Below are 230,686 nucleotides of genomic sequence, written 5' to 3' on the forward strand. Positions count from 1 at the left end.
TATGGGAAAATAAGTAAATCAAGTTCTGGAACTATTTTACGTAAAATAGTGGCGATAGAACAACAAGGAGTAGCCCATATATTTGGCGAGAAGGAATTTGATATTCAAGATTTATTTCAAAAAGTAGATGGTAAGGGTGTTATTAGTTTATTGAATATTTCGGATGTTCAGGATCAGCCTGTGCTATTTTCCACTTTTTTATTAAGTATTCTAGCACAATTGTTTAAAAATCTACCTGAGGTAGGAGACTTGGATAAACCAAAATTGGTTTTCTTTTTTGATGAAGCCCATCTGTTATTTAAAGATGCTTCAAAAGCTTTTATGACACAAGTCGAGCAAATTGTCAGATTGATTCGTTCCAAAGGAATCGGTGTTTTCTTTTGTACCCAATCGCCGACAGATGTTCCAGAAACTGTTTTAGCTCAATTGGGTAATCGTGTTCAGCACGCTTTACGTGCTTTTACACCTAATGATGCAGAGAACTTAAGAAAGACCGTTAAGACTTATCCAAAATCAGATTTTTATGCTATTGATCAAATCTTGACATCATTAGGAACTGGACAGGCATTGATTACGGTGTTAAATGATAAAGGTATTCCCACGGAAGTTGTGGCTACGCATCTTGTCCCAGCTCGAGCTGTAATGGGACCTGCAGATGCGGTTACTTATGATCAGCTTTTGAAGCAGTCTGATCTGTATACCAAATATCAGCAGCGCGAAGAAAATCGTTCCGCAGCAGAGATAATCGATGAGAAAATGCAAATTGCAACACAGCAACAGGAGCAATTGAGTCGTGAAAAAGAAGAAGCAAAGCGTTCAAAAAGTACTTCTAGAAGACAGACACCATTAGAAGCAGCACAAAAAACGGCAACAACTACCTTAGCTCGTGAGGGTGTCAAGCTGTTAGGGAAATTAGCAAGTGGTTTGTTAACAGCATTCTTTAAGAAAAAGTAATCTAATATGTATATATTTGCAAAAATTTAAACTAGAAACGACCTAGAAATTGGATATGAGTAAACCAACTTTATTAATTTTGGCAGCAGGTATGGCTAGCCGTTACGGATCATTGAAACAGATCGATGCTTTTGGGCCTCACGGCGAAACTATTATTGATTATTCTATCTATGATGCTATCAATGCTGGATTTGGCAAAGTAGTATTTATAATTCGTGAAGAATTTTTAGATAAAATGAAAGAGGTCTTTGACGAAAAATTGAAAGGAAAGATTGAAGTAGATTATGCTTTCCAAGATTTTGATTTAAAGAAATATGGTATTGACCGTGAAATAGAGCGTGCTAAACCTTGGGGTACTGCACACGCTGTATTGAGTGCTAAAAATAATGTCAATGAACCTTTTTGTGTGATCAATGCTGATGATTTTTATGGTACAGACTCCTACCAAAAAATGGCAAAATTCTTAACAACCGAAGTATCAGATGAGCAAATGGCGTTAATGGGATTTCAAGTAGGCAATACGCTATCCGATTATGGTTATGTATCTAGAGGCGTTTGTGAGGTAAGTCCTTCTGGACATATGGAAAGTGTAACAGAACGCACCAAAATTTATTATAAAGAACTTGAAGGTGAGAAAAAGATTGTCTTTGAAGAAGGCGATGTAATTACCGAGTTAGATCCAAAAAGCCGCGTATCTATGAATTTTTGGGGTTTCACTCCGAAGGTTTTTGAAGTTGCAGAAGGCATGTTTAAAGATTTCGTTGAAAAAAATGCGGAAGACCCTAAGTCAGAGTTTTTTATCCCTTCTGTAGCCGATTATTTGGTGCAAACTAAGCAAGCCGATTTTAAAGTTATCCCCACTTCATCAAAATGGTTCGGTGTTACCTATAAAGAAGATAAGGAAATTGTGCAGGCGTCGATTTTGAAATTGATCGCCGATGGAGCATATCCAGAAAAATTATTTTAAGATATAATCATAGTATTTTTCGTAAACCCGTAACAAATGTTGCGGGTTTTTTTTATGTTTGAATATTAGGAAGTATTTTCATCCTAGGAGTCAAGTCCATTATAAACATGAAAAAAATATTGAAAGTGTTATTATATATTCTGATCACTATAATCGTGATCGCCTTTGTGTACTGGCTGTCCGAACGCATTCTTTCACGCATGAGTGCGCATAGGGAACCGTCTATGATTCCTAAACAGGTGACTGTGTACATCATGTCCAATGGTGTTCATACAGATCTGGTATTACCTGTTAAAACCAATCAGATCGATTGGTCTGTTTTGTTTCCATTTCAAAATAATAAGGGAAAAGAAACAAATTATAGTTATATGGGAGTGGGATGGGGTGATAAAGGCTTTTATTTAAATACTCCAGAATGGAAAGATCTAAAAGCTTCTACTGCATTTGTTGCTGCGACCGGTATTGGGGAGACAGCACTTCACGTAACTTATCATAACGAAATAACGGAAAGCGAGCTCTGCTTTAAGTACATGATTGATACTGTACAATACCAGTCCCTCATTGATTTTGTAAAATTGTCTTTAGAGTATAATGATGAAAATAAACCAATTGTAATCAATACGAATGCACAATACGGAGATTCAGATGCTTTTTATGAAGCAAAGGGGTCCTATAGTATGTTTTACTCGTGTAACACCTGGACGAATGAAGCCTTAAAAAAAGCAAATATGCCAGCAGGTATTTGGGCAACATTAGATAAAGGTATATTGAGCCACTACAAAAAGTAATGGTATTGATCAAACGACCATTTAGCAGTTGATTGAAACCTTTTTTGTCGTGCTATGATATCAGGATTGATACATGCACATTATACTATGACAAAGTATGGATCTGATAAAATAAGTTATAAAAAAAGCTCGAAGACTAATCTTCGAGCTTTTTAATATTGGAGGAGAAGTTAGATTACTTAACTTCTTCGTATTCTACGTCAGTTACGTCATCACCACCTTGGTTACCGTTGTTTGCTTGACCAGCATCACCTTGAGGTTGTGAACCACCTTGTGAGGCCGCATACATCTCTTCAGAAGCAGCATTCCAAGCATTGTTCAATTCTGCAGAAGCAGTATCGATATCAGCAAAGCTTCTAGCTTCAAAAGCTGCTTTTAATTTTACTAAACCAGCTTCGATAGGCGCTTTTTTATCTGCAGAGATTTTGTCTCCGTATTCTTTTAATTGTTTTTCTGTTGAGAAAATCAAAGCATCAGCACCATTGATTTTGTCAGCTTCTTCTTTCATTTTTTGATCCGCTTCAGCATTTGCTTCAGCTTCCTCTTTCATTTTTTTGATTTCTTCGTCAGATAAACCAGATGAAGCTTCGATACGAATATTTTGCTCTTTTCCAGTTGCTTTATCTTTAGCAGAAACTTTGATGATACCGTTTGCATCGATGTCAAATGTGACTTCAATTTGAGGCACACCACGAGGAGCAGAAGGGATATCATTTAAGTGGAAACGGCCAATCGTACGGTTTTGAGCTGCCATTGGACGCTCTCCTTGTAAGATATGGATTTCAACAGATGGTTGATTGTCTGAAGCAGTTGAGAACGTTTCCGATTTTTTAGTAGGAATAGTTGTATTCGCTTCAATTAATTTAGTCATTACACCACCCATTGTTTCGATACCTAATGATAAAGGAGTAACGTCTAATAATAATACGTCTTTCACTTCACCAGTCAATACACCACCTTGAATAGCAGCACCTAATGCAACAACTTCATCCGGGTTAACACCTTTAGAAGGCTCTTTTCCGAAGAAAGCTTTTACTGCATCAACGATTGCAGGAATACGTGTAGAACCACCAACTAAGATAATCTCATCGATATCACCTGTGCTGAATCCAGCATTTTTCAATGCAGAACGACAAGGATCGATTGTACGTTTGATCAAGTCAGCAGCTAAGCTCTCAAATTTAGCACGTGATAATGGGCGTACTAAGTGTTTAGGGCCTGTAGCATCTGCAGTGATGTATGGTAAGTTGATCTCTGTAGAAGTTGTGCTCGATAATTCAATTTTAGCTTTCTCAGCAGCTTCTTTCAAACGTTGCAATGCCATTGGATCTTTTTTCAAGTCAAAGCCATTGTTTTCGTTTTTAAACTCATCATTCAACCAGTTGATGATTACGTTGTCAAAATCATCACCACCTAAGTGAGTATCACCATCAGTAGATTTTACTTCAAATACACCATCACCTAATTCTAATACAGAAACGTCATGTGTACCACCACCACAGTCAAAAACAACAATTTTCATGTCTTTGTGTGCTTTATCTAAACCATAAGCTAAAGCTGCAGCTGTTGGTTCGTTGATGATACGTTTGACAGTTAAACCAGCGATTTCACCAGCTTCTTTAGTTGCTTGACGCTGTGCATCATTAAAGTATGCAGGAACTGTAATAACAGCTTCAGTTACTTCTTGACCTAAGAAATCCTCTGCAGTTTTCTTCATTTTTTGAAGAATCATAGCCGAAATTTCTTGAGGCGTATATTTGCGGTCGTCAATTTCTACACGTGGTGTATTATTGTCGCCTTTTACTACATTGTAAGGTACATGTTGCGCTTCTTTTATAGACTCATCATATGATAAACCCATAAAGCGTTTAATAGAATAAATAGTTTTAGTTGGGTTTGTGATCGCTTGACGTTTTGCTGGATCACCAACCTTACGTTCTCCACCTTCAACAAAAGCAACGATAGAAGGTGTTGTACGTTTACCTTCATTGTTAGCAATAACTACCGGCTCGTTACCTTCCATTACAGCAACACATGAATTGGTCGTACCTAAGTCGATTCCTATTATTTTAGACATATTATATATATTTATTTTTTACTAATCTGTTTGTATATCTACCCTAATCAACCCTTGTGCCAATCATTTTGTTTGCTTGAAATTGAATGAAATTAGCAATATAACGTCAGGATTGGTGACAAACTGTCATTTCTGTGTTTCTTTGTTATGTCTGAATTGTACAAATGGCAAAATTTTGTCATATTGTGTCCCTAAATAAAAAAGCTATTTTATGCAGTTCGAAGAATACATATCTTATTTTCAAACCATATTAGACAATCCTCAGCAATACGAAGGCTATCAGGATGAAGAAATTTTAACCTATACGAAGCTGAATTGGTCGCGTATGAACCGTTGGTTGAAAAAATTTGAACCAAATGCTGATACCATTTCTTTTATCAATGGTATATCAACAAAGCAACATTGGATTTTGATCACAGAACCTTGGTGTGGAGATGCGGCTCATTCAGTGCCTATGATTTACCAATTGGTCAAAAACAACCCAGCTATTGTATTGGATATTCAATTGCGTGATTCGGAGCCTTATGAAATAGAAAATTACTTGACCAATGGGGGCAAATCTATTCCTAAACTAATCGTTCGTAATGAACAGGGAGATGATGTTGCTGTTTGGGGACCACGCCCTCAAGGATGCACAGATTTATTTGTCATGATGAAAGACAGGGGAGCTGAATTTCATGAGATCAAAGAAGAAATTCAAAAATGGTACAATCATGATAAAGGAATTGCGATACAGCAAGAACTAGTAAGCATACTATCCTGATCAGAAATATTAGAACAGATTATTAGTAAATAATCTGTTCTAATATTTGTCTTCTTTGTTCAGATTCATTGCCTCCTCTACCTCTAAATATACTGCCAGAAAGCAATTTAAAAAATTCATTAGCGGTCATTTCCTTTGCTTTTTTATCTCTCCAAGAATTTGAAATTCCATCATTGGTAAACTTGACTTCGGTAGCCCAATAATTAATATGCATTTCAGGAATGACAAGTCCTAGTATCATACCTGGCAATCCGTTAGTTAGGACTGGACCGGCAGATACCGGAATCTCTTCTGAGTAAAATGCAATGAGGTATAACGAATCTTTTGTTGCTCCATTGACACGCCTACATTCATAACCAGCAATGGTTCTAAATTCATCCGTGAATCGCCAAGTAACTTGTTGAAGACTGTCCTTAATCAGGATTTTTTCATCTATTTGTAATTGGACCTCTGAAATTCTGGATTTTAGATTTTGAACATATATTTTATCGCCCATTTTATTGTTTCCTCTCATCATTCCTCCCATACGATTACCGCCTGTATTATTATTTCTTGGTGATCCACCTGTACCACCTCGAGAACCTCCGCTTGAGGAGCGACCACCTTTTGTAATGCTAGGAGCTGTCATTGTTGATTTTACTGGTGTACCCATATCGATAGGAGACATTACAGTTTGAGTTTCATCAAACTGTAATAGGAAGTTTGATGTCGAACTTTCGGGCATCTCGTCGATATTTCCCATATACATCATCCCCCTATTACCTCCATGTTTTGCCATTAGATCTCGCATTCGTGCTTTCGTGTACACGACTTTCTCATATTGGATGCTTCCTTTCGTTGCAAAGTATGCATGTTGAGCAAATGAGTCTAGACCCAGCAACAAAAGGATAAAACTTATTAATAATCTAATCATTTTTCTTTCCTAAGTTTTTGTTAAAATCCCATTTCAATCCCACCATAAAATACTGCGTCAGGAGCTGTTGCTGTGATTCAGAAAAATTACTGCTATCAAATGATCGATTGATGGTATTGAAAGTTTTAAAAATATCAAAAGCTTTTAAGCTCAATTGAAGATTATTACTCATCAATTTTTTATTCAATTCAAGGTTCATATAAAATTGATGAATAGCCTTTGTGAACACTTTATTTTTGCCTGTATAACCATAGTTTACCACCTGTACCAAATCAAACTTATAAGGCAGGAAATATTTAATGTCAGTATTGAGATTTGTTCTTAAGCTGTTGTTATTTAATTCAGGTTTTAAAAGAGTTTCTTGTCGATCTATACCGATATTAGTAAAGAAATTAAAATCAATCACTTTAGAATTTTGCTTATTTAATCCAAAGCCTATATTCGCATTGTAATTCTTAGAATTGTTCAATTCACCATTGATAAAATCGTAACTATTACCATAACTTAGGTTCGCGTTTGGATTGAATTGAAGTAAATTATTGAACAGTGGTTTACTATACCCTGAATACACTCGGGCAGACCAATTGATTTTATCTTTTATATTTTCATAATTACTAGTCGTAACGCCAAGTGTATCGAGCACTCTTTTGTTTGCAATCGGGTTATGTGTGGTACTAATTCCTGCGTTTATATTGAAACTTGAACTTCTCAAAATACTAAAGCTGTTAAAGTTGAAATTGTAAGAGTTTTCGGTCGATTTCTTTAAATTAGGATTTCCCAATTGTATAAATAACGGATTGGTTAATGGTTGTAAAGATTGCAATTGTCCAAAGGTCGGGATTTTATTGGAAGTGCTATAGCTGACCATCAAATTTTTATTTAATGTCAATTTATAATTGATGTTCATATTCAGGTTATTGTCCCAAAAATTACGTTTTAGGTCAAGATCGCGATAAGTATCGATTAATTTTTGGTTTTTATAGCTTATGGTATTTGAAATATTGACGTTGATCTTGTCTTTGAGGTTATAGTTGATTTGGATATTAGCCCCTTGATTGAAATTTCTATTTTCTTCATTTTTCGAATATAGAGAATCCAATGTCTTATATTCCCCAAAACCATCTCCATTATATGAGTTATTAAGACTTTTAGAAATATTGGTATTCATCGTATATCCTAAGGTCAGATACAAATCTTGAAACAATTTTTCATTAAGATTTAAAGATGCGCCGATTCGATTGTTCGTACTGGAGTTTACACGTTGTTGATCTAATACCACACTATCAACTAGGTTTTCTCTATAATAATTGGTTGTAGAGTTTACCTGTGCAATAGATTTATTTTGCGATAGTTGGGTGTTAAATTGTGCATTTAATGATCTACCGTTGTTATTTAATCTTCTTCTATAATTAATACGAAAATCTGCATTATCGTTATTGCCTTTAGAATTGTTTCTTTCTTTAAAGGTATTGGTTAATGTAGTGTCGTTATTGGTGATACTGCGATTTGAAGTACTTGTACTTTGGGAATTTGATTTACCCGCATTAAATTGAACATCCAAATTCTGAATCGAATCAATTTTGAATCTAACTTGTGTTCGAAAATGATTATTTTTAGTATCATCGTCTGAAGCGCTGCTTCCTGTTGTTTCCCGAGTTTTGTAAGGGAAAACCTCTTTACTATAAGATTCTCTTTCATTAGAAGAGCTATTGTTGCTAAAATTGTAACTAGAGTTTAAAGACAATCTTTTCTTCAGAAATACATTATCATAATTGACACCAATATTTTTATACTCAGGTTTACCTTGGATGCTCGAATTGGATCTAATCCGGGAATCATTTTCTCCACCCATATTATTCCAATTACCAGTCAATCCAATACGTTCAGCCTTATTGAATTTGGCGGCAAATAATGCTGCGTCAAATAAACCTTTTGTTCCAATAGCAGCATTTGCATTCCCAAAAATTCCCTTTCGCGCTTCTTCTTTTAATACCACATTGACGGTTTTGATACGTACTCCATCGTCGACCCCAGTTAATTCTGCCTCGTCAGACTTCTTTTCATAGACTTGTACCTTATCGATAGCATCTGCACGGACATTTCGAATGGCAATTTTAGGATCATAACCAAAGAACTCTTCACCATCGATTAAGACTTTAGATACCGTTTTTCCTTGCGCTGTGATCGTTCCATCTGAAGAAACGGTCATCCCAGGTAATCTTCTTAATAAATCTTCGAGCTTAGCATTTTTTTCAGTTTCAAAACTTCCGGCATTATACTCTATCGTATCGCCTTTTATTTTTATCGGTAATTTTTGTGTGATTACAACCTCCTCAAGAACATGAGCCCTAGAACTGATTTTAATATCATGTAAATCTATTTTTGCATCTTCTACTGTTATGAGATCACTAAATAATTCAAATTTTGGATAAGTGATCAGGACACGATAAGATCCTCTTTCCAGTTGCGGAATAGTAAAGTTGCCTTGCTCATTTGTTCGGGTGAAAACTTTCAATATGGAATCCTGTGCAGATAGTAAAATCACAGAAGCATTCATGAGCGGTTTGTTTTCTCCTTTATCTAATACCTGACCTGTTATGGCGGATTGACCGTAGCTTAATGTTGTACAAAAAAATAAAAGGAGAAAAAGTATCCTGTTCATAACGGTATTTAGGTGAAGTTATGCCGCAAATATAGAATATAAAGTGGTTCTTAATATTTCTGTAATCAGAATGTTATACAAACAAACGACTATTAACAATAATTAACAATATACGTGTTTTTTGAACCTGTAGGTGACTATATCATAGTTTATAAATAATAAATATTTCTTAGCTTTAAAAAAAATCGCCTTTATGAATATCGAAGAGCTACGTGAATATTGTATATCTAAGCCTGCAGTTACAGAAGAGCTTCCTTTTGGTCCAGATACTTTGGTTTTTAAAGTTGCTGCTAAGGTTTTCCTCTTGGTTGGTTTAGGTCAATCGGACAGTTTGTCGTTCAATGTCAAATGTGATCCAGAATATGCGATTACATTGAGGCAGGAGTATGTACATACCGTTTTTCCGGGTTATCATATGAATAAAAAGCATTGGAACACCTTGCATGCAAATCGCGAATTGACTGACCAGAAGTTAATAGAACTGATTGACCACAGTTATAACTTGGTTATCGCATCATTGCCTAAAAAGATAAGGGAAAATCTATTCTGATAGTTGATTTTCCTTTGATTGTCAAGTTTTCGAGACAATAGCTATTTTTAGCATATCAAATCCATGTTGTTTGATGCACAATCTTACCTTTGTACCACGTTAATAATTCTCAAAATACATTAACGATATTTTACACTAAAATATTAATTTATTATGGAACAAAAACGAATTCTATCGTTTATGATTTGTATTGTGCTGCTTTTTGGATTGAATAGCTGTATTAAAGATGAAGCCCTCAATACAGAGGCTGATGTAGAGCAAGCGAGTATTCTTAACGGGGATTTAGTCCTTAGTACAGCACCTTCTATTGGTAATAATACGATTATTTTTAAGTTAAAACGCTTTTCGGGAAGTTATAGGCATGCACCTGAATTTGTGGTAACAACAGGGGCGACCATCTTACCTGAAAGCGGTACAGAACTTGATTTTTCAGTACCGCAGCAATATACTGTTACTTCGCAAGATGGTGCATGGTCAAAAACGTATACGGTTTCATTTTTGCTAGATGAAGGAGCAGATTTTTATGCTGCTTTTGAAAATGCACAAATTGTGGACTCCGACAATCCTGTCGGTCATTATCATCAGTTTTTTGAATTGACAGCAAAAGGTCAGAAAAACTTTATATGGGAAACTGCAAATGAAGGCTATAATATTCTTGCTGGAACGCTAGTGGGAGAGGATGAAGATTTAGTACCCTCTTTTTACCCTACTTCACAAGTTACAGATGGTTATCTTGGTCAGGCTGCTAAATTGATTACGAAGGATACCGGTCCATTAGGCGGGATGTTCGGTTCGCCATTGGCAGCAGGTAATTTGTTCGTTGGAGAGTTTAAGTTGACTTTCCCTACCGTGAACTCTACTCGATTTGGCATTCCTTATAATAGCGATACAGCTCCAGTTTCATTAAAAGGTTTCTTTAAATATAAAGCCGGTGAAAAGTTTGTAGCAAACACAAAACCATCACAGCTTACTAAAGATACTTGGGATGGATATGCAATTTTGTTTGAAAAATCACCTGGACTAGATCATAATTTTTTAACAGGAACTCATGGTTTTAAAGATGCTCGTATTGTAAGCGTGGCTCGTATCGGAGCGCAACAACAAATTGAGACCGATAAATGGACTGCATTTGAAGTACCTTTTTCATTTGTGAATGGTAAATCTTTTGATCCTTCGAAAGAATATATGTACACCATTGTGTTTAGCTCAAGTAAAGAAGGAGATATGTTCAATGGAGCTGTGGGTAGTACCTTGTATATTGATGAAGTGGAGCTTGTCACAAATCAAATCAAATAATCATGCACATAAATAAGAAAACGACTTTAATGAAAAGAATACTTTATCTGGTAGCTATTTGTTTAATGGCTATTCCATATGCCCAAGCGCAAGATAGCTCATCTAACCAGAATACAAATTTTTTTAATACAAATATGGATTACGCGGTACAGGCGCAATTCAGTATCGGAGGGAGTAGTCCATTGGGGATACCTCGAGAGATACGTAAGATTAAAAGCTTCAATCCAGGTTTTAGTTTTGGCCTGGAAGCAAATGCTACCAAGTGGATACAAGAAAATGGTAAATGGGGAGTGCGTTTAGGAATTCGTTTTGAAGAAAAAGGAATGAAGACAAATGCACAGGTTAAGAATTATCTCACCGAAGTAGTAAAAGATAATTCAAAAGTAAGAGGATATTATACGGGTCAGGTACAAACAGATGTGAGTAATACTTATTTTACTTTACCTGTATTAGCTGTTCTCCAACTTTCGGATAAGTGGAATTTGTATGGAGGACTCTATTTCTCTAGATTGATGGACAATACATTTGATGGATATGTGTCTGATGGTTATTTAAGACAAAATACACCAACAGGAACGAAGATATCTTTTGAAGATGGGAACCAGGCTGCATATGATTTTTCGGAGAATGTTCGAAAATTTCAATGGGGTACTCAACTAGGAGCAGAATGGAAGATGAATAAACATTTTAAATTATTGACTGATGTTACTTATGGATTCAATAATATTTTAGAAAAGGATTTCAATTCGATCGATTTCAGCATGCATAATATTTACCTCAATGTAGGTTTTGGTTATTCTTTTTAGGAACAGTTTTTCTAATTAATAATTGTTGACAGCAATACAAAATTTGGTAGAGTCATCTGAAATAAAAAATGCCTGTTAATTACTCGACAGGCATTTTTTATACATTTCATTAGAAGTAAGTCTTATCTAAGAAAGGCTTCTATGATTTTGTTTTGATCGCATTACATTTTTAAACCAATTTCTCTTAATCGCTCATCTAAATATTCTCCTGCAGTATAATTTGGATAAGCTTTTGGATACTTGTCACTGATACATGAATCAAGAGAAGCTAAACTCATCGATGACTTAGGGTGTAAGAAGAAAGGGATGGAGAAACGTGAGGTGCCCATCAGTTCAATTGGAGGGTTTACCACACGGTGGGTCGTAGATTTTAATTTATTATTCGTCAAGCGTTGCAACATATCTCCAACATTGATTACGATATCTTCACCTTTCGCTTTGATCGGGAACCATTCGCCATCTTTTGTCATTACTTCAAGACCATCAGCACTAGCTCCAATTAATAATGTGATTAAATTGATATCTTCATGTGCTCCTGCGCGAACAGCATCAGGTGCTAATTCTTCAGGATTTTGAATAGGAAAATAATGTATAGCTCTTAAAATCGAGTTACCATTGATAACAAATTTTTCAAAATAATCTTCTTCTAAATCTAAGTAGGTAGCAATTGCTTTTAACAATTTACGACCTGTATCTTCTAGTTTTTTGTATACTTCTGCAGTAATGCTATTAAACCTAGGTAATTCAGCTACTTCAGGGTTGTCCGGAAAGTCAGTTTTACTATATTCTTCACCAACGATCGTTTGCCCTCTTTGCCAAAATTCTTTCAAATCTGGAGTCGTCGAATCTTTTGCTTTTTCACGACCCTTCGTTGTATAACCTCTTTGTCCTGCAAGTTCGGGGAACTCATATTTCAACTTGATCTCCGTCGGCAAAGAAAAGAATGCTGGTACGACTTGATACAACTCGTCGATTAGCTCTTTTGATAGACCATGATTAGCAATGGTAACGAAACCAGTTTCGTTAAAAGCTTTTCCAATGTCTTGGATAAATTGATTGCGTAATTCTGCTTTACCTTCAGTGAAGTTTAGCAAGTCAAGTCTCGGAATATTAACTAAAGCCATACGTTTATGTTTGTTTGTACAAAGGTAACCGAATTAATTTTGAATATAAAAGTGTAAATGTGAATAACTGATAGTGGTTTTTACTTAAGTTGTTGTATTTTAGTGTTTAAAAGTTTTCCACATTTTGATAAAAGTACTTTTCTGACATTTTAAGTAGTATTTCACTCCCTTAATCAGATACTATCCAATTCTGTCAAATATTATTTAAAAAATTAGTATTAACTGTTTGAAATCTAAAAAAAATAAATTAGATTTGTTATGCTTGCATAGTAAATAACAAAGCGGATTATGAGTCAAAATAAAACTATCGATTATTTTTTAAAAACAGGTTGGCAGACGATTGCTAATAAGTATAATCAAATTGCTACACAATATGGTTTTACACAAGCTGCTGGCTATATTTTAATAAATATTCATAAAGAAGGCACTCCAGTGTCACAAATAGCTAATTTAACAGGAGTGAAAACAACCAGTTTGTCTCGTGTGTTAAATAATTTAGAGAAGCTAGGATTTATTTATAGAGAAGCAAGTGCATCTGATAAACGATCAGTCAAAGTTTATCTAACAGAATTAGGCAAAGAAAAAAGAGAAGTTGCAAAAAATGTCGTGCGTAATTTTAATCAATATTTGGAAGAGAATTTATCGGAGAAAGAACGAGTACAATTGATGAAATCTTTGACCAAATTAAATGAATTAGCAACTGCGTATCAAGAAGAAAATAGTACCATCGATCAATAATAGACAACCATTATTGATAATAAAACAATTAAATAAATGAGTAGAAACATTAGAAAAGTAGCAGTATTAGGTTCTGGAGTAATGGGCTCTAGAATCGCTTGCCATTTTGCTAACATTGGTGCGGAAGTATTACTCTTGGACATTGCTCCAAAAGAATTACTACCAGCTGAGACAGCAAAAGGACTTACTTTGGAAAGTAAGATCGTGCGCAATCGAATTGTCAATCAGTCTTTAGAAACGGCTGTCAAATCTAATCCATCTCCTATTTATAGTAAATCTTTTGTAAAAAGGATTTCAACAGGAAATTTTGATGATAATATGTCAGAGATCGATTCTTGTGATTGGATTATTGAGGTTGTCGTGGAAAGACTGGATATTAAAAAATCTGTATTTGAACGTGTCGAGCAATACCGTAAACCGGGTACTTTAATTACATCAAATACTTCAGGTATCCCTATACATTTAATGGCAGAAGGTCGTTCTGAAGATTTTAAAGATCATTTTTGCGGGACCCACTTTTTCAATCCACCACGTTATTTACAATTATTAGAAATCATTCCTACTCCACATACCAAACCAGAAGTTGTTGATTTTTTATTACAATTTGGAGATAAAATATTAGGTAAAACGGTTGTATTATGTAAAGATACTCCGGCATTTATCGGTAATAGGGTAGGTGTTTATTCAATGTTAGCTTTGACACATTTAGTTGAACCGCTAGGTTTGACTGTGGAAGAAGTTGATAAATACACTGGACCAGCAATGGGGCATCCGAAATCGGCAACTTTCCGAACAGCTGATGTTGTTGGTTTGGATACTTTAGTAAATGTTGCCAATGGACTTGCTCAAAATGCTCCCGATGATGAAGCCAAAGGTGTTTTTCAATTACCATCTTTTATAACCAAAATGGTTGAAAACAAATGGTTAGGTGAAAAAACTAAAAAAGGATTCTATGAAAAAGTAAAAGATGCATCTGGAAATTCGGAGATTCAATCTTTAAATCTGAAAACACTAGAATTTGGAACACAAGGAAAAGTAAAATCAGCTACTCTTGAAGCGACAAAGCAGGTCGAAGATATTCGCAAGCGAATGAAGGTATATGAACAAGGTAAAGATAAAGCAGGAGAATTATTTCGTGCCATGCATTACCCTTTATTTGAATATGTTTCCAATCGTGTGCCTGAGATTACAGATGATTTTTTTCGTATTGATGATGCCATGCGCGCCGGATTTGGCTGGGAGATAGGTCCTTTTGAAGTCTGGGATGCCTTAGGAGTTAGAGAGACTATTGAGAAAATAAAATTAGAAGAAAAGCGCCTCCCGGGTCAACGTGGAGAAGTAGCACCATGGGTTCATGATATGTTGGCTAATGGTTGCGAGTCATTTTATAAAATTGAAAATGGTGTTCGTCACTATTATGATATTACATCCACGTCATATAAACCTATTCCAGGAACAGAAGATCTGATTGTTTTAGATCACATCCGCGATAGTAAGACCATTTGGAAAAATTCAGGAGTTACTATTATTGATTTAGGAGATGGTATTATCAATTGCGAATTTCACACCAAGATGAATACCATAGGTGGAGATGTTATTCAGGGAGTCAATAAAGCAATTGATTTGGCTGAAAAAGAATATCGTGGATTGGTCATTTCTAATGAAGGGAAGAACTTTTCCGCAGGAGCAAATATAGGGATGATCTTCATGATGGCCGCTGAGCAAGATTACGACGAACTCAATATGGCTGTCCGTGCCTTCCAAAACACCTCAATGCGTCTCCGCTATTCTTCCATTCCAGTAGTGGTAGCTCCATTTCAGATGACGTTAGGTGGAGGATGTGAATTCTCTATGCATGCTGATTTTGTGCAGGCACATGCCGAAACCTATATGGGCTTAGTCGAGTTTGGTGTTGGTGTAATACCAGGAGGTGGCGGTACTAAAGAATTTGCTTTGCGTGCCTCAGATGAATATAAAGACGATCAGATTGTTCAAAACACATTAAAAGATCGCTTCTTGACCATTGGTACAGCAAAAGTGTCAACTTCTGCCGTTGAAGCTTACGAACTAGGTTATTTACAACAAGGTAAATATGCAATCACGATGAATAAAGCAAGGCTCATTGCTGACGCTAAAGAAAAAGCCTTAGAATTGGCTAATGCCGGATATATTCAACCTGCTCATCGGACAGATATTAAAGTGTTGGGAAAACAAGGTTTAGGTATTGTATATGTAGGAGCAAGTTCAATGCGGGCAGGTAATTATATCTCAGATCATGATAAAAAGATTTCAGAGAAATTAGGAACTGTTTTATGTGGAGGCGAATTGTCTGAACCAACGGAAGTGTCTGAGCAATATTTGCTCGATCTCGAGCGTAAAGCTTTCTTAGAATTATGTGCCGAACGCAAAACACTGGAACGTATCCAATTTATGTTAACAAAAGGGAAACCGTTGCGAAATTAAACTATAAATCTCACATCTAAAAAAATTATGGAAGCATATATTGTAGCAGGATATCGTACAGCAGTAGGGAAAGCTCCTCGTGGAGGATTTCGCTTTATGCGTGCAGATGATTTGGCCGCGGATGTAATCAAACATTTGGTCGCATCAGTTCCAAATTTAAATAAAGAAGAAATTGACGATGTAATCGTTGGTAATGCAATGCCAGAAGCAGAACAAGGATTAAACGTAGGACGTTTAATCTCCTTGATGGGCTTGGAGACAGATAAAGTTCCGGGAGTGACTGTGAATCGTTATTGTGCCTCAGGATTGGAGACCATAGCTACGGCAGTAGCAAAAATAAAAGCTGGTATGGCCGATTGTATTATTGCTGGAGGTGTTGAAGTGATGTCAGGAATGCCCTTTGGAGGATGGAAAATTGTTCCTAACCCACAGGTAGCCAGAGAAAACCCAGATTGGTATTGGGGAATGGGACTCACCGCTGAAGCAGTCGCCAAAGAGTATCATGTATCACGAGAAGATCAAGATGCATTTTCCTTAAAGTCGCATCAAAAAGCAATTCAAGCAATCAAAAATGGACACTTAAAAGATGGTATAGTTCCGATCACAGTAAAAGAAAACTATCTGAAAGATGGAAAAAAACTAGAAACAAGAGAATATATTGTCGATACAGACGAAGGTCCTCGTGCGGATTCTTCTATTGAAGCATTATCCAAATTACGTCCTGTTTTTGCTGCTGATGGTGTTGTCACTGCTGGTAATTCATCCCAAACTTCAGACGGAGCCGCTTTTGTCTTGGTCGTTTCAGAGAAAAAATTGAAAGAATTAAATCTAAAGCCTATCGCACGTCTAGTGAGTTATGCAGTGGCAGGTGTTCCACCAAGAATTATGGGTATAGGACCTATTTATGCCATACCAAAAGCCTTGGAAATGGCAGGATTGAAGAAAGAAGATATAGATCTATTTGAATTGAATGAAGCATTTGCCTCACAATCTTTAGCAGTTATCCGCGAATTAGGGTTAGATGAAGAAAAGGTCAATGTCAATGGTGGTGCAATAGCATTGGGGCATCCACTTGGCTGTACTGGAGCAAAATTAACTGTTCAGGTATTGAATGAGCTGAAGCGTAGAAATAAAAAATATGGTATGGTAACTATGTGTGTAGGAACTGGACAGGGAGCCGCAGGTATTTTCGAATTACTGTAGCTCTAAAATCAATATAGCTGTCATGCGCATCTTGAAATTATGTTTCAAAATGCACATGCAGCTGCTAGTTCAAGATGGATTGGGTTATAAGTTCTCATCATCGTTTCAAATAAGTTATTGATAGGATAAGTAAACTTCAACAAGAGTAATAACATTTTTTAAACCATAGAAGCAAAGAAAGAGGATCATGTTCTTTGACCTTTGCTCTTTAATCAGAAAAATTATGAGTAACACAATTAAAGGCGGAGAATTTGTAATCAAAGAAACCTCTTATAACGATATTTTTATACCAGAAGAATTTGACGAAGAAGCTAAGATGATCCGTCAGACCTGTATTGACTTTTTAGATACAGAAGTTTTAAACAAATTGGACCGTATCGATGCTCAAGAAGAGGGGTTGATGCCGAGTTTGATGGATAAAGCGGGTGCACTAGGTATGCTAGGTGTATCCATTCCAGAAGAATACGGTGGCTTTGGCAAAAATTTTAATACTTCGATGCTGGTAGCAGATGCAGTAGGAGGAGGCTTCTCTTTCGCTGTAGCATTATCCGCACATACAGGTATAGGTACACTTCCTATTTTATATTATGGTAATGCAGATCAAAAAGCAAAGTATATTCCTAAATTGGCTACAGGAGAGTGGAAAGCTTCTTATTGTTTAACAGAACCTAATTCGGGTTCAGATGCCAATTCGGGCCGTACATCAGCAAAATTAAATGCTGCAGGTACGCACTATGTCATCAATGGGCAAAAGATGTGGATTACAAACGGTGGTTTTGCAGACATTTTTATTGTCTTTGCAAAAATCGATGATGATAAGAATTTGAGTGCTTTTATTGTAGAGAAAGATTTCGGGGGCATTAGTATGAATCCGGAAGAACATAAATTAGGGATTAAAGGATCTTCTACCCGTCAAGTTTTTTTCAACGATTGTGAGGTTCCTGTTGAAAATATGTTATCCGAGCGTGAGAATGGATTTAAAATTGCCGTTAATATCCTTAACATAGGTCGTATAAAATTAGGAGCAGCAACGATTGGTTCATCTCGAATGGTGATTACACAAGCTGTTAAATATGCCAATGAACGTGTTCAGTTTAATTTGCCTATCTCAAAATTTGGAGCTATCCGCTATAAGTTAGCAGAAATGGCCACTCGCTTATTTGCTACTGAATCAGCAGCATATCGTGCCGGACAGAATATTGATGATGCTTACGAAACTTTAGTTTCTGGAGGTATGGATGAAGCGAAAGCAAAATTAAAATCTGTAGAGCAGTTTGCTATTGAGTGTGCTATTATTAAAGTATGGTGTTCGGAGATGTTAGATTATGTTGTCGATGAGGGGGTACAAATTTATGGAGGAATGGGATATTCAGCTGAAGCTCCTATGGAACGAGCTTATCGTGACTCCCGGATCAATCGTATTTTTGAAGGTACAAATGAAGTAAACCGATTATTGGTCGTTGATATGCTCTTGAAACGTGCTATGAAAGGTGAAATAGATCTAATGGGACCAGCAACAGCTGTTGCCTCAGAATTGTTGGCAATCCCTGATTTTGGACAAGAAGATGAAACAGCGTTTGCAGCAGAGAAAAAAATTATAGCTAATCTTAAAAAAGCAGGATTGTTAATCGCTGGTGCTGCGGTTCAAAAATTAATGATGTCCTTATCTAAGGAACAGGAGATTTTAATGAATATCGCTGATGTGATTGGATATGTATATATTGCTGAATCCGCTTTGCTAAGAGCAGAGAAATTGTATCATACAAAAGGACCAGAGGCAAGTGCTGATGCTACCGATATGGCTAAGATTTACTTGTACTCAACGATCGATAAAGTTAATGTAGCAGCTAAAGAAGCATTGAACTCTTTTGCTGAAGGTGATGAATTGAAAATGATGTTAGTTGGACTGCGCCGTTTTACGAAGTCAGAACCGTTTAATGTGAAAGATGCGCGTCAACGTATTGCCAAGAAATTGATCGATGCTAATAAATATTGTTTTTAGGTTTAACATGTGATTATAGGTTTGAAAGCCGCGGTCTTTGTACCACGGCTTTTTTATTTGGTAACTTTTTCGTTTAGTTGTTGCCCACAAGGATAATATTTCTAAATTTGAGATTTCAATATTAAAACCTATTTTCATGTCATCTTCGAAATCATTCTCCTTAGCTGAGGATTGGGTAGTTGTTATCTTAGGGTTAGGAATTGTTTTCTTAGCTATCTTTGGAGTTATTGTACCCCAACCTAGTTTTAGCTGGAGCAATTTCTCAGAACTTAAAGATCTTGTACTTTCAAGTCATAATCTGCAAGCAATTGCCACCCAGTTTGTACTTGTTTTTATAGTTGCTATTCTAGGAGCAGCCTTGTTAGGTAAATCTCTCAAAAATTTATTGGTCGTATTTCCTACCGTTTATGTATTGACTATGCTTGCCTTACTCTTCGCGGGAAATTCATGGGTAAAGGAGTATAATCTAGAAGCTGTTATTTTTAGTTTGGCTATAGGATTAGTAATCAGCAATTTTTTTAAACTTCCAGATTGGTTTAAGAGTGCATTAAATACAGAGCTTTATGTCAAGATAGGTCTAATTCTACTCGGCACTACGGTCATTTTTGGAGATATATTGAAAGCTGGTTCTTTGGGACTGATTCAAGCATTAGTAGTCGTGATATCGGTTTGGTATTTTGCTTTTTGGGTTTGTAAAAAACTCAAAATTGATAAAGAAATGTCTTTGATGTTGTCTAGTGCTGTATCCATTTGTGGTGTTTCAGCTGCTATTGCGACCTCAGGAGCAATCAAAGGAGATAGTAAAAAACTTTCCTATGTCATTTCACTTGTGTTGATCACCGCTATTCCAATGATGATTTTCATGCCATATCTAGCTGAGCAGATGGGATTGTCACAGCAAGTTACTGGAGCATGGCTAGGGGGATCCATTGATACCTCTGGTGCTGTAGCAGCTTCGGGTAGTCTAGTTGGAGAAGAAGCGTTAAAAATAAGTACAATAGTAAAATTCTCCCAAAATGTTTTGCTAGGGATTGCTGCATTTGCCATTAGTGTTTATTGGAGTTATTCCAAATCTGTTGATGATGAAACCAAAAAAGAAAAACCAACATTGAAAATTATTTGGGAAAGATTCCCAAAGTTTGTGCTCGGTTTTATTTTTGCATCCCTGCTTTTCTCTTTTTTTATCTCACCCGAAACCAATGCCGAGATTAAAGGAAGTTTGAAATTTATTCAAGGACTTTGGTTTACTTTGGCATTTACATCCATTGGTTTAGAAACAAATTTTAAAGATTTATTTCAGCAAGATAATAAAAAGCCACTGTATGCATTTTTGATAGCGCAAACTTTTAATGTAATTGTTACGCTCATTATTGCACTCCTGTTATTTCAATAAGTTAGTTAAGAAGTAGTTTTTAAGGCTTATATACATTAAGATCTTAAAATCACCTCAACTTATTCAAATTCTTGCTGAATCTCCATCAATAGGTTTGTTGAAAAAAGAAATATGAACAATTTTTTAAAAATGAAGATCAAAACTAGAATGATTTATCATCGTTGTTTTAAAGTATAGCTTGTGTAAGTTGCATAGTGTGATCACTTACTAGTCAGATTAGATACCAATCATCTTGAATATTTTCTTGATTTTTTTATGGAATTATGTATCTTCAAGCATCAATTTATCAAAGTAATATCCCAAGCATGAGTGAAAAGGAATTATTAATACAATATCGTACAACAGGAGATTTGGATCTTTTGGGGAAATTGTATGCTCCTTATATGTCATTATTGTATGGGGTATGTTTTAAGTATTTGCAAGATGCAGATAAAAGTCAAGATGCTGTGATGCAAATTTTTGAAGAGTTGATTCGAAAATTGCGTATTCATGAAGTTGATAATTTTAAAAGCTGGCTATATACCTTTTCGAAAAATTTCTGTTTGATGCAGTTACGCAAAGGAAAAGCAACACAGTATGTTGATATCGATGAGCAAGTTGCAATTGGCAATGATTATTTAGATGAATCAGATCCTAAAGAATGGAGTGAGAGTCAATTTGAAAAATTAGAAAGTTGCATGTTGACTTTAAAACCTGAACAGGAGCGTTGTATCCGTTTGTTTTACTTGGAACAAAAGTGTTATAAAGATATTGTGACTTTGACAGGCCTCGACATGAATCAAGTGAAAAGCTATATTCAGAATGGAAAGCGAAATCTGAAAATTTGTATGGAGAATAAGTAAAATGGAAAATAATTATCAATTATCCAGAATTCAGAACTACATCAGTGGTTTGATGAATAAAGAGGAAATGTTTCAATTAGAAAAAGAAGCATTGGAAGATCCTTTTTTGCAGGATGCCATTGAAGGTTATCGCATGCAAAAGGGAGTAGATGTGCGACAATTGAGTTTATTGCAGCAGAGACTAAACCGTCGCGTTGAACAAACTAAATCTACACGTAATGCCCAGTTTTACACTTGGCAACGATTGGCTATTGGATCTGCTGCAGGAGTCATTTTTGTCGTGCTGATTGCATTTATCTATTTTAGAAATTTTACTTCGCACACCAGTCGCACAACTGAGGTAGAATTAATCAACCCAGAAAATAAGATTGCTATCGAACCAGTGTTAACTGGTGGAGATGCCTCTCCGATAGGAGGATGGAATGAATTTGAACAGTACCTGCAAAAAAACACACAGGTAAAGGATCTGGGTGGAAAGGTTGTAGTTGAATTTAGTGTTGATAAAAATGGAAAACTCACGAATTTTATTTTTGGTGGACAGCCAAATGAAACCTTAAAGAAAGAAGTATTAAGGTTGATCGAGCAGGGGCCTAAATGGCAAGGTAATCAAGGAAAATTAATTATTCTTTTTCCTATTGATGAGTATAATTTCAGTCAGGTCATAAAACCGCCACACTGCTTCGGTATAGAAGAACAAGCAAACTAATTATTTTCATTATAGTCGAAAGGAAGTAAGTTTCCGACTTTAGAATACCAAGCAAAGAATCCTTCCATTAGCCACTCTGTGGAAGGGGAATAATTGCCCATTTCATTTATCGAAATAGACAGATCTCCAGTTAATTTTAAGCGGGTAGATTCATCGTAGGCATTATGATATTGAAAATAATCAGAATCGATTGTTTCGTTTTTATTCCATATATAAAGGTAATTATCATGTTTAATTTCTTTTAAATCGTTATCCATATTTCCAGTTTCCAGATCTGCTTCTTTATAGTGCTTCCCTAAAACATCATAATATTCTGGCTGGCGCATTATATTCCGATATTTAGTTACCGTATCTTGTTTTATTTTAGATTGCAAGATGTAAAATGTACTCCAATTGCCTTCATAACTTTTATTTACCAGATTTGTAATGGCCATTAATCTTTCATGGGCGGCTTTTCTTTCCATATTTTGCTTTTTGATGAGTTCACGGACTTCATAACCATCTTTTGACCATTCATGTCGGTAAGTACTTCTGATAAAGCGCATCATAGAAAACTTGTATGCAGTTTTCCTATTTTGTTTCATCTTTTTGATCACCCTTTTATAGTCCTTAAAATAACTAAATCCTTCAAATTGGATGGTGTTTTCGGAAAAACTAGAGCGAAAACTAATCAGGTCATATGAAATATAATATCCCAATTCTTTATTATCGATTTGTATCGGTTCATGAGCAATAACAGTTAATGTTTTCGACGATTTGTTGTATCTAAATCGGATAACTTCGGGATTTATTATTTTTGTTTTTAATGCAAACTTACTAGTACCAATAAAAACTTCTGTGAAATATTTACCCCATTTTGTCCAACCATCTTTTTCAAAAGGAATCACAGTTACTTCATCCAGTGTCGTTATCTTGCGATTTAAGAATACAGTTACTTTATCATAGTTTGTATTATTGATAGTTATGGAAGCGGGGTCGTATCCGATATTTGAAATGATTAATTCTTGATTCCGGATGACCTTCTGTGAAAGCTGAAAACTACCATCTTTAGCACTGCTAGTCGCTGATGAAGAATTATTGATGTAAACGGTAGCGCCATGGATGGGTTGTTTAGTCTCTCGATCCAAAACAATTCCTTTCACCAAGCTTTGTGCAAAGCTTGGTGAAAAAGAGATCAAGCTCCATAACAATATGGCGATAATAATTTTCATTAAATGAATTTACGAATATATCGTAGATAACAAAAAGAATTTTCAAAAAATTACTATGAACAATGAAATAATCGTTAGGCTACACCTATTTCCTAAATCTAGTCCATAAAAAAAGATCGACCTATTAGTCGATCTTTCTATATATTAAATTTTTTAATTTTATTCTTCCCAACGGATTTTGTCAGCAATAGGGGATCGAATAGGTTCTCTAGCTTCCGTTTCGTGGTGGCCTAAATAGAATAACCCGATGCATTTTTGATGTTCTTCCAACTGTAGGAAGTTTCCTAAATGATTGATGAGCCCCGGAGTTGCCCAATATCCACCTAAGCCCAAGGAATGTGCTGCTAGCCACATATTCTCAATAGCACAGGATGTAGCAGCCAATTCTTCCCATTCAGGCACATCGCCAGTATAATTAACGATTAATGCAATAGCAACTTTTGATTGTGTAGCTTTCTCACCCATGGTTATTTCTGTTTTCTCCATGTATTTTTCCGGAGGGGTCAACGTTTTATAAATACGAGAAAGTTCCATTCCCAAGCGAACTAATCCTTCACCTTTAAAGATCGTGAAACGCCAAGGTTGTGTTCTTTTGTGGGTAGGTGCTGCGTTGGCAGCCTCTAAGATGGTTAAGATATCTTCTTTATTAACTTCTTGATCTGTAAAATTAGCTTGGAAAACAGATCTTCGACTCTGTATCGCTTTTAAAACTTCGTTTGATTGCATATATTTTATTTTCTTAAACTCATTATAGGAGTATGAAGTTATTTATTATTTTTCTTCCCAAAGAGCGGCAACATGTAAGATTGTTAAAACTGCTTTTTGCATATCTTGTTCCGATACCCACTCTTGTTTTCCATGGAAGGCATGTCCACCTGCGAAAATATTAGGACATGGCAATCCCATAAAAGATAAGCGTGAGCCATCGGTACCACCACGGATACTTCTGCGTTCTGCTTGCATACCCGTTCTCGTAATTGCCTCTATCCCGATTTCCATGATTTGAGGAAATTGATCCAAGATCTCTTTCATATTGCGGTATTGCTCTTTTACCTCAAAGGTATAGCTGCAGTTTGGATATTGTTCAATGATATTTTTCGCGATAGATTCCAATTCCGCTTCATGTTTTTCTAGATTTGCGGTTTTGTGATCTCGGATGATGAAGTGGATTTCTGCCTTTTCAACTGTACCAGAGATATTTGTAGGGTGTACAAATCCATCTTTCTTGTTAGTACTTTCTGGAGAAAGGCGATCTTGAGGCAAAGCAGCTACAACTGCACTCGCAATCTTTATAGCACTTTGCATTTTTCCTTTAGCAAATCCTGGATGTACTGAAACACCATGAATAGTCAATATGGCCCCATCGGCTGAAAATGTTTCATCTTCTATCGTTCCAGCTTTCTCACCATCCATCGTATAAGCAAAGTCTGCAGCTAGTCGTTTCAAATCGGCCTTATCAACCCCTCTTCCAATTTCTTCGTCAGGGGTAAATAAAATTTTAATATCACCATGCTTGATTTCTGGATGTTGCATGAATAATCGAGTAGCATCCATGATTTCAGCAATTCCTGCTTTATCATCAGCACCCAATAAGGTCTTACCACTTGCGGTGATGATGTTATTGCCAATTTGATTAGCTAAATCAGGATGTTCAGCATATTTGATTATGATGTTATTGTCATCTGGTAACACCAGATCCTGACCTTGGTAGTTGCGATGAACTAAAGGCTTTACATCTTTACCCGAAGAGTCAGGAGAAGTATCCATATGCGAACAGAAGCATATCGTCGGTACTTTTTTGTCTGTATTAGAAGGTATAGTTGCATAGATATAACCATTATCATCCATTGCAGCATCCGCAACACCTAAAGCTAACAACTCTTCTACAAGCAATCTGCCTAGATTTTTTTGTTTCTCTGTGGAAGGACAAGTCGGTGAACTTGCATCTGATTGTGTATCTATTTGAACATAACGTTGAAATCTTTCAGATACTGAAAAATCGTTGATGTTGTTGATCTCGAAGTTACTCATATACTTTTATTTCATTAATGTGATCGTACTATACAAAATTACAAAAAATGTAACCATTAGCGAATTTTGACTTTTATAGTTTAACATTTGTTAAATCATAATTTATTTTGTAAATTCATAAAACTTAAATTTTGATTTTCAGTATGTTGCGTTTGTTAAGAGCAATGTTTCTTCTCCTTCTTATTGTTCAGTTATTTTTACTCTTTAGTATGGATGATTCCTATCGGGAATTGGTTTATATCGGTCAATTGATTTACGTATTCATTCCATTGTGGGCATTTGTGGCACCAAAGAATCGAAAGTTTCTGAAAAAATCTTTTCAGATATATGTGATTTTTTGCGGTCTTTATTATGTTTTCTTTGCCCTGGTGTTGATGGCAAAACATGTACAAATAACACCCTATTTTGGTGCAAATTTACTCGTAAAGTCTATTCTGCTTATGATTGGACTCGTCAGTATATATCAGTATAAAAATTGGTCTAGACTGTTCTTCAGTTATATTAATCAAAGAAATTTAAAAATGTAAGCAGAACATCGTGTTCTGCTCCATTTTACTTTTGATTATCCGCCCAGCCAAATACTTTTGACAATAAATCTGTACTTCTAGATCCACCAATATTTTCTCTGATTTGCAGTTCTTGATCTGCTACTTTTACAAATAAGCCATCAATTGCTTTTTGTGTCACGTAACTCGTTAAATTAGTCTCTACTTTTTTTGAAAATGGAAGATTATTATACGCACTAGTCAATTGATTCCAATATCCAGATACATTATTGGCACCCATCGCTTTGTCGATAACAGGTGAAAATTTTGAAGTTAATTCATTAGATGTATTCGTTTTGAAAAATGTTGTCGCCGCATTTTGATTTCCACTTAATAAGATATTGTAAGCATCTGTTATGGTCATTTTTGATAATGAATTAGCAAAAACAGAACCCGCTTCACTTACTGCCGTTTCTGCAGCTCTATTCATACTGCTTATAAATTGATCACACAAAGAACCCATACCGACAGCTCGCAGTGCTTTTTCAACTTTTTGAGCCTCAGATGGCATTAATATTTTAACAGCAGCATCACCCAAAAAACCATCCTTTACAGACAAAATATTTACACTATTTGTCAAGCCCTTGCTCAATGCTTCTTTAACACCTGACGTGGCTTCTTTTTTAGTAATATTTATTGGAGCGTTTGCTGTAGTTGTTTTAGTAGTTGTACTATCTGTGGATTTTTTATTTTGATCAGTTATAGCACTTAAGCTTTTTTTTAATTTCGAAAGCCCCTTTGATTGTGCTTGAGTATGAGTAGCAAATAATAACCCTGATGCAATCAAGGCATATGATAAGATATTTTTCATGTCTATTTTTTTTGTAAACTTACAAATTAGAACCTGAAACGTGTCAAACGTTTAATAAGGAGACTTATTATTTATACTAACGCTTAGCCTTAATCATCTGGAGTTATCCTATATGTGCCTTTAACAGGAAGGATAAGTAGCTATTAAAGTATCAAATTGTGCCAGTTCTTAAGCTGACACAATTTAAGTTATTTATAATATCAGATCAACTGCCACAGGAAAGTGATCCGAAGGAAATTTTCCTCGATAAGTATCCGTTAGGATCGCGTAGTCCAAAACTTTTATTTGGGGCACAACAAAGATATGGTCAATCCGTTCTTTTGGTTTGATACTTTTACCCCAACCATTAAAAGAAGAGCTAGGTTCGTAACGACGTGGGCTTGCAGTGTAACTGTCAACAACTGTTTTACTGTTCGCCAAAGTGAAATAGGCTTCATTATGTTCATCAACATTAAAATCTCCAGTTAAGATTAATGGAAGGTTCCCTGCCAACTCTTTTGCTTTGGCCAAGATTAATTTAGCGCTTTCTTTTCTCGCTTCTATACCTACATGGTCAAAGTGGGTATTCATAAAAATAAATGATTTTCCACTTTTTTTATCTTTCAAGACCGCCCAAGTACAGATCCGTGGTAACGCGGCATCCCATCCTTTATTAGGTTGCTTGGTATCAGTTGCTGACAACCAAAAAGTACCACTCTTTTTCGCTTCAAAGCGATTTTTATTATAAAAGATGGAAGAGTGTTCTCCTTTTTCGGCGCCGTCATCACGACCTACACCTACAGACTGAAAATCCGGTAGACGATCCTGTAAGTCCTTTACTTGCTCTATAAACGCCTCCTGTATTCCAAAAATTTCAAACTGATGATATTTGATCAGATTGGCAACAGCATCTTTACGTTCATCCCACATATTTCCGATATCATGATCATTTTTCTGTCTGATATTATAGGTAGCTACCCGCATTTGTTGTGCGATGGAATAGGATAAACCAGTAATTAAGATAAAGAATGTAAAAATAAGTTTTTTCATTAGCATATAATTTTAGGCGTGTAAAGGTTAGAGGTACTTATAAACTCTTTACACGAGGGTTATTATTTAGAAGTTGAGGTTAGGGCATTATAATTTGCCTTTGTCCTTTTTTTAGCAAAGAAATGATCATAGTCATTATCCATTATTATTTGGAAGCTAATGGCTATGATCGTCTCCACCAAGTACTACTTCAGTAAAGTCTTTAATAATTCAGGCTCGTTGGTCGTGATATAATCAATCTTTTGGTCAAGTAGTGATTTCATATCAGATTCCGCGTTGACTGTCCAAGCATTAGTGGTTAATTTCAATGCCTTTGCCTCTTGCAACCAAGTTGGATGTTTAGTAAAGACACTCAGGTGATAGTCGATTCCTGTCAACCCATCTTTTTTGATTTGATCAGGAGCAATATCACCATTTAAATAGGATACTTTAGCTTTCGGGTCTAATTCATGTATCTTTTTACAGGCATCATAACTGAACGCGATATATTCCGTTACTTTTTCAGCTTTTAGTTCTTTTACTAATGCAACAGCCTTTTCAGTAGCTTCCAGCGTGCGCTCTAAGCCCAATTTGTTTGTTTTCAGTTCTAATATTAATTTTAGTCCCTTAAGTTTTAAACCTGCTTTAATGAATTCTTCAAGCGTAGGGATTTTTTCACCATTTGGATGTGTCTTAGCCAATAAATCTTGATATGTGGATGTTGCTATATCAATTCCATAAAAATCGTTGTCATGATTGACCACAAGGACATTATCTTTTGTTAAATGGACATCATACTCAGAGCCCCAAAGATTCAGATCTTTAGCTGCCTTTAAAGACGCGATCGAGTTCTCTGGTAATTTAGTGTTTTTAAATGCTCCACGATGAGCAATAATTTTGGTTTGTGCTGTTAATTCGGAAATTCCCATAACGGCCATAGCGGCAAGGATTACTAAAACTTTTTTTTTCATCAGATATATTACTTCGTGAGCTCGTAAGCTCGGTTTGTGACTTAAAAAGAAACGATCATGTGTCTTTTATCTATCTAGACCTTTAAGCTCGATAGGCTCATGATGGTTTCATGCTATAAACTCATTCGACTATTGCCATAACGTTAAATCATTCGCCATTAATTATATATTAAACAGATTTTTTAATTTAAAATCTCTCCAATTTCTGGTGAAGACTATTATTTTGTTGATTTTTAGCAAACTAAATTTAAACAAAAAAAATGGTACCTAGATAATGATCAATCAATCATCTAAAGTACCATTTTTTTATAATCTCCTAATTAAGGAAATATTAAGTTTTATGTATCTTATCTTTTACCTTCCCACTCCGCGTAAAACTCGTCTAAAAAAGAAAGCATAAATTCATGTCTTTTTTCGGCAATTGCTTGAGCAGCTTTTGTATTCATTTTATCCTTTAGCAATAAAAGTTTTTCATGAAAATGATTGATTGTAGGTGCTTCAGAATGTTTGTAACTTTCTTTATCCTGATATTCTTGAACAGCAATATTAGGATTGTACATTTCTCTGTTTTTGTGTCCACCATAATTAAACGCTCTGGCGACACCAATTGCACCGATTGCATCTAGTCGATCAGCGTCTTGAACGATTTCAAGCTCCTTTGAATGAAAAGCGATTTCTCCCAGACTTGCTTTGAAAGACATATTTAAAATAATCTTTTGAACATGGTCAATCACCTCTTTATCCAGATCTAAGGATGATAAAAATTCACCGGCAACACGGGGACCAATGGATTCATCTCCATCGTGGAATTTACTATCCGCGATATCATGAAGCAGAGCAGCTAATTCACAAATTTGGTAATCCGCTTCTTCTGTTTGAAGAATTAATTTTGTGTTGTTCCATACGCGTTGGATATGAGACCAATCATGACCAGATTCAGCAAATTTTAATCTGTCCTGTACAAATGCAACCGTACTTTCAATAATCTTATTCATAAATTACTTTTGGTTTTTCGCGAGTTCCCTCGTACAATTCGTATTCTAATAGACGACAATCCAGTTTACCGTTATAAAATTCTACCTTTCTGGAAGCTCTTAATCCAATTTTCTTTGCAAGATCAGGATTTCCAGTAAAAATATAACCTCTATAACCCTTGCAGTTTTGTTTTAGAAAGTCACCTACACGTTTATATGTTAATTCCAGTTGACTATGATTACCAAGGCGTTCACCATATTCTGGGTTAAATATAGCAATTCCTTTTTCTTCTTGTGGTACAGTTGTCTCTGCAAAATCACAAACTTGAAAATCAATCAGCTGATCTACACCTGCTGTCTTGGCATTCATGATCGCAATATCTACTGCCTGCTGCGAAAGATCCGAAGCTACAATTTTTGGATTTGCTTTTTTGTTGACCTGTTCTTTCAGATTTCTTCTTTCTTGAAAAAATACCTCTTCGTCATATCCAATAAAGTGCATGAACGAATAGTTCATACGGTAAAGGCCCGGACGACGATTGGTCGCGATCAATGCCGCTTCGATTGCCAAAGTACCTGAACCGCACATTGGATTGACAAAAGACGACTGACCATCCCATTTAGAAGCTAAAATTGTGCCAGCAGCTAATGCTTCTAACATTGGAGCTTTTCCTGGATGTTTACGGTAGCCATGCTTTGCTAATGTTTCACCAGATGAATCGATGAAAACCTCGGCACGATCATCTTTCCAATATAAATGTACCACAGCTTTATTACTGTCAGAACCTGAATTAGGACGAATGTCTTTCTTTTCTTTGATACGATCTACAATAGCATCTTTGACCTTCAAATTTGCGAATAATGGCGTAGTGATCGTTTCATTATCCACATTCGAAGTCACAGAGAAATATCCATCAAAAGCAATCAGTTCTTCCCATGCGATGTTTTTCAATTCATCGTATAGTTCTTGAGGGTTTGATGCTTTAAATTCTTTGATAGAATATAAAATCTGCGAAGCCGTACGCAAGTTTAAATTTAATTTAATCGTTTCATTCAAGGTGTTAAATAATTCTACACCAGTAGAGAATGAACGTTTGATCTCGAAGCCAAGTTCTTCGACTTCTTGTTGCAAATAAGGAGAAAGTCTCTTATTGCAAGTGATGATGATTTTATTGGGGGTGTTGAAAACTTCCATAATATTTGTACAAAGTTAGTTAATCTCTTACTCAAAAAATGCTTATTTTTACGGTTTAATATTTTTGATTATGGAAATTAGAGGAAAAGTACACGAAATAGGTGCTACGCAACAAGTAACAGAGTCATTTAAAAAGCGTGATATAATCGTGGCTTACGCTGAGAATCCGCAGTTTGTTGAATATATTCGCTTTGAAGCTACTCAAGATAGAACATCAATTTTTGATGGTTTGACTGTAGGTGAAGAAATTGAAGTTTCTTTCAATTTACGTGGTCGTCCTTGGACAAATAAAGAAGGTGTAACAACATACTTCAATTCATTAGTTGCTTGGAGAGTTACAAAATTGGCCAATACTGCTTCTTCAGCTCCTGCTCCAGGTTATGCTGAAATGCCAGCTCCAGTTGATTTGTCAGGTTCAAATGACGATGATGATTTACCTTTCTAGTCCTGCGACAATCTAAAATATAAAAAAGCTTCAATTGATTCAATTGAAGCTTTTTTATTAGCCTGAAACGTATTTACCTAGCGGTATCTTCCGAATGCTATAAGTGAGTAATATGCTGATTAAAAGTGTAACAACAGTCGCTAATGGAATCTTTAAAAACGTTCCAACTGGTAATATCGGATGCACATAATTTAATATCAGAATATGGCAGAGGTATATACCAAAGCTATATTGGTCAATCCACATGGCCCATTTAGGAAGTGTCCTATCTTTTGATATGGATTTGATAAAGATAAATAAACTAGCTGCTATAAGAACAGTATTAGGTGATAAGTAACCATATAAAAGAGGGCGAAACTCATGCGCATTCAAACTCATTTTATAGGTAAAATAGGAAGTACCCCATGCAGTAATGATAAAAATACCCAGAAACCACCATTTCAAGGCACTAAAATCTTTTATGCTCAAATAATAACCTAAAATTAAGTATCCCGTGTAGCTAGAGAAAAATGTGATATCTAATTTAGGTAGATAAGTAGGTAAGTTTTTATTAAAAATAAATAACGAGATCAACCATAAGATCAGAAATATTTCCAGTTCTTTTGTTGTTGCGTGCTGCACGATTTTTTGAAGAAAAGGAATTGCTAGATATAGACCGATGATCATATAGAGATACCACAAGTGTGCATTTGCACCATTTTTAAGTCTATAGACAATCGTTGAAATCAGTTCATCTATACCCAAATCAAATAGATTCGTATTGTAAAAGATGTAAATTATAGTCCAGAAAATAAATGGATAGCAGATTTTTAGAAGTCTTTTTTTATAAAATTCAACCGTATCTTCTTCCTTTGTGAGTAGGAGAGCTCCTGAGATGATCACAAAAATGGGAACAGAATAACGTGTGAAACTATTAATAAAATTGGCGTATCTCCAATCAAAACCAGCTATATCAGTGCTATTGAGATAACCCGATGATGCATGTATTGCAATGACTGCAATAGTTGCAATGACTCGAAGTACACTGATATAACTGAGTTTATTTGCCATCTTATCCATTAATCTGCAATCGGAATACGATTTTTTTGCACATACTGTACCAAAAATACCAAAGTAAGTAGTGCTCCAATGGTCGCCATACCCACGCCAACTAAAGAAGGTGTATTGTAGGCCAATCCATAGATAATCGGAATTCCACCTAAATAGGCACCTAAAGTATTTCCTAAATTAAAGGCAGCCTGACCACCAGCAGCCGCCAATGTTTCTGCTCCTTTCGCAGTTCTGATCAACATCATCTGCGTCGGAGGACCAATAGTAAAGGAAACTAAGCCTGTAATAAAGGCCATGATATACGCTGACCATTCAAATGGAGAGATAAAAAAAACAATGACCAAGCATATTGCCATGGAACTAAAACTAGCGATGGCAGCTTTTGTTGGAGAGATGGTATCAGCCAATTTACCACCTAGCAGATTCCCAAAGAACATACCCACACCAATTAAAACCATAATTAGCGGCACACGATTCGCTTCAAGTCCAGATACATTGGTAACTAATGGAGCAATATAGCTAATCCATGCAAAAAGCCCCCCCGTCCCGATGGAAATAATAGCCATTAGCAACCAAGCCTCACTTTTTTTAAAAAAACTGAGTTGTGCGATGATGTCATTGTGTTTAGAAGATTCAATTTTTGGCAACCACAGGTAAATCATCAAAAATGTAAGTAGGCCTAAAGCACTGATAACACCGTAGGTAATGCGCCAAGAATAATGATGACCGATATATGTTCCTAACGGTACACCAGCCAAGTTTGCAATGGTCATTCCCGTAAACATGATCGATATGGCTTGAGCCTCCTTTCCTTTCAGAGCTAATCTTGCAGCAACAACAGACCCTACACCGAAGAATGCACCATGGGGTAAGCCTGACATAAACCGAGAAAGTTGAATAGTAAAGTGAGTTGGTGAAATGGCAAATAATCCATTAAAAATGAAAAATAGAACCATTAAAAACAGCAATACATTCTTAGGTGGGTATTTTCCAGATAATAATACTAACGTTGGAGCTCCAACAACAACCCCTATCGCATATAATGCTATTAAATGGGCAGCGGTTGGAATGTCGATGTTCAAATCCTTTGCTATATCAGGTAAGATTCCCATCATCGAGAATTCTGTCATTCCTATAGCAAGACCTCCAAAGGCCAATGCAATAATTCCTTTATTCATATTTTTTGCTCAGATAGTGACGAGCGCGTCATTAATGATAGAAAAAGCCATTTAATGATTAAATGGCTATGTGTATGTTTAGTTTGTTTTATTGCCAACGCTTTTGCGGGACACAAATTACGTCTTTAGTTTTCCGTAAAATGATAGGGCGCTGATCATATTTATTTTCTAAGACCAAAGAGTCCTTTGAATGGGAAGCAACTTTAAACCGAGGTAGATACTGTCCCTGACGGTAGCAGCCCGATAATTTTTGTTTTCCATTTTCTTTAACATAAATACCGTCCACAATTACGCTGTCACCACGGACAACATAGAGACCTTTAGCATATTCAACCCAGGAACCGTTATTGTAGCAACTATCTGCAATTTGTTTTGTTTTCGAATGAACATACATACGCGCATAGATCGAATCACAGGTAAAACGAAATTCCGTAAGTGTGTATTGCAGCATTTGGTCCTGATGAGGAATACTATCTTGCTTCCATTCTCCTTGCAAATAACTTGCACCTTCACTCTGCATTTCCGAATTAAACTTACAGCTCCCAAACAGCAAAAGCATACCTATTGTAACGAATAGGTATGCTTTTATATTTTTACTTTTAGTTAGATAGGACATCATAAGCTTATTTTAAGCTCCCGACCATATCTTCAGGTTTTACCCATTCATCAAATTCTGCAGCAGTTACATAACCCAATGCAATAGCTGTTTCTTTTAATGTTGAATTATTTTTATGCGCTGTCTGAGCAATTTCTGCAGACTTATAGTATCCAATTTTAGTATTTAAAGCCGTTACTAACATTAAAGAGTTATCTACTAATTCCTTAATACGAGCGTAGTTTGGTTCGATACCGCTAGCACAGTGCTCTTCAAATGATATACATGCATCACCGATTAATCGAGCAGATTGTAAGAAGTTAGCCGCCATCAATGGTTTGAAAACGTTCAGTTCATAATGACCCTGCGTACCACCTATTGTGATCGCAACATCATTGCCCATTACTTGAGCAGCAACCATAGTTAAAGCTTCACACTGAGTCGGGTTTACTTTTCCGGGCATGATAGAAGAACCGGGCTCATTTTCAGGGATGATGATCTCACCAATACCTGAACGTGGACCAGAAGCCAACATGCGGATATCATTAGCGATTTTATTTAAAGAAACTGCTAATTGTTTCAATGCACCATGAGACTCAATGATGGCATCATGAGCAGCTAAAGCTTCAAATTTATTCTCAGCCGTGATGAAAGGATGACCCGTAAATTGTGCAATATATTTTGCTACCAGTACATCATATCCAGCAGGAGTGTTTAATCCAGTACCAACTGCTGTACCTCCCAGTGCCAATTCCGATAAATGTGCCAATGTGTTTTTGACAGCTTTTATACCGTAGCTTAATTGAGCAACATAGCCAGATAATTCTTGACCTAATGTTAAAGGCGTTGCATCCATTAAATGCGTACGGCCAATTTTAACAACCTTCATAAACTCAGCAGATTTCTTTGCCAAGGTATCACGAAGTTTTTCAACACCCGGGATGGTCACTTCAACTACAGCTTTGTAGGCTGCGATATGCATACCAGTAGGGTACGTGTCATTTGAAGATTGTGATTTGTTCACATCATCATTCGCTTTTAAAACAGGCTCACCTTCTCCAATTTTGAAGCCAGCTAATACTTGAGCACGATTTGCAATGACTTCGTTTAAATTCATGTTAGATTGCGTACCCGAACCTGTTTGCCAGATTACCAATGGAAATTGATCATCCAATTGACCAGCTAAGATCTCATCACAAACAGCCGCAATAGCATCACGTTTCTCAACAGGTAATACACCTAATTCAGCATTCGCATATGCAGCAGCTTTTTTTAAGTAAGCAAAACCTTCGATAATTTCATGCGGCATAGATGCTGCAGGACCGATTTTGAAGTTATTGCGTGAACGTTCTGTTTGAGCTCCCCAGTATTTATCTGCAGGAACTTGAACTTCACCCATGGTATCTTTTTCTATTCTAAATGACATAGCGTTTGATTTTTTTGATATAACAAAGTTAAGTAAAAATATAGAGAACAGCCATTCAAACACTTCATCTTAATTGAATTTGAATGTCATAATTTATTCCAATCACCCTAACCGTTCAGTCGTTTTGTTAATTGTTCATTGATATGGTGAAAAATTTGAATGGGTTTTAAGGTACGCCAAGGAAGATCATTGAGATGGCCGCCGAAATTGATATAATAGTCGATATTATTTTGCATAAATTCCGTGATGACATGTTGTCTAAAATTGATAGCAGCTATCCAACCATCTTCAATATCCTGAAACCACTCTTCATAATAAGTATCATCAGAGGCATGAAAATTAAGTAGATTTTCACCTATCAATATAAAATGATTGATTCCCTCTGCCATCATTAAATCAATCAATTCACGTTTTAGGATCATGATATCATTGTCAATCGCATCATTCCATTCTCCGATAAGCTCGATGATACTATACTGCTTATCGTAGTCCACAAATAGCACTTTTAAGTACAGGGTATGCGAACCAAAATCATCCCACTGGGGATGTAAAAGGAAATTATAAATCTGTTTATCGTATTCAAATTCATTATATATTGTTCCGTAAAAAGGAGATTGTTCATCTTCCGATGCAATATAATCATGTCTCCAATTGTAAAAAGGTTCAATTTCGTGCATTTTGGCAGATTATTTGATTGTTACAAAGACAAAGTTGAGAAAACTTTCACATATTAACCACATTTAATAACTTTTGTTTTAACATAAAAATCACCTCATTTATTGTGGTATTAATGGATAAAACTTAGTATTTTTGAAGCATCTTTTCATATGCAAGGAAGTATAAAACGGAATATTTTTGTAGCGGCAACATACGCAGGAGTTTTACTCGTGGGTTTATTGCTTGGGCAGAAATATGCCGATGAACAAGGTAATAAACAATCGACTTCAATTCTAGCCGGCGGATTAACTGGGAATTCCGAAAAAGTTCAATATTTAGTTAACTTAATTTCCGACAATTATGTGGATAAAGTGAGTTTAGATACCATTCAAGACGAAGCTATTCAGCATATTATTACCCGATTAGATCCTTTTTCAACATACCTTAAACCCAATGAACGCTTAGCTCAAGCGGAGGCTCTTGAAGGAACTTTCGATGGTATAGGTGTTGAATACTTTAATCTTAACGATACCTTACTTGTGGTTGGTATGATTGCTGGAGGTCCTGCTGAAAAATCAGGAATGAAAATTGGTGATCGTTTAATCAAAATAGCCAATCGAAATATTGCGGGTGTTCGGGTAACCGAACACGTGGTCGATAAATTGATTCGCGGTAAGAAGGGTTCTACCGTTGATATCATGATCAAACGTAATGATGAAATTTTAACCACACCTTTAAAAGTTGTTCGTGATCAAGTATCTGTAAGCACATTAGATGCGTCTTATATGATCGCACCTAAAATTGCTTATGTAAAAATTAGACGTTTTGGACACCAGACATCCGAAGATTTTAAAATCAAATTGCGTGATCTTAAGAAAAGTGGCGCACAAGATCTGATTTTGGACCTTAGGGGTAATGGTGGCGGGTATGTACATACCGCTATTGAAATGGCAAGTATGTTTTTCAAAGACAAACGCTTATTGATGTATACTGAAGGAGCAAATGAATTGCGTCGTGATTATTTTTCTACTGAACCTGGTCATTTTAGTGATGGTCGTATCATTGTACTTATAAATGAAGAAACTGCTTCGGCAAGTGAAATCGTCACAGGAGCTTTACAGGATTTAGATAGAGGGACCGTCGTCGGTCGTAGATCTTATGGAAAAGGATTGGTTCAAGAGCAGTTTGACTTTGCAGATGGTTCTGCAGTCAACTTAACTGTTGCTCGATACTATACGCCATTAGGAAGGTGTATTCAAAGAAAGTATACCCGAGCAAATTATGATCAGTCTAAATATATGACCACATTTGATTTATGGACTTTGGATACAGAGTTTAATACGCATGAAATGTATACCACCAGCCAAGGGAAAATGTTATTTGGTGGTGGAGGTATTCAACCTGATATTGTCATTCCTATAGACTCCAATGAACTAAGTGCCAAGTATAGGGAAATCTATCATTCCAATAGTATACAGGAGTTTGTATATGATCGTTTTACAAAGAAATTACCAGCATACTCTATTGAAAATTTCTTAAGTGGTTATAATTTACCAGATCCAGAATTTAATGATTTTATTTCCTTTTTATCTAAAAAGGGAATTGCGGTCAATAAGTTAGAGGCAGATCGTCTTCATCAGATCATTCAGTCTGACATCGAAGCATTGGTTGGTCGGTATTATTTTGGTAGAGAAGCTTATTTTAAGATCAAGAACAGGAAAGACCAATTTGTTGCAAGTGCTTTACGTGCATTAGGTATTCAGATCAGCTAATAGTTTTTTAATCGTAAATCACTCCAGATCGGGTAGTGATCAGATAACTTTTTGTTGACTACGTGATAGTTTAATACTTCAAATGCAGGACTAGCAAAAATATAATCAATCTGAAAGATCGGCAACATTTCATAATGTGTAACTCCCCAGCCGGCACCCTTTTCTTTAAATGCATTATGTAGCCCTTTACCTACTAGATTGACCGAATAGCTCATTGGAGTATCATTAAAATCACCCATCACGATATAAGGAGAATTACAGGCGTTCATGTGTCTTTTTAAAGAACTAGCCTGCTCACTTCTAAATTCAAAAGCATTTTTTAACTTTCTGCCCAAACGTCTTGGAGCTTGATTGTCAGTTTCATTTTTACTTGATGGATTTTGAATGAATTCTTTATCTTCATTTTGAAGAGCAAATGATCTCAGATGAACATTGTATACGCGAATTGTACTATCATTTTTCTTAATATCAGCATAAGAAATTCGATTAATACCATAATCATTGTCTAGAATATTTCCTGAATTGACAATCGGATATTTCGAAAAAATAGTCATGCCATAAGCCTCATAATCATTCTTAGAGCTTTCAGCAAAGTAATGATAGTCATATCCAAGTTTGATTTTAATTTCATTGGAAATGACGTATTTTCCCTTTATTTTGCTATAGTATTCCTGAAAACATACGATGTCAGGCTTGATGCTATCCAATATTTGCAAGGCATCATTTTTAAAATTTTTCTTAGGATCATGTATATCTTTAAAAAGATGAGCATTGAAACTTAAAACACGGATATGATCTGCTGTTTTTACGGTAATTGGAGCGGTTGACCGGGGGTTCCAATGTTTTGTTAATAAAGGCCATCCGATTAGGATAGTCAGCAAAGAAAAGATCATCATTTTCGGCTTTCTTAATAACCAATAGGCTATAAAACCGATGTTGACAAGGAGAATAGGTAAGTACCCTAAACCAAAAAAAGCAATTGGCCAAAATGTTTTAGGATTAATGAAAGAGGCAGAATAACTAATCAATAAGGCGACAATGGCAAGAATGTTGAAAATGAAAACCGTCCTGCTCAAATAACCCAATCTTTTTTTTACGAATGCCCGCCTAGCCATCTATCTTATTATTATTGCTTGCTTTAAAGAGAATTTCTTTTTCGTGAGAACTTAAACTATCGTATCCAGATAAGGATATTTTATCTAATATCTCATCGATCTGATCCTGATTCGGTAAATCATAGCGGTGTTGCTGCATGGGGCGTTCACCATGTCCGACTACGACTTTCAGTTTTGATCGTCTTTTATCTTTCTTTTTAAATATGTTAGACCAATCCATCCCAGATTGCAAAGCATAAGTGTAGCCCATACCAAATATAACAGCACAAAAATAACTGATCGCGGCAGGTTTATTTGTCAATATGAAGAATAAGAATTGAATGGCAAAATAGACAATAGCAATTGTTTTTAATTTTACATTTCCAAATAATAGGAGCCTGAGTTCATATTTGGGAACTAAAGTAGCTATTGATGCTAAAATGGCAGCAATAGTGATCGAACCGGTATTTAAATAAGGATTAGGTATATCAGAAAAAAGGGCAAGATGCGAAAAGATCAAAAAGATCACTCCAGCAAGCAACCCAGAAAAGATATAAATAAACAGAAATTGTCGTTTATTTAGAAAATTAAAGAAAATATTCCCTAACCAATAGAGCCATAAACAATCAAAAGCAACGTTAAAAAGTCCCGTATAGAGAAAATTATAAGTCACAAGAGACCAAGGCTGTTGAATAAAAGCTTGAAAATTTGTTGGTAAACTTAATTGATCTACCGTCCATTGAAAAAGAGGAATGGATATAATCTTCAATTCAAAAAGAATATCAAAAAGATAGATCAAGATAAATAGAGCAACATTCCCACTGATAATAAATGGAATAGGGGATCCTGAACCGAAGGTTGTCCTGATAAAGTTTTTGAACGAATTTTCCCTCATGTTATAAAGATAATTAATATATTCCTTTTTTAATACCCCAAGCTTTCAGTAGTAGATAACCAAACAATGCTCCTCCAACGTGCGCTAAATGTGCAATGGATCCTCCTGAATTTGAAAATCCTAAATAGATTTCAATCAAGATCATGATTGGAATAAAATATTTCGCTTTTATCGGTACAGGTATAAAGATAAGTGCAAGTTTGAGGTTCGGAAATAAGTAGGCAAAAGCTAACAATAAACCATAGATAGCACCAGACGCACCAACCAATGGCGTATTGTAGATTGAAACTAAAGTTCCTAACCCTGCCTGAGATATATTAGGGCTATCGCTATATACCATACCCGAGATCATATCAAACTTTAAACTACTGCCTGGATTAACTAAACCTGCAATTTGATAGACTTCAAACGCCTGTACACCAAATTGAAGAACCAAAGCTCCAATTCCCGTTAATAAATAAAAATTTAAAAAACGCTTCGATCCCAATACCTGCTCAATGATAGGACCAAACATGACCAACGCAAACATATTAAAGAAGATATGTGTGAATCCACCATGCATAAACATGTAAGTAATGATTTGCCAAACATTGAAAAAAGGAGAGTCAGGGTAGTACACCCCAAATAGTCTCGTCGAGTTTTCAAAGATCATCGAACCAATGAAACATACTACGTTAATAATGAGTAAGTTTTTAGTTACTGTAGGTAAATTTGACAATGGATTAGCGCTATTCATAAATTTAAATTAGTTTTTACTAAACTTTTCTAAAAGTTCTTGTAAGGTAATGGTAATAACGATTGGTTTTCCGAAAATAGAAATATTTGGAGATTCACAAGCAAAAAGTTGATCAATAAGTTCTGATATCGCATTATTATCCAAGAAAGTTCCTGGTTTAATTGCTGCATTGCGTGCTAGGCTTTTTGCTAAATTTTCTCGTTTTTCAATTTTAAAATCACTCAAATTGTTTTTATAATCTTCTAAAATCTGCTCAATGATTTTACGTTCATCAATTCCTGTCCCTAGATCTGCAGGGATGCCGTCAATGATATAACTGTTTTTACCAAAGGAGCGGATTTGAAAACCTAAACTCTGGATATCTTCTAAAAGATCTTGCATCAATTCATTATCTGATGGATTTAAGTCAATACTCTGTGGGAACAAACTTTGTTGGCTCAATCCTTTGTGCTGGTCAAGCTGTGATTTGAATTGTTCAAACAAAATACGTTCGTGTGCCGCCTGTTGATCGATGAGCATAACTCCAGAATGAATCTGCGATACAATAAACCTATTGTGGATTTGAAAAAATTGCTTGGTTGTTACCTGACTCGTAACTCCCGAGAGTTGATGGATAGAACGCTCTTGCTGCTCATGTTCAAGCGGCAATTGCATGGATACATCTTGCTCTGTGATTTGATATAAAGTATCCCAATTTTGAGGAATAGCCGATTTTCTCTCAAAACCTGCCATATAATTATCCGAACGTGAAAACGTTGTTTTCGTGACCTGATCTGGTTCAAAAGGATTAAAATCAGGGTTGAAACTTACGGTAGGCACAATGATTTCGTCCAAAGGTTTTGGTGTAATCATGTTCGAAAAGCCTGTTTCTTGCTCAAAATCAAGTGATGGGGCTATGTTATAACGACCCAGGGATCTTTTGACAGCGGATCGGATGATGGCATAGATGGCTTTTTCATCTTCATATTTAATCTCTGTCTTTGTTGGATGAACGTTGATATCGATCTTTGATGGATCAATATCAATAAATAAGACATACAAAGGAAAGGTCTCTGCAGGAAGAATTTCCTCAAAGGCATTCATAACAGCATGATTCAAATAATGATCTCTGATAAATCTTTTGTTAACAAAGAAAAATTGCTCCCCTCTCGTTTTTTTAGCAAATTGAGGCTTACCTACAAAACCATTTACCTTAATAATAGAAGTATCCTCTTCCACAGGTACTAATCGTTGATTGTAAGTATTACCAAAAAGATGAACAATACGCTGTTTTAAGGTTTCCGCTGGTAAATGAAACATTTCATTTCCATCACTATGTAAGGTCAAAAAGATCTCCGGATTAGCTAAAGCTATCCGTTGAAATTCTTCTATAATATGGCGCATTTCTACCGAATTACTTTTTAAAAAGTTACGGCGTGCGGGTATATTGAAAAAAAGATTTTTAATAGAAATATTGGTGCCTGCAGCTACTGCTTCAGGAGCTTGATTGATGATTTTTGAACCTTCGATCTCGACAACAGTACCCAATTCATCCTCAAAACGACGTGTTTTCAATGTCACATGTGCAATGGCCGCGATAGAAGCCATCGCTTCTCCACGAAATCCCATTGTACGAATGGCAAATAAGTCTTCTGCTTTACGAATTTTGGAAGTAGCATGTCGTTCAAAACAAAGACGTGCATCCGTCACGCTCATTCCACAACCATTATCAATCACTTGAATTAATGATTTTCCAGCATCTTTGATGATCAATTGTATCTTGTCAGCTCCAGCATCTATAGCATTTTCAATCAATTCTTTAATAGCAGCGGCAGGTCTTTGTACGACTTCACCTGCTGCAATCTGATTGGCAACATTATCTGGTAGTAATTGAATAATATCCGACATATGACGCGAAGTTACGAAATTAATGAGGAATGATTTTAATTCCGTTAGAAAGTTGTCGTATAAATTACATTACTTATCAACTTTCATGCTTTAAATTTGATACACCAACTTGGTGTATCAAATTTAATCTTGATTATTTCATTTCCAGCTTTAGGAATCGGGCCGTTTCGCTGTCTTTGTTTTTGATTAAGCCTTCTGGAGTGCCTGAAAATAATACTTTACCACCCTCTTTGCCTCCTTCAGGACCAATATCGATGACCCAGTCGGCGCACTTAATCACATCTAAATTATGCTCAATGATCAAGATGGTGTTACCGCGATCCACCAAGCGGTTGATCACACCCATCAACACATTCACGTCTTCAAAGTGTAAACCAGTTGTTGGCTCATCCAAGATATAGAAGGTGTTACCGGTATCTTTTTTAGAGAGCTCAGTAGCCAATTTAATCCGTTGAGCTTCACCTCCAGATAGCGTGGTCGATGACTGTCCCAATGTAATATATCCTAAGCCAACATCCTGCAATGTTTTTATTTTACGATAGATAGAAGGGATGTTTTCGAAGAAAACAACAGCCTCATCCACACTCATGTCCAGTACATCGGATATAGATTTACTCCTGAAGCGTACTTCCAAAGTTTCTCTGTTATAGCGTTTTCCATGACATGTTTCACAAGGAACCTGAACATCAGGTAGAAAGTTCATTTCAACGACTTTCATTCCCCCACCTTGGCAGGTTTCACAGCGTCCACCCTTGACATTAAAGGAGAATCTTCCGGGTTTATAGCCTCTTATTTTCGCTTCAGGTAGTTGAACAAACAAGGTTCTGATATCTGAAAATACACCTGTATAAGTGGAAGGGTTTGATCGTGGTGTTCGACCGATCGGACTCTGATCGATTTCAATTACCTTATCAATATGCTCTAATCCATCAATACTCTTAAAGGGGAGAGGGATACCTTTAGCACGGAAAAAATGTTTATTTAGAATAGGATATAATGTACCTGTAATCAAACTTGATTTTCCAGAACCGGAAACACCGGAAACTAAAATCAATTTTCCTAACGGAAAATCTACAGAAACATTTTTCAAATTATTTCCTGTAGCTCCTTTAAGCGATAATGTTTTTCCATTGCCAGCTCTTCTTTCAGAAGGGGTGGCAACCTCTTTTTTGCCATTTAAATAAGCCGCTGTTAAAGATTTTGATTTCAAAATATCTGTTGGTTTCCCCTCAGCCACCACCTGACCACCGTTTACACCTGCGGCAGGCCCCATATCAATGACATAATCGGCATTCAAAATCATGTCTTTATCATGTTCAACAACTAATACCGAGTTGCCGATATCACGTAAATTTTTTAAAGAATTGATCAATCTTTCATTGTCTCTTTGATGGAGACCAATACTCGGCTCATCCAAAATATACAAGACATTGACGAGTTGTGAACCGATTTGTGTCGCAAGTCGGATACGTTGTGCTTCTCCCCCAGAAAGTGATTTCGAAGAACGGTCTATAGTCAGGTAGTTTAATCCCACATCCAATAAAAATCCTAAGCGCGACTGTATTTCTTTTAAGATTTCAGTTGCGATGATCTGCTGACGTTCATCCAAAGAAGCGTTTACATTTGAAAACCATTCGTACAGGGATTTGATATCCATATGCGCCAGTTCATAGATGTTTTTACCTGCAAATTTAAAATGCAACGATTCTTTCTTCAATCGTGCTCCTTGACAAGTTGGACAGACTATTTTCGAACGGAAATCATCTAAAGAAGACATATCGTCGCTAGATTTGCCTGATTGCTCTTCAAGCATTTTGAAAATACCCGAAAATTCGATCCGATAATCGCGTACATCATAACTACCATATGAAACAGCTACTGAAATAGGTTCTTCAGCACCAAATAGTAACGTATCAAGTTGTTCTTCCGTTAATTTCTCCAAAGGAGTGCTCAACGAAAAATCAAGTTTTTTAGCTACCGCTTTTAAAACTTGGAAATTCCAAGTTTCCTTTGCAGGGCCTAGTGGCGCTAAACCTCCTTTTTGAATACTTAATTTACGATCAGGAATAACGGTGTTTTTATCAATTTCAAAGATATAACCTAGACCATCACATTTTGGACAAGCTCCATATGGCGAATTAAAAGAGAAGGTATTCGGTTGTGGCTCATCATAAGAAATACCCGATTCAGCATCCATTAAGTAGCGGCTGAAAAATTGTTCATCATTTTCCTGATTAGCCACTTTGATAATTCCTTTCGCTGTTTTCATCGCTTGCATAACAGATGTCTGCAGGCGCTTTTTATCATCGGCAGTTACTTTAAGTCGGTCTACTACAATCTCAATATCATGTATTTTATACCGATCCACTTGCATCTTTGGCATGAGATCTACAATTTCACCATCTACGCGAACTTTTACATAACCCTGCTTACGGATTTGTTCAAATAATTCGCGGTAGTGACCTTTACGGCCCTTGATAACAGGAGCCAAAATATTGAGAGCTTGTCCATCAAAATCAGTCAGAATGCGATCCACAATTTGATCATCAGACATGCGCTGCATGCGATTGCCCGTTACATAAGAAAATGCCTCACTCGCACGTGCAAATAGCAGACGCATAAAATCATAAACCTCAGTAATGGTACCGACTGTCGAACGCGGATTTTTGCTCGTCGTTTTTTGTTCAATAGAAATAACAGGGCTCAATCCGGAAATTTTATCGACATCAGGTCGCTCCATGCCACCCAAAAACTGACGGCTGTAGGCACTAAATGTCTCCATATACCGCCTTTGACCCTCTGCATAGATCGTGTCAAAAGCTAATGACGATTTACCACTACCACTTAGTCCCGTGATAACAACCAATTCGTTTCTAGGAAATGAAATGTCAATATTCTTGAGATTGTGTACACGTGCTCCAAATACTTGAACTTCATTTTGTTCACCTAAATCTGGTGTGATTTTCTTTGTCATGTAACCCCTGTTTTCTTCCAAACGCAGATGAATTTCTGCAAACATGCAAAATTACTTATTTTTAATGAACTTTAACAGTGATCGTATCTTTATTATTGTCACGACATTGCAAATCTATAGCTTAAATAATGGGTATAATTTGTACTTTGCCATTTCACAACTTATATGAAGAAATTAGACGTTACTAAACAAGAAAAAGAATCCTTAGAAGAAGCGATACAATTTTGGGAGAAGGAGAAAATAATTGATGCATCAACCGCTAGTGCTATGGTCAATAGTATTGATGTAAAAAGCTTTGATTGGAAACGCTTAGCACGCTATGCATTTTGGGTTGCGCTGGCTTCTTTGGTGTTTGCCGTATTTTCTTTGATGACAGACACAGCCTTTCTCAAATTTGTCGATACACTTTATGAAGCACCAAATATTTTGTTTTGCTTATTCTTTGCTGCACTAGCCGTTTTATTTTATACATTAGGATTTCGTTACAAAACAAAATTTCCCAATAAAAATCTATCTATTGAAACCATGATGCTCATCGGAGTATTCGCAACAGCAGCATGTATTGGGTTTTTAGGAAAAGTGCTGGACAAAAATAGCATGCATTATTCGCTGCTATTTCTCTTGTCAGTACTGATTTACGGATACCTCGCTAATCGCCTTAAATCAAAACTGATATGGGTTTTTATGCTCATCGCCTTGGGGATTTGGTTTGCAACAGAAACAGCCTACCATAGCGATTGGGGATTTAAGTTCTGGGGAATGAATTATCCATTGCGTTTTACCATTTTTGGTTTAGTCTTAACATTAATAGCTATATACTTACAACCACGATTTAAGCAATTGATGGAATTTCAATCCCTCAGCTATCTCATTGGGTTATTGTATCTGATGGTTTCATTGTGGTCCCTTTCTATTTTTGGCAACTATTCGGATTTTTATGAGTGGACATTAGTACGACAATATCATATATTCTACTGGGGATTATTATCTACTGCAGTATCGGCAGGTTTAGTGATCTATGGTTTAAAGATGAAAGATAATACCTCCAGGGAAATCGGTTTCGTATTTTTTGTGTTGAATGTATATACCCGTTATGTCGAGTATCTATGGGATAATATCAATCGTGCCATCTTCTTCCTCATTTTAGCGATCTCCTTTTGGTTTGTGGGCCGTTGGGCAGAGAAATTGTGGCAAAAACGCGAAGATGGTATTGATGAATAAGTACACTAATTTTTGATCGACCCAAGGGCAATCCGATCAGAATGAAATTGTAAATCCAACTCCTCTGGAAGAAGTTATTTGCAAGCTTACATCATGTTTGAGGTATTTTCGAAGCCGTGTAATAAAAACATCCATACTACGCCCGTTGAAAAAATCACTGTTGCCCCAGACTTCTTGCAAAATTTCTTCCCGAGTCACAAGAGAACCCGAGCGCTTACTTAGAAATAATAAAAGCTTGGCTTCCCTTTCCGTTAGTTTAAATTGCTCTAAAGGATGAGAGAGGATTAAGCGTTGTGGAAAAAACTGATAACTGCCCAGTGTTATCGAGATCGTGAACTCTTTCTTTTTATTCCGTTTTAAGATATTTTGGATACGCAATACCAGCTCTTCTGGATCACAGGGTTTTGTGATGTAATCATCTGCGCCTATTTTCAAACCTGTTAATTTGTCAATTTTTTGCTCTTTCGCAGTTAAGAAAATAAAAGGAAACTCAGGGAAGCGCTCCTTTATTTCTTGCGCTAATGTAAAACCACTTTTAATAGGCAGCATCACATCAATGATTAACAAATCATAAGGAAGTGTGTTTTCATACAACGAAAACTCAGCGGGACTTTGCATCCAATCAACTTCATATCCTGAAAGTTGTAGATAATGCTGTAACATAAAACCGAAATCAGCATCATCCTCGATTAACAAAAGCTTAGTGTTCATGTGGTATCGAAATATTAAAAGTGGTTCCTTGATTCTGTTTACTATTGACTTGAATATTTCCTTGGTGACGGTTAACGATATTGTTGACTAGATATAAGCCCAATCCTAAACCTTTAGTATCATGAATATTATTTTTTTGTATACGGTAGAATTTTTCAAAAATATGAGGAATCTCCTCCTGAATTATTCCAATTCCATTATCACGCACTTGAATCTTGCATCGGTTTTGATCATTTATTATAGATATATGCAATTTTGTAGCACCGTACTTGATGCTGTTATCCATCAGGTTCACGAATATGGTGGTGAAATCTATATCATTAAGCGGAATAGATACCGTTGAAATATCGTTCATTTCAAATTGGATATCAGGATGTGCTAATTTAAAATCGGATAGCAATGTCGCTATTTGATAATTGGAGATCAGGGTATTAGAAATTTCTTTTTCTGGCTCATGCAAGGGATTTAAAGTCTGCTCTAGGCGTTCCACTTGTCTGGTCATGACTGCTATTGTAGTGGGGTCGGGCTGTTTTTCTAAAGTTTTTAAAGCGACTTTTAGGGTTGCAATAGGTGTTTTAAGTTCATGCGAAATGTTGTCAACAGTGTCATGTAATTGCCCAATTTTCTTCTGTTGCTTTTTTAGATTTTGATAGGTCTTATAAAACAAGAAGATTAATGCTATCAGGATCAAAAGTGTATTCAATAGCAGGAATGTCAATTCTTTGAAAACAATCCAATTGATATTAACAACCTCAAAAGATGATCTTCGAAGAACAAGAAAACTATATTGCTTATCCTCTTGTTCCACGGTTATTGCTGATTCCTCTTTTGTCAGTTGTTTGACTGTTCTTTCCGTAGCCCATGTTCCCGAAGATAGCTCTAATGGATGTATGAGATTTCCGTTCGTTTTATACACCACAATCGGTTTATTCAGTAGCTTTTGCTCGGTGTTTTTGAAAGTAATCTGCAGAATTTCTTTTTGTAATTTTACTTCAAGACCTAATGGTGCGAAGATACTATCCACATAATGAGTCAGTACATGTTGAGTCCGCTTTGCTTTTTCCGAATAGCTGTTTTCTAGTTGAGCAAGTGTGATTTTCCCTTGGACCAAATTTATATAATAAGCTGTAGCATCTTGATTATTTAATAGATCGTTATCAAATAATGCATCTGTATCATCAATATGTCCTAATTTTTCTTTTGTCTTTGAATAGATCTCTCGTTTTTTCAAATGAAAGGAATTCATTAACAAATACGTCTGGATACCAATGAGGACTAGAAAGAGGATAGCAAAAATATAAATATAGTTTTTAGACTTCAGTTCCATATACAAATATAAGTTCCGCTTTTGAATAAATGGAACCTTAACCTTCCATTAACCCTTCATTAACCGAAGTTCTCCCTGACATAAGACACTTTTGTATCATCAATTAAAAAAGCATGAAGTATCTTATTATTTTTTTATTATTCCCTTTTCTTGCGCAAGCACAAGTTAAGCGTTTATCTGTCAAAGTCTGTGATCAAAGCGAACGTGCATTGACAGATGTTACCGTTGTATTATTAGATAGTGCAGGGAAATTAATATACACGTCCCAGGTAGATACAGCAGGTAGATTCGACTATGCTATTGCAGAGAAAAATCTATACAGGCTGGCAATATCTCACTTAAACTACGAAAATCAAGAACTCTACTTTCGTTCCGATACCGTGCAAAATTTGGTGTTGATCAAGCTCAGTCCAAATGAAACCAAACTTGAAGAAGCACAAGTCACCGGCAAACGTCCGCGAGTCATTCGAAAGATTGATCGATTGGAGTTTAATGTCCAAGGCAGTAATTTATCCGGATTGAATAGTTGGGATATTTTAAAGCGGACACCTATGGTGATGCTCACGGGGAGTAATATTGCTGTCCGTGGAGATAAGAAAGTTGCAGTCATGATCAATGAAAGAAAGGTGATGCTGACAGGAGAAGAGCTGAAGACACTTTTAGAGAATACTGCGGGATCAGATGTGCAAGCTATTGAGGTTATCACCAATCCACCTGCAAAATATGAAGCAGAAGGGAGCACAATCATCAATATCAAAATGACCAAATCACAACTTTATGGATACCGGGGAGTGGTGTTGGCTTTGGCAGAGCAAAGTAACTATGCAAAACAGCTCTTTGGACTGACACAATATTATAAAAATGAAAAAATTAATCTGCGTGCTACCTACAATTATGGTAGAGGGACATATGCGCGATATGGGACTGATTTTGTATACTATCCCAATGAACAAACATCATGGGAAAGTATCATGACTCGCATCGATCAAAATAATAGTCAAAACAGTTATGTGTTCTCTTTCGATTATACACCTGATACCTCTTTGACTATCGCTATAGGATTAAATGGTTATTACGGACCCAAGTCTGCTGGAGTATATCGCGTACCGACTTCTATCTATAATAAGGATGGTCAACTGGAGTCTTCTTATTTAACGAAGAATGACCATGTAGATTCTCGGAAAACCAATAACCTGTATTTACAGGTTAACAAAAAGATAAATTCCAATTGGAATGCGAATTGGTCGTCATATTTTACAACAAATCGAAGATCTAATCTGCAAGATGTATGGACCGATTTAAATTTTAAAGACCAGGAACCGACTAGCACCCGGTTTGTAAGTGATAATGCGAGTCAAAATCAGCTGTTATCCACACAACTCGATTTTTTCGCAAATTTAAATAAGGTCGCTCTAGAATTTGGAGGAAAATTTAGTACTGTAAAAACAAAAAGTACTTTATTGTTTTTCGATGATGAACGAGGTAGTTTTCAGGAAAGAGCTGATAAGAGTAATGTTTTTGATTACGATGAGCAGCAATTTGCCGCTTATGCGTCTATGGAATATAAATGGGGTAAATGGAGCTGGAAAGGAGGATTACGTTTGGAAAATACGGCATTGAATGGTATAGTTTCTGAACCTGCAGACCGCAATCATCAAAATTATTGGGCACTCTTTCCAACATTCTATGCCCAATATCATACAAATAAGGAATATCAGTGGGGATTTTCCTATGGCAAACGAATCAGCAGACCAGCATACTCCTGGTTAAATCCTGCGAAGTCTTATTATAATTTGTTTTCTTACTTTCAGGGAGATCCACGATTGAGGGCCACGATTATTCACAATCTAAATATCATGTTTACAAAAGAGAACTGGAACGTGGACTTGTTCTATCGTTATGAGCAGTGGCCATCCATGGAAATTTCTATTCAGGATAATATCAATCATCAATTGATCTATCATTATACAAATATTAAAAAAGGACAAGGAGCCGGTGTAGATTTGAGTAAAAGTTTTCAGCTTTTGAAAAACTGGAGCCTAAATACACAATTGGAAGGAATGTATAATGTAAACTACTATCAAGGAAGAGATCTTGAGTTATACCGCAATCAGGTGTGGATGGCCAATGGTAATGTCAGCTCAACTTTCCTGCTGAATAAAAATGTCGATTGGAATTTGGAAATTGGCAATAGCTTTGAGTCGCCTACCATACAGGGGCCTTTTAAGATTTCTGGTTACTCAAGTACCTACCTATTGACCAATCGGAAGTTTTTTAATAAAAAATTTGAAGTAAACTTTTCCTTTATGGATATTTTTAAAACTGAAAAGCAGCGAGTATCATCAAAATATGCTGACCAGAATAATTATTATAACGATTATCGCGATACACGTAAAGTAAATGTAACACTTCGCTATCATTTTGGTAATCAAAAAATTAAAAACAGTGCCAATGTACCCAAAAAAACGGAAGAACAGGGGCGGTTATAATATCCATGAGCAAACAAGAAAAAAGCCAGATTCCTATGCAAATCTGGCTTTTTATATGACTAAAAATAAATTAATTTATTTTTAGTGAATACGTGATATGAATACCACCTGCCGCAAGCATATCATGCACAGAACAATATTTTTTAACCGCTAATTCTGCTGCTTTTTGGGCTTTGATCTCGTCAATATTACCTTTTAAATAAAAGCTAATGTGAATATCAGTAAAGATATTTGGAATTTCTTCTCTTCGTTTTCCTTCGACTTCCACTTGTATATCTTCAATCTCTTGGCGCTGTTTGGTCAAGATCGAAGATAGGTCAAATACACTACATGAACCTAAAGCCATTAAGACTAACTCCATTGGACGTACGCCTTTCCCTTCACCTCCAATAGCTTCTGAGCCATCTATATTAACTTTGACATTAGACAATTCACTTGCGGCTTCAAAGTGAACCGCTTTGTTTTGGCGATTTAGTGTTACTTTCATGTTTCTGTACCTCTATGTATACACAAACTTAGCTAATTTTGCTTTGATTAGCAATATAATCGCATGGATTACAAAATCAATTTATATCAGCTATAATTGCTTTTACCGGGAGATATACCAGTTTGATGGTCCTTTACTTTTCCATCTTTTCTTGTTTTTATTCATATAAAGTTGGCAAAAATCATATAAGGGAAAGGTTTGTTTATTAAGCTACTCGCAAAGCGTGATTTATATGTTGATATATTCCTGAGCATATGCAATTGATCAAACAATAAAAAGGGTGATCATACAATATGATACACCCCTTTCACCAAACCATTTAATAATAATATTATGGAAGTTTTACACCTCTAAAGTCAGAAATATTCAACCTTGGAACCTGGGCTCCATAAGTTTTGTTTATAGCTTCAATAAATACATTTGCCATCAATGCATTTCCAATGGGAGTTAAATGTATACCATCTAATGAAAAACCGTTACCAGTAATGTATTTTGCACTTACAGCAAGACCATCGATCCTGATTCCATTTTTTACTGAAGTTAAGAATGCATTTACATCTGCCACGGCCAATCCTTTAGATGCCGCTACTGATTTAATTGTCTTATTGAAATCATTGACACGTGCCACGACTTCTATCGCTTCTTTGGTATCCAAAACATATTTATCTTCAACTGGGTTAAGCGGATGTAAGCCGTAAGGAATTTTATTGGCGTTTGGTACACCTAATAAACCTGCGGATGAAAAAGGTAAGACAAAGAAATCTTGGTCAGTAGCAGCTCGAGGACCAGTCTTAGTTGCGATGTAAATATCGGTTACCTTCGTTGTACTTGCCGCATTTACTGCCGCCAAGAGTACTTGACGTGTCACCGTTGTAAAATAAGGGACGGATGTCACATCTGGGATTGTTGCTAATACACCCTTTTGACCTTTTGCAGTTAAAGTAGTTACATAATTATTCAATAATGTATTAAACAGGGCCGTCGAAGTCAATGATGTAGTGGGGCCTTCGTTAACAGCTCCATTTGTTGCATATCCCAATACGTCATTATTTCCCAATGAAAAAGTGAAGAACGTATGATTTTGCGATGTAGAGTAGGTGAAATAATTCATCGTTGGTGGAGTACCATCAGGTAGTAGACGTTCGAAGTACATATTTCCCGCAGCGGTACCTATACCTGGTGCAAAAGCCATATCCATACGCATGCCCGGTACACCTAAGTTATTGATTGGATCTGTATATTTGGTTAATAATTTGGGCGTCGCCGAACGATAAGCTAATTTATCCGCAACCTGTTCTGTTACTGGTTGGCCATTCACGAGTGCTTTTAGACGGATGTAACCTGATCCATTGGACTGCTCTTCACTAAAAAATGGAGATTTAAATTCTCCTCCACCCACTTTTTGAAGTTGCTCTGCGATGAGTAAAGGGAAAGCCACTTTTTGCCCCTCTAGATATAAACCTCCATCAGCAAACCCTGCAGATAGCGAGTTTCCAATAGCAATATATTTGCTAAAATCAGCTTTTGTCCCTGCTGAGGGTGTAAATTCGTCTAGAGTTGGTTTACATGCTGTGATACTCAGTATAGCTAATGCAACTCCTATATATAGATTTCTTCTTTTCATGATCATAACATTTTAGTATAAATGCTTAAAATTTGTAAGTCAAACCAATTCCTGGCGCGTAAATATTCGTTGTATACGTTCCCGATAGATGGCTGTCTACATTATTCGCTTCACGAGGTAATACTCTTTGGTATGCAAATGAACCTGTCAAATCAAACTTAGGAGACATTTTGTAGGTGAAACCCCCAGCTACCAATATGCGGTTATTATCTGGAGTCTCCGGATATACATAATCTTTGCTGACAGGAGTGGCAATATATCCACCACCTATCCGAAGTTGTAATTTCTCTGATGGTAAATATTCAATACCCGCTTTTATAGAACCTGCCTTTGTATAATTCTTTGGAGAATGTGTATCTGGAGTATTTGCTCCACTGTAATCAAAATTTAATTCCTTATAGATATCATAATTGATCACAGTTCCATCTACAGCCATTTTCACCTTCTCACTGATAGGGAAAGTTACACCAACGGCAAAAGTAGAAGGAAGAGGAAGTTCCGCACTAAATTTACTGTCTGGCGGAAATGTTCCTTGTGCCGCTTCAGGTACAGTGAACTTCGCATCACCATCTTTTAATTTTGTGATGACTTTTGAACGATAGCTCATCGAGATGGCAAACTCTTCATTTAAATTATAATGCACCCCGACGTTATAGCCAGTACCAGTTCCAGTTCCCTTTAATTCCGCTAATCCAGATGTTCCATCTTGGAAATAAACAGGAATAGCACTTTGTAAATCTACAGATCCAACATTGTATACAAATCCACCACCAATACTAAAGTTGTCCGTTAATTTGAAACTCACGGTTGGTTGTATATAGATCGCACGTAATGATAAACTAACTAAACTGTATTTACCTGTCCACTCTGTTCCCCAGTCTACTGCACCACCGTAAGGTGTATAGATTCCTATACCAGCTTTCCACCACGTGTTTTTAGGACCTACTGTCGCAAAAACAGAAAAGGGAGGTGTGATCTGATTTCTAGTGTGATCGACTACTGAACTTCCTGTTGCTTGAAAAGCAGATTTGAACATAACACCATTTCCGTTAACAGAAATCGCATTGTGACTCATTTTTGAAAGTGCTCCTGGACTATAAAAAATAGAAGATTCATCTATAAAGTAGGCAGAGCCTGCACCGCCCATACCCACAGATTTTGGACTCTGAAGATTAACTTGAGATCCCTGTGCAAAAAGTAAGGAGGGGGATGCACAAAGTAGAGTAATTAGTAACTTCTTCATATACATCATATTTGGTTTATCGTTTGTGTTTGAATTACAATGCTAACATAGTAATTTTTTGTGGTTTTTCGATATTATTTTGGCAAAAATTGATAAATATTTATTTTGAATTAAAGACCGCTAATAATTGTGATTTTTGTGGCAACATTAGACATAAATCATTAAATTGCTAAAAAATTTAATTATGGCAACAGTAACATTCAAAGGTGGAGCAGTAAATACAGTTGGAAATTTACCGACAGTAGGAAGTCAAGCTCCAGATTTTAAATTAACAGCAGGTGATTTATCCGATAAGTCATTAGCAGATTATAGAGGAAAGAAAGTAGTATTAAATATTTTCCCAAGTGTCGATACCGGAACATGTGCAGCATCAGTTCGCGCTTTTAATCAAGCTGCATCCGGTTTAGAAGATACAGTTGTACTGTGTATCTCTAAAGATTTACCATTCGCCCAAGGTCGTTTTTGCGCTGCGGAAGGTTTGAAAAATGTAGTTACCTTGTCCGAATATAAGGATGCTAATTTTTCAGATACTTACCAATTACGCTTCTCAGATGGTCCTTTAGCAGGATTATTGAGCCGTGTAGTGATTACATTGGATGAAAATGGAAAAGTGTTGTACGAAGAACAAGTTGCGGAAGTAACAGAGGAGCCAAATTACGAAGCAGCATTAGCTTCATTGAAGTAGTCATGTGCATAAAATAAAGAGGATGTCAGATGAATCATCTTTATTTTAATAATGATGTAAGCAATAGCAATAAAAAGGGTGATCACCATGATCACCCTTTTTATTGCTATTTGGTCTTTTCCAATGCCTGTAAGATATCTTGGATGATATCTTCTTGATCTTCTAAACCAACAGATAGGCGTACACTACCCGGTTGAATACCAAGGTTTGATCGTTCATCTTCTGTTAATTTTGAATGCGTTGTAGAAGCAGGATGAGTAGCGATTGATCTTGCATCTCCTAAATTAGAAGTATATAAGATCATATTTAATTCATCTAAGAATCTAAATGCCCTTTCTTTTCCACCTTTAACAACAAATGTGACAATACCACCACCAGCTTTCATTTGCTTCTTTGCTAGTTCATATTGCGGATGGGAAGGAAGAAATGGGTATTTAACATCCTCAATTTCAGGATGAGTTTCCAAAACCGTTGCTAACGCTAATGCATTGCTGCAGTGTCTATCCATACGTAAACCTAGTGTATCTAAGCTTTTAGAGATCACCCAAGCATTGAATGGAGACAAAGAAGGACCAGTATGGCGGATAAAGAACATTAATTTGTCAATCAATTCCTGTTTACCGACCACCAATCCACCAAGCACGCGGCCTTGACCGTCCATATATTTGGTTGCGGAATGAATAGACAGATCAAAACCATACTTTAACGGTTTTTGCAAATAAGGTGTTGCAAAGCAATTGTCAATGGCTAAAATGATATTCGGATATTTCTTCTTTAAAGAACCTAACCATTCCAGATCTACTAATTCCAAACCAGGATTAGAAGGTGATTCAAGGAAAATAATTTTTGTATTCGGTCGGATGGCTTTTTCCCACTCTTCTGGATCGACTGCATCCACATAGGTTGTTGTCACTCCCCAGCGTGGGAATAATTGCGTAAATAATTGATGAGTTGAACCAAAAATAGCGCGTGACGAAACAATATGGTCACCACTTTCAACGATACCTGCAAAAGAGGCAAATACTGCTGCCATACCCGAAGAGAAGGACAGCCCAGCTTCTGCACCCTCTAGGATGCAAACTTTGTTAATAAGCTCTGATGTATTTGGATTGGCATAGCGAGAGTATATCATTCCTTGCTCTTCATCAGCAAAAATAGCTCTTCCCTGTTCTGCACTATCAAAGATAAAACTAGAAGTAAGATATAGGGGCACCGAATGCTCACGTGTTGCAGAACGATCGGCTTGTTCGCGTATGATTTTAGATTGATCTTTGTTCATGATGAGGTAAAGGTACAAGTTGTAAATTTTATTTTTTATATTTTATCAAATAAATTTGTGTAAAAAATAATCATTAGAACAACTTAAGTTTTTAAAATTTATACGATCCCAATCTCAAATAACAGCCTATCATACAGTTAAATCGATTGCAATGCGATTCATTTAATTTTGTCAATATTGATTCGATTCTAAATAAGTACGATTAAGAAGCTAGGATAAGTGTTGTATATTTTGATATTAAGCTTCAAACTTTGGTACTTAACATACATTGTGAGACATGTAGAAGACATAAAAAGAGCAAAAATGTATGGGTACATTTCCGCTCCTTAAATTATTGCCGAATTATTTTTTATTTCTGCGGCATATGTTTCGCCATTTGATCCATAGAAAACCCTAAACCTCTAGCAACACTAAGACCTAGATTCATATCTGCTCTAAACCAATGACACAGTTGTCGCATGATAATTTCATCTCTTTTTGGACCTTCGATTCCAGACATTGCACCAACAATATTTTCAACGAGATGTTGTTTTTGCCCTTCATCTAATAATCGGTACAGGTCACCAGGTTGCGTATAGTGATCGTCTTCACCAGGGGCGTTGCGGTCATAATGATCGGCCACGACACTATCCAATTGTAATGCAGGCTCTTTGTAAGCTTGATCTTGGTAGTTGCTATCAAAACTGTTGGGATAATAGTTTGGAGCAGAGCCTTGATTCCCATTGACAGTCATCTGACCATCACGTTGATAATTGTTGGTCATAAAAGGACATTGGTTTACCGGAATTTGCTCATAATTACCCCCTAAACGATAGCGCTGTGCATCAGGATAAGATAGAATACGACCCTGTAGCATTTTATCTGGAGAAAAACTAATACCATCTACCACATGTGCTGGTGCAAAAGCGACTTGTTCCACATGAGCAAAGTAATTATTGGGGTTTTGGTTTAACTCCATTTCTCCAACTTCAATAAGTGGATACTCTTTTTGCGACCATACCTTCGTTAAGTCAAATGGATTCCAGCGGAAAGTTTTAGTTTCCGATTCGGTCATGACTTGGATATAAAGCTTCCATTTTGGAAAATCTCCCTTTTCAATTGCTGTATGTAGATCGCGTTGTGCATAGTCCATATCTTTTGCACGCATTTCATCGGCCTCAGCGGCAGTCAGGTTTTTGATGCCCTGTTGTGTTCTAAAATGAAATTTAACATATACCAATTCATTCTGTGCGTTGATCATGGAATAGGTATGACTTCCGTATCCATGCATATGTCTATAGCCTAATGGTGTACCACGGTCCGACATCAAGGTCGTCACTTGGTGGAGAGATTCAGGATTTAATGACCAAAAGTCCCACATCATGGTTGCCGATTTGCAATTTGTATAAGGATCTCTTTTTTGAGTATGGATAAAATCAGGAAATTTTTTTGCGTCTTTTATAAAGAAGACCGGTGTGTTGTTGCCTACTAAATCATAATTTCCATCTTCCGTATAGAACTTTATTGCAAATCCACGTGGATCACGTTCCGAATCTGCAGAGCCTCTTTCTCCACCTACAGTAGAGAAACGAATAAACAACTTCGTTTGCTTTCCGATTCCATTAAAGAGTTTTGCTCTCGTGTATTGGGAGATATCATGCGTTACTGTAAATGTGCCATATGCGCCAGAACCTTTGGCATGTACAATTCTTTCTGGAATACGCTCTCTATTAAAATGCGCTAATTTTTCATGCAGAAAATAATCTTGTAATAGTACAGGGCCTCTAGGTCCAACCGTCATCGTGTCTTCATAGTTGACAACAGGAGCTCCTGATGCAGTTGTAATTTTTTTGTTATTGTTATTTTCCATTATACGTATGATGAGTTTCAATTTTTTTGTTCTAAACAAATTTAAATGAAATGTATGGTCTTATTTTATTGATAATCTTGATGAGGTATCAATATTAATGATCAAGGATTTATTTTTTAGATTAACTTGATCAATCGATTGCTTGAGTAAAATGAATTGATCAAATTTTAATTCCACCAAAATAAAACTATATTTAAGATTTAAAACCTATTCTCTACAAATATGTTAACATTTCTTTTCTCTAGTTTACTCTTTGTCAATGGTAGTATTTTACCATCTGAACCTGTAAATCCGCCGAAACCATATGGAGCTATTCCTTCCGAAAGACAATTGAAATGGCATGAAATGGATACTTATTGTTTAATTCATTATACGCCAACTACCTTTCAAAATAAGGAATGGGGATACGGTGATGCCGATCCGGCTATCTTTAATCCAACTCAATTTGATGCGAATCAAATTGCAAGAGCAGCAGCTTCCGCTGGTTTTAAGGGTTTGATTTCTGTTGCTAAGCATCATGATGGCTTTTGTCTGTGGCCGACCGCAACCACAACATATAGTGTGGCAGCGTCACCTTGGAAACAAGGTAAAGGTGATATGGTCAAAGATTTTATGTTAGCAACGCATGCCAATAAGATGAAATTTGGTGTATATCTTTCCGCATGGGATCGCAACGATATGCGCTATGGTACTGCTGACTATGCGGAGGCTTATCGGGCACAACTGACGGAATTGATGTCTAATTATGGAGAATTGTTTACTTCATGGCATGACGGAGCCAATGGAGGTGATGGTTATTACGGTGGATTGAAAGAGAAAAGAACCATCGATCGCAATATCTATTATGCATGGGAAGAAAAAACTTGGCCTATCGTACGCAAGTTGCAGCCCATGGCCATGATCTTTAGTGATGTTGGTCCCGATATGCGATGGGTTGGAAATGAAAAGGGATTTGCAGGAGAAACGTCATGGGCAACTTTTACACCAGAAGGCTTAGATGGGAAAAAAGCAGTTCCCGGATTAGTTAATGAAAAAACATTGACATCTGGAGTTCGAAATGGAAAATATTGGATTCCTGCTGAATGTGATGTTCCGCAAAGACCAGGCTGGTTTTATCATGCAGAACAAGATGCTCAGGTTAAAACACCAAATCAGCTATTTGAAATCTATTTAAAATCTGTCGGGCGTGGTGCGAATATGAATCTTGGGCTGGCTCCTATGCCATCGGGTCAATTGCATGACAATGATGTCAAATCTTTGGCGGCATTTGGAAAAAAGGTAGAAAAAACTTTTAAAACCAATTTAGCAAAGGATGCTCAAATTAAAGCATCTACTATTCGTGAGCACTCCATTCAAGAATATGGAACATCGTATATCCTCGATGATGATCGCTATAGCTATTGGGCAACAAACGATGATGAGCATCAAGCCTCATTAGAAATAAAGTTGAATGGTAAACAAACCTTTGATATTATTCAGATACGAGAAAATATTAAACTCGGTCAACGGCTTGATAGTGTTTTGGTAGAGCAAAAAGTGAATGGCCAATGGGTGACATTGACAAAGGCTACAAGTATTGGCGCTAATCGATTGATGAAACTGGAGAACCCAGTTACGACCGATGAACTGCGCGTTCAATTATTCGCTCCGGTCGCTATTACGGTCAGTGATTTTGGATTATATAAAGAATATAATGAAGCCTTTGAATTTGAAGGTGCAGGATTTAAAAAATTAAATGCTAGGGAGTTTACAGTTAGTGCTTTTTCCGAATCTGCAAAGGCACTTGATGGTAAGAGCGAAACTTTTGCCTCCGTACAAGCATATGAAAAGGGATTTGTTTTTGAATTAAAAAGTGATGTCATAGGACTCGGTTACTTACCACGTCAAGATGGAAAAACAGTAGGTACAGCGACCAGGTATAAGATCTATACCAGTCACAATAAGCAACAATGGGTAATGGTGAAAGAGGGTGAGTTTTCCAATATTAAAGCAAATCCAATTTTACAACAGATCATTTTTGATGATGTCATAAAGGCAAAATACATCAAATTTGTTCCAACAGAAACGTTAACGAAAGATGTCTTTACAGTGGCAGAATTTGAATTATATTCTAAATAAAAAATGAAATTTACAACTAAATCAACCTTATTGGCTCTGTTATCGATCACCTCTCTCCAAGCGTATGCACAAAAAAGAGATGGTCTAACGATGTGGTACGATAAACCAGCTACTCGATGGGAAGAAACACTGCCATTAGGAAATGGATTGATAGGAATGATGCCAGATGGTGGAATTAAGTCCGAATCATTGGTCTTAAATGAGATTTCTATGTGGTCGGGCTCAGCTGAAGATCCCAATAATTATAATGCATATAACAGTGTCAGTGAGATTCAGAAGTTATTGATAGCGGGAAAGAACAAAGAAGCTGAGGATCTGGTGAATAAGAACTTTGTGTGTACTGGACAGGGGTCTGCTTTTGGAGCAGGTGCGAATGCACCATATGGTTGTTATCAGAATTTTGGATTTTTAAAATTTAATTTTGAAGTGGATGTACAGCATGTTTCTAATTATGAGCGATCATTAAATATTGGGAACGCGACTGCACATACTTCTTTCACTTCCTCCGGAGTAGACTACAAGAGAACTTACTACACTTCTTTTGATCAAAATGTAGGCGTGATACATTTAACTGCTTCTCAGAAAAAAAGTATCAGTTTTGCTGTTGCTCTGGAAAGATCCGAAAATATAGATTCTTATCAGATTAAAAATGGTGAAATTGTTTTGTTAGGCTCTTTACCAGATGGTAAAGGCGGTAAAAACCTACAGTTTGCAAGTAAAGTTAAAATTGTGTTTAAGGGTGGGAAATTGACAGATGATGGTAAACAATTAATCTTAAATGGAGCTGATGAAGCGACAGTTTTCTTTGCCGCAAGTACAAATTACTACGGAACAAATCCGCAAGAGGTTATCCGTACAAATATTGCTGTTGTTGAAAAAACTGCTAATAGCAATCTGTATAGCAATCATCAAAAAGCTTATGCGAAGAAATTTGACCGTGTTGCTTTAACTATTGCAGATCATCAGTCTCAGATCGATACGCCAACTCCGCAACGTTTACATCAATTTTTTGAAAATCCAGCTTTAGATAATGGATTAGCGGCATTGTACTTTCAGTTTGGTCGTTACTTGAGTATTTCAAGCACAGCTCCAGATCACAAAAATGCATTACCTCCAAATTTACAAGGTTTATGGGCTCATCAGATCCAGACACCTTGGAATGGCGATTATCACTTGAATATCAATGCACAAATGAATCACTGGGGAGTTGAAGTCAGTAATCTTTCTGAATATCATAAACCCTTTATAGCCATGATCAAGCGTATTGCAAAGACTGGTGAAAAAACTGCTAAAGCTTATTACAATGCACCAGGATGGGTTGTTTATATGATGACAAACGTCTGGGGTTACTCAGCTCCAGGAGAAAATGCATCTTGGGGTTCAAGTACAGCTTCAGGATGGTTGTGTAATCATCTTTGGGAACATTATTTGTTTACACAAGATAAAACGTATTTAAAAGAAGTCTATCCCGTTTTAAAAGGAGCAGCAGAATTTTATGATTATATCTTAGTTAAAGATCCAAAAACAGGCTGGTTGGTCACTTCACCATCCGTCTCTCCTGAAAATGGGTTTCGTCTTCCAAATGGTGAAGTCGCTTCCGTAGTGATGGGTCCTACGATCGATAATCAGATTGTAAGAGAACTGTATGGGAACCTGATACAAGCGGATAGTCTTTTAAACTTAAATGATCCATTTGTTCAAAAATTAAAGGATAAATTGAGTCAAATTCCACCAGCGGTAGTGGTTAGTAAAAGTGGTCGTGTTCAAGAGTGGTTAACTGATTATGAAGAGGTAGAACCGCAGCACCGGCATGTATCACATTTGTACGGTCTTTATCCGGCAAATTTTATCTCTCCTCAAAAAGATAAATCTTGGGCAGACGCAGCTCGTAAGACGCTAGAAGTAAGAGGCGATGAGGGCACTGGATGGTCTCGTGCATGGAAGATTTTGTTTTGGGCAAGATTGCAGGATGGCGATCATTCCCTAGAAATATTAAGACAATTGCTAAAGCCAGCATTTGTTAATGAAACGACTTACCAAGGATTGGGAGCAGGTACTTATCCAAATTTATTCTGTGCACATCCTCCATTTCAAATAGATGGTAATTTTGGAGGTTCTGCAGGAATTGCTGAGATGTTAATTCAAAGTCACGCAGGCTTTATCCATTTACTACCTGCTTTACCCAAAGCATGGAAAGATGGATCTGTAAAAGGGTTGAAGGCGAGAGGTAACTATACGGTGGATATGAGATGGAAAGATGGAAAGGTGATCGACTATCAGATCACTGGACCAAAAAATAAGATCGTCAACGTATTGAATGGTCTTGAATACCAGGATTATAAAATAAAATAATTGTTCAATATAAGATGTAAAAAGGTTGTAAATTCAAATTTAATTTACAACCTTTTTAATGACCAATCTGCTTCCTAATACACTATTTGAGATAACGAGGAGGGATCAAATAGAATCTAGTATATGTGGACGGATGGTGATTCATTAAAAACAGTTATGGAATACGTGAGGGCAGATCTAACGTTGTCTGGTTTCATACAAAAGCAAAAAATAAATTATAGAAGGATTTACGATTATTGTCTATTATATTGTTTAAATTTGAATAATTAAACAATATCTGTTTTTTTTAGTTTTTTTTGATCATGAAAGTTGTTCAATTTACCGTTCCTGTTCCAAACCAGGGCTCTGTTTGTGTACAAGAGGATCTGTTGGTGGAGTTCTACAGTAACTATCATCGACATAAAGAAATTCAACTGACATACATCTTAAAAGGTGAGGGTACTTTTTTGATTGGCAATTTTACCCATCAATTCAAACAAGATGAAATTTATATTGTGGATGCCAACGAACCCCATATGTTTCAACGTTCGGAATTGATTCCTGATCCCATATTAAAAGAACAAATTCATGCCATTCATATATTCTTCGACTACACGAGATTCAGGGATTTTTTACAGCTACCAGAATTAGAACAAGTTCGTTTCTTCCTGGAAAATATCAATGTGAGTAAAAAGTTAGATGCAGGATCAAATCCTGCGATCAAACGAAAATTCTTACAGATTAATGAAACAGAAGGATTAGAGCGGTTAACGGCATTTGTTAGTTTGATTGATTACCTTACTGAAAAAGTAGATCTTTGGACATCGCTTTATACCGGAATTCCACAGAAAAAGTATTCTGATGCAGAAGGCATACGTATTAATGAGATTTTCCAATATACATTTAAGCATTTTGAGGAAAAGATATCACTAGAAGATATTTCAGGAGTTGCTCATATGACACCGCATGCATTTTGTAAATATTTTAAGAAACATACGCGAAAGACTTATATCACCTTTCTTAACGAAATTCGCATCGAACAAGCCTGTAAGATGTTAATCCATGGTCTGTCAGAAAATGTATCGGATATCGCTTTTAAAACAGGTTTTAATAATGTGGTCAATTTTAATCGCGTATTTAAAAAAATCACCAAACTTTCTCCAAGTGAATACTTGGTGCAACATAAAATAAAAGACATGAATTAATGCTCATCAATACCTTATATTAATGAAAATCAAATTACAACCTCTATTTTTAAGTTTTCTCTTTTCATTCTTTTTCTTTCCTGGTTGTTTTGCACAACGTTATGCCATAGATACATTGCAGTATCAAGGAACTGATCAAAAGGTGGTGAACCTCGTAATCTTAGGCGATGGTTATACACAAGCACAATTGACAGATTTTGAAGAAGATGCCAAACGTTTCACGGATTATTTCTTTCAGACAGAACCTTTTCGTCAATACAGTAATTATTTTAATGTGTTTGCGATCAAAACACCTTCTCCAGAATCTGGAGCCACACATGCCTGTAGCGCGAGTGACTGCGTGCATGGTCATACAGATTTGAGTGAATATCCTGTGCGATTTAATAAGTTTACAAAAAAATATCCAGTTCCCGTCGCCTCTCCCAATACCATATTTGGAAGTAGCTTTGATAATGGAGGATTACATCGATTGGTCGTTCCCCAGAAATATCGGATCATCGATCAGGTGTTGAAAGATCATATTCCAAATTATACACAAGTTGTAATTTTGGTCAACTCTCCTTTTTATGGAGGTTCTGGTGGTAAGTATGCGACTGCTACAGTTAACTTTATGAGCAATGATATTGCAGTACATGAGATCGGTCATTCTTTCTCTATTCTGGCAGATGAGTACTGGGCTGGTAATCAGTATGCCATAGAGGGACCCAATCGTAGCCAAGAGTCAGATCCAACAAAAGTGCCTTGGAAGCATTGGGTGGGTATGCAAGGTATTGGCGTGTATGCTTATGGCGGAACAGGATCAAAGTCTACTTGGTTTAGACCTCATGAATTTTGTAAAATGCAATATTTGGTAGCTCCATTTTGTGCGGTATGTCAAGAAGTTTTTGTGGAAACCATACACCAGAAGACGAATCCAATCGTCGCTACCTTGCCAGTAGCGAGTAAATTAATAGATGCAGATAGTAGTATGTCTGTTTTCACGCTAAAATTATTAAAACCATCTCCCAATACATTGGATGTGAAATGGTATCTCAACGATCTTTTAATTGATCAAAACATCGATTCGATTTATTTGAATGTGGGGATGCTTCAATTGGGACACAATCAATTAAAAGCGATTGTAAAAGATACGACTTCTTTAGTTCGGATCGATTCCCATCATGCTCATCAGTACGAAACAGTATGGTCGATTACCAATAATAAAGATCGTGAACTTAGCACCCCGTTATCCAATTGGGGAGATACGTTGGAGACCTGTTTTAATGGTGGACAGGTATTGAATATCAAACAGGCAAGTCGCGGATTGACATACAATTGGTATCGTGAAAATCAGCTGGAAACTCCTTTTGCTTCTGGAGCTAATGTGAGTGTGAATGAAGTCAAGGAATCAACAAGTTATTTCGTCGAAAGTGTGTGGAAAGGTAAGAAATCTCCTCGAAGCAAAGTATTAGTTAAAGTTTTTGATAAGGTTGAAAAACCTAAAGGTGCCAAAGTAAAGTTTGATAAGAAATTAGGTAAAATCCGCATTACTTTAGAGGAAAAATCTGATGATCGTTACAATTATTTATGGTGTAACGAAGATGGTACATTGTTGTATGAATGGGATGACTTTAATGGTGAATATGTCCGTCCAAAGGGAAGTAACAATCAATTTATCCTGAATAAATCAAACACTAAATCAAAAGTATATGTGCTAAAAGTTAATAAATTAACAACATGTCGCAGCGAAAGATTAGAAATCATCATTCCTAAATTTTAACATTTAAAACTAATAAGTATCTTTAAAGTTGTTATTGTGTAACTAACCTTAGATATTTTATGAAAAAGAATGCCCAATTTAATTTGAGCATATCTTCTTTAGTATTCATCTTTTTATTAGCCGCTGCTTCATCATGTCAAAAGAATAAGAAAATTTCAGATGAATTAGAAGAAAATGTGTTCGCTGTAAAATTCAAGATTAAAGATTTTGAAAGTATAGTAACGCCACTGCAAAAGGCCAGTGGCGTGAAAAAATTAGCTTCCGGAAAAGCGACAGGAAGTTCACAAGAAGAGATTCTATTTCAGTGGACTTTTGATTTAGGTAATACTGATCCTACTATAGCAATCAATCCATTACCTATCATTGATTATAATAATGGTAAAGTTGATTATAGCTTTACAGCTGGATGGCCCACCACTGGTAAATCAATCAACTTTAGAGGTGCACAGTCAATTCTCTTAAAACTTCCTGTGCAAAGAATTACATCGATCCAGAGTTTAAGTATGGATGTCAATAGTTCAGGAACTGGACCACGTGCATTATTGATTGATTATTCAACAGATCGAGGTTTGTCCTTTTCCAAACTTTCAGATACCATTCATTATCCGATAGAGTTAGCAAATACTGGTGTTGCAAAACTGCCAGTCACTCAATCCTTAACAGCAATACCCGTTTTAGGAAAGGAATATGTTTGGATTCGTCTGCGTTTATTTGAAGGTACACGACCTACGGGCAGCATCTATAATCCAACTACCGGCACCTTTAAAATGGACAATTTAATGATAACGGGAATCACAGATGAATCAGTTTTACAAAATAAGCTCTATTATCATATCTATAATTCTGAAAGTCAGGCATTGGTTAAACAAGGGGGAATCTCTGCCCAAGAAAGTTTTGAAATTGATCTGCCTGTCGGGACATACTATTTGAGTTTGGTTACCAAAAACTCCAACAGTCCCATTATTTTTGCAAATAGTGCTAACCGAAGTGGTTTTTATATGAGCAATTCATTTCTGGAAAAGGAAGTGGAGATCTATGCTGTAAGGGATACATTTGAGGTGAACAACGCTATGGAAAGGGTATTGACATTAGATCGGATCTTTAGTGAAATTAATGTAGAATTTACGGATGTGGAAGATTTGAGTAAAATTGATAGTATCCGCATTCAGCAAAAACATCCTAGTTTTTATTATTACCCCTTTAGTAATAGCAGCAATACCCAAATGGATGCCAGTGTCCTGCTGATAGAACCAAACTTTACAACGAATAATAAGAAGTTTTATTTTAATCAATTTATGGGATTCCACGATACCAATAGATCTATTAAGTATGAGTTGAAAGTATTTGCTGAAGGAGTTCCGATTCGAACATTTGAATTGAGTACTGATGTTAAAAACAATATGCAAGTTCTTTTTAAAGGTTTGTTGCTCGAGGGATTTGACCCCATCCAGGGATTTATCATTCGAAAGAATGAAACATGGAATGGTCAGGTGGATGTAGATTTTTAATATTGACAAGTTCTTGTGGATTAGGCTCTTCTCCACATAAATCATTAAAAAGGGTGTTCTTCTATGAAGAAACACCCTTTTTTATATCTTTGATATCATTATAAGACTTTTTTTAATAAAGTATTCCAACCTACGAGGTCAGAAACGAATTGTTGTAGGTCGGCAATTGCTACACGCTCTTGTTGCATTGAGTCACGGTGACGAATAGTAACCATGTTGTCTTCTAATGATTGATGGTCAACTGTGATACAGATCGGTGTACCGATAGCATCCTGACGACGGTAACGTTTACCAATGGAATCTTTTTCATCATATTGGACATTGTAGTCTAATTTCAAAACAGACATAATCTCACGCGCTTTCTCTGGAAGACCATCTTTCTTGGTTAAAGGTAAAATGGCTGCTTTTACCGGTGCGATCGCTGGAGGAAATTTCAATACAACACGTGAATCTTGTTTCTCATCTGTAGAAAGATCTTCTTGAACCAATGAATTACATAATACCGTTAAAAACAAACGATCTAAACCAATCGATGTCTCTACCACGTAAGGGATATAGTTTTGATTGATCTCGGTATCAAAATATTGCATTTTTTTACCAGAGAACTCTTGGTGTTGTTTTAAATCAAAATCTGTACGAGAATGGATACCTTCTACTTCTTTAAATCCAAATGGAAAGTTGAATTCGATATCCACTGCTGCGTTAGCGTAATGTGCTAATTTATCGTGATCGTGGTAACGGTAATTATCTGGATTGAAACCTAAAGCTAAATGCCATTTAAGACGAGTTTCTTTCCATTTGTTGTACCATTCCATTTCTGTACCTGGACGAACAAAAAATTGTAATTCCATTTGTTCAAATTCACGCATACGCATGATAAATTGACGCGCAATGACTTCGTTACGGAAAGCCTTACCGATCTGAGCAATTCCGAAAGGAATTTTCATGCGGCCAGTTTTTTGAACGTTTAAGAAGTTAACAAAGATACCTTGAGCAGTTTCAGGACGTAAATATACTTGTTCGGCACCATCAGCCATTGCTCCCATTTGTGTCGCAAACATCAAATTGAATTGACGAACATCGGTCCAGTTTTTTGTTCCTGAAACAGGACAAACGATATTATGATCTTCAATAATAGTTTTCAAACCAGCTAGGTCATCAGCGTTCAAAGCAACATTTAAAGCTTCTAATAAAGCAGCAGCTTTATCAGTTTTACCATCCGCTTCGTAACGGGCTATTTTATCCTCGATCAACTGATCAGCACGGTAACGTTTTTTAGAATCTTTATTGTCGATCATGGGATCGTTAAATCCATCCACGTGACCTGAAGCTTTCCAAGTTGTCGGATGCATGAAAATAGCAGCATCGATACCGACAATGTTTTCATTCAATTGCACCAGGGATTTCCACCAATAGGTCTTCAAGTTGTTTTTCAGTTCAGAACCTAATTGACCGTAGTCATAGACAGCACTTAAGCCATCATATATTTCACTCGATTGGAATACAAAACCATATTCCTTGGAGTGTGATACTATACTTTTAAAGAAGTCGTCTGTTTGTTTGCTCATAAGTAGCAAATATAAATATTAGTATTTAGATTTTAGATAGTAGGGCCTAGATATTGCTATTTAGCTTTTAGTACAACATGAATGCATACTAGGATCTGTGTGAAAAGCCTCTTTTGCAGCAATTGAAATCATTACTGCAAAAGGGTTTTTCCAAAGTTGCCGATATCACCTGTGCTTTTTGTGAACCAGCAATAGGGTTATCTGCTCTCTATTTTATTAGATCACGGATTTGTTGGGAGGCATTTTTATTATCTACCTTTTTAATAATATGTGCAATATTTCCTCGTTCATCAATGACAAATGTTGTACGTGCAGTCCCCATGTATTTTTTGCCATACATGTTTTTCTCTACCCATACGCCGTAGTCATTGACAATTTTTTGGTCTTCATCCACCAGCAATTGAAAGGGTAGTTCATGTTTGCTGATGAACTTTTGATGAGATGCTTCTCCATCGATACTGACACCGATAATTTCGAAACCCTCCTTTTTTAGGGATTGGTAATTATCTCTAAAATTGCAAGCTTCTGTCGTGCAGCCTGGCGTATTATCTTTTGGGTAGAAATACAAAATTACTTTTGTGCCCATAAAATCTGACAAAGAAATGCTTTCTCCATTTTGGTTTTTAGCCGTTATTGCAGGTGCTTTTTGTCCTACTTCTAGTGTTGCCATATGGTATTATTATTAGTCTTACGTACAAGATACTGATTATCTCGTGAAATTGGCTTCATAAATCCTTACATTATCTTTCCAATCTTTGACCTCTAGTTTAAAGTTGTGTTTTCCCGAACTTAAATTAGATTCAAAAGTATGCCAGATATGACGATTTTTAGGGTCATACTTCATCAGTACCCATTCTCCATCGATATAGGCATTAAAGGATTGAATACCGGATAAATTATCTGAAATGGTAAAGTCGATCTGTTTCTGGGCGGAGACATTTTTATTATTCACTAAATTACGAGCCGTAATGGTTGGTGCGATTGTATCGACTGCAATATAGAAATCGCCAAAACTTCGCACCGATCCTGTCACTAAGCCATTTTCATATTTTCCTCCTTGAGATCCACCATCAGTGGACATGAGCAGTGCTTTGCTGTAAAGTTCCTTTGTGAGCTCTGCAGTTGGTCTAATGCTTAATGTGTACGAACCAAATACAGGAGTAAATTTATTATGAATACGCTGAAGTTGCGAGTACGCATTGACAGGTTTAGGACCCTCGCTATAAGTAAAGTTCAGGTTATCGTACAAGGTGTTTTTAGGAACAGTAACCTTTACATTATCAGCTTGGAATACATTGTCAAGCAGAAAATTGAAGTACTTTCCAGCGTTTGATGGAGTATTTTTCACCACGTAGTTTGCATCCCTTTGCACTTCAAAATTTATTTCTGTTGCATTACCCTGTACATCTTTTACAACATAGCGAACTTGATGCACTTGGTCATCTTGGAGCTCCATAACACCATTATTTTCTAATTGATAGTAGATGTCTATAGGGTTTCCAGGCTGCTTGAAACTTTTTTGTACACGAACATTTGATTTTTTCCAGTAGGGGTAATCGATGTACGAATGGATAGCACGTGTTTTATCAAATGGAATTGCTTCGAAGAGGACGGTACTGATATTTTTGTTGTCCAAAAACAGTTCAATCGAGTATACCCCATAGGTAAAGGAAATGCCTTTGCGTTTATCAACGGTATTAATCCCTAAACCAAACCTGCCATTAACAGGAATGGGAGCATTACCAGAAAGGCTATAATTGCCATTTGTAAGTGCTTTTACAGTCTGGTGTCTTCGTGGTGTATTTTCATTGAAAATGGGATCTGCCAGGTCATAAACCGTTAGACCTCGAATAATGGGTTTAGTATCATCGGGAAAGGTAAGTCCGAATAATTGAGTGTTAAAAGGAAGTTGCTGCTTTGTGTCGCGGATTTCAAAATGAAGATGTGGTCCTGCCGAACCGCCCGTATTACCAGAGTTGGCTAAAAGCTGTCCTTTTTTTAAATTAAACTGCCCTGGTTTTAAGAATAAATCAACGTCAAAACGCTTTTGTTTATATTGTTCTGCTTTTATAAAAGCATTGAGTTCATTATTGAAGCTTTCTAAATGTAAATATACAGAAGTATAGCCGTTAGGATGATCGACATAAACCGAATTTCCACCCCCACTAATCTGTACACGAATACGTGACACAAAACCGTCTGCTACAGCATATACTGGTATATTAATTTTTTGTTGCGTGCGGTAATCATCGCCACCATGAAAATGAGTAGCTCTCAACTCGCCAAATGAACCAGATGCCTGTGGAGCGATATCCATAGGTCGCCTAAAATAATTTTGTGGATATTGACGATGTTTGATGATATCTTGTGCTTGTATCGTTGTCGTAGCCATAGTAAGCAGACTGATTATAAAACTTAATTTCTTCATAATCGCTTACTTAATGACACAACTAAACATTTGCTCTTGACCGATATATCCAACTAAAGTATCACCAATAATTACTGGGCCCACGCCTGCAGGAGTTCCTGTATAAATTAAGTCTCCTTTTCGTAAAGTAATGAACTTGGATATATATACAATTAGATCTTCATAAGAAAAAATCATATCTTTTGTATTTCCCTGTTGTACAAGTTCTGTATTCTTGACTAATGAAAAATCAAGATTTTTAAGATCACCTAAATTTTCTTTAGGTATCAGTGTACTGATAACTGCTGAACCGTCAAAAGATTTCGCAAGTTCCCAAGGTAAACCCTTTTCTTTATGTTTTTGTTGTATATCTCGAGCTGTAAAATCTATTCCTAATCCGATGGCATCAAAATATGTATGTGCAAATTTGGTACTTATATGTTTTCCCTCTTTACAGACACGTAAAACGATCTCCGCTTCATAATGAATGTCATTCGAAAAATCGGGGTAATAGAAGTCTTTATTGTCTTTTAGTAAAGCTGTATCTGGTTTCATGAAAACAACGGGTTCTTTGGGAATGGGGTTGTTGAGTTCTTTAGCATGGTCTATATAGTTGCGGCCTATAGCAATAACTTTCATCTTGATCTATCTTAAAATTAAGGCACCAGAGTATATGAGTTTTGGTGCGGAATATACAAACTTAATAAATGTAGAAAGTAATTCAAATTGATTCGAGGTAAATCCATACCATATTAAGAATTAACAGAGATTTAATAGGGGGATAATAGGGGGTTAATAGGGGTATACCCCTACTAACCCCCTATTAAAACTAACTAAACAATATCTTATACCTAAATTAATGTATAATTTTGTATATATTTGGTATTGAGGAGTGTAAGAGGATTTGAAAACCAAATAACTATCTAAACCAATGGCAATTCAAGAAAATGGTCCTAATGGACCTTTTAGAGGTAAAGTAGGTTCAGTATATGGCTATAAGCTCAATGGCCAAAATATTATTAGAGGTGCTCGAAATAAAAATAGAAAACCTCCAACCGAAGCTATGTTGCTGAATCAGCAGAAGATGAAGGTTGCGAATAATTTTATTGGATCTGTAAAAGCTTTAATGCAATATGGCTATCGTCATCTTGCTCCAAAGGGAAGCAAAATCGGTCCATTTCAATTGGCACAACAACACATCTTAAAGGAAACAATGGAATTGGACGCAGATTGCCAATATTATGTCAATGTTGAAAAAGTTTTTATTTTTAAAGGTCCTCTTTCTCCTCCGACAGGTTGTTCTGTTGAAAGGCATGGCAAAATGTTGCATATGAAATGGATTGTTAATGCGGATTATATCGATAAAATGTACAAAATGAGCTTCGCATTATTTAACACAAAGGAATTTATACAACTTGATATTGGTGTCGCTGAGGTTAATCAAGGCTCTTGTACAGTACCGTTAATTGGATCTTTTGACGAGAAAAATCCCATTCACGTATATTTTGGAATATGGGATTCGTACCTTGATTTAAATTCCGATTCGGTGTATTGCGGTATAGTTGAGTAGGAATTGCCCTAGGGTTTGCCTATTTTTAACGGATGAAAGATTTAAGAGCTGTATTTTTTGATTTTGATGGAACCTTGGTAGATTCTGAACGTTTTTATTTTGAAGCATGGAAGCCAATTCTTAAACAGCACTTTGCTGTTGATTTGGATTTCGAAACTTGGATTCAGTATTTTGCAGGACATACTTTGGCCCGTAATATACTAACGATGAAAGAACTCTGGGGAGTTGACGTTAAGGAAGAATTCATGTGGAAAAGTACTAGGGAAAATTATGCAAATCAAGATATGTTAACGATCCCTTTGATGCCACACGCAAGAGAATTAATTGATTTTTTGATGGAAAGGGACATTCAGATGGGTTTAGTGACTTCCAATTTTAGGCCAACCGTTGAGCGCATGCTTGAGCATTATGGCTTATTGCAACATTTTTCATGGTTCGTAACCCGTGAAGATGTTGTTAATCCTAAACCGAATCCAACTTGTTATCAAAAAGCCTTGTTATTATCCGGTTTTGATACATCAGAAGTCGTTGCTGTAGAGGATACCGCGACAGGATCTCGTGCTGCATATGATGCCGGATTGACATGTATTGCTGTAACAAAGCAAAAAGCTGAACGTGATCGCTTGGATTTTGTGGACCATCTTTTATTCGATCTCAAAGAGGTTAATGACCTGCTCAGATAGTTTTATGTATTTTTTTATAAAAATTAATCGTTTTAGCTTTGTTATTTTTAATATTATCTTTAATATTACAGCAGTAAGAATACCTTATTATGATGAATCGAAGAACCCTTGTTAAGCAGTTATTTATTATCGCAGGAGGAATCGCCATATTGCCTTCTTGTCTTCGTGAACAAGGGGGCGCATCTATTGTGCTCCAAAATATTAAGTTATCAGCTTCAGATGAAGATTTTTTGGCAAAGCTCGCTGAAATTGTTATTCCTAAAACAGATTCTCCAGGAGGATTAGAACTGAATTTGCATTTATTTGTGATGAAGATGGTCGATGATTGCGAAAGTCCTGAAAACCAACAGGTATTTGTAAAGGGTATGCAGGCATTAAAGGACAATTCCGAATCGCAGACTTCAGAACAGCTTTTAACCTCTATAACAGCTTTGGAGGGTCACAAGGAGGGAGATGAAGCTGCTTTTTTTAAGATATTTAAAAATCGGACTATTCAAGGATATTTAAATTCTGAATACGTGATGAAAAACAAGTTGATATACAAATTGATTCCTGGGCCTTATCAAGCTGCGGTAAAATTGAAAGCGTAAATGGCAAATATTAATATAGACAGTCAAAAAGATAGAACCTACGATGCAATTGTGATTGGATCGGGGATTAGCGGTGGTTGGTCTGCGAAAGAATTGTGCGAAAAGGGATTGAAGACTTTGGTTTTAGAGCGAGGTCGTGATGTGAAGCACATTAAAGATTATCCTACCACCAATATGAATCCTTGGGAATTTGAACATCGCAATGAGATGCCATATGCCATAAAACAGGAAAATCCAATCGTTAGTAAATGTTATGCTTTTCATGAAGATGCGGCTCATTTTTTTGTCAAAGATAAAGAGCATCCTTATGTACAAGATAAACCTTTTGATTGGATTCGCGGATATCAAGTAGGTGGTAAATCGCTTTTATGGGCGAGACAAACACAACGTTGGTCTGACTTTGACTTTGAAGGTCCAGCTCGTGATGGTTTTGCTGTGGACTGGCCCATTCGTTATGCCGATCTAAAACCATGGTATGATTATGTTGAAAAATTTGCAGGGATTGCTGGCGATAAGGATGGCTTGCCCGAATTGCCTGATGGCGAATTTTTACCGGGTTATCCGCTTAATATGGTAGAAAAATATTTCAAGCAATCGGTATCCTCTCAATATCCAGAGCGGAAAGTAATTTCAGCACGCTGTGCACACCTTTCCAAACCCAATCAAATTCATTTTGATCAAGGACGTGTACAATGTCAAAATCGTACTTTATGTCAACGCGGTTGTCCATTTGGAGGTTATTTTAGCTCCAATGCTGTAACGTTACCTTGGGCTGCAAAAACTGGGAACATGACTCTCCGTCCCTTTTCTGTGGTTCATTCCATTTTGTATGATGAACAAAGAGGTAAAGCTGTAGGTGTTCGCGTGATCGACACCAATACCAAGGAGGAAATCGATTTTTATGCGCGTATTATCTTTGTCAATGCAGCAGCAATCAATACAAATTTAATTTTGTTGAATTCGAAATCCAATCGTTTTCCTAATGGTCTAGGTAACGACTCGGGCGTTCTGGGCAAATATGTTGCTTTTCATAACTATAGTGCCCGAATTTATGCAGAATATGAGGGTTTGCAAGATTATACTACTGAAGGAAGAAATCCAGCGGGTGGGGGATATATTCCTCGATTTAGAAATTTACATAAACAAGAAACGGACTTTCTTCGTGGATATGCGGCAGGTTTTGGTGCTTATCGTGGTACCTCTGCTGATCGCTCAGGTGCTGGGGAATCCTTGAAAAATAATTTATTAAATCCGAAATTAGGCAATTGGCAAGTCGGCTCCCATATGATGGGAGAAACGATTCCAAAAGAATCAGGCCAGGTAACATTGGATACTAAGAAAACAGATGATTGGGGAGTTCCTTTACTTCATATTGCTGTCGATTATGATGATAATGATGCAAAGATGAAGAAAGATTATCTTGATACGATGGAGGATATGTTTAAAACGGCAGGATTTACCAATATTCGACGTGATGATGGTAGTCAAGCTCCAGGCCTGGACATTCATGAAATGGGGGGAGCGCGTATGGGCTTAGACCCAAAAACGTCTATGCTAAATAAGTGGAATCAAATACATTCGGTACCCAATGTTTTTGTTACAGATGGTGCAGCAATGACATCAACTTCTACTCAAAATCCTTCTCTAACTTATATGGCTTTTTCTGCTCGTGCGGTGGATTATGCCCTAGCAGAAATGAAAAAAGGAAATCTATAATACCTTTTAAAGATTAAGCTTTTTTTTTAAAAAAGCTTAATCTTTAAAATTAAAATACTAATTTAAACCAATCTTGATTATTCATTATCCGAATTTAATCAAGTTACAATAACCTTATAAATGCTTAAGATAACATCAGTGATGCGGTGTATTTAGGTTTATTGTGCAATTTATAGACTCAAGCTTGAAAAAAATTATGATGTAATAACCAATTATGATTGGTATTTTCTCTTGAAATATAAATCGATTTTTATAAAAATAATAACCATACAGAATAGAAAAATTTGTTTTAGTGTCTTTGAAAGGGAATTCTATTACAATATTTATTTTTCTAAATAGCTAAAACGATTAAACAAATTATGATGTTAAAACCAACTATGATCAAAACTTTTCTTAAGGCATAAAATATGCTTTTTTAAAAGATTATAACCAACAAACAAACATGTGTTAACATTTTGAGGGAAACCTATGTATTTATTTTTTTCTCAAAAATGGCTAAAACGATTAAACAAATCTAAATCATTTTAAAAATTATGAACAAATTTGACGCAAGAACATTTTTGCAGTTAAAGAAAAAATCAAAATTGTTTTTTTCTTTAGCTGTTATTGCTGGATCTATGCAACATGTCTATGCATCGTCAGTTACTTCGTTAGGATACGTGGAAGTATCAGAAGCAAAAAACCTTGTTGCTAAACAAGGACAAGTAAGTGGTAAGGTACTGGATGGCACAGGAAATCCAGTACCAGGTGTGACTATCTCGGTGAAAGGATCTCCAGGAGGAACTCAGACTGGACAAGATGGTAGTTTCAGTATCAATGCTAAAGTCGGAGATGTACTCGTTGTATCGTCTGTAGGGTATAAGACCTCAGAAACAAAAGTGACGAGCACCACCAGCTTAACCATCCGTCTCGAATCAACTGCAGATCAATTGGATGAAGTAGTTGTGGTCGGTTATGGTACGATGCGTAAGTCTGATGTGACCGGATCTATAGCTATGGTGAAAGGTGCAGACATGATCAAAGATCAGAATTTTAGCCCATTGGACAACCTAAGAGGTAAAGCATCAGGTGTTAACATCTTCTCCAATTCCAGCCAGCCTGGAGCCTACGGTAATAAGGTAATCATCCGAGGAATGGCAACGATCAATTCTTCATCTAGCCCACTATATGTTGTCGATGGAGTTGTCATGGAAGATTTTCAGTTGTTGAATCCCAATGATATTGAAAATATTGAAGTACTAAAAGATGCATCTTCTGCTGCGATTTATGGTGCTCGGGGTGCGAATGGAGTAATTCTAGTTACGACCAAGCGTGGTAATAAAGATGGAAGACGCACCATTAGTTATCAAGGATCACTTGGTGTAAGTTCTCCGCAGCGTTATATGGATCTTCTAAATGCACAAGAGTGGACAGATGCATTTATGATTGGCTTGGAAAATGAAAACAAATACCAAGGAAAAACTTGGGATTTGGATCGTTCAACATGGTTCAATGATGCTGATTACTTTGATGCAGGTGGTAAACCATTGTATGATACCGATTGGCAGAGGGAAGCAACTCGAACGGCTATTTCACAAAATCATCAACTCAGTATTCAACAAGGTGATGATAAATCCTCAGTTGGTGCTTTTATTAATTATACTGATCAACAAGGTATCGTTAATAACACGTATAATAAACGTTTAAATGGTAAGTTGGCTTATGATTCTAAACCCACATCTTGGTTATCAACAGCTGTCAATTTAAGTGTGAATCATACTTGGGGACGTTATACGCCTGAGGATGGGGGTGGGCAAGATGCTCGTCGTACTATGATTGAAATGCTTCCTTGGCTTCCAGTACGAGATAAACTCGGTGAATATACAAATTCTGCTTCTTCATCAATCGCTGATGTTCTTGGTTTTGAAGGTATGGCCAATCCCGTTTCAATTTTAGAATTGCAAAAGCGTATGCGTTATAATACGCAGATTTTTGGTAATGCTGCTTTGACGTTTCATCTTGCTGATGGATTAGATCTGAAAACACAATTTGGTATTGATAATCATGATAAAAAATATCAGGGTTACTCATCTATATCATTGAATAATATCTCCAAACCAAATGGTTGGGCTGAAAGAAACCATACCAATACTTTCTACTGGCAGGAAGAGACTTATTTGACTTATAATAAACAGTTTGATAAACACCGTATTAATGCAATGGCTGGTTTATCGTGGCAAGCTCGTACCTATGATTTCGATAATTCAAGAACGGAAGGTTTCTTTGATGATTTTTATGAATTCAATAATATGGGTATCGGAATTTTACCGGCTCCTCCAGGATCAAACTGGAATAAATGGGCAATGAACTCGTATTTTTTAAGAGCTTCTTATTCGTATGATAATCGTTATTCGGCGACTGTTACGAGTCGTTATGATGGTTCATCCAAATTTGGAAAAAATAATAAATATGCTTTTTTCCCGTCAGCTGGTTTAGCATGGAATGTTTCTAACGAAGATTTCTTAAAAGGGAATGAATCTATCAGTAACCTAAAACTACATAGTAGTTATGGAATGACGGGTAATTCCGAGATAGATCCATATAAATCTTTAGCTATTGTTGAAGCTGGAACTATATTATTGAACAATAATAGAGCTCCATATTCTTTTGTGAGTACCATTGCCAATCCTGATTTAAAATGGGAGAAAACAGCTCAGTTTGATTTCGGAGTGGAGTTGGGATTATTTCAAAATCGTTTAAATTTTGATATTTCTTACTATCATAAAAAAACTACTGATTTATTGTTAGATGCGCCTGTGCCAACAGCATCAGGATTTAGTACGGTAATGAAGAACATTGGTTCTGTACAAAATAAAGGTTTAGATATGATGATCACAGGTACTCTTGTAAATAACGAGAATTTCAACTGGAAATCATCTCTAAATATGAATTACAATAAAAACGAAGTATTGAAATTGGGTGAAAATAATGCCGATATTTTAATGAATAGTTGGGTTGGTGGACCTAATAGTGTGATTCGTGTGGGAGAAAATTTAAATAGTTTTTTCGGTTATCGCAGATTGGGAATTTATACACAAGCAGATGTGGATGCGGGTAATGCTACCTTAAATCAAATAGGTAGACCAAAACGTACAACAGAAAAAGAGATTATTGGAAAGGGAATACCGGATTGGACGGGTAGTTTTATTAATAATTTAAGATATAAAAACTTTGATTTTACTTTAGATCTTCAATTTGTTAAAGGAGTAGAAGTAATGCAACAATTTTTTCATTCTACTTATGACCGTTTTGGTATTACCAATGGTTTAAAAGAGATTTTAACCGATGCTTATAACGGTACAAATCCCAATACCATGGAGCAAGCGATCTACCTCACTAATGGAGGACATGCCGGTCAAGATAGTAACGTTGACGATTCATGGGTAGCAGATGGCTCCTATATTCGAGTGAATTTAATTCAATTGGGCTACACGTTTAAGCCAGAAGTGTTGAAACGGGTGGGGATGTCTAATTTAAGGATCTATGCAAATGCTAATAATCCATTCTTATTTACATCGAGTGATTTCAAAGGATATGATCCCGAAAGTACTTCTCAAGGAACAGGTAATTTTGGACAAAATATGACATTCTTTGCTTATCCAAGAGCGAAGACTTTCTCTTTAGGTCTTAATGTTACATTTTAATTTTTAGAACTGAATACATGAAAAATAAATTTATTATATTGTTACTGGCCGGATTGGCAATGACAACTTCCTGTAAAAAATTTTTGGAAGAAGATCCACAATCAAATTTATCATTAGAATATTATTACAAAAATGCTGGACAAGCGGAAGCAACAGTAAATTCTCTTTATCGACGTGGTGCTCCACAGCGCATTTCATTTGCTAGTAGTGCTTATATTGGACCTACAGCCTCTGTGAATACGATGTTGACTGGATACTTTACCAATAGCTACGAAGGACAGGAAAGAGTCTGTTTATTTTCACGTGAGTTGACTCGTCAAAATAATACAAATTTGATTTCTGGGACGATGAATACCATTTGGGATGATAGTTATAAAGCAATTAATATAGCCAATGCAGGTTTGAAATATATTCCTGAAATTAATATGGCTGAAAATGTGAAAAATCGACTTCTTGGCGAAACTAAATTTTTTAGAGCCTTTAACTACTTCTATTTAGTAAAAACATTTGGAGCAATACCTCTATCTACAACTCCTAATGAGACTTTAAAGGATGATCTTTATTTAGAAAGAACAGATGCTGCGACAGTATATGCATTAATTGAGGCTGATCTGAAAGAAGCTGTTGAATTATTACCGGCAACTAAATTTGCCCAAAATGGTCATCGTATTACCAAATATGCAGCCGCAATGACTTTAGCAAATGTTTATTTGCAACAAGGAAAATTTGCAGATGCAGCCGTAGCAGCTAAAATTGTGGTTAATTCAGGTCATAGCATGACCACCAACTCAGACTTAGGAATGAACAGTGCCTACAATCGTTTACGTAGTACCGATGATCTGGATGAAGTGATTTATGCTCAAGAATATGATGCAACAATTAATAGTGGCAGTTGGTGGCCAACTTATGCTTTTAATTCTTCTGCTGTATCGGTGTTTGATAAGTATGCGATCTTTGAACGTGTATTTGGTCCAACAAAGCAGTTTTTAAATGTGTATGATACCAAAGATCTTCGTATTCAACCCAACCAATTCTTTCATTGGAAATATACAAATCCGAATACGGGTAAGGTTTGGGAGTCAACTGAAGCAGGTGTTTGGTATTATTTTGATGAACAGGCATTACTGACAACGGGAAAGGCAACGAAAGATTGGAATTTTTATCGTTATCCTGAAGCTTTGTTGATTGCTGCGGAAGCTATTGCTAAAAGTGGTAGTGTGACTGCTGAGGCTGCCGGTTACTTAGCTCAGGTTAAAGCTCGTGCTAATACCGAGAACAAAACTGTGGCTGATTTTACATCTGAACTTCAAGGTTTATCTGTTGATAATTTTGTGAAAGAATGTTGGATTGAGCGGTTGAGAGAATTCCCATTGGAGTTTAAAATGTGGGATGATATTTTAAGAACAAAAATGTTTCCTGTTATATCTACGACAGAAGCGGGTAAAATTGATTTCGTTCCTCTTATTGGAGCTAAAAATGGATCAGGTGCAATCTTTAAAGAATCAGATCTTTTATGGCCAATTTCACCAGATGAAATTCAAAGAAACAATAAACTAACGCAAAACGAAGGTTACAATTAAAATCGAAAGGCTGTCCCGTACTCGGGACAGCCTTTTTTAGATCTCATCACAAATATGAAATTATTTAGTTTTTGTGCAGTTTTAATGATTCAATTGTGTATAATTCCGTTATGTGCACAGGAAAAGGTGCCATTTGATTTGGCAGCTTCACAAACAATGAAGCGGATTTATCAGTTTTTTGGAAATTCGGAGAATCAGTTGTTATTGGAAAAATATCCATTTGATGAAAATTTTAAAGCTGATTATCTAAACAATAATGAACAAGCGGCGCAACAGAAAAAATATGCTTATCTATGGCCTTTTTCGGGTAGTTTTTCGGCCGTGAATGCGTTGATGGAATTGCCAAAACAAAAAAAAGAATATCAAAAAATTCTGGATAAAAAGGTGTTGATAGGTCTTCATGTCTATCGTGATGAAAAACGTCTACCAATAGGTTATGCTTCTTATTTGAACACAGCAGCTGCCTCTGATCGTTTTTATGATGATAATATTTGGTTGGGTATTGATTTCACTGATAGTTATTTGTATACTAAAAAGGATGTATATCTTACAAAAGCTAAGGAGATATGGACTTTTGTAAAAAGTGGTGAAGATAGTCTACTCGGTGGAGGAATCTATTGGTGCGAGCAAAAAAAGGAATCAAAAAACACCTGTTCTAATGCGCCTGCTAGTGTATTTGCACTAAAACTCTTTGAAGCAACAAAAGATAGTGTATATTTTCTAGAAGGAAAGCGACTTTATCATTGGACAAAAGAAAAACTGGAAGACCCTACGGATGGACTTTATTGGGATAATATGAGCTTAAATCGCCATGTGGATAAAGCCAAATATTCATATAATTCAGGTCAAATGTTGCAAGCTGCTGCTTTATTGTATCGATTGACCAAAGAGAAGCAATATTTGATTGATGCCCAAAAGCTAGCTGAAGCATGTTATTCTTATTTTTTTCAAGATTTTTTAGGGCAAGAATTTAAGTTGTTGAAAAACAGTAACCTTTGGTTTCATGCTGTGATGATGCGGGGCTTCATTAGTTTATTTGAACAAGACCAAAACCCGAAATATATCACTGTATTCGCTAAAAATTTGCACTATGCGTGGCGGAATATGCGCGATGAAAAGGGATTGTTCTATGCCGATTGGACGCTTAAAAATCGAAAAGAGAAAAAAGATTTACTTGATCAATGTGCATTTGTAGAAATGTATGCTCGATTGGCAAAGCTTAGTTATTAGCAAAAGAGGCTGATTTTTTGTTGATTGTGTAAAAATCAGCCTCTTTTATCACTTACTATAATACATTCATCCTTTTTCCATCCCATCCGACAGCTTTCACCTGTGTCGTGCCTGCTGGAGTGTGTACAATGGTATTGGACACATCGTTTGAACCAGCACCAACAAAGGCTACCTTTACCAATTTGTCGCCCGTATATGTTTCAAATGCTACTGCATTTTTCCACGCATTATTTTGAATAATGATTTTACCTTCCTTTTTTTCAAAACCAGCTCCAGTGTTTCCACTTAGCGGTGATTTGTTTTTATAGATGTCAGCACTATTTGCGGTGATATAATGTAATACTGGTGTCGAGGGTTTAGAATATTTTGCAGCATACTGTTTTATTTCCGCAATATCTGAAGCGGTGATTGTCATTTGTGCGCAGGTATAATCATCTACCCACAGATCTATTGGTATGAGCATACCAGACTGTTCAAAGAAATCTGTGAGGTCTAATTTTGCTGCATCACATGCATTTTTTATGAATTCCATTTGATAGTATGCATCTTGCTTTTCTGGAGTTTCTGCAGCATTGATGGCTTTTGTATAGATATCGCCATAGAAGTTTTTATGCTCCCAGACATTTCCTTTTCCTGCAACAGTAAAGTATAATTGTAATTGCCAAAGGGGAACTAATTTTACGAAGTGATCTCCGCCCCAATCACGTGGACGTTGGCGATCCCATCTATCTGGACCGGCTTGTGTTAACCAGGGTTGACGGTGTACAAATGCAGATTCCATATAAGCAGTGATACGGCCTCCAATTTTAGCTTCATCATAGTCTTTTAAGCGTTCTCGTTCTAATTTGGGACTATGGCTGTTATACGTATATTGTGTCCATACGGAATAGATGTTATTGGTTACCTCTGTTGTACCTACCCATTTCATGTTTGGTCGTACTTGGTTGACATGACCAAACTCATGCGCTACTCCCCAAGAATTTTTTCTAAGATTAGCCACATTTGCAACATCTTTCATGGTATTATCGTGAAATGCAGCTCCGATACCATCAGCATGCATAAATCCTTGCCAGATCACACGACCAAACATCCTGTTTTTAGGTACTCTTTTAGTCTGTGCTAATCCCATAATTTGGTGTTGAATAGCGATAATAGAATCATACAGCTGGATCAGTTCTACTCCTTGATGAGGCGCATTTTGCTGTAATGATTTTACGGCATATGCCAGTTGTACATGTTTTCCAACAATATCTAAAATTGGACCTGAGGCATTCGCCAGCATATCATCCCAATCTTTATTGGTATGCTTGCCTCGTTCAAATACATCATTTACTTGTCCACCGAGTATGTGGATATTGATCTTTTTTGACGAGACTTTGTCTTCTGAAAAATATTGAATGTACGCATTTCCTTTATTTTCAATCTTGAAAGCATTATACCCTTCTTTGAGCTGATAATCCTTTTGTTCAAAATTTTGATCATCCCAATTCGTTACACGAAGTGCAAGTGCTGCTCCATTGGTCTTTCCGACCCATACAATTGCTTCATCTCCTGTAGAGAAATAGATACCCGTTGGGTTTTCATATGAAGAGTACGGACTTGTTTTGAGCTGTTTGCTCAAGAGGAAGGGAGAGAGGTAGTTTGTATAGGCACGTAAACGTTTTTCAAGAGGATAGGATCCATCTTTTAATTGTCTTGCGGCTTTCTGTAAAGTCGGGTTGCTGATACGCGCAATATCTTCATCGTTGACATTCTTTTTTATTTGACTGTAATCGTTTTTTGCAAATAGGTGGCTATACTCCTGCTGTGCATAGGATTGTATACTGATAGCAGATAATAATAAAAATGTAAATAATTTATTCATCTTAGTCGAATTGGTTTGTTGGTAACACCAAATATAGTTCAAAAGAGCTTCCTCTGTATTGCTTCGATTTCAGACAAACGTTTGTGTAATAGAGGTTTTACGTTTTATAGTTTTTGCTCTGTTTCTTCAATTATTGATAACGAGTGTGAAAGTTTGTATTTCAAGTTGATATGTTTGTCTTTTTCTGTTTTGGAGTAAAACAAGATATTCGTTAGATTTATCATATGAATATTTGATGTATTCATGAATCTGATTATTTAACTCTGCAAATCGATCAGATCATGGATTCGTTTAAAATAAAAACTCCCTTTACTTATTCAGTAAAGGGAATCTATATCGGGATAAGTATATGCTTATACGTTTACTGTAGCATCCATTTTGAAATCGTCATCTTTAAGATGTACGATTTCCATTGACTTTTCGTAGTTAGTTGATTTTTTCGAGAAGAAGTCATGTTGTGTTGTTTCGGTATTTAAGCCATTTAAAACAATTGGATTTACTTGTTTTACTTCAAAAATCGGATCAAATCCAAGATTCATTAATGCCTTGTTGCCGTTGTAACGTACATATTCTTTTACTTCTGCGGTTAAACCAACTTCTGTATAGATTTCTTCTGTATATTTCATTTCGTTGTCGTACAACTCGTTTAACAATGTAATGAATTTTTGTTTTACCTCTTCTTGATTTTTTATTTTTTTAAAGACTTCTTGTGCCATTAATCCAACGAAAACCCCGTGGATAGACTCGTCAGCAATGATCTTTTTGATGATATCTGCAGAAGCAACCATTTGACCTTGCCCGCATAACCATAAAGGCAAGAAGAAACCTGAATAGAATAAAAATGACTCTAGAAGCACTGAAGCTGCTAAGGTCATAAATAATTCTTCATTTGTTGGGTTTTTCTTGTCTAATATGCGGTAGTAAGAATCAATCGTAGAGGCTTTGAACTGCAAAAATTTGTTTTGTTCAACCCAACCGAAAATATCATTGATTTCGTTTGTCGTAGATACTGTTGTAAAAATAGTTGAATATGATTTTGCGTGGATAGCTTCCATCATACACATATACGATAATACGGCCTTATTTTGTAAAGACTCTGTATGGTCAATGATTTTTGGCATACCCGTATGACTTTGTAATGTATCTAACAAAGTTAGTCCGCCCAATGCTTTTTTATAGCATTCTTTCATTTCCCAGCTTAATCCTTTCCAACTATCGATATCTTTCGAAGGGATATATTCGGTATCAATCCAGAATTGTCTAATATTTTGCTCCCAAAACATCAAGGCATAATCATTATCTGGCGTATTCCAGTTTACAGCAGTATATTGTTTACTCATTATTTTTACAGCGAGAATTATTGAATGTATATGTTAATAAAGCTATTCAAAAGTCCTATTATCTTTTGAATAACTTATGGGTTTTATCTTTTAATGAAGAATTATGCTGAACAAGAAACACAATCTTCAATAGATGATTTACGTGTCCGTGTATAATACAATGACTTAAGACCTAATTTATGTGCATAAATATAATATCTAGATAGGTCACGTGTATTATCTTTCGAATTGGTATGCAAAATTGTACTTACCCCTTGATCAATGTGACGTTGGATAACGGATACTAATTTAAGGACCTTAAATTGATCCATATCGTATGCCGATTTGAAGTAGAAGTAATTATCGTTTGTCAAATAAGGCATTGGGTAGTATGTTGTACTATCTCCATACTCACGAACTTCAATGATATCCACAATCGGCATAACTGATGCTGTTGCATTCATGATATAAGATGTGGATTGGTTTGGCGCGATAGCCAATCGATAAGCGTGATAAATACCATGCTCTTGAACTTCTGCTTTCAACTTTTCCCAATCTTCAATTGTTGGAATATGAACACCTTCAAATAATTCTTTAACCTTATCTGTTTTTGGTAAATAGTCGCGTTCTGTATACGTGTTAAAATATGATCCATCTGCATAAGCGGACTTTTCAAATCCTACAAATGTTCTTTGACGATCACGTGCGATTTCCATCGATGCTTCTAAAGAGTAGAAGTTCATCATCATAAAGAATGCATTGGCAAAGTCTAATGCTTCCTCCGATTCGTACATAATAAAGCTTTTTGCTAAATAACCATGTAGATTCATAGCACCAAGCCCTACTGAATGTAATTCTTTATTTGCTTTGGCGATAGAAGGAACCATTTTGATATCGGTAACATCAGATACCATTGTTAAAGCGCGCATTGCTAATTTAACCGATTCTTTAACACGTTTATTATCCATTACGGTAGCTATATTCAAGGAACCTAAGTTACAGGAGATACCATATTTGATTTGATCTTCTTCTCCGTAGATATTTATTTCTGAAACCTCAGACACCTGCATGATCTCTGTACATAAGTTTGAGAATTTCACTTTACCAATGCCATTCAATGCATGAGCACGGTTGGTATTTTCTTTGTAGAAGATATAAGGATAGCCGGACTCTTTTTGTGTCTGTGCAACCTTGACTAACATGTGACGAGCGTTGATTTTCTTCTTCTTGATATTCGGGTTGGTGATCAACTCTTCGTACATCTTGTCCATATCCATCTCGTCCAATGGTATGCCATATTCTAGCATTACGGTATGTGGATAGATTAAGTAACAAGCTTCATCCTTTTCCGCTAATTCCATGAACTTATCAGGAATAATAATACCGATAGAAAGTGATTTGATACGTACTTTCTCATCGACATTGATTTTTTTACAGTCTAAAAATTCTTCAATGTCAGCATGGAAAATATTTAAATATACTGCACCAGCACCAGGACGTTGTCCCAATTGGTTGGCATATGAAAACGTATCTTCCATGATTTTCATGATGGGAAGGACACCACCAGCGCGACCTTCTACTCCTTTGATCGCTTCGCCACGAGCACGAATTTTCGAGATATTGAATGAAACACCGCCACCGATCGATGATAACTTCATTGCTGAATCAACAGCATAGCCAATACCATTTAAATTGTCACCAATTTCATCTAAGAAACAAGATACCAATTCGCCAGAACGTTTTTTACCTGCATTTAAGAATGTTGGTGTTGCTGGTTGATATTCTTGATTGATAAATAATTCGGCATAAGCAATTGCTTTTTCCACACCTTCTTGACGTGCTAAAAATAAAGCCACTGCTACGACACGGTCTTCATAGCGTTCCAGAAATTTCTCTCCCGAGTCATCTCTTAGTGCGTAGCTCTGGAAAAATTTAAATGCAGCCATAAAGGATGCAAAGCGGAATTTTTTTGCAAACACAAAATTATAAACGGTTTCCATTTCTTCGTATGTAAACCATTCGTAGAAATTGATATAATAATTTTGTTCAATTAAATAATCGATTTTTTCTTTTAATGTATAAAAGAATACGGTATTCTTATTTACATACTCTAAAAAATAGGCACGAACGGCCTCTTTATCTTTATGTAAGCTAAACTCGTCATCATGTTTGATCATGATTTCGTTGTTAAGCAATATCCAGTTTTTTGCTACCTCGTTTGCTACCATCGCAGTTGTTCTTTATGATGTCAATAAATTGGTTAATATCCTCCATTGTACCAGACAATTCAAATTTGAAAGCCAATGGGATGTCAAAGTCCGCCGAAATTTTGTCAGCAGCTAATCCGAAATTTTGTCCCCAATTGCGGTTACCGCTTGAAGTGACCGAATAGATTTTTGAAGCATTTGCTTTCATAAATACTATGGTCGTTTCAGGTATTTGTCCGAAATTAGTGGTAAAAGTTACGAGATGCCCCGATTCTTCAGCAACAAGATCTGCGGTTATTTTATGTCCTTGCCAGCCTGTAATTTGTGTGACCTTATCCATAAAACGTTGTACATTTCCTGTTTTGCTATCGTAATAAATATGTATCATGGATTATAAAAATTTGATACCAGATTTTTATTATAATGCGATTGCTCCTAATTCTTCAGGCTTGAAACCGATAATTCGGTGTTGAATTTCGTCATTTTCCAAAACGATAACGGTCGGAACAGTGCGTACTTTAAATTTTGCAGCTAAATCAGGTTGATCAAATGGGTTGATAGACTCATATTTGATACCTTTTTGATCTAGATATGCAGATACTTGAGCACAAGGTGCACAATCGTTTTTCTCGAATTTGATGATTCTTGCCATGATTTTACTTAAATTTAAAATCGCGCTTCCTAAAAGAAGGCGAGTTGAGTTGAATGATTTTAACAAGTTTGAGAAGCCTAATTTCTCAACTCTAACAAATATCATAAATTTAATTCGAAGCTGTAATTTGACTTTTCCACATTGGTGGAAAAAAGTGATCGATATATGCCTTTGCGCATGCACAATATTTGTATCCGCTTGGTTATCAATATTAATTTAATGTTGATAACTTTAGAACCTCTAAAATATCTGTATTTTAAGAATGTTTTTTTAGTCTAATATTTGTGTCATAAAGTGACCACATTTTCTTGTTTTTATTTAATTATTTACTATATTTTGACAGCTTATTATATTATAATATATATGAAAAAATTATTTTACGGTTTATTATTTTTGTTATCTCTGGAAGCCTCTGCCCAAGAGAATATTACCTTCCAACAACCTTCTTCTGAAATTTTGGCTTTAGCTGATTTTGTTCGTCCTCCTCAAATGCGTATATCAAGTGATCGTAATTGGATTTTGTTTATGTATAGACCCACGTATAAAACATTGACAGAACTGGGGCAGGAAGAGATGAAATTAGCCGGTCTTCGGATTAATCCAGTCACAAATGTGGTGAGTGCAGAAAATTTCTTTAATAAAATATCATTAAAGAAAATTGCTGATGATAAAGAGTTTACAGATTTTAAAGGAATGCCTGAAAATCCAGCTTTGTCAAATGTAACTTTTTCTCCAGATAATAAGAAATTAGCATTTACCAATACGGATGCTACGGGTACCGCATTATTTGTATTGGATTTAACCACGTTGCAGGTGACACAATTGACATCATATCTATTAAATGCGACTATGGATGCGCCATTTAAGTGGTTCCGCAATTCTGACCGTCTTTTAATTTCAACATTGCCTGCAAATAGATCCAAATTAATTGATCAAACCAAGGATCTGCCAGCAGGACCAATTGTTTCGACGAGTGATGGTCAGGTTTCGCAATTGAGAACCTATCAAGATTTGTTGAAAAACCCACAAGATGAAGCAAATTTTGAAACCCTGGTACAATCCGAGTTACAGATAGTAGATCTAAAAGGTGGAATTCAAAAGTTTCGGGATAAATCCATTTTTGCAGGAACTTCATTTTCTCCAAATGGTGATTATATCATGATTACTACGATTAAGAAGCCTTATTCTTATATTGTTCCCTATTCTAGATTTCCACAGGAAACAGCTATTTATGATCTAGCAGGAAAATTAATCACGCAGGTTAGTGATGTTCCTTTGATTGAAGTGATGCCTAAAGGATTTTCAGCGACACGTACTGGTCGACGCTATCTGCATTGGAGAGATGATAAGGCTGCAACATTGGCTTTTGTTGAAGCGCTAGATGAAGGAAATCCAAGTAAACAGGTGGAGTATCGCGATGCGCTATATACATTGGACTTTCCTTTTACTGGACAACCAAAGCTCATCACAAAAACTAAAGATCGATTTGCTGGCGTTACTTGGGGCACTGATCAGTATGCTTTGGTGAACTCACAATGGTACGATACGCGTAATGTGAAAACGTTCTTAGTTGATCCTACTTCTGGAGATTCAAGATTGGTCAATGATCGTAATAGCCAAGATGTCTATAATGATCCAGGAGATGTTTTTAGAGATCGTAATAACTTTGGGACTTATCCGATGTACATTCAAAATGGAAAAACCCTGTTGATTGGAAAAGGTTTTACTAAAGAAGGTGAGTTTCCTTTTATTGATGAATTGGATCTCAAAACTTTAAAAAAGAAACGTCTATATACAGCTAAAAACTCGGATCTTCAAGAACGCATCGTACAACTTATTGATCCCAAAACAGGGGACATGTTGATTTCTTTACAATCAGCTTCTGTTTTTCCGAACTATTTTACTAAGAATATGAAATCAGGCAAGCAAAAAGCGCTGACTCATTTGGAAAATCCATTTAAAAGTTTAGAAAAGGTGCACAAGGAAATCTTGAATTACAAGCGTAAGGATGGTGTTGATCTTTCGGGGACATTGTATCTACCCGCTGGTTATGATTTCAAAAATAAAAAGAAACTTCCTTTATTAATTTGGGCTTATCCAAGAGAATATAAGGATAAAAATACTGCAGGACAGACTACGGCAAATCCGAAAGAATTTACTTACCCTAGTTATGGATCTTTTATCTATTGGGTATCTAAAGGTTATGCTGTACTCGATAATGCGGCATTCCCAATCGTAGGAGAGGGGGCACAAGAACCAAATGATACTTTTATTGAACAATTAGTTGCGAATGGTGCTGCTGCGATCGATGCCGTGGATAACTTGGGCTATATTGATCGTAAGAAAGTTGCCGTTGGAGGTCATTCTTACGGAGCTTTTATGACGGCACATCTTTTATCTAATTCAAATTTGTTTGCAGCAGGAATAGCGCGCTCTGGTGCTTACAATCGTACGCTGACTCCTTTTGGATTTCAAAGTGAGCAACGCAATTTTTGGGATGACCCACAATTGTATATGACGATGTCACCATTTGTGAGTGCTGATAAAATGAAAACACCATTGTTGCTTGTGCATGGGGGAGCGGATAATAATCCTGGAACCTTTACGCTGCAAACTGAACGTTATTTTCAAGCATTGAAAAATCTTGGAGCTCCAGTTAGAATGGTTATTCTTCCTCGAGAGGCACATGGATATGTGGCTAAGGAGAATATTTTTCATTTATTATGGGAGCAGGATCAGTTTCTTGAAAAATATTTGAAGAATTAAGAATTTTAAAAATTACATAGAAAGGCCAGATGTTAAAAATTCATCTGGCCTTTTTTATCTTTCTCCTCTATGGGGATCAATGAAGTTTATCGGTATATGCTCGACTTTTAATTATGATAGAACAACTATTTTGATGATGCATATGATTGTATCAATTGTTCGGAATTGGCTTTCTTTATGCTTTGTTGTTCATCTTTTTGTTCGTTAAAGTGCAGATTTGACTTGTATAGGAAGTACATAATCTCCCCATAAAAGACCTATTTTACCTGATTGATCAACATCAATTTTAAATTGTTCTTGTGCTAGATTATTTGTTTGACTGGAAACATTAACACGTAGGGCATCTTGATTTTTATCATATTTTGTTCCCCATTGATCCCAGGTTTTATTGAAAATGACAATGGTCTCTTGCTCTCCCGGAATTGTATATAAACTATATTTTCCTTTGGATAACTTCTTACCTTCGACAAGGACATCTTTATCAAAGGCTACTGTCGTTGCTTCATTCGCTCCAGTACGCCATACTTCTCCTATTTTAACAATATCAACTCCAATTTGACGTCCTTTTAAAGAAGGGCGGCTGTAGTGGATGTCAATCGTTACACCATCATTCGTGGTGACTTTAACACTATCAGGTGGGCTTGGTCTTTTGCTTTTGTCTGTCTGTCCAAATACGGTGGTACAGATGATGGTTAACATGAATAGAATAGCTGTTGTTTTCATAATATTTTTTAGTTTAAATATATGAAAAAAAATATATTTATCTTATTAATAGACTGTTCTAATCTCAATTGGTTTTGGTTATGCTATTCGGTTACAAATTTTTACTGATCAAAAGTAGCGATTATCATGGGTTTTGTCACTTTTTTTAAACGCAAAAAATAAGTGTATGTAAGCATACTTCCCTTTAAATTATGATTAAAAATAGATCAATAGGGTTTAAAATAGGTAATGGATGGGAATAATGAAAAAAGGGAAATATGCTTTTATTCCATATTTCCCTTTTTAGATTTTGCATTTGAAGCTATTATACTAAATATTCAAATAATGTTTGATCTTTATTTAATTCAATATATTCAAATTTATTGTCTGTCATTCTTTGTAACAAAGATTGATAATCTGCCGGATTATTCAATTCGATACCGATCAAAGCTGGCCCACGTTCGCGTTCCGTTTTTTTGATAAATTCAAAGCGGGTGATGTCATCTTTTGGACTTAGTACTTCGGATACGAATAGTTTTAAAGCTCCAGGTCTATTTGGAAAGCGTACGATGAAGTAATGTTTGTATCCTTCATACAGGAGTGATAATTCTTGAATTTCACTCATACGGTTGATATCATTATTACCACCTGAGATGATACATACAACTTTTTTGCCTTTAATCTCCTCTTTATGAAACTCTAGGGCTGCTACCGAGAGGGCGCCTGCTGGTTCCACTACGATTGCATCTTTATTGTAAAGTTCTAATATGCAGGTACATATTTTTCCTTCAGGGATGGATCTGATATCGTCTAAATACTGACGACTGATCTCAAAGGTCAGTTCGCCAACTTTTTGAACTGCTGCGCCGTCAACAAATTTATTTATTTTTTCAAGTTCAACAGGTTTTCCTACAGTGAATGCAGCTTGCATGGAAGCTGCACCTTGCGGCTCTACGCCATAGCATTTGATATTTGGATTTTTGTTTTTCAAATAATAGCTTGTTCCTGCAGAAAGACCACCACCACCAATTGGAATAAAAACGGCATCAACATCCGGTAAATCTTGTAAGATTTCCACGGCTACAGTTCCTTGTCCTTCAATAACCTTTGGATCATCAAAAGGTGGGATAAAGGTCATGTTATTTTCTTCGGTATAAATGCGAGCCGCTTTCTGACAGTCGTCAAAAGTATCTCCGGTCAATATAATTTCGATATTTCCATTGCCCCACATTTCGGTTTGTGTTATCTTCTGTCTAGGCGTTGGGCCCGGCATAAAAATAACACCTTTAATATCGAGCTTTTTACAAGAAAAAGCTACACCCTGCGCATGATTGCCGGCACTAGCACATACAACTCCTCGTTGTTGCTGTTCTTCACTCAGGGAAATGATCTTGTTATATGCACCTCTTAATTTGTAGGATCTAACGATTTGTAAGTCTTCTCGCTTCAGATAGACATCGGCGCCATATTTCTCAGAAAGATAAGTGTTATACTGCAAAGCTGTGCGATTGACGACGTCTTTGATACGGTGATAAGTGCTTTCTGAGTCGATTTGTAAATTAGAAAAATCTAAACTCATTTTATTACTGTGATTAGGTGATTACTGTTTTTTTAATAAAAAAACGTCATCTTGACTTAGAATAAAAGTAATTAAGTTTTTTGACTTTTTACTTGTGAAGTTATTCTTTGTCAAAATGACGTTTTAATAAGTTTTTGTTTTATCAAACGCTTTCTGCGAATAAACTTCTGAGATCATCGTCGCAAATATCTTTTTTGGCATCTGCAATAATCAAGAAGCGTTCGTATGTTTGTGATAGCGCTTCTTTCTCTAAGGTATAACCTAGGCGTTCTAAGTGATATTTTAATGCATGGCGGCCAGAACGTGCTGTCAAAATAATATCTGCTTCTTCTAATCCTACATCTTCAGGACGGATAATCTCGTAGGTCTCGCGATGTTTTAAGAAACCGTCTTGGTGAATACCTGAACTGTGTGCGAAAGCATTTCGACCAACAATTGCTTTATTGGGCTGCACAGGCATATTCATCATCTCACTGACTTTACGTGACAGGTAGGTGAACATTTTGCTATCAATATTGGATGTCAAATTACCAAAAGATTGCTTGTGCACTTTTAAGATCATAGCTACTTCTTCTAAAGATGTATTTCCAGCACGTTCACCGATACCGTTGATAGTACATTCCACTTGACGGGCACCATTTTGGATTGCAGCGATCGAGTTAGCTGTTGCTAATCCCAAATCATTGTGACAGTGTGCAGAAATAATCGCTTGATCAATGTTTTTAACATTTTCTTTTAAAAACTTGATTTTTGCACCATATTGATCTGGTAAACAATATCCGTTTGTATCTGGAATGTTGACAACAGTGGCACCTGCGGCTATAACTGCTTCGACCATTTGCGCTAAGTAAACTAAATCAGCGCGACCAGCATCTTCTGCGTAAAATTCAACGTCTTCAACATGGGATTTTGCATATTTTACAGCCGCAACAGCGCGATCTAATATTTCTTCGCGTGTGGAGTTGAATTTATATTTGATATGCATATCAGAAGCTCCGATACCCGTATGTATACGTGGTCTTTTTGCATATTTTAAGGCTTCTGCAGCAACTTTAATATCATTTTCATTGGCACGTGTCAAAGCACAGATGATAACATCATTTACTGCCTTGGATAACTCAACTACCGATTGGAAGTCTCCGGGGCTAGAAACTGGGAAACCAGCTTCAATAACATCGACACCCAGTTTCTCCAAATCTTTTGCAATGTCGATTTTTTCAGGAGTAGTTAATTGACATCCTGGTACTTGTTCGCCATCGCGAAGAGTGGTATCGAAGATGTATAGATGATTTGGATCGTGTAACATAGCTTTATGTTTATAATTTAGAAACTCTGTTCAGTCTATTTAATAAATTCTAATACTTGAGCACCCATTTCTTGTGTGCCTAATATTTTATCTGCAGGTGTATTTGCATTTGCAATATCACCAGTTCTCCAACCTGCTTTTAATGCAGCAGCAACTGCTTCCGTTACTTCTTTCGCTTCGGTTTGTAAGCCGAAACTGATATCTAACATCAAGGCCGCAGATAGGATTGATGCTAAAGGATTGGCTTTATTTTGTCCTGCGATATCGTGTGCTGAACCATGGATAGGTTCAAAGAATCCTGTACCATCACCGATAGATGCAGAAGCTAGCATACCCATAGATCCCGCGATTTGAGAAGCTTCATCCGTCAGGATATCTCCAAATAGGTTAGCTGTCAATACAACATCAAATTTCTTTGGATTTTTCACTAATTGCATCGCAGCATTGTCAATGAACATATGTTCGGTCTCCACGTCAGGATACTGCTTTGCAATTTCTTGCACGACTTCTCTCCATAGACGTGACGTTTCCAATACATTTGCTTTATCTACGGAGCATAATTTTTTGGAACGTGTGCGAGCAGCTTCAAATGCCTTATGTGCGATACGTTCTACTTCATATCGGTTGTAATTCATTAGATCTGAAGCGAAGTTGTTGTCCTCGGAACGATTTTTTTCACCGAAATAGACATCACCGGTTAACTCGCGGAAGAAAAGGATATCTGTTCCTTTTAATACTTCTGGTTTCAGGCTAGATGCGTCTAATAGTTCATCAAATAACAAGATGGGACGTAAGTTTGCATAAAGACCTAATTCTTTACGGATTTTTAATAATCCTTGTTCCGGACGTACTTTAGCAGATGGATCATTATCGTATTTAGCATGTCCAATGGCACCGAATAGGATTGCATCACTTGATTTTGCTTTCTCTAAGGTTTCATCTGGCAATGGGTTTCCGGTAGCTTCAATAGCAACGTGACCCATGATCGCTTCATCAAAACTGAATTCATGACCATATTTTTGTCCGATTTTTTCTAGAACTTTTTTACCCCAAATTGTAACTTCTTGTCCTATTCCATCACCAGGAATAACGAGTATATTTTTTTTCATCAGATTAATTATTTTTGAGTGTAGGATTTCAATGGTATTCATGAACTCATCGCACTCGTTTTTTATGTTTTATGATGAAACATTCATCAGCATATCTACATGATATTGGGAGTAGTGTGCTGATGACGGTTTCATGCTATGCGTATTGTAAAATATCTTCAATGGATTGAACTATTCCTTTATCTAATATTATTTTCTTTTCCAGGCATGACGGGAGTTGTGTTTCAAAATGGCCGACATAAATTAATGTCTTGCCATAGGTACACAGTTCATCTACAACTGCATTGAAATGTTGTGTTTGTTCGTAATCAAGACCCTGGCAGGGTTCGTCCAAAATTAATAATTCAGGATTCTTAATCACTGTTCTTGCTAGCAAAGCAAGACGTTGTTTGCCTAAGGGTAGTGTATTTAATAATTTATTTTTATCTTCTTTCAAATCAAAGAAATCTAATACTTGATCGAGGAATTGTTGGTTTTCAAAGCTGAGATTACGGAATAGTCCAACGGAATCAAAAAAACCTGAAGCAACACTTTGCCAAACTTTCGCTGACTGATCAAAGTACCAATGCATTTCAGGTGAAATAATTCCTAAATGAGCTTTGATGTCCCATATACTTTCTCCAGATCCTCTTTGTTTACCGAAAAGAACAATATCATTGGCATATGCTTGCGGATGATCTCCATTGATCAAACTCAATAGAGTTGACTTTCCGGAACCATTATGCCCCTGCAATAACCATTTTTCACCTGCTTTTACTTCCCAACTAATTTTTTTTAGTACCTCTTTTTCACCATACCTTACATCCACATTGGACATTTTTACCATGGTTTGGGAAGTAATACGTGGAGATTTCTGTAAAAAATGTGGAAGTGGTTTTCTTGCGCGCTCTTTTTCTCGTGAGAATGCTGCTTGTGAAGAAACCTCAAATAACTGACCTTCCTGTATTTCTGCAAAATGATTGATACAGGTGGGTACCGTTTGATCGTTACTGATTAATATCAATGTCACACCAGCTTGCGCCAGATCATCAAATGCTTGATTGAGCTCTTGGCGAGATTGACGATCCAGACCTGTATAGGGTTGGTCAATAATCAATACTTGTGGCTTTAGCCATAAGGCTTTTAGCAATTGTAGTTTTTTATGTTCTCCACTGGACAATTCGATGAGCTGTGTATCGTGAACATTTTCAAATCCAAAAGTTTCGAAGTATGGTTTTACATCATCGAATTGTAAATGCTTTTCTTTTGCAAAATGTAGAAATTCGGCCTGTACTGTTAACGTATCGTTGGTTTGATGTTTGTTGTAACGTTGCTGATAATAGAAGTTTTTATCGCCTTCTAGATTGGTGAATTGGTACCAATTGGAGACATATAAAACTTCTGCCGGAAGAGGGGAGTGGTTATCAAAGTTGACGTTTAAAATTCCACTGTATGGGACATGTCCAGCAATTGCTTGTGCTAGCGTGGTCTTTCCTGTTCCGCTTCTACCACCGATCAACCAGTGCTGACCTGGTTCAATTTGCCAATTCAAGTCCTGCAATACCACATGATATTGGTGTTGGACAGTTAAATTGGCAATATGGACGACAGGTTCTATCATTATTTTGTTTGTTCGAAAGTTTCAATTGAAGCTTTGTTATTCAAGATGAAATCAATATCATCATAACCATTGATCAGGCATGATTTTTTGTAAGGATTAATTTCAAAAGATTGTTGTGCACCTGTTTCAGATAAGGTAACGGTTTGATTTTCTAAATCAACGATAATTTCTGTGTTCGGGTTTTTAAATACGGTATCAAAAATAGTTTCTAAAAACTCGTCTGTTACCTGAATCGGCAATACGCCATTATTCAAGGCATTTCCTTTAAAGATATCTGCGAAGAAACTACTGATAACGACATCAAAACCATAATCTTGGATAGCCCAGGCAGCGTGCTCACGGCTTGAACCGCAACCAAAATTTTTACCTGCGACTAATACTTTTCCTTGATAGGTAGCATCGTTCATCACAAAATCGGCTTTTGGCTGATTGTTGCTATCATAACGCCAGTCGCGGAATAAATTATCACCGAATCCTTCACGTGTAGTCGCTTTTAGAAAGCGAGCTGGAATGATCTGATCGGTATCTATATTTTCAATCGGTAAAGGAACTACCGTTGTTGTTAATGTTTCAAATTTTTTCATCCAAATAATTATTTACGAGTGTCTGTTCTTAACTGTATAAATGAACTCGTTTCACTCGGTTTGTTTTTTAATGGTGATGAAGCTATCATGAGCCGAGTATTTATCTCGGTTTGTGAGCTGCTTTAAGCTCATGATGGTTTCATCCAATTCATTATTTACGAGTGTCTGTCTTCAAATGTATAAATGATCTCGTTTCACTCGGTTTGTTGTTTAATGTTGATGAAACTATCCTGAGGAGCATATTTATCTCTATTTATGAGAGCCTTTAAGCTCATGATGGTTTCATCCAAATAATTTATTGATACGATATGTTTGATGTTAAAATTGCTCTCACTTCTCGTAGCTTCATGGTCATACTTACAGCTTCATGGTCAGCCCAGTTGTTATAATCTTGAATAGCATCTAAACGCTCTTGGTCATTCAAATATCCCTCTTCTACCATCTGTGTGGAGTTGGCTACCTTAGACCATATTTTTATTTTGTCTAGATGTAATGGATTATTGCGCTCATAATGCTCATCTGCATTGAAAACTTCTATTTGATCAAATCCATGCTCTTCCAATATTTCCTCCAGATCATAGCCTATTCTATTGTTCATACCGGCATCATTTCGCCACATGAGAAACATGTGATAAAAATGTTGCATGCTTCTTGGTATTTTTGGATTCCAATCTATCGCTTCATGATTGTAATCTAAAATCGATACTTGCCCATTGGGCTTTAATAACGTTTTCAATTTATCAATCGCTTTGTCTAATGTTGAAATCCACTGAAAGGTTCTTGCAGATACGATTAAGTCAAATTTTTCGATACATTCAAAATCTAACAGATCACAATGAACTAGCTCTAGATTCGGTATGTTGGCAAATAAGCTGTTTCCTTCTGTAATAAATGATGCAGTATTATCAATTCCAACTACATAACCAGTTGGACCCACGATTGCAGCAATATCTTTGGTGATGGCACCTGTTCCACATCCAATGTCCAAAATTCGCATTCCGGGTTTTAAAGCAGACTTCAACGTACGATAATCCTGATCCAAAGTTCTTTGGTTAAAGGTGTTAGCGGAACTTTGCGATTCTCTATGGATGACTTTATTTTCAGTGACTGCTACGGTCTGACAAATTTGGCACATATGTAAAGTGATTAAAGAACAGTTACTATTAACATTTAATTTATATCAATTCCCTTACATCCGTAATAATACCTGTTACAGCTGCAGCTGCTGCAGTTAAAGGTGATACGAGCATGGTACGAGCATTAGGACCTTGACGGCCTTCAAAGTTTCTGTTTGAAGTTGAAACACAGTATTTCCCTGCAGGAATTTTATCTTCATTCATTCCTAAACAAGCAGAACATCCGGGTTCACGTAATTGAAAACCAGCAGCTTCGAAAATTTTATCTAATCCTTCTTCGATGGCTTGTTTTTCTACTTGCTTAGAGCCTGGAACGATCCATACTTCTACTTGTTCTGCTTTTTGTTTTCCTTGAACAAAGGCAGCTACTTCACGTAAATCTTCGATACGGGAGTTAGTACAGCTTCCAATAAAAACATAGTCTACTGGTTTTCCCAAGATTGGAGCATCATCTGCAAAGCCCATATAATTGAGTGCTTTTTGATAAGATGGTTGTTCAGATTCTGGTTGCGCTTGTGTAGCCGGAATATTTTCTGTGATCCCCATTCCCATTCCTGGGTTAGTACCATAGGTGATCATCGGTGCGATATCTGCTGCATCAAATTCTAATACAGCATCAAATTGTGCATCGTCATCAGAATATAATGTTTTCCAGTAGGCCAATGCTTGATCCCATTCTTCACCTTTAGGGGCGAATTCACGTCCTTCTACGTAATCGAAAGTCGTTTGATCGGGTGCAATTAAGCCGCCTCGCGCTCCCATTTCAATACTCATGTTACAAATGGTCATTCTAGCTTCCATACTTAATGAACGGATTGCTGAACCAGCGTATTCAATAAAATAGCCTGTACCACCTGCTGCGGAGATTTTTGCAATGATGTATAAGATAATATCTTTTGCGCCTACTCCTTTTTGCAAATCACCATTTACTTCGATTTTCATCGTTTTTGGTTTTTGTTGCAATAAGCATTGTGTTGCAAAAACTTGTTCCACTTGAGAAGTGCCTATTCCAAAAGCAATAGCACCAAATGCACCATGGGTAGAGGTGTGACTATCTCCACATACCATGGTTTTACCAGGAAGGGTAATACCTAGTTCTGGACCGATTACATGTACAATGCCTTGATAGGGGTGACCGAGACCATATAAATTAATTCCAAATTCAGCACAGTTTTTAGTCAACATATCGACTTGATAACGTGATAATTCTTCTTTAATCGGAAGATGCTGATTTAAAGTGGGAACATTATGATCTGCAGTTGCGACAGTTTGGTTGGGACGAAATACCGGTAAGCCTCTTTTTCGTAAACCGTCGAATGCTTGTGGTGAAGTTACCTCATGGATAAGGTGGGTGTCTATATAAATAATATCTGGAAATCCTTCTTCACGTTTGACGACATGCGCATCCCAAATTTTTTCTACTAATGTTTTTGACATTTTCTTCTCTAATGTTAATTTTTTCAATTTAATTCGGCTGTTTTTAGGAACTTGCTAAAAACAGCCGAATTTTCGCAGTCTAAATTACGAAAATTTAAACAGTTTTTATAGCTTTCATTGCAGTCATTGCTTGACGTAATTTACGCCCTACAATTTCTACTTCATGATTACGTAAAATATCATTAATTTCCACTAACTGAGCGTTATCTACTGATCCGTCTTTACCAGCATTATAGTTTTTACCTACTAAATCAGTTTGTACTGTTTTCATGAATTCAGCTAATAATGGTTTACAAGCTTGATCAAATAAATAACAGCCATATTCTGCTGTATCTGAAATAACACGGTTCATTTCAAATAATTTTTTACGAGCGATTGTATTCGCGATTAAAGGAGTTTCGTGCAATGATTCGTAGTAAGCTGATTCTGGTTTAATTCCTGCTTCAACCATAGTTTCGAAAGCCAATTCAACACCAGCTCTGATAAAAGCAACCATCAAAGTATAGTTGTCAAAGTACTCTTGCTCTGCAATTTTCACATCACCTGCAGGAGTTTTTTCAAATGCTGTCTCACCAGTTTCAGCTCTCCATTTTAATAGATTTGCATCACCGTTAGCCCAGTCTTCCATCATTGTTTTACTGAATTCGCCAGAGATAATGTCATCTTGGTGTTTTTGGAATAATGGACGCATGATATCTTTCAATTCTTCTGATAATTCAAAAGCTTTGATTTTAGCAGGATTGCTTAAACGATCCATCATACCACTTACACCACCGTGCTTTAATGCTTCAGTAATAACTTCCACACCATATTGAACTAGTTTGGATGCATATCCAGCGTCAATTCCTTGTTCAACCATTTTATCGAACGATAAAATAGAACCTGTTTGCAATAAACCACATAGGATGGTTTGCTCGCCCATTAAATCAGATTTTACTTCAGCAACAAATGATGATTTCAATACACCAGCTCTGTGACCACCTGTACCTACACAATATGCTTTTGCTTCAGCCCATCCTTTTCCTTGTGGATCGTTTTCTGGGTGAACAGCAATTAAAGTAGGAACACCAAAACCACGTACATATTCAGCACGTACTTCAGATCCTGGACATTTGGGTGCTACCATGATAACAGTAATGTCTTTACGGATTTGCATGCCTTCTTCTACGATGTTGAAACCGTGTGAATAGGACAACGTAGCTCCTTCTTTCATTAACGGCATTACGGCATTGATCACAGCAGTATGTTGTTTATCTGGTGTTAAGTTGATGACTAGATCTGCAGTAGGGATTAATTCTTCGTAAGTTCCAACGGTAAAATTGTTGTCCGTAGCATTTTTCCAAGAATCTCTTTTTTGCTCAATAGCTTCTTTACGCAGTGTATACGATACATCTAAACCGCTATCTCTTAAATTTAAACCTTGATTTAATCCTTGTGCACCACAGCCTACGATTACGATTTTTTTACCTTTTAAAGCATCCACACCGTCTGCGAATTCACTATTGTTCATAAACTCTGCTTGACCTAATTGATGTAATTGATCTCTAAGTGGTAGTGTGTTGAAATAATTTGCCATTGTTGTTGTTAATTTCTTATTGATGGTTTGTTGATTATTCTATTTATTATTTTTAATTACTCTTCGTTGTGCTTGGGCATATCCCCAATGCAAATTATCGTGCGATAATGTGGCGATTAGTACTTCTTCGATTGTTTTCATCTCAGAACCATACGTTGCTGTCGCATATGGTGTGGTGGAATTGAAAGTTCCGTTAGCATAGTCCTTCTGAATCTGATCGATGGTTGTTAGCGCTAAAGATTTAAATTCATCCACTTCTGCTTGTGTTACCTCACGTGTTGGTCTGGTGTCTTTTTTATAATCGTCATTATACTTCACTGTTGAAGCATCAGGGAGGATACCTGTACGAACATAGCTCAATGTTTGTGTGGAAACAACGATATGTGCAAAATTCCAAAAGATATTATTATTGAATCCTGCTGGTATCTGGTTTAATTCTTCTAATGTTAACTCATCGATCAAACGTATAAAAGCTTTGCGGCTATTGATGATAAATTCAAATATATGTTGTGTCATTTTTTACTTTTTTTAATCGATTTTTTTAAAGGCATTGGAATTTAATATCTTTCATTGCCTTACATTTTGAGAGCTAAGCGATGTTGAAATTACATGGTGAAAACATCATCCCCTTTTTCAAGGTATTCGTTTTCTACAACTTCTTCAGAAGGTTCTCTTCGCTCAAATTCTTTTAACTTAGCATGAAATCCAGCACTTTCTTTAATGATGGCGATACGTGCACCACGTACAAATTCGATTAAATTATATTTGGTCAACTCTTCTGTCAGTTTATCAATTTCCTCTCGATGTCCAGCAGTTTCGAAGACGGTGTAATCTTTGCGGATCACAACGGCAGATGCGCCATATTGACGTAAAAGTCTTTCTACGTACACTTTTTCTGTGATAACTTCTGTTGGAACTTTGTATAAAGCTTGTTCTTGCCAGATAACTTCATCGTTAGTATTGTAGTATGCTTTGAGTACCTCTACCTGTTTTTCAATTTGACGGCATAATTTGCGTACTACTTCTTCTATTTCAGTAATTAAAATCGTAAAGCGATGAATCCCTTCTACCTCGGAAGGTGAAGTGTTTAAGCTTTCGATATTGATTTTTCTTCTTGAGAATATGGTTGATATTCTACCGATCATGCCGATAGAATTTTCTGTATATATCGTGATTGTATATTCTTGTTTTTCCATTTTTACTTCAATCTAATTTCTGAAACACTTGTTCCTTGGGCAACCATCGGGAATACATTGTTCTCTTTGCCCACCATTACCTCTAATAAGTAAGCGCCATCGTGATCCAACATGGTTTTTAAAGCTGTTTTCAATTGCTCTCTTTCTGAAACTTTTTGTCCATCGATGTAGTATGATTTTGCTAGTGCAACAAAATCTGGACTGGTAATATTCACAAAGGAGTATCTTTTTTCATTGAAAAGCTGTTGCCATTGGCGAACCATTCCTAAGAATTGATTGTTTAGAATCAAGATTTTTACTTTAGCACCAAATTGCATGATGGTACCCAATTCTTGTAACGTCATTTGGAAACCTCCATCACCGATAATAGCAATCACATCACGATGAGGTGCACCATACCAAGCTCCTATTGCTGCAGGTAGACCAAATCCCATGGTTCCTAATCCTCCTGAAGTAACGTTGGATTTTGATTGGTTGAATTTTGCATAACGGCAGGCAACCATTTGATGTTGACCGACATCTGTTGTGATGATTGCATCTCCGCCAGTCAATTCATTTAATAAATGAACAACTTCACCCATTGTTAGCACATCACCTGTAGGGTGAAGCTCATTTTGAATAACCTCTTTAATTTCTTCTTTTTCTAAAGTTCTGAATTGTTCTAACCAATCAGTATGTTCTTTTTTGTCAATCAATTCGGTCAGTTGCGGCAAAGTTTCTTTACAATCTCCCCAAACGGCAACTGTTGTCTGTACATTTTTATCAATTTCGGCAGGGTCAATATCCAAATGAACTACTTTTGCCTGTTTCGCATATTTGTCAAGACGTCCTGTAACACGGTCATCAAAACGCATTCCGATAGCGATTAAAACATCACAATCGTTGGTCATGACATTCGGTGCATAATTACCATGCATACCAAGCATTCCCACATGTTGTGGATGATCTGTTTCGAGTGCGCTAAGCCCCATTACTGTAGCTGCAGCAGGTATTCCTGATTTTTCTAAGAAAGCCTTGAACTCTTGTTCGGCCCTACCTAAGATGATACCTTGACCAAATAAAATAAATGGTTTTTGAGCACTATTGATTAAGGCTGCTGCTTCCTGTACATATTCTTTTCTAACAATAGGGGAAGGACGGTACGAGCGTATGTGTGTACACTTTTCATATCCTAAATAATCGAATAATTCCATTTGTGCATTTTTTGTAATATCGATTAATACGGGACCAGGGCGACCTGTACTTGCGATATGAAATGCTTTAGCTATAGCCGTAGGAATTTCTGATGCTTCTGTCACTTGATAACTCCATTTGGTGACAGGGGCGGTAATATTAATGACGTCTGTTTCTTGAAAGGCATCTGTACCCAATAAACTAGCGAATACTTGTCCAGTGATACAGACGATCGGATTACTATCGATCATAGCATCAGCTAAACCAGTTACTAAATTTGTTGCTCCGGGACCAGAAGTTGCAAATACAACACCGGTACGTCCAGAGGTCCTTGCATAGCCTTGTGCTGCATGGATACCGCCTTGTTCGTGGCGTACTAGGATATGAGTCAATTTTTCATTGTAATCATATAATGCATCATAGATGGGCATGATAGCTCCTCCAGGATATCCAAATACGGTATCAACACCTTCACACAATAAGGCTTCTAATACCGCCTGCGAACCTTTTAATTGACTAATAGGTTGAGGTTGCTTCGCACATTCCTTGCTTTCAGTTTTTTCCAGCGTACTCATTATTTTTAATTTATTCGATTTGTAATTCTTTTGTTTTTGTTGATTATTCGGTCTTTTACTTTTATAGGTCTGTTACACAGCCATCTGAAGCGTCGGAAACGGTTTTTGCGTATTTGTAAAGCACTCCTTTTGTTACCTTTAGTGCTGGTTGTTTCCATTGTGCACGTCGAGCTGCAATTGTTGCTTCATCTACTTTTAAGTTTAGGGTATTGTTGACCGAATCGATTTCGATGATATCATCATCTTCTACCAAACCAATCAAACCTCCTTTGTACGCTTCAGGGGTAATGTGTCCCACGACAAAACCATGCGTACCTCCAGAGAATCTTCCATCCGTGATCAATGCGACTGATTTTCCTAATCCTGCACCAATGATTGCCGAAGTAGGTTTTAACATTTCCGGCATTCCAGGAGCGCCAACCGGACCTTCGTTTTTAATAACCACTACATCTCCTTTTTTGACACGTCCTGAGGAGATACCTGCGATAAGATCTTGTTCTCCATCAAATACGCGAGCCGGTCCAACAAATTTCTCGCCCTCTTTTCCTGAAATTTTAGCAACAGAACCTTTCTCTGCTAAATTACCATAAAGGATCTGTAAGTGACCATTTGCTTTAATTGGATCGTTCAATTTATGTATGATCTTCTGATCATAATCTATGACGGATTTCACATCTGCCAAGTTCTCCGCCAGCGTTTTACCTGTTACGGTCAAACAATCACCATGCAATAAGCCTTCGTTCAATAAATACTTTAAAACAGCAGGGATACCACCATATTGATGTAAATCTTGCATTAAGTATTTTCCAGATGGTTTAAAATCTGCTAAAACGGGTGTCTCATCCGACATGCGTTGAAAATCGTCTTGAGTGATATCTACTCCTATCGATTTACCAATTGCAATAAAGTGCAACACGGCATTGGTACTTCCTCCTAAGATGATGATCGCACGAATGGCATTTTCAAATGCTTTACGGGTCATGATATCGGAAGGTTTGATATCTTTTTCTAATAAGATACGGATATATTTACCCGCTTCTAAACATTCATCTTTTTTATCTTGTGATACAGCAGGATTGGATGATGAATAAGGTAAACTCATTCCTAGTGCTTCGATGGCAGCAGCCATGGTATTAGCTGTGTACATCCCGCCACAAGCGCCTGCCCCAGGACAAGTGTTGCGGATCACACCATCGTAATCTTCATCTGAAATATTGCCACAAATTTTTTGACCTAAAGCCTCAAATGCGGAGACAATATTTAGATCTTCTCCTTTATAATGACCGGGTGCAATTGTTCCACCGTACACCATAATGGCAGGACGATCTAAACGACCCATAGCGATAACAGCCCCAGGCATGTTTTTATCACATCCTGGGATCGCAATCAATCCATCGTAATATTGTCCGCCACAGATAGTTTCAATGCTATCAGCGATAACATCTCTACTGACTAAGGAGTAACGCATACCTGCTGTACCGTTGCTCATCCCATCACTGACACCAATGGTGCCGAACGTTAGACCTACTAAATCATTTGACCAGACTCCTTTTTTAACAACTTGCGCTAAATCATTTAAATGCATATTGCAGGTATTACCATCGTAACCCATGCTTGCAATTCCTACTTGTGCTTTTTCCATGTCCGCATCCGTCAGACCGATACCATAGAGCATCGCTTTTGCTGCAGGTTGTGTTTCGTCTTGTGTGAATGTACGGCTGTATTTATTCAATATTTGTTCCTTATCAGATGATGACTTCATAGTTCTCGTTCTCTAATACTAAATTTTTATATCTTCTTTGGATAGAAGCACCTATTGTATGCTCCCAGTTTTCTTTATATATAATATGATCGACTTGTTTTATTCCTATGATCTCTGCTGCAGTTCCAGATAAAAAAGCTGAATCAGCTTCATGGATATCTTGAATAGTTAGTCTTTTCTCAATTAATTCAATTCCTAATTTTTTGCAAATAAGGATGACATTTTTTCGTGTTATCCCAGGGAAAATATTCTGGATAGGGGGAGTGTAGATTTTGAAATCTTTTTCGATGAATAAGTTTTCACTTGAAGCTTGCGCTACAAAACCATCTTGATCTAATAATAAAGCCTCGTCATATCCATTTTTTATGGCTTTACTGCTCGCTAAAATGGAGTTGATGTACTGTCCTGATATTTTAGAGGAAATCGGAAATGCTTTTGAACTTGGTCGCTGAATATCCGATATCTCAACTTTTAATAAATTTTGTCCTAAATAAGGTCCCCATTCCCATGCAGCCATCATGATCCGAGCTTCGGTAGATGATGTCAGATGCATATTAGATCCTGAAAATACCAATGGTCTAATATAGGCTGAACGTAAATTGTTAATAGCGAGTAATTCATAAGCGCGGTCAATCAACTCACGATTGTCCCATGAGTATGGAATGTTGATCGCTTCACATGATTTTTGTAAACGCTCGAAATGTTCAAGTGCTTTAAAAATACGAGGTCCATTATGGGTGTTATATGCCCGTAGACCTTCGAAAGCTCCATAGCCATAATGCAGAGCTTGTGTATACAAGTCTAGACCTGTTGCAAAAGCTTTGACATATGATCCGTCTAAGTAAATTAATGTGTTCTCGTCGTAATACTTCATAGCCTATGATCTACCCCTTCTAGTAAAAATTAAAAAATAACTTGCTTTTGTTTCCCTTGGGTAAATGTAATTTTAGTCGTAAACTTTGGTGCTAAAATTATTTCTTTAAGTTACTTCGAATAAAAATAATTGGCAATAGGTATATCTAACTTTTTTGATTAAGTATATAATTTTGAATTATTCTTTTTTGCAAAATTTAATTTTATTAATATCAATATTGTTGATATTTTAAGGTGCGTTAAGTAGACCGTATTTAAAATCGGTCTACTTGGTCAGAAAACTTTTTTTTTAATTTTTTTGTGAAATTCTTCTTAAAAAATGATAAATGTAGTTTTTTTTATTTTTTATATACATTTTTTGTTATCGATTTTTAAACTGTTTTTGTTCGCATTAATAATGCTTTTTGTTATGCCATAATATATGGGATTGCTATTGTAAAAATAGATTGGAAATACTTGTATTCTAGTTGAAGTGTTTAATAAATCAATTGATGAGTGATTCTATTTTTCTTGATTTATAAACATGTTGTTAATATCTATTGAGAAAAGTGGAAAAGAGTGAAGGTGCTTCTATCATGATATCAATAGATATAGACATATTGTTGGAAACTGCTCAAAAAATGTGTAGAAGAGTAAACATTTATGATTTGAAGCAGACGGGTAAGAAATGATATATCGGGAAGATGAGTTTATTTACTAATTTATAAACATAATGTGGATATCTACTTGAATAAGTGGATAAAGACTAAAGGTATTTTATCGATTCTATCGAAAGTTGTTGACATTTTGTAAGTAACGCTGTTAAGAAAGTATGAAAAAAATAGCAGATCATGCTGATTTCAGTGGATCAAGTAGTCTGGAGTAGGTCAATATTGGACATTATTGATCATTATAAAAATATTGTGGACATCTGTTGAGAAACGTGGATAAAGAGTAAACGTTATGGATTTTGTGACAGTTCAATCAAGTGGAAATATATCTTGAAGAAGAGTGTAATAGAGTTTTTGAACATAATGTGGATATCTACTTAGAAATAGTGGATAAAAAATAAAAGCCTCTTATTTTTTTAAATAAGAGGCTTTTGAGATCATCCATAGATGATTTATGCTTCAATAATTCCTTCTGCTAATATAGTAACGACATTATTTTTAGCTTCTACCACACCACCTTTGATGCTTAAAGTTTGCTCGTCTTTACCTTGCTGAATAATTACTTTTCCGTCTTCCAAAGTAGAAATGATAGCAGCGTGATCTCTCAATATTTGAAAAGATCCTGATGTACCTGGAACAGTTACCGCAGTTGCATCACCTTCAAATACTATTTTGTCCGGAGTGATTATAGATAATTTCATTTTATATAATAGTATTTAGTAGTTCGTATTAAGTACTTAGACTTTTACACTGTATTTAGTATGGAGTATTTAGACTTTTGCTATCGATCAGCATCTAAAACCTTCATCTTAAGTTTTCGAGATCTAAATACTAGCTACTAAATACTAACAACTAACTTAAACTGCTTCAGCTAATAATTTTTTACCTTTTTCGATTGCCTCTTCGATGCTACCTACTAAGTTGAAAGCAGCTTCAGGATATTCATCAACTGCGCCATCAAGAATCATATTGAAACCTTTGATGGTATCTTTGATGTCTACCAATACACCTTTTAAACCTGTAAATTGCTCAGCAACGTGGAAAGGTTGAGATAAGAAACGCTGAACACGACGAGCGCGTTGTACAGTTAATTTATCTTCTTCCGATAACTCATCCATACCTAAGATGGCGATGATATCTTGTAATTCTTTGTAACGTTGCAAGATTTCTTTAACGCGTTGAGCTGTATCGTAGTGTTCGTTACCTAAAACAGCCGGGCTTAAGATACGAGAAGTCGAATCTAATGGATCTACCGCAGGGTAAATACCTAACTCAGCAATTTTACGCGATAATACTGTTGTTGCATCTAAGTGGGCGAATGTTGTCGCTGGAGCAGGGTCAGTTAAATCATCGGCAGGTACGTATACTGCTTGAACTGAAGTAATTGATCCGTTTTTAGTAGAGGTAATACGCTCTTGCATTAAACCCATCTCCGTTGCTAATGTCGGTTGGTAACCTACTGCAGAAGGCATACGGCCTAAAAGAGCAGATACTTCAGAACCCGCTTGTGTAAAACGGAAGATATTGTCAATAAAGAATAATACATCTTTACCTTTACCATCTTCTTCACCGTCACGGAAATACTCAGCGATAGTTAAACCTGATAAAGCAACACGAGCACGTGCACCTGGAGGCTCATTCATTTGACCGAATACGAAAGTACATTTCGATTCTTTCATCAATTCGGTATCGATAGCATCTAAAGGCCATTGACCTTTTTCCATCTCTTCCATGAAATGCTCACCATATTTGATAATGCCTGATTCCAACATCTCACGTAATAAGTCATTTCCTTCACGTGTACGCTCACCAACACCAGCAAATACAGATAAACCACCGTGTCCTTTTGCGATATTATTGATTAACTCTTGAATTAATACAGTTTTACCTACACCGGCACCACCAAATAATCCAATTTTACCACCTTTAGAATATGGTTCTAATAAATCGATTACTTTAATACCTGTGAAAAGTACTTCAGTTTCAGTCGATAAATCTTCAAATTTAGGTGGAACATTATGGATCGAACGACCATTAGTTTTATCTAAATTTTTGATCCCGTCAATGGCATCACCCACAACGTTAAATACACGACCTTTAATTTCTTCACCAATAGGCATTTTGATTGGAGCACCTGTGTCGACAACTTTCATTCCACGAACCAAACCTTCGGTTGCATCCATAGAAATTGTACGAACACGTTCCTCACCTAAGTGTTGTTGAACCTCTAAAACGACACGTTGACCATTTTCTCTCTCGATAATCAAGGCATCGTAAATTTTAGGTAGATTTTCATTGTCGGCGAAGTTGACGTCAACCACTGGGCCGATAATCTGCGCTATTTTACCAATATTGGGCATATTATGGGGACTAAATATTTATTAATCAATTTTATAAAGGCAATATAAACCGCCTCTTTTTGGTCAGCAAAAATAAGCTTATTGTCGCTGAAAAACAAATAGAAATTTCAATTAAATTCTTTTTTATTGAAATATGTCAATTTGTTATTCATTCTAATAATATATGTTCTCGAAAAAAGATAATTTCAGCCTAATATTACGGCTTTATCCATTTTAAAGACAATATTCATGTTTTTTTGTCCTCATTGGACAAACGATAAAAAATCCTGATTTTACTTCAAATATATAACGTGTTTGAATTAAATACAACTATGATGATTACATTTTTGTTGTATCATGATGCTGATTATTCGAAAACGTATTGAATTATTTATAATTAAATCCTATTTTTCCTCTGTATCACTAATAAAATAAGGGCAATTGCACATGCAATTGCCCTTATTTTAAATATATTAGAAAATGATTACGATCTTTTGTTTAACTCATCTTGAAGTTGACGTTTTAATGCTTGTTCTTTTTCAAGTGCTTTTTTTCGAAATAAAGCAAGTTCTTCTTGTGCTTGATCTGCCGTTTTTTGATATTCATCAGTATTTACTTTCGCTTTGCGATAAGAGAATAAAAAGGTTACTGTACTGATCAAGAGTACGGCAATGATTAGCCAAACGATACTACTATAAGCTGATTTTGTTGTATTGATTCCTAAGAACGAGAAACTATCAGCTTTTTCTTGCTCTTGAGCCAATTGATCTTTTAATATTTGAACACTATCTTGTAATCCTTTAGTTGTCGATCCGTAATTTGAACTTGCAGATTTCAATGCGGTAATTTCTTTTTGAAGTTTGCTGACGGTATCTACTACATTTTTTCTGATGATCTCCAGATTTGTTTTGCGCACCATCTTGAAATCATAATTATTTTTTGAAATGTAGTTCAAATGGTCAAACTGATTTGCAAGACTACCTTTACTCAAACCTTCAGGGCCAAATTTATTAGCAGTCGCTGCTGTTGGTTGAGCTACTGGAGCTTGTGCCGTTGCGAATTGCTGTTGAGCGCATAGAAGAGATACAGTTATAACTAGTGATTTTAAAATATGCATAGATGAATTAACGTTACAAATTTTTTACAAAATTAATGATTGCTTCTAATATATACTAAAAAGTTAAGATTTTAAGTTTAAATGTTTAAATATTTTTATTAAATCTGTATTTCTGCAAGGTAAATAAAGAATATGCACCCGAGTTGTTCATGCGTTTATCCTATTATATTATTTTAAAAATAGCGCTTTTAGAAGAGTACTTTTTTACATGTTGTTGATTCATTATTTTATCTAGAGATCAATCGTTTTTTAGTTAGAGACTGCTCGTAAATTTAAATTTGATACCCAATTGAAAATTGCTAATGGTCTTAAATATCTCTTTCAAAGTTGCTTTTTCAATTTTAGTTAGACTATCGATTCGAATATAATTATCGGGTTCAGATTTTGAGGTTAAAATCTCATTAGTTTGATTTTTTAATCTCAGGGCCATCATGTAATAGTATGATTGATATAATTCTTCGTATTGTGTCTGATTGAAGATCCCGAGCTTAACCAATTTTTTGAGCCTTTCGCCTGTATTTTCTTCATATATTCTATTTTTTAATGCATATACACGGACGAGATCCACAATTGGAGTCATCGCTTTTTTGATATTTAAAAATTCAGCAGTTCCAATGGTTTGTGTTTTTATAGCATTAAAAAATGTTAATGGTGGCTGATATTGCAAAGCATTCTTTGCGATGAAGGAGAAGAAGCGTTCATTCGGTTTTTGTAACTCTTCATTTAAGAATAATTTAAGTTCATCTATGATTTCTTGATCTCCATAGAGTCGCCTACAATCAAAGAACGTCGAAAATTTAATCGCATTCTCGGGAATGGTATCTTCTATCCAATTTTTATAATTATTTTTCCAATGAGATAAAGAATGTGTCCATTTAGGATTGCTTGCCATAAATTCACCGGTACAGTACACAAATCCAATTTTATTTAAATAATCAGAGACTTTATTTGCAAAAGTTAAAAAATAACTTCTAACAAGTTCACGATGTTCATTCGCTTTATCTTCATATATAATGGCATTATCTTGATCGGTTTTGAGTGTTTGTTCTTTCCTGCCTTCACTTCCTGTTACCATAAAAACAAATTTTGCGGGAGGTTTTCCAATTTCTTGGATAACTTTTTCAATCACTTTGATTGAAATGGTATCGGCAATTGTCGTAATCACTTGGTTGGCTATTTCAGCATGGACACCGCGCTCTAGCAATTGGTTTATAATTTTAGGTACGTTATTCCACTTATCCTCTAATTCATCTATAGATTCGGCTAATTTTACGGATTGTATAAAGACTAATGGTGATTGACCTTGCTCGCTTAATAAGCGATTACGGCTTAAAAAACCAATATATTTTCCTTCTTTTTCAACTAAAAGATATTTGGTTTTTGTTCGAAACATCATGAGTACGGCTTCATATAGAAAAGCTTGATGAGATATGCTTACAATCGGATTATCCATTACTGATCCGATCGGCTGTGTAGCTTCTATTTGTTTACCTAAGACATTGTCCCGTAGTGTTATATCTGTTGCGTATCCGATGATTTCTTCCTTTTCGGTTATGAAGATGCAGCTAATTTTATGTCTTGACATTTTTTGTGCTGCTTCGAAAATAGGGGTGTGGTAGGGAATGGATATAATATCTTTATAGATGATATTATCGATCTTTCGAGAATAGAGCTGATCTGCTGCGTAATAACTTTCTTCAAATGGTGCTGGCGATTTTACGAAATGCGAAAAATCTTCTTCTAGCATTTTGCGTCCAAATGAATTTGTAAAGAAATGAAAAAAATCTTCATTGACATGGCACAGTTCAATGAAATCTTTACGGGGCAATCGGTATATGGTTGTTCCCTTTTTGACCATGACGGATTTTAATGCCTTTTTACGGTTTAGCAGAATAGATATTCCTCCAAAGCAATAAGGATGATGATGGATCTCAATAGAATGTTTATTCTCACCTGTATCTAAAAAGAAAGTTTCGTACCCACCTTTATAAATGAGATCTATACCCTCTATGTCAGTCACATTTTGCCGGTAAATCAGTTCTTCTTTTTTAAATGTAAATTTCGTCATCAGGTCCACTAAACTTTTTTGCACGGAATCGGGCAATAGCTGAAAAGGTTGAGTTGTTTTTAATAATGATAAAATAACCTCAGAATTATTCATATAAGTGGATTTAGGGTTGAAATATAGGTAGAAATTGAGCTTGTTGGTTTTCAACATCTGCTATTGAAAGTTCATTTCTGCGTATCATTTCAAAATAACATTTTGCAGTTATTTCGGCATCTTTTTCAGCATGATGCATATTGTCTGGCAATGTTGTAAACAACGTTTCATGTAACAGCGACAGATTCATATATACCATATTGGGATTTCGTACATATTTTTTGCTATGCCATAAGGTACAAAAATAGCGAAATTGCTGAAATGGGACAGGAAGTTTTACCCTAACAAATTCAGCGCACAATACTTGTAAATCAAATGATAAGAAATGGCCAACAATTAAAGGATTGTATTTTTTTAAATCATGCGCTAATTTTCGAAGTACGTTTTTTTTGTTGTCGCCATGCTCTCTCAAAAAATGTGGTGTTAGACCGTGAATTTTTTCTGATTCTCGACTTATAGGGATCAGTGGTTCATAGATGTATTTGTTTGTCCGTTTGATTTCGTTAACCTCCGTATCAAATATGATCCATGCTAATTGCAGTACATGAGGCCAATTTTGAATATCACTGTATTTTTTATTCCATTTCTTTGGAAGATCGGAGGTTTCTGTATCCAGAAATAATATATACTTTTTCAAAAAGAGTGTTTCTATGCTATTTGTGATTAAAAATAAGTAAATTATCGATCATACGGATAGCCAAATGATAAAAAAAAGATTGACTACACGTGTTGTACCGTTGTATTTTTTTGAAACTCGGTAGGTGTTATTCCAAATGATGCTTTGAAACAAGTCGCAAAATACCTGGGATCAGAGAAACCAGTAGCAAATGCCACCTCACTCACCGTAATGGATTTATCTTTTTCCATCATTTGACAGGCATGTTTTAAGCGAATATTTTTTATAAACTCACTCGGTGATAAATCAAGCAGGACTTTGGTTTTTCGGTATAATGTCGATTTAGATAGTGCGAGCATCTCCCCCAGCTTAATAATATCAAATTGATCATCACTTAAGTTCTCTTCAACAACTTTGATCATTCGCTGTAGAAACTGCTCATCAATTGGTGTGTAATCCAAAGTAGCGATATTAATTTGTGTATTGTTATTGAAGTTGATTTGCTTTGTCCTTTTATTGATGACAAAGCTCTGAATTTTGGCTTCCAGTACTTTAATATCAAAAGGCTTACTGATATAGCCGTCGGCTCCAGCTTGATAACATTCAATTCGATCTTCTATACTATTCTTTGCTGTAAGTAATAATACTGGGATATGGTTAATTTCCGTATGCTGCTTGACAGCTCTACATAGGCTAAGTCCATCCATTTCGGGCATCATAATATCACTGACAATAATATCAATATCGACTTTATTTAAAAGATCAAGACCCTTTTTTCCATCGGAAGCGACATGGACATGGTATTTTTTTGATAAAATATTTGACATGGTCTGTTGCAGATCTTCGTTATCTTCTACCAATAAAATATGTAGTTTATGGAGGTCTCCAGAAGTGATGTCATGGATTGCTGTTTCCAAATCACTAATTTCATAAATAAGTTCATCTTTTTTAGGAAAAGACTCATCCCATATTTGATATCCTTTATTAACGTAAAACTCCTTACCGACAGGTAATACAATCTGGAAACAAGTTCCTTGGTCAGGTAAACTCTCGACACTGATTTCCCCAAAGTGAATGTCTACTAATTCTTTAGTTACTGACAGACCAATCCCATTGCTTTCTTGATTAACAAATGATTTATTGGTATAAAATGGTTTAAATATTTTATCTAATTCATCTTTATCGATTCCCATACCGTTATCGCGTACAAAAAGATAGAGCAGCTTTTGTTTTTTATCTTCTTTTATATAGTATGAAAGGCTGATTTTACCATCTTTAGGTGTGTATTTAAAGGCGTTAGAGAGTAAATTGAAAAGAATCTTATCCATTTTATCCGCGTCATAGTAGATATCGGTTGTACATTCTCCATGATTGATTTCAAATTCAATATTTTTTCGAATGGCTAATGGACTAAAAAAAACATGGCTCAATTGATTTATAAATGTGGGCAAATGTTCTTGACTAACTTTCAACTCCATCAAATTATTTTCTATTCTTCGAAAATCCAAAATTTGTTGCAATAAGCGTTTTAGGCGATCTAGATTCAATCTCATTTTTTCGAACTGACTTAAATGATGATTTGTGGTCATTTGAACGTCGTCTACTAAACAAGAAATGATGGTTAGTGGTGTTAGCAAGTCATGGGAAATACCTGTAAAATAGCTGAGTTTGGACTGCGCCAATGCATGTGCATTTTCTTTTTCTATTTGGGCTATTTTTAGATCACTTCTTAATTTTAAACGATGTAGGGTAAAATTAATGAAATAGTAAAATATACCGATCAGTAGGCATGCATATAAGAAATAGGCTAAATTGCTCTCATAAAATGCAGCTTTTTTGTAAATATTAATTTCGGTAATTGTCGTATTCCATTTATTATTTAAATCAGTTGATTTTATTAAAAATCGATAAGATCCTTTTCCTAGATTATTATATGCTGCGAATACCCGATCTCGAGATGCATTGATCCAATCCTGATCAATACCTTCTAACTTATAGGCATATCGAAGTTTGTTATCCTGGGTATAGCCAAGTGATGAAAAGGAAAATTCTATATTTTGATCGTCGGGTTCTAATGTCAGTATCTGTTGATTGAAATTAAATTTTTTTTGATTGGATTCCAGGACAATGGACTTGTTATTAATCTTGATATCTGTTACTTGAACTTTAGCTTTATAATTTGGGATATTGCTATTATCATCCAATCTAACCATTCCGTTATATCCTCCAAAGTAGACCGAGTTTGATTTTTTATCAATCGTGAATGCTCTTTTGGAAAACATATTGACTTGGAGACTGTCAGTCGATGTAAATTCTAAAATGTCTTTATTGAGTGCATTTATTTTAAATATATTTCTGGTACTAGAAAGCCATACGGTATTATCGAGGCAAACGATATCTAATAATTGGTTCTTTCCAAATAATGCCGAATTTGCCAATTCCTCCATTTTTTTTAAACCAGTTTGATAATAGAGTAAGCGATTATCTTTGGTTCCGATCCATAGATTGTCATTTTTATCAATATCTAAGGATTCAATTTGGTTCGTTTTGAGAATTGCTGTTGATTGACCAATATGTTGCAAGATCTGATCTGGATCATTTTTATTGATATAATAAATGCCGCTTCCTTTGGTGGCTATCCAGATATTTGATTTTTTATCTTCTGCTATGCTAACCGCTTGATCTTTTATTTTTGTGATCAGCTTTATTTTTTTGCTTTTTGCATCTCTATATAATACACCTTGATTTGTTGCGATCCAAGTTCCCGACTGGTTATCTTGGAAAAAAAATATGGGAACACCCGAGTGGTTTGCTTCACGTTTTAAATCTATCTTATAGTTTAATTTGATATTGTTGTGCTGTTTCTCGAAAACATTTATAGTAGCTTCATAAGCAGAACCGACCCACAGTTCATGCTGTACATCAATGGCACAGCTAGCTGCTCTAATGGAGATCAATTCACGTAAATTCGCATTACTGTACGTGTTTAATAAACCATCATTAGGGTTTAAACTTCCAAAACCAAAACGTTCCAGATTGAACCAAAATATACCCTTTTCATCTCGGTATAACATATTCACATTGGGGGCGATGCTATATCGACTTTTAATTTCTTTAAAGGTGTAATTTTGAATAAGAGGTTTATCAAAACTAATCGTTGAGATACCTTTTCCACCGATAGACAGCCACAATGTCCCTAATCTATCTTGATAAATATCATTGAAGATATTGGTTGTATGATCAAAATATGGAGCCATATTGACTTCTTTGAGTGCTCCGTTTACATATTGAAAGGTAGATATACCAGAAAACGAAAGGATCCAAATATAATTGCGATGCCGGTCTTGTACGATGTTATAGAATAAATCTTCCTTTCCAATGTTTCGACGCTTGTTTTTGATTTCTATTTCTTGATATAAGTTCTTCTTATTGTTCGGATTAAATAAGTAAACCCCATCCCCCCAGGTACATACCCAGAGTTGTTTGTTATGATCTTCAAATAGCTTAAAGGGATTGTTACGTGTTCCAAGTTTTGGGTACGCAATGAATTGATTTGTTTGAATATCTAATTTAAATAATCCTTGTTCCCAAATTGCTACCCAAATATTGCCTTTTTTATCTTCAAAGATGGTATTAACAGTACCCGATGGTATTTTGTAAATGGGATTGTGATCATCTTGATAATTTTGGATGATGGATAAGTCTTTGTTATATACCACAATACCGTTGTCTGATCCGACCCATAATCTGTTTTTTTTATCAATCAATAGTGTGGTAATACGTGTTGTAGCTTGTAGGTTATTTTGGAAGGGCTTGATCAGGTAGCTTTCTTTTTCTAAGGTATATAATCCTTTATCTGTGCCTAGAATGAGGTAATTTTGATATTCTATTAATGTTTTAATATTTTGGTTGGTGGCGGTTTTGCCATCATTGGTCTTTAATTTGAAATTTAAAATATTGTAGGCGTCATATCTACTTAATCCCTGTGTAGATGCAAACCAGATATAGCCATCCTTATCCTGACAAGTTTGATTGATGGTCAAGGAGGGTAATTCATTATTTTTAGCAATGGGGTTCAATCCCATTTGTTGACCATTAACTTGGATATGAAAAAGTAAATATATAATGAAGAATAAGATTTGATATGTATTTTTCATAATCAATTGGTTTAATCTAATCAGATCTACAATTTGTCCTTCACTTATTTCTGTTTTCATCACCTTTCTCTAAAAAGCCGGTGAATTAAACAACATAAGAAAAAATGGAGGCATAATTTAATTCCTTAATCAATAATGGTTAGCGCTAAATTGCTAATTCCTTCCGTCTTAATTGAGCATCTAACTGGTTCAAAAAGTCCGATTCAAATTGGTATCTTTTTTAAAGATATAGAATGTTATTTAAAATAAATGTATTATAAACACTTATTTTTAAAAAAAATGGAATAATTATCTTTTTTTAAGCAATATTGGTATATAGAAGTGTGCTTAAGCCATAAAATGATCCAATTTTGTATGTTGAATAAACCCAAATTAAACATCAGATGTATGCATTTTATCTAGATTTGATTTGACCAATCTCCAATAATATTTAGATCTGCTAAACACTGTTGATTGGATTTTTTTAACCTTAAAACCTTAATATATGCGCAAATACTTTATTGTATATTTTCTTCTAATTACTTATTCTGCCTTTGGACAAGATCTTAAAAAGAGTGATGTTTTGGCTCAATTGAATCTGGCGAATCACTATTGGCAGACCAACCATAAGCCTCAAGTTTGGGCATTTTGGGATCAAGCTGCTTATCACAGTGGAAATATGGAATTTTATAAAGAGTTTAAAAATAAAAACTTCTTAAAATATACCGAAGATTGGGCGAATTTTAATGAATGGAAGGGGGCAAAATCAACTGATAAAGCGAATTGGAAATATAGTTATGGAGAGACCGATGACTATGTGCTGTTTGGCGATTGGCAGATCTGTTTTCAAACGTATATTGATCTTTATCATATCGATCCCAAAGCTTACAAAATAGCCCGAGCTCAAGAAGTGATGGATTACCAAATTCATACCAAACAGCATGATTACTGGTGGTGGGCCGATGGACTATATATGGTCATGCCCGTGATGACCAAAATGTACAACTTAACTAAAAATCCGCTCTATTTAGAAAAGCTACATGAATATTTGGAGTATGCAGATGGTATCATGTATGATCAAGATGAAAAACTGTATTATAGGGATGCGAAATATGTTTATCCAAAACATAAGACTGCTCATGGAAAAAAAGACTTTTGGGCAAGGGGTGATGGTTGGGTATTCGCGGGATTAGCAAAAGTACTACAAGATCTACCCAAAGACAATGCTCATTATAAACATTATGCAAAACGTTTTCAAGATATGGCGGATGCTATTGTAGCGTGTCAACAGAAGGAGGGTTTCTGGACGAGAAGTATGCTGGATCCTGAACATGCACCAGGTAAAGAATCCAGTGGAACGGCTTTCTTCACTTATGGACTTCTCTGGGGAATTAACAACGGGATTTTGAATCGTGAAGAATTTGATGGTGCCGCAAAAAAAGGATGGCATTATTTAAGTAATATTGCTTTGCAGCCTGATGGGAAAGTAGGTTATATTCAGCCTATCGGAGAAAAGGCCATACCAGGTCAAGTCGTTGATGCCCATTCCACATCACCATTCGGTGTGGGAGCATTTTTATTGGCGGGTGTTGAAATGTACAGATATTTAAGCAAATGATGATGAAAAATGTATGGACATTATGGGTATTGATATGCTTCGCCACTGTGACTTATGGGCAGAAGAAAAATACTGTAGTAGGGAAAGAAACTTCAAGAGCCTTTTGGTTAAAGGAGATGGATCGTATGGCAAGACCAGTTATGCGTAGTTTGGCTCATGACAGTCTAAAGATCAATATGCCTCAAATTACTTCTATAGCGGTTGACAATAAAGAACATCGCATTCAAGTGCAATATGTAGAAGTATTAGGACGAGTTTTAAGCGGAATATCGCCTTGGCTGGCTTTGAATGACGGTTCGGAAGAAGAACAAGTATTGAGAAAACAATATCGCAATTGGACTATTCAAGCATTAAAAAATGCCTTAGATAGTAATGCAAATGATTTTATGCGTTTTGATCTAGGTGGGCAGCAATTAGTGGATGCCTCATTTATTTCAGTTGCTTTTTTGCGTTGTCCTTGGTTATGGGATCATCTGGGTCCTGTAACTCAAGGTCATTTGATTGAGGCAATCAAAACGACACGTCAATTTAGACCGGTGTTTTCCAATTGGTTACTTTTTTCTGCCATGAATGAAGCTTTTCTAGCCCAGTACAGTAAAGAATGGGATGTTATGAGAGTAGATTATGCCCTGCAACAATTGGAGCAATGGTATGTTGGGGATGGTATGTATATGGATGGTCCTCATTATGCATATGATTATTACAATAGTTATGTTATTCATCCTTTTTTATCTGGAATTATGGATGTCATCGAGCAAAAAACTAAAAATTATGATGGCATGTTTGCGAAAATCAAACTACGTAACCAACGATATGCCATTATATTGGAAAGGTTGATTAATACAGATGGTACTTTTCCTCCATCTGGAAGGTCAGTCATTTATCGTGGAGCAGCCTTTCATCATTTGGCAGACATGGCCTTGAAAAAACGATTACCCAAAGAGCTGACTGAGGGACAAGTCCGCGCGGCTTTATCTGCCGTTTTGAAGAAAACATTTGAAAGTCCATCTACTTATCATCAAAACTGGTTAACGATTGGTCTATATGGAGATCAACCCGGATTAGGGGATTTTTATAACAATCAAGGAAGTCCATATTTATGCAGTACGATTTTTTTACCGCTTGGATTATCTGAACAAGATAGTTTTTGGACTTCAAAAGAAGAAGAATGGAGTTCTAAGCGTATTTGGTCTGGACAGGATTGGAAAAAAGATCAAAGTAAGGTCATTCAATAAAAAGCTATTAGTCATGGGGTTAAGTACGTTTTATAGGATTTTATGGTTTCATTTTTATATGATCCTTTCCTTAAATTTCTGTTTTTCGCAAAACCAACAGGTTCAGATTATGGATGTTGGAGACGGTTGGGCCAAGAATACGGTCAATACAGCTGTTTTTCGAAAAAACTCTCTCGTCAGTGATGCGAAGTTTCAATACATAGCCTATTACAACGAGAAGGGAAAAGTTGTATTGGGAAAAAGAAAGCTGAACAAGAAGAGCTGGCAGCTACAGGTTACTGAATATTCGGGCAGAGCTCAGGATGCACATAATATTATCAGTATCATGATTGATGGAGAGGGATATTTACACGTTTGTTGGGATCATCATAATGGTCAGTTACGATATGCTAGGACGAAACAGCCACATACGTTAGATTTAGGACCTGAGCAGTCTATGATCGGGAAAGATGAACAGTATGTGACCTACCCTGAATTTTTCAAAATGCCTGATGGTTCATTATTATTTCTTTATCGTGATGGCGGTTCTGGATCAGGAAATCTTGTTATGAACAGTTATGATCCCACTAATAAAAAATGGACTAGACTGCATCGTAATTTAATCGATGGAGAAGGGAAACGAAATGCTTATTGGCAGGCTTATGTTGATACCCAAGGAACGATACATTTGTCGTGGGTTTGGCGAGAGAGTCCTGATGTAGCCAGTAATCATGATATGGCATATGCTTGTTCAAAGGATGGAGGGCTCACTTGGGAGTCTACTGCTGGAGTTCAATATACATTACCCATAAAAGAATCAACCGCGGAATACGCGGTGCGTATTCCTCAAAATAGTGAATTGATCAATCAGACATCGATGGCTGCAGATGATGATGGTCATCCATTTATTGCAACTTATTGGCGCGCAGAAGGTTCTACTATTCCTCAATATAAGCTTATTTATTATAGGAAAGGTGCTTGGCAAGTCCGTTCTTTTGATTTTAGAAAAATGTCTTTCAGTTTGAGTGGACATGGAACAAAAGAAATACCTATAGCGAGACCCCAATTAATGGTCAAAGGGAAAGGAGACAAAGTTGCTGTCATGCTCTTGTTCCGAGATAAGGAAAGATTAAGTCGAGCTTCTGTATTGAACTTAAATAAGTTGACGGATGATGATTATCAACTATTTGATTTGAATGACGAATCATTAGGAGCATGGGAACCCAGTTATGATACAGAAATGTGGCGAAACAAGAGGAGATTATCGCTGTTTGTTCAAGCTACTGATCAAAAGGATGGTGAAGGACTTTTGGAGTCTGGTCCAAGCAAGGTTAGGGTTATTGAATGGACGCCCACTCTCAAGTCAATACAAAATATAATCAAACATTAATTATGAAAAAATACCTCTTTAGGATGATATCCTGCTTCATACTCATTTTATCTTATCCCACGGATATGCTTGGACAAGGGACAAGAGATACTGTTTTTAATGTTAGAAATCCAGATCTGAATCTCAGTCCCTATACCGGTATGAACCGTCAACATTGGTTAGATGCAGCCGAATATCTTTTAAAGGGTGCCTTTAGTTATGTCAGTAATCTGGATAGCCCAATGGAGTTTCCTAAACAACCGGGACGAAGTTATCCTAGAGACGGCGTTCATACGGAAACAGAACGGTTGGAGGGACTTTGTAGGACCTTGTTTATTGCTTTGCCTTTGATGAAGGAAAATCCAGATTATGAAATTGGAGGTATAAAGATTGCCGATTATTATCGGCATCAGATTACGCAGTTAGTGAATCCACATTCGACGAGTTTCATACCACCCTTACCCAAAAAAGGAGGGCCAAGTCAAAAGCTTGTTGAATTCGGCGGTTTGGCAGTATCTCTAATGGCTGCTCCCGAAATTTTATGGGACCCGTTATCACAGGAGAAAAAGGATACTTTAGCGCATACACTCTTAAGTTATGGCAACGGACCTACTATTGATATGAATTGGCGTTTTTTTAATGTCATGATTTTAAGCTTTTTTAAGAGTAAAGGTTACCCAATACGTGAAGATTATTTAAAAGAATTGCTGGAGAAGTGTTTATCTGATTATAGGGGGGATGGTTGGTATAATGACCAGCCCTATTATGATTATTATAGTATGTGGGGGTATCAGATGTACGGAACTTTATGGGCTACCTATTATGGCGATCAGATGTATCCAGATTATGCGAAGAAGTTCAGGACTCATTTAAGAGAAATGGTTGGTCATTATCCTTATATGTTCAGCAAGGACGGGGAAATGATTATGTGGGGGAGAAGTATTGCCTATCGAATGGGAGCTGCTGTTCCCTTTCCATTGATGGGTTTTCTTGAGGATCAAAGCATCAATTATGGATGGATGCGAAGAATTGCATCAGGAACACTGCTACAATTTCTGAAACAGCCTGATTTTTTATCTGAAGGTATTCCTACACTTGGTTTTTATGGAGCATTTGAACCTGCTGTGCAAGAGTATAGCTGCAGAGGAAGTGCTTTTTGGTTGGGTAAAATATTTTTAGGATTGCTCATTCCGGATGATAATGTATTTTGGACAGCAAATGAAAATTTAGGTGCTTGGGAAAGTGAGATACCAAAAGTGAAGGTCTTAAACTCATTTGCTCCTGATGCCGAAATATTGATTACTGATTATGCAGAAATTGGCGCTTCAGAGATTAGGGCTTGGTGTGATAGTAAGACAGTGGGTTATTATCAGGGAACTGAAAATTATAATAAGCTGGCTTATAATAGCGCATTTCCTTGGCAGGCAGATGGAAAGAATGGTGAAGTATCGATGAACTATATGTTTCAAATCGATGGGACAAAATGGGAGTCACTTCGCCGCTATAAATTCAAAGGCTATCAGAATGGAATTTATTATAGGGATGCCGTATTAGCTTCGGATTCGACGATCAGATTGCAACTTGCAGATGTGATACTTCCTAATGGAATCTTGCGTGTGGATCAGGTGCATAGTCAAAAAACTGCTGCGCTGCGTTTGGGACACTATGCTTTGCCTCAATATGAGGGTAGGGCAATTGTTGAGCATCAAATTAAATATAAAAAATGGACAGCAACGATCATCGACAATGGACAGTATCAGTTGGCTATTATTCCACTTGAGAACTGGGGAAATGTTGAAATCGTAAGTGCTCAAGGTTTAAATCCAGTTACTGCTAACAGTAAAGTCTTGAATGTAATTGGAAATACCAGTGCAGATCAAAAGCGTTTTTTCGCGACGTTGATGTTATGGAAAAAATCGGGTGAGCAGTGGAAAAATGAAGAATTGTTCCCTGTAAAAAAATGGGACCTAAACATGGATCAAGTAAAAATCAGTTGGAAAAATGGTCGTTATCAAACCGTGAATTTGACAGCCAAAGATTAACTCTGATATTACCTGAATTGTGAAACTTAAATGCAAGCGTGCATGCTGATGAGTAAGAACTAGCAGATACCGCAACAAAATTTTAAAAACCATTTTATGTAATAGGTAGCGAAGGCACCCTTTACCTAAAATGGTTTTTACTTTTTATTGATTTTTAGTGAATAATCGCCTTCCCTGAATAGATTTTGAACCTTATTGAATCGATTTCAAACCGTTTATAAGCGAATCCGCTATAATTTTGACCTAACAAGGAATTTGAAAATAGCACAGCAGCATGTTTCTTTTCCTAAACAATGGAACTGTATCGAGCGATCTTCTGAGTTTGATAAGTGCCAATTATAAACAAAAATATAAACAATACGATGATGGGATCAAGTTGAAATCAACCTGTAGGGGGATTATAGGATAATGGTATGATCCTATAATAAATTGAATAAAATAGTAATTCTAATCTAAAAACCAATTGTAAATTATGTTAACCCACTATTGCAATAAATACGCAAAAAATACATTGTTATTAAATAGTTTATTTTTAATAGCGATGACTACTTATGGTCAAGGAACTTCCATAAAAGGAACTATTCGAGACGCTTCTACAGGAAGAAATATAAGTAATGTCACTGTTAAAGTAAAAGGAAGTTCTGCAAGTACACAATCAAATGCGGGCGGTAGTTTTACCATTCAGGCAAATATCGGAAATACCTTAATTATTTCTTCAGTAGGATATCAGGAAAAGGAAGTGATCGTGCCTCAGGGGGGGATTGTCGATGTTACGCTTATCCCATCTGAAAATGTACTCGACGAATTAGTTGTAGTCGGATATGGAACACAAAAGAGATCGGATGTTACGGGTTCTGTGGCATCAGTGCCAAAGGATCGATTGTCAAAAATTCCGGTTACGAATGTGATGCAGGCCATCCAAGGAGCCGTATCCAATGTGACTGTTTCGCAAGCATCCTCTATACCTGGAGATGCTCCAAATGTTCAAGTTCGAGGTAAGAACTCGATCAATGCATCTTCAGAACCGTATATTGTCGTTGATGGAATTCCGCTATCGCGCACGGATGGATCAGTTAACGATATTAATCCCAATGATATTGAGTCGGTCGAGATCTTAAAAGATCCATCAGCTGTTGCGATTTATGGTGTGAATGGTTCTAATGGTGTTATTTTGATCACCACAAAGCGCGGTACATCCGGAACCCCGCGTATTCGTTACAGTGGTTATGGCGGTGTAGAAAATGTTGCCCATATTCTTAAGCCCGTTTCGGGAGAAGAGCTGTTAAAACGCTATGCTGAATATGCCCGCATTAATAATAGTCCGTTATATAATGGTGGTCCGGTTCGCAATCAGTATGAGTTTGATAATTACACCAATGGTGTGACCACCGATTGGTTGGATGCGGTGATGCAGACCGGTGTGATCCAGAATCACAATGTCAGCTTATCAGGTGGAAGTGAGAATGCCAAATACTATGTTTCTGGAGATTATTTGGATCAAAAAGGCGTTTTATTAGGATATAACTATAAACGGTATTCATTTAGAACGAATACAGATTTTAAACCAACTAAATATTTATCGGTAGGTACATCATCTTATATCATAGCGCATAATAGAGATGGTGGACGTGCGAGTCTTCTACAGGCCGCGGCAATGAGCCCCTATGCCAAGATGTATAACGATGATGGCACGTTAACACAGCATCCCATGTATTCGGAACAGCTCTGGACCAATCCACTTTTACCAACGACATTAAATCCAGAGCGTCGTCAATTTAATATCACCCTCAACGGTTATGCAGATCTTAATTTTGGGGAGCTTTACAAACCGCTGGCTGGTCTGAAATATAAACTCAATGCAGGATATTCTTATGTCCCTGGTCGTACTAATGAATATGAAGGGGAGAGTGTTTATAATTTTGCCGGGATGGGTCGTATCACCAACAGTGAATCTCAGTCATATACAGTAGAGAATATATTAACCTATAACAAGGATTTTGGTAAGCATCATCTTGATTTCACAGGATTATATGCCTCCAAAAGTAAATATTGGCAACAGGCTATTGCTACAGGAGAGGTATTCCCTAACGATGCCTTGGAATGGGGTAATCTAGGTGCTGCCGCCACACAGAAAGTGTCTTCTCAAGCCGACTTGTACCGCTCTATTTCCCAAATGGGTAGATTAAACTACTCTTACGATAGCCGTTATTTATTTACAGTAACTGCACGTCGAGATGGGGCCTCTATCTTTGGTAGAAATAATAAATACGGCATGTTTCCATCTGCCGCTGTCGCATGGAATATACATAATGAATCGTTCATGAATAGCACTAAAGATGTGGTGGACAATTTAAAATGGAGAATATCTTACGGTATTTCTGGAAATGAAGCTATTGGAATTTATGAAACGCTTTCGTTAATGGATGCCAGTACTATTGCGATGAAAGGCTTATCCAATACGGCATTGAATATTCGTAAGAGAATGGGAAATGATGATTTGCAATGGGAAAAAACGAAGGGATTCAATACAGGGATTGACTTCGGATTATTTAAAAGCAGAATAAGTGGAAGCATCGATGTGTATAAGACCAATTCTTATGATATACTTTTAAAACAGCGCCTTCCAAGACTTACGGGTTTTGAAGATGTGTATTTTAATATTGGAAAGGTTGCTAATACAGGTATAGACCTGACGCTGAATACCAAAAATATTGTGAAGAATGATTTTACTTGGTCCAGTACGGTTGTATTCTCCCGCAATAAAAATAAGATTGTAGAAGTTTATGGTGATGGAAAAGAAGATCTGGGCAATAGGTGGTTGATCGGACATCCGCTGGGTATCATCTATGATTTTACCAAAGTGGGGATCTGGCAGGAAGAGGAAATAAAAGCGGGAGTTAATAAAGGATGGGATGAACAAGCAGAAGCAGGAAGTGTAAAATTAGCGGATCTAAATGGTGATGGTCTAATTAATGAGGACGACCGATCTGTATTGGGACAAACTGCCCCGAAATGGACCGCTGGACTTACCAATACATTTAGCTATAAAGCATTTTCATTAAATATTTTTATCAATACGGTGCAAGGAGCACTACGCAATAACCCGCAGATCGGTTCGGCTGCAGATGAAATGGGACGTAAAAGTACGCCTGCAGAATTGGGCTATTGGACTCCTGAAAATAAAAGTAACGAATGGCGTTCATTGAGTAATCGTTCCAATACCTATGGGTATGGATTTCCATCAAATGCAAGTTTTACACGGTTGAAAGATGTGACCTTAAGTTACAATATGCCACAAAATACCTTGAATAAATTGGGGATCAATGGGGCTACGGTTTATGTCAGTGGCCGAAACCTATATACATGGACCAATTGGATTGGCTGGGATCCCGAAGCTCGAGATAACACTCGTGGATCTGATAATGCTCATCTAAATTATCCAATGGTTCGCACCTATGTACTTGGAGTTAATTTAACCTTTTAATGAAATCATGAAGCCATCATGAGTAAACGCTCATGATAGCTTCATCACCGATAAAAAACAATATATACTGATGAAAAAATCAATAAATATTCAAAATAAGTTATTACCTGTCTTTGCGATCTTTTTGTTAGGTTCTGCATCTTGTAGTAAGAATTTTCTGGAAGAGAAACCCTATTCTAGTTACGAAGCTGGAAATAGTGATCCATCAACAATAGAAAATAGAGTTTTAGGTTTGCATGCGACTTTTGGTCAATTGTGGGGTTACAGTGGGCGTCAAGGATTTCTGTCGTGTTGGCAGATCGGTACTGATATCGCAAATGCTGGTTCTACGGAAGGTGTGGAAAATGCTTTTTTTCAATATGCCGATCTCAATCCAGAAAATGGTGGAGTAAGCTACTTATGGCAACGCTGTTACGAGTTTATTAACAATGCAAATAGCATTATCGAAGCTGTAGGAGATACTAATCCAAAGGCAGCAGCAGAGGCAAGATTCTTTAGAGCTTATGCTTATCATATGTTGGTCACGCTATGGGGAGATGTGCCTTTGTTGACTACTTCTATTAAAGTTCCAACGTTCAATTATGTACGAAATTCTACTGTAGAAGTGGACAAAGTGATTGTTGAAGATCTGGAATATGCGGCTAAGGAATTGGCTAATGTTGGACAAGCTGTTGCACCAAGCCGGATCAATAAAGATATGGTAAGACAATTGGCCGCTGAAGTTTATCTTCGAATGGGCATGAGAGATCCTGCTTATTTTGCTAAAGCAGAAGCCATGGCAACAGCCATCATTGAAAGTGGCAGTTATAAATTAATTGACGCCCGATATGGTAAATACTTAAATGAGGGTGGCGATGCTTTTCGAGATATGTTTAGACAGGGCAATATGCGCCGTGCTCAAGGAAATACCGAAGCCATATGGACTTTTGAAGTTGAATTTAATCGCGAAGTGAATGGTGGAACCATCGATAATCCGCAGCATCGTCGTGTATGGCAACCTTCCTACCACAAGTGGGATGGAATGTTAAATGCTGATTCTTTAGGTGGAAGGGGGAATGGACGTTTGAGATTAAGCAATTTTATGAAGTATACAGTCTGGAAAGGACTTCAAGGTGATATTCGGAATAGCAATTATAATATCCGAAGGACTACGAATTATAATCGACCTAATATGACCGTCAACAATGTTGTAGTAACACCATGGAGTACAGAAATCGGTCTGGATGCCGATGGTTATCGTGTTGCTAAAGGTGCAGGGGTTAGAAATGTGACGATAAAAACTGGTGATAAAGTGATTCCTTTTCGTACAGACAGTCTGGAAGTATGGTATCCTTTCCCAACTAAATGGGGTGGTTATGATCCGATAGATGATTTTGGCTATGCATTGGTCAAAGATTGGCCAGTCATGCGGTTTGGAGAAACGTATCTATTAAGGGCAGAGGCACGTCTGAGACAAAATAACCTAGGTGGTGCGGCTGATGATATCAATAAGTTGAGAGACCGTTCTTTTAAAGAAGCTCGTAGTCAATCTGGAAATACAGCTCTAGGAAGGGTTCTAGCATCAAACATGACTATTGATTTTATTCTTGATGAACGTGCACGTGAATTGATCTCGGAAGAAAATCGTAGGATGACCTTAGTGAGAACGAATAAACTTAAAGAACGTATTGGATTAAATCGTGATCAAGGACCTGCTAATAAAATCATCAGTGGTTTCCAAGATTATAATGCTTTACTTCCTATTCCTTTGAGTGAAATTCAATTAAATAATAAAGAGGGAGAGGGACTTAAACAAAATTTAGGTTATAAATAATCTGTTTTATGTTATTGTCATAATTGTAAAAAGGTCAATTTTCAGCATATTGAAAATTGGCCTTTTTTGTTAGGTACGGCTTGATGCTTTTAGCGCTGATTTTGGTGCAGCTGCACATAACAGTGCATAACAGTTTACGTGCAGAAATCTTTTAATTTAGTTGATGTCAAATACCTAAAATATATCATATGAATGCTGTTTTCGGAGTATTATTCCATTTCATTGGCGGGTTTGCGTCAGGAAGTTTTTATGTGCCCTATAAGAAAGTAAAGGGATGGTCTTGGGAATCTATGTGGATCTTGGGAGGGCTATTTTCTTGGATTATCGTACCCCCTATAGCTGCCTGGTTAACCATTCCTGATTTTGTAAATATCATCCGATTAGCCAGTTATTCCACCTTGAGTTACACGTTTATATTTGGTCTTTTGTGGGGCATAGGCGGATTAACCTATGGTTTAGGGGTTCGGTACTTGGGTGTTTCTTTGGGTAGTAGTATTATTCTTGGTCTAAGTATGGTGTTTGGATCATTGATGCCGAGTATCTATTATTTCTTTAACGAAACGGCAGGCAAACATGGTATTGATTATTTTTTCATTAATCAGTCTGGTATCTGCATTTTAATAGGCTTATTGATTTGTGTTATTGGTGTTTGTTTATGTGGTCAAGCTGGTATATCAAAGGAAAAAGACCTCACGTCACTTTCCACGGAAACTAAATCTGATTATAATTTTGGTTTAGGCATTGTGGTCGCTATTATTTCAGGCGTGCTTAGTGCTTGTTTTAATTTCGGAATCGAGTCTGGTAAACCCTTGGCCGATGTAGCCAATGAAATATGGAAAACAAATCATCCTAACCATGGAGAGTTTCTTTATCAAAATAATGTTACTTATATCATTATTCTTTGGGGTGGTTTTACGACAAATTTTATCTGGTGTGTCTATCTGTTGTTTAAAAATAATACCTTTTCAGATTATACCAAAGCCGATGCTCCGAAAGGTAAGAATTTATTGTTGTGCGCGTTAGCAGGTACGACTTGGTACTTGCAATTTTTCTTTTATGGAATGGGTGAGAGTCGCTTGGGTAATGGTGCCAGTTCCTGGATTCTTCATATGGCATTTATTATTTTGATTTCAAATGCTTGGGGGGTGGTATTGAAAGAATGGAAGGGAGTGAATAAGAAAACATATCGATCCATAATAGCTGGAATAGTGACAATTATTATTTCAATCTGTGTCGTCGGATTTGCAAGAACTTTAGAAAATTAATTTAATATATATAGCAGTGAAAACGTACAAACATGTCAATTACTTGTGGGACGATCAAAAAGCGAAATCATTGGAAGGCGATGAAGTTGCTTTATTATTATATCGTTCAAATATTTTAGGCGCAGATCTAAGAATTACCAATTATGGAGGAGGTAATACTTCTTGTAAAGTCTGGGAGAAAGATCCACTCACAGATGAAGATGTTGAAGTGATGTGGATAAAAGGATCTGGAGGCGATATTGGTACCTTAAAAAAATCAGGGCTTGCAGCATTATATCTGCAGCGTTTACGTCATCTAGCAAATGTTTATAGAGGGATCGATTATGAAGATGAAATGGTGGAATTATTCAATCACTGTATTTTTGATTTAAGTTCTAAGGCTCCTTCGATTGATACGCCATTGCATGGTTTTCTACCTTTCAAACATATTGATCACTTACATCCTGATGCTGCAATCGCAATAGCCGCAGCAGAAGATGGAAAGAAAATTACGGAAGAACTGTTTCATGGTGCCATTGGTTGGGTAGATTGGCAGCGTCCTGGATTTGATTTAGGATTACAATTGCAGGCTTGTCTTCATGCAAATCCAGATATCCGAGGTATTATGTTGGGATCTCACGGTTTATTTACCTGGGGGGATACTGCTTACGATTGCTATATCAATTCATTGGATATTATTGAAACCTGTGCCACATATCTGGAACAGAATTATGGTCAAAGAGGTCCTGTATTTGGCGGACAAAAGATCGAAAGTCTCCAAAAGGAAGACCGGAATGCTCAAGCTTCAAAATTAGCCCCAATACTAAGAGGTTTTTGTTCAAGCGAACGTCATATGATCGGACATTTTACAGACGATGAACGCGTATTGGAGTTCATTAATTCTCATGATCTGGAGCGATTAGCTCCTCTGGGAACAAGTTGTCCCGATCATTTTTTAAGAACTAAAATTCAGCCTTTGGTACTCCACTTGGATAAGTCTGAGAATTTGGATGATGTGGAAGAACTGAAAACAAAATTGGAACCCTTATTTGAAGACTATCGCTTGATGTACGAGGAGTACTATGAAAATTGTAAGCATGATAATAGTCCCCTTATTCGAGATAAAAATCCAGTCATTGTTTTATATCCTGGAGTAGGTCTGTTTTCATTTGCAAAAGATAAACAAACTGCTCGTGTGGCTGCCGAGTTTTATACCAATGCCATCAATGTGATGAAAGGTGCAGAAGCTGTTAGTGCATATACAGCACTGCCAAGGCAAGAGGCTTTTGATATTGAATATTGGTTGTTGGAAGAAGCAAAATTGCAACGTATGCCACGACCTAAGGCCCTTTCAGGTAAAATTGCGCTAGTGACCGGAAGTGGTGGCGGTATTGGTAAAGCTATTGCAAAAAAAATGGCACAAGAAGGAGCTGTTATCGTGTTAAATGATATCAATGCCGAACGACTTGTAGCTTGTGAGCAAGATTTTGTATCGGAATTTGGTAGAGATGCCGTTATTACCACGATCCTCGATGTAACAAACGAAGCGCAGATTAAACAAGCACTTAATGATGCTGCATTAGCATTTGGAGGTGTTGATATCATTGTCAATAACGCAGGATTATCCATTTCTAAAACGATTGAAGATCATACTCAAAAGGACTGGGACTTACTGTATAATGTATTGGTAAAAGGTCAGTTTTTAGTTACTCAAGCAGTTGCTCCAATCTTAAAGGGACAAAATATAGGGGGTGACATTCTTAATATTGTTAGTAAAAATGCGTTGGTCAGTGGTCCTAACAATGCGGCTTATGGCAGTGCTAAAGGAGCACAGTTACATTTAAGCCGTTTGTGTGCTGCGGAATTAGGTCCCTCAAAAATACGCGTAAATGTGGTTAACCCTGATGCGGTTATTTCTGATAGTAATATTTGGGCCGGTGGATGGGCAGAAGGCCGCGCACTAGCATATGGTGTAAGTGTTGAGGAATTGCCAGCTTATTATGCTAAACGTACTTTATTGAACGAGATTATTCTTCCTGAGGATATTGCAAATGCTTGTTTTGTTTATGTGAGCGGTTTGTTAAATAAATCTACAGGAAATGTTCTGAACGTCGATGGCGGGGTTGCAATGGCATTTGTACGCTAATTAAAAGCAATTAGATATCGAGTGGAGGAAATTCACTCGATATTTCTTTAAATTATTAATCATTAACCCATTTAATTATGATACTAAACAAACAGGTCGTAGATCAACATAATAATCAATTACTCGATAAACATAAAAGAAATTTTACTCATCTCTCTTCGGATATTACCCATCTAGACTACATTTTAGAAAAGCTTCAGCAATTTCAAATTGCAATACCTAGCTGGGCTCTTGGTACTGGTGGTACCCGTTTTGGACGATTTTCTGGTGCCGGAGAGCCAGGAAATTTGGAGCAAAAATTAGAAGATGTTGGATTATTGCATGCTTTAAATAAATCCAGCGGAGCGATTTCTTTACATATTCCTTGGGATATCCCTACGGACGCTGATAAAATAAAGCAATTGGCAGGTTCTTTAGGGATCGCATTTGACGCAGTGAATTCGAACACCTTTCAAGATCAACCCCATCAAGCCTACAGCTATAAACATGGTTCATTGCATCATGTCGATCCAAGAGTGCGTAAGCAGGCTGTTGATCATAATATTGAGGTGATTAATTATGGAAAATCCCTTGGATCTAAAGCGTTAACAGTTTGGCTGGCTGATGGATCGTCCTTTCCGGGTCAATTGAATTTTCGTGAAGCATTTCAAAATACGCTTGCTAGCTTACAAGAAATCTATCATCACCTTCCCGAAGATTGGAAATTATTTGTTGAGTATAAAGCATTTGAACCTCATTTTTATTCTACCACAATTGGAGATTGGGGACAATCATTATTGCTGGCCAATAAGCTAGGTCCCAAAGCGTATACCTTGGTTGATCTGGGGCATCACTTGCCGAATGCAAATATTGAGCAGATCGTGTCTTTGTTGTTAATGGAAAAAAAATTGGGTGGTTTTCATTTTAATGATAGTAAATATGCCGATGATGATCTTACGGCAGGAAGTATCAAGCCTTATCAACTCTTTTTGATCTTTAATGAATTAATCGATGGGATGGACCTTCACGGTATGGATCACGCTTCTGGTTTAGGATGGATGATTGATGCTTCACACAATTTAAAAGATCCGTTGATTGATTTATTACAATCTGTAGAAGCCATTAAAATTGCTTATGCACAGGCGCTGTTGGTTGATCGTGAAGCTTTAAAAAAGGCACAGCAAAGCAATGATATTGTCAAGGCCCAAGAACTATTGCAAGATGCTTTCAGAACAGATGTTAGAGCGCTAGTGGCGGAGGCAAGATTGCGAATGGGAGGGGCAATTGATCCTGTCCAGCTTTTTCAAGAAAATGAAATCAGAAGTCAATTAATCGCGGAGAGAGGTGTAAATACTGTGGCAACGGGATTATAAGAGCGAAAACATGAATGATAAGAAAATTCCAGTTGTTGCTATTTTTGATGTTGGTAAAACAAATAAGAAGCTGTTTCTTTTTGATGAGCATTATCACATCGTATTCGAACGTTCGGCTCGGTTTTTAGAAACAACAGATGAAGATGGTGATCCATGTGAGAATCTAGAAAGCCTTCGTTTGTCCGTATTTGATTCTCTTCATGAGGTATTTCGAAAAAATGAATTTGAAATCAAAGCAATAAATTTCACCTCTTATGGAGCTAGTTTTGTTTACATTGATGAGCATGGACGCCCATTGACACCGCTGTACAATTATCTCAAAGAATTTCCAACTGCTATTCAAGAGGATGTATATGCAAAAAATGGTGGCAAAGAATCATTTTCGATGATTACCTCTTCGCCAGCTTTGGGAAGCCTAAATTCAGGCTTCCAACTCTTGCGGTTGAAAAAGGAAAAACCAGCTATATTTAAACAGGTTAAGTTTGCGCTGCACTTGCCGCAATACTTAAGCTTTCTGGTTTCTGGAAAAACATATTCGGATATGACCAGCATTGGCTGTCATACGGGGCTTTGGGATTTTGAGAAAGGTGATTATCACGATTGGGTGAAACAGGAAGGTATACAGCAAAAATTGGCTCCTATTGTACAGGGAAACGAAGTGTTTGATGGCGCATTTCCAGGTAGCCCTTATCGTGTTGGACCTGGTTTACATGATAGTTCATCAGCCTTGATACCTTATTTGTTGAATTTTCATGAACCCTTTATTTTAATCTCTACCGGTACTTGGTGTATTGCTTTCAACCCTTTTAATCATCGTGCTTTAACCGTTGATGAGTTAAAACAGGATTGCTTATTTTATCAATCCTATGCAGGAACTCCTGTGAAGGCATCTCGATTATTTGCGGGTTATGAACATGAGTTGCAGTCGAAACGAATCGCTGATTTCTTTCAGGTTACGACTGCTAAATTTCGTAATCTACAAATTAACTGGTCGATTGTTGATCAATTATCATTGTCGGAAATCGACAGTGATTTAAAGGCTTTTTCAACAATACCATTAGAAAGATTTCAAAATTACGAAGAGGCTTATCATAGTTTAGTCTTGTATTTAATCAAGGCCCAAGTCCAATCAACGAAGCTTATTTTAGACGCCAATCAGGTATCTAGAATATTTGTCGATGGCGGGTTTAGTAAAAATCATATTTATATGAATTTATTAGCAAAGGAATTTTCTGAAGTGGAGGTTTTCGCAGCCTCTATGGCGCAAGCGACGGCATTGGGAGCAGCTCTGGTGATCCATGAGCATTGGAATACTCAATCTATCCCTAATGATATTATTGAGTTACGTTATTTTAGGGCAAATCATTAATCTTCTTGCATATGAAAAAAATATTTCATCGAATTTTAAGCACCCTATTTTTGGCTAATTTTTGTATGACGATATTCACTTGCACGTATGCTCAAGAGCAATATATTTACAGTTTTGGTTCCAAAACAAAAAAGGAGAAAAATGAAATAAATATCAATGATGCGATCCGTTATGATTCGCAGAGCGGTTTTGGATTTGATTTTGGGACAGAAAAAAATATTTTTCTTAAAAATAACTGTTTGATCAGCGACAAGCCTTTTTATTTCTCTTTTAAATTATCAGAAGGTGCATATAAAATAACAGTTCGATATGTTTCTCAAAAAAATAGTTTTACGAGTACCATACGTGCTGAGTCAAGACGCAATTATTTAAATCAGTATGTGGTCCATTCAACCGGAATGCCTGAACAAACATTTGTGGTTCAGGTAAAAGATGCAAAAATTAGTGCAACAGAAACCATAAAATTAAAGGAAAGAGAACGTCATAAATTGGATTGGGATGATAAATTGACGTTAGAGTTTCAGGGGCAAAATTTTATTGAATCTATTCGAGTTGAAAGCGTAAAGGGTATAACGTCTATCTTTTTAGCTGGAAATTCTACTGTTGTGAATCAAGAAGAAGAGCCATGGGCGTCTTGGGGCCAAATGATACCGGCATATTTTGACGATCAAGTCGTTGTGGTCAACCAGGCGGAGTCTGGCCTCTCGCTAGGATCATTTCTTTCTGCTCATCGATTCAATAAAATATTGACAGATGCTCAACCTGGTGATTATCTATTTGTAGAATTTGGGCATAATGATCAAAAAGAAAAAGGCGAACATGCAGGTGCATTTTTATCGTATTCGGATAGGTTGAGACTATTTGTAAGGGAGTTTAGGAAAAAAGGAGGTACTCCTATTATTGTCACTTCTACAGCACGAAGAGCTTTTGATGATGATGGAAATGTGATCAATACTTTAGGTGATTTTCCAGAAGCGGCTCGAATGGTTGCAAATGAATTGAATGTTCCTGTAATTGATCTCAACCTGATGACAACTCAATTCTATCAGGCATTGGGAGTTGAAGGTTCAAAAAAAGCTCTTGTTCATTATGCCGCAGGAACTTTTCCTAATCAACCAGAACCACTAGCTGACAATACTCATTTTAACACTTACGGTGCTCATGAAATAGCATTGATGGTTTTACAAGGTATTGAGAAAAGCAAATTACCACTTGCCAAACATATTCAAAATTTTGATGGGTATGAACCCATTCATCCAAATGATTGGAGGAAATGGAATTGGCCCCCCAGTATGATCACTGGTGCCACAAAACCTGATGGTAATTGAGTGAAGTCAATGTGACGCAATAAAATTCTGAATTAAGGAGGAAAGTTGAAACGGAATCTTGTTTCTAAATATCAATTTTAGGGACAATCAATTATAAAAATATTAAACCTAGAACGATGATTTTAAAAAAAAGGATTTACAGTCTATCTTTTTTGTTGTTACTATTAGGAAGTCATTCCTTTGGACAGCAGGTGGGGAGTATCATCGAATCAAATGATTCAAATACGCCTTTACATTTACTACAGCCGGATTATCCTGTTCGTTATGGTGAAGTGACAACATCGGGTATTAAAAAAACAATAGATCGCGTATATGCTTATTTGAATAATGTCACTCCTGTGATGTTGGAGCATGCGCAAAGCCATAAGCCAATAAAAGATATACATCTGATCGATACGAATAGTATTTTTAAAAAAGGTGACTTTCGATTAATCAGTTATGAGTGGGGAGTGACCTATGGTGCTATGCTTCGTGTCACGGAAACCACTCATGATCAAAAATATGCTGATTATACACATCGTCGATTAGAATTGATTGCAGACGTGCTTCCTCAATTTCGTGCCTTGGAAGAACAATATCCAGGCTACCGCTCGCCTGTACATTCGGTATTGCAACCACATGCTTTGGACGATGCTGGGGCGATGTGCGCAGCTATGATCAAGGCACAGCGATCCAATGCCTTAAAAAAGGATATTAAAGGCATTACTCATCATTACATTGACTATATTTTAAATAAAGAATTTCGCTTGAGCGATGGCACTCTGGCACGAAATAGGCCTCTACCGAATACACTTTGGTTAGATGATCTGTATATGAGTTTGCCTGCTTTGGCACAGATGTCTATGTATAGTGAAGATCCTCAATATATGGATGAAGCGATCCGGCAATTTTGGCTATTTACGGATAAAATGTTTTTGCCAGAGAAGGGCTTATATCGGCATGGCTGGGTGCAGGATATGGATCCGCATCCTGCATTTCATTGGGCCAGAGCCAACGGGTGGGCATTATTGACTATGGTCGAACTTTTGAATGTATTACCAGATAAACATGCCGCTAAGGGTGCATTATTAGCACAGTATAAAAAACATGTGCAGGGTTTGGCATCCCTTCAAGATGGTACAGGTTTTTGGCATCAGTTGCTGGATCGAAATAACTCTTATTTAGAAACATCGGCAACAGCAATTTATGCGTATTGTATAGCTAGGGGCATCAATGCGGGCTGGTTAGATAAAAAAGCTTATGGACCCATGGTTCTTCAAGCCTGGAATGCCGTTGATTCTCAAGTCAATCTTGAAGGCCAAGTTATGGGTACTTGTGTAGGTACAGGTATGGGGTTTGATCCTGCTTTTTATTATTTTAGGCCTGTCAATAAATTTGCGGCTCATGGTTATGGCCCTGTTTTACTTGCTGGTGCTGAAATATATGAATTGATCAATAATAATGAGTACGAGATCAACGATAGTTCGGTACAGTTTTAATTTTTGGATGTAGCGATCAGTTTAAAGTAATAAGCATAAATTGAATGGATGATGATGAAAAAACTATTTCTTTTCCCACTATTGTTGTTACTGGGATTTTGTGTCAAGGGACAATCTTCTGTTTATCTCTTTTCCTATTTTGTAGATAATGGCGCTGATGGATTGCATCTTGCTTACAGTTTGGATGGTCTAAAATGGGAACCCCTACACCATGGTAAATCATTCCTCAAGCCTATGATCGGGAAAGATAAACTAATGCGTGATCCCAGTATTTGTTTAGGTCCAGATGGATATTTTCATCTGGTATGGACAACTGGATGGTGGGATAAGAGTATTGGTTATTCTTCTTCGAAAGATCTTATGCAATGGACAGCACAAAAGTCTATTCCTGTCATGGAGGAAGAGTCTGAAGCAAAAAATGCTTGGGCTCCTGAGGTCTTTTATGACAAAGCTGAACAACAGTACCAGATCATGTGGGCAAGTACGATCCCTGGACGTCATCTGGAAGTGAATACAAGTGCGAGTGAGAAAGGATTAAATCATCGTATGTATAGTGTTACCACACCAGATTTTACTGTTTTTTCTAAAACCAGTTTATTTTTCAATCCAGATTTTAGCGTGATCGATGCGGCTATTTTTCAGAAACATAACAACGAGTATATGATGTTTCTGAAAAATGAAAACTCTAATCCACCAGAAAAAAATATTCGATTTACGGTCAGTAAAAGTTTAAAAAATGGGTTTCCTACGGAAGTTTCTAAACCGATCACCGGTAACTATTGGGCTGAAGGACCCGCTCCTCTTCAAGTAGGTGAATATATTTATGTCTATTTCGATAAATATCGTGACCATCAGTATGGTGCAGTCCGTAGTAAAGATGGTATAGATTGGGAGGATGTTTCGGATCAGGTCAGCTTTCCAAAAGGGACGCGGCATGGTACTGCCTTTAAGGTAGATCGAGCGATATTAGAAAATATATGGAGAGCCAGTGAGTAATTGTACTTCATCAATTTTAGTATTATAGTTTCGATATTAGCTTTTTATAAAAGGAAGAGGTGACATAAAAAAGGTTTTCAGACGGGGAGAATGAAAATCTTTATAAAAAAACCAATTCATTTATTATGATAAAAATTTATGGACTTCTTTGATCATTTTAGTTATGTTGCTATCAAGTATACTAACTTTTATGAGGAAGAAGACTGTAATCGTACACATTAACATGTGCCTGAAATCTTACTTTACAATACTAAAGAAACAAAATGAATGGATTGTCCTGTGCTGTCATGATGTGAAAGTGGTATCCCTATTTTTTAATCCTATCATTCATCATGCTATATAGGCATGATCTGATCTTGATGGGTCATCTTTGCTATCTGATGATTCTTTGGACAGTAGATCAACTGATTTCAATGATTTGATGGACCTAGCAGGTAAGTTCAGGATACTTTTGCATATAAAATTCTATACTTTAGATACTTTCATAAAAAGAATCGACCCATGCTAAATATCCGCATTACAATTTCTATCCTATTTTATTTATTGTTAGCGTCCCTCGTTGAGGGACAGTCTAAAAAACAAATTCAATATCTTTCTGGAACAGATAATACGCATACGGTAGCGTGGGATTTTTGGGTCACAGGTGGCCGAAATGCGGGTAAATGGACTCAGATTGCTGTGCCAAGCCATTGGGAGCAGCAGGGTTTTGGAGCGTACAATTATGGCCGCGACTATGTCACCTATGGTAAAAACTTTCAATTTAATGATGAGAAAGGTTTATACCGTCATCACTTTGAAATACCAGCAAAATGGAAAGGAAAACAAGTGACTATTGTATTTGAGGGATCTATGACCGATACGGAAGTAAAAATTAATGGTCAGTTGGCAGGAGAGGTCCACCAAGGTGCTTTTTATAGATTTAAATATGATATTACGGATAAAATTCGATTTGGAAAGCCCAATTCATTAGAAGTAATGGTATCAAAAATGTCGGATGAAAAAACGGTAAACAACGCGGAGCGTTTAGCTGATTATTGGATTTTGGGCGGTATCTACAGGCCCGTTTATCTGGAAGCAACGCCACAGAAGCATATCAGTTGGACAGCCATAGATGCTCAGGCTGATGGGAGTTTTCGTAGTCATGTATACTTGGAAGGATTGACCCAGACAGAGGAACTATTGCTTGAGATCAAAGATCGTTTGGATAAGACTGTTGCTATTAAAAAGTTTACTGTACAGCCATCAGATTCTGTTAAATTAATTGAACTGTCTGTAGATAAACCTTTGTTATGGACAGCAGAAGCACCTCACTTATATCATGCTGTTTTTACATTGGGAAAAAAGAATGAAGAGGTTTACGAACATCAAGAACGTTTTGGGTTTAGAACAGTAGAGGTTCGGGAAGGCGATGGCATTTTTGTAAATGGTGTGAAAGTCAAAATGAAAGGTGTGAATAGGCATGTTTGGTGGCCTGAAACAGGACGATCAGTGAATCGCGATATCGATTTGAATGATGTCAAGCTAATTAAGGAAATGAATATGAATGCTGTGCGTTGTTCCCATTATCCACCAGACAAATCTTTTTTAGAAATCTGTGATTCTTTAGGTCTTTATGTATTGGACGAGTTAGCTGGTTGGCAGAAAGCGTACCACACTTCTGTAGGAAAAAAGTTGGTTAAAGAAATGGTTACTCGTGATGTGAATCATCCATCGATCATTCTTTGGAGTAATGGGAATGAAGGGGGACATAACAAAGAACTGATCGATGAGTATAAAAAATATGATCTTTCTGGACGTACGGTGATCCATGCGCATCACCGACCTGGAAACGAGATCAATGGTATTGATTGTAATCATTACGAAGATTTCTATTCCACCAAAAAGATTTTAGAGGGACCTCATATTTATATGCCTACCGAATTTTTGCATGCTCAGGACGATGGAGGAGCAGCGGCTGGTCTTGCCGATATTTGGGAGTTGCATTGGAATGCAAAACTTGGTGCAGGAGGTTTTATTTGGGATTTTGCCGATGAAGGTTTAGCGCGAACAGATTTTAATGGACAGATCGATGTCAATAAAGTGAATGCGCCGGATGGTATTCTCGGGCCACATCGTGAAAAAGAAGGTAGTTTCTATGCGATAAAAGAAATTTTTTCACCCGTTCATATTACCTTAAAACAATTACCAACAAATTTTGATGGTGCGATTGAAGTGGAGAATCGCTATCATCATACGAATTTAAAAGACTGTTCTTTTGCGTATAAACTGGTGATTTATCAACGACCTGATGCAGATCGGGCTGGCATGGATGCTATTGCTGGACAGGTGATCAATAGCCCAGCAATAGCCCCTACAAAGAAAGGTGTGCTCCAACTACAGCTTCCTAACGATTGGAACCAGTATGATGCACTCTTATTAACCGCTGTAGATCCGCATGGAGAAGAAATTTATACATGGACATGGAGAATTAAGGATAATAAACGGATCACTGCCGAAATTTTACCCATAAAATCTGCTACTGCTGTAACATTAACGGATGATAGTACCAATTATATCTTGAAAGCAAATGGAATAACGGCTTTCATTGCAAAGAAAACAGGACTTCTTGTAGATCTGGCGAATGATTACAGTATGAAATTGGCATTCAATAACGGACCTATATTAACGGATGGACAATCGCATGTCAAAACAACAAAAATAGGGAAAGACGGCCAAAATCAGATTGTCGAATTTATGTTGGAAGGTAGTTTGAATCTCATTCGTTGGACCATGCATCCAGATGGTTGGCTGAAGCTGGATTACGCCTATCAAATAAATAATCCAACTTCGTACGCTGGTGTTAGTTTCAGTTTTCCTGAGAATTATATCATTAGTGCTAAATGGTTGGGGAATGGTCCTTACCGCGTCTGGAAAAATAGGATGCAGGGGGTAACGTTGAATACTTGGGAAAAAATGTATAACGATGGGCATGCGGGTATCGGACCATGGACATTTCCTGAATTTAAGGGATATTTTTCAGATGTAAGTTGGGTACAATTTAATACAGTGCAAGGTAAATTCTTGGTCGCAACAGAACAGGATAATATGTTTTTACGGTTGTTCGAATTTTATGGGATCTCTGGCCCCAAAGGTTATCCTCAATTGCCTCCAGGAGATATATCTTTTTTAGACGCTATTCCGCCAATAGGAACTAAATTAGCATTGGGAATCAATAATAATGCTGCAGTTAACGGTCCTGCGGGTGAGTTGAATCAACTACATGGACTAACAACCAGAACCTTATATTTTTACTTTGGAATACCTAAAGGAGAAAAGGAAAATACACAGTTCGTGATGCCTAAAATAAATGTGTTAACTGATTAATTGATTATTACCGTTCATACCAACTTATTTTTTATGGATATAGAAAAGGAGCTTTGAAAAAATTGGTATTCAGGATACTACAGGACAGCTCTTGGTGAAAATGTTCATACCTTTAAGATCGTTACTGTTGAGATGATAAGCTTATATGACCTGATTCATAGAGGTAGTACAGGAAACAGAGAAATATACATATGCTGACCAGAATCAGTACAACTATAAACCATCAATAAAAATCTAATATAATGACAAAAACTTCTTGCTCTTTACTTATACTCCTAGCTTTTGTTGTGTTCTCTCATGTAAATGGACAACATAAATTTCCAAATGGAGCGCCCATATCAGATTGGTTTGAAACGGTAGTACCTACTGCTATTGAAAGTTTAGGACAAAAATATAGCATAATAGATTTTGATGTTATACAAGATAGCACAATCATACAAACAGCCAAGATCCAACGCGCAATAGATAAGGCTTATGAAAGTGGGGGTGGTGTAGTGGTTATACCTCGAGGTGTTTTCCTCAGTGGATCCTTATTCTTTAAACCAAAAACCCATTTACATCTGGAGGAAGGTGCTGTATTGAAAGGGAGTGATGACATTGCAGACTTTGCATTGGCAGAGACACGTATGGAGGGACAGACCTTAACCTATTTTTTGGCTTTAGTGAATGCCGATCAAGTTGATGGTTTTACGATCTCGGGTAAAGGGACTTTAGATGGAAATGGTATTCGTTATTGGAAATCTTTTTGGCTGAGACGTCAATTTAATCCCAACTGTACCAATATGGACGAAATGCGACCTAGATTATTGTATGTTTCCAATAGTAAAGATGTACAGATTTCGGGCATTCGATTGGTAAACTCTCCTTTTTGGACTTCTCATTACTATAAATGTGAAAATCTGAAATTAATCGGATTACATATTACGGCACCAAAAGCGCCAGTAAAAGCCCCCAGTTCAGATGCTATTGATCTGGATGTATGTCATCAAGTATTGATAAAAGATTGTTATATGTCGGTCAACGATGATGCTATTGCTTTGAAAGGTGGTAAAGGGCCACAGTCTAATCTGGATCCAAATAATGGACCAAATTATAATGTGATCATTGAAAATTGTTTTTTTGGTTTCTGTCATAGTGCTTTGACCTGTGGCAGCGAATCCGTGCATAGCTATAATATTATATTTAGAAATAATACTTTAGATCAAGCACAGAAGCTTCTTCAATTAAAGATGAGGCCAGATACTCCCCAGGAATATGAAAATATCCTGATTGAAAATATTAAAGGAAATGTACAAAGCATGTTGTATATCAAACCCTGGACTCAATTTTTTGATTTAAAGGGTGAAAATCAAATTAAAATGTCCTATGCAAAAAATATGGTATTGCGTAATATCGATCTTGACTGTGCTATCGTATTTGATGTATTGAATTCACAACAATATGTGTTATCCAATTTTACATTTGAAAATATGAATATTCGTGCTTCAAAAGATCCAGTTATTCATCAAGAATATATTCAGGATTTTACGCTTAAAAATGTCACTGTCAATCGTAAAAAACTATAATTTGCTAACCTCAAAAGTTTCATACCTACATGATGAAAATTAAACTTTTATGGATCATGGTTGTGCTGATCAGTTATTTTGATTTATCAGCACAGAGAAACATGGAGTTTCTCAACAGAGGTATGGTAGGTCTGAAAACAGCGGAGAAATCGGTTTTTTTGAGCTGGAGATTGTTGGGTACGGATGATTATGAAACCGCTTTTACGCTTTATAGGCAACAAGGGGATGGTCCTAAACAAAAATTAAATAGGACTCCTTTGATTAAAGGAACTAATTTTTTGGATCAAACTGTTGACCTGAATCAAGAGGTGATCTATACATTGGCTCTTGTCCAAGCTGGGAAAGAAGTAGAAGTGGATAAAATCACGTTGACTAAAGATCAGCAAATCCAACAATACCTGAATATTCCTTTGCAAACTCCAGTTGGATATACACCCGGAGATGTTTCTGTTGGAGATCTGGATGGTGATGGCAGTTACGAATTGATTGTCCACCAAACTGGAATTGCTCATGATAATGCGCATAATGGCATTACATCTGAACCTATTTTTCAAGCTTATCAATTGGATGGTACTTTTTTATGGGAAATCAATCTGGGTAAAAATATTCGGGAAGGGGCACATTATACACAATTTATGGTCTATGATCTGGATAATGATGGACGTGCAGAATTGGTTTGTAAAACTGCAGATGGAACAAGAGATGGGCTGGGTAAGATCATTGGGAATCCTTTAGCAGACTGGCGAGATACGGTAAGGACTTCTATAAATTTTGGAAGGATTTTGACTGGTCCAGAATTTTTAACGGTTTTTGATGGTCTGACTGGAGAAGCGGTGAGTACGGTTGATTATCTTCCAGGTCGGGAAGATCTTCGTTCTTGGGGTGATACCAACGGAAATCGTGGCGATCGCTACTTAGCTGCTGTTGCCTACTTGGATGGGGAGAACCCGAGTGTGATCATGACCAGAGGTTATTATGAAAGAACCGCCTTAGCTGCTTGGGATTTTAAAGATAAAAAATTAGTGAGTCGTTGGGTTTTTGATACCAAAGGGCGTAAACATCCTTATTCGGGGCAGGGTTATCATAGTTTGTCGGTAGCAGATGTCGATCAAGATGGTCGGGATGAAATTGTTTTTGGGTCAATGGTAATTGATGATCAGGGTAAGGGTTTGTATAGTACAGGTTTGGGACATGGTGATGCTTTGCATGTTGGTGATCTTGATCCAGATAGACCAGGTCTAGAAATCTTTGGTATCCATGAATTAAAAGGAGGCAGAAAAGGAATTGGTGTTAGTTTATTAGATGCAAAGAATGGTGAGCTTTTATTTAAAAATGCGATCGATCAAGATGTTCCGCGTGGAGTAGCTGAAAATATTGATCCCAACCACCGTGGGGCTTACTTGTGGTGGTTGGGTTCTAAGGATATGTATGACGCGAAAGGAAATATAGTGGGTGTTGCGCCTGGTTCAACTAATTTTCTGATTTGGTGGGATGAGGATCTAAGTCGGGAATTGCTTAATAGCAATTATATTGAAAAATATAATGCAGGCATTATTTTTACTGCCGAAGGCGCTTCTTCTATTAATGGTACCAAAAAAACGCCTAATTTATCTGCAGATATTCTAGGGGATTGGCGCGAAGAACTTATTTTAAGGACAAATGACAATCAAAATCTGCGGATCTATACGACAATTATTCCTACCGATCATCGTATCTATACTTTAATGCACGACCCGCAGTATCGTTTGAGTATTGCTTGGCAAAATGTAGCTTATAATCAACCCCCACATACAGGTTATTATCTAGGCACTGGTATGCATACTCCAGTGAAGCCTATTCTAAAAATTGTAAATCCAAATAGAGAAGTTATCCGATGATAAGGCAATTCATAAAAGCAGTTAGCAGAGATCGTGATTATTTAAAAATAAGTAATATGTTAAACGTCAGATGGATAATTCTAGTTTTACTAGCTTTCGTATTTATTTCTTTTGTTGCGGATCAATATCGACCTACCGTATATTTAATAGGAGATTCTACGGTACGCAATAGTAATCAAGAATATTGGGGATGGGGAACTTTGTTGCCTGAATTTTTAGATAGTAATCAAGTGAGTGTCAATAATCAGGCTATGGCAGGAAGGAGTACACGTACTTTTGTTAAAGAGGGCCGGTGGGCTAAAGTTGATTCGATGTTGCGACCTGGAGACTACCTATTGATCCAGTTTGGACATAATGAAGGGAGCAAGCCTGACACGAGTAAACAAGGATACCGTGGTGTATTGCCTGGTATAGGAACAGATTCAGTGGTTTTGGATTGGGGAAGTAAGGGCAAAGAAGTGGTATACTCTTATGGTGAAAATTTACGTCGTTTTGTTGTTACAGCAAAGAATAAGGGTGTGACTCCTATATTGATTTCTATGATCCCACGTAATCAATGGGATGGTGCAGGTAAAGTAAAACGGGCCGATCGGGATTATGGTCTATGGGCGAGGCAAATTGCAGAAGAGCAGGGAATCCCATTTCTTGATCTGAATCGTATTACTGCTGATAAATATGATCAACTTGGAGCTGAGTTGGTGAAGAAAAGATTTTTCCCTGGCGATCATACACATACCAATAGAGATGGTGCTATGGAAAACGCGGCCTCTGTTGTTCAAGGTCTTAAAGAAATCCAGAGCTCATTGGTCAATTATTTAAAATAGGCTTAATGATGACGAGCAATTTGCTATCAGTATAAACTCTTGGGATGGATAAGGGTATTGACCAAGGATCAGTTGCGGATTGGAAGACGAGTTGTGAATGTTTGATGAATTGCCGGAAGTTGTTGAAGTGCATATACTTTTTGTACAAGTAGCAGGATAAAAATAGATGTAGATTCTTGAAGCAAAATAAAGTCTTCATCTATGATTTTTAAAACATATTGAAATGAATATTGGGAATAAATTAAAATTATTAAATCTTGTTGGACTGCTATTTGCATTTTTTAGTATGTCATTTTTACTAAAGGAAAATAAACCAACTTTTTTTATAATCGGAGACTCTACGGTAAAAAATGGACAAGGTAACGGATCTAATGGTCAGTGGGGATGGGGAAGTTTTATGGATCCCTATTTTGATCTTTCTCAGATTCATGTGAAAAATGAAGCGTTAGGAGGTACAAGTACAAGGACTTTTTATAATAATCCAAAATTATGGCAACAGGTGTTAGATCGTATTCGACCAGGAGATTTTGTGATCATGCAATTTGGACATAATGACTCAAGTCCCATTGTCGATACCTTACGTGCAAGAGGAACAATTAAAGGTAATGGTAATGAGTATCAAGAGGTATATAATCCCTTATTGAAGCAACATGAGGTTGTTTATAGTTATGGTTTTTATCTGCGACGTTTTGTAAAAAATATAAAGGATAAGGGGGCTACGGCGATTATTTGTTCTCCTGTTCCTCGGAATAGCTGGAATGGTCAGTACGTTAAATCATCTGAGTACGCGATTTGGGCTGCTGAAGCAGCTCAAAATTCGGGTAGCTTTTTTATCCCATTACAGGATTTGGTCATTGCTGAATATGAGAAACTAGGAAAAGAAAAAGTTGAAACTACCTATTTTGATACTAAAGATGCAACTCATACCCTACAAGCTGGTGCTCTATTGAATGCAAAGCTCGTTGCGCAACAGCTAAAACTTCAATCCCGCATCGGTATTAAAAAATTTATGAAATAAATGATGTTAGAAATGGGCTATCTAGCCCATTTTTTTGTGCTTTTAGTTGATCCATCAGGATACCTCAGGATGCGCAAATCCTAAAATAAGTGTATACTAGCTATTTGAAAACCGGTACTAAATCTGAATATCGTTGATCCATATTCTTATTCCTTATTATTTTATGATCTTAAACGACAAAATAACGTAACGAAGAATAAATGCTGTACTTCTATTTTAGTATTTCGGAGGATATTATTATAAAACTATTCCATTATAAATATGAAAAAAACAAAACACTGGTGTTATATCCTTGTGCTATTTGCTATCGTCACCATAGCAGGATGTGCTAGCGCTAAGCAGGTGAAAGCTCCATCTCAGAACATATCTTCCAGTCAGGTGTTGCAGTCGTTGAGATTGACAAATCGTTATTTTATGGATAAATGGCCCGATACGGGAAAGCCTATTTATACGAACAGGTGGCGCCCCAGTAATATCTGGACAAGAGCTGTTTATTATGAAGGCTTGATGGCATTATATCAAATCGATCCTGATCAGAGCTACTATAATTATGCTGTAGATTGGGGAAATAAACATAAGTGGGGCATGCGCAATGGTGTCGAAACACGAAATGCAGATGATCAGGCTTGTGGTCAAACCTATTTGGATCTTTATGAAATAGATCCACAACCGCAGCGGATTAAGGATATTAAGGACAATATTGATTTTATCATACAATCGGGTAAAGTCGATGATTGGACATGGATAGATGCCATTCAGATGGGTATGCCTGTTTTTGCAAAATTAGGTGTCATGAATAACGATAAGACCTATTTTGAGTATATGTATAAAATGTACCACCATTCAAAAGTTATTGAGGGTGGAGGACTGTACAATAAGGCCGATAAATTGTGGTGGCGAGACAAAGATTTTGTTCCACCTTATCAGGAGCCTAATGGACAAGATTGTTATTGGTCAAGAGGAAATGGTTGGGTGGTAGCGGCTTTGGTTCGTGTGTTGGATTTGATTCCTCAAGACGAGGCTCATCGGGCTGAGTATCTTCAAGATTATAAGGATTTAATGGAAGCTCTATTGCCTATACAGCGAGCAGATGGCTTTTGGAATGTAAGTTTACATGATGCTAATCATTTTGGAGGAAGAGAAACCTCAGGTACCGCTTTATTTGTATATGGTATGGCTTGGGGAATTAATAAAGGTATTTTAGATGAAAAAACATATCGACCAGTTGTTGAAAAAGCTTGGATAGCTATGTCTAATGAAGCCATTCATCCTTCTGGTTTTCTAGGCTTTATGCAAGGGACCGGTAAGGAACCAAAGGATGGACAACCCGTAAGTTTTTCAAGTATGCCCGATTTTGAAGATTATGGTTTGGGGTGTTTCTTGTTGGGGGGAACAGAGGTTTATAAGATGCTGAATAAATAACATATCTTAAGATACCCAATTTGAGGTGGAATCTGATGATAAGAGGAGAATAATGAAAATATAAAGTGAGATGCAAGTCTACTATTGGATTATGCTCATGGTAGAAGATGCATGAGCAAAATTAGTATTGAAAAAAAATAAAGTATAATGGAAAAAGTAGCTTTTAAAATGAAATTAAAGCCAGGAATGCTGGAAGAATATAAAAAAAGACATCAGGAGATCTGGCCAAAATTGGTTGATTTACTTCATTATAATGGGATTTCTGATTATACTATTTTTCTCGATGAAGAAACGGATACACTTTTTGCTGTGCAACGTCTTTCTGGTCATTCTTCTCAAGATTTGGGTAATGAAGTCATTGTTCAGAAGTGGTGGCTATATATGCGCGATCTGATGGAAGTGAATCCGGATAATTCACCCATATCAAAAAATCTACAACATGTATTTCATATGGATTAATGAACTGGAGATAAAGAAAACAATATGAAAAAAATATATGTGTTTTTGTTGATTGCATGTGCTATGAATATGGGTGGTCAATGTTATGGTCAAAATCTTTGGCCCCAAGTTACTAAGGAGATGAAACCTTGGACAAGATGGTGGTGGCTGGGATCTGCTGTAGATAAGGAAAACATAGCACGTGAATTGACATTGCTGGAAAAAAGTGGATTTGGTGGAGTAGAAATTACGCCTATTTATGGGGCGAAGGGCTTCGAAAATAAATACATCAATTTCCTTTCTCCAAAATGGATGGATATACTGAACGCAACAACAGATAAAGCGACTAAACTCGGTATGGGGGTCGACATGAATTTGGGTACAGGCTGGCCATTTGGCGGTCCGCAAATCCAAGAAAAGGATGCTGCTACGAAATTGATATTGGAAGAAATCGTTTTGAAAAAGGGAGAACAACTCACATTTCCTTTGAAACCACAAGATGCCAAACATAAATATGCGGCATTGCAAGCTCTACGAGCTTATGCAGCAGGCAATAAGGAGATCAATCTTGACGTGGATATGGATCGTATTTCTGGCTATTGGACAGCTCCTGAAGATGTTAGAATATGGGCATTATTTACTGCAAGGACCCATCAGAAAGTAAAGAGGGCAGCTCCTGGTGGTGAAGGCTATACGCTTGACCATCTAGGGAGTCAATCCGTAAAAAACTATTTAAATAGATTTGACCATGCATTTGATCATAAAAATTTAAAAGTCAGAGCTTTCTTTAATGATAGTTATGAAGTTTATGGTGCAAACTGGACGGATACTTTCTTATTGGAATTTGATCGGATGAAGGGATATAAATTACAAGACCACCTGTTGGATTTTGCGGGGAAGGGTGGAGATGTCAATAAGACGGCAAGAATTAAATCTGATTACAGAGAGGTGGTCGATATGTTGTTAACTAAAAATTTTTTAACTCCTTTTACAACATTTGCACAGCAAAATGGAGCACTATCTAAAAATCAAGCACACGGTTCACCGGGTAATTTGATTGATCTATATGCAGCTACCGATATTGCTGAATGCGAAACATTTGGTTCTAGTTATTTTCAAATTCCTGGTTTAAGAAGGGATTCGGCGGATGTCAGAAATGTAGATCCCGATCCAATGATGGCAAAATTTGCTACTTCGGCAACAAATGTATATGGAAAAAAATATACCTCTTCGGAAACATTTACTTGGTTAACCGAGCATTTTAAAACCTCTTTATCTCAAACCAAACCTGAGGTCGAACAATTATTTCTTGCCGGTGTCAATCATATATTCTATCACGGTACGACCTATTCACCTCAAGAAGTACCTTATCCAGGCTGGTTGTTTTATGCTTCTGTTAATTTTGTTCCTCACAACTCTTTTTGGGATCATCTTTCCGGCTTAAACCAATACATTACACGTGTGCAGTCTGTGTTACAGTCGACGAAGGCAAATCATGAATTATTGGTTTACTGGCCTGTATATGATCTGTGGAATGATGCAGAGAAATTGCAGCATGCATCGCATAGTGATGATGGGAAAGAAGTATGGGATAAAGCTTTGAAAGTCCATGATGTTGATGACTGGTTACACCCAACAGCTTTTTATAAGGAAAGCATAAAATTGCAACGACGTGGTTATAGTTTCGATTTTGCAAGTGATCATATTTTGAATCAATCCATAATCAAGGAAAATCATATTTTAACTTCTAAGGAGGCTCATCCTTATCAAGCGATCTATATTCCAGCTTGTCATTATTTTTCGGAAAACACAATGAAGAAAATATTGCAGTTAGCCGAAGATGGTGCTACGATAATTTTTCAAGCCATACCTAAGGAAGTTCCAGGTTTTAGTCAATTGGAGAAACGTACTGCTATGCTTCAGCAATATATCGGTTTGTTAGGATTTGATCAGGAAAATAAAAATCAATATACTGCTTATGGAAAAGGAAAAATTTATTTGACTGCGGATATCCATACTGCTTTAGAAACAGAAAATATTTTTCCTGAAAGAGTCAGTCAAACTGGATTAAAGTTTACGCGTCGTATTTCAGAGGATCAGATTTATTATTATTTAGTAAATCATGGTTCAGAAACTGTCGATAAAACTATTGAGCTTAATGCAAAAAGTAATTATTATTCTCTACTGGATCCACAAACGGGTAAGATCTATGCATTGACACCTACAGCGGGAAAAATTCGTGTGCAGATCCAACCCGGATATTCTTGGATCATTTTAGTTTCTCCAAATCAAAAGACCGATAAGGTATATGTTTATATGGATTATTTACATTCGGAAGTACAGCTGACTGCGCCATGGAAAGTTAACTTTATTGCGGGGGGGCCAACCTTACCTCATTCAAGAAACGTAAAAACCTTATCCTCTTGGACCAAGTGGGATGATCAAGAAGCTATTAATTTTTCGGGTACAGCTGCTTATGAAACCAGCTTTTCTCTGAAAAAAAATGATGGAAAACGCTATCTATTGAAATTGGGAAGAGTGGCTGAAAGTGCTCGGGTATTTATTAACGGTCAAGATGCTGGGATTTTGTGGTCCATTCCATTTCAGACCAATATCGAACAATTTTTGGTTGATGGTGAAAATAATATACGTATTGAGGTTGCTAATTTAATGGCTAACCGGATGCGTTATTTAGACAAAAATAAAGTTTCATGGCGAAACTATCATGAAATCAATTTTGTCAATATCAATTATAAAGAATTTGATGCTAGTGATTGGGAACCCATGGATAGTGGGTTGATCGGGCCTGTTGAGCTTTTTAGTTATTGAAAATAAAGTTTTATATCTGACTAAGAGTTTCGTATTGGCGAGGTTCTAGTTTTTAGTATAGATCAGGTATTATTATCATTTTGTTTAGTGTTAATTACTTGGTTTATTGATTATTACCTCTCTTGTTGATGTGGGAGCCACCTTTTAAGCAAAAGGTGGCTCTTTTTTTATAATCCTGAACAGAATTGGCAGGATTGAGCAGGATGGATAATTTATCTTATCCTTCTACATTTATACATCATTATAAATCTAGAAAGGTCTTGGTTGAAACTGTAACCAGTAGTTGACAAGGGAATAATCACTTTAGCTTTTCTATGTAACCATTGCTTAATACTGATTTTTTATATAAAAAAATCGATAGAAATAATATCTAATTACATCTAAATTATAACCAAATGAGAAGCAGTTTCAAAATTGAGTTTGAACATGTTTTAAAAAAGTACTTGTTGCTGGTCGTGATATCCATCTACAGTACTGTTCAATTATATGCTCAAACAACATTGAGTGGAAGGATCAATGATGAGAAGGGGTCTCCCGTTGAAGGGGTTACCATTCAGGTAAAAGGAAAATCCGCTGTAACAAAAACAAATGCTGAAGGAAATTTTACGATCACAGGCGCACCTGTAGATCTATTGGTGGTTTCAAGCGTGGGCTATGAGTCGCAAGAAATAGCTGTGAGAAGTCAAACACGATTTAACATCATTTTAGTGCCTAAAATTGATGTCATGGATGAGGTCGTTGTTGTGGGCTATGGAACCATGAAAAAAAAGGATTTAACTGGAGCTATTGCGAGTATTGGGGAAAAAGAATTAAAGGCAATGCCTGTGAAAGATGCTTTACAAGCCATGCAGGGTAAAGTGGCAGGTGTTGATATTACTTCTAATCAAAGACCTGGCACAACTGGTAATATTCAAATCCGAGGTGTTCGTTCCTTAAGTGCAAATCAAAGTCCATTATATGTGGTGGATGGTATGGTGCTGCAGGCAAGTGGTATTGACAATATCAACCCAAGCGATATTGAATCCATTGATGTCTTAAAAGATGCCTCTTCAACAGCAGTATATGGAGCTCGCGGTGCGAATGGTGTGGTGCTAGTGACGACAAAACAAGGAAAAAAAGGCAGACTGACATTAAACTATGCAGGAACGGCTACTTTGGAAAAAATGTATGATGTCACGGAGTATATGAATGCGGCAGAATGGTTGGATTATGCACGTTTGGCAAAAAACAAAACGACGACTCCTGATTATAGCAAGGATTTTTCTTTATGGGGTTCTGTAGCGGCTTCATGGGAAAATATTGCCAAAGGTTGGACCAATAATAATACGGTATGGAATCCCGACCTCGTTGGAAACTACGATTGGGCTGATGCGGGTAGAAAAAATGCATTGTCCACAGAACATACGTTAAGTATTGCTGGTGGTGGAGAAAATTCTAGGGGTTATGGGTCTTTTGGTTATTTGAAACAGGATGCCACTCAGCCGGGACAAAAATTTGATCGGTATACTTCTAAGGTAAGTTTTGAAGCGACTCCGACCAAGTGGTTTACTATGGGTGCATCCATCAATACATTTTTCTCGGATCAAGATTATGGGTATAACTTTTCAAAGTCTGTGACAGGAGCGGGGGATTACTACAGTGCTCTACGTGGTATGTTACCTTGGACAGTACCCTATGATGAGCAAGGTAAATATCTGCGTAATCCTGCTGCAGGTGATATTAATATCATTAATCCAATTAACGAATTAGAATACAATACCAATCAGCGACAAACTTTTGGAGCTAATGGAAGTTTCTTCGGTCAACTTGATCTCGGTCAGATCTATGCTCCATTAAAAGGCTTACGCTACAGGATGCAATTTGGTCCTGAGTTTCGCTATTATCGTCTAGGTTTGGCCAATGCTGCAGATGGAATAAACGGTGATGGCAATAATGCGGTTACTTATTCTACTAATCGGAATCTGGCTTGGACATTAGATAATTTAATTTATTATGACCGTGATTTTGGAACGGATCATCATTTGGGCGTTACTTTATTGCAATCCTCCACGGCTCGAAATACTGAAAATTCAAATATGAAAGCTACAGATGTATATAGTGCAGAAGAATTGTGGTACAATATATCTTCTGGAGGTTTTATTGGGTCATATGGCACCGGATTATCGGAAGAGCAGATGAATTCTTATATGGCTCGTCTGAATTATTCTTATAAAGACCGCTATATGCTAAGCGCATTTGTTCGTTGGGATGGCGCATCTGTCTTGGCTCCAGGCCATCAATGGCAATCCTTTCCTTCAGTTGCAGCTTCATGGCGTATCGATCAAGAGCAGTTTATGAAGGATGTCTCTTTTGTCAATACGTTAAAAGTACGTTTGGGAATTGGTGTTGTGGGAAACTCCGCAATAGGTCCTTACCAGACAAAGGGTTTATTAACTCAGAATTTTTATAATTGGAGTTCGACAAACTCTACCCCAGGATATGTCGCTTCGGATCCATCAGCAGCTAACCCTCAGAAAATGGCGAATCCAGAGTTGGGATGGGAGCGTACCACACAATATAATTTAGGCTTAGATTATGGTTTCTTCCAAAATCGGATTAGTGGAGCATTTGACATCTATAAGACAAAAACAAACGATTTATTGCAAGTTATGAGTATACCTTCCATTTTGGGATATACAACAACTTTTGCGAATGTTGGTAAAACGGAAGGTTGGGGTATCGATCTACAAATTAATACGGTGAATATTAAAAAAGAAAATTTTCAATGGATGACATCGATTACCTGGTCAAAGGATAAAAATAAAGTGGTGGAATTGGCCAATGGAAGAACCGAAGATCTAACAAATAATTGGATCGTGGGACAAGAGATTTCAGTACCCTATGATCTGGTATATGATGGAATTTGGAAAACAGAGGAAGAGGAAGAGGCTAAAAAATATGGTGCAAAACCTGGACAAATTCGGGTGAAGGATCTAAGTGGCTCAGATGGTGTGCCTGATGGTAAAATCGATCGTAATTATGATCGTCAGGTTTTAGGATCTTATCGTCCCAAATGGTCTGGTGGAATCTCCAATACCTTCAATTACAAAAACTTTGAATTGTCATTTTTTATTTATTCACGTTGGGGGCAGACCATCAACGCAGGAGCAGAAACATTGGGAGGACGTTTCATGATGCGAAAACTCGATTATTTTATTCCTCAAATCAATGAAGATGCTGAATATTATCAACCCGGTATCAATGGTGAGGCTGCAGATCCGAACAATTCGTCCATGAACTACCGCGATGGCTCATTTGTCAAATTGAGAAATATAAGTTTTGGTTATAATTTCCCAGCAGAAAAATTGAAAAAATTGGGGATCAGTAATTTTAAGGTGTATGGTCAAGTGATGAATCCAGCCATGTTATATTCAAAAATTGACTTTTTAGATCCTGATTTATCGACGTACAATAACAATACGGTGCAGGCTGGATCTGCTATTACGACAAGAGGGGCAGTAATAGGTGTTAATATTGGCTTCTAATGATATGAACGTATTACATTTTATAGAAAAAAAGAAAATGAAAAATTATAAGATATTACTTGCTTCCCTGTTGGGAGCTGCTGGATTATTCGTTTTGAATAGCTGCAGTAAGAAATTTCTGAATGAAGAACAGATTACTATTCCAGATACGGATTATTTTAAGACCGAAAAAGGTCTTGATGATTTGTCCATTGGTGTTTATTCTAAACTGAAGTTTAAGTTTAATTATACATGGGCTATGGGTCTTTTTAATTTGGGTGTTGACGAATTTACGGATGCCAACAATCCCTCGCCAAGTTTCAATAGTTATAGTATGGATCTGAATCCTGCAGAATCAACTTATGGAGGAAGTAATATTGCTCCTGTCTTTGACAATATGTACAGTGGTATTGAATCTGCCAATACGTTGATTCAAAATGTTCCACTTTATTACGATAAGTCCAGTTCTAACTATAATACGCGTTTGGGAGAAGGTTACTTTATGCGTGGTTATTTTTATTTACAATTGCTTGTACAGTTTGGTGCTGTTCCGTTAAAATTGACACCATCTCAGGGAGTTCAAACTTTTTTTAAACGTGCTACAGAAGAAGAGTGTTTTTTACAAATTGTTTCAGATTTGAAACAAGCTTATGATTTACTACCTCCATCTGCGACTGAATTTGGTCGTGTGACCAAATGGGCTGCGGCGCATTACTTATCAAAAGCACAATTAACACGTGCTAGTGAATTATATGCGGGTTGGAATGCTTCATTTGTTGCTGCTGATTTGGATGCGGTTATCAAGTACAGTTCAGAGGTTGTTAATGCACATCCTTTAGTAGATGATTATGTCAAACTTTGGGATTATCAGAGAGCAAATGGTGCCAATGAGAAAGTTTCAGAGGTGGTGTTGTCTGCACAGTTTTCGGACGATCAGGCGACTTGGGGTCGATATGGTAATCAAATGCATCTGTACTACCCTGCTGTTTATCAGGATTTAGCTGGGACATCTCGTGATATATCTGGTGGACGTGAGTTTTCTTATGCCCGAGCTACAAACTACACCATGGATGTATTTGACCGTGTAAACGATTCGCGTTTTTGGAAATCGTTTATCACCATGTATGGTAGTAACAACACTAATGGAGCTCCATTGTGGAACGCTAATAATGCAGCTCTAGGTCCAGCAGGAACCGTGGCAGGAACTAAGAGATTTAAAGGTGGAGAATTGGCGATTAAATATATTGTCAATAACGCAGGGGATGCGCGTTATAAGGCTGTTGCTAGTGATGCAACAGGAGTATTAAAAAATGGTGTGATGCAAAATACGCATACTTTTGTTCGCTATTTTGAGGGGCAGCCTCAGGCATGGGTAGGTGTTCATGGTAATAATGGGTATTTTGGGGTGCAGTCCAGATCGGTCGCCTTATCTAAATTTAGAGATGGCTATCGGATAAATATTGCTTCACAATTTGGAACCCGTGATGCGATCATGGCGCGCTCGGCAGAAGATGTATTGATGGTGGCTGAAGCTTATATCCGTAAGGAAGATTATGTTAATGCAATCCAATGGATAAATAAACTTCGAGCTCGAGCTGGCTATAAAGCTGGTGAAGATCGTGCGAAAAATGTAGATGGTGGACAAGCATACAAAAATAATTCATATGCAGTTGGAAAAGGAGGTGGTTTTTCTGCTGATGGAGCAATTTATTGGGAGAGAAACTCCTACTATGAATCGAATAATGATATGGCTGTATCAACAAGTGAAACAGCTTCTAACCTATTGATTAATTCGGTGAATGATATTTATAATTCTGTTGTTGATAAGCCTATATATGAAAAGATTGGAGCAACTTCCAATGCACAAAAAATGATGAGCTTTTTACTCAATGAACGCACACGTGAGCTTTGTGGTGAACTTTATCGTTGGGAGGATCTGGCTCGTACCAAAACATTGGAATCTCGATGGAAAGCATTTAACGACGGTTTTGTGAGAGGCAATACGGCTTTCAATCCTAGTACCCATTACTATAGACCTATTCCACAATCATTTTTGGATGCAATTACCAATGAGTCAGGAGCTGCACTTTCACCTGCTGAAAAACAAGCTATGCAAAACCCTGGATATTAATAGTGACCATAATCAAGAGACCTATCGATATCAAGATAGGTCTTTTTGTTTTCACCTTTTAAGGTCTAGAGGCATCGCATAGTATCTACTTTTTAAAATTTAAGATATATTCTTTTAAATCTGTGCTCATTAATCGTTATTTTAGGCATTAATCTTAATTATAAAATGACCAATTCAACCTCTCAATTTTTAAAGACACTTGAAATTAGTGATTTTTCAGCTACTCCCAAATATCTACAACTTGCGAATACCATCATTGATGCGGTAAAGAATGAGGTACTCAAGAAGCATGAAATGCTGCCATCCATTAATGAGTGTAGTGCTTATCTTGAAATATCTAGAGATACGGTTGAAAAAGCATATCGCTATTTAAAAAAGAATGAAATTATTGCATCTAATCCTGGTAAAGGATATTATGTCAATAAGATTGATGTTCAATCCAAATGTAAAATTGCATTATTCTTAAATAAACTCAGTGTTCATAAAAAAATAGTTTATGATTCATTTGCCAAAGAACTGGGCGACTTTGCCAATTTGGATTTGTTTGTGTACAATTCAGACCTTTCTTATTTGAAGAATTTGTTAGCAAATCTGACTAAGACCTATGACTATTATGTGCTTTTTCCACATTTTAAAGAAGGACGAGATAAAGCTCCAGAAATTATCCGTCGGATTCCAACGGACAAATTGATGTTATTAGGGAAATTTATCGATGATGTCCCCGGAGACTTTCCCGCTGTTTACGAAAATTATGAGCAAGATATTTACTTAGCATTGGAAGAGGCGAATGAAGCCTTGAGTAAATATAAGATGCTGAAATTGGTGTTCCCCGATTATAGTGATTTTCCAAAAGCTATTATAAAAGGTTTCTATAAATTTTGCCAGCAATATGCTTTTGAGCATGAACTGGTATCCGAACTCAATAAAGAAAAGATAACAGTGGGTACCTGTTACATCAATATCATTGAAGATGACTTGGTCAAATTACTGAATAAGGTATTACAAAAAAAGCTCATCATTGGCCAGGATGTTGGTATCATTTCCTATAATGAAACTCCGCTAAAGAAATTTATATTAAATGGTATCACGACTATATCTACGGATTTTGAAATGATGGGAAGGATGGCGGCAGATCTGATTAAGAATAAATCAAAGGAAAGGGTGGAGGTGCCTTTTCATATTAAAATAAGGGCATCTATCTAAGTTAACCCTTTTTAAATAAAAAAAGCCATGATGGATATCATGGCTTTTTTAGTATGATGATCATCCTCTTATTTTTTTGAAGAGATTGGGTATTGTTTGAATATTCCTTTAACGACTTTAGCAATATTGGTCGTTGCCTTTTCAGGACTATTCACTTCACCTGAACCACGTGCTTGCCATACGACTTTATTTGTTTTACGATCTACGGCTTCTACGATTAAGTGAGCATAACGGTAGCGCTCTTTAGCAACAGGGTAGCTCGCATATCCGTAGTAAGGTGAAAACCAAGGTCTGTACCAGTTCCAAGGACCACCCCACGCATAAGAAGTACCATATACCAAGCGGCTTTTGTTATTGACAATTGTTATATAGCGAAATAACAAATCTGGATTGTCCTTACTATAAGTAAGTCCTTTTGCATTTAGTTCGCTATTACTTGCATCTAAAATATTTGTGCGGGCAATATCATTATCAAAATATGACTTTGATAGTGAGTCTACAGGTGGTAGCCACCCATAAGTACGATATTGTGAGAAGTCAATTTTCTCATCGCGCATCGTATTGTATTGATAAGAGGCGCAAGAAGCAAGAATTAGACTTGCAAATAAGAAATAAATTATTTTTTTCATGACCAATAGGGTTAATTTTCTTTTAATTAGACAAATAGATCTATTAAAGGTTTAATAAAATGTTTAAAAAAATTATTGATAAACGGCAACCAGTGGCATAGAACGACCAGGACCAAAAGCTTTAGGACTTATACGCAAAATGGGAGGGGCTTGAAACCGTTTAAATTCTGCATTATTGACCAATTTGGTGATCCTTTCTACGGTGCTTTCATCAAATCCCAGTGCGATTATTTCTTCCTTTGACTTCTGTTTCTCCATGTATTGAAATAGTATTTGATCGAGTAAGTCATAGGGCGGCAATGAGTCTGAATCTTTTTGGTCAGGTCTCAATTCTGCCGATGGCGCTTTATCAATTGTATTGACAGGAATTATTTCTTGATTGCGGTTGATATAACGGGCAAGGTCATAGGCTTTAGATTTATATACATCCCCGATGACAGAAATGGAGCCCGCCATATCTCCGTACAAAGTGCCATACCCTACAGCAGCCTCACTTTTATTGGATGTGTTCAAAACAATGTGTCCAAATTTATTTGAAATCGCCATCAGCAATGTGCCTCTTGTTCGGGCCTGAATATTTTCTTCTGCTATGCCAGGTTGCTGTCCTTCAAAAAACGGAGCTAAAGTCGTTTCGAAAGCTTGCGTAATATCTTTGATCGGAATAATATGATGTGCACAGTTCGTGTTTTTGACTAGATCTAATGCATCTTGAATGGAGTGGTCGGAAGAATAGATCGATGGAAGTAATATTGCTAATACATTTTCGGCTCCCAATGCTTCGCAAGCAAGTGCCGCTACTAAAGCGGAATCTAAACCACCAGAAAGACCTAATACCGCTTTCTTAAAACCTGATTTACGAAAATAATCGCGAAGTCCTAATAATAGCGCTTCATGGATCAGTGCTATTTCTTGATCTTGAGGTTCGGTATATGTTGTCGTCGATTGTATGGTTTGATTGCTGTAATCTACAATCTGTAAATCTTCTTCGAATTTTTTTAATTCACAACAAATTGCTCCGTTTTCATCAATAGCCAATGACCTTCCATCAAAAATGATATCCATATGAGCGCCAACTTGGTTGACATAAATCAGTGGACGTTTAGCTTTGGCTATCTGCGATCTTAAAACGGCAAGTCGATCTTGATAATGGCTATATGAAAATGGTGAGGCAGCAATGTTGATCAATAGATCGGGGTTTTCTTGGAGTAGCTCCTGCATAGGATCACCTACATATGAATTATTCCCTTGGTCATCATCCCACAAGTCTTCACAGATGGTCAATGCTATTTTTGTATTTTTATACGTCAAACAAGTGAATTGACGATTGGGTTCAAAATAACGATATTCATCAAAAACATCGTAGTCTGGTAAAAGCCCTTTTTTACTGATATGGATAATTTTACCATTTTCCAAACAAACGGCAGCATTATAGAGTGCTTTTCCTTCAGAATCGGTATTAGGTATAGGAGCTCCAATAATGCATAATATATCTTGACAATGTGAGGCAATAACAGTTAACGAATCATGGCAGTTATTTAAAAATGCTGCGTTTTGTAATAGATCTTTTGCCGGATATCCTCCAATTGCTAATTCCGAAAAAACAATAATCTCAGCTTGTTGTGCTTTTGCCTTTTCAATAGCAGCAATAATTTTTGAAGTATTGGAACTGAAATTACCGATATGATAGTTTAACTGTGCTAAAGCTATTTTCATTTTACGATGTTATGTAATGTACTAAACGAATATGAGAGCAAGATAAGAAGTTTTTAGGGTACCTTTTGATCGAATTGTAATTTTTCTATTTTGATTTTGAATAAAAAAGGGATCCTTATCATGATAAAGATCCCTTTTCTATATGTTATCGTTTTGTGTTTATTTAATGTCAACAACTTCAATCATGAAATCTAGTGGCGAGTTTGCTGGTATTTTACCATTAGAGAGATTTCCGTAAGCCCAATATGAAGGTGTGATGATACGGATTTTAGCCCCTTTAGACAAGCCTTTAACGGTTAACCCTCCGATTTTAAGATCTCCAATTTTTTTAGGAAAAAAAGCAATCTGCCAAGCAGGAATATATTGAGTTAGAAATCCGGTCATGCCTTCTTGAGATTGGTTCTGATCAAATACAGTTCCGTCAAGTAGCTGACCTGTATAGCGGACAGAAATTTTTGGAGTTACTGGAACTTTCTTTGTTTCTCCATAAACGATTGAATCTTTTGATTTGTATTCATATGCTCCATCTCCTTCAGCGATCACTTGGTACCAGATTCCAGAATTACTATCTAAAACCGCTACAGGAAGTTTAGCATCTACAAAAGTTTTAATGGCTTGCGCGTCAAGTTCAAATTGCTTGTTTGCATCAAAATAATTATCATCATTTTTGTTGCATGATGCGAATGAGATTACAGCGATCGCTAAAACTAAGAATTGTATCAGTCTATTTTTCATTTTTTAATTTGTTGAAATAATGCTTGTTTAAATATTTTAATTATATATGCTTGTGTTCTTTCTCAAAATAGTCAACTCTTTTATACTCAACTATTATTTTTTCGGATACTAATCAAATATACTGTAATGGCAGTACAAATATTAAAATATTTTAAAAGTTTTACGAAATTGGATGCTATTCATTACAATTTTTTAAATAACGATAAGTTGTTTATCATAAGATCTATAAAACAATAATACACACACAAATTTTCTATGTTTTAGTAAGCGAAATTTTCTTAAGGTAATTTTAACAGATAAAAGCATTCATTTTAATAGGATATCAAAATGAATGCTTTTGGTATTTTAATTAGCACCAACGGCTCCAATACTTTTTAGTTCAATAGTATATACTACTGGAGTGTTTTTTGGAACGGTTACTTTTTCACTTCCTTTCGTATATTCTGTTTGGTCAAAAGTATGGTAAGAAGGTGAAATAAAGGTAATTTTATCGTTCTTTTGTAATCCTTTAGGTAACAATCCGTCAAATCTTTCATCTTTACCTTGAATATTTATAATAGTTGGTACGAATGCATAAATCCATGCTATTCCATAGGTGTCAATAGCTGTACTTATATTTGAATAACTTTTCGGAACTCCATCTGTATTTTTATCAAATACAGTTCCATTCATTAATTCGCCTTTAAAATTTAAGGTTGCTGACCAAGCTGACAACTGTGGACCATAATAACTAATGCTTCCTGTATATTTATAAGGTGTTTCATTTCCGGTAGCTAATTCCACCATGTACCAAATTCCGGTAGAATCAGAATATTTCGCTTTATCTCCCCATTTCGTTTTTGCATATTGCTCTAATAAAGGGGCTTGTATTCTTTTTAATGAATCTCTGCGTACTTTTTCTAATCTTGCTTTTTCAATTTGCTCTCTTTCAGCTTGCTCATAGTCAAAGTTATCTTTGTTACATGATGCAAAAATTAACCCTAAACATAAAAATGCCATTAAAAATTTAGTAATTTTTTTCATAATTTTTTAAATTGTATCTTTTTTTACCACTAAAACGTTGTGTTTTTCGGTTTCGCTACAGCGAGATGTTAAATTATCTTAAAAAATTCGCTAACTCTTTTGGGCTAAGATATTTTTGCTTTATACTTTTTAATCTAAATGTTTTGTCATAACGAAGAATTGTGGGGAAAATCATCTTTTGATTGGTTAACAATATGGATGCTAAAGGATGATATACTCCTGTCTGCTTTTTGAAAGATTGAGGTTTCCATGTATGTTGATCAAAATTAATTTCTTCGACTGATTCAGCATCTAGTTTAATCAGGTAGTAACTATCATTAATCAGTTCAGCGATTTCTTTTTTTGTAAATACCTCTTTTTCCATCTTTCTACAATAGCTACACCAATCAGTATGAATAAAAATGATCGTTTCTCTTGGAGCTACGCTTAATAAAGAATCTAATTGTTGGAAATTAGTCCAAATTATCCGCTCTTGTCCATAATGGCTGAGCGGATAAAGGATAATCATTGTCAATAAAATAATTTGGTTCAAATATTTCATCTTTCTTTAATAAAGAGGATTAGTGAAAATGACCAATTTTAATACCAAAAGTTATTGTACGTGGTTTTGTGGGACCGTAGATATAATTTGAATCACGATTAGCCCCTCGGTCAAAATCTTTTTGGAAGGCATTGAACATATTCTGTACGCCTCCAAATAATTCGAGATTAAAATCTTTGTGAATAGCAAAAGTGTAACCCAATCTTAAATTTAATTCCATAAAATCATGCGTATTTTTAAGTGTCATGATCTCTTGTTGTATATGCGAAATTTTCATATCACCGGTATATACGCCAGTAACATCTACAGCGAATTTCTCTGTTGCTTTCCAATTGGCATTTAAGTAGCCATAAACATTCGGAGTACGTAAAAAATCTTTAGACATGATGGCTTCTTGACCTGGTTTGGCCTCTGCGATCAGTTGTGCCGCTTGGAATCTGGATCGTTGGATTGTTCCTCCTGCTTGTAAACTGAATATACTTGAGGGAGCAATGTTTAGTTCCACGTTGGTTCCAAATACATATGCATCTGTACCGTTTCGCATTTCTTCAATCATGATATCGTTAGATTCGGATTTCAAAACAGTTGTAAAAGGATTATTCAATTGCGTGTAGAAACCTTCCACTAAAAGACTGGTCTGTGTATTTCCAAAGTTTCTGCTTAAATTGAATGAGCCTGTATAGGCATTGGAATATTCCGTTTTTAAATCTTCTCCGATTAATACAAATACCTGTTTTCCACCAATTGAAGTGACGTGCATATCTTCATTAAAGGCTTGTGGAGCACGAAATCCACGTGCATAACCTCCGCGAAACTGAATGTTGTTATTGATATCGTACAAAATCGTTAGACGGGGATTCCATGATCCGAAATTTTTCTGACTACTCCGTTCCACCTGCTGCAATTGATAGTTACCATCCACAAAAATATAGTCATATCGCATACCGATCAATGCTTTAAAAGAGGATAGTGGTTTCCACTCGTATTGTGCATAGGTACCTACTCCTTTTGTTTTTTGGTCAATAATGCGTTGATAACCTGGAATCTGATCATTTGTTTTATTATAATTGAACTCAATACCACCCGTGAATACATCTTCATCAAAATTATTGGTATATTGTGTGCCCGTTACGAACGATACATCGTCGGTATCACCATATGAATTTGCCGCTCTTAAACTATCCGTTGCTGTTGGAGCTTCGCCCAGTCCACCATAAAAGCTTTTACGGGTTGTTTTCTGTCCCGAGGCGTAAACAGATATTTTCTGTTTGTAATCTGACAGATAGTGATCATAGGTGATCCCTCCAATAAGGGAGCTTGTTTCCAGCTGTTCGGTGATAGCTGTAAAATGAGGCGCCTTGTTAAATTGATCTCCTCCTCTTCTAAATTCCTGAATGGTACTAAAATCTACGGTTATTTTATTGACATCGGAAGGTTTGAAAAAAGCTTTAGTACCAAAAGTCGTATTATTTAGTTTTGTGATTTCTGAAAATCCATCTTTATTTTTGTCAAAAGGTTGACGATTACGATGCATACCATAAAAGGTAACACCGGTTTTCAAGTCTTCATCTACATATGAGGTGTTGAAATCTATTGTATTATCCCAGCTGCTGCCACCGATTAAAGAATTGGTGGATTTAATTTGCCAGTCGTTTTCAACAGGATCTTTGGTAATGATATTAATGGTTCCGGCAATTGCATTTGCTCCAAATAGTGCAGAACCACCACTACGAACGACTTCAATACGGTCGATCATACTCGTGGGAAGTTGGTCTAGTCCATATACACTATTTAAAGCGCTGAATACGGAACGACTGTTGATCAAAATTTGTGAATAAGCACCTTCGAGACCGTTGAGGCGAACCTGTGAAAAGCCACAGTTTTGACAGTTGTTTTCGACGCGCACTCCTGGTTGATAGTTTAAAGTCTCAGACATAGCGACAGACTGTGTTGCCTGAAAAAGTTTAGGACCTAAGACTTGTACAATAACCGGAGCTTCTTTTTTACTTACTCCATAGCGGGTGGCGCTGACAACAACTTCATTGAGATGTAGATTGTCCGTATTTAATTTAAATTGTATGGTTGTATCAGAAGGCAGTATCGTTTGTTTTAAGGTTTGGTATCCTATAGCACTTATTTGTATACTTTGTCTGTGGCTGGTAATTTTCTGTAATTCAAAATTTCCGCTTGTATCAGATACTGTTGTATGAGTCCCGTTTTCCAGACTGATGGTTGCTCCTGAAATAGCTTTCCCTTCATGGTTGCTGATTTTTCCTTTTAATGTGTGTTGTGCATAGGTATATATACTGATTAGCATAAAGCAAATCAATAGCTGTATATTTTTCATGAGGATATTTGTCTTTTATAGTTGCAGATTGATCATGAGCTAGGCTATTTATGATACTTGTGTTGCCATATAGCAACACAAGTATCATAAATGTCAATTTGAGCAAGAAGCTCATGATACTTTCACTTTTTTTGTTTAAAATAATTAAGATAGCACAGCTGATCGCGATGTGACTTTCGACTGCACGACGAGTAGCATTCTTCTCAGATTTAGACGAATGCAAAACAGGATGATATTTTAAACTAATGGGGGAGGACCTCGAAGGAAAGCATAGTCGACGACACAATTTGTAAAAAGAGGTGTGTAGACCTGATAACTGTAAACGTGAAAGATAGTTCGAATTGGATCTTCAAAAACTATAAATTCACTTTGAACAAAATTTTGATAATAGACAACATTTAGAAAATCAATTTGATCATCGGATTCTTGCTGTCGGGGTTGATCGTCTGTAAAATCATAAGGGTGATTGTGCATCACAATCTCGCCGTTTGACTTGACTTCTTTGTGCATAAAAATAACACCAGAAATAATGATCAAGCTGATCAATGCAAGTTGCATGGACGCTAAGATCTTTCTGATATTTATTTTATATGACATGTCGCTAATAAAAAAAGCACTCGATTTATACGAGTGCTAAATTATTGAAAATAAACGTAGCTTTCTATTGAAAGTTTATTTTTATCAGATTATTTTATAAGTTGATTGTTATCATCCGGAAAAACTAAGCTTGGAATATGTTTTTTCGCTTCTTCCATTTCCATTTGTGCGTAGGATATGATGATCACAATATCACCTACCTGAACCAGTCTTGCTGCTGCTCCATTTAGACAAATAGTACCAGAAGCTCTTTTGCCAGGAATAACATATGTTTCTAAACGTGCACCATTGTTATTGTTAACGATTTGAACTTTTTCGTTTGCAATAATATTTGCTGCATCCATTAAATCCTCATCAATTGTAATACTACCAACGTAATTCAATTCGGCCTGTGTAACCCGAACACGGTGGATTTTAGATTTCATTACCTCTATAAACATGTGGCAAAGTTAGATTTTTCTTGTAAAAATGTAAAGCTATTAAGTATAATGTGACAATTAATTCAAAATCATATTATCGATTAGGCGCACATCTTCCACTCTGGCGGTAACAAGAGCGACATATTGTTTATTATTTTCAATACCTGTAGCTTCCTGTAAGGTGGTTGTTTCGCAGATGGCTAGATACTCTAAAGCGATACCATCACTAGTTTCTAACTGATTGGTTGCCATTTTTTTCAATTCAGCCAAATCTATTTTCTGAACATTATTCTTAATAAATTGAAGTGTTCTGAACAAGGCCAGCGCCTGTTGCTTTCCCTGTTCAGAAAGGCGCGTATTTCTAGAACTTAGGGCAAGACCATTGTCATCTCTAATGATTGGACAGAGTGCAATGGTGATCGGTAAAGCTTTTTCTTTGATCATCTGTTCAATAACCATCACTTGTTGAAAATCTTTTTGACCGAAACAAGCGATATCAGGTTGAACTAAATTGAATAATTTATATACGACTTGTGTGACTCCTTGAAAATGTCCTGGTCTCATTTTACCTTCCCAGATTTCATCCAATCCTTGGAGGTTGATATGCCATTTTTCATCTTGATCAGGATACATTTCTTCTACTGTAGGTAAAAATAGAATCGTACAATTAGCGGCTTCCAATAAGGCAATATCCTGCTCAATTGGTCTGGGATATTTTTCTAAATCTTTGGGATCGTTGAATTGTGTGGGGTTGACAAAAATACTGCAAACTGTTATATCTGACAACGGTTTAGCGTAATTCAATAACGAGATATGTCCTGCATGTAATGCACCCATTGTTGGGATAAGAGCTATTTTTTGCTGGTTGACTCGCGCTGTTTCCAGGTAATCTTGAAGCTCTTTTTTAGTCTTGAAAATTCTCACTTTTAGAAATTTTAATGCAGGGCAAATGTGAGGAATATATTTGTGAATATAAAACGATGATTTGTAAGGAATTGTATTGTCGGGATATTTTACGTATCTTTGTAGACCGATTTTACTGTTCTAATAAAAATAAAATAAATAAAAACTGGAGATGGCAAAAACGAAGATATTGTTTATAACCCACGAGATGTCGCCTTTCCTCGAATTAACTAAAATTTCTGAAATTACGCGTCAATTGCCACAGGCTATGCAAGAAAAAGGATTTGAAATCCGCATTCTTATGCCTCGTTTTGGTAATATTAATGAGCGTAGAAATAGATTGCATGAGGTGATTCGTTTGTCAGGCTTAAACATTGTGGTGGATAACAATGACAATCCGCTAATCATTAAGGTAGCTTCATTGCCTGCGGCACGTATGCAGGTTTACTTCTTGGATAATGAAGACTATTTTCAGCGGAAAAAAGTTTTTCGTGACGAGAATGGAGAATTTTTTAATGACAACAATGAGCGTTCGGTGTTCTTCTGTAAAGGGGCATTGGAGACGGTTAAAAAATTAGGCTGGTCGCCTGATGTGGTACATTGCCATGGATGGTTTTCAGCATTAGTGCCGGCTTATTTGAAGACGACATATAAAGATGATCCTACTTTTAAGGGAGCCAAAGTGATGTATTCGTTGTATAACGAAGAATTCTCAGGTACTTTAGGAGATAAATACAGAGAGATTGCTCCTGAAGGTGCATTGACAAAAGAGGATGTTGCTACTTATGGTGACGGAAGTTATGTCAACATCTATAAAGGTGCATTGGATTTTACAGATGTAGCTGTTGTAGCTGAGGAAGGTGTTAATCCGGAAATTCTAGCATACGCAAAAGAAAAAGGCGTTCAGGTATTTGAGCCGAATGGTGATGAAGACTATGAAGCTTTTAGTGATTTGTTTGATCAATTCGCTCCTGTAGAAGAAGAGTCAACAGTCTAAAGAAAAAATAGGAAACAAAAAAAAGCGTCTAAGTAATTAGGCGCTTTTTTTTGTTTCCGCTATGAGCAATAAAAATCATGATGTCATTTGTGAGATACCGGATGATAAAAAATGACCAACCTGGTGAGCTTGTTGCAAATTTGTTTTATGATGGAATTTATGGCAGGGATGATCATTTAAAATGTTACCTTAGCTATATTATGAAAATTAAAGTTGGTTTTGGCTTTGATGTCCATCAATTAAAGGAAGGACACCCATTTATAGTAGGTGGAGTTGAATTGGATCATCATGCAGGTGCATTTGGGCACTCTGATGCAGATGTTTTGGTACATGCAATTTGTGACGCATTGTTAGGTGCGGCTAATTTAGAGGATATTGGCTATCATTTTCCCAATACTGATGATCAGTGGAAAGGTATTAACAGTCTGGTTTTATTACAACATTGTATTAAATTGATTGCGGATAAGGGATATACTTTAGGGAATATTGATGCTATGTTATGCTTAGAAGCTCCTAAGATCAAACCCTATATTGGTCAGATGAAAGAAAAAATAGCAGCAGCATCAGGTCTGGATGTTGATGATATTTCCATTAAAGCAACGACCAATGAAACAATGGGTTTTATTGGCAGAGAAGAAGGCGTAGTCGCGTATGCCGTTTGTTTGATTGAAAAAGCTTAACGTTTCTTTTTGTTTTTAAAAAAGAAACATGCGATGATAAAACTGATTGCAGTAAGTATAAATCCGAGATAGAAAGGAGCTCCTGGTAAATAGAGAGCTTCTTTTTTGTCTGTAAAATGAGCAAATAGCCAGCTCATGACCGGTGGGCCTATGATGGCTGTTAAACTGATGATACTTGTCAATCCACCCTGTATCTGCCCTTGCTCATTGGAAGGTGTTTCATTAGAGATGAGACTCTGGATGGCAGGACCGGCTATTCCAGCAAATACATAAGGTACAATAGCCAAAAAAATCAGCCAAGGAGCAAAGGCCAGCCCCATTAATGGCATGGAAATCATATAAAGGCCAGAACCAATTAAAATACTCTTTTCTAAACCAAGTTTGGGAATAATGATGCGAATAAGACCCGCTTGAACGAGGGCAACTAACGCACCAACAAATCCTAAAGATATACCGACCATCCTTTCATCCCATTGATATCTTTCCATGGTATAATAAGACCAGGTACTTTGTACTGCATGCGCTGAAACATTGATTAAAAAAATACAGAAAAAGAGCTGTTTCAAATGAGGATATTTGGCCAATTGTTTGAAAGCACCAACTGGATTGGCATTTTTCCACTTAAATGGTCTCCGATTATCTTTTTGAAGTGATTCAGGAATTAAAAAATAACCATATAAAAAGTTGAGAAAACTTAATATTGCCGCGGCATAAAATGGAATTCTGGCACCATAATGCCCTAATAATCCTCCTAATAATGGTCCTACTATAAATCCTAAACCAAAAGCAGCCCCTAGTAAACCAAAATTTTGAGCTTTCTTTTCCTGTGAACTAATATCGGCGATAAATGCTGCAGCAACGGTGTAACTTGCACCAGTAATACCAGCAATAAATCGACCTATAAATAACCAAAGAATAGTTGGTGCTAGACCCATTAACAAATAGTTGATAGAGAAACCTAACAGTGAAATCAGTAGAATAGGTCTTCTGCCAAATCGATCACTTAAATTGCCCAATACAGAGGCAAAAAAGAACTGTGTCAGTGCATAGCAGAACATGAGTAATCCGCCATAACGAGATGCATCACTCAAGGTTCCTCCAATTAATTCTTCAATTAATTTGGGCATTACTGGGATAATAATACCCAATCCGATGACATCAATTAAAACGGTCAAAAAAATAAAAAATAAACTTTTTGAAGTACTAACAGACATATTTAATGCATTTTGTTTTAATCTCTTAAAATATTAATGACGCGATAATAAAATTAATAATCAGGTTGACGTATCATGGTGATGATGGTCAAGAGATTTGTTTTTAAATCTAAACTAAATTTCTCAAATACCAAGCTTTAATGGTATTCAAAATTGTAAATCGGTAATTTGAATAGTTTGTTTTTATCCTATAGTCTTGTTAAATGGTACGATATGGAATTGAATAGCAACGAATTTGAAAAGATTTCAAGATATCTTATTAGTCGTTAATGATTCTTTTTTAGGTTTTTTTTTACGGATGTTGTTTCGAATGAAGATTCCTCAAAATATTTGTAATATCTTTGTTGTCATGCATATAATCTTTGGCACATTATCTGATGTTGTAGCGAAGAATTATGTTATCATATTTATAACGATCAAATCGAGAAAGAATAAGGTTCAATGAAGAGAGAATCAAAAAAAAACCAACTGCAACCAGAGGACATCAAGCGGTATACACGTAATTTCTGGAAATTTATTATTGGAATAATAGCTTTTGGATTTCTATTTATATTTAGTGTACGCATGGGGTTATTTGGTAAATTGCCATCTTTTAGCGATTTAGAAAATCCTAAAAGCAATTTAGCTTCTGAAGTCATTACTGAAGATAATAAGGTTTTAGGGACCTATTATATTCAGAATAGATCTAATGTAAAATATAGTGAACTATCACCTTATTTAGTGCAGGCACTGATTTCAACAGAGGATAAACGTTTCTATGATCACTCCGGGATTGATTATACGCGAACATTTACGGTTATTTTCCACACATTGACAGGAAATAAACAAGGTGGTAGTACCATTACCCAACAATTGGCGCTCAATTTATTTTCAGATGGCCGGGCTAAAAGTGCTCCTAAACGTATTATCCAAAAATTTCAAGAATGGATTACTGCTGTTCGATTAGAGCGTAATTATACAAAAGAAGAGATTATAACGATGTATTTTAATACGGTAGATTTTGGAGCCTATAATACTTTTGGTATTAAGTCTGCTGCACGTACCTATTTCAATACTACTCCAGATAAACTTACTGCTGATCAAGCAGCATTATTAGTCGGAATGCTTAAAGGTCCTGGTGTTTATTCTCCTGTTCGATATCCTAAAAATGCATTGTCACGTAGAAATACGGTTTTGGACAATATGAATAAAGCTAACTTTATTTCTTTGGAGGAAGAGGCTGCTGCTCAGGCAAAGCCGCTAGGTTTACAGTTGAAAATTGCAAACTATGGCGAAGGTTTAGCCCCTTATTTTCGTGCAGTATTGAAAGAAGAGATCAAAAAGGAGTTTTCAAGACTTTCTATTACCAAATCTGACGGTACTCCTTATGACTTGGATCGCGATGGATTGAAGATTTATACAACGATCAATATGTCGATGCAACAATATGCGGAGGATGCCCAAAAAGAATGGATGAAATCATTGCAAGTAAAATTTAATGCCCAGTGGAAGAGTAGAGATGCATTTAAAGGAGCTAACGTCAAGTTGTTGACTACAGGAATGAGACGTTCCGAACGTTATCGCATATTAAAAGAGAATGGGCTTTCTGAAGATGAAATTAAAAAAGCATTTAAGGAAAAAGTACCGATGTCAATTTTTACTTGGAAAGGTTCTGTTGATACGGTTATGACTCCATTAGATTCAATCCGATATAATAAGTTGATGTTGCGTAATGCCATGATGTCTATGGAACCAAAAACGGGACATATTAAAGCATGGATCGGTGGCATTAATTTTGAACATTATAAATATGATCAAGTAAAAATGGGTACCCGCCAAGTGGGGTCGACTGCAAAACCTTTTACTTATGCTGTTGCAATTGATAACGGATATTCTCCATGTTACAGTATTCCAAATTATCAGCAAACTTATGGTAATTGGACACCAAGGGGAACAGCTGAAGGTGGAAACCCAATAACATTAGCAAATGCGCTAGCGTTGTCTCAAAACTATGCCACGGCATATCTTGTTAATCAGGTAACGCCAGAGGCAGTTGCAGCTTTGACTAAGCGCATGGGGATTACAAGTGATGTTCCTAATTATCCTTCCATTTCACTTGGAGCTTATGAAGCTTCTGTATTTGATATGGTAGGCGCTTATTCTGCTTTTGTGAATCACGGTACTTGGATAGAGCCAAATGCAATTTTAAGAATTGAAGATAAAAATGGCACACCTATTTATGAAAAGGCTCCTAAAGTGGTCAAAGCATTAAATAGTGAATCTGCTTACATTATCGTGGATATGTTAAAGTCTGTCGTTTCGAAAGGTACTGCTAGAAGAATTCAGTGGAAATATCATTTAACCAATCCGATTGGAGGAAAGACAGGTACTACAAATGATAACTCAGATGCTTGGTTTATCGGAATAACACCTGAATTGGTTTCGGGTGTATGGACTGGTGCTGAGGATCGGGGTATTAGTTTTGCGAATATGCAGGATGGGCAGGGTGCAGCGGCGGCTATGCCGGTATTTGCATTGTATATGCAGAAGATCTATGCTGATAAGAACTTGAATTATACAAAGGGAGATTTTGAACTTCCTGAAGGAGGATTGACTCGGGTGGTCGATTGCTCCAAATATTGGAGTGGGGGCGGAAGCGCGGGTAGTGATAGTACGGGCTCTGAATCAAATTTAAATGATGATCGATTAGGTTTTTAAATTATATTAAATATAGGTATATAGCCAGGTAATAGAGTTTTTCGAAATTTGTTATCTGGCTTATTTTATTGGAGATGAACGTGTTTGATTATAAAGAAGAGCTCAAAAGAATTCCACATAAACCGGGTGTTTATCAGTATTTTGATAAGCAGGATATATTGATTTATATCGGTAAGGCCAAAGATCTCAGAAATCGGGTAGGCTCTTATTTTGTAAATGAAACGCAACACAACGGTAAAACAAGGGTATTAGTGCGTCAGATCAACCGTATTGCTTTTACGATTGTAGATACAGAGATTGATGCTTGGTTGCTGGAGAATTCATTGATTAAGAAGCATAAGCCTAAGTATAATGTATTATTAAAAGATGATAAGACCTATCCGTGGATCGTTATTAAAAATGAGCGTTTTCCTCGAGTTTTTTGGACACGCAAGCATATTAAAGATGGTTCCCGCTATTATGGCCCTTATGCGTCTATAGGGATGATGCACATCGTGCTGGATGTCATCCGGGATTTATTCCCGTTACGTACTTGTAATCTGGCATTAACTCAAGAGAATATTGCTCGAGGTAAATTTAAGATTTGTCTCGAATATCAGATTGGAAATTGTAAAGGACCGTGTGAGGGTTATCAGTCTGAAGAGGATTATGACCAAAATCTGAGCGATATAAAAGATATTTTGAATGGTAAAATTTCGGTTGTCACCAATCGGATTAAAGAGCAAATGCAAACAGCTGTTTCAGAAATGAATTTTGAAAAAGCACATGCTTACAAGATGAAATTGGACAAATTGGATTTTTATCAAAGTAAATCCACCGTTGTCAATTCATCAATCACGAATGTAGATGTCTTCAGCATTGCATCGGACGAGAGCTATGCTTTTGTCAATTACTTAAAAGTAATGAATGGTGTTATCATCCAGACACAGACCGTTGAGATGAAACGGCGGCTGGATGAGACCGAACAAGAACTTCTAGCTTTGGCTATTCCTGAAATTCGAGATCGATTCAAAAGTTTATCAAGAGAGATCATCGTTCCTTTTGAATTGGATATTCAAGAAAATGATCAAATTAAATTTACAGTTCCAAAATTAGGCGAGAAGAGAAAATTATTGGATCTATCGCTGAAGAATGTGGCTTTTTTTAAGAAAGAACGCTTGTTGCATTATGAGAAACTAAATCCTGATGTAAGAGTTGATCGTATCTTGACGCAGATGAAGAAAGATCTGCGGTTGAATGTGTTGCCCCAACATATCGAATGTTTTGATAATTCCAATATACAGGGTAGTTATCCTGTATCGGCCATAGTGGTATTTAAAGATGCAAAACCATCAAAAAAAGATTATCGACACTTCAATGTGAAGACAGTGGTGGGTCCTAATGATTTCGCTACAATGGAAGAGGCAGTATATAGGCGATATAAGCGTGTTTTAGAGGAAGCAACAGGATTGCCTCAGTTGATCATTATTGATGGTGGTAAGGGGCAGTTAAGCGCTGCAATGAAAAGCTTAAAGTTATTGGGGATAGAGAAACAGGTGACTGTCATTGGCATTGCCAAAAGATTAGAGGAATTGTATTATCCAGGTGATCAATATCCCCTATATTTGGATAAAAAATCGGAAACACTAAAAATTATACAACACCTTCGTGATGAAGCCCATCGATTCGGAATCACTTTCCATAGGAACCAACGTAGTCGAAAGACTTTTGTTTCTGAATTGGAGGATATCCCTGGAATAGGAAAAACTACAGTGGAGAAACTATTGACAACTTTTAAGTCTGTAAAAAAGATTAAAGAGGCGCCAGAAGAAGAGTTGAAAAAATTATTAAACCTCAAACAGTTGCATGCTCTTTTAACTTATTTTAATCGCATTGATCAGAACTAAAATTTACAATTAAGAAGAAAAGCCTCTAAAATTTAGAGGCTTTTCTTCTTAATCGTAATTGATCAAAAAAATAATCCTGATTTAGTCGTCGTAACCGAATCTTTTTAAGTAATTCTTTTTACTTCTCCAATCTGGGATTACCTTAACAAAAACTTCTAAGAATACTTTTTTGCCAATAAATTCTTCAATATCTTGACGAGCATAAGTACCCACTTTTTTAATCATGGAACCTCCTGTACCGATGATAATATTCTTTTGGGAATCGCGTTCTACGATGATCTCTGCGGCAATACGTGTGATCTTTGGTTCTTCTTTATAAGAAGTGACAATGACCTCAGAACTGTACGGAATTTCTTTGTCATACAGTTTGAATATTTTTTCACGAATCATTTCCGAAACAAAGAAGCGCATCGACTTATCTGTTAATTCATCTTTCTCATAGTAAGGGGCATGTACAGGAAGTTTTTCCTTGATATAGTCCATGACACCAGTTACATTGTGATTAAGAAGTGCTGATACAGCAAAAATAACTTCCGGATTGATCGTTTCTTTCCAGAATTCTACTTTAGCCATCACTTCTGCTTCGTTAGATTTATCAATTTTATTAATCAGAACGGCTACTGGAGAACTTGTTTTTTTCAATTTCTCGATAACATCATTTTCATCATATTTTTCATTGATATCTGTAACAAATAAAATAATGTCCGCATCGATTAGCGATCCTTGGACAAAATTCATCATTGATTCTTGTAGCGAATAGTTTGGTTTGATGATACCTGGTGTGTCTGAAAAGACAATTTGGTGCTCCTCATCATTCACTATTCCAATAATGCGGTGTCTTGTTGTTTGAGCTTTAGGAGTGATGATAGACATCTTTTCACCCACTAAAGCGTTCATTAGCGTAGACTTACCTGCATTAGGTTTACCGATGATGCTTACGAATCCTGCTTTATGCGACATTTTTTTTAATTTAATTAGGATTACAAAGAAACAAAATATATCTTTGTGCTCCAATTCGGAGGTAAAGATATCTTGCTTTTTTGTATTTAAAAGTAAGATTGACCAAAAAATATATTGCGGGATGGAGCAGTTGGTAGCTCGTCGGGCTCATAACCCGAAGGTCATCAGTTCGAGTCTGATTCCCGCTACTAAAGAGTCCGTTGAAAGACACAGACTCCAAAATATTAAAAATACATTGCGGGATGGAGCAGTTGGTAGCTCGTCGGGCTCATAACCCGAAGGTCATCAGTTCGAGTCTGATTCCCGCTACTAAAGGGTCCGTTGGAAGACACGGACTCCAAAATATTAAAAATACATTGCGGGATGGAGCAGTTGGTAGCTCGTCGGGCTCATAACCCGAAGGTCATCAGTTCGAGTCTGATTCCCGCTACTAAAGAGTCCGTTGGAAGACACGGACTCCAAAATATTAAAAATACATTGCGGGATGGAGCAGTTGGTAGCTCGTCGGGCTCATAACCCGAAGGTCATCAGTTCGAGTCTGATTCCCGCTACTACAAGAGTCTGTTGAAAGACACAGACTCCAAAATATTAAAAATACATTGCGGGATGGAGCAGTTGGTAGCTCGTCGGGCTCATAACCCGAAGGTCATCAGTTCGAGTCTGATTCCCGCTACTTAAAAGAACCCCTTAGTCGAAAGCTAAGGGGTTTCTTTTTGCCTCCTTTTTAATTCGAAATTTTTCAAATCTACGATCTTGTATTCCTTATTTGTTACAATATAATTCCGAGTTAATTTTTCCTTCATATATCTTTTTTTGCTTAAATAATTTTCAAAATAAGCTGTTGATTTTTAGTAATTTATCAAAATAACATTGATTTTATTGCCATAATTTATACTTGCCTACTGAAGTTGTTTAAACAATATGTGCAATCGATTGTTCGATTTTCTAGCTTTTTTATTTGATTATATAGGATTAATATTGTGTTTACAAATGTTAAACATTTGGCTTAAATACATTGAAAAAAATCATTATTTACATTTATTATATTAACCTATGAAAAGAAAAGCGATCTTACTTTCTTGTGCTTTATCTTTAGTTATGAGTGCAACTTTTGCACAGAAGATTAAAGTAAAAGGTAGTGTTACAGATGACAAAGGAAATAAGTTGTCAGGTGTAACTATTACAGAGAAAGGTACGAGCAATGCTACGGCAACCAACCCCAGTGGAGGATTCGAATTGAATGCTGAAACAGGCAAAACACTTATTTTTAATATTGTAGGTTACGAACCTAAAGAAGTGGTTTATACGGGTGGAGATTTGAATATTTCATTAAATTCTTCCAATACGGCGTTAGATGAAGTTGTCGTGGTTGCTTTTGGTACACAAAAGAAAGCTAACCTTACAGGTTCTGTAGCAACAATTACTCCTAAGCAATTGGCTGATAGGCCAGTTACGTCATTGCAGAATGCTTTACAAGGTATATCTCCAGGTATAACCGTATTGAGCAGACCTGGAGAGGTCGGAAAATCTTCCAGTGGTACATCATCTAATACGGGAAGTATTACGGTGCGTGGTAGAACGAATCTAGGTTCCCCATCACCGATGTTTATCATCGATGGAATTCCAGCAACTAGTGCTGAATTTTCAGCATTAAGTCCAAATGATATCAATAGCATGTCGGTACTTAAAGATGCAGCTTCCGCATCATTATATGGTTCAAGAGCAGCAAATGGCGTTATTTTGGTAACAACTAAGCGTGGAGGTGGAGATCGTGCCGTGATTGGTTTTAATGCAAATTACGGATTTCAAAGTGCGACCTATCTACCGGAATACGCTGATGCTGTAGGTTATGCAGAATTGTACAATAAGGCGATGGTAAATGCTGGTAAAGCACCCACATTTAAACAAGATGTGATTGATAAATTTAAAAATCAAACTGATCCAGATTATTATCCTAATAATGATTGGTATAAAGAGGTTTTAAGAGGTTCCGCTCCTCAGCGTGATTTTGGATTGAACGTAAATGCTCCGGGAAAAATTACCAACTATTATCTTGGATTAAACTATTTTGATCAACAGTCTTTAGTACCAGGTCGTAAACAAGATCGTATCAACATGAAATTGAATACCAATACTACGGTAATTAAGGATTTGTTAACGTTTAATACCAATGTTTCATTTTTGAAACAAGATTACGATCGTAATGGTAGCGCGATCAGTTGGGTCGAAATGGGTAGAGCACTTCCTTTTACTTCGATACGTCAATCAGATGGTTCATGGGGATCGATTTCAAATGGGGCAGCTAATGCGACAATTGCTAAAAACAATCAGCTGCGCGCCATTACAGAAGGTGGAAAAGGAAATAATCGAGACAATTATTTGCAAATGGCTGCTAATGCATCTTTGACGCCGCTTGAAGGTTTATCTATCGATGGAGCTATCTCTTTGAAATATACCAATACCAATTCTTTTGATTTTATCAATCGTACAGATCCTGTTATCAATTTCATTACGAAACAACCCATGGCTTCTACGGTGAATGCAATCAATGAACTAAAAGAGTTTTGGGGCAAACGTCAGGAGCTTATGCTGCAAGGAACAATTAATTATGAACGTAGGTTTGGTGACCATTATGCGAAAGCAACGGTTGGAGCTTCTGAGGAGTCAAATGTCTACAGAGAAGCATTTCTAGGTAGACAAAATTTCGTTAATAATGATGCTTCTACTATTATTAACGGTAGCTCTGGCGAAATCAGTAAAGATGATAAAGGTTTAGCCAATCGTACGACACAAGATGAGTGGGCATTGCGTTCCTTCTTTGGTCGATTTAATTATTCGTACAAAGATAAGTACTTATTGGAAGCAAACGTCAGAATGGACTATTCTTCTCGATTTGCTCCAGAGATTAGAAAAGCTACTTTTCCATCATTCTCAGCAGGCTGGAATATCAATAAAGAATCTTTTATGGAAGATGTTGAGTGGATTGACTTATTAAAATTAAGGGGATCTTACGGAACATTGGGAAATCAAGATGCTGTTGCAATAGGCAATTATTATAATCTTTTGGATCGTTATTCTGCCTATAGTTTTGATGGTGTAGCAGTTGATGGATTAGAACAACAATATGGTGCCAATAGACTTGCGCTTTGGGAGAAAGTAACCATGTCCAATGTTGGATTAGATGCCACTTTTTTAGGTGGGAAATTTAATTTAGTAGCCGATTACTTTGTTAAGAAATCTGATGATGTGCTCTTGCGACCTGCGACTTTGTCTACATCTGGATTTGATAAAGACCATACACCATTTTATAATCAAGGGACTACGCAAAATAAAGGAATTGAGATCGCATTGACGTATAATGGTAAAATCGGTGAGGAGTTTACGTATTCTGTATCGGGAAATATTTCGAAGATAAAAAATACCATACTTTCGCTCGGTGATGTGAATGAGATTACAGAGGGCTACTATATCAATCGGGTAGGCGGATCTGTAGGTGATTACTATGGTTATAAGTCTGATGGCTTGTTTACTAATCCAGAAGAACTTAAAGCGGTTAATTATGAAGCAATGGGAGGTACGCCAAAGTTAGGGGATATCAAATATGTCGATATTAATGGTGATAATAAAATTGATGCAGAGGATCGTACGATCTTAGGTAATGATGTTCCTTGGTTTAATTATGGTTTTAATTTCAGAGCGGCCTATAAAAATTTCGATCTCGATGTGTTGACTTATGGGGTTGGTGGAGTGAAAACTTATTTGGACAACGAGGCCTCTTTTCCTTTCTTCAATGGAGCTAATATTAAGAAGAACTGGGCAAATGGCTGGTCTGAAGAGAATAATGTAGCAGATGCTCCATTTCCGAGAATCACATTGACAGGTGATGCACCCCATAATTATAAAACATCAGATTTTTGGTTGTTTAGTGGCAACTATTTCAGAATCCGTGCGATTACGGTCGGCTATACATTTCCTAAAGAAATGTTGAGTAATATCAAAATGTCTCAATTGCGCTTCTTTGCGTCTTCGAATAATCCATTTACTATTATGGCGGATAAGCGTCTGGGCGATTTTGATCCTGAAACAGGTTCGGGAAGAGCAAGTTATCCGGGTGTGAAAACAATTTCTGTTGGGTTAACCGCTAAATTTTAATTTTTAATAGAAAAAGAAATGAAAAGACATATATTATATTCCTTATTAGCAACTACGCTATTATTTGGAGCGTGTTCAAAAGATTTTTTAGATCGTACACCTGTCAATAAGATTCCTGAAGAAGAATTTTGGAGAACTGAAAATGATGTAAAATTAGCGGTAAACGCTATTTACGGAAAATTATCAGATGGTATGTATGATGATGGAGCTACTGATTTGGTTCATGCTCAATATCCATGGGAGAGTGCGTCAACCGCTATATCTGCAGGATCTCTAGGTGCAGATATAGATGCAGGTTGGAGTTATATTCCTATTCGTACATGTAACTATTTTTTAGAAAATGTGGATAAAGCTATTATGGACGAAACGCTTAAAGAACGTTATAAAGCTGAAGTTCGTTTCATTCGTGCTTATTTATATATCCCTATGGTAGAGAAGTTTGGTGATATACCATTAGTCACTAAAGTACTAACAAAAGAAGAATCTAATGTACCTCGTGTTGCGAAGAAGGAAGTGCTGGATTTCTTATTTAAGGAGTTGCAGGAAGTATCAACAAAATTGCCTGTATCATACTCTTCTGAAAAGGGAAGGATTACAAAGGGTGCTGCGTTAGCTTTGCAATCTCGATTATATTTGATGGAAAATAATTGGGAACAGGCAGCACGCACAGCACAAGAAGTAATGGGTTTAGGATACAAGTTGTTTCAGGTAAGTGCAGAATCGGAATTAAATAAAAAGGATAATTATGCACAATTTGTTGATTTTGAAAATGCTGATGATGAGCATAAGTTTCGATTAGGACTTAGAAGTTATGAAGGTATTTTTCAAGTTGAAAATGAAGGTAACGATGAAGTTATCTTAGATAGGCAGTATATCCGTGTAGCTCAGCCTCAATCTAATAATACGTTGTTGGCAGAAGGATCTGTAGGTGGTTGGAGTTCTTTAACGCCAACACAAAATTTGGTTAACCTGTATGTTAATTATAAGACTGGAGAACCCGTCAATCCTGTAAGTGCTGAAGTAAGAGCTGCTCATTATGCGAAAGCTGATAAAGCTGATTTTGTGAAGGAGTTTAAAAATAGGGATCCACGTTTTTATGCCTCTATTTTGTTTGAGACCGCACCTTGGAATGCACTAACGAAGGATGGTGGGTATCAATTTACATGGAGTAGTGGTAAATCTAATATGTCTATTACAGGTTATAATTTCAGGAAGTTGGTAGATCCAACATCCAGCAGAGAACAGATTGATTCTTATGCTAATGTGATCTTAATCCGTTATGCTGAGGTTTTACTTAACTATGCAGAAGCTCAAAATGAAAAATCTGGACCTGATGCAACTATTTTCGATGCTTTGGACCAACTTCGTGTTCGTGCAGGTATGCCTAAAGTCGATCGCAGTACATATGGAAGTCAAAGTAAATTAAGGGATCTGATCCGTAATGAAAGAGCTGTTGAGTTAGTGCTAGAGGGTGTTCGCTATTACGATATCCGTCGTTGGAAAACCGCTCCTAATGTGATGAAAAATATTTACGATGTGAAAAACGGGCTAGCTCAAGAGCGTATCTGGAATGATAGGCTTTATCTAATGCCTGTTCCGCAGAGTCAAATTGATTTATCATATGGTGTGTTAACTCAAAATACAGGATACTAATTTCTTTAAATATGTTCAACAAAAGCAGGTATCTCCGAAGGATACCTGCTTTTTTTATGGCGTTTATATTTTTGAGTTTTTATGGTGTATCGGGTATCCTACAGATCGATATATCAGGGGTTATAAAGGCTGTGTATTTTGTAGTTTCAAAACGAACTATATTTTAGTTAGCTAAACAAACGATTGCGTTATTTTGTGCAATCGATTTCGTTTCATATTAAATTTATATTAACTAATCTTTACGCTATTTTGCAGGAGAGAAATTATGATAATTATCTAATTTACTGATTATATTTAATTTAAGTTTATGAATAAAAGATTTACAAAACCTTTTTTTGCGACTAAATTTTATCCTATTACATCTGCATTAATGTTGGCTCTTGTAGCTCCTAGTATGGTGATGGCAAATAACAATAGAAATTTAATTAGCGAAGCAAATAATGGTTTGCAGCAACAAGTATCTGGTGTTGTTACTGCTGGTTCTAGTCCATTAAGTGGAGTGACGATTTATGTGAAAGAAAATTCCACAATTGCGACTTCCACGGATGCCAATGGACGCTATTCGATCAAAGTTTCTGCTGGCCAGACTTTAGTATTTTCAGCTGTCGGATTTGATAAGGTTGAAAAACCTGTGCAGGGTTCAACAGTGAATGTCGTACTTGTAGCATCAAATGAGGCACTAGAAGAGGTTGTGGTTGTTGGTTACGGGAGCCAAAAAAAGGAAAGTTTAACAGGGTCATTACAGACTGTGAAAGGTGATAAATTGCGTGATATTACTTCCCCTTCTGTTGAAAATATGTTAAATGGTAAAGCTGCAGGTGTATATGTTGCTCCAGGAACGGGAAGACCAGGAGCAAAAGGAGGTGTAGTCATTCGTGGTCAAGCTACTTTAAGTGGTACTACCAGTCCACTTTGGGTTGTCGATGGTGTTATTCTCGGATCTAGTGCTGGAGATTTAAATCCAGATGATATTGCGACCTTAACGGTATTAAAAGATGCAGCATCAACGGCTATATATGGTTCTCAGGGAGCAAATGGTGTGGTTGTCGTCACGACAAAAAATCCTACTGCAAATAGCACTTCAATCAGTTTTTCTTCAAAAATCGGATTTAATCAGCTTACTACTGGTAATTTGAAAATGATGAATGGTGCTGAGCTATATGATTATTATGCTTCGTTTGCAAACCAAGCGGCAATTAAATTCCCACGTTGGAATGCTGATTTGAGAAATAGTGATTTCGATTGGTGGAAAGTGGCTACACAACATGGTTTTACCCAAAATCATAATATTTCTATCCAATCGGGTACTGAAAAGCTACAATCTTATCTATCATTGGGTTACTACAATGAAGTAGGTGCTGTGAAAGGCTATGATTACGATCGTTATAATTTCCGTATGAATACGGTTTATAAACCGACGAAATGGTTGACCGTTAAACCAACTTTAGTTGGAGCACGTAGAGGAGTAGAGGATAGACAATATTCTACAACAGCGATGTATTCAAATTTCCCTTGGGATAGTCCATTTGATGCAGATGGCAAGCCGGTTCCTCATCGTTATAGCGGGTGGGTAAATAGTGCGAACACAAACTACCTATATGATTTACAATGGGATCATAGTGCCAATACCAATTATGAGTTCAGCGGTAATATGGACTTTGATATTAAATTCACCAATTGGTTGACTTTTTCATCCGTTAATAACTACCGCTATAATACTTATAGTGCTGCGGGGTATACAGATCCTCGTTCTAGTGGAGGAGAAAGTGTAAAGGGACGTTTAACAGATTACCGCTCAGAATATGCGCGTCGTTATACCAGTCAGATATTGCGTTTTAATAAATCTTGGGGTAAACATGCTGTGAATGCATTAGCAGCTTATGAATTCAATGATTATTGGGACAAGACATTAGATGTTTATGGTACAGGTTTTATTCCTGGCTTCGAAGTGTTAAATGTTGTTGCTAAACCAGAACGTACTAGAGGAAATATTAATGAATGGGCAGTCCAATCTTTATTATCGAATGCAAATTATGCTTACGATGGTAAATATTTGGGACAGGTATCTTTCCGTCGTGATGGTGCTTCCAATTTTGGAGATAACGCTAAATATGGTAATTTTTTCTCCGTGAGTGGAGGATGGAATATCAATCGCGAGAGTTGGTTCAATGCCGCCTGGATTGATAATTTGAAAGTCCGTGCTTCATACGGTTCCGTAGGTAACCGTCCTAGCGAATTATATCCACAATACAACTTATATTCTGTTTCATTGGCATCAGGTTATAATGAAAATTCGGGAGCTTTGATTTATCGGATTGGAAATAAAAATCTGACTTGGGAACGTACCTTTACAACAGGTGCAGGATTTGATGCAACCATGTTCAACAATCGTGCTCGTGTCACTTTTGATTACTATGATAAAAAAACGGACAATATCTTATATAACGTGCCAATCAGTGGAATGACGGGCGTCACAAGTGTGTATAAGAATATTGGTAAAATGCAAAATAGAGGTATTGAGCTTACTTTAGGAGGTGATATCATTCGTAAAAATGACTTCACTTGGAGCTTGGATATCAATATCGGCCATAACAAAAATAAGTTAACCGAATTGATTAAGAGCAAAGATGCTAATGGCAACGATGTGACAAGACCTCTTATCATCGGTGATGGTTTAGGCATCGCTGGTTCTGCTAGTCGAGTTTTGGAGCCAGGATTACCGGTTGATACTTATTATATGCCGATATGGGCTGGGGTCAATGTGGAGACTGGTGCTCCTGAATGGTATAAAGTTGAAACCGATCAGGATGGTAATCAAACTCAAGTCAAGACTTCTAATTATTCAGCAGCTACCTTGCAGAAGGCAGGAAAAGCATCCCCAGATCTATTTGGTGGATTCAATACAGGAATCACTTACAAACATTTTGATCTCAATGCATCATTTGGGTACTCCATTGGTGGGAAGATCTATAATTATTCTCGTCAAGAATATGATTCTGATGGAACCTATACCGATAGGAATCAGATGAAATTGCAAGACGGCTGGAGTCGCTGGGAAAAACCAGGAGATATTGCTACGCATCCAATCGCTAAATACAATAATAACGATAAAGGAAATTCTACATCAACGCGTTATTTAGAAGATAGTGATTTTTTAAGATTGCGTTCGTTGACCTTGGGCTATAACCTGAAATTGGAACAATATAAATTGAAAAATGTCCGTGTATTCTTTACGGGGGAGAACTTGTTTACCATTACGAACTATTCAGGTGTGGATCCTGAGATTTCGATCAATGAAGATACAGGCGCTATCTTAGGTTCGGCAGGTCCAGCTATATATCCTGCTACACGCAAATTTATGTTTGGTCTTAATGTGACATTTTAGTTAAAAGAGAGAAAAATTTTATGAAAAAGATACTATCTATACTATTAACAGCTGCTACCATTACATCATGTAATATAGATCGGTTCCCCCATAATTTAATGGATTCGGATAATATTTCTAGCAATCCAGATGCCGGGATTAATGGCGCATATGGACAATTGAAAGCCTGGTCGGATCCGATGCATCGCGCTGGCGAGTATGCCGGCGATAATATGATGATTCGCGGAGCTTCGACGGATGCATTTTATGAGTTTATTTCGTATGCACGTACGCCAAATAACGGACGTTTATCTGAATTTTGGAATGCGGGGTATAAGGCTATTGCGCAGTCATCCAATGTGATGAAAATCATTACTGAAGGTGAAAGTCCTGAAAAAGACAACCAATTAGGGGAGTGTTATTACATTCGTGGCATGATGTATTTCTACTTGGTTCGTGCCTATGGACGTCCTTATTACCAAAGTCCTGAAACCAATCTTGGAGTGCCTATTGTAAATGGTACCCCTGATGATGTTTTTAATGATCTGCGTTTACCTGACCGTGCTACCGTTAAAGCAACGTATGAACAGGCGATCAGTGATTTGAAGAAGGCAGAATCGTTATTGACAATTAAAAAAGGCAATATCTATGCTTCTAAGGGAGCAGCTCAAGCCATGTTATCTCGAGTTTACCTGTATATGAGCGGTACATACCAGTCTCCAAATGCCGAATACGCAAGATTGTCAGTAGAGTATGCGGATAAAGTGATCAACTCTGGAGACTATACCTTGTTGGATCGAGACAAATTTATGAAATATAATACCTTTACACCAGAGAATAATGCCGAGACGATCTTTGCCATTAAAAGAGTCGCATCTGAATTTTCGGGTTATGATCATTATTATGGTGTTGGTGGTATGTATTCAAATATCGGCGGTATGGGCTGGGGTGAGATGTATGCAAGTGCAAAATACATCGATTTGCTAAATGAAACAGGTCGTAACGACTGGCGCCCAGACAACTACCGTATCGTTGATGCGCGTGCTTCCTTTATAGAACCCACTTATTCCGAAGATGAAAAGACAGGGAAGTATACCGAGGTCTTTCGCTTTATAAAAGAAGACGCTGCAAATACATTAAATTATGCCCAATTTATTATTGAGCGAACAGGTAACACCGTTACTGCTATAGAGGTAATTCCAAAAACGGCGACTACTGCCGAACAAAGAATACCTTATGCATTAACAGTGATCGACGCCAATGAAGGAACTTATAGTATAAAATACAAGGATGGTAAAACGTATAATGGGGTATTGGATTATTATATTTCATTAAATCGTGTATATCCTCAGTTTTACATCACGAAATGTTCTAAAGAAGGTGAAAATTCGCAATTGCATTCACCCGTCATCAGCAGATTAGGAGAGGTTTATCTCAATAGAGCAGAAGCACAAGCAAAACTGGGTAATTACGGTGCTGCATTGGCGGATTTAAATAAAATAAGAACCCGCTCAATTACAAATGGTGCATATTCATCTTTAAATGCTTTAAATGCGAGTAAATTAATTGATAAAGAGCGTGAATTGGAATTGGCATTTCAAGCAGAACGTAGCTATGATGTATTTCGTAACGGTGAAGCATTGACGCGTCAATATCCGGGACCGCATAATCAATCTGAGGTTATCGCACCAACAGACTTCCGTGTGGTATACTTTATCCCACAGAGTGCGATTAATTCATATCCTGGAGTGTTGACTCAAAATCCAACACAATAGATTTAAGTTATAATTTCTGATTACTGAATGGCTTTGCAGATTTGCAAAGCCATTTTTTTTGTGAGCTAGGAATACAACGCCTGCTTAACGATGTGCTTGCTTATGAAAGATAATTTTAAAAATAACTTTACGTGCTGATAGCAAGACGATTTGATCCATGGAAGCATCGTTTAAAAATTGATCATAAAAATGCTATAGTTTACGATTAGATTAGAATGGTTTCCAAAAATACCAGGTATATTGTGTAACTTTGCCAACTGAGTTAAATTGTATTTAAATAAGTTGCCGTGAGGTAACGAGAATAATATATAGTAAAAATATGGCAAATATTGTTGCAATTGTAGGTCGTCCAAATGTTGGGAAATCCACGCTTTTTAATCGTCTGACGGAGAGTAGAAAAGCTATTGTTGATGACTTTAGTGGAGTGACGCGCGACCGTCACTATGAAACGGCAGAATGGATAGGAAAGAATTTTACAGTAATTGATACTGGTGGGTTTGTACATGGATCGGATGATGTTTTTGAAGAAGCAATTCGTGACCAAGTTCATATCGCAATAGAAGAAGCATCTGCTATCATATTTATGGTGGATGTAACCACAGGAATCACTGATTTAGATGATGAGATTGCTGATATTTTAAGAAGAAGTTCTAAGCCTGTATATGTAGCAGCGAATAAAGTTGATCATGCTAAATTACACCATGATTCGGCTGAGTTTTATGCATTTGGTTTAGGTGAGATCTATAATGTTTCTTCAGCTACAGGATCTGGTACAGGAGAGTTGTTAGATGCGGTAGTCTCCACTTTTGAAGATGAACCCGAAGACGATACGACATTAGCAAAATACACGATTGTAGGTCGTCCAAATGTAGGTAAATCTTCTTTAACCAATGCGCTGTTGGGTGTAGATCGCAATATCGTGACACCAGTAGCAGGTACTACTCGTGATTCGATTCGTATCCATTACAAACAGTTCGGTCATGAATTCTTATTGATTGATACGGCTGGTTTGAGACGTAAGTCTAAAGTAAACGAAGATATTGAGTTTTATTCTGTCATGCGTACGATTAAAGCTTTGGAGGATTCGGATGTTGTTCTTTTGATGTTGGATGCTAATGATGGTATTGAAGCGCAGGATATTAATATTTTCCATCTTGCAGAGAAAAATAGAAAGGGGATTGTAATTGTTGTGAACAAATGGGATACCATTGATAAAGATAATAAAACAATGAAGGAGTTTGAGGCGCGTATCAAAGAGAAAATCGCTCCTTTTACTGATATACCTATCGTTTTTACATCAGTTACTGAAAAACAGCGTATTTTCAAAACTTTGGAGGTCGCTGCAAAAGTCTACGAAAATAAAACAAAGAAAATTCCTACTTCAAAATTAAATGAGGTGATGTTGCAGGTGATCGAAAATTATCCGCCACCAGCTCTAAAAGGTAAATATATCAAAGTGAAGTATGTTACTCAGCTTCCTGGACGTACACCCATGTTTGCATTCTTCTGTAACTTACCACAGTATGTGAAAGATCCATACAAACGTTATATTGAAAATAAACTGCGTGAGCACTTCGATTTCGAGGGAGTTCCAATTCAAATATATTTTAGACAAAAATAGAAACTGATATTTTTCTAGACATGGAAAACAATCTTTATTTATACAATACGTTAACACGTAAAAAAGAAAAATTCCAACCATTACATCCCTCTTTAGTAGGGATGTATGTTTGTGGGCCTACCGTATACAGTGATGTTCACTTGGGGAATTGTCGTACTTTCGTGTCGTTTGATTTGATATTTCGATATTTAAAGCATCTTGGATTTAAAGTGCGTTATGTACGTAATATAACAGATGCTGGCCATCTGGAAGGAGATAATGATGAAGGTGATGATAAATTTGCTAAAAAGGCTAAACTAGAACAGCTGGAGCCGATGGAGATTGTGCAAAAATATACACTGGGTTTCCATGATGTTTTACGTCTTTTCAATACTTTACCTCCTAGCATCGAGCCTACAGCTACCGGTCATATTTCAGAACAGATCGAAATGGTTCAACAAATCATTGCGAATGGATATGCTTATGAAGTCAATGGAACCGTATATTTTGACGTTGAAAAATATGTGAAAGATTATGATTATACCGTTTTGACTAATCGTAAGCTTGATGATATGTTGAATAACACACGTGAACTCGGTGGTCAGGATGAGAAGCATGGTCGTTTAGACTTTGCCCTATGGATCAAAGCTAAGCCAGAACATATTATGCGTTGGCCTTCACCCTGGAGTGTAGGCTTTCCAGGCTGGCATATTGAATGTTCGGCGATGAGCCGTAAATATTTGGGCGACCAGTTTGATATACACGGTGGGGGAATGGATTTGGCAGCTACACATCATACCAATGAAATCGCGCAGTCAGAAGCATGTAATCATACCACTCCGGCTAAATATTGGATGCACACCAATATGTTGACGGTAAATGGTGCGCGCATGTCAAAATCATCGGGAAATGGCTTTTTGCCACATCAATTGTTTACGGGAGATCACCCTTTATTGGAACGTGGTTATACACCTATGGCCGTGCGTTTCTTTATGTTGCAGGCTCACTATAGGAGTACATTGGATTTTTCTAATGAGGCACTGGATGCTGCTGATAAGGGGTTTAAACGTTTGATGACAGCTATTAATCTGTTGGATAAATTGAAGCCTTCAAAAGGTAAGTCAGCTTTGAATATCGCCGATTTACGTGCAAAATGCTATGCTGCAATGGACGATGATTTCAATAGTCCTATTTTAATTGCGGAATTATTTGAGGTCGTTCGGTTGATTAATTCAATATATGACGGCAAAGCAGCTATTAGTGCTCCTGATCTAGAAGAGTTAAAAACATTTTTACAACATTTTGTTTTTGATATTCTTGGGTTGCAAAATGATCAAATATCAACCAATGATAGTATGGATGAGATCATGTCTATTGTCATCAAATTACGCGATGGTGCTAAGCAAAATAAAGATTTTGCAACATCGGATCGTATTCGTGAGGAACTCAATGCTATCGGTATACAACTGAAAGATAGCAAAGATGGAACGCTTTGGAATAAGATTTGATAGTTAGTGTCGAATTAATATCAAAACATTACATGAATATATGGAATAAAATGTCGGCAATAGTTTTCATGAGTGCATTTTCAGCACAAGTGTATGCGCAGATTCCCGATAAAGTAGGTAGTTTAATCCGCGCAGATAAAGAAGCTGCATTGATTTCTAAAACAACTACACCGCATCAGGCACTTCTGTCTATTGTCGATAAAGAGTCTAAATTTTTTGTTCCTTCTGAGGTCAATGCTTTAGATTATCTGAATAATAGGCCGAATATACCTGATGTATTAACTTGGGAACCAGCATTAGCAATGGTTTCAAAAAGTCAAGAATTTGGTGTTACTACAGGCCCTTTTGAATTTCAGAAAGTTGGCGCCAGAAAACGTTTTGGACAGTATCTAACGGTATGGAAAAGAAATAAAAAAGGGAAATGGCTTGTCGATATTCGCGCTGAAGTTGAAAATTTTGGCAATAAGGAAAATTCTGAATTAGAATTTTATGAGCCTAGCGAAGCTTGGTATTTAAAGCATCGTTCTCAAGTACGTTTAGATCAGCGTAAAGAGATTGTTTTTGAGACTGACAAGCTTTTGTCGACCGTATTAAAAGCGGATAACCAAGCTGGCTATAAAGAGTTTTTACATGAGGACTCGCGTTTGCTTTTTCCTTGGATCCAACCGATAGAAGGTAAAAAGGATATACTGGCATATTTGAAAAAATCCCGGATAAATATCATCACAACTCCTGAAAAAGTGGGTAGAGCTTATAGTGGCGAATATGCCTATTCTTTCGGAACTGCTACAGTCAATCTGAAAGATAAGGTTGTCAAATATAATTATATTCGAATCTGGAAGTTAAGCGAACTGGCAAAGGATGATGTGTCAAAAGCAAACTGGAATGTCTTGGTAGAAATGATGTTCGAACGATAACTGAACTCAATAAAACTATAAATATAATAGAAAAGGGTTTCAAATTAAATTTGAAACCCTTTTCTATTATATTCTATTAGGTACTATTTTTTAGAAATCCAAACTTTAAGTTCGTCACATTCTTGAAAGTCATCGGCAATATCAATGTAAGTACTTTCTCTTTTTGATTCAAACCAAGTGTTCAATTTGCGATTAACCTTATCTTGTCTTGCTGCTTCTTTTATTTTCACATAGTCTTCATCCAAATTAGCTTTATGAGGAGCAACACGAGATTTTAGATAATTGAAGCGTAGACCAACTTCACCAGTGCGATCTGTAAATTGAGCAGGTTTAGAATACTCTCCTGGTTTTAATGGATCGATTGCTTGGAATACAGATGCCTCTAACTTATCTACTGGTATTAATGTAGATCGTGTTTCACCTTCTTGATTAAGTACCATACCGCCATTAAATTTGGTTTCTTCACTATCCGAATTTGTCGTAGCAGCATGATAGAAATCCAATTTACCTGTTGTTACTAAGTTGTAGATACTGTCCATTTTTGCTTGCGTCCGTTCTATACTAGCAGTAGTTGGTTTAAATTTGATCAAGATGTGTCTCACATGGACCTCTTCACCGCGTCTTTCCAAAACTTGTAGAAAGTGAAATCCATATTTGGTTTCAAATACAGGCGAGATCTCACCAGCTTTTAATTTAAAAGCCATCGCAGCAAATTCCTTTACCCAGTTGTCACGCGTGTTGAAACCTAAATCTCCACCATACGGGGCAGATCCATCTTCAGAATATAAACGAGCAACTGTTCCAAACTCAGAACCATCCATCACTTGCTTGCGAAGTCCTTCTGCTTTTGTTTTAAATTCAGCTTTCTCTTCCACGGTTAGCTTAGGAAACATCACAATCTCACCAATTTCAACTTCTGTATTGAAATATGGTAAGCTATCTGTATTTAAGGCTTCAAAATAACGTTTTACTTCGATAGGAGTTACATCAACTTTTTGAACAATATTTTGACGCATTTTATTCGCTTTTAATTGTTCAAAAATGCTTGGACGCATATCTTCTTTATATTGCAATAAAGATCTGTTTAAGAATTTTTCCAATCGTTCCTGTCCACCAGCTTGTTGAGACATATAGCGTAAGCGGCTGTTCAAATTATCATCTACTTCTGTTTCACCAACTTCAATGGAGTCGATTACAGCTTGTTGTGAAAGTAATTTTTGTGTCAACAATTGTTGAAGCATTTCACATTTGAAATTTTCATTTGCTTTATTACCACTCGAAAGATATTGTGCATATTGCATATCAACATCTGATTGTAAGATAATACCAGAGCCTACTGTCGCAACTACCCGATCGATTACTTGTTTTTGAGCAAATACTGTTTGTGCTGTCACAAATACCAATAATAGCAACGTATATATGTTTTTTTTCATTAGAATAATATGTCTTTTAATGGTGATGAAGCTATCATGAGCAGTAACGACTATCTTTTTTAAGCTATTTAAGCTCATGATGTTTTCATTCGAGGAATGTAAATTAAATACTTTTAATAAATAAACTGTTCAAACTTAAAGTTTTGAAAGCCTGCACAAAATTATTAGAATATATTAATTATTCTTAATTTTATTTCAATAATATTTCCAAGGTATTTTTGCCTTTTTCTGTTCCATAATGACAAAGAAATACTTAACATCCATGGAACAGCTAAAATAAGTATTTACACCGTATCAAAAGTAGTTTTAACCAATTTTAACACTACTTTTTAACACAAAGTTTTAATTTTGAAAACATGAAAAAAATTCTGCTTTTTATTTTGACCTGTTTCCCTTTTTTAGGTTGGTCCCAAAACATGACGATGTTTGTCGGTACCTATACGTCTAATACAGCGAGTAAAGGTATATATGCTTTTGACTTCAATGCTAAAACAGGTGCAATTCAATTGATTTCCACGACCCCAATGATTGATCCCTCTTTTTTAGCACGTAGAGATAATATTATATATGCAGTAAGTGAACAAGGTAAAAGTAAAGGTAATTTATCCTCGTACTCCTATAATAATGGTCAATTTACGTTATTAAATGTCGTGCCGACAAAGGGTGATGCTCCCTGTCATGTTGCGGTGAGTCCCTATAAAAATTTGATTGCAGTATCTAATTATTCTGGAGGTTCATTTGTACTTTATGGATTAGAGCCAAATGGTGTGATTGGCAATTTAAAGGAATTGATACAACATGAAGGCAAAGGAGTCGATAAAGTAAGGCAAGAAGGGCCACATGTTCATTCTGCTTTTTTCTCGAAAAAGGGTCATGAACTTTTTGTTCAAGATTTAGGACTAGATCAAATCTCGATTTATAAGTTTATCAATCCTAAAAAACCTGATGTCAAATTGGCTGAAGATCCTGCAGAAGTATTTTCTTCGGCCGGCGGTGGTCCAAGACATATCGCTTTTGATAAGAAAGAGAAATATATGTATGTGGTGTTGGAAATGACAGCCGATATTGCCGTATATAAACGAGACGGTCAGGATTGGTTATTTGATCAGTCTATTAATATTAATCCTGATGGATTTAAGGGTGCAAATGGTGCCGCTGACATTAAAATATCTCCAGATGGTAAATTTCTTTACGCAACAAATCGAGGAGATGCAAATACCATTGGTATTTTTTCAATTGCCAAAGATGGCAAGTTAGTAAAGGTTGCAAATCAAAGTACGATGGGTAAAGGACCTCGTAATTTTAATATCAGTCCAGATGGTAAGTTTCTTTTGGTGGCTAACCAGACGACCAACGAAATCGTTACTTTTAGTCGAGATGAAAAAACAGGACTATTAAAAGAGACTGGAAATCGTGTTCATGTTCCAGCCCCAGTCTGTATTATTTTTTAAGCGGTTCATCCTGTGATGAAGAGTCGTCATGCGTACCTGTACCTTTAAGCTCATGCGTCTCTTCATCATACATGCCCTCCAACTCATCCATAATGGTTCCCTTCCATACTTTTATACCGGTGATATAGGCAACTCTTCCAATCATGTGTGCGGCTACAGGGGCAGTTAACATGAGAAAAAATGCAATAGCAATTGTTTTGGTTGTCACAGAGACATCCGGAAATACAATGGCGGCACAAAGTAATAATAATCCTACGCCTAAGGTTGCAGCTTTTACGGTTACAGATAGGCGTAAATAAAAATCAGGCATTCTTAGTATACCAATGGAGGCAAAGAGAATGGCTAGTGCACCAATGGTGCTCAGTACGGCAATAATGATATCAGTCATGGTGATCTTGTTTTTCTAAATAAAATGCAAAGGCTATTGTTCCTAAAAATGCAATTAATGCGAGAATCATAGCTACATCAAGAAAAATTGCTTGAGCGGTAGTGATACTGTAAACCGTGATGATACCAATACCTGTAGTAATGATTAGGTCTAACGCAATTACACGGTCTGCCACATCAGGACCTTTAAAAAGACGAATAAATGTGATTACTGTAGAAAGAATCAAAATTGGTAGAATCACATAATCCAAATATTCAGTTAAGCTCATCGTAGAATTTCTAATAGTTTACGTTCAACATTGTTTTTCAACTCTGTCATGAATTTTTGTTTATCATGAAGGTACATGACATGGATATATAAAATCTTTTTATCATCACTAACATCGAGAATCAATGTACCTGGTGTCAATGAAATGAATGTCGATAAGAGATTGATCTCAAAATCAGATTTTGCATCCATTCGGTATTTTACAATTCCAGGTTTGAAAAAATATTTAGGAGTAATGACATCATAAGCTACTTGTAGATTAGCGATAATCATTTGATAAAAGAAGAAAAAGAGAAAGCTAATTGTTTTTGGTACACGATAAAAATAACGTTGATCCACTTCATTGCGATTCATCACCCATAGGATAAAGAAACCCAGCAAGAATCCAAAAAGAAAATTAGTATAGTACATTGAACCTGTTAATGCTACCCAAATAAAAGATAGCAGCAGATTCATTAAAAACTGTTTTATCATATGTTCTTTTTATTTACCTAATACTGCTTGTATATAAGGTGTTGTGTTTAACATTTCGGATGATATGCGATCAGCTACTTGAATAATAATTTCTGCATTTAAACCAATATATAAAGAGCTTGCTGCCAAGATACAAATGGGTAGGATTAAAGCTATTTTTCGAATACCGATTAGATCCTTAAACTTATCTTCAATGGTATCTGGATCCGGTGATTTTTTCCAGAATACTTCAGACCAAAATTTTGCAATGACAAATAGCGTGATGAAGCTACCCAGTATCAGTGCTCCTGCATAAAGGTAGTGTGCATTTTCAAAGGCTCCTTGCAACAAATATATTTTTGGCCAAAAACCAGACAACGGTGGAATACCCGCCAGTGAAAATAAAACGATGGCAATTAATAACGAAATTTTAGGATACTCAGCATAAAGCCCCCCTAGTTTCTTCATATCCATAGAGCCACGCATCTGACGAATTAATCCTGCAATTAGAAAGAGATTCGTTTTGACCATGATATCATGGATTAAATAAAATACCGCTCCGAGAATAGCTAATTTGCTGTACATACCTAATCCACCGATCATAAATCCAATATGACAAACAATCAGGTAGGAAAAAAGCCTTCTTACATTTGTTTTTATCAATGCGCCAAATGCACCTGTTAAAATGGTTAAAATAGAGAGCACTAGTAGTAGATCACGAATAAATTCATTCGGAATAAAAATCAGCGTAAAAACCCGAAATAGGGCATAGATGCCTACTTTGGTGAGCAGACCTCCAAAAATTGCAGCAACTGCCGATGGAGGCGTGTGATAAGAAGAGGGGAGCCAAAAATAAAGGGGAAAAATAGCAGATTTAATACCAAATCCAATCAAAAAGAATGTGGCTGTAATATCAACTATTGCCCGATTTTCAATTTTGGGCACTATTAAAGCTAAATCGGCCATATTTAAAGATCCTGATATACCATAAAGGAGCCCAATCCCTGTTAGGAAAAACGTTGAGGCAAGTATATTCATGGCCATATATTTGACAGCACCTTCTAATTGAGCTTTTCGGCCACCTAATGTCATTAGGACAAAAGAGGATATAATAATAACTTCAAAAAATACGTAAAGATTGAAAATATCACCGGTTAGAAATGCACCGTTTAATCCCATTACTAAAAAGTGAAAAATGGGGAAATAACCATACAATATGCGTTGTCGTCCAATACCTGTTGCAGAGAAAATAGATACTGCTAGAGCAGCTATAGCGGTCAATAGGACTAAAGTTGAGCTTAATAAATCGGCTACAAATACAATTCCGAAAGGCGCTTCCCAATTTGCGGCATGCATAATGAGAATATCCCCATTGAATACTTTTGTAAACAATTTGATAGCAAATATTAAGCTGATAAAGCTACCACCTATGCTGAGTACGCGCTGTGGAACTGTTTTTCTCCAAAAACCAAGCTGTAAGATTGCTATAAATAAATGTACAAGTACTGTTGCTATAATTTGATTGTCAATCATATATCTTCGTCTTCGGGTGTGTTTAAGTTATCTAGATCATCCGTGTTGATTAATGCATACACACGTTTTAATAATACGATGGCAAAGGAAGTCAGGCCAAAACTGATGACAATGGCTGTTAAAATCAACGCCTGAGGTATAGGATCTGCATATATATCTTGAAAGACTTTCAATCCATCACTGATAATCGGCGGTTTTCCTTTTGTGATATTGCCTAATAGAAATATCAGCATATTTGTTCCGTTGCCTAAAAGCATGATTCCTAGAAGTAATTTTACCATACTTCTTCTTAAAATCAGATATATGCCTGTTGCGTATAGTACGCCTATGAGTAAAATAAGTAGTAATTCCATTGTTTTGTTAATCTGAACTTAATGAAATAGTAAATAAAATAGTTAAGACCACTCCAATGACCACCAGATAAATTCCTATATCAAAAAGGAGTGCAGTACCGATCATACCAATAACAGGAATGGGATGCTCTAACCAAAGTCCTGTCATCACTGGTAAACCAAAAATTGCAGGCATAAACATGCTAAAAGCAGATATTCCCAATCCAATAGGAATTAGAGACAGTGGTTTATATCGTAATATTTTCATCGTTTCATTGGTACCATGAGCAAAACTATGTAATACAAACGCAATCGATGCGACTAGTCCACCAACAAAACCTCCTCCAGGAAAATAGTGCCCTCTTAGCAATAAGAAGAATGAGAATAAAAGCAGTATAGGAAGTAGGTAGCGTGAAGCTGTCTGTAAAATTGTACTTTTCATATTATTCCTTCTCCGATGATTTTAAACGTAATTTTAATAAACTATAGACTCCTAGAGCAGCGATACTGAGCACAATAATTTCAAACATGGTATCAAAACCCCTGAAGTCAACGAGCAATACATTAACAACATTTCTTCCTTTAGCCAGTAAGTAAGCATTTTTACCGTAAAACTCACTGATGGCAATATGGGTAGGTACATGGAGTACACGTATAGCCACCATCGATAAGATCATACCAAATACGATAGCAACAACGACATCTCTGATTAATATCCTTTTTTTTGCGAGATTAAGAAATGGAGGTAATTTAAAGAGTACAAGCACAAATAGAACAACTGTGAGTGTGTCGATCGTAAATTGTGTCATAGCCAAATCTGGGGCACTATAAAAGACAAACAATAAACAGATACCGTAACCGATGACACTTGTCGCTACCACAGCTGTAAGTCGCGAGGCAGTGCTTAGTGTGAGTGCAACAGCACCAAACACAATCAAAACGGTAACCACTTCATAAACACTAATGGCAGATAATAGATCCCAGTTGATATGAAGTGGACCACCAAGATAGAGTTGATAAGCTAATAGTACTTCTGCAAATATGATAATTTTTAAAAGATAGGAACGTAAGTATCCATTATGAAAGTAGTTGGAGTAACTTGTTGAAAAATTGTAAATGCGCTGATATGCTTTTTGAAAAATAGTCAATGGCGCAATAAAATTTAATCTTTCAATCCACTGCAATTTTCGTGGATTTGGTTTATTTATGAAATAAAGGATAGTCCCTAAAATAATAGTTAGGGCACTTAATAGTAATACTAAATTAAAGCCATGCCAAATTTGAAGATGAAAATCCGTTTTCACTTTCATGATACTATTGACTGTGGGTTGAGCGATCCAGTCCCCGATGATATGGGGAAAACAACCGAATAGCACACCTAACAGAGCAAGTATTAAAGGTGGTATCCATAGAGACTTAGCTGGCATATTGATTTTTTCAAACTTTTCAGGAAGAGTACCCATAAAAGGCTTAATACCGGCCATGAATCCTGCTGAAACCAATAAGATATTGGTTATCACTGCAGCAACAGTCAGATATATGGCTACATGTTGCTCACTGTGTAGGGTTGCTTCATAGATCAAATCTTTACCGATAAACCCCAAAGTCAAAGGCACACCAGCACTGGATAAGGCTGCCAAAAATCCGGCAATTGCTACAGGTAGTAGAACTTTTCTCAAACCCTGTAACACAGAGAGATCTCTTGTATGAGTAGCATGATCAATGATGCCTGTAATTAAAAATAAAGTTGCTTTGTACAGTGCGTGGACAACAATAAAAACCGCAACAGCGATGATAGCATCTTCAGTTCCAATTCCTAATAAAAAAACTAAAATCCCCAATGCAGAAATTGTGGAGTAAGCGAGCACTCCTTTCATATCGGTTCTAAAGAGTGAATGAAAAGCGCCATACAGCATGGTAATCCCTCCAATAATCATTAAACTATAGGTCCATGCTGGGTTGCTGCCCAAAATTGGAAAAAACCTCGCAAGGAGATAAATTCCAGCTTTCACCATAGTTGCGGAGTGTAGATATGCTGAAACAGGGGTAGGGGCTTTCATCGCTCCAGGTAACCAAAAGTGAAATGGAAATTGTGCCGATTTGGTCATGGCACCTAAAATTACCAAACCTAATATATAAGGGAATAATTCATGATCTTGAATGAGCTGTGCTTTTTCTGCTAATTCAGAAATAGAGTAAGTCTGAGCAATATTACCCATGAGCACAAGCCCAGCTAATAGAAAAAATCCACCTAGTCCGGTTACACTTAGGGCTGTTAGTGCACTTTTTCTAGAAACTGCATGGTCATTATTGAAACCGATTAAGAAAAATGAGCTAATACTGGTCAGTTCCCAAAAAGTAAATAATAGAAAAATATTATCGGAGAGCACCAGCCCAAGCATGGCCGACATAAATAGGCACAGATAACCAAAAAAACGATCGATGTAAGGATCATTTTTTAAATACGATTTCGCATAAAAAAAGATACATGTTCCAATTCCTGTGATTAATAATGAAAATAGGAGTGACAGACCATCTAACCTCAAGTCAAAATTTACACCTAATGACGGAATCCAATCGATATGTTGAACGTATGATTTATCCCAACTTATCAAAGGAATATATTGTAGGTAATAAAGAAATAAAAGTAGCGGTATGAATGCGAGAATAATCCCCCATTTGGTTTTAACAAATCTGCCAAATGGAACAATAAGGCTCGATGTTATTAGTCCTAATAGAACAGTAAATAGCATTTAGTCTTTGTTTAAATATTTGTGAAACGCTCCAATATAAGCAAAATTGACGGTTTTTATAGGTGTTTTGCTCAATATGGAGTAAAAAAACATAAAATAGGGATATTTTTTAACATTTCTATGAATGATTGTTTCGCTTTGCGAATAGGAATGTTGATGCTTAAATTCTGGTTTTTAAAAGAGTGAAAGGTTGCCGGGGAGATCTGAGTGAAGACATCATATGATGTTCGTATTCTGACTACTTAAAAGTAAAATGGAGAAATAACCAACTCATAGATGAGGTAAGGATGCTATATGTGTGAGATTTCAGTTAGTATATCCTAAAAATATTTCTATTATAAATAATTTCATATAGCTATAGCATTTAACAAAATTTAACATTAACTTCGTTTTGAACTAACATGCCAAACCGCTAACTAACAAGTACTTTCTTCCTTTACCAGATTTATGTTTAAATGAGCAGTATCGTTAATAAAGAACTATTTGAGCAACATTATAAAAGCTTATGTCATTTTGCTTGGAAGCTCTGTGGAGATCTTACTGAAGCAGAAGATCTGGTACAAGATGCTTTTATTGCCTATTTTAACCATGAAGATCATGTTTCTACAAATGAATCAGCGGTAAAAAATTTCCTGTATACCTCGGTCCGATATGCATTTTTAAATAGTAAGCGTCGAGAAAAAGTTGTTGAAAAATATTGGTTAACAACGCCATTTAGTGAGTATAGTCAGGAGTCGTTAGAATTAAACATCATTCATTCGGAAGTTATTGCAGAAGTCCATAAAATTATGCAAAGCATGCCTCCAGGCTGCCAGATTGTATTTAAGATGGGATATTTTGAAGGTTTGAGTAACCAAGAAATTGCTAAAGAATTGAATTTAAGTATAAATACGATAAAAACTCAGAAACAGCGCGCATTAAAAACAATTATGAAAAAGTTGAACCCTGAATTTCTACCTGTTTTGCTTCTTTGGTATAGTATGATCCGATAAATTTGTTATAATTTATCGAAGTAGGGTTTATTTGTGGTCATTATTCGCATTCTCGTGTGAGTAACATATTTTAGTAACCTAAATTCCGGATAATTTTATAGATATCCATCTAATTTTTACTCAATAAACCTTTTAATTTAAATATTTGGCAAGAATTATAATTAAATTCAGTTTTTTTTTATTTGTTGTCACCCATTTAGTTCAATAACGTTTCTTTATGATATATTATGAAAAGTAAACCTTTTATTATAGCTAAAATCATTAAAAAATCGCTTGTTGAGGAATTAACAGGAGATGAAATGGCTATGCTTGAGTTCTGGATAAATTCGAAGGAAGAAAATAAACAGTTATATGATAATTTTAAGAAATCGTACTATATAGAAGAGGATTTAACTATCATCAACCGTATTGATCTTAATCAAGCTTGGAATACTTTAGAAAAAAAAGGTAAGGAGTTAAAAAGTTCGAACCATGGTTGGAATTTAAAAATTTGGATTCCTTTAATTGCCTCATGCTTAGTATTGTGTTTCTTTTTTTTATATCAAAATAAAACAATTAACAATTCAAAGATAATAGCTATTCAATCTACTAAACATAAAAATGATGTAAAACCAGCTTCGAATGATGCAGTGTTAATATTGGATAATGGTGAAAGTTTTGATCTGAGTAATCGCAGTAATAAACAAATTGCCAATAATATTAAGGTTCGCAATGATCAGTTGGAATATGTTAAAAATAAATTTGAGGGAGGACAGCTTAAATATAATACTTTAGTTGTTCCAAAAGGTGGGTACTATAAGCTCGAATTGTCTGATGGTACAAAGGTTTGGATAAATGCGATGTCAAGATTGAAGTTTCCTGAATCTTTTGGATCAGGGGAACGTAAGGTCCAATTGGAAGGTGAAGCTTATTTTGAAGTTTCTAAAGATCCTGATCGTCCATTTATTGTGCAAGCCAATGGTACGGATGTTAAAGTACTGGGTACACATTTTAATGTTGATGCTTATAATAAAAAAGTTCGAACAACTCTAGAAGAAGGGAAAGTAGAAGTCTCTACAGCTGATCATGCGATTATTTTACAACCTGGAGATTTTGCTGAATCTGGTGATGGGAAATTAAATAAAGGTCGTGCAGATTTAGCAAAAGATTTGGCATGGCATAACAATGAGTTTTATTTTAATAAAGATAATGTTCAATCCATTGTCGATCAGTTGTCTAACTGGTATGCTATAGAGGCGAAATTTGATCAAGGCATCAATAGAAATAAAGCAATAACAGGATCAATTGACCGTAATGTTCCACTTTCTCAAGTCCTTGAAATGTTGGAATATGTAAGTGATCTGCGATTTAAGATAGATGGAAATCAATTAATTATAAAAAATAAATAACACGATATGGGGAACAAATACTAAACACAATTATTAAACAAAAAAATACAGAGATGTTGCAGCATCCCTGTACCTATTCTTAATTAAGAAGCTAACCGAAAAATTAACTCATTAACCAAATGTAAATGTATGAATAACTTACCATTTGGCAAAAAGCGACCTTGGGAACCTCAAGACTCGTTATTTTGCAAACCTTTACGTATTATGAAAATTAGTACCTTTTTAATGTTTGCTTTCGTCACTGGTGTCCAGGCTGAAGGTATTGCGCAAAAGGTCAACCTTAATCTCAAAAATGTTAAGGTTGAAGATGCGTTATCAGCTATTGGAAAACAAACGAAGCATCGTTTCCTTTACAGTGATGATGTCACCAAAGGAGCGAAACGAATAAGTTTAAATTTAAAAAATGCAAGTCTTGAAGATGCGCTTGAAGAAGTTTTAAGCGACAATAATTATTCTTATAAAGTTATTGCCAATACGATTACAATCAATAATATTGTTAAGAGTATGGATAAAACATCAGAAGAATCCTTGCAAAATACAGTAACGGGAACAGTAAAAGATAAAGATGGGAAATCATTGGTTGGAGCAAGTATCACCGTAAAAGGAACCTCTGTTTCTACTCAAACAGATGAAAATGGTACTTTTAAAATTAATGCTCCTGCTAATGCAACTCTACTTGTACGTTACGTAGGCTTTACTCAAATTGAAATTGCCACAAACGGAAGAAATGTTGTTTCAATAACATTGAATCGTGCTGAACAGCAATTGGACGTTGTTAATGTCGTCGCGACTGGTTATCAAAATTTAGATCGTAAATTGTTTACAGGAGCATCTTCAAAAATTGATGCTAAGGAAGCAGAGCGCGCAGGTGTTCCTGATATATCGAGAATGTTAGAAGGACAGGTCGCAGGTGTTTCTGTTCAAAACGTATCTGGTACATTTGGTGCTGCACCAAAAATACGTGTGCGTGGGGCGACTTCACTTACGGGCGATAATAAACCGCTATGGGTTATTGATGGTGTGATTTTAGATGAAGCGGTCAATATTTCGAATGAAGCCTTGTCCACTGGTGACGCCAATACTTTATTAGGATCTTCGGTTGCAGGTTTAAATCCTGATGATATTGAATCGATTACAGTGTTGAAAGATGCCGCAGCCACAGCGATGTATGGTGCTGCTGCGATGAATGGTGTTGTAGTAGTAAACACAAAGAGAGGGCGAAATACTGATGGTGCTGTCAATTTTAATTATTCAAGTAATTTTACGACTTATATTAAACCTAATTATAATCAATTTGATATCATGAATTCTGCAGAGCAGATGCAATTGATTATTGATATGGAGAATAAAGGATATTTGAATCATTCACAAGTATCAAGAGCACCTACAGGAGGAGTATTTAATAAGATGTATAATTTAATGTATGACTATGACCCTAAAACGGATTCATATGCGTTACGTAATGATGCTCCTTCTCGTTATGAATTTCTGCAGCGATATGCTAATACAAATACAGATTGGTTTGATTTATTATTTAGAAATAACTTAGTACAGGATCATTCTTTGAGTATGAGCTCAGGAACAAATAAAGCGCAAACTTATGCTTCTACCAGTTTTATGAATGACCCAGGTTATACACTTGGTAATCAGGCAAAGCGTTTTACTGCCAATATTCGAAATAACTATAAAATTAGTGATAAATTAAGTACAGAATTTATTTTCCAAGGTAATATTCGCGATCAACGTGCTCCAGGCACCTTGAATCGTAACTCTGATGCTGTTTACGGAAGTTATTCCCGAGATTTTGATATCAATCCATATTCTTATTCCTTAAATACAAGCCGGATTATTACAGCGTTTGATGAAAATGGTGATCGGGAGTTCTTTACAAGAGATTATGCACCTTTTAATATATTAAATGAGTTAGATAATAACTATATCAAACTTAAATTAATGGACATTAAAGTGCAGGCTGGAATTACTTATAAAATCCTTCCTTCATTAACTTATTCTGCAAACGGTATGTACCGTTATTACAATTCGGAAAGACAGCATATGATTACAGAGAATGCTAATTTATCAAAAGCATATCGAGCCAATCAAGATCAAACTGTAAACAGCGGAAATAGGTTTTTATATGCAGATCCTGACTTTCCAAATACAGATAAGTATGTTATCCTGCCAAATGGTGGATTCTTCAATTTGGCGAATAATAATATGATCAGCTATTACATGCGTCATAATTTGGAGTATAATCAAAAGTGGAATGAGCATACATTAAATTTATTTGGGACATATGAGCTTCAATTTGCTGATAAACAAAATCATGACTTTAATGGGCCCGGCATTGAGTATGGTAATGGTAACCTGGTGTTACCGAGCTCTCGTTATTATAAAAAGCTGATAGAATCTGGTGATAAACCATTTGCTATGAATTATACTTATGATCGTAAGGTGGCTTATGCTATTCGAGGCGCATACAATTATATGAACAAGTATTCCTTTAACTTTACGACACGTTATGATGGATCTAATAAAATGGGTCGTACAAATGTGGCGCGGTGGTTACCAACTTGGAATCTGTCTGGAGCCTGGGATATCGATCAAGAAAATTTCTTTAATAAAGACAATGGTATTCTATCTAGTGCAAGATTACGTGGAACCTATGGTTTAGTCGCTAATATGGGGAATGCATCCAACTCTTCTGCAGTATTTTACAATGCCACTACTTATAGACCTTTTGAAGGAGAAAAAGAGGGAAAAATCAGCCTCGATGATTTAGAAAATTCTGAATTGACTTGGGAAAAGATGTATGAATTGAATGTTGGTACAGATCTTTCATTTTTGAACAATCGTATTGATTTAAATTTTGACTATTACAAACGTAATATATTTGATCTAATTGGTCCGATTCGCACATCCGGTATTGGAGGGAAATTTGAAAAGTTAGCCAATTATGCAGATATGAAAAGTCATGGTGTAGATATTCAATTAGGCGGTTATCCTTTTAAAAATCCGGAGGGCTTTACTTGGCGTACTCAATTCACCTTAGGTTTCAATAAAACCGAGATTACAAAACTTGATGTTACACGTAATATCTGGAATCTTGTTTCTGCTGAAGGTGGAGCCATGTTAGGGCAACCTCATCGAGGATTATATTCTATAGATTTTGATAAATTGGCAGCAAATGGAGGATATCCCACTTATATTGGGACAGATGGAACACCAGGTGAGACCTACTTTTGGCTGCAAGATAATGAAACGAAATTCTTAAAATATGAAGGTCCAGTAGATCCAACTATTGCTGGAGGTTATTATAACCGTCTAGAATATAAAAATTTCAGTCTATCGTTCTTGCTAAAATTTGCATTTGGCAATAAAGTGCGTTTACAACCAACATACTCAGCAAGTTATTTGGATATGTATAATGTGTCAAGAGATTTAATTAACCGTTTTATTTTTAAGGGTGATGAGTTTCTGACCGTGATCCCATCTACATTAGATGGATTGACTTCTGAATTTGATGTCATTAATTCTGCTGGTAATCGTAATGCATCTAATTATACTTATAATGCCTATAACTATTCTACAGAGCGGGTCGCTAAGGGGGATTATATTCGTTTATCACAGATCTCTGTAGGTTATAATGTTCCAAGAGCATTAGTTTCTAAAATCAAATTTAGAACTGCTCAATTCAATTTGGTTGGTAATAATCTATGGTTACTACATTCGGACAAAAAACTGAACGGTGTAGACCCTGAGTTCTATAGCAATGGAGGTATAGCTCTTCCAGTTCCGAAGCAATTGACTTTATCCGTAAAACTAGGATTTTAAACGATTAAACTATGAAACTTTCAAATTTAAAATATTTAATGCTATCATCTACCTTATTATTTGGTAGCTGTAGTAAATATCTGGACCAACAACCAGATATGCGTGCAGAAATTAATACCGTGGATAAAGTTAAAAGACTCATTACTTCGGCTTATCCTTTTAATAATTATCTTGCTATGGCTGAGACCTATTCAGATAATGTTGAAGATAAAGGTGTAGGGGATTTATATCAACCGGTACCGGCATTATTCCGTTGGGAAGATGTTAAAGATAGCGGTTCTGATACTCCTACAGGTTATTGGAATAAATGTTATGAAGCTATTGCTGCCGCAAATCATGCTTTAGATGCTATTGAGTCTAACAAATTTGGTGATGAGGTTTTGGCTTTTAAAGGTGAGGCATTAGTGGCTAGAGCATATGCTCATTTTATGCTAGTAAACTTTTTTGCAAAAGTATACGATTATAAAAAAACAGAAAGTAATACTTCTCCAGGAATTCCTTACGTAACAAAACCAGAAACTAAGGTAATAGAAATGTATGATAGAGGTACTGTTCAATCTGTTTATGAAAATATTCGTAAGGATTTAGAAGAGGGCCTTGCACTTTTAGATGCTAATCCAGCGGAGTGGAAAGTGCCTAAATACCATTTCACACCTGCCGCTGCTCATGCTTTTGCGACGAGATTTTATTTGTTTACCGGCGAATGGCAAAAGGTTGTTGATCATGCGAATAAGATTTTTGCGGGAGGAAATTTTGCAGGTAAATTAATCCCGTATAATTCTACTTTCAAAAAAATGACCTTTGAAGAGGTACATACTGTTTTTGCTAAAGCTGAACAACCTTATAATTTATTGATAAATGAAACCTATAGTGGTTATCAACGTTGGTGGAATAACCGTTATGCTATGGGAATAAATATATTTCAAGGCATTTATAATGGTAATACAGCAGCTGGTGGTAAATTTTATAATTTCGGAGTTTCTTATGGCGCTCCTCATTACACTACATATATCTGGAAAGAATACTGGTACGTTACCAATACAACTGCAAATACGGGATATCCTATGCTCATGGTTCCTGTTTTGATTACGGACGAAGCTTTGATGAATAGAGCTGAAGCTTATTTAGAACTTGGAAATAATGCAGCTGGTATAGCTGATATGAATTTAATGGCAAGTAACCGAATTGATAATTATAATGTCACAAACCATGCGGTAACGCCTGCTAAATCTAAGTTGTTTTTTGGTGTACAGGATGATAAGGAAGCCCTTATTCAAACGGTTTTACAGTTTAAACAAGTCGGTTTTATGTCCATGGGACTAAGATGGCTGGATATTATTCGTAAGGGGATTACGGTGAAACATCTGGTTATTGCCAATGATGAAAGTGAATCTTATATAGAATTAAAACCAGAGGATCCAAGACGCATTTTTCAAATTCCAGAAGAAGCGAAATTGTCCGGTGTTGAACAAAATCCAAGGTAATTTATGAAAACGATAATCAAATTATTTATTCTAGTAAGTGTATTAGCTGGAATATACTCCTGTTCAAAAGAGGAGAAACTCAACGTGAAAATTGAAAATTACGATACATTCGTCCCAGGGGCAATTGATAAATGGATTTCAACCAATTTAACTGACCCTTATAATATTGAAGTTGTGTATCGATATCAACGTAGCATGCATGATATCAATAAAAACATAGCGCCAGCAGATGAAGCCAAGGTCATCCCACAAATGGACGTTGTTATTAAGGGTTTTTTGGATGTTTACAAAAAGATTGGCGGTGTTCCTTTTATTAAGACCTACACACCAAAACAATTTGCTCTATTTGGATCAGGTGATTATGACGTAGATGGTTCTGTTAAGGGAGGAACAGCAGATGGGGGTAGACGGATTACATTGTACGGAATAAACAATTTTAGTGCGGAGAACGCTAATTCTGTTCTTGGCAATTTACAGGTCATCCATCACGAGTTTACCCATATTCTGAATCAAAATAGATTTATTCCTGGAGAATATGGAACAGTGAGTGTTGGGGATTATTATTCTAATTGGACGGCGCAAGAGAATACAACAGCATTAGCACGCTCCTTAGGATTTATTACTCCATATGCACGTAAATCAATCGGTGAAGATTTTGCAGAAGTATTATCCCACTTGATTGTAGCTGGACAATTATATTATGATGATTTTGCCTATGATAGTGGAAAAGATGCATACCCTAAATTTAAACGGAAAGAATCCATTGTACGTGACTATATGATGCAAAATTTTAGTATTGATGTGACGCAGTTGCAAATAGAATTTCAGCGTATAATGAGCGAAACGTATAACTCGACAAGATATTCTGCTGCAACGGCACTTAATAGTAATTATCTAGGTTCATTGGATTGGGATATCAGGAGTACTTGGGGTTTAGAAAATGCAATTTCTAATAAACAACGAGATCTTTTTATGAATATTCTTGACGGATTAGAAGGGTATAGAACTAAAACAATGGTGTTTCAATTCGTTTCTGAAAAAAAAGCAACACTAAATATTGGATACGGAGATGATAATAGTACTTATAATGCCGCTTATGATTTTGATATTGTTAAGAATGATGATAATACGTTTAAGATCTCTAAATCAGCAGTACAAGGAACGGGTACAATTTATAATAACGGTAATAGAAGTTTGATTCTGCAAGATGTACAACCCTTGATAGATTATCTGGGTAGTACCAGCTTTTCTGCCGAATGGAAGAGCGTCGATTTAACCGTTAATCCAACTGATTATTTGCAATATTTTGTATTGAAAAATACTGAGGATCCGAGCGTAACATTTATGGGGAAAGTTAATTTGAGAAAGTATTAAGTTATGAAAAATATATTTTATTTAATGTTTTTGGTTTTATTAACTATTAGCTGTAGTAAACCAAAAGAAGTCGATCCCATTTTTGGGGATCCCACGCAACGCATTGCGGATACATTAGCTTATGTGAAAAATACTTTAGTAGCAGCACCGAATGGATGGAAGGCCTTTACAACGACTTCTATAAGCAAAGGTGGATATGGATTTTACATGCAGTTTAGTGAAAATGATAGACTGAAAATGGTGGCTGATTTGGACGAAACAAGTGCTTCTGAAATAAAAGAATCTACCTATCGTATACGTCAAATCATGTATGCAACTTTATCATTCGATACGTATAATTATATAACTAAACTACAAGATCCTGACCCAAGTGTTTATGGCGGTGCGCCAGGTAAGGGCTTGGGAAGCGATAATGAGTATGATTATGTTAAGACTCATGGAGATACACTGTTTTTTCAGGGGCGTAAATTTGTTCAGCCTCTTATATTGGTTAAAGCTACGGCTGCTGAAGAAAATGCTTTTTTAACTAAAAAGTTATTGACTAGTATTGAAGATGTAAATACTTATTTTGAAGAAGGAATTAATGTAGTTTCTTTAAATAAGGCAAATTGTGAATTTACTTTAAATATTGCTGCCAAGCAGATAAATCTTATGGCAATGATTGATGGTAAGGTAGAAAGTGTTCAAATTCCATATTTTTACAGCCTTAATAAAAACCTGATTTTACTAGGTGATGTCTCTTTTGATGGTGAAAAATTTACTAATGTTACTGAGGAAAATGGTGTTTATAAATTACATTCTGTATCTGGCAAGTCATTCACTATTAATAAGTCCGAAGAATATTTGCTACCTCCTCAATATAAACTAGGAACTGCAATTACAGATATGTACCAACCAGGTGTCTATAATTATAGTTCTTATCTTCCGCTAAAAACATGGTCTACCAGTTATTCTGTTGATTGGAATGAATATGTACGGCTTTCAAAAACAGGAGGGTATAACTTAACCGTTGGTGAATCTTTTTATAACTTCAATGATGCTAAAAAAGTGATTACAATGGATGGGTATATTTATCAAGATAATACAAGGTTTATAGGTGGATATGTAATGAATTATTCAATCGACCTTGAGAATGGTACAATACGTTTCCTTTCTGTCAAAAATACTACAAATAATGGAGGAATAATGGTGCCATACATGAACCAAACATTCTTCAAAAAGATGATAAATCACGATTTTAAATTGTCATTTATAAAAGATGAAAATTTTGGTCCGGGTATTCAATTTACTAGTGTAGAAGATCCTAATTATTATTTTTCTTTTGTTTATTAATTGAAGGGTGAATTTTATAAATACGTCCACAATATAATTAATGATTGATTTTGTGGACGTATTTACATAGCAATACTATACTTAATTTAATATGTTATAGGAATTTGGTGGGTAGATTTGAAATTATAAAAAAAGCTACTTTTTTGAGTTATAATGACCTAATTTTCAACTCTCAATCCGATGTTTTTTAAAATATTATGGTGCAATAATGTTTAATGATATCATCTGGTGTTTTAAAAAGAATATTTTTAACAAATATTCTTTTATTTATTTTGGATTTTTTTATTTAGTCAGTTGTAATGTTTCAAATAATATTTATTTTTTAGGAAATCTCAATGTTAATACACCATTTTATATTGATTTTTATAACTTAAACACCGGTGAAAAGGTCTTCTCGGATAGTCTCAATAGTAATGATTTTAACATGTCTATAAAGAATCTTCCAAAAGGGATTTATCAAGTTGTATTTTCATGGAAAAGGGATTTACTAAAGCCTCAGGATATTGAACGATTTACACGTCAACCTGAATTAGGAGTGCCAAAATATTATTTATCAACGACATTTTGGTTAGATAATAAAGAGGCAAATGAATATAAGTTATCGTTTGATAAGGTTTATAATCAGAATGAATTGGAAGAGATATTATTTAATCAAGTGACAGACGAACCTACTCACATGTGGGTAAAATCTAGTGGATTAAATAATAAGCTGTATAGTCAATACCTTGAGTTAATAGATGGGTTTAGGCAAAAAAATCAGCATCAGAAAGATAGTTTGGAGCAGTTAGGGAATTATTATATTGAACATAAACGTTACGACGAAGCCAAGATAGTTAGCGAATCGTTGAGTAAATCTTGGCTAGATCTGGTGAAAAATGAATTGATAGATCGAGAAATTTTATTTATGAAAAAAAATATACATAGCGATGTAATTCTTCAAATATATGATTTTCAAGTAAACAGTAAGCAAGATTTTGAAAGGTATATCAAAGTATATAATTCTTTTCCTGACGATATAAAACAAGATTTGGATAGTCGATTAAAACATGCTATAAAATAAAAAGGTGTATGCTGTAATATTTGCCAATAAATAGATGTATAAATCTAAAATAAACTTTAATTTTTTCACAAGATCATTCAGTATTACATTTATAAAAATCAAAAAAAGAGGTTGTTTCAATGGACTACCAGAAAAAGTGGAAACGAAATTAATAATTTGATATATGAGCTCGATATTTTATCGGGTTCATTCATTTTAGATTAACCCTTTGTACATTGTTAATAATGGTAATTTTTAAATTATTGATATTTCTGTTGAATATATTTTGTTGATGTATTGAAGGACTGTGATTACGGTGATTATTGTCAATATTCTGGTTTTGAAATATTTGGTGTAATTAAGCCTCAATTTTCAGCCTAGATTTCGGATACAACCTAGATTGAGAATTGAATCCTTTTTGATTTAATTCTCTTTGTCGTGTCAAAGTTAATTTTAGTCGATTCAAATAGGTTAAGGCGAATTTCAGAAGAAAGACATCCCCTTGTCATCTGACCAGTGTACAGGGTAAGAATTGCTGTTTAATATCACTAAGTTAATGATGTATATTTTCTGAATTAATGTTGCTGATAGGTCATCAGCCTGAAATAAAAAGCTGTCTACAATCTTTAACAAGCTTTATCCCATCACCAAAACTTTGAACAAAGTCACTTTCATTATCATTGATTATATGGTGGAAGGATAGCTTTTGATCTGGTATAAACGACTATAAAGATATGGGTTCTTTTGTGCGTAATGTATTGCACTGTACTGCAGTACCAATAGGAAAGTAGCGCAGTATATCTTAAGCCTGTAAACATGGTCCGAAAATAGTGATATCATGGTGAAATTACTATAAACACGCACTTAATACGGACTCACCACGGACTTAACACGGATTCTTATTGGATTTAGGCTGTAAATCGTAAGAATATAGCATGTATAAAGGATGAAGAAAACTCGAATATTCCGCTTGTATTCGCTATACATATTGATCAGCTTACAACAATGGAAATTAGGTTTATGCTACTTTAAGCAATGTTTTTTAGATATTTAATAAAAGGTTATCAACATCCTCAAGATATGGATTAGTGAAAGGTTGATTTACATGTGATCGGATAATGATGTACTAGCGAGTCCGAGTCAAAAATGAGATCCTCATACTTTTTAATTCTATTTGTACGCTTTGATTTGACGATAAAGTGTTCACAATTAATCAACAGTATCAATGTATAAGATCCAGTAGTATGATCGTAAATTGTCATAATAATTATAGGTGTATTATTATATGTTTGCCGATGTAAGTTAATTTTAGCCCTGATGGTATTTTGACAAATTCATTTTTTGATCTATTAGAATGAAAGTGTGATTAAAAAAAATCCGACAGTTGCAAGTTTAATAAAATATAGGGTTACAATCTATTGTTGCATCGATAAATTTCTCATTGTTAATACAAAATTTGATTAAACTATTGAAAATAAAAAAAGGTTTTCAGACGGGGAGAATGAAAACCTTTTATAACCAATTATAAACCTATTAAGGTGTTGTAAATATATAGTTTTTTTTATGATTACCAATATTATTTTTGTTTTTTTTATTATTTCTTTATGGCTTTTAATGAAAATGATGCTTATTTTTTTATTTGTACATCAAATTATGATGTTTTTATTTTTTTTAATGAGTTTTTCGATTATTTTATATTGTTAAATGTTTTTAAATTACTTTTTTAAAGAATTTTGTTTAATTTTTAATGTTAATATGAGTTTTTTTTGTTTATTCTATTTAAATAATCAATTTAAATAGAATATTTTTCAATAAATATGATGTATTTTTATAAAAACAGAAGCCACCTGATGAGGTGGCTTCTGTTTTTATAAAAATATTAAGTTTTTTTATTTCTTCAAGTTATCAGCTCCTTCGATGATGGCATCAACAACAGCAGGATCTTGTAAGGTAGAAGTATCTCCTAAATTTGATCTTTCCCCTTCTGCAATTTTTCTAAGGATGCGACGCATGATTTTTCCAGAGCGAGTTTTTGGAAGATCAGATACAAATTGGATAATATCTGGTTTGGCAATAGCACCAATCAATCTCGTAATCGTCTGCATAATATCTTTACGCGTACTTTCATCATCGATATGATGGTGTGCGATTACGTAGGCATAAATACCTTGTCCTTTTACAGGGTGTGGATAACCCACTATTGCCGATTCCACAACATCAGAGTGCATATTGATCGCATTCTCTACTTCGGCTGTACCAATACGGTGTCCTGAAACATTTAACACATCATCTACACGGCCAGTGATTTTGTAGTATCCTTCAGAATTCCTATAGCAACCATCACCTGTGAAGTACATATTTTCATAGGTTGCAAAATAGGTCTGACGACAACGCTCATGATCCCCCCAAGTGGTACGTAACATACCTGGCCATGGAAACTTGATACATAGATTTCCCGATACATCATTTCCTTCAATCTCTTTTCCATTTTCGTCCATCAGGGCTGGTTGCACCCCTGGTAGTGGCAACATCGCATAGCCCGGTATAGTAGGTGAAATACCGGCCATAGGAGCGATTAAGATACCTCCATTTTCCGTTTGCCACCACGTATCAACAATGGGTGCTTTTCCTTTACCTACTTTGCTATCATACCAGTGCCATGCTTCTTCATTGATCGGCTCTCCAACGGATCCCAGTTTGCGAATGCTGCTCAAATCTTTACCGTCAATAAACGAATCTCCAAAGGCCATTAACGAACGGATAGCTGTTGGTGCTGTATATAAAATATTGACTTTATACTTTTCAACGATATCCCATAGACGACCAGCGTCAGGAAACGTTGGTGTTCCTTCAAACATCAATGAAGTAGCTCCCTGCGAAAGCGGACCATAGACAATATAGGAGTGACCTGTAATCCAACCAATATCTGCAGTACAGAAATATACTTCTCCTTGCTGATATTGAAATACATTGGAGAAAGTATAACCCGTGTAGACCATATAACCACCTGTGGTATGCACAACTCCTTTTGGTTTTCCTGTAGATCCGGAGGTGTAAAGGATAAATAACGTATCTTCCGAATCCATCTCTTCAGCAGGACAAGCCGGGTTTCCTTGTGTTTCTACCTTCTTAATCTCGTCTTCCCACCATACATCACGACCTTTGATCATGGATACAGGTGTACGCGTTCTTGTCAATACAATTACTTTTTCAACCGTGTCGCATTGCATCAACGCATCGTCTACAATGCTCTTTAATTCCAATACTTTTGGCCCGCGGTAGCTACCATCGGACGTAACTACTACTTTACATGCTGCATCATTGATACGGTCAGCAATAGATTGTGCTGAAAAACCTCCGAATACGACATTATGGATAGCGCCGATACGTGCACATGCCAGAGTTGCAATGACCAATTCAGGTACCATCGGTAAATAAATACACACACGGTCTCCTTTGCGGATATTGTTATTTTTTAGCACGTTGGCAAACTGCTCAACCTTCTGTAAAAGTTGTTTGTAAGATAAAATTCGATGCGCTTCATTTGGATCATTGGGTTCCCAAATAATAGCTGGTTTATCTCCTAAATTATAAATGTGACGGTCAAGGCAATTTTCTGTAATATTTAATTTTCCACCTTCGAACCATTTTACGTTAGGTTCTGTAAAATTCCAATTCAGAACATTTGTCCATTTTCTTTTCCAAAAAAAGTTTTCCGCTATCTCTCCCCAGAATGCTTCCGGGTCTTCTACACTTTTTTTATAAACTTCTTGATATTCTTCAAATGATTTGATTTGTAGACTCATATTTTGGTTTTATTAATTTCAATCCCTAAAAAAGCAATTTGGTTGATTAAACAAGTTCATTAGGAATCAGCTAATTTAGTTTTTTTTGGGACAAAAGGCAATTTATAAAATTTATAATTCGAAATTTAACTTTTTTATAACACTATTGTTATATTGCTCATGATATAATAGATTGATCTGTATGGATGTATTAAAAAAAGTATACTATTTTTTAATTTTTAGCAATATGTTAATTGCTCTTGCAGCGGCTTCACAATGCGTATTGACATATGTGATCTTGGATCAGGAGGTCAATGGTTATATCGCACTAATTGAAGGAGCAGCGACACTTGCTCTTTACAATTTTAGTTTAATCTTATCCAAACCTCAACATCCCGAAAGATCAATATATGCCCGAACAAGATGGGTTTTTAAATACGAACGATTTTTACTGATCAATACATTCATTGCTGCATGTATATGTATATGGTGTCTTTTTCATATCCACCTTTATTCCATCCTTTTCTTAGGTATCATTGGGCTTGTGAGTGTATTGTATAGTCTTCCTATCATTCCTTTAAGAGGTCGATGGGGGGGATTAAGACAGATTCCAGCCATGAAAATTTTTCATATTGCTTTTGTCTGGGTGTTGAGTAGTGTATTTCTACCTTATATCGAGTTGTACAGCAATAATATTTTGGTAAATCTTAATTTGTTATATTATCTCGCTGGATTGAAGTTCCTGTTCTTGATTATCTGTACATTGCCTTTCGATATTCGGGATATTAAACAAGATTCTTACTATCATCTCCGAACATTGCCTAATATGCTCGGAGAAAGTAGAGCAAAGAGTCTATGCTATTTATTGCTAAGCTTACATAGTCTATTTATTATAGGTGCTCCTTATGATCTCGTGCTCAAAATGGGTCTTTTGCTCACCAATGCAATGATTTGCCTTTTATTGAAATTGATTGTTTTCAAGAGAAATGACCATTACCATTATGCTTATTTATTAGACGTAAGTTTGGTTCTTCAATTTGTAGTGGTTGTCTTTGTGCAATATTTTGCCTGACTTAAATGTAAACGCTTATTTTTTCAAAAGTGAAATAATCTTTTCTGCCACAACATCCGATAGTTTATAGTAACTTTCAAATGTCCAACCGGCTACATGTGGACTTAATAGAACATTGTCTCTACTGGCTAAATCAGAAAACCAGGATTGTTCTGCAAGAGCAGGAAATTTTTCAACAGGTAGCACATCGAAAGCTGCTCCGATGATTTTTCCTTCATCCATCGCTTTTAATACAGCTGGAACTTCAACAATTCCTCCACGAGCACCTAACAAGAAAAATATAGGTTTCCGAAAATGATGCAGATATTCTTGATTAATCAACCCTTTAGTTTCTTTGGTTAGCGGTATATGAAAACTAAGTACATCTGCCTGTTTGACCACTTCTTCCATAGAAACTTCTTTAGCAAATTGATCTGTAAATCCTGTCTTATATTTATCATACGCAATCACATTGACATCAAATCCTGAAAGTTTTTTTGCCATTGCTTGTCCATTGTGACCATAGCCAATGAGTGCAACAGTTCTTCCTTTTAATTCATAGCCTCGATTGGGTTCTCGACGCCATAGACCATTTTTAATTTCTTGATTTCCGTTGTTGAGATGATTCATTAAAGAAAGTAACATGCCGATCATATGTTCTCCAACAGCGTCTCGATTTCCTTCATTTGCACTGATGATTTTAATTCCTTTCGATACAGCATAAGTTTCATCGATGTTATCCATACCCGCTCCACAGCGTGCGATAAATTGCAGATTACTTGCTAAATCTATAAACTGTTGGTCAACTTGAAATTTCGATCTGATGATTAATCCGGTATAAGCTACAATTGCATTTTCAGCATCTACTCTAGTGAAGTCTGGTTTGTAATCATATGCAATACCAGCTTGTTCTAATTTTTGAAGAAGTACGGTATGCGCATCATCTACGATTAATACTTTTGTTTTCATTTGATTTTTTATTTCATAAAATCAACACCTAAAAGTGTTTTCAATTGATGTTGTTTGATTTTCTCGGGAAGTATGGTCATCAGCGTATTTCGAGCCATGATACTGATCGGGTTTTCCCATTGTGCGATCTTTCCTATAGTCCAAGAAGTTTCGGTGATATACCGCGTTCTTTTTAATCTCCTTTGTTCGAAATGTTTAAAAGCTAGTGTTACATCCTTTGTCTTCTTCAATTCGTCTACTAAGACGGCTACGTCTTCTATCGCTTGGCAAGCACCTTGTCCCATATTTGGAGTAGTCGCATGTCCAGCATCTCCAATAAATAAGATATTGCCTAATGCAAGATGCTTTAGAGGTTTAATATCAATAATATCATTCCAGATGAGTTGTTCGTCTTTTGTTTCGGCTAACACCTTTGGTATAGGATCATGGTAATGAGCAAAATTCAGCTTGAGATCCTCGATGGTATAATTACTATACTGAGCACTATTTGGCTCCGCATTGATGCAAGCATACCAATAGATCTTATTTCCAACAAGTGGAGTCATTCCAAAACGTCCTTTACGACCCCAGGTCTCGAAACCGGTCTTGAGGTTTATATGGGTATTGTCTATAGTGGCACGCCAACAGGTATAACCTGCATATCGAGGAGCTGAGTCAGGAATTAATTGCTGTCTTAGTTGAGATTTTACACCGTCAGCAACAATCAAATAATCAGTTGTATGTACAGTGCCATCGTCAAAGAAAATAGCAATACCAGCTGTATCCTCTTCAACTTTGAATGCTCTTTTTCCTAAACGTAAGTCCGTGATATTTATTTGCTGGAGTAGAAATTGATGTAAATCGGCACGGTGGATGGCAAAATTATCCTGTTCATACTGCGCGCTGATTTTCCTGGTCTCGGGAGATGCCAGAATTTTCCCTTGTTCATCTAGGATATTATAATTTTCTAAATAATGACCCAGCGGGATCACTCCAGCTTTAAGATCTAAATACTCAAGTGCCTGTATGGCATTGGCTGCTAATCCAAAGCCAGCACCAATACCTGCTAATATTTTTGCACTTTCAAAGATTGATGCCTGTATCCCAATCTTATTTAAACCAATTGCTGCGGTTAATCCCGCAACTCCACCACCAATTATCGTAAATCTTTTCACATACAGCGAATTTAATTATTCAATAGTCAAGGTACGATCTTTTTTATTAATGCAAAATTTCAATAGACGTTTTTTAAAGGAAGAAATGTGTCGATGATAGGGTGTTTTTATCCATTCTTCGGTATCGATTAGCTCAGCTACATCTTCGGGCTTATGAGCGGCAAGCAGCAAAGGCATTAAAAAATCTAAAATTTTTTGATGCCACTCCTCTTTATTTCCCCAATAGTGCAGTATCCAAGAATCAGCAACTTTTAAATTTCCGTGTTTTTCTAACACAACCGAGAATGCGAATTGTTCTTTTACACGACAAACAATTTTTTGGTCACACAGTGTATCATTGAATAAAAGTACATCATCTAATAATTTGATTTTGTCCTGCTGATTTAATGCGATGATGCCAGAATTCCACATACGAATCGTATCATCCATCACGATATTATTAATTTTTGTACCTCCAATGATTTTCCACATCCTCTTATGGTCGTTGGTAATCTGCTTATCCGACAGGAACCGCTCTTTTAAATGAAGAAAATTATGTCCGGAAGAAAGCTGACCTATCAGTTGATCTAAAGGTGCAATTGCCATCGTATCTGAATCTAGAAAGATGAGGTGACCATCATCTTTTAAAGCAGCATCTTGCATGGCTTTAATTTTAGTCCTATAGAAATATTGAGTAGGCCCTATCCAGTTTTCGAATGTCGCTATATGAATATTACGAATCTCAATTAACGCTGATAACCAATTATAATATTCAGGATGGTCCGTATAAATGACATATTTAGTTGCTTCGCTTCTAAATTTCACTAGACTGAGTAAACTGAATATAGTCTGCAGGTGATATGTAAATTTTTCACCTAAAGCGATATATATAAAAGTGGTTTTCAGATTCATAAAAATCAAATCAGGTTAAAAAACAAGATATTAACTTACAGTTCGCCGGCAATTTCATTAGTAAGTACTGTAAAGTCATTGACAGTCAGTCTTTCTGCACGTAATTCGTACAATGGATTATCAGACATTTTATCTTTTGTAATTACTGCTGACAATGAATTTCTTAATGTTTTCCTTCTTTGATTAAAAGCGGATTTTACAACTCTCCAGAATAATTTTTCATCACAATCTAATTCCTGACGATCATTCCGAGTCATTCTAATCACTCCAGAAAGCACTTTTGGGGGTGGATTAAATGCACCTGCTTTTACTGTGAAAAGATATTCAACATGATAGTAAGCTTGTAAGAAAACGCTTAAAATCCCATACTCTTTGCTGCCAGCTTTTGCCGTGCAACGTTCTGCAACTTCCTTTTGAAACATACCTGTCATCTGTACCACACGATTGCGTTCGTCCAATATTTTAAATAAAATCTGCGAGGATATATTATAGGGGAAATTACCAATAATTGCTATTTTTTCATCAAAATGTTTCGCAAAATCCAACGTAAGAAAATCACCATGAATCAATCGATGTTCTAATTGAGGGTATTTGTCTGCTAAAAATTCGATAGACTCATCATCCACATCAATCATCCATGTTTCATATGCCGTATTTTGCAATAGGAAATCGGAAAGAACACCCATCCCAGGGCCAACCTCTAGCACTTGTGTAAATCCTAATGTTGGATTCAAAGCATCCACTATTTTTTGTGCTGCATTTTTATCATTCAAAAAGTGTTGCCCTAAATGTTTCTTGGCTCTTACTGTACTCATATTATGCTAGTATTTGCTACAAACTTAGATAAATTTGTTTTATTCACAATTTTAATTAAGTCATATAATAAAAAATAAAGTTATCGATTTATCTACTGAGAGCTTGAAAGCCCATTTCGCTATTACAGCGATAATTATTTTATTAAGGAAAAATAGTAACTTGTCTAGAAGAATTAATATGATAAACCCAATGATAGAAAATTTGTCATCAGTTTCGTTAGTTAACTATGAAGACTCGCATTATGAACATCTGTCCTATGAGCTCGATGAAACACAGCGTCGCTTCACTAAAACGGTGTATCAAAATATTAAAGTTGAAGAAGTTCACAAAATCAATAATAAATATCCCATTACGATCTTATATCAAGAAAATCCTGTTGGTTTTTTTCTACTAGACCGCACAGTGGATCACCTGATCGTCACCGGTAATCCAAATTCTATATTATTGAGAGGATTATCTTTAAATCCCAATTTTCAAGGTAAAGGAATTGCAAAACAGGCATTATTATTAGTAGATTCCTTTGTTAAAATAATAGCCGAAGATATTGATGAGATTGTGCTTACGGTGAATATTGAAAATCGTTATGCTTATCATTTATATCTACAAATGGATTATAAGGATACAGGTCGATTTAAAAATGGCCGTTATGGTTTACAGCATATGCTTTTTAAACGAATTTGATATTTCGATCAAACCTTGACTATTTCGTATAATTTTAATTACTTTTGAGTCAATAATTTCATTTTTTACTATGGCTGACAAATTAAAAATAGGTATTACGGTAGGCGATATTAATGGTATCGGATTGGAAGTGATTATAAAATCATTGTTGGACAATCGTGTATTAGAATTTTTCACTCCAATTGTTTATGGTAATACAAAAGTTGCGTCTTTTCATAGAAAGGCATTAGGCGTCAATGATTTTAGTTTTAATGTCATCAACGATCCTGAACAGGCAAATCCTAAACGTGCTAACATGATTAACTGCTGGCAAGAGGATGTTAAAATTACTTTGGGAGAAGAAAATGAAATTGGAGGCAAATATGCATTTATTTCTTTGGAAAAAGCTATTGAAGACCTGAATGCAGGAAAGATAGATGCGGTTGTGACAGCTCCTATAAATAAACACAATATTCAACAGGAAGGGTTTCATTTTCCTGGACATACAGAATATTTGCAAGAGAAGACAAATGCAAATGATGTGTTGATGTTTATGATTTGTGATGAGTTACGTGTAGGTGTTGTTACAGGTCATATTCCGGTAAAAGATGTTTCTGAACATATTACAGAAGAGGCAATATTAAATAAATTGGAATTAATGAATGAAAGTCTTAAAAAGGACTTTTGGATTCAAAAACCAAAAATTGCTGTATTGGGTCTTAATCCACATGCAGGAGATAATGGTGTGATCGGCATGGAAGATGATACGATTATCAGACCAACATTGGAAAAGGCGAGAGAGAAAGGAATGCTTTGTTTTGGACCTTATCCTGCTGATGGTTTTTTTGCCAATCATGCGTACGAAAAATTTGATGCTGTATTAGCGATGTATCATGACCAGGGATTGATTCCTTTTAAGCATATTGCAAAGCGTAATGGAGTAAATTTCACTGCAGGTTTGCCGATTGTGCGTACTTCTCCCGATCATGGAACAGGTTATGATATTGCAGGCAAAAATATTGCAGCACATGAATCATTTATGGAGGCGATATTTCAGGCCGTTCATATTGTTGGACGCCGCCGCGAACAAGCGGAGCTTTCTCAAAACCCATTAGCTTTCCGTAAGCTTTCTAGAGATCGTGACTAATGTAGAACCAAGTAATATCATTAGTCTTGTGTGCTTATATCATAAGACTAATGCCTATTTTATAATAAATTCCTTACTTTTGCATCCTAGTGTTTTTTTAAGGACCTAGATTCATGCTATGAGTGATAATTTACAACATCCTATTTTCCCAATCATTAAAGAGTTAGCCGAAAAAACAAGCACGGAGTGCTACGTTATTGGCGGTTATGTCCGTGATCGAATCATGCAGCGGCGGTTTAATAATGATGTGGATATTGTTGTTATTGGCAGTGGAATTGAATTTGCTACAGCTTTAGGAAATCAGTTAAAAACGAAAGTTGCTGTTTATAAGAGTTTTGGAACAGCAATGTTGGTTTTTGAAGGATTGAATGTCGAATTTGTAGGTGCGCGTAAAGAATCTTATCGCAGCAATTCGAGAAAACCGATTGTTGAAGATGGAACTTTGGAGGATGATCAAAATCGCCGAGATTTTACAATTAATGCCATGGCTTATTCGTTGAATAAGGAAAATTATGGTGAATTGTTAGATCCCTTCGATGGAGTAGGGGATATCGAATTACGTACCATACGTACGCCGCTTGATCCTATCGTGACTTTTTCGGACGATCCTTTACGAATGTTGCGTGCAATTCGGTTTGCAACACAATTGAATTTTAAAATAGATACGGATGCAGTTCGAGCGATTACAGATACAAAAGAACGTATACGTATTATTTCTAAAGAGCGCATTATTGATGAAATTAATAAGATTATTTTATCAAAAAAACCTTCTATAGGTTTCAAATATTTGTTTGATACGGGCTTGTTACCTTTGGTGTTTCCTGCTATGCAAAACTTATATGGTGTAGAGATTATTGATGGTAAAGGACACAAAGATAATTTTTACCATACATTAGAAGTTTTGGATAATGTGTGTGAAACAACAGATGATCTTTGGTTAAGATGGGCGGCCATTATGCACGATATTGCAAAGCCAGCGACAAAGAGATTTGATAAGAAATTAGGTTGGACATTCCACGGACATGAAGATAAAGGGGCAAGAATGGTTCCTAAATTATTTTCAGAGCTTAAGCTGCCATTGAATGAAAAAATGAAGTTTGTGCAAAAGCTTGTATTACTACATCTAAGACCTATTGTATTGGCTCAGGATATTGTTACTGATTCTGCAGTACGTCGATTGTTGTTTGAGGCAGGTGATGATATCGACGCGTTGATGCAATTGTGTCATGCCGATGTAACCACAAAAAACGAATATAAAAAGAAAAAATATCGTCAGAACTTTGAATTGGTCAAGCAGAAGCTTAAAGATGTTGAAGAGCGGGATCAAATTAGAAATTGGCAACCTCCAATTTCAGGAGAGGATATCATGGAGGTCTTTGGAATTGGTCCCGGCCGTGAAGTTGGAAAAATAAAAAATGCTATTAGAGAAGCAATCTTGGAAGGAGAAATACCTAACGCCAAGATGGATGCTTATCATTTTATGGTCAATAGAGCGGAAGAATTAGGCTTGACTATTAGAAAGGCATGGGATTTGAATACAACTGTTAAATAAAAAAAGTAATTTTAATTGCTTCAATTCATATTGAAGCTCATCTTGTTAACAAACAAAACGAATATTAAAAATGGCTATTTATAGATTCAGAATCACTTTTGAAGATTATGAGGATGTGTATAGAGAAATCGATATGCTTTCGAAACAAACTTTTTCAGAATTACATGAGGCTATCCATAAGACAACTTCTTATGAAGCTGAACGTACATCTTCCTTTTATGTCAGTAATGATCAATGGAAAAAAGGAACTGAAATTGCTTTTTTACCAACTGCTCGTAAAGTATCAGAAGGTGTTTTATTAATGGAGAATATTCGTTTAAGTAAGTTTATCGATGATCCTCATCAAAAGTTTTATTACATCTATAATTTTGACAGACCATATGAATTCCATGTGGAATTAATCAAAATTTTGAAAGAGGAGGAAGGGAAAACCTATCCGATAGTTTTTAAAACTGTAGGTGCGGCACCTAAATCTTTGGCTGCATCAAATTTTCCAGTTGCTGATCCACTAGAAGATGATGATGATGAGGAAGTTTTGGTAGATGAAACACAATATGGTGTGGATGACGACGAAGAATTTGATTTGTTTGATGGAGATGACGAGGAGGAAGAAGACAAATCTGAAAAAGAGAGTGGTGGTTCGTTTGACGAATATTAATGTTGGATTCTAAACAAGAGCACAAAAAAACTTTAATTGTTATAGTAGGTCCTACAGCGGTAGGAAAAACTGCTATGGCGATTCAGCTTGCCCAGCAGTTTGATACGGAAATTATATCTGCAGATTCAAGGCAGTTCTATCGAGAGATGAATATTGGGACAGCTAAACCAACGCCATTTGAATTGAGTCAAGCTCCTCATCATTTTATTAACTCACATACGATTGAGGAAGATTATTCTGCAGGTGATTTTGAAAGAGATGCCCTAGATAAAATAGAATCCTTGTTTCAAACAAAGGATAAGGTCATCATGGTAGGTGGTTCAGGTTTATTTGTGAAAGCGGTATGCGAAGGTCTTGACAATTTACCTAAAGCTTTGCCTGAAACCCGTGAACAATTAAATAAAAAATTCGATACAGCAGGAATAGTACCCTTGCAAGAGTATTTGAAAGAAGTAGACCCGGTCTATTATGACGCGGTTGATATTTCAAATGTACAACGTGTGATTCGTGCTTTGGAAGTATTCGAAACTACAGGATTACCATTTTCTAATTTTCTGAATCATAAAAAATCACATCGATCCTTTCATATCTTGACTATTGGATTGAATATGGATCGAGCTGATTTATACGAACGTATCAATCAACGAGTCGATTTAATGTTGCAAGAAGGGCTATTGGAAGAAGTGAAATCATTAATTTCATATCAGCATAAACCAGCATTAATGACTGTAGGATATGCTGAAATCTTTGACTTTTTACAAGGAATTATTTCTTGGGAAGAAGCTGTCGATAAAATAAAACAGAATTCGCGAAGATATGCGAAGAGGCAAATCACATGGTTTAAGAAAGATAAAAATACCATTTGGTTTGATCCCAAAGACAAAAATCAGATTATTGATTATATTCAATCCTAATTTTGATGTTATCAACAGAGTTATCCACATTATGTTAATAACTCTGTTGGTAAACCTCATTTGGATAAAAAAAGCGCTATGTTAAGAGTATTAACATAGCGCTTTTTTATTTAATCTAATGATTTTCTAGTCTACAATCATATTCCAACCAAATTCATCAGCAATTCTGCCATATCTAAGATCATCTAAATAAGTTAATACTTTTTTAGAAAAATCGCGACCTTCAACTGGTGGCAATTGAAATAATTCACCTTCATATCCAATCGTAGCAATTGGTGTTAATGTAGCCGCAGTTCCAGCTGCAAATGCATCTGTCACTATACCTGCTTTGATACCGTCAATAAGCTCTTTTACAGAGACTCTGCGCTGTTCTGTTTTATATCCCCAACTTGCAGCCAGTTCCATAATAGTACGGCGTGTCACTCCATGTAATATCGTATCACCATGTGGTGTAATGATGCTATCACCGATACGGAAGATTAGGTTGGCGGTACCAGCCTCCTCGATATACTGATGTTCTGAAGCATCTGTCCACATCAACTGATCAAAACCTTCATCATTTGCTAAACGAGTCGGATATAATGATAATGCATAATTACCGGCATTTTTTGAAAAACCTACTCCACCTTCAGCTGCGCGGGTAAAGTGCGTTTCAACCTTTAATTTTAAAGGATTACTATAGTAAGCACCTACTGGACTAGTAATGATGATAAATTTATAAGAATTAGAGGGATGTACGCCCAATGCAGCTTCAGTTCCGAACATAAAAGGACGGATATATAAAGATGTGCCAGGTGCATTAGGGACCCAATTACTATCTGTTGATAATAATTTCTTTAGTCCACCTAAAAAGATTTCTTCTGGCACTTCTGGCATTTCCAAACGAGCTGCAGAAGTATTGAATCTTTCCCAGTTTTTGTCTGGACGGAAAATACTGATGGTGCCATCTTGAAACTTGTACGCTTTGATACCTTCAAAAATAGCTTGACCATAATGTATTGCTGACATGGAAGGACTGATATTAATATCGCCATAAGGCACAATGCTTACATCTGTCCATGCTCCATCTTCATAGTTTGCGACCAACATGTGGTCGGATAATATTTTTCCAAATTTTAGATTGTTAAAATCTACTTGCGAGAGTCTCGATTCTTTTGTGGGCTCTACGCGAATTGAATAATTTTCTGTCGCGCTCATTGTATTTAAATTACGTATGCTAAAGTAGGAAAAAAACAATGAATTTGAAGGATAAATAGGTAGTTTAAAGAATTTTGTTCTATTACAATATATTTTATTATAATAAGATAAAAATGTCTCTTTTTTAGGATTTGCGTTTTATTTTATGGACACTAAATTGTTATGGATGAAAGGCCATTCGTTTTTTTGTCACTATTTAATTGCGATTTCTTAATTTAAAATTTCTTCCATATTAAATTTATATGAATTCATATTGAAATCGTAATGTGGCATGTTATTTGGTTTAACGCAATCACACTAGTCAACTGTCCCAGACAGTAGACTTTGAATAGGCTCACACTTTTTAAACAGATATTAATTAATAACAACAAACTAAATGATTAAAGCCATGCAAGAATTAGACAGTAAAAGAAATGCATTGGAAGAGGATGAATTAGAGTTTGATCAAAAGACAGCTGTGGAAAAGAATGGATTTTCACTAAATTTTATTTTAGGTTTTTTTGTTTTCCTTTATAAAACAGCTATCAAACCGTAAGTACTTCCTAATTTTTCAGAAGAGACAAGTACTCAACAAATGAATAGGAGAAATATGAATATTTCTCCTATTTTTTTATGATAGCTAATATCGGTTCTAAATAGTCACGGTTATTGGATAGTCTTGGAACTTTATTTTGACCTCCGAGTTTCCCTTTTGACTTCATCCATTCAAAGAATGTATAATTAGGGGCGTTATGAATAACTGGAAATTGTAATGCCATGTTTTTATAACGCTTTGCATCGTAATCGGAGTTGATCTCTCGTAAAGTTTCATCCAATATTTTGCAGAAAGTTTCAAAATTATCGGGTTGCTGTTCAAATTCTATAATCCATTCATGAGCTCCAGCTTCACCTTCCTTAAAGTAAATGGGCCCAGCTGTATAATCTTTGACAATAGCGTGGGTTATTTCACTTGCCTTTTTAATAGCATCCTCAGCATTATCGACAATGAGTTCCTCTCCAAAGGTATTAATGAACTGTTTTGTACGTCCTGTTATTTGAATACGGTATGGAGATAGGGTGACAAATTTGATCGTATCTCCGATCATATACCGCCATAAACCTGCGTTGGTCGAAATAATCAAGGCGTAGTTTTTATTTAATTCGACTTGATGTAATCCTAATGTTTGAGGATTTTCATCGTATAGATTTTCAATAGGTAAAAATTCGTAGTAGATGCCGTAATCAAGCATTAATAATAAGTCTTCAGAATCGGACACGTCCTGTAGTGCAAAGTATCCTTCAGAGGCGTTGTAATTCTCTAAATAATACATCTTATCGGAAGGGATCAGTTTTTTAAATTGCTCACGATAAGGTTTAAAACTTACTCCACCATGGGTGTAAAATTCTAAGTTGGGCCAGACCTCCAGCAAATTACTCTTTCCTGTGATTTCCAATATCTTTTTGGCGAGTACGATATTCCAAGTTGGAACACCTGCCAGATTAGTCACATTTTCGTGAATGGTAATATGCGCAACTTTTTCAATTTTTTCCTCAAAATCCGGTAATAGGGTAACTTCCAAATTTGGTGTTCTTTTAAATTCTGCCCAAAAGGGAAGATTTCTCAATAAGATGGAAGATAAATCGCCATAGTATGAGTCCGAACTAAAGCTATTGATTTGAGAGCTGCCTCCTAATACGACCGATTTTCCGCTGAAAATTTGACTTTCTGGTTTATTGTTGAAATAAATTGTCAACATATCTTTTCCACCCTGAAAGTGACATTCAGTTAAGCACTCTTCACTTACCGGAATAAATTTACTGCGATCTGATGTTGTACCTGAAGATTTAGCAAACCATTTGATGTCCGACGGCCATAATATATTTTGCTCACCTTTGATCATACGATCAATATAAGGCTTTAACGAATTGTAATCTTGTATAGGAACCCTGTTTTTGAATTCTTCAGGAGTTAAAATACTATTATAATCATATTTTTTACCCCACTCCGTTGCTTCTGCTGATGATATTAAACTTTGGAACCATTCTTCTTGTACATCATGCGGATATTTCATAAATAACTCAATCTGATGAATCCGCTTTTTCATGAACCAAGTCAATAGTGAATCTAATATTGCCATATAAAGTTGGAGTAAGTTTAAGTATTTAGCTTTTTGCGACGGAGTTCAAAATGTTGACCCAGATAAAATGTTCGAGCCATCTCATTACTGGCGATTTCCTCCGGAGTACCTGTCAACATAATTTTTCCTTCTGTGAGTAAGTATGCTCGATCAGTAATGGATAATGTTTCTTGAACATTATGGTCAGTGATAAGTATTCCGATATTGCGTGTTTTAAGTTTCGCTACAATAGTTTGAATCTCTTCTACTGCAATTGGATCCACACCTGCAAATGGTTCATCTAAAAGAATAAAAGAAGGATTTGCAGCTAGAGCACGAGCTATTTCTGTACGTCGTCTTTCACCTCCAGACAATAAATCACCTCTATTTTTACGTACTCGATTGAGACTAAATTCAGCAAGGAGTTCTTCCAATTTTTCCAAGCGCTCTTTTTTATTGGGATAGTGTATTTCCAATACGGAAAGGATGTTGTGTTCTACAGACAGCTTTCTAAAGATAGAAGCTTCTTGTGCCAGATAGCCAATCCCTTTTTGAGCACGTTGATACATGGCATCCTGTGTGATTTCTTGATCATCTAAATATACATGACCTTCATTGGGCTTTATCAATCCAACGATCATATAAAAAGAAGTGGTCTTTCCTGCTCCATTAGGTCCTAAAAGACCTACAATTTCTCCTTGCTCTACTTGAAAAGAAACATCGTTTACAACAGTACGTTGTTTGTATTTTTTGATGAGATGTTCAGCTCTTAGTATCATTTTATGTCGTATTTTAACTCAAGATAAC

General features: G+C 36.3%; 167 protein-coding genes and 5 tRNA genes (1 of these 172 cut by a window edge). 87 read left to right on the forward strand and 85 right to left on the reverse strand.

Going from position 1 to position 230,686, the window contains the following annotated elements:
* The 3 genes from C8N37_RS06750 to C8N37_RS06760 form a co-directional block, all read left to right on the forward strand.
* On the forward strand, nt 1-954 hold the 3' portion of the coding sequence (locus C8N37_RS06750; protein WP_108158191.1) for a helicase HerA-like domain-containing protein. Its footprint begins 588 nt before the window's first position; only the last 954 of its 1,542 coding nucleotides appear in the window; the start codon falls outside the window, past its left edge; it ends in the stop codon at nt 952-954.
* A gap of 55 nt (nt 955-1,009) precedes the next feature.
* Nucleotides 1,010-1,921, forward strand: a complete 912-nt coding sequence (locus tag C8N37_RS06755) for a nucleotidyltransferase family protein (RefSeq protein WP_108158192.1) — start codon at nt 1,010-1,012, stop codon at nt 1,919-1,921.
* A gap of 107 nt (nt 1,922-2,028) precedes the next feature.
* The gene (locus tag C8N37_RS06760; protein WP_153195314.1) at nt 2,029-2,709 is read left to right on the forward strand and encodes a TIGR02117 family protein; all 681 of its coding nucleotides are present in this window, start codon (nt 2,029-2,031) and stop codon (nt 2,707-2,709) included.
* Nucleotides 2,710-2,884: 175 nt separating this feature from the next.
* Here the strand turns inward: C8N37_RS06760 and dnaK are convergent, their stop codons facing one another.
* Nucleotides 2,885-4,786 carry a molecular chaperone DnaK gene (gene dnaK, locus C8N37_RS06765; RefSeq protein ID WP_108158193.1) on the reverse strand — a complete coding sequence of 634 codons (1,902 nt, stop codon included), beginning with the start codon at nt 4,784-4,786 and terminating at the stop codon, nt 2,885-2,887.
* Nucleotides 4,787-4,997: 211 nt separating this feature from the next.
* Here dnaK and C8N37_RS06770 point away from each other — a divergent pair, with 211 nt between their 5' ends.
* A complete protein-coding gene (locus C8N37_RS06770; protein ID WP_108158194.1) occupies nt 4,998-5,549 on the forward strand; it encodes a thioredoxin family protein in 552 nt (183 codons plus the stop codon).
* Nucleotides 5,550-5,571: 22 nt separating this feature from the next.
* Here the strand turns inward: C8N37_RS06770 and C8N37_RS06775 are convergent, their stop codons facing one another.
* A complete protein-coding gene (locus tag C8N37_RS06775; protein ID WP_108158195.1) occupies nt 5,572-6,462 on the reverse strand; it encodes a GLPGLI family protein in 891 nt (296 codons plus the stop codon).
* Nucleotides 6,455-9,124 (reverse strand): outer membrane beta-barrel protein, encoded by a 2,670-nt coding sequence (locus C8N37_RS06780; RefSeq protein WP_108158196.1) that lies wholly within the window; start codon nt 9,122-9,124, stop codon nt 6,455-6,457. Before C8N37_RS06780 ends, C8N37_RS06775 begins: the two co-directional genes overlap by 8 nt.
* Before the next feature lie 193 nt (nt 9,125-9,317).
* On the opposite strand from C8N37_RS06780, the gene C8N37_RS06785 reads away from it, so the two are divergent.
* From C8N37_RS06785 to C8N37_RS06795, 3 genes are all read left to right on the forward strand, one after another.
* A complete protein-coding gene (locus C8N37_RS06785; RefSeq protein WP_108158197.1) occupies nt 9,318-9,674 on the forward strand; it encodes an MmcQ/YjbR family DNA-binding protein in 357 nt (118 codons plus the stop codon).
* Between the two features lie 153 nt (nt 9,675-9,827).
* The gene (locus C8N37_RS06790; RefSeq protein ID WP_108158198.1) at nt 9,828-10,970 is read left to right on the forward strand and encodes a PCMD domain-containing protein; all 1,143 of its coding nucleotides are present in this window, start codon (nt 9,828-9,830) and stop codon (nt 10,968-10,970) included.
* A 29-nt stretch (nt 10,971-10,999) separates the two neighbouring features.
* Nucleotides 11,000-11,776 carry a porin family protein gene (locus tag C8N37_RS06795; RefSeq protein WP_108158427.1) on the forward strand — a complete coding sequence of 259 codons (777 nt, stop codon included), beginning with the start codon at nt 11,000-11,002 and terminating at the stop codon, nt 11,774-11,776.
* 161 nt (nt 11,777-11,937) lie between these two features.
* On the opposite strand, the gene C8N37_RS06800 is transcribed toward C8N37_RS06795, so the two are convergent.
* Nucleotides 11,938-12,900: an isopenicillin N synthase family dioxygenase gene (locus C8N37_RS06800; protein WP_108158199.1), complete on the reverse strand. Its 963-nt coding sequence runs from the start codon at nt 12,898-12,900 to the stop codon at nt 11,938-11,940.
* A gap of 288 nt (nt 12,901-13,188) precedes the next feature.
* Here C8N37_RS06800 and C8N37_RS06805 point away from each other — a divergent pair, with 288 nt between their 5' ends.
* The 7 genes from C8N37_RS06805 (at nt 13,189) to C8N37_RS06835 (ending at nt 22,247) form a co-directional block, all read left to right on the forward strand.
* On the forward strand, nt 13,189-13,638 hold the full coding sequence (locus C8N37_RS06805; RefSeq protein WP_094773212.1) for a MarR family winged helix-turn-helix transcriptional regulator: 450 nt from the start codon (nt 13,189-13,191) through the stop codon (nt 13,636-13,638).
* A gap of 36 nt (nt 13,639-13,674) precedes the next feature.
* On the forward strand, nt 13,675-16,101 hold the full coding sequence (locus C8N37_RS06810; RefSeq protein ID WP_108158200.1) for a 3-hydroxyacyl-CoA dehydrogenase/enoyl-CoA hydratase family protein: 2,427 nt from the start codon (nt 13,675-13,677) through the stop codon (nt 16,099-16,101).
* Nucleotides 16,102-16,128: 27 nt separating this feature from the next.
* On the forward strand, nt 16,129-17,304 hold the full coding sequence (locus C8N37_RS06815; protein ID WP_108158201.1) for an acetyl-CoA C-acyltransferase: 1,176 nt from the start codon (nt 16,129-16,131) through the stop codon (nt 17,302-17,304).
* 223 nt (nt 17,305-17,527) lie between these two features.
* Nucleotides 17,528-19,306, forward strand: coding sequence for an acyl-CoA dehydrogenase family protein (locus tag C8N37_RS06820; protein ID WP_108158202.1), 1,779 nt, complete (start codon nt 17,528-17,530; stop codon nt 19,304-19,306).
* 136 nt (nt 19,307-19,442) lie between these two features.
* Entirely contained in the window at nt 19,443-20,699 is a 1,257-nt protein-coding gene (locus C8N37_RS06825) for a YeiH family protein (RefSeq protein ID WP_108158203.1), read from the forward strand.
* Nucleotides 20,700-21,004: 305 nt separating this feature from the next.
* Complete coding sequence (locus C8N37_RS06830; RefSeq protein WP_108158428.1) at nt 21,005-21,541, forward strand: RNA polymerase sigma factor; 537 nt, start codon at nt 21,005-21,007, stop codon at nt 21,539-21,541.
* Nucleotide 21,542: 1 nt separating this feature from the next.
* Nucleotides 21,543-22,247, forward strand: coding sequence for a hypothetical protein (locus tag C8N37_RS06835; RefSeq protein WP_186812811.1), 705 nt, complete (start codon nt 21,543-21,545; stop codon nt 22,245-22,247).
* On the opposite strand, the gene C8N37_RS06840 is transcribed toward C8N37_RS06835, so the two are convergent.
* From C8N37_RS06840 to C8N37_RS06880, 8 genes are all read right to left on the reverse strand, one after another.
* Nucleotides 22,244-23,458, reverse strand: coding sequence for a carboxypeptidase-like regulatory domain-containing protein (locus C8N37_RS06840; RefSeq protein ID WP_108158204.1), 1,215 nt, complete (start codon nt 23,456-23,458; stop codon nt 22,244-22,246). The genes C8N37_RS06835 and C8N37_RS06840 overlap by 4 nt on opposite strands.
* A 159-nt stretch (nt 23,459-23,617) precedes the next feature.
* Nucleotides 23,618-24,184, reverse strand: coding sequence for a nitroreductase family protein (locus C8N37_RS06845; RefSeq protein ID WP_108158205.1), 567 nt, complete (start codon nt 24,182-24,184; stop codon nt 23,618-23,620).
* Nucleotides 24,185-24,229: 45 nt separating this feature from the next.
* The gene (gene pepT, locus C8N37_RS06850) at nt 24,230-25,489 is read right to left on the reverse strand and encodes a peptidase T (RefSeq protein WP_108158206.1); all 1,260 of its coding nucleotides are present in this window, start codon (nt 25,487-25,489) and stop codon (nt 24,230-24,232) included.
* Between the two features lie 552 nt (nt 25,490-26,041).
* Entirely contained in the window at nt 26,042-26,845 is an 804-nt protein-coding gene (locus tag C8N37_RS06860; protein ID WP_108158208.1) for a DUF4197 domain-containing protein, read from the reverse strand.
* Nucleotides 26,846-27,037: 192 nt separating this feature from the next.
* Nucleotides 27,038-27,874: an endonuclease/exonuclease/phosphatase family protein gene (locus C8N37_RS06865; protein ID WP_108158209.1), complete on the reverse strand. Its 837-nt coding sequence runs from the start codon at nt 27,872-27,874 to the stop codon at nt 27,038-27,040.
* A gap of 185 nt (nt 27,875-28,059) precedes the next feature.
* Nucleotides 28,060-28,824, reverse strand: coding sequence for a glycerophosphodiester phosphodiesterase (locus C8N37_RS06870; protein WP_108158210.1), 765 nt, complete (start codon nt 28,822-28,824; stop codon nt 28,060-28,062).
* A 347-nt stretch (nt 28,825-29,171) separates the two neighbouring features.
* Nucleotides 29,172-29,819: an HD domain-containing protein gene (locus C8N37_RS06875; protein ID WP_108158211.1), complete on the reverse strand. Its 648-nt coding sequence runs from the start codon at nt 29,817-29,819 to the stop codon at nt 29,172-29,174.
* Nucleotides 29,812-30,993: a THUMP domain-containing class I SAM-dependent RNA methyltransferase gene (locus C8N37_RS06880; protein WP_108158212.1), complete on the reverse strand. Its 1,182-nt coding sequence runs from the start codon at nt 30,991-30,993 to the stop codon at nt 29,812-29,814. Before C8N37_RS06880 ends, C8N37_RS06875 begins: the two co-directional genes overlap by 8 nt.
* Nucleotides 30,994-31,063: 70 nt before the next feature.
* Here C8N37_RS06880 and C8N37_RS06885 point away from each other — a divergent pair, with 70 nt between their 5' ends.
* Complete coding sequence (locus C8N37_RS06885) at nt 31,064-31,438, forward strand: DUF3127 domain-containing protein (RefSeq protein ID WP_108158213.1); 375 nt, start codon at nt 31,064-31,066, stop codon at nt 31,436-31,438.
* A gap of 57 nt (nt 31,439-31,495) precedes the next feature.
* On the opposite strand, the gene C8N37_RS06890 is transcribed toward C8N37_RS06885, so the two are convergent.
* The 5 genes from C8N37_RS06890 to C8N37_RS06910 all read right to left on the reverse strand — a co-directional run bounded on the left by C8N37_RS06890 (nt 31,496) and on the right by C8N37_RS06910 (nt 36,364).
* Entirely contained in the window at nt 31,496-32,488 is a 993-nt protein-coding gene (locus C8N37_RS06890) for an acyltransferase (protein ID WP_108158429.1), read from the reverse strand.
* Nucleotides 32,489-32,496: 8 nt separating this feature from the next.
* Nucleotides 32,497-33,666: an MFS transporter gene (locus tag C8N37_RS06895; protein ID WP_108158214.1), complete on the reverse strand. Its 1,170-nt coding sequence runs from the start codon at nt 33,664-33,666 to the stop codon at nt 32,497-32,499.
* An 88-nt stretch (nt 33,667-33,754) separates the two neighbouring features.
* Nucleotides 33,755-34,285 (reverse strand): fumarate hydratase, encoded by a 531-nt coding sequence (locus tag C8N37_RS06900; protein ID WP_228115802.1) that lies wholly within the window; start codon nt 34,283-34,285, stop codon nt 33,755-33,757.
* Nucleotides 34,286-34,289: 4 nt separating this feature from the next.
* Nucleotides 34,290-35,687, reverse strand: a complete 1,398-nt coding sequence (fumC, locus tag C8N37_RS06905; protein ID WP_108158215.1) for a class II fumarate hydratase — start codon at nt 35,685-35,687, stop codon at nt 34,290-34,292.
* A 107-nt stretch (nt 35,688-35,794) separates the two neighbouring features.
* A complete protein-coding gene (locus C8N37_RS06910; RefSeq protein ID WP_108158216.1) occupies nt 35,795-36,364 on the reverse strand; it encodes a hypothetical protein in 570 nt (189 codons plus the stop codon).
* 150 nt (nt 36,365-36,514) lie between these two features.
* Between C8N37_RS06910 and C8N37_RS06915 the strand changes: the two genes are divergently transcribed.
* Nucleotides 36,515-38,116, forward strand: coding sequence for a S41 family peptidase (locus tag C8N37_RS06915; protein WP_108158217.1), 1,602 nt, complete (start codon nt 36,515-36,517; stop codon nt 38,114-38,116).
* Here C8N37_RS06915 and C8N37_RS06920 read toward each other — a convergent pair.
* From C8N37_RS06920 to uvrA, 5 genes are all read right to left on the reverse strand, one after another.
* Nucleotides 38,113-39,231, reverse strand: a complete 1,119-nt coding sequence (locus C8N37_RS06920; RefSeq protein WP_108158218.1) for an endonuclease/exonuclease/phosphatase family protein — start codon at nt 39,229-39,231, stop codon at nt 38,113-38,115. The two genes, C8N37_RS06915 and C8N37_RS06920, sit on opposite strands and share 4 nt — an antisense overlap.
* Entirely contained in the window at nt 39,224-40,105 is an 882-nt protein-coding gene (locus C8N37_RS06925; protein WP_108158219.1) for a rhomboid family intramembrane serine protease, read from the reverse strand. Before C8N37_RS06925 ends, C8N37_RS06920 begins: the two co-directional genes overlap by 8 nt.
* Nucleotides 40,106-40,118: 13 nt before the next feature.
* Complete coding sequence (locus C8N37_RS06930; RefSeq protein WP_108158220.1) at nt 40,119-40,841, reverse strand: rhomboid family intramembrane serine protease; 723 nt, start codon at nt 40,839-40,841, stop codon at nt 40,119-40,121.
* A 9-nt stretch (nt 40,842-40,850) separates the two neighbouring features.
* On the reverse strand, nt 40,851-42,728 hold the full coding sequence (gene mutL, locus C8N37_RS06935) for a DNA mismatch repair endonuclease MutL (protein WP_108158221.1): 1,878 nt from the start codon (nt 42,726-42,728) through the stop codon (nt 40,851-40,853).
* Between the two features lie 133 nt (nt 42,729-42,861).
* Nucleotides 42,862-45,702 (reverse strand): excinuclease ABC subunit UvrA, encoded by a 2,841-nt coding sequence (gene uvrA, locus C8N37_RS06940; RefSeq protein WP_108158430.1) that lies wholly within the window; start codon nt 45,700-45,702, stop codon nt 42,862-42,864.
* A 165-nt stretch (nt 45,703-45,867) separates the two neighbouring features.
* Here uvrA and C8N37_RS06945 point away from each other — a divergent pair, with 165 nt between their 5' ends.
* Nucleotides 45,868-46,923: a DUF2157 domain-containing protein gene (locus tag C8N37_RS06945; RefSeq protein WP_108158222.1), complete on the forward strand. Its 1,056-nt coding sequence runs from the start codon at nt 45,868-45,870 to the stop codon at nt 46,921-46,923.
* 36 nt (nt 46,924-46,959) lie between these two features.
* Here the strand turns inward: C8N37_RS06945 and C8N37_RS06950 are convergent, their stop codons facing one another.
* Nucleotides 46,960-47,634 (reverse strand): response regulator transcription factor, encoded by a 675-nt coding sequence (locus tag C8N37_RS06950; RefSeq protein WP_108158223.1) that lies wholly within the window; start codon nt 47,632-47,634, stop codon nt 46,960-46,962.
* Nucleotides 47,624-48,865 carry a sensor histidine kinase gene (locus C8N37_RS06955; RefSeq protein ID WP_170114493.1) on the reverse strand — a complete coding sequence of 414 codons (1,242 nt, stop codon included), beginning with the start codon at nt 48,863-48,865 and terminating at the stop codon, nt 47,624-47,626. The genes C8N37_RS06950 and C8N37_RS06955 overlap by 11 nt, the downstream gene beginning before the upstream one ends.
* Nucleotides 48,866-49,074: 209 nt before the next feature.
* Here C8N37_RS06955 and C8N37_RS06960 point away from each other — a divergent pair, with 209 nt between their 5' ends.
* Complete coding sequence (locus C8N37_RS06960) at nt 49,075-51,450, forward strand: outer membrane beta-barrel family protein (protein WP_108158225.1); 2,376 nt, start codon at nt 49,075-49,077, stop codon at nt 51,448-51,450.
* Nucleotides 51,451-51,520: 70 nt separating this feature from the next.
* Here C8N37_RS06960 and C8N37_RS06965 read toward each other — a convergent pair whose 3' ends face one another.
* The 3 genes from C8N37_RS06965 to C8N37_RS06975 form a co-directional block, all read right to left on the reverse strand.
* Nucleotides 51,521-51,937, reverse strand: coding sequence for an OsmC family protein (locus C8N37_RS06965; RefSeq protein ID WP_108158226.1), 417 nt, complete (start codon nt 51,935-51,937; stop codon nt 51,521-51,523).
* Between the two features lie 331 nt (nt 51,938-52,268).
* Complete coding sequence (locus tag C8N37_RS06970) at nt 52,269-53,561, reverse strand: SGNH/GDSL hydrolase family protein (protein ID WP_108158431.1); 1,293 nt, start codon at nt 53,559-53,561, stop codon at nt 52,269-52,271.
* A gap of 25 nt (nt 53,562-53,586) precedes the next feature.
* Nucleotides 53,587-54,804: an OmpP1/FadL family transporter gene (locus C8N37_RS06975; RefSeq protein ID WP_108158432.1), complete on the reverse strand. Its 1,218-nt coding sequence runs from the start codon at nt 54,802-54,804 to the stop codon at nt 53,587-53,589.
* A gap of 184 nt (nt 54,805-54,988) precedes the next feature.
* Between C8N37_RS06975 and tpx the strand changes: the two genes are divergently transcribed.
* On the forward strand, nt 54,989-55,489 hold the full coding sequence (tpx, locus tag C8N37_RS06980) for a thiol peroxidase (protein WP_108158227.1): 501 nt from the start codon (nt 54,989-54,991) through the stop codon (nt 55,487-55,489).
* A gap of 106 nt (nt 55,490-55,595) precedes the next feature.
* Here the strand turns inward: tpx and C8N37_RS06985 are convergent, their stop codons facing one another.
* Together C8N37_RS06985 and C8N37_RS06990 are read right to left on the reverse strand one after the other, a co-directional pair.
* A complete protein-coding gene (locus C8N37_RS06985) occupies nt 55,596-56,768 on the reverse strand; it encodes a trans-sulfuration enzyme family protein (protein WP_108158228.1) in 1,173 nt (390 codons plus the stop codon).
* 349 nt (nt 56,769-57,117) lie between these two features.
* On the reverse strand, nt 57,118-58,617 hold the full coding sequence (locus tag C8N37_RS06990; protein ID WP_108158229.1) for a catalase: 1,500 nt from the start codon (nt 58,615-58,617) through the stop codon (nt 57,118-57,120).
* 222 nt (nt 58,618-58,839) lie between these two features.
* Here C8N37_RS06990 and C8N37_RS06995 point away from each other — a divergent pair, with 222 nt between their 5' ends.
* The 5 genes from C8N37_RS06995 (at nt 58,840) to C8N37_RS07015 (ending at nt 67,538) form a co-directional block, all read left to right on the forward strand.
* Nucleotides 58,840-60,735, forward strand: a complete 1,896-nt coding sequence (locus C8N37_RS06995) for an alpha-L-fucosidase (protein ID WP_108158230.1) — start codon at nt 58,840-58,842, stop codon at nt 60,733-60,735.
* Between the two features lie 3 nt (nt 60,736-60,738).
* Nucleotides 60,739-63,087: a glycoside hydrolase family 95 protein gene (locus tag C8N37_RS07000; RefSeq protein ID WP_108158231.1), complete on the forward strand. Its 2,349-nt coding sequence runs from the start codon at nt 60,739-60,741 to the stop codon at nt 63,085-63,087.
* Nucleotides 63,088-63,389: 302 nt separating this feature from the next.
* On the forward strand, nt 63,390-64,271 hold the full coding sequence (locus C8N37_RS07005; RefSeq protein ID WP_108158232.1) for an AraC family transcriptional regulator: 882 nt from the start codon (nt 63,390-63,392) through the stop codon (nt 64,269-64,271).
* A gap of 22 nt (nt 64,272-64,293) precedes the next feature.
* Nucleotides 64,294-66,030, forward strand: coding sequence for a M64 family metallopeptidase (locus C8N37_RS07010; RefSeq protein ID WP_108158233.1), 1,737 nt, complete (start codon nt 64,294-64,296; stop codon nt 66,028-66,030).
* Nucleotides 66,031-66,089: 59 nt separating this feature from the next.
* On the forward strand, nt 66,090-67,538 hold the full coding sequence (locus C8N37_RS07015; protein ID WP_108158234.1) for a hypothetical protein: 1,449 nt from the start codon (nt 66,090-66,092) through the stop codon (nt 67,536-67,538).
* Nucleotides 67,539-67,636: 98 nt separating this feature from the next.
* Here C8N37_RS07015 and C8N37_RS07020 read toward each other — a convergent pair whose 3' ends face one another.
* The 4 genes from C8N37_RS07020 to C8N37_RS07035 form a co-directional block, all read right to left on the reverse strand.
* Nucleotides 67,637-69,106 (reverse strand): glycine--tRNA ligase, encoded by a 1,470-nt coding sequence (locus C8N37_RS07020; protein WP_108158235.1) that lies wholly within the window; start codon nt 69,104-69,106, stop codon nt 67,637-67,639.
* Nucleotides 69,107-69,314: 208 nt separating this feature from the next.
* Entirely contained in the window at nt 69,315-69,776 is a 462-nt protein-coding gene (gene bcp, locus C8N37_RS07025; protein WP_108158236.1) for a thioredoxin-dependent thiol peroxidase, read from the reverse strand.
* 36 nt (nt 69,777-69,812) lie between these two features.
* Nucleotides 69,813-71,534, reverse strand: coding sequence for a M23 family metallopeptidase (locus tag C8N37_RS07030; RefSeq protein ID WP_108158237.1), 1,722 nt, complete (start codon nt 71,532-71,534; stop codon nt 69,813-69,815).
* A 6-nt stretch (nt 71,535-71,540) separates the two neighbouring features.
* Nucleotides 71,541-72,152, reverse strand: coding sequence for a fumarylacetoacetate hydrolase family protein (locus C8N37_RS07035; protein WP_108158238.1), 612 nt, complete (start codon nt 72,150-72,152; stop codon nt 71,541-71,543).
* Between the two features lie 292 nt (nt 72,153-72,444).
* Here C8N37_RS07035 and C8N37_RS07040 point away from each other — a divergent pair, with 292 nt between their 5' ends.
* The 7 genes from C8N37_RS07040 to C8N37_RS07070 all read left to right on the forward strand — a co-directional run bounded on the left by C8N37_RS07040 (nt 72,445) and on the right by C8N37_RS07070 (nt 82,565).
* The gene (locus C8N37_RS07040; RefSeq protein WP_108158239.1) at nt 72,445-73,083 is read left to right on the forward strand and encodes a DUF6266 family protein; all 639 of its coding nucleotides are present in this window, start codon (nt 72,445-72,447) and stop codon (nt 73,081-73,083) included.
* Between the two features lie 32 nt (nt 73,084-73,115).
* Nucleotides 73,116-73,766: an HAD family hydrolase gene (locus C8N37_RS07045; RefSeq protein WP_108158240.1), complete on the forward strand. Its 651-nt coding sequence runs from the start codon at nt 73,116-73,118 to the stop codon at nt 73,764-73,766.
* A gap of 89 nt (nt 73,767-73,855) precedes the next feature.
* Nucleotides 73,856-74,356: a gluconate 2-dehydrogenase subunit 3 family protein gene (locus C8N37_RS07050; protein WP_228115913.1), complete on the forward strand. Its 501-nt coding sequence runs from the start codon at nt 73,856-73,858 to the stop codon at nt 74,354-74,356.
* Nucleotides 74,357-76,072: a GMC oxidoreductase gene (locus C8N37_RS07055; RefSeq protein ID WP_108158242.1), complete on the forward strand. Its 1,716-nt coding sequence runs from the start codon at nt 74,357-74,359 to the stop codon at nt 76,070-76,072.
* 533 nt (nt 76,073-76,605) lie between these two features.
* Nucleotides 76,606-79,755, forward strand: a complete 3,150-nt coding sequence (locus C8N37_RS07060) for a SusC/RagA family TonB-linked outer membrane protein (RefSeq protein ID WP_211322209.1) — start codon at nt 76,606-76,608, stop codon at nt 79,753-79,755.
* 17 nt (nt 79,756-79,772) lie between these two features.
* Nucleotides 79,773-81,335: a RagB/SusD family nutrient uptake outer membrane protein gene (locus C8N37_RS07065; protein WP_108158243.1), complete on the forward strand. Its 1,563-nt coding sequence runs from the start codon at nt 79,773-79,775 to the stop codon at nt 81,333-81,335.
* A gap of 54 nt (nt 81,336-81,389) precedes the next feature.
* A complete protein-coding gene (locus tag C8N37_RS07070; RefSeq protein WP_108158244.1) occupies nt 81,390-82,565 on the forward strand; it encodes a glycoside hydrolase family 76 protein in 1,176 nt (391 codons plus the stop codon).
* A gap of 55 nt (nt 82,566-82,620) precedes the next feature.
* On the opposite strand, the gene C8N37_RS07075 is transcribed toward C8N37_RS07070, so the two are convergent.
* The 5 genes from C8N37_RS07075 to C8N37_RS07095 all read right to left on the reverse strand — a co-directional run bounded on the left by C8N37_RS07075 (nt 82,621) and on the right by C8N37_RS07095 (nt 88,607).
* Nucleotides 82,621-84,429, reverse strand: a complete 1,809-nt coding sequence (locus C8N37_RS07075) for a M60 family metallopeptidase (RefSeq protein ID WP_108158245.1) — start codon at nt 84,427-84,429, stop codon at nt 82,621-82,623.
* A 353-nt stretch (nt 84,430-84,782) separates the two neighbouring features.
* Nucleotides 84,783-85,769, reverse strand: coding sequence for a class 1b ribonucleoside-diphosphate reductase subunit beta (gene nrdF, locus C8N37_RS07080; protein WP_108158246.1), 987 nt, complete (start codon nt 85,767-85,769; stop codon nt 84,783-84,785).
* A gap of 101 nt (nt 85,770-85,870) precedes the next feature.
* Nucleotides 85,871-87,976: a class 1b ribonucleoside-diphosphate reductase subunit alpha gene (gene nrdE / locus C8N37_RS07085; protein ID WP_108158247.1), complete on the reverse strand. Its 2,106-nt coding sequence runs from the start codon at nt 87,974-87,976 to the stop codon at nt 85,871-85,873.
* On the reverse strand, nt 87,936-88,343 hold the full coding sequence (nrdI, locus tag C8N37_RS07090; protein ID WP_108158248.1) for a class Ib ribonucleoside-diphosphate reductase assembly flavoprotein NrdI: 408 nt from the start codon (nt 88,341-88,343) through the stop codon (nt 87,936-87,938). Before nrdI ends, nrdE begins: the two co-directional genes overlap by 41 nt.
* A 30-nt stretch (nt 88,344-88,373) precedes the next feature.
* Complete coding sequence (locus C8N37_RS07095; RefSeq protein ID WP_021191847.1) at nt 88,374-88,607, reverse strand: thioredoxin family protein; 234 nt, start codon at nt 88,605-88,607, stop codon at nt 88,374-88,376.
* Between the two features lie 363 nt (nt 88,608-88,970).
* On the opposite strand from C8N37_RS07095, the gene C8N37_RS07100 reads away from it, so the two are divergent.
* Nucleotides 88,971-91,373 (forward strand): S9 family peptidase, encoded by a 2,403-nt coding sequence (locus C8N37_RS07100; protein ID WP_108158249.1) that lies wholly within the window; start codon nt 88,971-88,973, stop codon nt 91,371-91,373.
* Between the two features lie 204 nt (nt 91,374-91,577).
* Here the strand turns inward: C8N37_RS07100 and C8N37_RS07105 are convergent, their stop codons facing one another.
* From C8N37_RS07105 to C8N37_RS07200, 20 genes are all read right to left on the reverse strand, one after another.
* Nucleotides 91,578-92,096: a DUF2911 domain-containing protein gene (locus tag C8N37_RS07105; protein WP_108158250.1), complete on the reverse strand. Its 519-nt coding sequence runs from the start codon at nt 92,094-92,096 to the stop codon at nt 91,578-91,580.
* A gap of 304 nt (nt 92,097-92,400) precedes the next feature.
* Nucleotides 92,401-93,654, reverse strand: coding sequence for a threonine ammonia-lyase IlvA (ilvA, locus tag C8N37_RS07110; protein ID WP_108158251.1), 1,254 nt, complete (start codon nt 93,652-93,654; stop codon nt 92,401-92,403).
* 142 nt (nt 93,655-93,796) lie between these two features.
* Nucleotides 93,797-94,960 (reverse strand): 2-isopropylmalate synthase, encoded by a 1,164-nt coding sequence (locus tag C8N37_RS07115; RefSeq protein WP_108158252.1) that lies wholly within the window; start codon nt 94,958-94,960, stop codon nt 93,797-93,799.
* A 35-nt stretch (nt 94,961-94,995) separates the two neighbouring features.
* Entirely contained in the window at nt 94,996-96,069 is a 1,074-nt protein-coding gene (gene leuB / locus C8N37_RS07120) for a 3-isopropylmalate dehydrogenase (protein WP_108158253.1), read from the reverse strand.
* A gap of 136 nt (nt 96,070-96,205) precedes the next feature.
* The gene (locus C8N37_RS07125; RefSeq protein WP_186812812.1) at nt 96,206-97,669 is read right to left on the reverse strand and encodes an ATP-binding cassette domain-containing protein; all 1,464 of its coding nucleotides are present in this window, start codon (nt 97,667-97,669) and stop codon (nt 96,206-96,208) included.
* Entirely contained in the window at nt 97,669-98,253 is a 585-nt protein-coding gene (gene leuD / locus C8N37_RS07130) for a 3-isopropylmalate dehydratase small subunit (protein WP_108158255.1), read from the reverse strand. Before leuD ends, C8N37_RS07125 begins: the two co-directional genes overlap by 1 nt.
* A gap of 295 nt (nt 98,254-98,548) precedes the next feature.
* The gene (locus tag C8N37_RS07135) at nt 98,549-99,388 is read right to left on the reverse strand and encodes a methyltransferase domain-containing protein (RefSeq protein WP_108158256.1); all 840 of its coding nucleotides are present in this window, start codon (nt 99,386-99,388) and stop codon (nt 98,549-98,551) included.
* Nucleotides 99,389-99,428: 40 nt separating this feature from the next.
* Entirely contained in the window at nt 99,429-100,826 is a 1,398-nt protein-coding gene (gene leuC / locus C8N37_RS07140) for a 3-isopropylmalate dehydratase large subunit (protein WP_108158257.1), read from the reverse strand.
* A gap of 94 nt (nt 100,827-100,920) precedes the next feature.
* On the reverse strand, nt 100,921-102,402 hold the full coding sequence (gene ilvC, locus C8N37_RS07145; protein ID WP_108158258.1) for a ketol-acid reductoisomerase: 1,482 nt from the start codon (nt 102,400-102,402) through the stop codon (nt 100,921-100,923).
* A gap of 39 nt (nt 102,403-102,441) precedes the next feature.
* Nucleotides 102,442-102,918, reverse strand: coding sequence for a DinB family protein (locus C8N37_RS07150; RefSeq protein WP_108158259.1), 477 nt, complete (start codon nt 102,916-102,918; stop codon nt 102,442-102,444).
* 89 nt (nt 102,919-103,007) lie between these two features.
* Nucleotides 103,008-103,598, reverse strand: a complete 591-nt coding sequence (gene ilvN, locus C8N37_RS07155) for an acetolactate synthase small subunit (protein ID WP_108158260.1) — start codon at nt 103,596-103,598, stop codon at nt 103,008-103,010.
* 2 nt (nt 103,599-103,600) lie between these two features.
* On the reverse strand, nt 103,601-105,346 hold the full coding sequence (ilvB, locus tag C8N37_RS07160) for a biosynthetic-type acetolactate synthase large subunit (protein ID WP_108158261.1): 1,746 nt from the start codon (nt 105,344-105,346) through the stop codon (nt 103,601-103,603).
* A 61-nt stretch (nt 105,347-105,407) separates the two neighbouring features.
* Entirely contained in the window at nt 105,408-107,108 is a 1,701-nt protein-coding gene (gene ilvD, locus C8N37_RS07165) for a dihydroxy-acid dehydratase (protein WP_108158262.1), read from the reverse strand.
* A complete protein-coding gene (ilvE, locus tag C8N37_RS07170) occupies nt 107,092-107,982 on the reverse strand; it encodes a branched-chain-amino-acid transaminase (protein ID WP_108158263.1) in 891 nt (296 codons plus the stop codon). Before ilvE ends, ilvD begins: the two co-directional genes overlap by 17 nt.
* A 1,101-nt stretch (nt 107,983-109,083) precedes the next feature.
* Nucleotides 109,084-109,332: an ATP synthase F1 subunit epsilon gene (gene atpC, locus C8N37_RS07175; protein ID WP_108158264.1), complete on the reverse strand. Its 249-nt coding sequence runs from the start codon at nt 109,330-109,332 to the stop codon at nt 109,084-109,086.
* 156 nt (nt 109,333-109,488) lie between these two features.
* Nucleotides 109,489-110,991, reverse strand: coding sequence for a F0F1 ATP synthase subunit beta (gene atpD, locus C8N37_RS07180; RefSeq protein WP_045755061.1), 1,503 nt, complete (start codon nt 110,989-110,991; stop codon nt 109,489-109,491).
* Between the two features lie 463 nt (nt 110,992-111,454).
* Nucleotides 111,455-112,087, reverse strand: coding sequence for a hypothetical protein (locus C8N37_RS07185; RefSeq protein WP_108158265.1), 633 nt, complete (start codon nt 112,085-112,087; stop codon nt 111,455-111,457).
* Nucleotides 112,088-112,340: 253 nt separating this feature from the next.
* On the reverse strand, nt 112,341-114,248 hold the full coding sequence (locus C8N37_RS07190; protein WP_108158434.1) for a DUF294 nucleotidyltransferase-like domain-containing protein: 1,908 nt from the start codon (nt 114,246-114,248) through the stop codon (nt 112,341-112,343).
* A gap of 10 nt (nt 114,249-114,258) precedes the next feature.
* A complete protein-coding gene (locus C8N37_RS07195; RefSeq protein ID WP_153195234.1) occupies nt 114,259-114,885 on the reverse strand; it encodes a 3'-5' exonuclease in 627 nt (208 codons plus the stop codon).
* Between the two features lie 83 nt (nt 114,886-114,968).
* Nucleotides 114,969-119,021, reverse strand: a complete 4,053-nt coding sequence (locus C8N37_RS07200) for a hybrid sensor histidine kinase/response regulator transcription factor (RefSeq protein WP_186812813.1) — start codon at nt 119,019-119,021, stop codon at nt 114,969-114,971.
* A gap of 484 nt (nt 119,022-119,505) precedes the next feature.
* Here C8N37_RS07200 and C8N37_RS07205 point away from each other — a divergent pair, with 484 nt between their 5' ends.
* The 24 genes from C8N37_RS07205 (at nt 119,506) to C8N37_RS07320 (ending at nt 160,626) form a co-directional block, all read left to right on the forward strand.
* Nucleotides 119,506-120,618 (forward strand): glycoside hydrolase family 88/105 protein, encoded by a 1,113-nt coding sequence (locus C8N37_RS07205; RefSeq protein ID WP_108158268.1) that lies wholly within the window; start codon nt 119,506-119,508, stop codon nt 120,616-120,618.
* Nucleotides 120,615-121,853: a DUF2264 domain-containing protein gene (locus C8N37_RS07210; protein ID WP_211322210.1), complete on the forward strand. Its 1,239-nt coding sequence runs from the start codon at nt 120,615-120,617 to the stop codon at nt 121,851-121,853. Before C8N37_RS07205 ends, C8N37_RS07210 begins: the two co-directional genes overlap by 4 nt.
* Before the next feature lie 109 nt (nt 121,854-121,962).
* The gene (locus C8N37_RS07215) at nt 121,963-123,222 is read left to right on the forward strand and encodes a BNR repeat-containing protein (RefSeq protein ID WP_244914359.1); all 1,260 of its coding nucleotides are present in this window, start codon (nt 121,963-121,965) and stop codon (nt 123,220-123,222) included.
* Between the two features lie 2 nt (nt 123,223-123,224).
* Nucleotides 123,225-125,243: a DUF2264 domain-containing protein gene (locus C8N37_RS07220; protein ID WP_108158270.1), complete on the forward strand. Its 2,019-nt coding sequence runs from the start codon at nt 123,225-123,227 to the stop codon at nt 125,241-125,243.
* Between the two features lie 472 nt (nt 125,244-125,715).
* The gene (locus tag C8N37_RS07225; protein WP_211322211.1) at nt 125,716-128,727 is read left to right on the forward strand and encodes a SusC/RagA family TonB-linked outer membrane protein; all 3,012 of its coding nucleotides are present in this window, start codon (nt 125,716-125,718) and stop codon (nt 128,725-128,727) included.
* A gap of 70 nt (nt 128,728-128,797) precedes the next feature.
* Nucleotides 128,798-130,540, forward strand: a complete 1,743-nt coding sequence (locus C8N37_RS07230; protein ID WP_211322212.1) for a RagB/SusD family nutrient uptake outer membrane protein — start codon at nt 128,798-128,800, stop codon at nt 130,538-130,540.
* 188 nt (nt 130,541-130,728) lie between these two features.
* The gene (gene rhaT / locus C8N37_RS07235) at nt 130,729-131,805 is read left to right on the forward strand and encodes an L-rhamnose/proton symporter RhaT (RefSeq protein ID WP_108158271.1); all 1,077 of its coding nucleotides are present in this window, start codon (nt 130,729-130,731) and stop codon (nt 131,803-131,805) included.
* A gap of 16 nt (nt 131,806-131,821) precedes the next feature.
* Nucleotides 131,822-133,930: a bifunctional aldolase/short-chain dehydrogenase gene (locus C8N37_RS07240; protein ID WP_108158272.1), complete on the forward strand. Its 2,109-nt coding sequence runs from the start codon at nt 131,822-131,824 to the stop codon at nt 133,928-133,930.
* 77 nt (nt 133,931-134,007) lie between these two features.
* The gene (locus tag C8N37_RS07245) at nt 134,008-135,282 is read left to right on the forward strand and encodes a TIM barrel protein (RefSeq protein WP_045755050.1); all 1,275 of its coding nucleotides are present in this window, start codon (nt 134,008-134,010) and stop codon (nt 135,280-135,282) included.
* Between the two features lie 10 nt (nt 135,283-135,292).
* Complete coding sequence (locus tag C8N37_RS07250; protein WP_108158273.1) at nt 135,293-136,651, forward strand: FGGY-family carbohydrate kinase; 1,359 nt, start codon at nt 135,293-135,295, stop codon at nt 136,649-136,651.
* 11 nt (nt 136,652-136,662) lie between these two features.
* Nucleotides 136,663-137,979: a rhamnogalacturonan acetylesterase gene (locus C8N37_RS07255; RefSeq protein WP_108158274.1), complete on the forward strand. Its 1,317-nt coding sequence runs from the start codon at nt 136,663-136,665 to the stop codon at nt 137,977-137,979.
* A 116-nt stretch (nt 137,980-138,095) separates the two neighbouring features.
* Nucleotides 138,096-139,457, forward strand: a complete 1,362-nt coding sequence (locus tag C8N37_RS07260) for a glycoside hydrolase family 88/105 protein (RefSeq protein WP_108158275.1) — start codon at nt 138,096-138,098, stop codon at nt 139,455-139,457.
* A 48-nt stretch (nt 139,458-139,505) separates the two neighbouring features.
* Nucleotides 139,506-140,453 carry a glycoside hydrolase family 43 protein gene (locus C8N37_RS07265; protein WP_228115798.1) on the forward strand — a complete coding sequence of 316 codons (948 nt, stop codon included), beginning with the start codon at nt 139,506-139,508 and terminating at the stop codon, nt 140,451-140,453.
* 501 nt (nt 140,454-140,954) lie between these two features.
* Nucleotides 140,955-143,816: a glycoside hydrolase family 2 protein gene (locus C8N37_RS07270; RefSeq protein WP_108158276.1), complete on the forward strand. Its 2,862-nt coding sequence runs from the start codon at nt 140,955-140,957 to the stop codon at nt 143,814-143,816.
* Between the two features lie 242 nt (nt 143,817-144,058).
* Complete coding sequence (locus C8N37_RS07275) at nt 144,059-145,381, forward strand: rhamnogalacturonidase (protein WP_108158277.1); 1,323 nt, start codon at nt 144,059-144,061, stop codon at nt 145,379-145,381.
* Nucleotides 145,382-145,410: 29 nt separating this feature from the next.
* Nucleotides 145,411-147,258, forward strand: a complete 1,848-nt coding sequence (locus C8N37_RS07280) for a rhamnogalacturonan lyase (RefSeq protein ID WP_307724933.1) — start codon at nt 145,411-145,413, stop codon at nt 147,256-147,258.
* Between the two features lie 56 nt (nt 147,259-147,314).
* The gene (locus C8N37_RS07285) at nt 147,315-148,082 is read left to right on the forward strand and encodes a rhamnogalacturonan acetylesterase (protein WP_244914360.1); all 768 of its coding nucleotides are present in this window, start codon (nt 147,315-147,317) and stop codon (nt 148,080-148,082) included.
* Nucleotides 148,083-148,305: 223 nt separating this feature from the next.
* Nucleotides 148,306-149,100: a rhamnogalacturonan acetylesterase gene (locus C8N37_RS07290; RefSeq protein WP_045755046.1), complete on the forward strand. Its 795-nt coding sequence runs from the start codon at nt 148,306-148,308 to the stop codon at nt 149,098-149,100.
* 261 nt (nt 149,101-149,361) lie between these two features.
* Nucleotides 149,362-150,522 carry a glycoside hydrolase family 88/105 protein gene (locus C8N37_RS07295; protein WP_108158278.1) on the forward strand — a complete coding sequence of 387 codons (1,161 nt, stop codon included), beginning with the start codon at nt 149,362-149,364 and terminating at the stop codon, nt 150,520-150,522.
* A gap of 147 nt (nt 150,523-150,669) precedes the next feature.
* Complete coding sequence (gene rhaM / locus C8N37_RS07300; RefSeq protein ID WP_108158279.1) at nt 150,670-150,981, forward strand: L-rhamnose mutarotase; 312 nt, start codon at nt 150,670-150,672, stop codon at nt 150,979-150,981.
* A 24-nt stretch (nt 150,982-151,005) separates the two neighbouring features.
* The gene (locus C8N37_RS07305; protein WP_108158280.1) at nt 151,006-153,789 is read left to right on the forward strand and encodes a glycosyl hydrolase; all 2,784 of its coding nucleotides are present in this window, start codon (nt 151,006-151,008) and stop codon (nt 153,787-153,789) included.
* A 395-nt stretch (nt 153,790-154,184) separates the two neighbouring features.
* Nucleotides 154,185-157,313, forward strand: a complete 3,129-nt coding sequence (locus C8N37_RS07310; RefSeq protein WP_108158281.1) for a SusC/RagA family TonB-linked outer membrane protein — start codon at nt 154,185-154,187, stop codon at nt 157,311-157,313.
* Between the two features lie 37 nt (nt 157,314-157,350).
* A complete protein-coding gene (locus C8N37_RS07315; RefSeq protein ID WP_108158282.1) occupies nt 157,351-159,423 on the forward strand; it encodes a RagB/SusD family nutrient uptake outer membrane protein in 2,073 nt (690 codons plus the stop codon).
* A gap of 165 nt (nt 159,424-159,588) precedes the next feature.
* Complete coding sequence (locus C8N37_RS07320; protein WP_108158283.1) at nt 159,589-160,626, forward strand: GntR family transcriptional regulator; 1,038 nt, start codon at nt 159,589-159,591, stop codon at nt 160,624-160,626.
* 68 nt (nt 160,627-160,694) lie between these two features.
* Here C8N37_RS07320 and C8N37_RS07325 read toward each other — a convergent pair whose 3' ends face one another.
* From C8N37_RS07325 to panC, 9 genes are all read right to left on the reverse strand, one after another.
* The gene (locus C8N37_RS07325; RefSeq protein ID WP_108158284.1) at nt 160,695-161,255 is read right to left on the reverse strand and encodes a DUF4136 domain-containing protein; all 561 of its coding nucleotides are present in this window, start codon (nt 161,253-161,255) and stop codon (nt 160,695-160,697) included.
* Between the two features lie 72 nt (nt 161,256-161,327).
* Nucleotides 161,328-162,968 (reverse strand): NAD+ synthase, encoded by a 1,641-nt coding sequence (locus C8N37_RS07330; RefSeq protein WP_108158285.1) that lies wholly within the window; start codon nt 162,966-162,968, stop codon nt 161,328-161,330.
* 159 nt (nt 162,969-163,127) lie between these two features.
* Nucleotides 163,128-163,703: an FKBP-type peptidyl-prolyl cis-trans isomerase gene (locus tag C8N37_RS07335; protein WP_108158286.1), complete on the reverse strand. Its 576-nt coding sequence runs from the start codon at nt 163,701-163,703 to the stop codon at nt 163,128-163,130.
* Between the two features lie 345 nt (nt 163,704-164,048).
* Nucleotides 164,049-164,726, reverse strand: coding sequence for an FKBP-type peptidyl-prolyl cis-trans isomerase (locus C8N37_RS07340; protein WP_108158287.1), 678 nt, complete (start codon nt 164,724-164,726; stop codon nt 164,049-164,051).
* A 73-nt stretch (nt 164,727-164,799) separates the two neighbouring features.
* Nucleotides 164,800-165,267, reverse strand: coding sequence for a thioredoxin family protein (locus C8N37_RS07345; protein ID WP_108158288.1), 468 nt, complete (start codon nt 165,265-165,267; stop codon nt 164,800-164,802).
* Nucleotides 165,268-165,286: 19 nt separating this feature from the next.
* On the reverse strand, nt 165,287-167,614 hold the full coding sequence (locus C8N37_RS07350) for a TonB-dependent receptor (RefSeq protein ID WP_108158289.1): 2,328 nt from the start codon (nt 167,612-167,614) through the stop codon (nt 165,287-165,289).
* Between the two features lie 237 nt (nt 167,615-167,851).
* A complete protein-coding gene (locus C8N37_RS07355) occupies nt 167,852-168,211 on the reverse strand; it encodes a hypothetical protein (RefSeq protein ID WP_108158290.1) in 360 nt (119 codons plus the stop codon).
* 89 nt (nt 168,212-168,300) lie between these two features.
* Nucleotides 168,301-168,651, reverse strand: coding sequence for an aspartate 1-decarboxylase (gene panD / locus C8N37_RS07360; protein WP_094773256.1), 351 nt, complete (start codon nt 168,649-168,651; stop codon nt 168,301-168,303).
* Nucleotides 168,652-168,708: 57 nt separating this feature from the next.
* Nucleotides 168,709-169,554, reverse strand: coding sequence for a pantoate--beta-alanine ligase (gene panC, locus C8N37_RS07365; protein ID WP_108158291.1), 846 nt, complete (start codon nt 169,552-169,554; stop codon nt 168,709-168,711).
* 151 nt (nt 169,555-169,705) lie between these two features.
* Between panC and C8N37_RS07370 the strand changes: the two genes are divergently transcribed.
* Both C8N37_RS07370 and ispF read left to right on the forward strand, forming a co-directional pair.
* Nucleotides 169,706-170,530: a glycogen/starch synthase gene (locus C8N37_RS07370; RefSeq protein WP_108158292.1), complete on the forward strand. Its 825-nt coding sequence runs from the start codon at nt 169,706-169,708 to the stop codon at nt 170,528-170,530.
* Nucleotides 170,531-170,730: 200 nt separating this feature from the next.
* Nucleotides 170,731-171,210, forward strand: a complete 480-nt coding sequence (gene ispF, locus C8N37_RS07375; protein ID WP_108158441.1) for a 2-C-methyl-D-erythritol 2,4-cyclodiphosphate synthase — start codon at nt 170,731-170,733, stop codon at nt 171,208-171,210.
* On the opposite strand, the gene C8N37_RS07380 is transcribed toward ispF, so the two are convergent.
* Nucleotides 171,207-172,424 carry a TCR/Tet family MFS transporter gene (locus tag C8N37_RS07380; RefSeq protein WP_108158293.1) on the reverse strand — a complete coding sequence of 406 codons (1,218 nt, stop codon included), beginning with the start codon at nt 172,422-172,424 and terminating at the stop codon, nt 171,207-171,209. The two genes, ispF and C8N37_RS07380, sit on opposite strands and share 4 nt — an antisense overlap.
* A 441-nt stretch (nt 172,425-172,865) precedes the next feature.
* Between C8N37_RS07380 and C8N37_RS07385 the strand changes: the two genes are divergently transcribed.
* A complete protein-coding gene (locus C8N37_RS07385; RefSeq protein ID WP_108158294.1) occupies nt 172,866-175,121 on the forward strand; it encodes a transglycosylase domain-containing protein in 2,256 nt (751 codons plus the stop codon).
* A 74-nt stretch (nt 175,122-175,195) separates the two neighbouring features.
* A complete protein-coding gene (uvrC, locus tag C8N37_RS07390; protein ID WP_108158295.1) occupies nt 175,196-177,007 on the forward strand; it encodes an excinuclease ABC subunit UvrC in 1,812 nt (603 codons plus the stop codon).
* 81 nt (nt 177,008-177,088) lie between these two features.
* Here uvrC and era read toward each other — a convergent pair whose 3' ends face one another.
* Nucleotides 177,089-177,967 (reverse strand): GTPase Era, encoded by an 879-nt coding sequence (gene era, locus C8N37_RS07395; protein WP_045756147.1) that lies wholly within the window; start codon nt 177,965-177,967, stop codon nt 177,089-177,091.
* Nucleotides 177,968-178,082: 115 nt separating this feature from the next.
* On the opposite strand from era, the gene C8N37_RS07400 reads away from it, so the two are divergent.
* From C8N37_RS07400 to C8N37_RS07455, 12 genes are all read left to right on the forward strand, one after another.
* Nucleotides 178,083-178,155 (forward strand) — tRNA-Met (locus C8N37_RS07400).
* Nucleotides 178,156-178,203: 48 nt separating this feature from the next.
* Nucleotides 178,204-178,276: transfer RNA gene (locus C8N37_RS07405), tRNA-Met, on the forward strand.
* A 48-nt stretch (nt 178,277-178,324) separates the two neighbouring features.
* Nucleotides 178,325-178,397: transfer RNA gene (locus C8N37_RS07410), tRNA-Met, on the forward strand.
* Nucleotides 178,398-178,445: 48 nt separating this feature from the next.
* A tRNA-Met gene (locus C8N37_RS07415) sits at nt 178,446-178,518 on the forward strand.
* 49 nt (nt 178,519-178,567) lie between these two features.
* Nucleotides 178,568-178,640, forward strand: a tRNA-Met gene (locus C8N37_RS07420).
* A 380-nt stretch (nt 178,641-179,020) separates the two neighbouring features.
* Nucleotides 179,021-182,119: a SusC/RagA family TonB-linked outer membrane protein gene (locus C8N37_RS07425; protein WP_108158296.1), complete on the forward strand. Its 3,099-nt coding sequence runs from the start codon at nt 179,021-179,023 to the stop codon at nt 182,117-182,119.
* An 18-nt stretch (nt 182,120-182,137) separates the two neighbouring features.
* A complete protein-coding gene (locus tag C8N37_RS07430) occupies nt 182,138-183,772 on the forward strand; it encodes a RagB/SusD family nutrient uptake outer membrane protein (protein ID WP_108158297.1) in 1,635 nt (544 codons plus the stop codon).
* A 307-nt stretch (nt 183,773-184,079) separates the two neighbouring features.
* The gene (locus C8N37_RS07435; RefSeq protein WP_170114494.1) at nt 184,080-187,157 is read left to right on the forward strand and encodes a SusC/RagA family TonB-linked outer membrane protein; all 3,078 of its coding nucleotides are present in this window, start codon (nt 184,080-184,082) and stop codon (nt 187,155-187,157) included.
* A 20-nt stretch (nt 187,158-187,177) separates the two neighbouring features.
* Nucleotides 187,178-188,911, forward strand: a complete 1,734-nt coding sequence (locus C8N37_RS07440; RefSeq protein WP_108158298.1) for a RagB/SusD family nutrient uptake outer membrane protein — start codon at nt 187,178-187,180, stop codon at nt 188,909-188,911.
* 319 nt (nt 188,912-189,230) lie between these two features.
* Nucleotides 189,231-190,532 (forward strand): ribosome biogenesis GTPase Der, encoded by a 1,302-nt coding sequence (gene der, locus C8N37_RS07445; RefSeq protein WP_108158299.1) that lies wholly within the window; start codon nt 189,231-189,233, stop codon nt 190,530-190,532.
* Between the two features lie 20 nt (nt 190,533-190,552).
* Nucleotides 190,553-192,019 (forward strand): cysteine--tRNA ligase, encoded by a 1,467-nt coding sequence (cysS, locus tag C8N37_RS07450; RefSeq protein WP_108158300.1) that lies wholly within the window; start codon nt 190,553-190,555, stop codon nt 192,017-192,019.
* Nucleotides 192,020-192,051: 32 nt separating this feature from the next.
* Nucleotides 192,052-192,936 (forward strand): DUF4440 domain-containing protein, encoded by an 885-nt coding sequence (locus C8N37_RS07455; protein ID WP_108158301.1) that lies wholly within the window; start codon nt 192,052-192,054, stop codon nt 192,934-192,936.
* Between the two features lie 83 nt (nt 192,937-193,019).
* Here C8N37_RS07455 and C8N37_RS07460 read toward each other — a convergent pair whose 3' ends face one another.
* The gene (locus C8N37_RS07460) at nt 193,020-194,369 is read right to left on the reverse strand and encodes a peptidylprolyl isomerase (protein WP_045755246.1); all 1,350 of its coding nucleotides are present in this window, start codon (nt 194,367-194,369) and stop codon (nt 193,020-193,022) included.
* A gap of 356 nt (nt 194,370-194,725) precedes the next feature.
* Here C8N37_RS07460 and C8N37_RS07465 point away from each other — a divergent pair, with 356 nt between their 5' ends.
* Nucleotides 194,726-195,820, forward strand: coding sequence for a lactonase family protein (locus C8N37_RS07465; RefSeq protein WP_108158302.1), 1,095 nt, complete (start codon nt 194,726-194,728; stop codon nt 195,818-195,820).
* Here the strand turns inward: C8N37_RS07465 and mnhG are convergent.
* From mnhG to mbhE, 7 genes are read right to left on the reverse strand one after another with little or no spacing between them, the layout of a single operon-like run.
* On the reverse strand, nt 195,810-196,208 hold the full coding sequence (gene mnhG / locus C8N37_RS07470) for a monovalent cation/H(+) antiporter subunit G (RefSeq protein WP_045752605.1): 399 nt from the start codon (nt 196,206-196,208) through the stop codon (nt 195,810-195,812). The genes C8N37_RS07465 and mnhG overlap by 11 nt on opposite strands.
* A complete protein-coding gene (locus C8N37_RS07475) occupies nt 196,201-196,476 on the reverse strand; it encodes a monovalent cation/H+ antiporter complex subunit F (RefSeq protein ID WP_045752604.1) in 276 nt (91 codons plus the stop codon). The genes mnhG and C8N37_RS07475 overlap by 8 nt, the downstream gene beginning before the upstream one ends.
* The gene (locus tag C8N37_RS07480; RefSeq protein ID WP_045752603.1) at nt 196,473-196,949 is read right to left on the reverse strand and encodes a Na+/H+ antiporter subunit E; all 477 of its coding nucleotides are present in this window, start codon (nt 196,947-196,949) and stop codon (nt 196,473-196,475) included. The genes C8N37_RS07475 and C8N37_RS07480 overlap by 4 nt, the downstream gene beginning before the upstream one ends.
* Before the next feature lie 9 nt (nt 196,950-196,958).
* The gene (locus C8N37_RS07485; RefSeq protein ID WP_108158303.1) at nt 196,959-198,461 is read right to left on the reverse strand and encodes a proton-conducting transporter transmembrane domain-containing protein; all 1,503 of its coding nucleotides are present in this window, start codon (nt 198,459-198,461) and stop codon (nt 196,959-196,961) included.
* Entirely contained in the window at nt 198,458-198,814 is a 357-nt protein-coding gene (locus C8N37_RS07490) for a Na+/H+ antiporter subunit C (protein ID WP_094773267.1), read from the reverse strand. The genes C8N37_RS07485 and C8N37_RS07490 overlap by 4 nt, the downstream gene beginning before the upstream one ends.
* Nucleotides 198,815-198,821: 7 nt before the next feature.
* A complete protein-coding gene (locus C8N37_RS07495; protein ID WP_045752600.1) occupies nt 198,822-199,235 on the reverse strand; it encodes a Na+/H+ antiporter subunit B in 414 nt (137 codons plus the stop codon).
* A 1-nt stretch (nt 199,236) separates the two neighbouring features.
* Nucleotides 199,237-201,546 carry a hydrogen gas-evolving membrane-bound hydrogenase subunit E gene (mbhE, locus tag C8N37_RS07500; protein WP_108158304.1) on the reverse strand — a complete coding sequence of 770 codons (2,310 nt, stop codon included), beginning with the start codon at nt 201,544-201,546 and terminating at the stop codon, nt 199,237-199,239.
* 455 nt (nt 201,547-202,001) lie between these two features.
* On the opposite strand from mbhE, the gene C8N37_RS07505 reads away from it, so the two are divergent.
* From C8N37_RS07505 to C8N37_RS07535, 7 genes are all read left to right on the forward strand, one after another.
* Complete coding sequence (locus tag C8N37_RS07505) at nt 202,002-202,538, forward strand: RNA polymerase sigma factor (RefSeq protein ID WP_108158305.1); 537 nt, start codon at nt 202,002-202,004, stop codon at nt 202,536-202,538.
* 227 nt (nt 202,539-202,765) lie between these two features.
* The gene (locus C8N37_RS07510) at nt 202,766-203,926 is read left to right on the forward strand and encodes a FecR family protein (RefSeq protein ID WP_108158306.1); all 1,161 of its coding nucleotides are present in this window, start codon (nt 202,766-202,768) and stop codon (nt 203,924-203,926) included.
* A gap of 129 nt (nt 203,927-204,055) precedes the next feature.
* The gene (locus C8N37_RS07515; protein WP_108158307.1) at nt 204,056-207,760 is read left to right on the forward strand and encodes a SusC/RagA family TonB-linked outer membrane protein; all 3,705 of its coding nucleotides are present in this window, start codon (nt 204,056-204,058) and stop codon (nt 207,758-207,760) included.
* Nucleotides 207,761-207,771: 11 nt separating this feature from the next.
* Nucleotides 207,772-209,244: a RagB/SusD family nutrient uptake outer membrane protein gene (locus tag C8N37_RS07520; RefSeq protein ID WP_108158308.1), complete on the forward strand. Its 1,473-nt coding sequence runs from the start codon at nt 207,772-207,774 to the stop codon at nt 209,242-209,244.
* 3 nt (nt 209,245-209,247) lie between these two features.
* A complete protein-coding gene (locus C8N37_RS07525) occupies nt 209,248-210,618 on the forward strand; it encodes a substrate import-associated zinc metallohydrolase lipoprotein (protein ID WP_108158309.1) in 1,371 nt (456 codons plus the stop codon).
* Nucleotides 210,619-210,621: 3 nt separating this feature from the next.
* A complete protein-coding gene (locus tag C8N37_RS07530) occupies nt 210,622-211,950 on the forward strand; it encodes a DUF4302 domain-containing protein (RefSeq protein ID WP_108158310.1) in 1,329 nt (442 codons plus the stop codon).
* A gap of 208 nt (nt 211,951-212,158) precedes the next feature.
* Nucleotides 212,159-213,010: a hypothetical protein gene (locus tag C8N37_RS07535; RefSeq protein WP_108158311.1), complete on the forward strand. Its 852-nt coding sequence runs from the start codon at nt 212,159-212,161 to the stop codon at nt 213,008-213,010.
* Nucleotides 213,011-214,878: 1,868 nt separating this feature from the next.
* On the opposite strand, the gene acs is transcribed toward C8N37_RS07535, so the two are convergent.
* Nucleotides 214,879-216,795 carry an acetate--CoA ligase gene (gene acs / locus C8N37_RS07540; protein ID WP_094773276.1) on the reverse strand — a complete coding sequence of 639 codons (1,917 nt, stop codon included), beginning with the start codon at nt 216,793-216,795 and terminating at the stop codon, nt 214,879-214,881.
* 181 nt (nt 216,796-216,976) lie between these two features.
* On the opposite strand from acs, the gene C8N37_RS07545 reads away from it, so the two are divergent.
* Complete coding sequence (locus C8N37_RS07545; protein WP_108158312.1) at nt 216,977-217,846, forward strand: UbiA prenyltransferase family protein; 870 nt, start codon at nt 216,977-216,979, stop codon at nt 217,844-217,846.
* A gap of 15 nt (nt 217,847-217,861) precedes the next feature.
* Here the strand turns inward: C8N37_RS07545 and C8N37_RS07550 are convergent, their stop codons facing one another.
* Genes C8N37_RS07550 through rsmA form a run of 4 tightly spaced genes read right to left on the reverse strand, consistent with a single transcriptional unit; the run spans nt 217,862 to nt 221,654 of the window.
* Nucleotides 217,862-218,794, reverse strand: coding sequence for an NAD(P)-dependent oxidoreductase (locus tag C8N37_RS07550; RefSeq protein ID WP_108158313.1), 933 nt, complete (start codon nt 218,792-218,794; stop codon nt 217,862-217,864).
* A gap of 8 nt (nt 218,795-218,802) precedes the next feature.
* Nucleotides 218,803-219,948 (reverse strand): FAD-dependent monooxygenase, encoded by a 1,146-nt coding sequence (locus C8N37_RS07555; RefSeq protein WP_108158314.1) that lies wholly within the window; start codon nt 219,946-219,948, stop codon nt 218,803-218,805.
* Between the two features lie 15 nt (nt 219,949-219,963).
* Complete coding sequence (locus tag C8N37_RS07560; RefSeq protein WP_108158315.1) at nt 219,964-220,839, reverse strand: hypothetical protein; 876 nt, start codon at nt 220,837-220,839, stop codon at nt 219,964-219,966.
* A gap of 35 nt (nt 220,840-220,874) precedes the next feature.
* Nucleotides 220,875-221,654, reverse strand: coding sequence for a 16S rRNA (adenine(1518)-N(6)/adenine(1519)-N(6))-dimethyltransferase RsmA (gene rsmA / locus C8N37_RS07565; RefSeq protein ID WP_108158316.1), 780 nt, complete (start codon nt 221,652-221,654; stop codon nt 220,875-220,877).
* A 190-nt stretch (nt 221,655-221,844) separates the two neighbouring features.
* Between rsmA and C8N37_RS07570 the strand changes: the two genes are divergently transcribed.
* From C8N37_RS07570 to miaA, 5 genes are all read left to right on the forward strand, one after another.
* Nucleotides 221,845-222,336 carry a GNAT family N-acetyltransferase gene (locus C8N37_RS07570; RefSeq protein WP_170114495.1) on the forward strand — a complete coding sequence of 164 codons (492 nt, stop codon included), beginning with the start codon at nt 221,845-221,847 and terminating at the stop codon, nt 222,334-222,336.
* Nucleotides 222,337-222,406: 70 nt separating this feature from the next.
* On the forward strand, nt 222,407-223,462 hold the full coding sequence (gene pdxA, locus C8N37_RS07575) for a 4-hydroxythreonine-4-phosphate dehydrogenase PdxA (RefSeq protein ID WP_045752486.1): 1,056 nt from the start codon (nt 222,407-222,409) through the stop codon (nt 223,460-223,462).
* Nucleotides 223,463-223,580: 118 nt separating this feature from the next.
* A complete protein-coding gene (locus C8N37_RS07580) occupies nt 223,581-225,014 on the forward strand; it encodes a CCA tRNA nucleotidyltransferase (protein WP_108158317.1) in 1,434 nt (477 codons plus the stop codon).
* Nucleotides 225,015-225,084: 70 nt separating this feature from the next.
* The gene (locus C8N37_RS07585; protein WP_108158318.1) at nt 225,085-225,672 is read left to right on the forward strand and encodes an IS1096 element passenger TnpR family protein; all 588 of its coding nucleotides are present in this window, start codon (nt 225,085-225,087) and stop codon (nt 225,670-225,672) included.
* On the forward strand, nt 225,672-226,586 hold the full coding sequence (gene miaA / locus C8N37_RS07590; RefSeq protein WP_108158319.1) for a tRNA (adenosine(37)-N6)-dimethylallyltransferase MiaA: 915 nt from the start codon (nt 225,672-225,674) through the stop codon (nt 226,584-226,586). The genes C8N37_RS07585 and miaA overlap by 1 nt, the downstream gene beginning before the upstream one ends.
* Before the next feature lie 126 nt (nt 226,587-226,712).
* Here the strand turns inward: miaA and C8N37_RS07595 are convergent, their stop codons facing one another.
* The gene (locus C8N37_RS07595; RefSeq protein ID WP_108158320.1) at nt 226,713-227,783 is read right to left on the reverse strand and encodes a branched-chain amino acid aminotransferase; all 1,071 of its coding nucleotides are present in this window, start codon (nt 227,781-227,783) and stop codon (nt 226,713-226,715) included.
* Nucleotides 227,784-228,171: 388 nt separating this feature from the next.
* On the opposite strand from C8N37_RS07595, the gene C8N37_RS22770 reads away from it, so the two are divergent.
* Nucleotides 228,172-228,318: a hypothetical protein gene (locus tag C8N37_RS22770; RefSeq protein ID WP_153196917.1), complete on the forward strand. Its 147-nt coding sequence runs from the start codon at nt 228,172-228,174 to the stop codon at nt 228,316-228,318.
* Nucleotides 228,319-228,385: 67 nt separating this feature from the next.
* Here the strand turns inward: C8N37_RS22770 and C8N37_RS07600 are convergent, their stop codons facing one another.
* Complete coding sequence (locus tag C8N37_RS07600; protein WP_108158321.1) at nt 228,386-229,900, reverse strand: GH3 auxin-responsive promoter family protein; 1,515 nt, start codon at nt 229,898-229,900, stop codon at nt 228,386-228,388.
* 17 nt (nt 229,901-229,917) lie between these two features.
* The gene (gene lptB, locus C8N37_RS07605) at nt 229,918-230,658 is read right to left on the reverse strand and encodes an LPS export ABC transporter ATP-binding protein (RefSeq protein WP_108158322.1); all 741 of its coding nucleotides are present in this window, start codon (nt 230,656-230,658) and stop codon (nt 229,918-229,920) included.
* Nucleotides 230,659-230,686: the final 28 nt, after the last annotated feature.

The organism is Sphingobacterium faecium (assembly GCF_003054045.1).
Classification (GTDB): Bacteria; Bacteroidota; Bacteroidia; order Sphingobacteriales; family Sphingobacteriaceae; genus Sphingobacterium; species Sphingobacterium faecium.

What these genes read in the sequence shown, in the direction of transcription:
- C8N37_RS07135 (WP_108158256.1), bottom strand. Translation starts at nt 99,388, where the DNA reads ATGTGCCAAATTTGTCAGACCGTAGCAGTCACTGAAAATAAAGTCATC.
- C8N37_RS07050 (WP_228115913.1), top strand. Translation starts at nt 73,856, where the DNA reads ATGATGAATCGAAGAACCCTTGTTAAGCAGTTATTTATTATCGCAGGA.
- C8N37_RS07020 (WP_108158235.1), bottom strand. Translation starts at nt 69,106, where the DNA reads ATGAGCAAACAAACAGACGACTTCTTTAAAAGTATAGTATCACACTCC.
- C8N37_RS07035 (WP_108158238.1), bottom strand. Translation starts at nt 72,152, where the DNA reads ATGAAAGTTATTGCTATAGGCCGCAACTATATAGACCATGCTAAAGAA.
- rsmA (WP_108158316.1), bottom strand. Translation starts at nt 221,654, where the DNA reads ATGAGTACAGTAAGAGCCAAGAAACATTTAGGGCAACACTTTTTGAAT.
- ilvE (WP_108158263.1), bottom strand. Translation starts at nt 107,982, where the DNA reads ATGAAGTATTACGACGAGAACACATTAATTTACTTAGACGGATCATAT.
- C8N37_RS07260 (WP_108158275.1), top strand. Translation starts at nt 138,096, where the DNA reads ATGATTTTAAAAAAAAGGATTTACAGTCTATCTTTTTTGTTGTTACTA.
- C8N37_RS06895 (WP_108158214.1), bottom strand. Translation starts at nt 33,666, where the DNA reads ATGAATAAAGGAATTATTGCATTGGCCTTTGGAGGTCTTGCTATAGGA.
- atpC (WP_108158264.1), bottom strand. Translation starts at nt 109,332, where the DNA reads ATGAAATTATCTATAATCACTCCGGACAAAATAGTATTTGAAGGTGAT.
- C8N37_RS07200 (WP_186812813.1), bottom strand. Translation starts at nt 119,021, where the DNA reads ATGAAAAATACATATCAAATCTTATTCTTCATTATATATTTACTTTTT.
- pdxA (WP_045752486.1), top strand. Translation starts at nt 222,407, where the DNA reads ATGGCTGACAAATTAAAAATAGGTATTACGGTAGGCGATATTAATGGT.
- C8N37_RS06785 (WP_108158197.1), top strand. Translation starts at nt 9,318, where the DNA reads ATGAATATCGAAGAGCTACGTGAATATTGTATATCTAAGCCTGCAGTT.
- C8N37_RS07095 (WP_021191847.1), bottom strand. Translation starts at nt 88,607, where the DNA reads ATGGCAAGAATCATCAAATTCGAGAAAAACGATTGTGCACCTTGTGCT.
- C8N37_RS07065 (WP_108158243.1), top strand. Translation starts at nt 79,773, where the DNA reads ATGAAAAATAAATTTATTATATTGTTACTGGCCGGATTGGCAATGACA.
- C8N37_RS06780 (WP_108158196.1), bottom strand. Translation starts at nt 9,124, where the DNA reads ATGAACAGGATACTTTTTCTCCTTTTATTTTTTTGTACAACATTAAGC.
- C8N37_RS06830 (WP_108158428.1), top strand. Translation starts at nt 21,005, where the DNA reads ATGAGTGAAAAGGAATTATTAATACAATATCGTACAACAGGAGATTTG.
- C8N37_RS07280 (WP_307724933.1), top strand. Translation starts at nt 145,411, where the DNA reads ATGATGAAAATTAAACTTTTATGGATCATGGTTGTGCTGATCAGTTAT.
- C8N37_RS06990 (WP_108158229.1), bottom strand. Translation starts at nt 58,617, where the DNA reads ATGGAAAATAACAATAACAAAAAAATTACAACTGCATCAGGAGCTCCT.
- C8N37_RS07495 (WP_045752600.1), bottom strand. Translation starts at nt 199,235, where the DNA reads ATGAAAAGTACAATTTTACAGACAGCTTCACGCTACCTACTTCCTATA.
- C8N37_RS07560 (WP_108158315.1), bottom strand. Translation starts at nt 220,839, where the DNA reads ATGAATCTGAAAACCACTTTTATATATATCGCTTTAGGTGAAAAATTT.
- C8N37_RS06995 (WP_108158230.1), top strand. Translation starts at nt 58,840, where the DNA reads ATGTTAACATTTCTTTTCTCTAGTTTACTCTTTGTCAATGGTAGTATT.
- C8N37_RS07275 (WP_108158277.1), top strand. Translation starts at nt 144,059, where the DNA reads ATGACAAAAACTTCTTGCTCTTTACTTATACTCCTAGCTTTTGTTGTG.
- ilvN (WP_108158260.1), bottom strand. Translation starts at nt 103,598, where the DNA reads ATGGAAAAACAAGAATATACAATCACGATATATACAGAAAATTCTATC.
- C8N37_RS07030 (WP_108158237.1), bottom strand. Translation starts at nt 71,534, where the DNA reads ATGAAGAAATTAAGTTTTATAATCAGTCTGCTTACTATGGCTACGACA.
- C8N37_RS07435 (WP_170114494.1), top strand. Translation starts at nt 184,080, where the DNA reads ATGAATAAAAGATTTACAAAACCTTTTTTTGCGACTAAATTTTATCCT.
- C8N37_RS07320 (WP_108158283.1), top strand. Translation starts at nt 159,589, where the DNA reads ATGACCAATTCAACCTCTCAATTTTTAAAGACACTTGAAATTAGTGAT.
- C8N37_RS06985 (WP_108158228.1), bottom strand. Translation starts at nt 56,768, where the DNA reads ATGAACAAAGATCAATCTAAAATCATACGCGAACAAGCCGATCGTTCT.
- C8N37_RS06845 (WP_108158205.1), bottom strand. Translation starts at nt 24,184, where the DNA reads ATGCAATCAAACGAAGTTTTAAAAGCGATACAGAGTCGAAGATCTGTT.
- C8N37_RS07250 (WP_108158273.1), top strand. Translation starts at nt 135,293, where the DNA reads ATGAATGATAAGAAAATTCCAGTTGTTGCTATTTTTGATGTTGGTAAA.
- ilvD (WP_108158262.1), bottom strand. Translation starts at nt 107,108, where the DNA reads ATGAAGTCATCATCTGATAAGGAACAAATATTGAATAAATACAGCCGT.
- C8N37_RS07580 (WP_108158317.1), top strand. Translation starts at nt 223,581, where the DNA reads ATGAGTGATAATTTACAACATCCTATTTTCCCAATCATTAAAGAGTTA.
- era (WP_045756147.1), bottom strand. Translation starts at nt 177,967, where the DNA reads ATGTCGCATAAAGCAGGATTCGTAAGCATCATCGGTAAACCTAATGCA.
- C8N37_RS07455 (WP_108158301.1), top strand. Translation starts at nt 192,052, where the DNA reads ATGAATATATGGAATAAAATGTCGGCAATAGTTTTCATGAGTGCATTT.
- C8N37_RS07465 (WP_108158302.1), top strand. Translation starts at nt 194,726, where the DNA reads ATGAAAAAAATTCTGCTTTTTATTTTGACCTGTTTCCCTTTTTTAGGT.
- C8N37_RS07245 (WP_045755050.1), top strand. Translation starts at nt 134,008, where the DNA reads ATGATACTAAACAAACAGGTCGTAGATCAACATAATAATCAATTACTC.
- C8N37_RS07525 (WP_108158309.1), top strand. Translation starts at nt 209,248, where the DNA reads ATGAAAACGATAATCAAATTATTTATTCTAGTAAGTGTATTAGCTGGA.
- C8N37_RS07370 (WP_108158292.1), top strand. Translation starts at nt 169,706, where the DNA reads ATGGCAAAAACGAAGATATTGTTTATAACCCACGAGATGTCGCCTTTC.
- C8N37_RS06815 (WP_108158201.1), top strand. Translation starts at nt 16,129, where the DNA reads ATGGAAGCATATATTGTAGCAGGATATCGTACAGCAGTAGGGAAAGCT.
- C8N37_RS07595 (WP_108158320.1), bottom strand. Translation starts at nt 227,783, where the DNA reads ATGAGCGCGACAGAAAATTATTCAATTCGCGTAGAGCCCACAAAAGAA.
- C8N37_RS07005 (WP_108158232.1), top strand. Translation starts at nt 63,390, where the DNA reads ATGAAAGTTGTTCAATTTACCGTTCCTGTTCCAAACCAGGGCTCTGTT.
- C8N37_RS06775 (WP_108158195.1), bottom strand. Translation starts at nt 6,462, where the DNA reads ATGATTAGATTATTAATAAGTTTTATCCTTTTGTTGCTGGGTCTAGAC.
- C8N37_RS07385 (WP_108158294.1), top strand. Translation starts at nt 172,866, where the DNA reads ATGAAGAGAGAATCAAAAAAAAACCAACTGCAACCAGAGGACATCAAG.
- C8N37_RS06840 (WP_108158204.1), bottom strand. Translation starts at nt 23,458, where the DNA reads ATGAAAATTATTATCGCCATATTGTTATGGAGCTTGATCTCTTTTTCA.
- C8N37_RS07380 (WP_108158293.1), bottom strand. Translation starts at nt 172,424, where the DNA reads ATGTCTGTTAGTACTTCAAAAAGTTTATTTTTTATTTTTTTGACCGTT.
- C8N37_RS07075 (WP_108158245.1), bottom strand. Translation starts at nt 84,429, where the DNA reads ATGAATAAATTATTTACATTTTTATTATTATCTGCTATCAGTATACAA.
- C8N37_RS07520 (WP_108158308.1), top strand. Translation starts at nt 207,772, where the DNA reads ATGAAACTTTCAAATTTAAAATATTTAATGCTATCATCTACCTTATTA.
- nrdE (WP_108158247.1), bottom strand. Translation starts at nt 87,976, where the DNA reads ATGGTAGCAAACGAGGTAGCAAAAAACTGGATATTGCTTAACAACGAA.
- C8N37_RS07530 (WP_108158310.1), top strand. Translation starts at nt 210,622, where the DNA reads ATGAAAAATATATTTTATTTAATGTTTTTGGTTTTATTAACTATTAGC.
- C8N37_RS07125 (WP_186812812.1), bottom strand. Translation starts at nt 97,669, where the DNA reads ATGATAGAACCTGTCGTCCATATTGCCAATTTAACTGTCCAACACCAA.
- C8N37_RS07070 (WP_108158244.1), top strand. Translation starts at nt 81,390, where the DNA reads ATGAAATTATTTAGTTTTTGTGCAGTTTTAATGATTCAATTGTGTATA.
- C8N37_RS07305 (WP_108158280.1), top strand. Translation starts at nt 151,006, where the DNA reads ATGAAAAAAATATATGTGTTTTTGTTGATTGCATGTGCTATGAATATG.
- C8N37_RS07100 (WP_108158249.1), top strand. Translation starts at nt 88,971, where the DNA reads ATGAAAAAATTATTTTACGGTTTATTATTTTTGTTATCTCTGGAAGCC.
- C8N37_RS07345 (WP_108158288.1), bottom strand. Translation starts at nt 165,267, where the DNA reads ATGAAATATTTGAACCAAATTATTTTATTGACAATGATTATCCTTTAT.
- C8N37_RS07205 (WP_108158268.1), top strand. Translation starts at nt 119,506, where the DNA reads ATGCGCAAATACTTTATTGTATATTTTCTTCTAATTACTTATTCTGCC.
- fumC (WP_108158215.1), bottom strand. Translation starts at nt 35,687, where the DNA reads ATGTCATTTAGAATAGAAAAAGATACCATGGGTGAAGTTCAAGTTCCT.
- ilvB (WP_108158261.1), bottom strand. Translation starts at nt 105,346, where the DNA reads ATGAGTACGCTGGAAAAAACTGAAAGCAAGGAATGTGCGAAGCAACCT.
- C8N37_RS07225 (WP_211322211.1), top strand. Translation starts at nt 125,716, where the DNA reads ATGTTAACCCACTATTGCAATAAATACGCAAAAAATACATTGTTATTA.
- C8N37_RS06885 (WP_108158213.1), top strand. Translation starts at nt 31,064, where the DNA reads ATGGAAATTAGAGGAAAAGTACACGAAATAGGTGCTACGCAACAAGTA.
- C8N37_RS07480 (WP_045752603.1), bottom strand. Translation starts at nt 196,949, where the DNA reads ATGATAAAACAGTTTTTAATGAATCTGCTGCTATCTTTTATTTGGGTA.
- mutL (WP_108158221.1), bottom strand. Translation starts at nt 42,728, where the DNA reads ATGTCGGATATTATTCAATTACTACCAGATAATGTTGCCAATCAGATT.
- nrdI (WP_108158248.1), bottom strand. Translation starts at nt 88,343, where the DNA reads ATGATACATATTTATTACGATAGCAAAACAGGAAATGTACAACGTTTT.
- pepT (WP_108158206.1), bottom strand. Translation starts at nt 25,489, where the DNA reads ATGAGTAACTTCGAGATCAACAACATCAACGATTTTTCAGTATCTGAA.
- C8N37_RS07355 (WP_108158290.1), bottom strand. Translation starts at nt 168,211, where the DNA reads ATGTCATATAAAATAAATATCAGAAAGATCTTAGCGTCCATGCAACTT.
- C8N37_RS07490 (WP_094773267.1), bottom strand. Translation starts at nt 198,814, where the DNA reads ATGGAATTACTACTTATTTTACTCATAGGCGTACTATACGCAACAGGC.
- leuD (WP_108158255.1), bottom strand. Translation starts at nt 98,253, where the DNA reads ATGAAAAAATTTGAAACATTAACAACAACGGTAGTTCCTTTACCGATT.
- C8N37_RS07265 (WP_228115798.1), top strand. Translation starts at nt 139,506, where the DNA reads ATGATGATGAAAAAACTATTTCTTTTCCCACTATTGTTGTTACTGGGA.
- C8N37_RS07330 (WP_108158285.1), bottom strand. Translation starts at nt 162,968, where the DNA reads ATGAAAATAGCTTTAGCACAGTTAAACTATCATATCGGTAATTTCAGT.
- C8N37_RS07105 (WP_108158250.1), bottom strand. Translation starts at nt 92,096, where the DNA reads ATGAAAACAACAGCTATTCTATTCATGTTAACCATCATCTGTACCACC.
- C8N37_RS07600 (WP_108158321.1), bottom strand. Translation starts at nt 229,900, where the DNA reads ATGGCAATATTAGATTCACTATTGACTTGGTTCATGAAAAAGCGGATT.
- C8N37_RS07040 (WP_108158239.1), top strand. Translation starts at nt 72,445, where the DNA reads ATGGCAATTCAAGAAAATGGTCCTAATGGACCTTTTAGAGGTAAAGTA.
- C8N37_RS06920 (WP_108158218.1), bottom strand. Translation starts at nt 39,231, where the DNA reads ATGGCTAGGCGGGCATTCGTAAAAAAAAGATTGGGTTATTTGAGCAGG.
- C8N37_RS06930 (WP_108158220.1), bottom strand. Translation starts at nt 40,841, where the DNA reads ATGAATAGCGCTAATCCATTGTCAAATTTACCTACAGTAACTAAAAAC.
- C8N37_RS07510 (WP_108158306.1), top strand. Translation starts at nt 202,766, where the DNA reads ATGAAAAGTAAACCTTTTATTATAGCTAAAATCATTAAAAAATCGCTT.
- C8N37_RS07000 (WP_108158231.1), top strand. Translation starts at nt 60,739, where the DNA reads ATGAAATTTACAACTAAATCAACCTTATTGGCTCTGTTATCGATCACC.
- C8N37_RS06890 (WP_108158429.1), bottom strand. Translation starts at nt 32,488, where the DNA reads ATGGCAAATAAACTCAGTTATATCAGTGTACTTCGAGTCATTGCAACT.
- C8N37_RS06810 (WP_108158200.1), top strand. Translation starts at nt 13,675, where the DNA reads ATGAGTAGAAACATTAGAAAAGTAGCAGTATTAGGTTCTGGAGTAATG.
- C8N37_RS07570 (WP_170114495.1), top strand. Translation starts at nt 221,845, where the DNA reads ATGATAGAAAATTTGTCATCAGTTTCGTTAGTTAACTATGAAGACTCG.
- C8N37_RS07515 (WP_108158307.1), top strand. Translation starts at nt 204,056, where the DNA reads ATGAATAACTTACCATTTGGCAAAAAGCGACCTTGGGAACCTCAAGAC.
- C8N37_RS07545 (WP_108158312.1), top strand. Translation starts at nt 216,977, where the DNA reads ATGGATGTATTAAAAAAAGTATACTATTTTTTAATTTTTAGCAATATG.
- C8N37_RS07185 (WP_108158265.1), bottom strand. Translation starts at nt 112,087, where the DNA reads ATGCATATTTTAAAATCACTAGTTATAACTGTATCTCTTCTATGCGCT.
- C8N37_RS07150 (WP_108158259.1), bottom strand. Translation starts at nt 102,918, where the DNA reads ATGACACAACATATATTTGAATTTATCATCAATAGCCGCAAAGCTTTT.
- C8N37_RS07475 (WP_045752604.1), bottom strand. Translation starts at nt 196,476, where the DNA reads ATGAGCTTAACTGAATATTTGGATTATGTGATTCTACCAATTTTGATT.
- ispF (WP_108158441.1), top strand. Translation starts at nt 170,731, where the DNA reads ATGAAAATTAAAGTTGGTTTTGGCTTTGATGTCCATCAATTAAAGGAA.
- nrdF (WP_108158246.1), bottom strand. Translation starts at nt 85,769, where the DNA reads ATGAGTAAACAATATACTGCTGTAAACTGGAATACGCCAGATAATGAT.
- atpD (WP_045755061.1), bottom strand. Translation starts at nt 110,991, where the DNA reads ATGCCCAATATTGGTAAAATAGCGCAGATTATCGGCCCAGTGGTTGAC.
- C8N37_RS07220 (WP_108158270.1), top strand. Translation starts at nt 123,225, where the DNA reads ATGAAAAAATACCTCTTTAGGATGATATCCTGCTTCATACTCATTTTA.
- C8N37_RS06860 (WP_108158208.1), bottom strand. Translation starts at nt 26,845, where the DNA reads ATGAAAAATATCTTATCATATGCCTTGATTGCATCAGGGTTATTATTT.
- C8N37_RS06795 (WP_108158427.1), top strand. Translation starts at nt 11,000, where the DNA reads ATGAAAAGAATACTTTATCTGGTAGCTATTTGTTTAATGGCTATTCCA.
- C8N37_RS06870 (WP_108158210.1), bottom strand. Translation starts at nt 28,824, where the DNA reads ATGAAAAAAAAAGTTTTAGTAATCCTTGCCGCTATGGCCGTTATGGGA.
- C8N37_RS06820 (WP_108158202.1), top strand. Translation starts at nt 17,528, where the DNA reads ATGAGTAACACAATTAAAGGCGGAGAATTTGTAATCAAAGAAACCTCT.
- C8N37_RS06755 (WP_108158192.1), top strand. Translation starts at nt 1,010, where the DNA reads ATGAGTAAACCAACTTTATTAATTTTGGCAGCAGGTATGGCTAGCCGT.
- leuB (WP_108158253.1), bottom strand. Translation starts at nt 96,069, where the DNA reads ATGAAAAAAAATATACTCGTTATTCCTGGTGATGGAATAGGACAAGAA.
- acs (WP_094773276.1), bottom strand. Translation starts at nt 216,795, where the DNA reads ATGAGTCTACAAATCAAATCATTTGAAGAATATCAAGAAGTTTATAAA.
- C8N37_RS06900 (WP_228115802.1), bottom strand. Translation starts at nt 34,285, where the DNA reads ATGATGTCCTATCTAACTAAAAGTAAAAATATAAAAGCATACCTATTC.
- C8N37_RS07115 (WP_108158252.1), bottom strand. Translation starts at nt 94,960, where the DNA reads ATGTTACACGATCCAAATCATCTATACATCTTCGATACCACTCTTCGC.
- rhaM (WP_108158279.1), top strand. Translation starts at nt 150,670, where the DNA reads ATGGAAAAAGTAGCTTTTAAAATGAAATTAAAGCCAGGAATGCTGGAA.
- lptB (WP_108158322.1), bottom strand. Translation starts at nt 230,658, where the DNA reads ATGATACTAAGAGCTGAACATCTCATCAAAAAATACAAACAACGTACT.
- der (WP_108158299.1), top strand. Translation starts at nt 189,231, where the DNA reads ATGGCAAATATTGTTGCAATTGTAGGTCGTCCAAATGTTGGGAAATCC.
- C8N37_RS07340 (WP_108158287.1), bottom strand. Translation starts at nt 164,726, where the DNA reads ATGAAAAAAATTACTAAATTTTTAATGGCATTTTTATGTTTAGGGTTA.
- C8N37_RS06875 (WP_108158211.1), bottom strand. Translation starts at nt 29,819, where the DNA reads ATGAATAAGATTATTGAAAGTACGGTTGCATTTGTACAGGACAGATTA.
- C8N37_RS06965 (WP_108158226.1), bottom strand. Translation starts at nt 51,937, where the DNA reads ATGAAAGTAACACTAAATCGCCAAAACAAAGCGGTTCACTTTGAAGCC.
- dnaK (WP_108158193.1), bottom strand. Translation starts at nt 4,786, where the DNA reads ATGTCTAAAATAATAGGAATCGACTTAGGTACGACCAATTCATGTGTT.
- ilvA (WP_108158251.1), bottom strand. Translation starts at nt 93,654, where the DNA reads ATGAGTTTAGATTTTTCTAATTTACAAATCGACTCAGAAAGCACTTAT.
- C8N37_RS06925 (WP_108158219.1), bottom strand. Translation starts at nt 40,105, where the DNA reads ATGAGGGAAAATTCGTTCAAAAACTTTATCAGGACAACCTTCGGTTCA.
- C8N37_RS07335 (WP_108158286.1), bottom strand. Translation starts at nt 163,703, where the DNA reads ATGAAAAATAGACTGATACAATTCTTAGTTTTAGCGATCGCTGTAATC.
- C8N37_RS07505 (WP_108158305.1), top strand. Translation starts at nt 202,002, where the DNA reads ATGAGCAGTATCGTTAATAAAGAACTATTTGAGCAACATTATAAAAGC.
- C8N37_RS06910 (WP_108158216.1), bottom strand. Translation starts at nt 36,364, where the DNA reads ATGCACGAAATTGAACCTTTTTACAATTGGAGACATGATTATATTGCA.
- cysS (WP_108158300.1), top strand. Translation starts at nt 190,553, where the DNA reads ATGGAAAACAATCTTTATTTATACAATACGTTAACACGTAAAAAAGAA.
- C8N37_RS07430 (WP_108158297.1), top strand. Translation starts at nt 182,138, where the DNA reads ATGAAAAGACATATATTATATTCCTTATTAGCAACTACGCTATTATTT.
- C8N37_RS07535 (WP_108158311.1), top strand. Translation starts at nt 212,159, where the DNA reads ATGTTTAATGATATCATCTGGTGTTTTAAAAAGAATATTTTTAACAAA.
- C8N37_RS07460 (WP_045755246.1), bottom strand. Translation starts at nt 194,369, where the DNA reads ATGAAAAAAAACATATATACGTTGCTATTATTGGTATTTGTGACAGCA.
- C8N37_RS06760 (WP_153195314.1), top strand. Translation starts at nt 2,029, where the DNA reads ATGAAAAAAATATTGAAAGTGTTATTATATATTCTGATCACTATAATC.
- C8N37_RS06865 (WP_108158209.1), bottom strand. Translation starts at nt 27,874, where the DNA reads ATGAAAAAACTTATTTTTACATTCTTTATCTTAATTACTGGTTTATCC.
- C8N37_RS06960 (WP_108158225.1), top strand. Translation starts at nt 49,075, where the DNA reads ATGAAGTATCTTATTATTTTTTTATTATTCCCTTTTCTTGCGCAAGCA.
- C8N37_RS06880 (WP_108158212.1), bottom strand. Translation starts at nt 30,993, where the DNA reads ATGGAAGTTTTCAACACCCCCAATAAAATCATCATCACTTGCAATAAG.
- C8N37_RS06915 (WP_108158217.1), top strand. Translation starts at nt 36,515, where the DNA reads ATGCAAGGAAGTATAAAACGGAATATTTTTGTAGCGGCAACATACGCA.
- C8N37_RS07255 (WP_108158274.1), top strand. Translation starts at nt 136,663, where the DNA reads ATGAAAAAAATATTTCATCGAATTTTAAGCACCCTATTTTTGGCTAAT.
- mbhE (WP_108158304.1), bottom strand. Translation starts at nt 201,546, where the DNA reads ATGCTATTTACTGTTCTATTAGGACTAATAACATCGAGCCTTATTGTT.
- C8N37_RS07285 (WP_244914360.1), top strand. Translation starts at nt 147,315, where the DNA reads ATGTTAAACGTCAGATGGATAATTCTAGTTTTACTAGCTTTCGTATTT.
- C8N37_RS07270 (WP_108158276.1), top strand. Translation starts at nt 140,955, where the DNA reads ATGCTAAATATCCGCATTACAATTTCTATCCTATTTTATTTATTGTTA.
- C8N37_RS07015 (WP_108158234.1), top strand. Translation starts at nt 66,090, where the DNA reads ATGAAAAAGAATGCCCAATTTAATTTGAGCATATCTTCTTTAGTATTC.
- C8N37_RS06970 (WP_108158431.1), bottom strand. Translation starts at nt 53,561, where the DNA reads ATGAAAAGAAGAAATCTATATATAGGAGTTGCATTAGCTATACTGAGT.
- C8N37_RS06975 (WP_108158432.1), bottom strand. Translation starts at nt 54,804, where the DNA reads ATGAAGAAGTTACTAATTACTCTACTTTGTGCATCCCCCTCCTTACTT.
- C8N37_RS07315 (WP_108158282.1), top strand. Translation starts at nt 157,351, where the DNA reads ATGAAAAATTATAAGATATTACTTGCTTCCCTGTTGGGAGCTGCTGGA.
- bcp (WP_108158236.1), bottom strand. Translation starts at nt 69,776, where the DNA reads ATGGCAACACTAGAAGTAGGACAAAAAGCACCTGCAATAACGGCTAAA.
- C8N37_RS07425 (WP_108158296.1), top strand. Translation starts at nt 179,021, where the DNA reads ATGAAAAGAAAAGCGATCTTACTTTCTTGTGCTTTATCTTTAGTTATG.
- tpx (WP_108158227.1), top strand. Translation starts at nt 54,989, where the DNA reads ATGGCAACAGTAACATTCAAAGGTGGAGCAGTAAATACAGTTGGAAAT.
- C8N37_RS07010 (WP_108158233.1), top strand. Translation starts at nt 64,294, where the DNA reads ATGAAAATCAAATTACAACCTCTATTTTTAAGTTTTCTCTTTTCATTC.
- C8N37_RS07325 (WP_108158284.1), bottom strand. Translation starts at nt 161,255, where the DNA reads ATGAAAAAAATAATTTATTTCTTATTTGCAAGTCTAATTCTTGCTTCT.
- C8N37_RS06770 (WP_108158194.1), top strand. Translation starts at nt 4,998, where the DNA reads ATGCAGTTCGAAGAATACATATCTTATTTTCAAACCATATTAGACAAT.
- mnhG (WP_045752605.1), bottom strand. Translation starts at nt 196,208, where the DNA reads ATGACTGATATCATTATTGCCGTACTGAGCACCATTGGTGCACTAGCC.
- uvrC (WP_108158295.1), top strand. Translation starts at nt 175,196, where the DNA reads ATGAACGTGTTTGATTATAAAGAAGAGCTCAAAAGAATTCCACATAAA.
- C8N37_RS06790 (WP_108158198.1), top strand. Translation starts at nt 9,828, where the DNA reads ATGGAACAAAAACGAATTCTATCGTTTATGATTTGTATTGTGCTGCTT.
- C8N37_RS07440 (WP_108158298.1), top strand. Translation starts at nt 187,178, where the DNA reads ATGAAAAAGATACTATCTATACTATTAACAGCTGCTACCATTACATCA.
- C8N37_RS07310 (WP_108158281.1), top strand. Translation starts at nt 154,185, where the DNA reads ATGAGAAGCAGTTTCAAAATTGAGTTTGAACATGTTTTAAAAAAGTAC.
- C8N37_RS06945 (WP_108158222.1), top strand. Translation starts at nt 45,868, where the DNA reads ATGAAGAAATTAGACGTTACTAAACAAGAAAAAGAATCCTTAGAAGAA.
- C8N37_RS07210 (WP_211322210.1), top strand. Translation starts at nt 120,615, where the DNA reads ATGATGATGAAAAATGTATGGACATTATGGGTATTGATATGCTTCGCC.
- C8N37_RS22770 (WP_153196917.1), top strand. Translation starts at nt 228,172, where the DNA reads ATGCAAGAATTAGACAGTAAAAGAAATGCATTGGAAGAGGATGAATTA.
- C8N37_RS07290 (WP_045755046.1), top strand. Translation starts at nt 148,306, where the DNA reads ATGAATATTGGGAATAAATTAAAATTATTAAATCTTGTTGGACTGCTA.
- miaA (WP_108158319.1), top strand. Translation starts at nt 225,672, where the DNA reads ATGTTGGATTCTAAACAAGAGCACAAAAAAACTTTAATTGTTATAGTA.
- C8N37_RS06950 (WP_108158223.1), bottom strand. Translation starts at nt 47,634, where the DNA reads ATGAACACTAAGCTTTTGTTAATCGAGGATGATGCTGATTTCGGTTTT.
- C8N37_RS07550 (WP_108158313.1), bottom strand. Translation starts at nt 218,794, where the DNA reads ATGAAAACAAAAGTATTAATCGTAGATGATGCGCATACCGTACTTCTT.
- C8N37_RS06800 (WP_108158199.1), bottom strand. Translation starts at nt 12,900, where the DNA reads ATGGCTTTAGTTAATATTCCGAGACTTGACTTGCTAAACTTCACTGAA.
- C8N37_RS07350 (WP_108158289.1), bottom strand. Translation starts at nt 167,614, where the DNA reads ATGAAAAATATACAGCTATTGATTTGCTTTATGCTAATCAGTATATAT.
- leuC (WP_108158257.1), bottom strand. Translation starts at nt 100,826, where the DNA reads ATGTCAAAAACATTAGTAGAAAAAATTTGGGATGCGCATGTCGTCAAA.
- C8N37_RS06835 (WP_186812811.1), top strand. Translation starts at nt 21,543, where the DNA reads ATGGAAAATAATTATCAATTATCCAGAATTCAGAACTACATCAGTGGT.
- ilvC (WP_108158258.1), bottom strand. Translation starts at nt 102,402, where the DNA reads ATGGCAAATTATTTCAACACACTACCACTTAGAGATCAATTACATCAA.
- rhaT (WP_108158271.1), top strand. Translation starts at nt 130,729, where the DNA reads ATGAATGCTGTTTTCGGAGTATTATTCCATTTCATTGGCGGGTTTGCG.
- C8N37_RS07230 (WP_211322212.1), top strand. Translation starts at nt 128,798, where the DNA reads ATGAAAAAATCAATAAATATTCAAAATAAGTTATTACCTGTCTTTGCG.
- C8N37_RS07190 (WP_108158434.1), bottom strand. Translation starts at nt 114,248, where the DNA reads ATGAATAATTCTGAGGTTATTTTATCATTATTAAAAACAACTCAACCT.
- panD (WP_094773256.1), bottom strand. Translation starts at nt 168,651, where the DNA reads ATGTTTATAGAGGTAATGAAATCTAAAATCCACCGTGTTCGGGTTACA.
- uvrA (WP_108158430.1), bottom strand. Translation starts at nt 45,702, where the DNA reads ATGACAAAGAAAATCACACCAGATTTAGGTGAACAAAATGAAGTTCAA.
- C8N37_RS07485 (WP_108158303.1), bottom strand. Translation starts at nt 198,461, where the DNA reads ATGATTGACAATCAAATTATAGCAACAGTACTTGTACATTTATTTATA.
- C8N37_RS07295 (WP_108158278.1), top strand. Translation starts at nt 149,362, where the DNA reads ATGAAAAAAACAAAACACTGGTGTTATATCCTTGTGCTATTTGCTATC.
- C8N37_RS07060 (WP_211322209.1), top strand. Translation starts at nt 76,606, where the DNA reads ATGAACAAATTTGACGCAAGAACATTTTTGCAGTTAAAGAAAAAATCA.
- C8N37_RS07215 (WP_244914359.1), top strand. Translation starts at nt 121,963, where the DNA reads ATGGATGTTGGAGACGGTTGGGCCAAGAATACGGTCAATACAGCTGTT.
- C8N37_RS07055 (WP_108158242.1), top strand. Translation starts at nt 74,357, where the DNA reads ATGGCAAATATTAATATAGACAGTCAAAAAGATAGAACCTACGATGCA.
- C8N37_RS06805 (WP_094773212.1), top strand. Translation starts at nt 13,189, where the DNA reads ATGAGTCAAAATAAAACTATCGATTATTTTTTAAAAACAGGTTGGCAG.
- C8N37_RS06825 (WP_108158203.1), top strand. Translation starts at nt 19,443, where the DNA reads ATGTCATCTTCGAAATCATTCTCCTTAGCTGAGGATTGGGTAGTTGTT.
- C8N37_RS07585 (WP_108158318.1), top strand. Translation starts at nt 225,085, where the DNA reads ATGGCTATTTATAGATTCAGAATCACTTTTGAAGATTATGAGGATGTG.
- C8N37_RS07045 (WP_108158240.1), top strand. Translation starts at nt 73,116, where the DNA reads ATGAAAGATTTAAGAGCTGTATTTTTTGATTTTGATGGAACCTTGGTA.